This is a genomic window from Pseudomonas sp. GW822-FHT06D10, from assembly GCF_058799535.1.
The window spans coordinates 391723-614642 of the sequence record NZ_JBXALN010000003.1 but is presented as its reverse complement, the minus strand read 5'-3'; the positions used below and the strand labels follow the sequence as shown (position 1 = coordinate 614642).

Genomic DNA, 222920 nt, shown 5'->3' with positions numbered 1-222920 from the left:
CGAACTGGGTGATGGTCCCGGCATGACGGGTTTCGCCGGTCACGGTGAACTCGAAGTTGTAGACCCGCGCCAGGCGCCGCCGGCCATTGCCATCCTTGACGAAACCGATGCGCTTGAGCGCCACGTTACCGTCCAGCAACTCGATGTCGAGCCGCGCGCAGTGCTGCTTGACCCGCTCCAGGGCCCGTTCGCGCAGGCCGTGGTTGTGCCACAGCCAGGCAGCAGCGGTTGCCAGCAGCATCAGCACAAAGATGTTTCCAAGGGTCAGCATGAAGGTTTGCTCCAACGAGGTGGCGTCAGCTTAACTGCGACTCCGGTCTGTCGTACAGGCTGCGTTTAGTCGCATACTGCGCGGCTTGAATTCCACCGGTTTTATGGAAAATCCTGCATGAAACGTACGCCCCACCTGCTTGCGATCCAGTCCCATGTGGTTTTCGGCCACGCCGGCAACAGTGCCGCGGTATTCCCCATGCAGCGGGTCGGGGTGAATGTCTGGCCGCTGAATACGGTGCAGTTCTCCAACCACACTCAGTATGGTCAGTGGGCCGGGGAAGTGCTGGCGCCACAGCAGATTCCCGAGCTGGTGGAAGGCATTGCCGCCATCGGCGAGCTGGGCAACTGCGACGCGGTGCTGTCCGGCTACCTGGGCAGCGCGGCCCAGGGCCGGGCGATCCTCAGCGGTGTGGCGCGGATCAAGGCAGTCAATCCCAAGGCCCTGTACTTGTGTGACCCGGTGATGGGCCACCCGGAGAAGGGCTGCAGCGTGCCGGCTGAAGTCAGCGACTTCCTGCTGGACGAGGCCGTGGCCATGGCGGATTTTCTCTGCCCCAACCAGCTGGAGCTGGACAGCTTTTGCGGGCGCAAGCCGCAATCGCTGTTCGACTGCCTGGGCATGGCCCGGTCGCTGCTGGACAAGGGCCCCAGGGCGGTGCTGGTCAAGCACCTGGACTACCCGGGCAAGCTGGCGGACGGTTTCGAGATGCTGCTGGTGACCGCTGACGGCAGCTGGCACCTGCGCCGTCCATTACTGGCGTTCCCGCGCCAGCCGGTGGGGGTGGGCGACCTGACCTCAGGCCTGTTCCTGGCCCGGGTATTGTTGGGGGACAGCCTGGTGGCGGCCTTCGAATTCACCGCCGCGGCGGTGCATGAAGTACTGCTGGAAACCCAGGCCTGCGCCAGTTACGAGCTGGAGCTGGTGCGCGCCCAGGACCGCATCGCCCACCCACGGGTGCGCTTCGAGGCCACGCCGATCGGCTTCTGAGGCGGGCTCAGGCCTGCTCGGAAAACTGCACGGTCGGCGCGGGCTGGCGAAAGCCCCGGGTGTGTATGCCCAGGTACAGCAGGCCCAGGGCGAACCAGGCCAGGCCGATGCCCAGGGTCAGGGCCGAAAGGCTGGTCCACAGCCAGGCGATCAGGGCAAAGCCGATCAACGGCAGCAGGCCGTACTGCAACAGCCGTGCGGTGCTGCGCGGTTGGCCCTGGCCCAGGTGACTCTTGATCACCGCCAGGTTGACCACCGAGAACGCCACCAGTGCACCGAAGCTGATCATCGACGCCAGGGTGGTGAGGTCGATGACCACCGCCAGCAATGACACCAGCGACACCAGGACAATGGCCACCACCGGGGTCTTGTAGCGCTCGGACAGGGTACCGAACACCCGATGTGGCAGGATGCCGTCACGGCCCATGCTGAACAGAATGCGCGATACCGAGGCCTGGGATGCCAGGGCCGAACCGGCGGCGCCGGCGACATAGGTGGCGGTGAAGAACATCTCCAGGAAGCGTCCGCCGGCGTGCAGCATGACCTCGCTGGCCGCCGAGTCGGCGTCCTTGAAACTGCTGCCGGGGAACGCCAGCTGGCTGGTCATGGCCAGCAGGATGAACAGCAGGCCGGCGCCCAGGGTGGTGATGACGATTGCCCGGGGGATGTCCCGGCGCGGGTCGCGGGTTTCCTCGGCCAGGGTCGACACCGCGTCAAAGCCCAGGAACGACAGGCACAGCACCGCGGCCCCCGCCATCAGCGGCAACAGCCCATCCTGGCTGCCATCGCCGACCCAGGGTGCGCTCAGGTCCAGGTTCTCGGCCCCTGCCAACTGGCGGACCACCAGGGCCACGAACACCACCACAAAGACCATCTGCGCGCAGACGATCAGGTTGCTCATGCTCGATACCGAGCCGATACCGCGGATGTTCAGCAACGTCACCAGGCTGATGGTCGCCACCACGAAGACCCAGGCGGGCACGGCGGGGAAGGCCAGGTTGAGGAACAGGCCGATCACCAGGTAATTGATCATCGGCAGGAACAGGTAATCCAGCAGCAGCGACCAGCCGGCAAGAAAGCCGATGCCCGGGCCGAAACTGAGGCTGGCGTAGGAATAGGCTGAGCCGGCAATGGGGTATTTCTTGACCATTACGCTGTAGGAAAGGGCGGTGAAGATCATCGCCAGCAGGGTGATCACATAGGCTGCGGCGGTGCGCCCGCCGGTGAGTTGGGTGACCACGCCGTAAGTGGTGAAGACGGTCAGCGGGACCATGTACACCAGGCCGAAGAACACCAGGGCCGGCAGGCCGAGAATGCGCCGCAGCGAGGTGCCCTGGGCACTGTGGGTGAAGCCGCCATCGAGGCTGGCGTGATGGGCGGACGCAGGGGGGCTGCTGGAAAGAGCATTGGCGCTGGGCATTTTTATTGTTCTCACGCGTTCGTTGGCTCGAAGGCTCCCCGGGCGGGGAGTGCGTTTGTGCCTTGCCCTTCGATTCTGGCAGCGGTGCCTTGGGGGCATAACTCTCGATGTGGTCAAAAAGGGATGGATCTGGCCATTCGGGATGACCGCAGAAGCCTGCTGGCGGGTGTTGGAGTGTGGCGGCGCAGCGCTGGAAGCTCTGGAGGGGGGAGGACCGTCCGTGGCCCTGCTGAATCAGCGGTGCAGCTTGAGCATCAAGGGCCGTCGGCCTTGATTTCCCGGTAGCGCTGTTCCAGTTCCTGGCGGATCTGCCGGCGCTGCCGGGCCTGGATAAAGCGTCGCTTGCCGTCGGCGGTTTCCGGCTGCAGCGGCGGCACCTGGGCCGGCTTGCGCTGGTCGTCCACCGCCACCATGGTGAAGAAGCAGCTGTTGGTGTGGCGCACCGAACGCTCGCGGATATTCTCGGTGACCACCTTGATGCCCACCTCCATGGAGGTGTTGCCGGTGTAGTTGACCGAGGCCAGGAAGGTCACCAGCTCGCCGACATGGATCGGCTCGCGGAAGATCACCTGGTCCACCGACAGGGTCACCACGTAGCGGCCGGCGTAACGGCTGGCGCAGGCATAGGCGACTTCATCGAGGTACTTGAGCAAGGTGCCGCCGTGGACATTGCCAGAGAAATTGGCCATGTCAGGGGTCATCAATACCGTCATCGACAGTTGGGCGTTTCCGGGTTCCATAGCACGCTCACGGTTCTGGGCAGGGGTTGCTGGAGCACCTCTGCGGGTGCTGGCTCCAAAGGGTTTTCAAACCATCGATAACGGGACGCCGGGCCGGGCCACGTCGTCACGCCCTGGTGGATCTGTTTCCTAATATTGCACCGCCTTCCTGCCGGAAGTCGCGGTGTTAACCTGCAAAACACCCGTTCCAGGGCATTTTCCGCTTTTATTTTGGATATTTCCTTCTACTGATCAGAACATTCTTTTTAGGCGATCACCCCCGCCCAGCATTCCAAGGAGAGCCCCGGCCATGCATGCCATCAGCTTCATTCAGGACCTGGCCGTGATCATGCTGGTCGCAGGCGTGGTGACCATCCTCTTCCATCGCCTCAAGCAGCCTGTCGTGCTGGGCTACATAGTCGCCGGCTTCATCATCGGCCCTCACACTCCGCCTTTCGGGCTGATCCACGACGAACAGACCATCAAGACCCTGGCCGAGCTGGGGGTGATTTTCCTGATGTTCTGCCTGGGGCTGGAATTCAGCCTGCGCAAGCTGTTCAAGGTCGGGGCCACGGCCTTTATCGCGGCGTTCCTGGAAATCGTCCTGATGATCTGGATCGGCTACGAGATCGGCCGCTGGTTCGGCTGGAGCACCATGGATTCGCTGTTCCTCGGGGCGATCCTGGCCATTTCCTCCACCACCATCATCGTCAAGGCGCTCAATGACCTGAAGATGAAGAACGAGCGCTTCGCCCAGCTGATCTTCGGCGTACTGATCGTCGAGGACATCCTCGGCATCGGCATCATCGCCTTGCTGTCGAGCATCGCGGTCAGCGGTACGGTGAGTTCCGGCGAGGTGTTCTCCACCGTCGGCAAGCTTTCGCTGTTCATGATCGTGGCGCTGGTGATCGGCATCCTGCTGGTGCCGCGCCTGCTGGCCTACGTGGCCAGGTTCGACAGCAACGAGATGCTGCTGATCACCGTGCTGGGGCTGTGTTTCGGCTTCTGCCTGCTGGTGGTCAAACTGGAGTACAGCATGGTCCTGGGGGCCTTCCTGATCGGTGCGATCATGGCCGAGTCCCGCCAGTTGCTGAAGATCGAGCGGTTGATCGAACCGGTTCGCGACCTGTTCAGCGCAATCTTCTTCGTCGCCATCGGCCTGATGATCGACCCGCAGATCCTCCTGCAATACGCCTGGCCGATTGCCGTGATCACGGTGGCGGTGGTGCTGGGCAAGATGCTGTCCTGCGGCATGGGGGCCTTTATCGCCGGCAATGATGGACGCACCTCACTGCGGGTAGGCATGGGCCTGTCACAGATTGGCGAATTTTCCTTCATCATCGCCGCACTGGGCATGACCCTGCAGGTCACCAGCGACTTCCTCTACCCGGTAGCGGTGGCGGTGTCCGCCATCACCACCTTGCTCACGCCCTACCTGATCCGTGCCGCGGACCCGCTATCGCTGAAGCTGGCAGGGGTTCTGCCCAAGCGCCTGAGCCGGGTACTGGGCATGTATGGCGAGTGGTTGCGCAGCATCCAGCCCCAGGGCGAGGGCGCGCTGCTGGCGACGATGATCCGCAAGATCCTGCTGCAAGTGGGGGTGAACCTGGCGCTGGTGGTGGCGATCTTCTTTTCCGGTGGCTATTTTGCCAAGCGCATTGGCACCTACCTGGAAGATTGGGTCAGTGAGCCGAGCTGGCAGAAAGCCTTGATCTGGGGCGGGGCGCTGCTGCTTTCGCTGCCGTTCCTGATTGCTGCCTATCGCAAGCTCAAGGCACTGTCGATGTTGCTGGCGGAGATGGGGGTCAAGCCGGAAATGGCCGGGCGCCATACCCAGCGAGTGCGTCGGGTGATCGCCGAGGTGATCCCGATCCTGTCGCTGCTGGTGATTTTCCTGCTGCTGGCGGCGCTCTCGTCGAGCATCCTGCCGACCCTGGAACTGCTGGTGTTGATCGCCGTAGTGGCGGCGGCGGTGGCCGCGGTCCTGTGGCGCTGGTTCATCCGTGTGCATACGCGGATGCAGGTGGCGCTGATCGAAACCTTCGACCACAGCAAGGACAACAGTGGGCATTGACCTTGCCGCTCGCCGGCAGGGCGCCGGCGAGCTGTTTCAGTCGCCGCGGTGCACGCCGCCGCGGCGGCGTCTCAGCTTTCCAGCCAGACGTCCCGCGCCCAGTGCCACACCGATTCCCAGGATTCTTCGGTGATCAGCTCTTCTTCGCCGGACCACAGCACCACGGTGCCGTCTTCCTCGACGCAGTAGTAATCGTCGCCGTCCTGGCAGATCGGGATTAGCTCGCGCGGCACGCCCATGTCCCAGGCGGTCGCAGCCACTTCCGGGAGGTAGGTATGGGATTGCGGATCGGTGACGGTCACAGGTTCCAGGCTGCCGTAAACCACGTCGCTGACCGTCAACAGGAACTCCTTGAAGACGAACGGGATATTGATGAACAGCTGTTCTTCAATTTCCACCAGTTGGTCTTCGTCCGGCAGTTCCAGGGGGACGGGTACCGGTTCGTTGGCTTCCCGGAGTTGTTCGATGACTTCTTCCACGGCCTGGGTCCTCTTAGCTCTATGGCGCGGTTGTTTGACGGCGGTTTATACAGTAGCTCGCTATAAGTGCAATCGTGAAATGCAAAACCCCGACCTGAGTCGGGGTTTTGCCTTACAGCTGTGACAGCAGAATGAATCAGCCGTTCTGGCGGATACCTGCTACCAGCCATGGCTGGTTGTCGCCCTGGGCGCGTTCCATGTTCCAGCTTTCGCTGAACACTTCGCCCTGGTCGAAGCGCGAGGTCTTCGACACACCGCTGAAGGTCAGGGTGGCGATGGTCTTGTCGGCACGGTCATCCACACCTTCGAGCTGCACTTGCAGGTTGTCGATGTAGGTCGACTGGAAGCCGTCGCCCAGATCGGCACGTTCCTGTTTCAGGAACTGCAGCATCTGTGGGGTCACGAACTCGGCGATCTTGTCCATTTCGTTGGCGTCCCAGTGTTGCTGCAGGGACTGGAAGTGGCTGCGCGCCGCTTCAATGAAGCGCTCTTCATTGAACCAGGCCGGTGCGTTGATTACCGGACGCGCGGCAGGCGCTGGCGAACCACCGAAGATCGAACCGCCGGCAGGCTGCTGGGGCTCGAAGGCTTCGCGCTGCATCGGCGCGTGGCCGGCTGGAGCGTATTGCTCCTGCTGCTTGCGGCGACGAGCGGCGATGAAGCGGAAGATCACGAAGGCGATGACCGCCATGATCAGGATGTCGAAGATCTGCATGCCCTGGAAGCCGCCGCCCATGAACATGGAGGCCAGCAGGCCACCGGCTGCGATGCCGGCCAGAGGGCCGAGCCAGCGCGAAGCACCGCCGGCCTTGGCAGCAGCGCCCGCGGCACCGGCTGCGCCCGCGGTGGCTGCAGCGGCGGGAGCGCCCGGAGCGGTTGGCGCCGCCTGGCGGGTTTGGTGGGTCGGGGCAGCGCCGACGCTTTTGCCGCCACCAAAGCGCTTGGCGTTGGCGTCGAGGCTCATCGTCAGGCCGATGCACAGCGCCATGGCGATGCTAAGAAAACGTTTCATAAAGGGGGTTCCCATTTGTGGATGGCACGCGCGCCATATTGCACAGGTGAAGTGTCAGTGGCGAGCGGCATAATGTTTCGGGCTTTTGCCTGACAGCCTCGGTTCAGCTTCGCCAGGCGTCATGCTCGCCGATAGGTTTTTGGTCCCCGCGGACCTGGCTCTGGTTCAACCCGAAAGCCGTTAGCGGCGCAGTGCTAGTAGCACCACACCTGCGGTGATCAAGCCGATTCCGCTCCACTGCCGCAGGTCGAGCTTCTCTCCCAGCAGGCACACGCCGATGATCGCGACGAACACCACGCTGAGCTTGTCCACCGGTGCCACCAATGAAGCGGGGCCGAGTTTCAAGGCGCGGAAATAGCACAGCCAGGATGCGCCCGTGGCCAGCCCGGACAGCAGCAGGAACAGGTAGCTTTTGGGAGAAATCGATCCCAGGGACTGATATTGGCCCGTTGCGTACAAAATCAAGGCCAGGCTGACCAGTACCACCACGGTACGCAGCAGGGTGGCGAAGTCTGAATTGACGTTTTCTATCCCGACTTTGGCGAAGATCGCCGTCAACGCGGCGAAAGTTGCCGACAACAGGGCCCAGAATGTCCATGAGGAAAAAAAGCCTGTGCCCATGTTCGCGCTGCCTTTTCTGCACCGACCTGTAGGAGCCGGCTTGCCGGCGAAGCGGTGCTTCGCCAGTGAGATTCGCCGGCACGCCGGCTCCTACGGTCGGGTGGGGTTAGATGGCTTCCAGCTTGGCGTAGCCGAGCATCAGCCACTTGCTGCCTTCGCTGAAGTTGACCTGGACCCGGGCCTGGGCGCCGGCGCCCTCGAAATTGAGGATCACCCCGTCGCCGAACACCGAGTGCCGTACCGCCTGGCCGAGGCTCAGGCCGGTGTCCGGGATTTCGCTGCCGCCGAACAGGCTGCTGGTACTTTGTGACTGGCCGCCGCCGAAAGGCCGGCTGACGCTGTTGGACAGCCGCACTTCCTGAATCAGCCCCTTGGGCACCTCGCGCACGAAACGCGACACCTTGTTGTAGGTTTCGCTGCCGTACAGGCGTCGGGTTTCCGCGTAGGTCATCACCAGGTTCTGCATGGCCCGGGTAATGCCCACATACGCCAGCCGGCGTTCTTCCTCAAGGCGGCCGGGTTCTTCCAGGCTCATCTTGTGGGGGAACAGGCCTTCTTCCATGCCCACCAGGAACACGTAGGGGAACTCCAGACCCTTGGCGCTGTGCAGGGTCATCAGTTGCACGCTGTCTTCATGCTCGTCGGCCTGGGTATCGCCGGCTTCCAGGGAAGCGTGGCCGAGGAATGCCGCCAGGGGCGTCAGGTCTTCATCCTCTTCGGTGTTCTCGAAGTTGCGCGCGGCGCTCACCAGTTCCTCGAGGTTTTCCACCCGGGCCTGGCCTTTTTCGCCTTTTTCCGCTTCGTGGTAGGCAATCAGCCCCGACTGCTCGATGACGGTCTGGGTCATCAGGTGCAGGGGCATTTCCAGGGTCTTGGCGGCGAGGTTTTCGATCAGTTCGATAAAGGCCCCCAGCGCACCTGCAGCGCGCCCGGTCAGGCCTTTATTGGCCACCAGCTGGCGCATGGCTTCCCACATCGATACATCGCTGTGGCGCGCATGCTCGCGGATGGCTTCGACGGTCTTCTCGCCGATGCCCCGGGCTGGCACGTTGATCACCCGCTCCAGGGCTGCGTCGTTGCCACGGCCTTCCAGGAGGCGCAGGTAAGCCATGGCGTTCTTGATTTCCGCCCGCTCGAAGAAGCGCTGGCCGCCATAGATGCGGTACGGAATGCGTTCGCGCAGCAAGGCTTCTTCCAGCACCCGGGACTGGGCGTTGGAGCGGTAGAGAATGGCGATGTCGCTGCGGGCCAGGCCGGTCTTCAGCGCGCTCTCGATGGTTTCCACTACATAGCGGGCTTCATCGTGCTCGTTGAAGGCGGCATACAGGTTGATGGCTTCACCGTCGCCGCCGTCGGTCCACAGCTCCTTGCCCAGGCGCCCGGTGTTGTTGGCGATCAGGGCGTTGGCAGCCTTGAGGATGCCGGCAGTAGAGCGGTAGTTCTGCTCCAGGCGGATCACTTCGGTGTCCGGGAAGTCGGCGGAGTACTGGTGGATGTTCTCGATTTTCGCCCCGCGCCAGCCGTAGATCGACTGGTCGTCGTCGCCCACCACCATCAGGCTGTCGCCACCCTGGGCCAGCAACCGCAGCCAGGCGTATTGCACGGCGTTGGTGTCCTGGAACTCGTCCACCAGCACGTGGCGGAAACGCTTCTGGTAGTGCGCCAGCAAACCCGGGTGGTCGCGCCACAGGTCCAGGGCGCGCAGCAGCAGTTCGGAGAAGTCGATGACCCCGGCACGCTGGCAAGCGGCCTCGTAGGCCTCATAGATGCCGCGCATGGTGGCCAGGAACAGGTCGCCGCTGGCCTGGATATGTTGCGGGCGCAGGCCTTCGTCCTTCTGCCCGTTGATGAACCACTGGGCCTGGCGGGCCGGCCAGCGCTGTTCGTCCAGGCCCAGCTCGCGGATCACCCGCTTGACCAGGCGTTGCTGGTCGTCGCTGTCGAGGATCTGGAAGGTCTGGCTCAGCCCCGCTTCCTGCCAGTGGGCCCGCAGCAGGCGGTGGGCCAGGCCGTGGAAGGTGCCGACCCACATGCCTGCCGGGTTGATGCCCAGCAGTTGTTCGATGCGGTGGCGCATCTCGGCTGCGGCCTTGTTGGTGAAGGTCACCGACAGGATCGAGTGGGGTGAGGCGTTCTCGACCTGGATCAACCAGGCGATACGGTGCACCAGCACACGGGTTTTGCCGGAGCCAGCACCGGCCAGGACCAACTGACGACCCACGGAGGCGGCTACGGCCTGGCGTTGGGCGTCGTTGAGGGAGTTCAACAGGAGGGAGAGATCATCGCGCATCGGGGCATTCTAGGGGGCGGCGCCACCCCGGGCAAACCCGGCTTTGCATTAGCCGATAAAACAGCCGCCGATGACGACCGGTTGGTCACAGGCCCCAGCCATTGGCGCTTCTCGCCCGGACGCTTTCAGGGTGCAAGCCGGACCATCCGGTTTTATCGATTTTATGACCTGGAGCAGTTTGGCTCGGGGCTTTGCTTGTGTATGCTCCGGCGACGTTTCGGGCTCAACCATTATAAGAACACTGCCTATGACACTTAACCCCGACCTGTCCGGGCCCTTTGTGGAGCCCCGGGTCATCCGCCAGCACTACGCCGTGGAGATGGCAGTGGAGCGTACGCGCCTGCTGTACCAGGGCTCGTTGCTGCCGACCTTGTTTATGTTGCTCAACGGCCTGGTGTGCACCTGGCTGCTATGGAGCCCGGCGCGCTATCTGTTGCTCAGTGTGTGGATGGTCTGGCTGCTGGCCCTGGTGGCCTTGCGGGTGATCCAGGTGGCGGCCTTCGATTCGGCGATTCCCAGCCGTCAGGCACAGCCGGTGTGGCAACGCATGTTTCTCCTGGGCTCGGCGGTCAGTGGCCTGACCCTGGCCTGCGCCGGCATCGCCCTGGTGCCCACCGACAATTTCCTGCAGCAGGCCTGGGTCTTCGGCCTCATCGGTGCGGCCATCCTGTCGGCCAGCGTAGCCTACGCGGTGAGCCTGCAGGCCTTCCTTTCATTCACCTTGCCGTGTCTGTTGCCGGCCATCGCCTACCTGTTCTGGGGCGGCGACGACCAGCAGCGTGGCTGGGGCTGGCTCGGGCTGATCCTGCTGGTGTCCCTGAGTGTGGTGGCCTGGCAGGTCAACCGCCTGATGCAGCGCGGCCTGCTGCGGCGCTTTCAGAACCAGGCCCTGATCGAGCACCTGCAGAATGCCCAGGGCCGCAGCGATCAGCTCAACCGCGAGCTGGCCCGGGAAGTGGAGCAGCGCCGCCGTGCCGAGGAGCAACTGCGCGAAGCCCAGACCGGGCTGGAACAGCGAGTGGCCCAGCGCAGCCTGGAGCTGGACGCCGCCAACCAGGCCCTGAGCAAGAGCGAGGCGCGCCTGGCCCTGGCCCTGAACGCCAGCGAGCTGGGGCTGTGGGACTGGAACCTGCAGACCGACGAGGTCCATCACACCCAGATCAAGGAGCTGTTCGGCCTGGAGCCGGAAGATGTCACGGCCATGCTCAGCCATCTCAAGCCACGCCTGCATCCGGAAGACCTGCCCCTGCTCAAGCGCGCCCTGGTGGAGCACCTCAAGGGCCGCAGCGACGATTACCAGGTGGAGTACCGGGTACGCCACGGCGCCGGCCACTGGGTGTGGATCGAGGACCGTGGCCGGGCCGTGGAGCGCAGCCCCAGTGGCCGGGTGCTGCGCATGGCCGGCACCCGTCGCGACATCAGTGCCGACAAGGAGCTGGAGGTCCAGCGCAACCTGGCGGCCACGGTGTTCGAGGCGGCCAGCGAAGGCATCGTCATCCTCGACCCCGATTACGCCTTGATCGCCGCCAATCAGGCCTTCAGCCAGGTCACCGGCTACCAGATCGAAGACATGCTCGGGCGCAATGTAGTGGAGCTGTCGTGCAGCCGCGATGCGCGCCGGCACTACCCGTTGATCCACCAGGCCCTGGAACAGTACGGCAGCTGGCAGGGCGAGTTGGTGGAGACACGCAAGAACGGCGAGCTCTACCCGCAATGGCTGCAATTGAATGTAGTGCGTGATAAACGAGGAAAAGTCCGGCATATCGTGGGCTTCTTCGCCGATCTTTCGGCACGGCGCGAATCCGAGGAGCGCATGCGCTACCTCACCCATTACGACGAACTCACGGGGCTGGCCAACCGTTCGCTGTTCCGCGAGCGCCTGCGCGAGGCCCATCAGCGGGTGCGCCAGGGCGGCCGCAGCCTGGCCTTGCTGCACATCAACCTGGACCGTTTCAAGCTGCTCAACGACAGCCTTGGCCATGAAGTGGCCGACCAGCTGCTGCAAAAGATGGCCCGGCGGCTGGTCAATGCCTTGCCGGAAGCCGACACCATCGCCCGGCTTTCCGGGGACGAATTCGCCGTGCTGTTCGACGCTTACGGCAGCCTGTCGAGCCTGACCCGGGTCGCTACCCGGCTGCTGAGCAAGCTGCGCCTGCCGATCACCGTCGAGGGCCATGAACTGGTGGTCAGCGCTTCCATGGGCATCAGCATGCTGCCCGACAGCGCCCGGGAGATCGCAGCCCTGATCAGCCAGGCGAACATGGCCATGGCTCATGCCAAGCACCTGGGCGGCAACAATTTCCAGTTCTATACCGAGAGCCTGCAAGCCAGCACCCTGGAGCGCCTGCAGCTGGAAAACCAGCTGCGCAAGGCCATTGAGGAGGGCCAGTTGACGGTCTTCTACCAACCCAAGCTGTGCCTGGCCAGCGGCCGTCTGAATGCTGCCGAGGCCCTGGTGCGCTGGGATCACCCCGTCATGGGCCGGGTGCCCCCGGGGGATTTCATCGGCCTGGCGGAAGAGACCGGATTGATCGGCCCCATTGGTGAGTTCGTGTTGCGCCAGGCGTGCCGCCAAGCCTGCGAATGGCAACGCCAGGGCCTGGAGCCGATTCGCGTGTCGGTCAACCTGTCGGTGTATCAGTTGCGCCAGGGCAAGCTGGTGAGCCTGGTGCGCCAGGTGCTGGAAGAAACCGGCCTGGAGCCGCATTTTCTCGAACTGGAACTGACCGAAAGCCAACTGCTGGACAGCGTCGAGCACATCATCGCGACCTTCCAGCAACTGCGGGGCCTGGGGGTCAAGCTGGCCATCGACGACTTCGGCACTGGCTATTCGTCCCTGAGTTACCTGAAACGGATCCCGGTGGATTACGTGAAGATCGACCAGGCCTTCATTCGCGGCCTGGCCGAGGGCGGTGAGGACGCGGCGATCACCCGGGCGATCATCGCCATGGCTCATGGGCTGTCGTTGAAAGTGGTGGCCGAAGGGGTGGAAGACCCGGCGCAACTGGCCTTCCTCAAGGCGGAACACTGCGACGAGGTGCAGGGCTACCTGATCAGCCGCCCGGTGGCCGCCGAAGGCCTCGCGCTGCTGTTGCAGGCCCAGAGCCGGTAGCCGCCAGGGCTGCCTGCCACAACGGCTACATAAGTCGTACCCGGCTGAAAATGGGGGGCAGGCAGGCAACTTCGTGATGCATTGGGCGGGCAAAAAGCCGATTCCTGTAGTATAACTACAAGCTTGCTACATCCCCGGCGTCAGCCAATAACAATGAGTCCAGCCCTTTGAACCTGTTGCAGCACATCGCCCAGTCACGTCATTTGTTACGCAAATCGGAACTCAAGGTCGCCGATCACGTGCTCCTTGATCCTGCGGCCGTGATGCACAGTTCCATGGCGGACCTGGCCCACAGCGTGGGCATCAGTGAACCGACCATCGTGCGCTTCTGCCGGGCCATCGGCTGCTCCGGCTTCCAGGACCTCAAGCTCAAGCTGGCGCAGAGCCTTGCCGCCGGGGCCAGCTTCGGCCAGTTCGCGATCCATGAAGACGATTCGGTCGCCGACTACAGCCTGAAGATCTTCGACACCACCCTGCATACCCTGATGGAGGTCCGCGAGAAGCTCGACCCGGTGGCCCTGCAGCAGGCGGTGACCGCCATGTCCCAGGCCCAGCGCGTGGAGTTCTACGGCTTTGGTGCCTCGGGCGCGGTAGCGGCGGATGCCCAGCATAAGTTCTTCCGCTTGCTGCTGACCGCAGCGGCCTATTCCGACCCGCACATGCAAGCGATGTCGGCGGTGACCTTGAAGCCTACCGATGTCGCCATCTGCATTTCCCAGTCCGGTCGTTCCAAGGACCTGCTGATCACCGCCAACCTGGTACGTGAAAGCGGCGCCTCGCTGATCACCCTGTGCCCGAGCCAGACGCCGTTGGCCGAACTGTCCACGGTCAACCTGGCGATCGACGTGCACGAAGACACCGAGATCTACACCCCGCTGACCTCGCGTATCGCCCACCTGGTGGTGATCGACGTGCTGGCCATGGGCGTGGCCATGGCCCGCGGCCCAAGCCTGGTGAACCACCTCAAGAGCGTCAAGCGCAGCTTGCGCAGCCTGCGCCTCTCGCCCAAGTCGGTGAAAGCCCTGGACGACTGAGTCTCTCTGGCCGGTGATGAGGCCTCGGGGTGGTGCATCGCGCTGACGGACGCCTTCGCTGGCAAGCCAGCTCCTACAGAAAGGTAGGCGCTGTGAATGTTCATCGTCCTGTAACCGGCCCGCCGCCAAACCGTAACCGCCGACGTCCATCGTGAAGCTTCCGTACTCGCATTGGGAGACTCGAAATGGCCCGGCCTTACGAAGAGAGCAACAGCGCAGTCAAGACCCGTCGTCAGCAGGAAGACCAGCGCCGCATGGAATTTCGTCGTGCGATCGAACACCGCTTCGAGCTGCGTCAGTTGCAGCAGCAAATCAACGATTACCCCGAGCTGGACGCCGTCAATTACTGGCAGGCGGCGCCCGCAGCTTCCCGTCGAAGCGTTCAACCAAGCCGCTGATCTGCACCCGTTCGCTGCGGATGAATCCCAGGAACGCATGCGCTACCGGTGACAGGCGCTTGGCTTTGGCCTGCACCAGGCACCAGCTGCGCAGCAATGGCAGCTCTTCGACCGGCAACTCGATCAAGCCGCCGGTCGCCAACTCAAGGTTCAGGGCGTGGCGCGTCAACAAGGCCACGCCCAGACCTGCCCGCACGCACTCGCGCTGAGCCTCGGCCGATGACACTTCGAGGATCTGGGTGAAGTGCACGCGCTTCTCCTTGAAATACTCCTCGCACGCCAGGCGTGTGCCTGAACCCTGTTCGCGCAGTACCAGCGTGTAGGGCTCCAGGTCCTGCAGGCGCAGCGGGCCCATGTGGCTCAGGGGGTGCTCCGGCGGGGCCACCGCGACGATCGGGTTATTGAGGAAGGGCAGGAACTCCAGCTCCATGTCCTGGGGCACCATGGACATGATCACCAGGTCGTCGCGATTGTCCGAGAGCCGGCGGATCACCTGGGAGCGGTTGACCACCGTCAGTTGCAGGTGCACTTCCGGGTGCTGGCGCTTGAAGGCGGCGAACAGGTGCGGCACGAAGTACTTGGCGCTGGATTCGATGGCCAGTTTGAGCTGGCCCTGCAGCGAACCCTGCATGTCGGAGAGCTGCATGTCGAGGTTCTCCAGGCGCCCGAAGATGTCCCGGCTGGCCCGTTGCAGCGCTTCGGCGGCTTCGGTCATGTAGAGCTTCTTGCCCACATAGTCGAACAGAGGCTGGCCGATCAGCTCCTCCAACTGGCGAATCTGCAGGCTGACCGCGGGTTGGGTGAGGGACATTTCATCGGCGGCGCGGCTGTAGGAGCGTAGATCGCAGACTTCATTGAAAATCTGCAACTGACGCAATGTCAGTCTCATCAAGGACTTGCGCATTTCTTGAGGGCTCGCGCCAAGGGCTGGTGGCATGACTATAAGTCTTTACTTATGGCCAACCCAATAATTATTGATTTTTGTTAATCCCTCTGCAGAGCTAGTGTGTCGCTGCGACTGACTTGAAACATTTGGTCACGCGCCGACTCGGTCTAGCGGGTCGTCTGTTTCAACGGCTCAAGGGAACCTCCAAGTGATAAAAAAGATCCTGATCGCCAACCGTGGTGAGATTGCCGTACGAATTGTGCGTGCCTGCGCGGAAATGGGCATCCGTTCGGTAGCGATCTTCTCCGACGCCGATCGCCATGCCTTGCATGTAAAGCGCGCGGATGAGGCCCACAGCATTGGCGCCGAGCCGCTGGCCGGCTACCTGAACCCACGCAAACTGGTGAACCTGGCGGTGGAAACCGGCTGTGATGCGCTGCATCCCGGCTATGGGTTTCTTTCGGAAAACGCCGAACTGGCGGACATCTGCGCCGAACGTGGAATCAAGTTCATCGGCCCGTCGGCGGAAGTGATCCGCCGCATGGGCGATAAGACCGAAGCCCGCCGCAGCATGATCAAGGCGGGCGTGCCGGTGACTCCGGGCACCGAAGGCAACGTGGCCGATATCCACGAAGCCCTGTCCGAAGGCGACCGCATCGGCTACCCGGTGATGCTCAAGGCCACCTCCGGTGGTGGCGGGCGCGGCATCCGTCGTTGCAACAGCCGTGAAGAGCTGGAGCAGGCTTTCCCCCGGGTCATTTCCGAAGCCACCAAGGCCTTCGGTTCGGCGGAAGTGTTCCTGGAAAAGTGCATCGTCAATCCCAAGCACATCGAAGCGCAGATCCTCGGTGACAGTTTTGGCAACGTGGTGCACCTGTTCGAGCGCGACTGCTCGATCCAGCGCCGCAACCAGAAGCTCATCGAGATCGCCCCGAGCCCGCAGCTGACCCCGGAACAGCGCGCCTACATCGGCGACCTGTCGGTGCGCGCAGCCAAGGCCGTGGGCTACGAGAACGCCGGCACCGTGGAGTTCCTGCTCGCCGAGGGCGAGGTGTACTTCATGGAGATGAACACCCGGGTGCAGGTGGAACACACCATCACCGAAGAAATCACCGGCATCGATATCGTCCGCGAGCAGATCCGCATTGCTTCCGGCCTGCCACTCTCGGTGAAACAGGAAGACATCCAGCACCGCGGCTTTGCCCTGCAGTTCCGGATCAATGCCGAGGACCCGAAGAACAACTTCCTGCCCAGCTTCGGCAAGATCACCCGCTACTACGCCCCCGGCGGCCCGGGCGTGCGCACCGACACGGCGATCTACACCGGCTACACCATTCCGCCGTTCTACGACTCCATGTGCCTGAAACTCGTGGTCTGGGCCCTGACCTGGGAAGAAGCGATGGACCGTGGCCTGCGCGCCCTGGACGACATGCGCCTGCAAGGGGTCAAGACCACCGCCGCCTATTACCAGGAAATCCTGCGCAACCCGGAATTCCGCAGCGGTCAGTTCAACACCAGCTTCGTTGAGAGCCACCCGGAACTGACCAACTACTCGATCAAGCGCAAACCCGAAGAGCTGGCCCTGGCCATCGCCGCCGCCATTGCCGCCCACGCAGGCCTGTGAGGAATAAAACAATGTCCAAGAAGATTCATGTAACCGACACCATCCTGCGCGACGCCCACCAATCGCTGCTGGCGACCCGCATGCGCACCGACGACATGCTGCCGATCTGCGACAAGCTCGACAAAGTCGGCTACTGGTCCCTGGAAGTCTGGGGCGGCGCCACCTTCGATGCCTGCGTGCGCTTCCTCAAGGAAGACCCCTGGGAGCGCCTGCGCAAACTGCGCGCCGCGCTGCCCAACACCCGCCTGCAGATGCTCCTGCGCGGCCAGAACCTGCTGGGCTACCGCCATTACAGCGATGACGTGGTCAAGGCCTTCGTGGCCAAGGCGGCGGTCAATGGCATCGACGTGTTCCGCATCTTCGACGCCATGAACGACGTGCGTAACCTGCGGGTCGCCATCGAAGCGGTGAAAGCCGCCGGCAAGCACGCCCAGGGCACCATCGCCTACACCACCAGCCCGGTGCACACCATCGAGGCCTTCGTGGCCCAGGGCAAGCAGATGGAAGCCATGGGCTGCGACTCCATCGCGATCAAGGACATGGCCGGCCTGTTGACCCCTTACGCCACCGGCGAGCTGGTCAAGGCGCTGAAGGCCGAGCTGTCGCTGCCGGTGTTCATCCACTCCCATGACACCGCCGGCCTGGCTGCGATGTGCCAACTCAAGGCCATCGAGAACGGCGCCGACCATATCGACACCGCCATCTCCAGCTTCGCCTGGGGCACCAGCCACCCGGGTACCGAATCCATGGTCGCAGCCCTCAAAGGCAGCGAGTTCGACACCGGCCTGGATCTGGAGCTGCTGCAAGAGATCGGCCTGTACTTCTACGCCGTGCGCAAGAAGTACCACCAGTTCGAAAGCGAATTCACCGCCGTGGACACCCGGGTGCAGGTCAACCAGGTGCCGGGCGGGATGATTTCCAACCTGGCCAACCAGCTCAAAGAGCAGGGCGCCCTGAACCGCATGAACGAAGTGCTGGCCGAGATTCCACGGGTCCGTCACGACCTGGGCTACCCGCCGCTGGTGACCCCGACTTCGCAGATCGTCGGTACCCAGGCGTTCTTCAACGTCCTGGCTGGCGAGCGCTACAAGACCATCACCAACGAAGTGAAGCTCTACCTGCAAGGCGGCTACGGCAAGGCTCCGGGGGAAGTCGACGAGAAACTGCGGCGCCAGGCCATCGGCAGCGAGGAGGTGATCGATGTACGTCCCGCCGACCTGCTGAAGCCGGAAATGACCAAGCTGCGTGGCGAAATCGGCGCCCTGGCGCATTCCGAAGAAGACGTGCTGACCTACGCCATGTTCCCGGACATCGGGCGCAAGTTCCTCGAAGAGCGTGAGGCCGGCACCCTGGTTCCGGAAGTGCTGCTGCCGATTCCTGAAGCGGGCGGCGTGAGCAAGCCGGGCGGTGAAGGCGTGCCCACCGAGTTCGTCATCGACGTCCACGGCGAGACCTACCGCGTCGACATCACCGGGGTTGGGGTCAAGGCCGAAGGCAAGCGTCACTTCTACCTGTCCATCGACGGCATGCCGGAAGAGGTGGTGTTCGAACCTCTCAACGAATTCGTCGGCGGCGGTGGCAGCAAGCGCAAGCAGGCGAGCGCCCCGGGCCATGTCAGCACCACCATGCCGGGCAACATCGTCGATGTGCTGGTCAAGGAAGGCGACACGGTCAAGGCCGGCCAGGCGGTACTGATCACCGAAGCCATGAAGATGGAGACCGAAGTCCAGGCAGCGGTTGCCGGCAAGGTCGTGGCGATCCATGTGGCCAAGGGCGACCGGGTCAACCCGGGCGAGATCCTGATCGAGATCGAAGGCTGAGTTCAGGCCTTCATCTGCAACGCTTTACCTCGGGGAGGCCACGGCCTCCCTTTTTTTGTCCACGATTTGCCTGAGTGCATTTTAGTGCACTTATTGTCTGCAAAAATCGGCTGTATCTGCATTACAATGCATTTTGCAGAGGTAATGACGCACCAAAAGTGCATTAAATTGCAGGTAATGAATGCTACAGCTGACTTTGCAGGTCCATCGCGCCGGGACGTGGAGCGATGCGATGACCCTGATTTTCGAGCATCCCGAGCAGGGTTTCACCAGCCCTTGCCGTCTGGGTTATGAGCAGTCGTACCTGGCAGGCAATCTGGAAGCCTTTGCCACGCCGCTGGCGGGATCGGTGAGTGTGCGTCTGCCGCTGACCTGGGAACTGCTGCGCAGTCCGGGCGCCCCGGCGTTCCTGTATGACATTGCGCCGACGCTCACCATGCAGCGTTTTTTGGCCGAGCGCTCGGTGGGCGTGCGCCCCTCCGGCATTGCCCCCGACTTGTTCCTGCTGGCCCGATCCAGCGCGGCCCCCATGGGCAATCTGCGGATCAAGGAGTCCCTTGCCGCCATGAATGAACGGCCGCTGCTGGGGTTCTCCCGGGCCGAGGTCAGCGCCCGCGACAACCGCTTTCTTGAATACGCCCATGAACAGGGAGCGGCAATGAGCGGTGCCACCGGTGCCGTTGGCGAGGCGACGAAGCTGCTGCTGACCCAGGGGCGTGACGGGTTGCTGTACCCCGATGCGCTGTTGGAAGACAGGTTGGCGGCGTGCCACTGGCAGGTGAAATGCCCGCCAGAGCAGGCGACGCCAAATGACTGCGACATGCTCAGAAGCGAGTTCCACTACTACCGGGCGCTGCAGCAGCTGGGCATCGATACGGTTCCCGCCCAAGGCCTGGCCCTGGAAGAGGAGCGACAGCCGAGCCTGTGGATGCGACGCTTTGATCGTCGCCTGCACGGGCAGGGTGTGGAACGGCTGGCGCTGGAGTCCATCTATTCCCTGGCGGGGTTGCCCGGCCAGAGCCTGGGCATGCGGCACACCAAGGTCCTGGGGCTGCTGGCCGAACTCTGGCGAACCGCCGGGCAGGCCTCGGCGATCCCGGAGCTGGTGGCCGACTACCTGCGTCGGGACCTGCTCAACAAGATCCTTGGCAACTCGGCCAACCATGGGCGCAATACCTGGATCATCCGTCACGAGGGCCAGGTGCAGTTGGCGCCGATCCACGATCTGGCGCCGCGAGTGATGGATGACAAGGGCATTACCCGCAGCACCAAATGGCCCGGCCGGATGGAAGTGGCGGGTGACATCGACTGGCGCCAGGTGTGTGCCAGCCTCAAGCCGCTGATCGATCCCGATGCTGCGCTGACGCGCCTGCGCGAAGATGCCGAACGGCTACGGGCCCTGCCGGACCTGCTGAGTGCCGGGGGCTTGCCCGAGGCCACTCTGAATCACCCGCGCATTTACCTGCGTGACCTGGATCGACGCCTGCTGGAGTGGGGTTTGCGATGACTACGACCCTGGAACAGCGCGGCCTGCTGATCGATAACATCCGCCAGGAACTGGCCGCTGGGCGTTTGTCGGTTGGTGATGCGGTCAAGCGCCTGCGCACTGAAGTCACCGGGTTGCATCAGAGCCAGTTCGCCAGGATGTGCCGGATTTCCCTGCGTACCCTGATCCATATCGAACACGGCGACGGCAACCCGACCCTCAAGTCGCTGAACGCGGTGTTCAAGCCTTTCGGCCTGCAGATGGGGGTGGTTTCCCTGCGCCCTTGAGCTTCACCCGCGCTGAACGTAACCCTTGCCGTAATGCCTTTCCATCCGCGCCTGGATCAGTTCCAGGCCGATGGACAGCAGCCAGTAGATCAGCGCCGCGGTGCTGAGCATCTCGATGTAGCGGTAGCTGGAACGGCCGTAGGACTGGGCCAGGAACATCACTTCCCAGACCCCCATCACCGAGATCAGCGACGAGTCCTTGAGCATCGAGATGAACTGGTTGGTGGCCGGCGGAATGATGGTGCGCATGGCCTGGGGCAGGGTCACCTGCCAGAAGATCACGCTGTCGCTCATGCCCAGGGCCAGGGCGGCCTGGCGCTGGCCATGGGGCACGCCGAGGATGCCGGCGCGGAAGATCTCGCTGAGGTAGGCGCCGTAGTTCAGCGACAGGGCGATGATCCCGGCGGTAATGGCGCCCGGCACCACCCCCAGTTGTGGCAGGCCGAGGTAGATCAGCAGGATCTGGATCAGCAGCGGAGTGCCGCGAAAGAACGAGGCATAGAAGCTGGCGATGCCGAACGCCACGGCGCTCGAGGACAGCCGCGCCAGGGCGGTGACAAAGCCCAGCAGCGACGAGGCGACGATGGAGCAGGCGCAAAGGAACAGGGTCAGCGCCGCGCCCTGGAGGAAACCACTGGGGGACAGGTGCAGGCCCAGCAGGTTCGGCAGCTTGTCGAGGATGATCGAGAACTTCAGCTCGAAGCTCAGGAAGAAGCTGGCGAACAGCACCAGCAGGGTCGCCCAGGTCAGGTACAGGCGGCTGCGAAAACCCAGCAGGCGCTTGAGCAGCGGTGCAGCCACCGATTGTGGTGGCTGCGGCGGTGGCGTGTAGGCGGTCATTGGCTGATGTCGGCGCCGATCCATTTCTGCGACAGCTTGCTCAGGGTGCCGTCCTGCTTCAGCTGGGCGAAGACTTCACGCACCTTGGCATTCCACTGGGCATCGCCTTTCTCGATGGCCACCGAGTTGGGCTCGGCGTACAGCGGCTCGCCGGCCAGCTTGAAGCGCGAGTCCTGGGTCAGGCGCGGCTGGGCGGTGACCAGGTTGGTGAGGATCGCATCCAGGCGTACACCCGGGCCCAGGCCGAGGTCCTGGAAGGCCACGTTGTCGGTGTCGTAGGGAGCGATCTGCACATTCTCGAAGGGGTATTGCAGGTGGGTGTCCTCTGCGCCTTCGATCACCAGGTTCTTGTTCAGGTAGCCCTCGTAGCTGGAGGCGGCGGTCAGGCCGACCTTCTTGTCGCTCAGGTCCTGGGCGCCGTGGATCCGTTCATCCTTGGCGTTGACCACGATTACCGCCGGCGAGGCGTAGTACTGCACCGGGAAGTCGAAGACCTCGGCGCGGGCCTTGCTCGGGGTCATGGAGCAGATGCAGATGTCGTAGCGCCCGCTCCAGCGTCCGGCGGCGATCACATCCCAGGACGGGGTTTCCAGGCGCAGCCTGACCCCGAGCTTGTCGGCCACGGCCTTGGCCACGTCGACGTCGAAGCCGTCCAGCTGGTTCTGCTCGTTGAGGAAGGAGAAGGGCGGGTAGCTTTCCATCAGCACCCCGACCAGCTCCTTTTTCTGCTCGATACGTTCCAGGGTGGCGCCGGCGAAGGCTTGGGAGGAGGCGGCGAGAACGGTCAGGCCGAGGGCCAGCAGCGGTTTGAAATTCATCGAAAACCTGACTGAAAAAGAGTTGTTATTAACTGAATGGTGCGTATTAAATAGTTATAAGAACGACTCTGATAGTGAGTTATTTTCATAAGCATATGAGTGAAAAGCATATGGGCGCAGGTAGCACGGTAATTCTGGATGGCGGTATGGGTCGCGAGTTGCAGCGCCGTGGGGCGCCGTTCCGGCAACCCGAGTGGTCGGCACTGGCATTGAGCGAAGACCCCCGGGCGGTGGAGGCGGTGCACGCGGCCTACATCGACAGCGGCGCTGATGTGATCACCAGCAACAGCTACGCGGTGGTGCCTTTCCATATCGGCGAAGAGCGCTTCGCTGCTGAAGGCCAGGCCCTGGCTGCCCTGGCGGGCGAGCTGGCGCGCCGCGCGGTCGAGGCCTCCGGCAAGCCGGTGCGGGTGGCGGGGTCGTTGCCGCCGCTGTTCGGCTCCTATCGCCCGGATCTGTTCGACGCTGCGCGGGTCGAGGAAATCCTCAGCCCGCTGGTCAAGGGCCTGGCGCCCCATGTCGACCTGTGGCTGGCGGAAACCCAGAGCTCGATCGTCGAAGCGCGGGCTATCCACGCCGGCCTGCCCAAGGACGGCAAGCCGTTCTGGCTGTCCTTCACCCTGAAGGACGAAGAGGTCGACGAAGTGCCGCGCCTGCGTTCCGGCGAGACGGTGGCCGAAGCGGCAGCCGTGGCGGCGCAACTGGGGGTGCAGACCCTGCTGTTCAACTGCAGCCAGCCGGAAGTGATTGGGGCTGCGGTGGATGCGGCTCGCGAGACCTTCGAGCGCCTGGGCGTGCAGATTCACATTGGCGTGTATGCCAATGCCTTTCCGCCGCAGCCCGAGGATGCCACCGCCAACGATGGCCTGTGCCCGCTGCGTGAAGACCTGGACCCGCCGGGTTATCTGCAATGGGTGGCGGACTGGCACCAGCGCGGGGCCAGCCATGTGGGCGGGTGCTGCGGCATCGGGCCCGAGCATATTGCGGTGCTGGCGCAGAAGCTCGGTTGAGTCCTTCGCTGGCAAGCCAGCTCCTACAAGGTTCGGGTTCACCGCAATTCCTGTAGGAGCCGGCTTGCCGGCGAAAATCCCGCTTAGCCGCGACACTCCGCCAGCGACTTGAGCTGCCCCGAGCCGCTCTGGTTTTCATCGCTGAGCCACTGCTCGAAGCCCCTGGCGATTGCCGGCCATTCCCCGTCCAGGATCGAGAACCACGCGGTATCGCGGTTCTGTCCCTTGGCCACCATGTGCTGGCGAAACACCCCTTCGAAGCTGAAACCCAAGCGCTGTGCGGCATAGCGCGAGCGCTCATTGGCGTTGTTGCACTTCCACTCCAGCCGCCGGTAACCCAGGGCGAAAGCTTCCTTGGCCAGCAGGTACACCGCTTCCGTGCTCTTTGGCGAACGCTGCATGGGGGAACCGAAGGTCACGTGGCCGATCTCGATGCGGCCCTGGGCCGGGACGATGGACATCAGGCTGATGATGCCCTGGGCCTGGCCGTTGGCGCGGTCGATCACGGTAAAGAAATACGGGTCGCTGGCGGCGGCATGGCCACTGAGCCAGGCATCGAACGCCGCGCGCTCGGGGAAGGGGCCGTAAGGCAGGTAGTTCCACAGCACCGGATCGGCGCCCGGGCCTTGCAGCACCTGGAACAGATCGTCGCCATGGCGCGCCGGGTCGAGCCTTTCCAAACGGATGAAGCGCCCATCAAGCAGGGTGGCCGAGGGGGCGGGAACGCCTTTCCAATCGGCGAGTGAAATCGACATGCAGTGGCTCCTTGGCAACTCAGAGGGGTTTGCGGAACTGGATGAAACCCGGGCGCTCGGCGATGCGCTCATACAACTGGATGGCCGTGGCATTGGTTTCGTGGGTCAGCCAATGCACCTTGGCACAGCCGTCCTGCTTGGCCTGGGCGTAGACGAACTCGATCAACTGGCGGCCCACGCCGGTCCCGCGTTGGTCCGGGGTCACCAGCAGGTCCTGCAGGTAGCAGGAATTCTCGATGCTCCAGTTGGAGCGATGGTAGATGAAATGCACCAGGCCCACGGCGCGCTCGCCGTCCCAGGCCAGGGCCGCGTGGGTGGGTTCGCGGGGGTCGAGAAAGCGCTGCCAGGTGCTCTGGGTCACGGCATCCGCCAGCTCGGTCTCGTAGAAGCGCAGGTAGGCCTGCCACAGGGGCTGCCAGGCGCTGTGGTCGGCGGCGGTAACGGGGCGGATCTGGATCTGGCGCATGAAAGCTCCTTTATTGTTCTGGACGAAAACCTAGCTCATCAATCGGGACAGTTGCTGGTCGCGCAGGTCGGCGCTGGCCGCGAGGCCTTCGCGCACCCCGGCGATATCCTCGGCGCTGCGGTTCTGGCTGAGCTTGCGCTTGCCTTCCAGCCGCTGGATCGGCAAGGCAAAGCCGACGATTGCCCGGAGCATGCCCTCCAGATAGTCGGCGGGGGCATCTGTCACTTGCCAGGGTTGGGGGCGGCCGGCTTCGTGACGCTCGGTCAGGCCCCCCACCACCTTGAGCAGCCGCTCCGGATCGCTGAATACCTCAGGCTGGCCATAGGCGTGCACTGCCACGTAGTTCCAGGTCGGCACCACTTTGCCGTGCTCGGCCTTGCTTGGATAGAACGAGGGGCTGACGTAGGCATCCTCGCCCGTGAAGATCACCAGCGCCTCGGCGCCAGCGGCCAGTTCGGCGCATTGCGGGTTGGCCTTGGCCAGGTGCCCGTAGAGGGTGCCATTGGCCCCCTGTCCGGGGTCCAGCAGCAGGGGCAGGTGGCTGGCCTGCAGGCCCAGGGCGCCCCAGGTCACCAGGGTCGCCAGGCGGCTGCCCAGGATCAGTTGCTGCAGGCGGGCGAGGTCTTCATCGACGAAAGCGCGGGGTAGGTACATGTAAAAAAAATCCTTGGCGAGTGGCTGCATCCTAGGCAGGCTAATGGTTCGTTGTAAGAGCCATCTCTGGTCTATTTTGTAGGTCCAATTGCCCGGGTGAACCTCGATGAACAGTGCCGTACCCCCGTTGTCCTTCAACCCTGCCGGCATCGAGCTGGACCGCCGCCAGGGCCTCAGTCGCCAGCTGTACCAGGCCTTGCGACAGCGGGTACTGGACGGGCGCCTGGCCAGTGGTACGCGCCTGCCTGCCAGCCGCGACCTGGCCGCCGCCCTGGGGATTTCCCGCAACAGCGTAGTGCGGGCCTATGACCAGCTGTACGCCGAGGGTTTTATCGAAGGGCGGGTCGGTGACGGCACCTATGTGGCGCAATTGCCGGAAACCCGATTGCCGATCAAAAAACTATCCACAAAAGTATCCACAGGGTTTTCAACAGGCTTACCCACAGGTTTATCCACAAAACAGGCAGAAATGGCTGGTGATTTATCCAGTAAAGTTATCCACAGCAGCGGCTGGCAGCGCCTGCAAACCCATCATTTGAGTACCCCGCCCAAGGGGCCGCCACGGGCTTTTCGGGTTGGTGTGCCAGCCTTCGATCTGTTCCCGTTCGAGGTCTGGGCCAAGCTGAATGCGGCTTTCTGGCGCAGGCCCGACCTCGGGCAGTTGTGCTACGGCGACTCGGCGGGCGATCCGCGGCTGCGCAGCCTGATCGCCGCCTACCTGCGCAGCGCTCGGGGCCTGAGCTGCACGGCTGAACAAATTGTGATCACCAGTGGCGCGCAGCAGGGCATCAGCCTTTGTGCACAGCTGCTGGTGGAGCCCGGCGACAAGGTGGCTGTGGAAAACCCCGGCTACCGCGCCGCGGGGCATGCCTTCGCCCTGGCGGGTGCGCAGTTGCAGGGCGTGGCGGTGGACCAGGAGGGCATCGACTGCCGCCAGCTGGAGCAGCTGGACAGCTGCCGCCTGGCCTATGTCACGCCGTCCCACCAGTACCCCACCGGGGTGATCATGAGCCTGGCCCGGCGCCTGGAGCTGCTGGCCTGGGCCGAACGCAGCCAGGGCTGGATCATCGAGGACGACTACGACGGCGAGTACCGCTACAGCGGTGCGCCCCTGGCCCCCCTGGCGGCGTTGGACCGCCAGGGCCGGGTGATCTACGTCGGGACCTTCGGCAAGGTCGCCTTTCCGGCCCTGCGCCTGGGCTACCTGGTGCTGCCGCCGACCCTGGTCCAGGCCTTCGCCCAGCGCCGGGCGGTGGACGTGCGCCATTCCGAGGTCAGTACCCAGGCGGTGATGGCCGAGTTCATGGCCGCCGGGCACTTCCAGCGGCATATCCGGCGCATGCGCCGGGCGGCCCTGAGCCGGCGCAACACCTTGCTGGCGGCCTGGCCGCAGGCGATCGGCGGCGTTGGGCCGCTGCCCGGCGTGGCGGCGGGGCTGCACCTGACGGTGCGGGTCGACAGCCTGGCGCGGGAACAGGAACTGCTGGCCCAGGCCGCCAGTGTGGAGGTCGAGGTCGCCGGCCTGAGCAGCTACTGGCTGCCGCAAACCACCTTGCCCGAGGACCAGCGGGCCGGGCTGGTGCTGGGCTTCGCGGCTGTGCCGGAAGCCGATATACAGGCTGCGGTAAGCCGTTTGCGCCAGGCCTGGCGGGCCTGAAGCGGTATACTCGCGAGCATTTCCCGCGCGAGAACCCCCATGAGCCAGACCCTCTCCCTGGCGCCTGAACGCAAGTTCGGCGCCCCGCTGTTCGCCTTGCTGCTGCTGGTGGCCGGTGCTCTGTTCCTGCAAGCCCAGGTGGGTGCCCGCCAGGTGCTGCTGTTGCTGCTGGGCGCTGCCCTGGGGCTGACCCTGTATCACGCGGCCTTCGGCTTCACCTCGGCCTGGCGGGTGTTCATCCGCGACCGGCGTGGCGCCGGCCTGCGAGCGCAGATGGTCATGCTGGCCCTGGCGGTGCTGCTGTTCTTCCCCGCGCTGGGGGCGGGCAGCCTGTTCGGCCAGCCGGTGGTGGGGCTGGTGGCGCCGGCCGGCGTCTCGGTGATCTTCGGTGCCTTCATCTTCGGCATCGGCATGCAGTTGGGCGGCGGTTGCGCCTCGGGCACCCTGTTCACCGTTGGCGGCGGCAATGCGCGGATGCTGGTGACCCTGGCGTTCTTCATTTGCGGTTCGCTGATCGCCACCCATCACGTCGACTGGTGGTTTGCGCTGCCGTCGCTGCCGCCAATCTCCATCGTCCAGAGTTTTGGTGTAGGCCCGGCGCTGGGCCTGAGCCTGTGCCTGTTCGCGCTGATCGCGGTGCTCACCCTGACCCTGGAAAAGCGCCGTCATGGCAGCCTTGAAGCTCCGGTCACCAGCGAGCACCAGGGCTGGCGCCGGCTGCTGCGCGGCCCCTGGCCGCTGGTCTGGGGCGCGGTAGCCCTGGCTCTGCTGAACTTCGCCACCCTGGCCCTGGCGGGGCGCCCATGGGGCATTACCTCGGCGTTCGCCCTGTGGGGCGCCAAGGTCGCCAGCGGGCTGGGGGTGGACGTAGGCAGCTGGGTGTTCTGGCAGGGCGCGGCGAATGCCAAGGCGCTGGCGGCACCGGTGTGGCAGGACATCACCAGCGTCATGGACATCGGCATCGTCCTGGGTGCCTTGCTGGCGGCAGGGCTGGCGGGACGTTTTGCCCCCAACCTGAGAATCCCCACCCGTTCCCTGGTAGCGGCGGTAATCGGCGGCCTGCTGCTGGGCTACGGTTCGCGCCTGGCCTACGGCTGCAACATCGGCGCCTACTTCAGCGGCATCGCCTCCGGCAGCCTGCATGGCTGGCTGTGGCTGGTGGCGGCCTTCATCGGCAACGGCGTGGGCGTGCGCCTGCGGCCCTGGTTCTTCGCCGAAGAACGCAGCCCCCAAGGCCTCACCGGCTGCTAAACGCCACTGTGTAGGAGCAGCGGCGACGCGGTCTATCACCCGCCGCGTCCTCGTCGGTCGCCGCCCACCAGAACACCGCCCGTGTGCTTGCGCCGGATCAGGTCCCGGACTTGATCTTGGTCCAGGCCCGGGTCCGCGCCCGCTCTGCATCACGGGGCAACGGCTGCAGCGTGTACAGGGTGCTCATGGCCGCTTCTGTCGGATACAGGTTGGGGTTGTTGCGGATCGAAGGGTCTACCAGTCCGGTCGCGTCCTTGTTCGGGTTGGGATAACCGACAAAGTCGCTGACCGGGGCAATCACCTGGGGTTGCAGCAGGTAGTTGATGAAGGTGTAGGCATCTTCCGGGTTCTTCGCGCCCTTGGGGACCGCCAGCATGTCGAACCAGATCGGCGCGCCTTCCTTGGGCAGACGCATGTCCACGGTCACGCCGTTCTTGGCTTCCTTGGCGCGGTTGGCGGCCTGGGAGAAGCTCCCCGAATAGCCCACGGCCACGCAGATATCGCCATTGGCGATGTCGGCCATGTACTTGGAGGAGTGGAAGTAGGTGATGTACGGCCGGATCTTCATCAGCAGCGCTTCAGCCTTCTCGTAGTCCGCCGGTTTCTTGCTGTTGGGGTCCAGGCCCAGGTGCTGCAAGGCCAGGGGCAGGATTTCCGACGGCGAATCCAGCAGGGCCACGCCGCACTGCTTGAGCTTGCTGATGTTCTCTTCCTTGAAGATCAGGTCCCAGCTGTCCACCGGCGCCTTGTCCCCCAGGGCGGCCTTGATCTTGTCCGGGTTGAAGCCGATCAGGATGGTGCCGTACATGTAGGGCACGGCGAACTTGTTGCCCGGGTCGTTGGCCTCGATCAGCTTCATCAGCTTGGGGTCCAGGTGGTTCCAGTTGGGCAGCTTGCTGCGGTCCAGGGGCTGGAACACCCCGGCCTCGATCTGCTTGGCCAGGAACACGTTGGACGGCACCACCACGTCATAGCCGGAGTTGCCGGTCAGCAGCTTGGCTTCCAGGGCTTCGTTGGTGTCGAAGATGTCGTAGACCAGCTTCACCTGGCTGTTCTGCGCCTTGAAATCTTCCAGGGCCTTGGGGGTGATGTAGTCGAACCAGTTGTACACCCGCAGGGTGCGTTCTTCGGCGTGGGCGGCGGTCCCCAGCAGGCTGGCGCACAGGGCGGGGATCATTAAGCGTTTGAGTCTTTGCATGATGCGAATCCCTCACTGGGCGCTTTGGAAGCCTTCGAGAACGTTGACGGCGTTGATGCCGATTTCCTCTACCGCATAACCGCCTTCCATGACGAACAGCGTCGGCTTGCCGAGGGCGGCGATGCGCTTGCCCATGGCCAGGTAGTCCGGGCTGTCGAGTTTGAATTGCGAGATCGGGTCGTCCTTGAAAGTGTCCACGCCCAGGGACACCACGATGATGTCGGCGCCATAGCGCTGGATTTCGTTGCAGGCCTGCTCCAGGGCTGCGCTCCACGCATCCCAGCCGCTACCGGCGGCCAGCGGGTAGTTGAAGTTGAAGCCTTCCCCGGCGCCTTCGCCGCACTCGTCGGCATAGCCCAGGAAGAACGGGAACTCGGCTTCCGGGTGGCCGTGGATCGAGGTGAAGAGCACGTCGCTGCGCTCATAGAAGATCGACTGGGTGCCGTTGCCGTGGTGGTAGTCGACGTCGAGGATCGCGACCTTCCTGTGGCCCTGATCGAGGAAGGCCTGGGCAGCAATGGCGGCGTTGTTCAGGTAGCAGTAGCCGCCCATCAGGTCGCCGGCGGCGTGGTGTCCCGGTGGCCGGCACAGGGCGAAGGCACTGTGGGCGCCATTCTGGATATGGGCCTGGGCGGTCAGCGCCACCTGCGCCGCGCTATAGGCCGCCTGCCAGGTGCCGGCGGTGATCGGCGCGCCGCCGTCGAAGCTGTAGTAGCCGAGCTGGCCGTGGAGGCTGGTGGGAATCACGCTGCGCAAGGTACGCGCCGGCCAGGTGTAGGGCAGCAGGTCGCCGTCGATGCCCTGTGCCGCCCAGCGCGCCCAGGCGCCCTTGAAGAAGTCCAGGTAGGCCCGGCTGTGGATGCGCTCGATGGGCTCCAGGCCGAAGTCCTTGGGTGCCTCTACCGGCCCCAGGTTTTGATGTTTCACCCGATCCAGCACGTGGTCGGCCCGGGAAGGCATTTCGAAGCAGGGCATCAGTTGCCCGTCGATGAGTTCGCAACGGCCGTGGTGCAGGTGGTGATCGTCCGAGTAGATCGTCAGCATTTTCTTGTTCTCCGCAGGCTGATTCGGTGGATCACAGTCTTGCGGGGCGCGGGGTTTGGGAGAACGGCAGGAGCGGCCAAAAGGGGATTGATGTGGCCAAAGTGTTTGACCGAAATTCGCCCCTTAAAGAGGCATGGCGCCCCGTTGCGGGGCGCCATCCGGTTTCAGCTGGCAGGCGGGGTAGGGGCGTAGCGCTGCAGGACCTTGAGCATGTCCTCGCGTTTTTTCCGGGCAATGGCTTCCAGCAATATTGCGTAGCCCTTTTTCTCGCAGTGCTGGCCGACATTCGGGTCGGCGCCTTTCTCCAGCAGCAGAGTGAACATCTCCAGGGTGTCCTGCTGGCTGGCGGAGGGCGACTGGGCGTCGGCGGAGGTCTTGTCGGCGACCAGGGTCAGCAGGCTTTCGCCGACGGGCTGGTTGTTGCAAACGGCACGGCCGTAGCTCAGGTTGAGGTTGGCGCCGGCCGCTATCAACTGCTTCATGGCCACGTAGTTGTTGCCCGAGAAGGCCCGGTACAGTGCGGTTTCGCCGTCATTCTTGTTGCGCAGGTCGAGGTTCTGCGGGTACTGCAGCAGCCAGCTGAAGCCTTGCAGGCTGCGCTTGTTCTCGGCCATCTGCATCAGTGGCGTCACGCCCTGGCTGTCGGGTTCGTCGATGGCCACGCCAGCCTCGATGAGGAACTTCAGGCGCCCGCCCTGGCTCAGGTCGGGGCTGTCGCCCAGGTCGCGGCGCATGGCCAGGGTCGCCAGGGTGGTCCAGTTGTACAGGCCGCTGGTGTGGGCGCCGTGCTCCAGCAGCAGCCGGGCGATGTCCAGGTGCGGTGCGTCCAGGGCGTGCAACAAGGCGCTGCGGCCATCGTCGGCCATGACCTCGCCGCTGATGCCACTGGCCAGCAGGCGCTGCACTTCGCTCAGGTCGCCGGCATCCACCGCGTCCACCAGCGGCCAGAAGGCCTGGCAGTCCCGGGGGTTGGCGGCGTTCAGGCCCAAGCGCTGCAGCACCCGGGGTGGGATGCTCATCTGGCGCTTCAGGCGCAGGCCGCAATACACCCGGTAGCCCTCGATGGCCCGGCCCTGGTGGATGTTGTCCTGCGTGCGTTGTTGGTAGATCGCCCAGTCCAGGTCCGCCAGGTTGAGGTAGGTCGGCATGCGCCCCGGGTCGCGGTGCAGCACCTCTTTGAGCCAGGGGCGGGCGGTTTGCAGCTGCCCGGCTTCGCTGGTCCAGTAGGCGATGTCGTTGAGCAGGCCGGCGTATTCACGGCGCTCGGTGGCGATGCTGCGAAAGTCATGGGTGACGAAGAAGTCTTCCACTTCGCGGATGCCCGGCAGTTTGTCCTTGGCCGTGCGCAGTTGTTCGTGCAGCGCGCGGAACTCTTTCCACAGGCTGTCCGGGGTCGAGGCTGGCGCAGGCACAAAGGCATTGACGGTGATCGGCCCGCTGCCTTGGGTGAAGGGGCGGAACCACGGCGGGAATGTCTCCAGGGCCTGCAACCACTGCCGCCCGGTTTCCTCGCTGATGGGTTGCAACGGGGTGAATTCCATCTGGCCAAGGTCCTGGCGGTGACTGATGGCCAGCAGCGGGTGTTGCGGATCGCGCTGGTCGATCAGCAGGTAGCGCCCGCTAAGTTGCCACTCGGATGGCTCCTTGCACTGGAAGCTCAGGGGCGTCAGGGTGATGCCGGGGGCCAGGCTGTTGCTCGTGGGCCAGATGTCGCTGACCTGGATGTCATCGCCCGGGGTCACACAGGCCCGCAGCTCTTCAGGGCTGAACAGGGCCATCGGCGGCGACTTGTAGACCCGCTGCCGGTACTGCAGGTCTTGATAGCCATTGAAGTAGAACAGCCCGCGGTACTGGCTCAGGACAATCCGCAGCGGCATTCGCGCCAAGCCCGGCAGGGGGAAAGGCTTGAGCTCCAGGGTGGCGGTTTCCGGGGAGTCGAGGACGAAGTTGCGGCGCATTCCCGACCATTTGAACCAGGCCAGGTCCACATCGAAGGCCTGGGCCACGGGGGCGGCAACCAGCAGTGCCAGCGCCAGGCCAAGCCCGCGAATGCCGTTGCGCCGGGCGATGGCGGTCAATAGGTTCACGTGTGCAGTCCCTTGCCGGTAGAAAGCCCGGCAATGTAATGCAATCGGCGCCGTTGTGCCGGGCTTTGTTTCTGGAGCGAAGCGGGCTCGGCGCCACGCCTCACAGACGAAACGCCGTCGCCGGCGGTGGCGGCGCAAAGCCTTGCAGCACCTTGAGCATGTCGTCGCGCTTGCGCCGGGCCATGATCTCCAGCAGCCAGGTGTAGCCGTTGTTCTTGCAGTAGCGGCCGACGTTGGGGTCGGCGCCACGTTGTAGCAGCAGGGTGAACATGTCCAGGCTCTCTTGCTGGCTGACCCAGGGATTGATGACCTCGGGCGAGCCCTGTTCGGCGACGATCATCAGCAGGCTTTGGCGAATCGGCTGCTGTGCGCAGAAATCGCGGCCGTAGCTCAGGTTGAGGTTGGCACCGGCCTCTATCAGTTCTCTGGCAGCGGCGTAGTTGCCGCCCCTGAGCGCCAGAAACAGTGCGGTTTCGCCGTCTGGCCCGCTGCGCTTGTCGAGGTCTTGCGGGTGTTGCAGCAACCAGTTGAAGCGCTCGATGTCGTCGCGTTCCTTGGCCATTTGCTGAAGTGCAGTGCCGCCCTGGGCATCCTGCTCATCGATCGCGGCACCGGCCTGCAACAGGAACCCAAGGCGCTTGGCCTGGCTCAGGTCCGGGTTGTCCTTGAGGTCGCGGCGCATGGCCAGGACCACCTGGGTGCGGCCGTTGTATTGGCCCTGGGGGCGGGCGCCATGGGCCAGCAACAGCCGGGCAATGTCGAGGTCGGGTTTGTCCAGCGCGTGCAACAGCGCCGGGCGCCCATCGGCGGCGATGACGTCGCCGCGCAGGCCATTGTGCAGCAGACGCCGGACTTCGGCCTGGTCACCCTGGTCCACTGCCGTCACCAGTGGCCAGGAGCTCTGGCAGGCCTGCTCGCTGGCAACCTCCAGGCCCAGACGTTGGCTAACCCTGGCGGGCACCCCGAGCTGGCGTTGCAGACGCAGCCCGCAGTACAGCCGATAGTTTTCCATGGCCCGGCCCAGGTGCCGGGTGTCCGCTGGCTCCTGTTCGTACAGGCGCCAGTCCAGGTCCGCCAGATTGAGGTAGGTAGGCATGCGGTTGGGGTCGCGGCTCAGTACATAGGCCAGCCAGGGCCGGGCGCTCTGCAACTGGCCGGCCTCGGTGGCCCAATAGGCGATGTCGTTGAGCAGGCCCGGGTAGGTACTGCGCTCGGGGGCGATAGCGCGAAAGTCATGGCGGGTGAAGAAGACTTGCACCCGGGATATGCCCGGAGCCTTGTCCTTGGCGTCGCGCAATTGCGCGTGCAGTTGGCGAAATTCTGTCCAGACCTGCTCCGCGCTGGGCGGCAGCGCATAGGGCTTGACGCTGAGCTGGCCGCTGCTGGCGTCAAAGGGCTCCAGCAACTTTGGATATTTCTGCAGGGCTTGTAGCCATTGCTGCTGGACCTCGGCGCTGATGGGTTGCTGCGGGGTGAAGTCGATCCGTGCCTCGCCCTGGCGCTGACCAATGGCCAGCAACGGCCGCTGGGGATCGCGGCTGTCCACCAGCAGATAGCGATTGCTCAACTCCCAGCCTGGGCTCTGGCAGTCGAAACTCAGTTTGGTCAGGCTCAGGGCGGCTTCCAGCTGCTTGCTCGACGGCCAGTTGTCCGAGGCCCCAACGGGTTGCTGCTCGGGCACGCAGGCCTGTAGTTCCTGGGCGTTGAACAGCGGCAGGGGCGGCGACTTGTAGACCCGCTGCCGGTAATGCCCATCCGCATAGCCGTTGAGATAGAACAGGCCGTGGTATTGGCTGAGGATCACTCGGGCTGGCGCTTGGGCCAGCCCGGGCAGGGGGAAGGGTTCGAGTTGCAGCGTGGCGGTTTCCGGATCGTCCAGGAGGATGCCGTTCTGCATCTCCCACCAGCGGATCTTCGACAGGTCGAACGCCTGGGCGACAGGGACGCCAGCCAGCAGCACCAGTGCCAGGCAAAGCCTGCGAATGCCGATGGCGTGTGTGAATAGGTTCAAGCGTGCAGTCCCTTGCCGGTAGAAAGGTCGGCAATGTAATGCAATCGCCAGCGTTGTGCCGGGGTTTTTGTCAGGGCCGGAACTGGCTCGGCGCCACGCCGCTCCAGCGGATGAAAGCATGGCGAAAGCTCGCGGTTTCGCTGAAGCCCAGGGCCTCGGCGATGCGGTAGATGGGCATCTGGTCTTCGCAGAGCATCTGCTTGGCGCGCTCGAAGCGCAGCTCGTCCAGCAGTTCCTGATAGCTGCACCCCAGGTCCCGCAGGTGGCGGCGCAGGGTCCGGGCCGAGCAGTTCATCTGTTCCGCCAGCCCTTCCAGGCCCGGTGCGGCGTCCAGCTGCGCCGCCAGCAACTGGCGGATGCGCCCCAGCCAGGCCTGGCGCCCGGTGAACTCGGTGTTCTGCTTGCGGCAGCGTTCGGCCATGGCCTGGTGGGTGATCACGTCCGCCAGGGGCAGGGGTTGGTCCAGCCAGCGCTGGTCGAAGGCGAAGGCGTTGCTGCTGGCGTTGAATTGCAGCGGGCAGTCGAAAGGCTCGCGGTAGCGTTGCTGATAGTCCGGGGCCGGGTAGTCGAAGCGTGCGCCCAGTAGCGGCAGGGCGTGGCCCAGCAGGTCGTCGCAGATGACCTTCAGCGATACCAGGCAGAACTCGGTATTGAACGCGGCCAGGGCCGGGCTTTCGCGGTAGTCGGCGGCGGTCAGCCAGATGCGCGAACCGTCGGTTTCCAGGCTCAGTTCGAAAAGTGTTCCCATCAGCGCCGGATAGCGCAGCGCCAGGCGCAAAGCGTCACCTAAGGTGGCACTGGTGAGCAGGGCATAGCCGAGCATGCCGTAGGAGGAAACGTGCATGCGCCGGCCCAGTTCCAGGCCGATGTCCCGTTGCAAGGCCACGGCGTTGGCGCACACCAGCATTTCCTGGTTGGTGGTGATGCGAGTGTCGGCGCGGCTCAGGTCGGCGGGGTTTATACCGCTGCCGGCCAACAGCGCGCCGCCGGCCTGGCCCTGGTCCTTGAAGGTATTGAGGATCAGGGAAACCGCATTGAGGGTGGTGAGGTGCGAGTGCAGCATGCGCAGATTCCAGCCTGGGAAAGACCCTTAACCGGAGCAAGTTGCATGCCGCCCGCGATCAGGCCTGCGGTTTGCCGGCCAGCGACATGCGGCATTCCCGGCGTTGTGTGGCTAGTGACTTGGCGCATCGATTGGTGCAACCTGCCTGCCATTCACCGCCTGAGGTGGCGGTGCAGCAACCCCGATAAAGGACTATGTATGACCCTCATTCCTGCGCGTTCCCTGCTTCTGGTGTCCGGCTTGCTCCTGAGTTCGCTGTGCCTGGCCGAGGCTGAGCCAGGCAGCGAAAGCACCATCAAGGACTCTGCCAAGTCAGCCGTCTCGTCAGCCATCTCGGCAGGCAAGAACCTCTTGGGCGGCGTCAGCGAAGGTGTGCTCGATGGTCGCCAATCGGCGCAAGGCGTCGACGGTGCGTCGATCATTTCCTCCCGTGAGCAAATGAAAGGCCGCGTCGAGGTCCAGGTATTGAAGACCGAAGCCGTCGGCGACAGCTTCAACGTCACCCTGGGTTTCAAGAACAGCAGCGACAGCCAGTTGCGGCTGATCAACCTCAAGCAGACCGGCGCCCTGCTGGCGATCGACCAGGACGGTTACGCCAACAACCTGACTGTCAGCCTCGAAAACCCGGACGAAGTCACCATCCCGGCCAAGGCGGCAGTGCGGCAGAAGTTCGTGTTTGAGGGGCCGATCGAGAGTTCGAGTTCGGTGCGGGTCTGGGGCCAGGATTATTCGGTCAAGAAGTAACCTGGCCGCCCCCGCTGTTCGTCGTCGAGCCGGCGGCTACTGCAGTAGCTACCGGCTCCCGAGCTTCAGCTCAACTCGCCACACAGGTCGAGTTCCACCAGGCGCCGCACTTCGGCGGTTTCCAGCCCGGCGCCGAGCAGCGCATTGAGCTTGCCGAACGCCGCTTCACGGGTCATGCCGCCACCGGACAGCACGCCCACGCCGCGCAGGCGGCTGCCGGCTTCGTAGATATCCAGCTCCACCCCCCCTTCATGGCACTGGGTCACGGCCAGCACGACGATGCCTTGCTGCTGTGCGCGCTTGAGGCTGGCGAGGAACGCCGGGTTGTCGCTGGGCCCGGTGCCACTGCCGAAGCATTCCAGGACCAGGGCCTGGATGCCGCTGTCGAGCACACCGTCCAGCAGCTCGGCGCCGATGCCGGGGAACAGCGGCAGCACGCCGACCTTGGCCAGTTGCTTGGCCTGGCGATAATCCAGGGCCGCCGGAATGACCTCGGCCTTGGTGCCGCCGCCCTGGCGTTGCAAGGCGGCAAACGGGTGCCGGCCAAAGCTGCGGATTTTCGCGCAGCGGGTCGGTGCCAGCAGCTCGCCGTGGAAGTACAGCTGCACGCCGGGCGCCAAGCCTTGACCCAGGGCCACCAGGGCGCCGCTGAGGTTTTCCCAGGCATCGCTGTCGGGCACGCCGGCCGGCAGCATCGAGCCGGTGAACACCACGGGCGCCGGCAGGCCCAGCAACTGGAAGCTCATGGCGGCGGCGCTGTAGGCCAGGGTATCGGTGCCATGGAGGATCAGCACGCTGTCGCAGCCCTGGTCCACGGCTTCGACCACCGCTTCACGCAGGCGCTGCCAGTAGTCGGGGGTCATGTTGGCGCTGTCGATCAGCGGCGCCATCTCGCGAAAGCGCCAGGCCGGCAGCACCAGCCCGGGCTGGCTGTCGAGGTAGGCGCGCATGCGCACGTCGAAACCCGAGGCCGGGGCCAGGCCGTCGGCGCTGGCCTGCATGCCGATGGTGCCGCCGGTGTAGAGCACCATGACGTGCTGGGCGCCAGGGTAGGTCGAAGGGGTCATGGGATTCTCCGAAACGGTGAGTACCTGTGGGAGCGGGCAAGCCCGCTCGCACATTTATCGCACTGTAACCGACGGGTGCAGAGGATGCGCCCGTCGTTCACCCGTCAGCGTTGCGCTGCGGGCACGCCTTGCGGCTCGGCCTCGGCGGTGGCCGAGGGTTCGGCGGGCCAGGCCTTCAGGTCCAGGTCCAGATCGGCGAACTTGCGCGAGTCGAACACCGGCTGGGCGACGCCGGCGCGGCGCTGCTCGTCGTAGTCGCGCATCACCCGCAGGCCGACCTTGAACAGCATGGCCAGGGCCACCAGGTTGACGAAGGCCAGGCAGGTCATGGTGATGTCGGCGAAGGCGAACACGGTCGAAAGGTCCTGCATCGAACCCCATACCACCAGCGCCAGCACCAGGCCGCGGAACAGCATCAGCACGGTGCGGTTGCGGGTGAGGAACTGCAGGCTGTTCTCGCCCAGGTAGTAGTTGTAGAGGATGCAGGTGAAGACGAACAGCGACAGCGCGACGCTGACGAACAGGCGACCCCAGTCACCGACCACGGCGGCCAGCGAGTTCTGGGTCAGGACAATGCCGTCGCCTTCGAAGCCCGGGGTGTAGAAGCCCGACAGCAGGATCAGCAGCGCGGTGCAGGTGCAGATCACGAAGGTGTCGAGGAACACGCTGAAGGCCTGGACCACGCCCTGGGCGCCCGGGTGCTTCACGGCGGCCACGGCAGCGACGTTGGGCGCACTGCCCAGGCCCGCTTCGTTGGCGAACACGCCACGCTTCACGCCCATGACGATGGCGCTGCCGAGCAGGCCGCCGAAGGCCGGGTCGAGGCCGAAGGCGCTCTTGATGATGGTCTCCAGCATGGCCGGCACTTGTTCGATCTGGGTGCCGATCACGTACAGGGTCACGGCGATATAGGCCAGGGTCTTGATCGGGACCAGCAGGTCGGACACTGCGGCGATGCGCTTGATGCCGCCGATGAAGGTGATGGCCAGCAGCACCGCCAGGACGATGCCGGTGTGGCTTGGGTCGAAGGCAAAGGCGTCCTGCAGCGAGTGCGTCACGGTGTAGGACTGCAGGCCGATGAAGGCGAAGCCGTAGGTGACCAGCAGCAGGATGGAGAACACCACCGCCATGCCTTTGCGCTTCAGGCCGTGCTCGATGTAGTAGGCCGGGCCGCCGCGGTACAGGCCGTCGCCGTCGGCGCGTTTGTAGACCTGGGCCAGGGTGCATTCGAAGAAGCTGCTGGACATGCCGACCAGTGCGGTCACCCACATCCAGAACACCGCGCCCGGGCCACCCAGGGTCACGGCGATGCCGACGCCTGCAATGTTGCCCGCGCCGACCCGGCCGGCGAGGCTGAGCATCAACGCCTGGAACGAGCTGAGCTGGCCGCCGCTGCTTTTCAGGCTGTCGCGGAACACCGCGAACATGTGGAGGAAGTGGCGCAATTGAACGAAACGCGAGCGGATCGTGAAGTAGCTGCCGAGCCCGACAATGAGCACGATCAGCACTTTCCCTGAGAGGAAGTCGTTGATGACTTCGAGCATGGATTATTCCTCGCTGTTTTTTGTGTAGGCAAAAGCAGAGCAGACGGAAACATTCTGTTACACCGCTGATTGCACGCACGGCAAAGCGGTGGGGCGATTGTTCGTCCCGGTTCTCTATTCGCGGGTTGTTATTAGTTCGGGTTTCCCGTGGGTTTGAGCCTCGTTACCGACGGCTGTCCACGTGAAGAGGGGGCGCACTATACCGGTGCGCGGGCTCGCCGTCTGCATGTAGCGCGTCGAGCCGAGGAACGGCAGGCTGTACGGGGGGCTGAATCGGTTCTTGTCGCGCCCCGCAAAACCCCGCGAACAGGGGCCCCAAGGGGCCCGCATCATCCTCGCGATACTGTTGCCAACCGTAGGAGCTGGCTTGCCAGCGAAGGGGCCCGTTTGAGCGGCGCCGGTCTTGAGGGCCTGTTCGCCGGCAAGCCGGCTCCTACGGGATTACAGCCAGAATTCCTCTCGGCGTTCTTGGAAGTCCTTCAGTTCACCTTGTTCCAGTAATTGCCGAATCCACGGCCCCAGCAGATCCAGCGAGCTGTCCAGAGGGGTGGGCCGGTGCCAGCGCAGCGGCACCCGGGCAAAGCGCTGCTGGTTGGCGCTGACTTTTTCCAGGATCTGCCGGTCCTGCTTGAGGATCACCTTGAACAAGGGTTGCAGCACAGCGCGCTTGAGCCAACCCGGCAGGCGCCCGCGGGCCGTGGCGATGCGGGCGAACAGGCGCAGTTCGCCCTCGGCGGCCGGGCTGAGCCAGGCGCTGACCAGCAGGTTGAGCCGGCCCTGACGGTCGCGGTATTCGATTTCCGCCAGCCCCGGCAGGCGAAAGCGCCCCATGCTGAGACCGCGTTCGCCTTCGAACAGCCGCGATATCAGCCCGGATTGGGTGCCTTCTTCGCTGTACTGCGCTTCAACCCCGTCTTCGAGCTGATGCACCCAGGCACGAATCCGCTGGCGCTGGCGATCGTGGCGAATCCAGCCGGCATGCACGAAATGGGTGTGGAAACCGTCGAGGAAGTTCTCCGCAGCGTCCTGCAAGCTGCACTGCACCCGGTCGCTGATCCAGAACACATCCAGGGCCTGGGCCTGCTCGGCGGCGGCCACCGGCGGGGCATTCGGCCGCTCGCTGGCGAGGCTGGCCCACACCAGCCCCTGGGCTTCGCAGCTGTGCAGGGGTTGTAGCAAGGGCTGGCTGCACCGCTGCTGCTCCTGGCCGGGCAGCTGAGTGCAACGGCCCTGGGGGTCGAAGCGCCAGCCGTGGTAGGGGCACTGGAGCTGCCCGTCGCGCACCCGCCCGGCGCTCAGTGGCGCAAAGCGGTGGGGGCAGCGGTCCGGCAGCACGGCGGCGGCGCCGTCGGCATCGCGAAACAGCACCAGCGGTACGCCGTGCAGGGTGCAGGCCAGAGGTTGGCGTTGCAGCTGCCGGCTCAGGGCGACGGGCCACCAGCCCGCGTGACTGTTCACAGTTTGAGCTTCCTCATCAGCGGTACGCCGATTCGTTGCAGCAGCAGGCCCATCAGTTGCCACACCAGGCGCCGCGACCAGGGCAGGTGGGCGACGTGGATCAGGCTGTATTCGATTTCGGGCTGGCCGCCGCGCAGGCGCTTGAAGGCGGCGGCGCCGGAGCTGAAGTTGAGCACCTGACGGCGGTTTACCGCCTCTTGCAGGCACAGCCTGGTCAGTTGCCGGTACAGGCCGGTGCGCTGGGGCAGGGCGGTGTCGTAGCCGACGATGGGGGTGCTGATCAGCGCGCTGTTGGCGAACCAGCCCAAGGCGCCGTCAATGCGCCCTTCGGCGTTGCGCAGGGCGCGCACCTGCAGCCAGCCTTCGGCCTGCCCGCGTTGCAGCCAGTGGGCGCTGTAGTGGGGGTTCAGGCGGCTGTATTTGTCCAGGTAGAGCAGGTTGTACAGCTGCTCGATGCGCTGGAAGTCGGCCTCGCTCAGCTCGCTGCCGGGCACCACCGTATACGGGCTGCGGCGCAGCAGGGTGGCGTCCAGGCGGGTGTTGTGGTGGCGCAGGAAGGCTGAATTTTCGCCCTCGCGGCCGTCGAACAGGTACACCTGACGGCTGGGAATCGCCAGGTAGCCCAGGGCTTGCAGGCGCTTGCGCAGTGCGAGGTTGCTGAAGTCGTTGAGCGAGCGAAAGCCAAAGCCGTGGTCGGGAAACTGCCGGCGCAGCAGTTCGGTGATCGCCGGCAAATCCGAACCATCCCAGTCGGCCGGGTAGAGGTTGGTCGACAGCAGCCAGTTATTGATCTGCACCAAACGGTCGACCTTGGCCGCGCTCAGGAGCCGGTCCACGCCCTGGGTCAGCAGCCTCAAGGGCCACGCCAGCCAGGGCCGTTTCAGGCGCTGCAGTTCTTCCCGGGCATAGCCGCTGTAGGCGGTTTGCGGCGAGACCACGTAGCAGTTATCCACAGGGTCGTGGCCGTGGTTGACGCTCACCGGGAACTGCTGGCGGCCGGTGTCCAGCAGGGCCAGGGCGGTGCTGACGTTGCCGATCAGCGCGCCGCCGGCGCAGGTGCGCACGTACTGCCGGGCGTGGCTGTCGCCGGCGCTCGGGGGCTCAAGGGCCAGTTGCTCGGGCAGCAACAGCTTCATGGGCGCGGCGCTCCCAGGGGTTGGCCGTTCCACTCGATATCGGCGGTGGAGGCGGCCAGCAGCCCGCAACGGCGGGTCAGGGCGCGGCCGATGATCTCGCTCAGGCTCAGCAACTGGGCGGTCAGCGGGCCGCGATCGCCGTCCTGGACGATCACGTCCCGGGCTTGTTGGTAGTCGTGCCAGAACGTGCGGCTCAAGGCCCGTTGCGGCGCCGCCAGAAGCAGCATGGCCAGGGCGATCATCCGGGGTTCCAGGGTCGCCTCCAGCGCTGCGTCGGCTTCGCTGCCCAGCGCCGCTACCAACTGCACGCGCTGGTCGTCGAACAGGTGCACGCCGCTAGTGGCCCTGGGGTTGCACTCCAGGACATGGAAGCGGCCCTGCTGGTCTTCGATGAAGTCGAAACCCACCTGCCCGGTGTAGCCGGTGGCCTGGCCGAACTGCTCCAGGAACGCACGGATCGGCGCCGGGGCACAGCTGTGGAAGTAGATCCCCGAGCCGCGCCCGACCCGGTAGCGCGGCTGGTAGCTGCTGTGGGCGCGCAACTGGCCATCCACCAGCACGCTGAAGCTGCAGTACTCCTGGCCGGGGACAAACTGCTGGGCCACCCAGGGGGCCTCGGCGCTGGGCTGGACCTTGGCCAGTTGCGCCGGGCTCGGGCAGATCAGGGTCTGGGAGGCGAAGCGCGAATAGGCCGGCTTGAATACCAGGGCGTCGTGCTCTGCCGCCAGCGCTTGCAACGCGGCCGGGTCATGCAGCACCTGGGTCGGCGGCGCGGCCACGTCCCAGCCCTGGGTCATGGCGGCGAAACCGCCCTTGTGATGTAGGCGGTGCAGCAGCTCGAAGTCGCTGGTGAACACCCGGCACAGCGGGCGCAGGCGCTCCAGGCCGTGGGCCAGGTAGAACACCTCTTCGCAGGTGGGCAGCAGCAGGTCGATGGCCTGTTGGCGGATGACTCCGGCCAGGGCTTCGATCCAGGCCTCGGGGTCGTGGCGGGGCTCCGGCAGGCGCACGAAGTGCTCGGCGGCGCGGCTGAAGCGGCTCAGGGGTTGGGTCAGGGAATCGGCCACGGTCACCGTCCAGCCGGCTTGGCTAAAGGCCCGGGCCCACTCCAGGCAGGCCGGGGCCCGGGCGCCGAGAATCAATACACGCATGGCAGTCCCTCGGGTAGTTGCAGCATCAGCAGGCGGCGTCTTTTTGTTTGTGGCGGTGGTGCCTGCCAGTGGCCGAAGCTCAGCTGCGGCGCCTGCAGCCCTTGTTGCGCGCAGAGTTCGGCCAGGGCTTCGCTCAAGCGCTGGCACAGCCCGTGGTAGTCGCCCGAGGTACGCAGGTTGGCCTGCCAGAGCAGCCCGCGCTGGTGAATCTGGTATTCCTCCAGTTCCGCCCCCAGCATCAGCAAGGCCCGGCGCAATACGTCAGGGTAGAGCGGTGCCAGCTGCTGGCCGTCGAGCCGCGGCAGCCAGAGGATCTCGTCGGCCCGGCCTTCCACGGCGGCAATCGCCCGCTCCGCACGGCCACAGGGGCAGGGCGCGCTGGCCACCCGCAGGATGTCGTTGAGGCGATAACGCACGATCAGCTGCGTACGCCGGGAAAAGTCGGTGATGATCGGCTGGAAGCGCGTGCGCTCAGGGTCCAGCCATTGCGGCTCGATGTGCAGGTGACTTTCATTCAGGTGCAGGGTGCCAGCCTCGCAGGTGTAGCCGAGAAAGCCTTCACTGGCCTGATAGATCTGCTGCGGCTTGCGCCCGAAGGCTTGCTGGACCAGCTCGGCGTCGGTGCTTTCCAGCACTTCGGCCACCGACAGGATGTGCCGTGGGCGGATTGTCAGCTGCCCGGCCAGGGCCGCCTGGGCCAGCCCGCGCAGCACCGTGGCCGGAGCCACCAGCACGTCCGGGTTCTGCTGGTTGAGGCGTTGCAGGGACGCGGCCAGGCCCAGGGTCAGGTCATGAAAGGCGAAGTCGATACGGCGGCTGGCCAGGGTGGTGTACAGGCGGCTGTTGGCCCGGAGGAAGAAGGCGATGCGCAGCGGCGCCAGCCAGGGGCACAGCAGCCGGGGCAGCAGGGCCCGGGGCAAGGTGCGCGCCAGCAGGATGCCGGCCCAGCGTTGGCGTTCCACGCTGCTGACCAGGAACACCCCCTGAGCCCCCGAGGTGCCGCTGGACAGGCCCACGGTGATGTCGCCCAGGGTCGGGCTGAAGTCCCGGGAACGCTCCGCCTGCAAGGCCACCGGCAACACCTGCTCCAGGCTCAGGGCGCGGGTGTTGAAGGCGGCGAAGTCGCTCATCAGCGCTGCCTTGTCCATGATCGGCAAGCTGTGCAGGCCATCGTGGCTCAGCCCGTTGAAGCGCTGGCCACGGGGCAGGACTTTGGCCATGAAGTGCTTGAGACGCCGGGCCTGCCAGGCTTCCAGCCGCTCGCGACGGCGAAAGCGCAGGGCGTAGCGGCTGAACACGAAGGAGCCGATGCTGCGCAGAGTGCCCAGCAGGCGCTCACTGTTCATTGGCGAAGGACTCCCAGGCCTGGGTGCAATGGGACGGCAGCACCGTCACCGCCGGTTCGCGGCGGATCAACTGGCCCAGGCCGCTGTAGGTGCGCAGGTACTGCTGACGGTTGGCGCTGGCAAACCACAGCGCCGGGGCGGCCGGCAGGCGCTCGGCGCGGCAGGCCGGCACCGACCAGCAGGCGTCGGCCACCAGGAACACCGGCCGGCCCTGGGCATCGGGGATGAACAGGCCCAGCTGGCCGGCGCTGTGCCCCGGCAGCGGCACGCCGATCAGGCTGCCATCGCCGAACAGGTCCAGGCCTTGCTCGAAGGGCGCCATCCAGCTTGGCAGCGCACAGTTGGGGCTGGCTTCGGCCAGGCGCAGGCGGGCGCTGAAGTCGTCCGGCAGCAAGCCCGGCAGATGGCCGCCAAGGGTGGCGCGCCAACGCTGGCCGCGCAGGCTGTCGATATGCCGGTAATCGGCTTCCAGGGCGATAAAGCGCGCATTGGCAAAATCCCGCAGCCCGGCGATATGGTCGGCGTGGAAGTGGGAAATGATCACATGGCGGATATCCCCCGGGCCGATGCCCAGCTCATGCAGCTGCGCCCCCAGCTGCTCGACCACCGGCAACTGCACCGGCACTGCGCTGCGGTACAGGCGCTCGGGCAGGGCGCGGGTGGCCTGGAAGAAGTGCTCGGCGTAGCCGGTGTCGTACAAAATCCAGCCGTGCTCCGGGTGCTGGATCAGCCCGCACAGCGCCGGAAACTGCACCGGCGCCAGGCGCCCGCCACGGTCGGCCATGCATTCCAGGTGCTGGCACCAGCCGGCCCGGAGGATCTTCAAGCTGACGCTGCGGCTCATGCTCGTTGCCTCTGTTGGGCCAGCCACCATTGGGCGTGCTGGGCGATGCCCTGGTCCTGGCTGATTACCGGGCGATAGCCCAGCTCGCGCTGGATGGCGCTGATGTCCAGGGTCTGACTGAAGGCCAGGACGCCTGCGCCGTAGCGGGTGATCAAGGGTTCGGCGCCGTTGCCCAGCCGTGCCTTGAGCTCCAGCAGGCGCGCCACGCCATGCACCAGAGGCCAGGGCAGGCGACGGGTGCGCAGGGGCAGGCGGAAGTGTTCGGCCATCTGTTGCAGCAGGTCCTTGAAGGCCAGGGGTGTGCCGTTGCTCAGGTTGTACACGCACAGCGGGCGCGGCAGCGGCCGGGTCAGCGCCAGCCACACCGCGTGCACCAGATTGTCGACGCAGGTCAGGTCCAGCTGTGCCCGGCCGCCGCGCATCAGCGGAATCGCCCCCCGTTGCATCACCCGCAGCAGGCGCGGCATCAGGGTTGCGTCCCAGGGGCCGAACACCGCCCGGGGGCGCAGGATCACGCATTCGGGCAGCTTGGCGTCTGCCAGCAGGGTTTCGGCCTGGGCCTTGCTGCGGGCGTAGTCATTCACCGGTGGTGGCAGCGGCTGGTCTTCGCGGATGCCCAGGCGATCACTGAAGTTGAAATACAGGCTGGGGGTGGAGATATGCACCAGCCGCGGGATGCGGTTCTTGCCGCAGGCGTGGATCACCTCGGCGGTGGAGTCGAGGTTGGCCCGGGCAAACGCTTGGGGCGAACCCCAGGGTGAAGACAAGGCGGCGCAATGCACGATGGCGTCATGCTCGCGGCTGGCATCGGCCAGCAGGCGTTTGGCCAGCGGGCTGCCGTGCTCCAGGGGCAGCCAGCGCACGGGCGCCGGGCTGTGGGCAATGACTTGCGCCGCCGCCTCGGGGTTGCGCCCGCTGAACTGCACCTCGCAGCCTTCGGCGGCCAGCTTCCAGACCAGATGCCGTCCGATAAAACCGGTGCCGCCGGTGACCAGGATCTTCATCAAAACTCCAGGATCATGCCGCCGAGGGACAGGCCCGCGCCGGTGCCGATCAGCATCAGGGTTTGTCCGCGTTGAATGCGCCCGTCGCGCACCGCGATGTCCAGAGCGGTGGGCAGCGAGGCCGCCACCTGATTGCCATGCCGGGCAAAGATATCGATGACTTTCTCCGGCCCCAGGCTCAGGCGTTTGGCCGCATGCTGCATGGCCTGTTGGCTGGCTTGATGGGGGATGACCCAGTCGATCTGCGCAAGGGACAGTGCGGCTTGCTGCAGCAAATCGTCCATCAGTTCGGGCAGGTGCTTGGCCGCGAGGCGGAACACGCCTTTGCCCTGCATGGTGAAACTGGTCAGGGGCTCGAACGGCACCTGGATGCGCCGCGGATGAAAGCGCGAACCGCCGGCGGGGATCTGGCACAGCGCGGCGCCTTCGGCGTAGGTCCTGAGGCGCGAGGCGAGGATCTTCGGGCCGCCGTCGCCCGCTTCCAGCACCACCGCTGCCGCGCCGTCGCCGAAGATGCCGCAGACTTCCACCTGCTGCCAGTCCAGGCCGCAGGAGGCGATGTCGGCGCACACCAGCAGCACGCGCCGGTAATGCCCGGCCTGGATCGGCCAGGACAGGGTGTCCAGGGCGGCAATAAAGCCCAGGCAGCTGGCGTTGATGTCCATGGCCGCAATGCCCGACTGCCCCAGGCCCAGCTCCCGTTGCAGCAGCGCGGCGTTGCAGGGCATGCCCTGATCCATGGTGCCGCTGGCGCAGACGATCAGGTCCAACTGATCCAGCGCCAGGCCCGCCGCGTGCAGGGCCTGGCGCGCGGCGCTGGCGCCGAGGCTGGCGGCGGTGTCCGCAGGATCGGCGACGTGGCGCTGCTGCACTCCGCTGATGCGCGCCACGCTGCCGGTTTCCAGGCCGAGCTGGCGGTCCAGCTCGGCACTGGTGACCACCCGCTGCGGCAGGGCGTGGCCGGTGCCGAGGATGGCCAGGGCGCGGGCCGGGCGAGGGGAGGACGCTGATGTGTGCATGCAAATTCCGTGTGTGTGGGCGTCGGGGCTGGCGTTGAGAGAGGCGGTTAGTGCGCTGGCAGTGCCGCCGGGCATTGGCTCAGGAAGGCTTGCAGCCCCTGCTGGTAGGCCTCGGTGGGCATCAGGTCAGTGTGTTTGGCGATGAAGCAGGCCACGCCTTGACGCTCCATATCGGCGTCCGCCACGAGGTAGAAGTCGGGAATTTCCTGCACGCTTGCGATCTGCTTCCAGGCCAGGCTGCTCTGACCTCCGCGGGTGTTGAGCAGGGTGAAGCCCTGGCCGTCGAAGTTCAGGCAATAGGTGCCTTCGACGGCTCGCAACCGGGTTTCGATCAGGCGCTGACTCAACCCGCGCAACGGCGCTTGGGGTTTGATCGGGGTGGCGGCAATACGGGCTTGCAGGTGCTTGATCCAGCGCCCGGAAAAGCGCCACCACAGGGGGATGAAGATCAAGGCGAACGCCACCATGGCGATGACCTTCTCCGGGGTGAAGGTCCGCTCGGGGAAATAGATCGACAGGCAGCCGCCGATCAGACACAGGGTGAACATCACGGGACCGATAAAGCGGCTTTGCCACCGGGCAAATGTGCTCATGGCCCGGACATGCTGCTGATCATCCTTGAGCAATTCCTGCTTCAGCGGTTCGGCAATCCAGGCTTCGGTGTGGGCGGGGGTGATGCGGTAGTGCAATTCCATGGGGGCTGAATCCGAGGTCCGTGTTCGGTGAGGGCGGCAGTCTACCGGCTTCTGGGGTGTGACGAGGAGTGGCATGAGCGGCGACAGAGCCGCTCAGGCGGGAAATGCTGGCAGATGCTGTTCCACCCACTCCAACAGACGCTCGTCGAGCTGGGCTCGATGTTGGCGATAACTGTCCTGGCAACGGTTGAAGAGCGGGTCCTGATTGACCCGAGCCGCCAGCTCGGTGGCGCTGTCGCTTGCAGCTTGGGCGGCCCGCACCTGTTGCTGGCGCTGATCGGCCTGTTCCAGGGTGTGCGCCAGGGCGTCCAGTTGCAGGTACCTGAACTGAGCGATGGCCTGGGGCAGGTGAAAGTGCAGGGCGCTGTCGAAACCCTCCCAGTCCTCGAAGGCCAGCCACTCGTGGAGCACCATGAAGCAGCGCAGCGCCGGGGGCAGTTGTTCCAGTCGCTGGAAATCCAGCCAGTACTGACGCGGCAGTTGCTCGGCGGTTTCGATGGCCTGAGCGATCAGGTCCAGGGCCTGGCCCTTGTCCCGGTGATGCTTGCGCAGGATGCGCTGGGTCAGGGTGAAGCGCGCTTCTTCTATAGCGTGCAGGGCGCAGTTCAGGTCGTAACCGGCGTTGAGCAAGTGTTCTCGTGCTTGCTCGGGGGGCAGGCCGGATTTGTCTACCAGCACCTGCAACAGCTCGGCTTTGTAGAACTCGGCGGCTTGCTGCGGATTATTGGCGCAGCGGGCGAGCAGGGCCTGGGCATGGCGCAGGCCGATGGGGATCAGCTTGCGTAGCTGTTGCAGAGCTTGGGTGTGCGTCGGGTCCATCGACTGCGGTGCCTCGGGGATGGCGGATGTTTGAGAGAGGCGATTATCCACTGCGGGCGATGGATTGTGCTGGTTTAAAACAAGGGACCATAACGCTCGCAAGACCTGTAGGAGCCGGCTTGCCGGCGAAGGCGTCGGCCGGATTTCGGTGAAGGCAGGGCAGGCCTCTTCGCTGGCAAGCCAGCTCCTACGGGGCGGTGTTTAGGCGGGGGCTGGGCGGGCGCCGTCGAGCAGGGCGTCCACCACGGCGCGGGCCATTTCCACGGAATGCACCATGGACCAGATCAGCCCGCGTTCGATGCCGCTGGCCCGTTCGGTGATTTCATCGGACACCTCTTCGGCGCATTTGAGCAGTAAGGAGACGTGCATCAGGGCGTCTTCGGCATTCACCTGGGGCTCTACGGCGAACAGCGGGTGGCCCCGGCCATCGCGCAGGCCGAACGGGCGATGACGGGTGCCGTGCAAGGCGGCCAGCAGGTTGGCGTTGGCGCGGTCCAGCTCCGGGTCGCGGCGCGGATGATCGGTGGACAAGGGGGGATCGGGGACGAGCTTTTTCATGACGGTCACTCACTCAGTAGTTAACGGACTGCCGAGCTCACTTCCACATGAGGGGTGGCAGTTGTGCGAGGGTGTGGAAGACCGGGACTGAGTAACCCAGCACACCCGAAGGTGTCCCGCGCACAACCGCCATAAAGCGATGCCGACGACAATGCGTCGAGCCATGCTCATGAGCGCTCATGCTTACTCAGGTCCGAACTTCCACATCCGGGCCGCTGATTTGGCAGCGGCACCGGGAGACTGCCTGATCGTTCGAAGGGGTACAAGGCGCTCAAAGGCGTTGGGGATTCTCTCGGATTTGCCCTACAAAACAAAGCGAATCCGCTTCGATGCCGGGCGGCATCCCCTTACAAGCTCTGCTTTTCTCCAGGCAAAAAAAAGGGCCTGGAGACGAAGCTCCAAGCCCTCAAAAGGTGAGAGGTGTCTAGTCCCTCAACCTGGTGAGCGGTGTTGCATGTTTCGGGGTCGCGGCGGTTAGGCTTTCAGCGGAACCAGGCGCGGGGCAATCATGTTTTCCGGACGCAGGATGTCGTCGAGCATGGCGTCGTCCAGCAGGCCTTCTTCGCGCACCAGTTCCAGTACGCCGCGGCCGCTTTCGAGGGCGATGCGGGCGATACGGGTGGCGTTTTCATAGCCGATGTACGGGTTCAGCGCGGTGACCAGGCCGATGGAGTGCTCCACCAGTTCGCGGCAACGGGTTTCGTTGGCGGTGATGCCGGTGATGCAGTGCTCGCGCAGCATGTCCATGGCGCGTTGCAGCAGGCGGATCGAGTCGAAGATCTTGAAGGCGATCAGCGGTTCCATCACGTTCAGTTGCAGCTGGCCGCCTTCGGCCGCGATGGTCAGAGCCAGGTCGTTGCCGATGATCTGGAACGCCACTTGGTTGACCGCTTCCGGGATGACCGGGTTGACCTTGCCAGGCATGATCGAGCTGCCGGGCTGACGCGCTGGCAGGTTGATTTCGTTGATGCCGGTGCGTGGGCCGCTGGACAGCAGGCGCAGGTCGTTGCAGATCTTCGACAGCTTGACCGCGGTGCGCTTGAGCATGCCGGAGAACAGCACGAAGGCGCCCATGTCGGAGGTGGCTTCGATCAGGTCGGCAGCCGGTACCAGCGGCTGGCCGCTGATGGTGGCCAGGCGTTGTACGGCCAGGTGCTGGTAGCGCGGGTCGGCGTTGATGCCGGTGCCGATGGCGGTGCCGCCCAGGTTGACTTCGGTCAGCACTTCCGGCGCCAGGGTCTTCAGGCGAGCCAGGTCTTCACCCAGGGTGGTGGCGAAGGCGTGGAATTCCTGGCCGAGGGTCATCGGCACGGCGTCTTGCAGCTGGGTACGGCCCATCTTCAGGACGTGGCTGAATTCTTCACCCTTGGCGGCGAACGACTGGATCAGGCTGTCGAGGCTGGCCAGCAGCGCGTCGTGGCCCAGCAGCAGACCCAGGCGGATCGCGGTCGGGTAGGCGTCGTTGGTGGACTGCGCCATGTTCACGTCGTTGTTCGGGTGCAGGTACTGGTATTCGCCCTTGCTGTGGCCCATGGCCTCCAGCGCGATGTTGGCGATGACTTCGTTGGCATTCATGTTGGTCGAAGTGCCAGCGCCGCCTTGAATCATGTCCACCACGAACTCTTCGTGGAAGTCGCCGCGGATCAGGCGGGCACAGGCCTCGCTGATGGCTGCATGCTTGGCTTCGCTCAGATGACCCAGTTCGCGGTTGGCGTCAGCAGCTGCCTGCTTGACCATTGCCAGGGCCACGACCAGTTTTGGGTAGTGCGAAATCGGAACGCCGGAGAGACGGAAGTTGTTCACCGCTCGCAGGGTCTGGATGCCGTAATACGCTTGAGCCGGTACTTCGAGTACGCCAAGCAGGTCTTTTTCTGTGCGGAAAGATGCAGCGGAGGACATGACGGAGATCATCTCGGTAGGGACCCGGTCTGTGCCGGGAACGCTGCGAATCCTAGGCCGAAGGGATTTTTTGGGCCAATGCTGTTAAACACTGGGCTATGCATATTCGGCATAATGCCGGTGTGACGCCGGGTTGCCGGCGAGCGTGTGACCTAAAATGGTGCGTGTCCGGGAGGACGTGATGAATCTGGAAAGCAAATGGCTCGAGGACTTCAGTGCCCTGGCCGCCACCCGCAGCTTTTCCCAGGCTGCCGAGCGACGTTTCGTGACCCAGCCGGCCTTCAGCCGGCGGATCCGCAGCCTGGAAGCGGCCCTGGGCCTGACCCTGGTCAACCGCTCGCGCACGCCGGTGGAGCTGACGGCAGCGGGGCAGTTGTTCCTGGTGACCGCGCGCACCGTGGTCGAACAGCTCGGCGAGGTGGTGCGTCACCTGCACCACCTGGAAGGCGGGCAGGGCGAGGTGATGCAGGTGGCGGCTGCCCACTCCCTGGCGTTGGGTTTCTTCCCGCGCTGGATCGCCCAACTGCGCAACGAAGGGCTGAACATCGCCACGCGGCTGGTGGCCACCAACGTCGGTGATGCGGTGCACGCCCTGCGCGAAGGCGGTTGCGACCTGATGCTGGCCTTCTATGACCCGGACGCGGCCTTGCAGATGGACTCGGAAATCTTCCCCTCGCTGCACCTGGGGCACACCGAGATGCTCCCAGTGTGCGCCGCCGATGCCCAGGGCAAGCCGCTGTTCGACCTGGAAGGCGAGGCCAGCGTGCCGTTGCTGGCGTACAGCGCCGGGGCTTTCCTCGGGCGTTCGGTGAACCTGCTGCTGCGCCAGCGCAACCTGCGTTTCACCACCGTCTATGAAACCGCCATGGCCGACAGCCTCAAGAGCATGGCCCTGGAAGGCCTGGGCATTGCCTGGGTGCCGCAACTGAGCGTGCGCGCCGAGCTGGCCCGGGGCGAGCTGGTGGTCTGCGGCGGGGCGCAATGGCATGTGCCGCTGGAGATTCGCCTGTACCGCTGCGCCCTGGTGCGCAAGGCCAACGTACGCTTGCTCTGGCGCAAGCTGGAAGGCGCTGCCGCGCAAGCTGCGGCCACGTAGGAGCCGGCTTGCCGGCGAAGGCGTCGGTCGGGAGGGTGGTGATCGCAGGGCGGGCCTCTTCGCTGGCAAGCCAGCTCCTACGGGAGATAGGCGCAGGTTTTTTTGTAGGAGCCGGCTTGCCGGCGAAGGCGTCGGCCGGGAGGGCGGTGATCGCAGGGTGGGCCTGTTCACTGGCAAGCCAGCGCCTGCGAGGGGGGGCGGGATTGACCTTGGAGTCAATAAAACCGGGGTTTTGCGCCGGAAATACTTTGTTTTGCAGATGGTCGGCGAAAGTGCGTTTAACGCGCCTTTTTCGGTATACTGCGCGGCCTTCGGCCGGTTCGCCTGGCCATAATTCGTACAATTTAAGCCACGCATTTCGCGTGGCTTGTTGTTTTTGACGCGCCTGCGGGCGCCCAGAGAGAAGAGGCACGACGATGAGTGCACTGGTTGGCGTGATCATGGGCTCCAAGTCCGATTGGTCCACCCTTAGCCACACCGCCGATATGCTGGAAAAGCTCGGCATCCCTTACGAGGTGAAGGTGGTTTCCGCACACCGCACCCCGGACCTGCTGTTCCAGTACGCCGATGAGGCTGAGGCGCGAGGCATCGAGGTGATCATCGCCGGTGCCGGCGGCGCGGCGCACCTGCCGGGCATGTGCGCGGCCAAGACCCACCTGCCGGTGCTGGGCGTGCCGGTGCAGTCGTCGATGCTCTCGGGCGTGGATTCGCTGCTGTCCATCGTGCAGATGCCGGCCGGCATCCCCGTGGCCACCCTGGCCATCGGCAAGGCCGGCGCGATCAACGCGGCGCTGCTCTCGGCGAGCATCCTGGGCGCCAAGCACCCGCAGTTCCATGCGGTGCTGAAAAAATTCCGTGCTGAACAGACAGACAGCGTCCTGGACAATCCAGACCCGCGCGTCGCCTGAGGTTGTTGACGATGAAGATCGGTGTAATCGGTGGCGGCCAGTTGGGCCGCATGTTGGCCCTGGCGGGGACTCCGCTGGGAATGAACTTCGCTTTCCTCGACCCGGCGCCGGACGCCTGTGCCGCCCCTCTGGGCGAACACCTGCGGGCCGACTACGGCGACCAGGACCACCTGCGCCAGCTGGCCGATGAAGTGGACCTGGTGACCTTCGAATTCGAGAGCGTGCCGGCGGAAACCGTGGCCTTCCTCTCGCAGTTCGTGCCGGTCTACCCGAGCGCCGAAGCACTGCGCATCGCCCGCGATCGCTGGTTCGAGAAGAGCATGTTCAAGGACCTGGGGATTCCTACTCCGGAGTTCGCCGACATCCAGTCCCAGGCGGATCTCGACGCCGCCGTGGCGCGCATCGGCCTGCCAGCCGTGCTCAAGACCCGCACCCTGGGTTACGACGGCAAGGGCCAGAAGGTCCTGCGCAGCGCCGCCGACGTCGCAGGCACCTTCGCCGAACTGGGCAGCGTACCTTGCCTGCTGGAAGGCTTCGTGCCCTTCACCGGTGAAGTCTCGCTGATTGCCGTGCGCGCCCGTGACGGTGAAACCCGTTTCTACCCGCTGGTGCACAACACCCACGACAGCGGCATCCTGCGCCTGTCGGTGGCCAGTAGCGACCACCCGTTGCAGGCCCTGGCCGAGGACTACTCCAGCCGCGTGCTCAAGCAGTTGGATTACGTGGGCGTAATGGCTTTCGAGTTCTTCGAAGTGGACGGCGGCCTCAAGGCCAACGAGATCGCTCCGCGGGTGCACAACTCCGGGCACTGGACCACCGAAGGCGCCGAGTGCAGCCAGTTCGAAAACCACCTGCGGGCGGTAGCCGGCCTGCCCCTGGGCTCCACGGCCAAGGTCGGTGAAAGCGCCATGATCAACTTCATCGGTGAAGTGCCGCCGGTGGACAAGGTCATCGCCATCGACGACTGCCACCTGCATCACTACGGCAAGGCCTTCAAGGTCGGGCGCAAGGTCGGCCACGCCAACCTGCGCTGCGCCGATCAGGCGACCCTGCAAGCGCAGATCCTCAAGGTGCAAGCGCTGATCGCCGAGTAACAAATCCTCCGGCTGGCGGGAACCTTCGTTTCCCGCCGTTCTCTGATAGCAGGATGCCAAAGTGCTGGCTAGGCTTTGGCTTGAACCCCCCTTACAGAGGAACAGCCATGGGCATTATTGGAACCATTTTCATCGGCTTGATCGTTGGTCTGCTGGCGCGCTTCCTCAAACCGGGAGACGACAGCATGGGCTGGATCATGACCATCCTGCTGGGTATCGGCGGTTCGCTGGCGGCCACTTATGGCGGCCAGGCGCTGGGTATCTACCAGGCTGGCCAGGGCGCCGGTTTCATCGGTGCACTGGTGGGCGCGATCGTCCTGCTGGTGATCTACGGCTTCGTCAAGAAGAGCTGAACCACGCTACAAGCCCCCTCTGCCGTCCGCGCGGAGGGGAGCCTTTTTCTTCATCTGAAACTTCAACGCATCTGACGGTCTGGGTACTAGAATGCCCGGGTTTTCCCGTCCTTCCCTTTTGACCGAGCCACCCTCACATGCGCCGTCTTCTATTGACCTTTGTTCTGCTGGGCTGCGGCCTGGCCCAGGCTGGCGAACTGCCGGAAACCGATTGGCTGGAGCTGATGCCCAAGTCGGACCAGAAGGCCCTGGAGCAGATGCCGGAAATCGACCACAACTCCCCGGAAGCCAATGGCACCTTCACCGAAAAGGGCGGCCTGAAGCAGAGCAAGGGGTTGCCGGCGGTGATGTATTCCACCAAGACCGTGCCGGCCATGAATGACAAGCAGATCCGCATCGGCGGTTATCCGGTGCCGCTGGAAGCCGATGCCAAGGGGCGCAGCACGCTGTTCTTCCTGGTGCCGTACCCGGGCGCCTGCATCCACGTGCCGCCACCGCCGCCCAACCAGCTGGTGCTGGTGCGCTTTCCCAAGGGCTTGAAGCTGGACGACATCTACACGCCGCTGTGGGTGACCGGCACCCTGAAGATCGAAAAGGTCAGCAACGACCTGGCCGATGCCGCCTACGCCCTGGATGCGGCGAAGGTGCGGGTGGTCAAGGAGTCGGATCTCTGAAGCGGCGCATTTGAACGCCGCTGAACGGTAGGAGCCGGCTTGCCGGCGAATGCGGTCTTGAGGGCCTTTTCGCTGGCAAGCCAGCTCCTACGGGGCAGGTGGAGTCAGAGCGGGGCGGCGCTGATGCTGACGCTCAGGGTGTGGCTGGCGCCCGGGGCCAGGGTGACGATGTCGTCCATCACGTTGGCGGTCTCGATGCACAGCATGCGCTGCCAGCCGTCGTCGGCCATGTCGCTGAATTGGGCGGCGCGGTCGATCCAGGGGTTCCAGATCACCGCGGTGCGCGAGCCTTCGCTGCGCAGGCGGATCCGTCGTTGCCAGTCCGGATCGACGATCTCCAGCTGCGCCGGGGCGTTCAGGTAGATGCGGTCGGTCTCGCCGGTAAAGTGCAGGCTGCCGCTCTGGACCTTGGTCTTCCAGTCTTCCAGGGTTTCGATGTAGCTCAGCCCGTCCACGCCTTCGACCTGCACCTGGCGCACATCGCTGACCGCGAAGTAGCTGTGCAGCGCCTGGCTGATGCTCACGCTTTCAGTGCCCAGGTTGTGGCTGCTGAGGCTGATGTGCAGTTGCTGGTCGAGGCGGATGCTCAGGCGCGGTTCCACTTGATGGGGCCAGCCGGGAAAACCACCCGCGGGGCAGGGCAGGCGCAGCTCCACCAGCAGGCTGTCGCCCTGGCTTTCGATGCCCAGCAGCTCCCAGTCGGTGGCCCGCACCAGGCCGTGGGCCGGCGCCGGGTCAGTGCCTTGGCGCATGGCCTGCACCGCCTGCGGGTTGCGGGCAAAGTTGCCGAACCAGGGCCAGCACACCGGCACCCCGGCGCGGATGCTCTTGCCGCGCTTGAACACGGCCTCGTCGTTGAGCCAGATCAGCGGCTGTTGCCCGGCCACTTGATAACTGAGGATGTGCGCGCCCTGCTGGGCCACCAGCAGTTCGGCGTCACCGTGGCGGATGCGCCAGCAGTTCAGTTCATCCAGTTTTACCGTTTCGACCTGGGGCGTAGGCATGCTGCTGTTCTCGTTCGCAAGGTGTGGGCTGCTATGGACCGCAGAACGGTCATCAGGTTTAGCGCGCGCGCGGCGGAACCGAGCGGGTGCGGCCACTGCCATCGATGGCGACGAATACGAACACCGCCTCGGTGACCTTGCGCCATTCGCTGGACAGCGGGTCGTCGCTCCACACTTCCACCATCATCTGGATCGAGCTGCGGCCGATCTCCAGGGTCTGGGTGTAGAAGGACAGCTGCGCGCCCACCGCCACCGGCACCAGGAACGCCATGCGGTCGATGGCCACCGTGGCCACCCGGCCGCCGGCCACGCGGCTGGCCATGGCGGTGCCCGCCAGGTCCATCTGCGCGACCAGCCAGCCGCCGAAAATATCGCCAAAGCCGTTGGTTTCACGGGGCAGTGCGGTGATTTGCAAGGCCAGGTCGCCTTGCGGGATTGGATCTTCTTGTTCGAGTTCTATCATGCCGGGGGGCCTCTGACCCGTGACGCTTCATGGGTACTTCAGGTGAATAGCCGTCTTCAGGAAAAACGATTCAGCCCGAACATACTACGTTCGTCACGTTCTTTCTAAGGCGTGCTAAAGGGAAACTCTGCGAAATCGACTGGCGCTGGCCAGGGCCAGGGGCGCGCAGCAGCGTTTTCGCACAGCAACCCTTGCCAGAAGCGGCTTTGCGCTTCGAGGTCTGCGAGTATATCGGTCGATAGACTCCGCGACGACCCGTCCAGTTCGCAAATTTGTGAGTCATTTGTGCGCCGCTGTGTACGCATTCGAACAATTTGCTATCGTGCCGAACCTGCCAGGCCCCAACCAGCGCTGTTGCGGCTTCCAGAACCGACTAATAAGAGAAGCCCTTGCCATGACCACTGTGCCCTCGAGCGCCGCGCAGCCTGCGCAACCCGCCCGTCCGCTGACCCGTAGTGACTACAAGACATTGTCCCTGTCTGCCTTGGGCGGGGCGCTGGAGTTCTACGACTTCATCATCTTCGTGTTCTTTGCCACCGTGGTCGGCAAGCTGTTCTTCCCGGCGGACATGCCCGAGTGGCTGCGCCTGATGCAGACCTTCGGGATCTTCGCGGCCGGTTACCTGGCGCGGCCCCTGGGCGGGATCGTCATGGCCCACTTTGGCGACCTGCTGGGGCGCAAGAAGATGTTCACCCTGAGCATCTTCATGATGGCGGTGCCGACCCTGATCATGGGCCTGTTGCCGACCTACGCGCAGATCGGCATGTGGGCGCCGATCCTGCTGTTGCTGATGCGGGTGATCCAGGGGGCGGCCATCGGTGGTGAAGTGCCCGGGGCCTGGGTGTTCGTTTCCGAACACGTGCCCCAGCGGCATATCGGCTATGCCTGCGGCACCCTGACCTCGGGCCTGACTGCCGGGATTCTCCTGGGGTCGCTGGTGGCCACTGCGATCAACAGCATCTATACCCCGGTGGAAGTGGCGGATTACGCCTGGCGGATCCCGTTCCTGCTGGGTGGGGTGTTCGGCCTGTTCTCGGTGTACCTGCGCCGCCTGCTCCACGAAACCCCGGTGTTCGCCGAACTGCAACTGCGCAAGGCTCTGGCCGAAGAACTGCCGCTGCGCACGGTGCTGCGTGATCACCGCGGGGCGATCGTGATTTCCATGCTGCTGACCTGGCTGCTGTCCGCCGGGATCATCGTGGTGATCCTGATGACCCCCACCGTGCTGCAGACCGTCTATAAATTCCCGGCCATCACCGCCCTGGAGGCCAACAGCCTGGCCATTATCTTCCTGAGCCTGGGCTGCGTGGCCTCGGGTGCCCTGGCGGACCGATTCGGTGCGGGCAAGGTGTTCGTGTTCGGCAGCGCCTTGTTGCTGGTCACTTCCTGGACCTTCTATCACGGCCTGCTGGACAACCCGCAGTGGCTGTTCCCGCTGTATGCCCTGACCGGCCTGTTCGTCGGCACCATCGGCGCGGTGCCTTATGTGATGGTCAAGGCGTTCCCGGCGGTGGTGCGCTTCAGCGGCCTGTCGTTTTCCTACAACCTGGCGTACGCGATCTTCGGTGGCCTGACGCCGATGGTGGTGACCTGGCTGCTCAAGGAAAGCCCCATGGGCCCGGCCTATTATGTTGCAATTATTTGCGGCATCGGCTTGCTGGTGGGGTTGTACCTGTGGGCCAAGGGCCGCTGACCACCACCCTGTAGCCGCTCAGGCCCTGCTGTGCGCTGAAGGGCGCCGCGACCCTGCGGGTCGATCGCAGCCTGCGGCAGCGGCTACAGAGGTTTTTATCGTCGAACAAAGAAAGGCCCGCTTGCGTTCAGGAATGCTGGCCTTTCATCTAATTGTCATATTCCGGACATAGAGTGTTCACACGGCCTACAGATACTTGGCCCCGACTTAACACACCCTATCTGCTAGGAGTAAGGCATGAAACTGAAGCGTTTGATGGCGGCAATGACCTTTGTCGCCGCTGGCGTTGCGACTGCCCACGCGGTTGCCGCTGTTGACCCTGCTATCCCGAGCTACACCAAGACCACTGGTGTGTCGGGCAACCTGTCCAGCGTCGGTTCCGATACCTTGGCGAACCTGATGACCCTGTGGGCCGAGAACTACAAAAAGGAATACCCGAACGTCAACATTCAGATTCAGGCCGCCGGCTCCGCCACCGCGCCACCCGCGCTGACCGAAGGCACCTCCAACCTGGGCCCTATGAGCCGCAAGATGAAGGACACCGAACTGGCGGCCTTCGAGCAGAAGTACGGCTACAAGCCAACCGCTATCCCGGTGGCCGTGGACGCCCTGGCGGTGTTCGTGCACAAGGACAACCCGATCCAGCACCTGACCATGGAACAGGTCGACGCGATCTTCTCCTCGACTCGTCTGTGCGGCGCCAAGGAAGAAGTGAAGACCTGGGGCGACCTGGGCGTGAAGGGCGACCTGGCCAACAAGCCGGTTCAGCTGTTCGGTCGCAACTCGGTATCCGGCACCTACGGCTACTTCAAGGAAGAAGCCCTGTGCAAAGGCGACTACAAGCCTAACGTCAACGAACAGCCTGGTTCGGCGTCGGTAGTGCAATCCATCAGCTCCTCGCTGAACGGCATCGGCTACTCGGGCATCGGCTACAAGACCGCCAGCGTGAAGACCGTGGCCCTGGCCAAGAAAGGCAGCACCGACTTCATCGAAGACACCGAAGAAAACGCCCTGAACGGCAAGTACCCGCTGTCGCGCTTCCTCTACGTCTACGTCAACAAGGCCCCGAACAAGCCTCTGGCCCCGCTGGAAGCCGAGTTCGTGAAACTGGTCCTGTCCAAACAAGGCCAGGAAGTGGTCGTCAAAGACGGCTACATCCCACTGCCAGCCAAGGTGGCCGCCAAGGCACTGGCTGACCTGGGCCTGAAAGAAGGCGCATAAGCCGCCTCCGAAGGTCCGGGCTCCCCGGACCTTCTCGTTTTCGTAGGAGCTGGCCGGGCGGCGTTCCGCTTGCCAGGCAAAGCGCCCGAAATGGCGACCCAGGCTCAAGGCTGGTTCGTCGGCCTGCCGGCTCCTGCAACCTCATTTTCTGTCCGCTGCCGGCCCTGCCATGCGGCGGATTTGTTGCGTCACTGCATTGTCATCTTTCTGTCATACAGGATCGCTAGGGTGTGCGCATGAATGATCTGGCCAACTCCACCATGACTACGACTTCTCCCCCCAAGCGCATTGACTTCAATACGCCTGAACTGCAACGCAAGCGCCGCATCCGCGCGCTCAAAGACCGCCTGACCCGCTGGTACGTCCTTGTCGGCGGCCTCGCGGTACTGGGTGCTATCACCCTGATCTTCTTCTTCCTCGCCTATGTCGTCGCGCCGCTGTTCCAGGGTGCCGAACTGACCGCCAAGGACCCTCTGACTCCCGCCTGGATGCAGGACGCCGGCAAGCCGCTGATGTTCTCCCTGGAAGAGCAGAACCAGGTTGGCATGCGTGTCTCCGACAAGGGCCAGGCGCTGTTCTTCGACATCGACAGTGGCGCCGAGCTGCGCAAGGTCGACCTGCCGATCCCGGCGGGCGCCAGCGTCACCTCCATCGGCAAGGACCAGCCCGGCAACCCGCTGGTGGTGGTCGGCCTGTCCAACGGCCAGGCCCTGGTGTTCCGTCATACCTACAAGGTCAGCTACCCGGACGGCAAGAAGACCATCTCGCCGGCCATCGAGTACCCCTACGGCGAAACCCCCATCACCCTGAACGAGCAGGGCGGTGCGCTGGAGCACGTCAACCTCAATGCCACCGATTCGTCGCTGATCGTTGCCGGTTCTACCGCTTCGCAGTTGCAAGTGCTGAAGCTGACCCGCGAAGAAAACATGATGACCGGCGAGGTCACCAGCGAGCAGAGCCGCATCGAGCTGCCGCAGATGACCGAGCCGGTCAAGGCCATGTACATCGACCCGCGCCAGCAGTGGCTGTACGTGATCAACGGGCGCGCCCAGGCCGACGTCTTCAGCCTGCGGGACAAGAGCCTCAACGGTCGCTACAAACTGCTGGAAGACGCCGATACCGAAGTCACCGCCAGCACCCAGCTGGTGGGCGGCATCTCGCTGATCATCGGGACCTCCAAGGGCGGCCTGGCCCAGTGGTTCATGGCCCGCGACCCGGACGGCGAGCTGCGCCTGAAGCAGATCCGCACCTTCCAGATGGGCACTGCGCCCATTGTTGAAATCACCGCCGAAGAGCGTCGCAAGGGCTTCGTTGCCCTGGACGCCGCCGGCAAGCTCGGGGTGTTCCACAGCACCGCCCACCGCACCCTGCTGGTGGACCAGGTGGTAGACGGCCAGGGCCTGTTCGGCCTGTCGCCACGGGCCAACCGGGTAATCGTCGAGGCCGGCGGCAAGCTGCAGCCCCTGGTGCTCGACAACCCGCACCCGGAAGTGTCCTGGAGCGCGCTGTGGAGCAAGGTCTGGTACGAGAACTACGACGAGCCTAAATACGTCTGGCAATCCACCGCGGCCAACACCGATTTCGAACCCAAGCTGAGCCTCTCGCCCCTGACCTTCGGTACCCTGAAGGCGGCGTTCTACGCCATGCTGCTGGCGGCGCCATTGGCGGTGGCGGCGGCGATCTACACCGCCTACTTCATGGCCCCGGGCATGCGCCGCAAGGTCAAGCCGGTGATCGAGCTGATGGAAGCGATGCCGACGGTGATCCTCGGCTTCTTCGCCGGCCTGTTCCTCGCGCCCTATGTCGAAGGCCACTTGCCGGGCATCTTCAGCCTGCTGCTCCTGCTGCCGATCGGCATCCTGGTGGCGGGTTTCGCCTGGAGTCGTTTGCCCGAGTCGTTGCGCCTTAAAGTGCCGGACGGCTGGGAAAGCGCGATCCTGATCCCGGTGATCATTTTCGTCGGCTTCCTCTCGCTGTACATGAGCCCGTTCATGGAGAACTGGTTCTTCGGCGGCGACATGCGCATGTGGATCTCCCACGACCTGGGGATCACCTACGACCAGCGCAACGCCCTGGTAGTGGGCCTGGCCATGGGCTTTGCGGTGATCCCGAACATCTACTCGATCGCCGAAGACGCCGTGTTCAGCGTGCCGCGGGGCCTGACCCTGGGCTCCCTGGCCCTGGGCGCCACGCCGTGGCAGACCATGACGCGGGTGGTGATCCTCACCGCCAGCCCGGGGATCTTCTCGGCGCTGATGATCGGCATGGGCCGCGCCGTGGGCGAGACCATGATCGTACTGATGGCCACCGGCAACACCCCGGTCATGGAAATGAACCTGTTCGAAGGCCTGCGCACCCTGGCCGCCAACGTCGCGGTGGAAATGCCCGAATCGGAAGTCGGCGGCAGCCACTACCGCGTGCTGTTCCTCTCGGCGCTGGTGCTGCTGCTGTTCACCTTCGTCATGAACACCCTCGCCGAGCTGATCCGTCAGCGTCTGCGCAAGAAATACTCGTCGCTTTAAGAAAGGTAGAAGTCTGTGAAACAGAACTCCCTAAAAGACTGGTTCAAGAGCGGCGCCCCCGGCGTCTGGATCAGCGGTGGCGCGGTGTCCATCGCGGTCATCATGACCATCGGCCTGCTGGCGGTGATCGCCGTGCGTGGCCTCGGCCACTTCTGGCCAGCCGACCTGGTGCACGCCAACTACGACGTTCCGGGCCAGGCCAACCACCTGGTCATCGGTGAAGTGGTGCAGAAGGAAGAAGTGCCCCGGGCGCGTCTGAAGAGTGCCGGCCTGCCGGTGCCCGACCAGGGCCCGGAGTTCATGACCCGCGAGCTGATCAAGGTCGGCAACCGTGACCTGAACGGCAACGACTTCACCTGGATCGTCGGCGAGTGGCTGACCAACCAGAGCTATCCCAAAGAGCTGATGGCCATCGAGCGCCGTGAGTGGGGCAACTTCTACGGCTACCTGGTCAACGTCAAGGAAAGCGGCAAGGTGATCGCCGAAGGCGAAGCCGCCTGGCCCGAGCTGCAAGCGCGGATCGACCGGGTGAACAAGCTGGCCGCCCAGCTCAAGACCCTGGAGAAATCCGACATCGGCGCCATCAACGCCGGCCTGGAACGCATCCGCCTGCACGGCCGCAAGCTGGAGCTGGACGGCAAGCTGGATGCCGCGGCCCAGGCCGACATGGATGCCGAGCGCGCCGAACTCAATGCCCGCTACCAGGACATCGAGGCGCGCCTGAGCGACCTGCACGCCCAGTTCAACCGCGACAGCCTGACCGCCCGTGATGCCAACGGCAAGGAAGTGGAGATCGGCCTGGGCAAGGTGGTACACGCCTACCAGCCGAACGCCATGGGCACTTTTACCAAGATCGGTTTCTACTTCAGCAAGGTCTGGGAGTTCCTCAGCGATGACCCGCGCGAAGCCAACACCGAGGGCGGTATTTTCCCGGCCATTTTCGGCACCGTGATGATGACCCTGATCATGGCCATGATCGTCACCCCGTTCGGCGTGCTGGCAGCGGTCTACCTGCGTGAATATGCCAAGCAGAACACCCTGACCCGGGTGATCCGCATTGCGGTGAACAACCTGGCGGGGGTTCCGGCCATCGTCTACGGTGTGTTCGGCCTGGGCTTCTTCGTCTACGTGCTGGGCGGCTCCGTGGACCGTCTGTTCTTCCCCGAAGCGCTGCCGGCGCCGACCTTCGGCACCCCGGGCCTGCTCTGGGCTTCCCTGACCCTGGCGCTGCTGGCGGTGCCGGTGGTGATCGTGGCCACCGAAGAAGGCCTGGCGCGGATTCCCCGCACCGTGCGCGAAGGTTCCCTGGCCCTGGGTGCGACCAAGGCCGAGACCCTGTGGAAGATCGTTCTGCCCATGGCCAGCCCGGCGATGATGACCGGGATGATCCTCGCGGTCGCCCGCGCTGCCGGTGAAGTGGCGCCGCTGATGCTGGTGGGTGTGGTGAAGCTGGCGCCGTCGCTGCCGCTGGACGGCAACTACCCGTACCTGCACCTGGACCAGAAGATCATGCACCTGGGCTTCCACATCTACGACGTCGGCTTCCAGAGCCCCAACGTCGAGGCGGCGCGGCCGCTGGTGTACGCCACCGCGCTGCTGCTGGTGCTGGTGATCGCCACCCTGAACCTGTCGGCGGTGTGGATCCGTAACCACCTGCGTGAAAAATACAAGGCACTGGACAGCTGATCGGCTGGCTTGTGTGGACGCTGGCTTGCGTAGGAGCTGGCTTGCCAGCGAAGGCGTCCGCAAGGGCGACACAAGGCCTGCAGGCCTCTTCGCCGGCAAGCCGGCTCCTACAAACAGAATGATGTCGCCGCTGGCCTGATGCCTGCGGTTCACGACAAACGAATTGGTAGCACAGGGAGCATCCCATGCAACACGAAGCACACACTCATGGCATCAACATGTCCGCCCTGGGCCGCGACAAGCAGAGCCTGAGCCTGGAACAGGAAACCGTGGCCATCGAAGTGCCCGGCCTGAGCCTGTACTACGGCGAGAAACAGGCGTTGTTCGACGTCAGCATGAACATCCCCAAGCAGCGCGTGACCGCCTTTATCGGCCCGTCCGGTTGCGGCAAGTCGACCCTGCTGCGGACCTTCAACCGCATGAACGACCTGGTGGACGGCTGCCGCGTAGAGGGTGCGATCAACCTCTACGGCAACAACATCTATCGCAAGGGCGAAGACGTGGCCGAGCTGCGTCGCCGGGTCGGCATGGTGTTCCAGAAGCCCAACCCGTTCCCCAAGACCATCTATGAAAACGTGGTCTACGGCCTGCGCATCCAGGGCATCAACAAGAAGCGCGTGCTCGACGAAGCCGTGGAATGGGCCCTCAAGGGCGCGGCGCTGTGGGACGAGGTCAAGGACCGCCTGCATGATTCGGCCCTGGGCCTGTCCGGCGGCCAGCAGCAACGTCTGGTGATCGCCCGGACCATCGCCGTGGAGCCGGAAGTGCTGCTGCTGGACGAACCCTGCTCGGCCCTGGACCCGATCTCGACCCTGAAGGTCGAGGAACTGATCTATGAGCTCAAGTCCAAGTTCACCATCGTCATCGTGACCCATAACATGCAGCAGGCGGCGCGGGTTTCCGACTACACCGCCTTCATGTACATGGGCAAACTGGTGGAGTTCGGCGATACCGACACGCTGTTCACCAACCCGGCGAAGAAGCAGACCGAAGACTACATTACCGGGCGCTATGGCTAGAAAGCAGCTGCCAGCCGCAGGTTTCACGCGGCGCAACAGAGGCGGTGCGCGACATCCGGATCACTATTTAACTGCTTGAAGCTTGCGGCTTGAAGCTTGCAACTTTCGCGGAGCGAACACGATGATTTCGAAGGAAGGCTTAACCCATCACATCTCCCAGCAGTTCAATGCCGAGCTGGAAGAAGTACGCAGCCACCTCCTGGCCATGGGCGGGCTGGTGGAGAAGCAAGTCAATGACGCGGTCACAGCGCTGATCGAGGCCGACTCCGGCCTGGCCCAGCAGGTGCGCGAGATCGACGACCAGATCAACCAGATGGAACGCAATATCGACGAGGAATGCCTGCGCATTCTCGCCCGTCGCCAGCCGGCGGCCTCGGACCTGCGTTTGATCATCAGCATCTCCAAGTCGGTGATCGACCTGGAGCGCATCGGCGACGAAGCCACCAAGATCGCCCGCCGGGCCATCCAGCTCTGCGAAGAGGGCGAGGCCCCGCGTGGCTACGTGGAAGTGCGGCATATCGGCGACCAGGTGCGCAACATGGTGCGCGATGCCCTGGACGCCTTTGCCCGCTTCGATGCCGACCTGGCACTTTCGGTGGCCCAGTACGACAAGATCATCGACCGCGAATACAAGACCGCGCTGCGTGAGCTGGCCACCTACATGATGGAAGACCCACGCTCTATCTCGCGGGTTCTGAGCATTATCTGGGTGCTGCGCTCGCTGGAGCGGATCGGCGACCACGCGCGCAACATTTCCGAGCTGGTGATTTATCTGGTGCGCGGCACCGATGTTCGTCACCTTGGGCTCAAGCGCATGAAGCAGGAAGTTGAAGGTACCAGTGGCGAATCCGCTAATGTTCCGGATGAAACTGACGATAAGTAAGAGTGCCCGAGAAGAGCGCCCGGCCTTTTGGCCGGGCGTTTTTGTTTGTGCTCCTGGAAATTGAAAAGCAGCACCCGCGAACGAAAAGTCCCGGCGTGACTGAAGAGTTTTGGCAAAGTGCCATCAGCCAGCGTTATGCTTGCCGGGATTTTTAAAGGGGTGGTCGATGAGTAAGGTAAGTGTGTTGGTGGTGGATGACGCTTCGTTCATTCGTGACCTGGTGAAGAAGTGCCTGCGCAACTACTTCCCTGGCATCAAGATCGAAGACGCGATCAATGGCAAGAAGGCCCAGGCGATGCTCGCCCGTGAAGCCTTCGACCTGGTCCTGTGCGACTGGGAAATGCCGGAAATGTCCGGCCTTGAGCTGCTGACCTGGTGCCGCGAGCAAGATGCGCTGAAGGCCATGCCGTTCATCATGGTCACCAGCCGGGGCGACAAGGAAAACGTGGTGCAGGCGATCCAGGCCGGGGTTTCCGGTTATGTGAGCAAGCCTTTTACCAACGAACAGCTGCTGACCAAGGTCAAGCAGGCGCTGAACAAGGTCGGCAAGCTCGACACCTTGATGAACAGCGCGCCGACCAAGATGAACTCGGCCTTTGGCAACGACTCCCTGAGCGCCCTGACTGGCGGCAAGCCGGCGGTGGTGGGGGCGGCTTCCGCTCCGGTCAATCCGTTCGCCAAACCGGCGGCTGCCGCCCCGGCTCCAGCTCCAGCGGCAGCAGCGCCGGCCCGCGGTTTGCTCAACAGCCCTCCGGTCAAGGCCCCGGCGCCTGCGGCAGCGGCCGGTGGTGGTCGTGGCCAGGGCCAGCTGCGGCTGTCCAGCGGCAACCAGCAGTGTGTGATCAAGGCCCTGAGCATCAAGGAAGCCTTGCTGGTGGTGAAGCGCACCGACAGCCTGCCCCAGGTGCTGGAGAGCGCGGTGCTGGACCTGGAGCAGGGCGATAACGCCGAAGTGGCGCGGCTCAATGGCTACCTGCATGCGGTGGTGGCCTTTGAACCCAAGCCGGACAGCGAGTGGCTGCAGCTGACTTTCCGCTTCGTGGACCAGGATGCCCAGAAGCTCGACTACATCTCCCGCCTAATCGCCCGCGGCACCGCCCAGAAGCATTTCGTTCCAGGCGCCTGATCCTGCCGGCCGCCTCGCTGTAGGAGCTGGCTTGCCAGCGAAGGCGCCCGCAAGGGCAGCACAAGGCTTGAAGGCCTCTTCGCCGGCAAGCCGGCTCCTACGGTGATGGTAGGCAGTGGAAATCTGCTGAAAACACTTTCCCACTGCGGGCTTTTGCCGGCCGCCGAGGCGGGCTGCTGCGTCATCCCGCTATCGAGCGAGCAACTCGCAACATAGGTCGTAACCCTCAAGCCACAAGGCGTGCGCCGTCCCCCTCGGTACTTTCCGCCGTACGTCAGATTAATTTCTTTGCGCTTGATTTATATCTGTTTGGATATAGATTTCAGGTGGCGCTCTTTATTGCTCACCCCTCGCGGCCATGCCTTGAAACAACCCGGCGCGGCGGGTCCTGGCCGTGTTGATTAGCCTTGTTCCTGGTCATTAACAGGAGAGGTTCGATGCCCAGGCACAAGGATGTGGTGTTTGTCGGGAGCGCGCTGCGGGATCTCAGGGCGTTCCCTGAAGATGCCCGTCGGGCCGCCGGTTTCCAGCTGGATCTGCTGCAGCAGGGTGAACAGCCCTACGATTGCAGGTCGGTGAAAACCATTGGCCCGGGCGTTTTCGAGATCAGGATCCATGAGGATTCAGGGGCGTTTCGGTTGTTCCATGTGGTCCGGCGGGCCGCGGCCATTTATGTGTTGCACGCGGTGCGCAAGACCACCCGCAAGACCGAGGCGCGGGATATCGAGCTGGCTCGTGCCAGATATCAGGAAACAGGTTCACGCCATGACTGACCAACCGATCAACCAGCGCTTTGCCAGTGTCTGGGATGCCCTTGAAGCCACTCCCCAGGAGGCTGCCAACATGCGCCTGCGGGCCAAGCTGATGCTGGAACTGGGCAAGACCGTGCAGGCCTGGGGGGTATCGCAGAAGGAGGCGGCCAGGCGCCTCAATATCACCCAGCCCCGGCTCAACGATGTGCTCAGCGGCAAGATCAACAAGTTCTCCCTCGATGCGCTGGTCAACCTCTGCGAGGCGGCGCAACTGGGGGTGGACATCCACTTCGACGCCGGCGGCATTGAACCCTTGGCGCCCGCCTGATTCATACAAGCTCCATATCAGGCTGCTAGCGTGATTCCACCCTCTGCCAAGAAGCTGCCGAATGTTTGTGCGCCTGCTGTTTTTCTGTGGATTGTCTTTAGCCGCCACGTCGCTGGCGGCGATGACTGTATACAAGTCCATCGACGCCAATGGCGTGGTCTCCTACAGCGACCGGCCTTCGCCGGGGGCCCAGGAGTTCGTGTTCCGCGACCGCATGGTGGAGCACCTTGAGCGCCAGGTGCGCCTGGATATCCAGAAGCACAGGGGGGTGGATGCGGTGTATGTGCGCAATGACCTGTATGCCCCGGTGGAAGTGGAATTGAGCTTTGCCGGGTTGAACAATGTCAGCGGCGCTCCGGGGCAGCCGATCCGCCAGGTGCTGCCGGCCCGCAGCAGGCAGCGCCTGGCGCTGCTCACGGCGATTCGCGCCGACCAGCCTCTGAGCTATGCCCCCAGGTTCCGTTATTCCCTGGGGGATCCGGCAGGCGCCACCCAGGCCTATCGCTACCCGCTGCCCTGGCGTGGCGGGCCGTTTCGCCTGACCCAGGGCGCCAATGGCCAATACAGCCATTTCAGCCCCAAGAGCCGCTATGCGATGGATATCGCCATGCCGGTGGGGACGCCGATCATTGCCGCCCGGGGCGGGGTGGTGGTGAAGACCGAGAACGCCCAGAACGGGCGGGGCAATAACCCGGCGGGCAATTTCGTCCGGGTGCTGCACGACGACGGCACCATGGGCGTGTACCTGCACCTCAAGCAGGGTTCGGTCAGCGTGCGGGAGGGCCAGCGAGTGGCGGTGGGCAGCGCCCTGGGGCTGTCGGGCAACACCGGCAACAGCAGCGGGCCGCACCTGCATTTCGTGGTGCAGCGCAATACCGGGTTGGGGCTGGTGTCGATTCCCTATCAGTTCAACCAGCCCCTGGGGGATTTGCCGAATTTTGCCCTGGGCAACCAATAACCTGCCCGTAGGCGCCGGCTTGGCGGCGAAAGGGCCGTCAATCCAGCATCAGCACCTTGGCCAGGATGATCTTCGGTCCCTTCATCTTCTTGATGATGATGCGCAGGCCCTCGACCTCCAGTACTTCTTCCTCTTCCGGCACCCGTTTCAGGGTTTCGTACACCAGGCCGGCGAGGGTTTCGGCCTCGATATGGTCCAGGTCGATGCCCAGCAGGCGTTCCACCTTGAACAGCGGGGTGTCACCGCGCACCAGCAGCTTGCCCGGCTGGTAGGCCAGGATGCCGCGCTCGGTCTTGCGGTGTTCGTCCTGGATATCGCCCACCAGCACTTCAAGCACGTCTTCCATGGTCAGGTAGCCAATGACCTTGCCGTCGGCTTCTTCCACCAGGGCGAAGTGCGAGCCGCCCTTGCGGAACTGCTCCAGCAACTGCGACAGCGGCATGTGCCGGGATACGCGCTCCAGCGGGCGGGTCAGCTCGGCCAGGTTGAACGACTCGGGAATGTGGTCCAGGGCCGCCAGTTCCAGCAGCAGGTCCTTGATGTGCAGCAGGCCGACGAATTCGTTGCGCTCGCTGTCGTAGACCGGGTAGCGGCTGAACTTGTGGCGGCGGAACAGGGCGAGGATTTCCTTGAGCGGCGCGTTGAACTCGACGCTGATCAGGTCTTCCCGGGAATTGGCCCAGTCCACCACTTCCAGTTCGCCCATTTCCACCGCCGAGGCCAGTACGCGCATGCCCTGGTCGCTGGGGTCCTGGCCGCGGCTGGAGTGCAGGATCAGCTTGAGTTCTTCGCGGCTGTAGTGGTGTTCGTGGTGCGGGCCGGGCTCGCCCTGCCCGGCGATGCGCAAGATGGTGTTGGCGCTGGCGTTGAGCAGGTAGATGGCCGGGTACATCAGCCAGTAGAACAGGTACAGCGGCACCGCCGTCCACAGCGACAGCAGCTCCGGCTTGCGGATCGCCCAGGATTTGGGCGCCAGCTCGCCGACCACGATGTGCAGGTAGGAAATGATGAAGAACGCGGTGAAGAACGACACGCCGCGGATCACTTCCGGAGAGCTCACGCCCAGGGCGCCCAGCAGCGGCTCCAGCAGATGGGCGAAGGCCGGCTCACCGACCCAGCCCAGGCCCAGGGAGGCCAGGGTGATGCCCAGTTGGCAGGCCGAGAGGTAGGCGTCGAGCTGGCTGTGCACGGTGCGCAGGATCTGCCCGCGCCAGCCGTTCTTGTGGGCAATGGCCTCGACCCGGGTCGAGCGCAGCTTGACCATGGCGAACTCCGCCGCAACGAAAAAGCCGTTGAGCAGGACCAGGATCAGAGCAAAAAGAATCATGCCGAAGTCGGCGAAAAGAGACGCGAGGGTAAAACCAGGGGAAGGGTCCATGATGGAGTTTTGCGGGTTCCGTGTATTCGAAAAGGAAGGAAATGCGGTGCCTGAAAGGCAGGCACAAGTTACGCAATGTAGCGGCTGACAGGGCAATTGCCTAGGGGCGAGTGGCTGTCAGCGCTGGTCGGTCAGGCTCTGGGTGCGGTTTTTCTTCACTTGGGCCGGAACGAAATGGCAGGTGAAGGTGCTGCCGTGGCCCAGCACGCTGCTGATCTCCAGGCGCGCACGGTGGCGCAGCAGCACATGCTTGACGATGGCCAGGCCCAGGCCGGTGCCGCCGGTGTTGGAGTTGCGGCTCGAATCCACCCGGTAGAAGCGCTCGGTGAGGCGCGGCAGGTGCTTGTTGTCGATGCCGATCCCCGAGTCCTGCACGCTCAGGTGCGCGCCCTGTTCGTCGCCCCACCAGCGAATGCGAATATTGCCTTCGGCCGGGGTGTATTTCACCGCGTTGAACACCAGGTTGGAGAAGGCGCTGCGCAGCTCGGCCTCGCTGCCCTTGAGTTGCACCGACGCGTCGGCTTCCAGGGTGATGCGCTGGTTGCGCTCCCCGGACAGCGCCTGGGCGTCGCTCTTGATCGATTGCAGCAGCACGTCGATGGGCACCGGCTGGTTGTCCGACGGGTAGTCCGTGGCCTCCAGCTTGGCCAGCAACAGCAGGTCGTTGAGCAGGGTCTGCATGCGCCCGCCTTGCTGCTGCATCTGCTGCAGGGCGCGGCTCCAGCGCGGGTTCACTTCCTCGACGTTGTCCAGCAGGGTCTCCAGGTAGCCGCAGATCACCGTCAGCGGCGTGCGCAGCTCGTGGGAGACGTTGGCGATGAAGTCCTTGCGCATCTGTTCCAGCTGGTGGATGCGGGTCACGTCGCGCACCAGCATCAGGTGCTCGTTGTTGCCGTAGCGGGTGATATAGAGCTGGATGCGTACCCGGTCGTTGGCCGGGGAGGGGATTTCCAGCGGCTCGGCGTAGCTGTCCTGCTCGAAGTATTCCTTGAAGCGCGGATGGCGCACCAGGTTGGTCACCGGCTGGCCGCTGTCCTGGGGCGTCTTGAGCCCCAGCAGGGTCTCGGCGGCGCGGTTCCACCATTCCAGGTTGCCGTCGCTGTCGAGCATGATCACCGCGTCCTTAAGGGCCGCGGTGGACTCCTGGACCCGGTCGATCACCGCCTGCAGGCGCCCGCGTACCCGCTGATCGCGGCGTTGCAGGTGGTAGATGCTGTCGAACACCTCGCCCCACAGGCCATAACCGTCGGGGGGCGCTTCGTCGGGTTGATGCAGGCGCAGCCATTCGTGCAGGCGCAGCAACTGCTTGAGGGTCCAGGCCAGGTAGATGCCCAGGCCGGCGGCCAGGCTCCAGCCGTAGTAGCCGCTGATCAGGCCCACCAGCAGGCAGCCGGTGATCAACAGCAACATGTGGCGAATCAGGGTGCCATGCCAGTTTTGATTCACTTGAAACACGTCCGTGGAGGGTGGCGCAGCTCCAAGCTGCAAGTGTTGAAGCGGTCACTCATCGGCGTGCCGCTTGTCGCTTGCCGCTGCCGTCAGGCCTTGGTGGAAAAACGATAGCCGGTGCCGCGCACGGTTTGTACCAGATTCTCGTAGGCATCGCCCAGGGCCTTGCGCAGCCGGCGGATATGCACGTCCACGGTGCGTTCCTCGACGTACACATTGCCACCCCAGACCTGGTCCAGCAGTTGGCCACGGGTGTAGGCACGCTCCTGGTGGGTCATGAAGAACTGCAGCAGGCGATATTCGGTAGGGCCCATTTCTGCCGGCTTGCCGTCGATGGTCACCCGGTGGCTGATGGGGTCCAGCAGCAGGCCGCCGACTTCGATTGGCGCTTCGCCATCGGTAGGGCCGGCACGGCGCAGCACGGCCTTGAGGCGGGCCACCAGTTCGCGGGGGGAGAACGGCTTGGTGATGTAGTCGTCGGCGCCGACTTCCAGGCCCTGGATCTTGTTGTCCTCTTCACCCTTGGCGGTGAGCATGATGATCGGGATGTCCCCGGTCAGCTCATCGCGCTTGAGGCGCCGCGCCAGCTCGATGCCGGAAGTGCCGGGCAGCATCCAGTCCAGCAGGATCAGGTCCGGCTTGCGGTCGACGATGATGGCATGGGCCTGCTGAGAGTTCTCTGCCTCCATGCAGTCATAGCCGGCCATTTCCAACGCAACGGCGATCATTTCGCGAATAGGCGCTTCGTCGTCAACGATCAGAATGCTTCTGCCAACCATGCTTGAACCTCTTGTCATTTAACTGTCTTGCGCCGCATTAGATAACGGAATTATTGCAGTCGTGTGACAGTATTTCAGGTCGCGGGGCGGGGTGCTGCTTCGTGGACTAAGCTTTGAGTCCGATTCCTGACAACCACAAAAGAAGGTTTCCATGACTCTGTTCAAGCAATCGTTGAAAGTCCTGCTGGTAGGCGCTGTCCTGGCCCTGCCGACATTCGCCATGGCCGCCGACCCGGCAATGAGCAAGGACGGCGTGCTGGTGGACCACAAGGGCATGACCCTCTACACCTTTGCCAAGGATGCCGACGGCAAGTCCATGTGCAATGACAAATGCGCTGCCAACTGGCCGCCGCTGATGGCCGAGGGCAGTGACAAGGCCATGGGCAAGTGGACGGTGATCAAGCGTGACGACGGCAAGATGCAGTGGGCCTACGACGGCAAGCCGCTGTACGGCTTCGTGATGGACAAGAAGGCCGGTGACATGACCGGTGAAGGCAAGATGGACGGCGCCTGGAAGGTCGCGAAATCCGACTGACCACCCGCCGTCCTCCGGGCCATTGGCAGCTTGCGGCAGCGGCTACACCGATCTCTGTAGCCGCTGCCGAGCCATCGTGAAGCTGCGAAAAGGCCCATAGGGCCTTGCTTGACGGTCTAGCGCAACGCGTAATCCAGCAGCACCCCGACAAAGATCGCCAGGCCCGCCCAGTGGTTATGCAGGAAGGCCTTGAAGCACTTCATCCGGTTGCGATCGCGGGTGTACCAGAACTCCCAGGCGAAACACGCCGCCGCCACCGCCAGCCCCAGGTGGAACCAGCCCCCCAGATTGAACCGTGCCCCGGCCAGCAGCAGGCAGCCCAGGGACAAGCCCTGCAGGGTGAGAATGATCACCCGGTCGGCATCGCCGAACAGGATAGCCGTGGACTTGACCCCGATTTTCAGGTCATCGTCACGGTCGGTCATGGCGTAGTAAGTGTCGTAGCCCACGGTCCACAGCAGGTTGGCGATGTACAGCAGCCACGCGGTGGCCGGCAGTTCGCCGTTCTGCGCGGTGAAGGTCATCAGGATGCCCCAGGAATACGCCGCCCCCAGCACCACCTGCGGGTAATAGGTGTAGCGCTTCATGAAGGGGTAGCAGGCGGCCAGGGCCAGGGCGCCGAACGACAGCCAGACCGTGGTGGCGTTGGTGCACAGCACCAGCAGGAAGGCGGCGCCCATCAGCACCGCGAACAGTATCAGGGCCTCCTTGGCGCTGACTTTGCCGGTGGCCAGGGGCCGCTGGTCGGTGCGCTTGACCTGGCCGTCCACCTTGCGGTCGGCGAAGTCGTTGATGGCGCAGCCGCCGGCGCGGGTCAGCACCACCCCGAAGGTGAAGATCAGCACATGGCTCAGGGACGGCTGGCCCTCGGCGGCGATCCACAGCGCCACCAGGGTTGGCCATAGCAGCAGATAGATGCCGATGGGCTTGTCCATGCGCGCCAGTTGCAGGAAGTCCCAGGCCCGCGGGTGCAGGCGATTGAGGGATTTGAGCAGGCTCAGGTACATCAGCAGGCCTCCGGTCGGGCGTCTATGGCGGTCCACAGGCTGGGCAGGAAGATTTCCGCCACCAGCAGGCTCAGGGGCCCGCGGTCAAAGCGTGAGCGACGGCCCCACAGGCCGTTGTCGGCAACGGCGGCGGGCAGCCAGTGCCGGGGGTAGCGGCAGACTTCGATGGGCTGGCGGGTAAAGGCCTGGTCGCAGAACAGCAACTCGCCCAGGGAGCGGCTGCCCAGTTCGTCGATATTCAGGCCGCCTTCGAGCAAGGCGCTGCGGGCGGCGACGCTACGGGCGAACACCCAGGCCTGGCCGTGCCCGCGCAAGTACACCTCGCGCACCCAGCCTTCGCTCTGTTCGGGCAGGCCCAGGGCGGCGCATTCGTCGTTGCGCAGGGTTTGCCACTCTTGCACCAGCGGGGTGACGCTGAAGGCGTTGTGGGACAGCCGGGTCAGGCGCCGGGTCAGCGACCCTTCATCGAACAGCCAGTTGGCAACGGCTGCGCCGGGGAAGGGGGACAAACGGCTTTGCACCAGCCAGGTGGGGGCCGGGGCGGGGGGCATTGAGTGCGGCACAGTGGGTCAGTATTGGCAGCAAATGAGGCGGCGAGCTTAGCATGGCGATCGCCGGTTTTGATTGATCCAGGACGCCCGGCGGCACGAACGTGCTTGCATCTGCCGGTAGTGATCAGTAAAAAACCCCAGTGCCGGACGCTGATCAGCGTGGCCTTCTAGAGTCGATCCATCGACCGACCCACCGGCGAAGCCTGAACCCTTGAGGAAATGCATCAATGAAAAAGTGGCAATGTGTGGTCTGCGGCCTGATTTACAACGAAGCGGAAGGCTGGCCGGACGACGGTATTTTGCCGGGTACCCGTTGGGAAGATGTGCCCGCGGACTGGCTCTGCCCGGACTGCGGCGTGGGCAAGATGGATTTCGAAATGATCGAGATCGCTTGATCGACTTTTGTGGCTTGAACAACCAATAACAAGGAGCAGGGAATGAGCGCACCGGTAGTGATCGTGGGGACGGGCCTGGCGGGTTACAACCTGGCCCGGGAGTTTCGCAAGCTCGACAGCGAGACGCCGCTGCTGTTGATCACTGCCGACGATGGCCGTTCCTACTCCAAGCCGATGCTGTCCACCGGCTTCGGCAAGAACAAGGACGCCGACGGCCTGAGCATGGCCGAGCCCGGCGCCATGGCCGAGCAGCTCAGGGCCGAGGTCCGCACCCACACCCGCATCAGCGGCATCGACCCGGGCCACAAGCGCCTGTGGATCGGCGAGGAAGCGGTGGCCTATCGCGACCTGATCCTGGCCTGGGGCGCGGAAACCGTGCGGGTGCCGGTGCAGGGCGACGCATCCGAACTGATTTTCCCCATCAATGACCTGGAAGACTACGCGCGCTTTCGCAGCGCCGCGGCCGGCAAGCGTCGGGTGCTGCTGCTGGGCGCCGGGCTGATCGGCTGCGAGTTCGCCAATGACCTGATCCTTGGCGGCTACAGCGTGGACCTGGTGGCACCTTGCGAGCAGGTGATGCCGACCCTGCTGCACCCGGCCGCAGCGGCGGCGGTCCAGGCCGGGCTGGAGAGCCTGGGCGCGCGCTTCCACCTGGGCCCGGTGCTCAACCGCCTGCAGCGCGGCGCCGACGGTCTGGAAGCCCACCTGTCCGATGGCCAGGTGATCGCCTGCGACCTTGTGGTCTCGGCCATCGGCCTGCGCCCGCGCATCGACCTGGCGGCTGCCGCCGGGCTGGTGGTCAATCGCGGAGTGGTGGTGGACCGCGAGCTGAAAACCTCCCACGCCAATATCTACGCCTTGGGCGATTGCGCCGAGGTCGACGGTCTCAACCTGCTGTACGTGATGCCGCTGATGAGCTGCGCCCGGGCGCTGGCGCAGACCCTGGCGGGCAAGCCGACGGCGGTCAGCTACGGGCCGATGCCGATCACCGTCAAGACTCCGGTCTGCCCCCTGGTGGTGTCGCCGCCGCCCCGTGGCGCCGAAGGCGTATGGACTGCAGAAGGGCAGGGGGCCGACATCAAGGTCCTGTGCCGCAACGCCGAAGGCCAGTTGCTGGGCTACGCCCTGACCGGGGCCGCGGTGATGGAAAAACTGGCCCTGAACAAGGAACTTCCTGCGCTGCTGGCTTAAATACCGGTCGTTCTGTCGGAATAACCCGGTTCTTGCCCTCACAAAGGTCGCGGGGAGACTGGCGCCACTCTCAAGCGCGTGCCATCCTCACACCCGTCTGCCGCAGCGTAGAGCCTGCGGCGCCTTGGGCGCTGTTCCCGTGAACAGCACGGACATAACAACAAAAAACCGTCAAAGAGGCTTCACACTATGCGTAAACCAGAACTCGCCGCAGCCATTGCTGAAAAAGCGGACCTGACCAAAGAGCAGGCCAATCGCGTGCTCAACGCCATTCTTGAAGAGATCACCGGGGCTCTGCACCGCAAAGACAGCGTCACCCTGGTTGGTTTTGGCACCTTCCTGCAACGCCACCGTGGCGCCCGCACCGGCAAGAACCCGCAGACCGGCGAGCCGGTAAAGATCAAGGCCAGCAACACCGTGGCATTCAAACCGGGCAAGTCGCTGAAAGACAGCGTCAACCCATAAGCATTGAGCGGGCTCCCGGCAGCGGGAGCACGCAGGGGAAATAGGCACGCCGAGCGCATCGGGTGCCTATTTTTTTGCCTGCCGTTTGCCCGCAGATGTTCTTGCGAAGCCGCTTTGGCGTGGCTAGGATGCGCGATCGTTCGATTTTTGATCTAAGGCCAAGGATGACCCGCCCCACTGACAGCCCCCTTTCATGGGCCGCCCTGCTGCACGGCCTGGCAAGCCCCGGTTTAGTTGCCCTGGTCGTGGGCTGCCTGTTCAGCCTTGGCCTGTCATCGGCCGCTGCCGGCAACGACTCGCGACTGGAACAGATCGGCTATCGCGAGGCCCTCAGCTGGTTCCACAGCCAGAAATACGACAGTTCCGGCGCCTGGCTCTGCGGCTATTCCCTGGCCCGCGAGGACTACAGCGTAGCGCCCAAGGCTCCGCGCCTGCTGGTGGAAGTGGACCAGCGCTTTCTTTACCTCAAGACCGCCGGCCAGCTGGTGGAACTCACCGGCGCCGCCCAGGGCCTGGAACGCAGCGAGTACCAGAACACCGGCGCTCATATCCGGGTCACCCTGAACATCCTCAAGCGCAACAATTTCAGCGAGTACCAGGAGTCTCACGACCGCCAGGTGCTGGCGCGCATCGAGATGAACGACCAGGTCGAAACCCTCACCCTCAAGGGGCAATCATGCGGTACCTGAACCTGGCAGGCCTGGGCCTGCTGATCGCCTGTGCGACCACGCCCGCCCTGGCGGATGAATCGAACCCGGGCAAGGGTTGCTACGGCTACCTCACCGAACTGGTGCGCAGCAGCGATTTTCCCTACCGCGACTTCACCACCCCGGAGCACCTCAAGCTGCTGATCGACCGCGACGATGGCGACCAGATGAGCCTGCAGCTGTTCTACGAAACCTCCGGCAGCGGGACCATCGGCTGGGTCCGCTACGACGTGCCGCAGCAGGCCCTGTGGAACGTCAGCATCGACCCCGAAGAGCCCCAGGCCCTCAAGTTCGATCAAGGCTTCGCCCGTGCCTACGCGTCCTGCCTGGAAGCGCGTTGAGGGGCCACGGCCGCTGCGCAGAGTTGCCGAGTGGTTCCTTGATTGTTGCCGGCCGTTGCCTGAATATTTGCCACTCTCCGAATCACCCTTTCAGCATGGAACGCCAAACTCTTGTCCACCTACCGCATTCAAGAAGCCGATCTCGATATTCCTGACGCCTGGCAGGACCAGAGCATCAATATCTTCAAGCTGCCAGCCGTTGGCGGTGCCCAGGAAGCCAGCTTCGTCATCAGCCGCGACCCGAGCCAGGGCGACGCCGCCTTTGCCGATTATGTCGCCGCGCAGCTGAATGCTGCCGAGCAGCAACTGCCAGGTTTCAACCTGATCAAGCGCTGGGACTTCGACATGCAAGGCCATGCCGCCGTGCTGCTGGACTACAGCTGGAAACGCGAAGGGCGCGAGCTGATGCTGCGCCAGGTCTTCATCGAGCGTAAGCCGGCCGTGCTGATCACCACCCTGACCACCACGGTCAACGACCTGGTGCATCATGAGCCGGCCTGGAAACAGGCCATGCAGAGCCTCAAGCCGCAGCCTTCGAAAGCCTGATCGGTCAACCTGCCCTGAGGCGCATTGCCCGGTAGCCGAACTCTAGGAACCGCATGAAGTTCAACGATCTGTTCGTCAGTCGCGAGGAGATGTTCTCGATGGGCATCGAGGAATCCACCGGCCAGTACTACCTGACCTTTCCGGTGAGCCTTGGGGTGGTCGACTACGAGGAGTACTACGCCATCGAGCGCGCGACCTTCGAACTGTTCGAACAGGATCTGCAGGCCGCGCTGGCGTTCGTCAGCCGCGCCAGAAAGCGCGAGCTGGACGCGTTGCTGATCATCAAGCCGGGCAAGAATCGCGGCTCGGCGATTTGACCCGGCCTCCAGCAGGCGCTCAGTTCAGTGCTGCCAGTAGTTGCTTGTTGAACGACTCTTTCAGGTCCTGATGACCGGTGTAGCCCAGGGTCTGCTCGCTCATGATCTTCGCTAGCGTTTCGTCGTCCGGTTTGATTTTGTTGGTTTTCAAGGCGATGAAAATCAGTGGGACCGGATAGGAGTAATACTTTGGCCTGTCTATGACATCGCTCACCAGCGCGGGGCTGACGTTGAAGAGGTTGAACACAATAGGCAGGTGAACATCCTGGAGCTGGCGCAGAATCACCTGGCAGGTATTTTCAATACCTTGCTCTGTCACGGGCAGTAGCGGGCAGGCAGCTTTTTCACTGACCGTCGACAAGCTGTAGATAAATTTCGGATTGGCCAGGTTGGACGGGTAGGGCGGGTTTATCTGGTCGATCTCGGCCTGCAGGGCCGGGTGTTCGACGAAGATGATGATTTCGTAGGCGCGAGTGTTGGCCAGGTATTCGAAATGCAGGGTCGCCACGGCGCCCGATTCTTTCTGTGCAACCACCACTTTGTTCTTGGTGACTTTTACTCCGGGGTAACCCGAGAGCTCGCTCTTCAAAAAAAGCTGGAGCGCCTTTTCAAAGTTGCTGCGCAATTCCTTGGTGTCTGCTTTCATTTCTCGATTACTCGTTCAATAGCGAAGAAGCCAGAAGGTGGCCGAATGCTGTGCGCCATTGCCACCGAACTGGGTACCTCTGGCGGTTTTGGTCGCAACTTCGAACTGGCCCTGGGTAGCGCCCGACGGTTTGATCAGGCCACCGCCCAGGCCACCGTTCGTATTGGCCGGATTGCTCATGTCGAACATTCCCGATCCCTGTTGGTTCTTGGTCAGTTTGCCGCTGCCATTTTTGACTTCGAACACGTGGTAGTTGCCGGCTTTGTCCTTGGCGATGATATCTGCCCTGATGCGATAGGACTTCTGGGTGACGGGGTGTTTGACCTTCATGGTCAATTCTTCACCTACCACAGTGAAACCGTTCCTCTCGAGGTCCGCTTTGGCTTTTGTAGTGCCCCTTCTGCCGCTGTAGGCCGATTTGCAGATCCAGCCCAGCGGATCGATCCAACCGATTGGGTTGGGAGCGTACTGATAAAGGTTCAAGCCTCCGGCCAGGCCGATGGGGTCCGGCGTGGTGAAGCGCCCGATATCCGGGTCGTAGAAACGGAACGTGTTGAAGTGCAATCCAGTCTCGCGGTCCAGGTACTGGCCCTGGAACCTGAGATTCTGTTCCTCGATGTAGTAGGGCTCGCGTATTTCTTCGACAGTGTTGCCCCAGACCTGATAGCGGGCCTGCCAGACGCTATGGCCGTCAGGCTCGCAAAGCTGTTGAGGCAGGCCATTCAGGTCGTTGTGGTAGTAGCGGATCTTCTGCTGCGCGCCGAGGCCGTCGACCCGCGCCAGGGGCGCATGTCCCAGGTCTTCATAGACATAGAGGCTGGTCTGTTGATTACGCTGTTCCTGCAGCAGCCGCAGGCCATCCCAGACGAATCGCGTTTCACCCAGAAGGTTGCCCTGGCTGTCGTACTCGCTCTTGCTGATGCGGCGACCCAAGACGTCGTAGCGCATCCTGACCAGGGTTTCGCCGCTGGAGGTCTGATTGCGCACTTCGATCAACCGGTGTTCGGCGTCGTAGGCAAAACGTTGCACGCCTCGCCGACCACTGCGTTTTTCAATCATTCGCCCGAAGGCATCGTAGCGGTAGCGCTTGTCCTGGTAGGTCAGCAATTTGTTGTGCACCACCAGCCCGGCGCCCGCCTTCGGGCCATCAAGCAAATTGGCGGCGGCGTCATAGGCGAAGGTTTCTTTCTGGCCCTGCAGGCCGTCCTGGCTGGCAATGATTCGCCCGGTCGCGTCGTAATGGAACAGTTGCCGATGTTGCCCGGTGGCATGTCGTTCGGCCAGGCCCACCAGATTATCGCTATCGTCGTACTCCAGGTGTCGCTCCGGGGCTGTTGGCAAGGTGTTTGCCAGCAGGCTGGAATGCTGCAGGCGTGCGCGCAGGCGGCCACAACGGTCGTATTCGCTGCGAGTGCTGATCTGACCCTGGGTGCGCAGCACCTCACGGTGCAGGCGGTCACGTTGAAAGTCGCTGACTACCTGGCCATCGAGATTGATCTGGTGCAGATGGCCGCTGCCGTAATAGAGCCGGTTGAGCCAACGCTTGTCCGGTAGCTGGGTCTGAGTCAAATTGCCCAGTTCGTCGTATCGATGGATCAGGCTGCCGGCCACGGTGTGTTCTTCGAGTAATTGGCCCAGGGCGTCGTAGCTGAAACTCAGTGCCTGCTGGTTGCCGAGGTTGTCGGTAAAGCTGGCGGCGGTCAGTTGGTTCAAGGGGTCGTAGGTGTATTGGCTGCGGCCATCGTCTGTGATTTTGGCCAGCAGCCGTCCCACGGCATCGCGTTCGAACCGGTGGATGATCGGCGCGATAGGTTGCGCGGGCACGGCGCTCAGCCCCGTGCCATAAGGGGCGGGGTGGGACTGGAGTTCGACGACGTTGTTCAGCAGGTCATAGCCATAGCGTTTGGCACTGCCGTCGAGGTCCTGCTGTTCGCTCAAGCGGTTGCCGGCGTCCCACGCAAAGCGATAGCTTTCGCCGTTCTCGTTGGTGAGCGCCAGCAGCCGTCCGTACGCGTCATAGTCGAACCGGACCTGTCGGCCGTGAGCGTCGATGCGCTGGCGTATCTGCCCGCGCCGGTTGTACTGGTAGAGCGTGGTGTAGCCGGAAGGGTCGGTGTAGCCCTGTAGCTGGCCGTTGCTGCTGCGTTGAAAATGCTCGGCGCGCCCATCGGCCAGTTGGCTGCTCAGCAACCGTCCCTGGCAGTCGTAATGGAACCGGGTGTGCTCGCCAAGGGCATCGATGATGGCTTTCACGTTGCCGCGTCGATCGTATTCGAAGCGGGTTGGATAGCCCGAGCAGTCCAGGTGTTCAAGCAATTGCCCGGACGAGTTCCAGCGCATCTTCCGGCTTCTTCCCGCGGCATCGATGATCTCCACCACCTGGCCGTGGGCGTCATGGCGGTACTGGGTCACCTGGCCCAGCGGGTCTACTTCGGCGATACAGTTGCCCCGGGGATCGTAGCGCAGGTGCCAGCTTTCTCCGGCGGGATCGGTCAGGGTCTGTGGCAGCGACCAGTGCTCCAGCCACAAGGTCGAATGGCTGTGCCCCAGAGGATCGGTCTCGGCTATCAGGTTGCCGGTTTCGTCGTAGCTATAGGCATAGCGCCCTCCCAAGGGGTCGGTGGCGCTGAGCAGTTGGCGCTCATCGTTCCACTCGAAGGCCCATGTCTGGTTGAGGTTGTCGGTGTACTCGACGATCTGCAACTGGCTGTTCCAGCGGCGGCGGCTGAGGCGTTGCAGGCTGTCGGTGACCTGGGTGATTCCCGCCTCCAGATCATAGTCGTACTGATAGCTATCGCCTTCGTCGGTCCAGTGACGGGTCACTCGCCACTGCTGGTCGGCAAATTGTGTCCATTGATAGAAGCAGTGCAGCCCGGTGGCCAATTGATGTTCGATCATCCGGTGGCCGGCGTCATAAGCGAAGCGACGCTGTACCTGGCCTTCGCTATCGCGCACCTGTGCCAGGTCTCCTGCCGCATCGTAGTCGTAGCTGACCAGCACTTCCCGTTGCTGGTCGGGGTACAGCCGTTCGACCTGGGCAATCCGACCGGGCCAGAGCGTGCTGTAGCTCAGTTCGAGCTGCGCCTGTTCAAAGGTGTCACGCAGCAGCCAGAGGCGTCCGGACGAGTCGTACTCCAGGTGCAGACGGTTGTCGTTGCGGTCCCCCAGCTGGCTCAGGCGCAGCCGCGAGGAGTCGCCCGGCAGCGGCTCGAACAGACGGTAGATACCGTCGCTGCTTTCGATCAGCAACTGTCCGTTCTCGTTGCGTCGCACGCTCAAGCCTTCACCGGGGCTGAAGGCTCCTGCACCCAGGGCAATGGAGCCCATGTCGATGCGGCGTCCTTGCTCATCAATGTAGAGCAGGCGCTCGCCCCCTTCGGGGTGGGGCTCGATCTGGACGCTGATCTCGTAAGGCAAGCTCCAGCCGGCCCCGAGCAGGCCGTCACGACGTTCGTCGCGGCTGTTGTAGAAGCGTTGCCATTCGATGGGCATCAGCCCGGGCAGGGTGAAATCCAGATCGTCGTCGGCTCCGAGCACCTTGGCCCCGGTGGCTGCATGCACCGGGTGGGTCGAGGCGACGACGGCCTGGGTCAAAGCATTGGTGGCCTGGCTGACGACAAACGAATTGACCCCGGCCATCAGCATGCACGGCAGGTTGCTGAGGAACTTGCCCTTGCCGCCCTTGAGCATCATCAGCACGGTCACCGCCAGGCCCACCCCCGGGGTCTTGCCGCTACGGATCTCGCGCACCACCACCGAGCCACCGCCGATGGTCACGTTCGGTGAGATAGGCCCGGCCGACACTACCTTGGCATCGCAGGTGCTGCGGTCGCCGCTGCGTACTGCCGGCTGGCCGTCGATGCTGACCTTTTCCGAGCCTTCAGCCAGATACTGCACCGGCATCGGCGGGTGCTTGGTGCAGGTCACCAGGTCCAGTTCCTTGGTCTGGGAGCCTGGCGCCGGGGAGGCCACGGTGGGCCGCCACATCTGCGAGAAAAACTCCTTGGCCATGTCGAGGAAACCGGGCCCTTCCTCGGGCGTTGCCGACGGGGTGTCGGTGGCTTCGCCTTCTTCGGCGCCGTCGCCGCTGATCTGTGTCGGCGGTGCGATGCCGGCCGCGCGGGCCGCCGGCTTATTGTTGGTCAGGACCTTTTTCGAGCCGCTGGCGATGGTGGCCTGGATCGAGGGCGGGAACAGGGCGTTGGCGATGCCCTCGCATAAATTGCTCAGGCCCTTGTCGGCTCCGGTCTTGCTCATGACCACGCCGACGACGACGCCCACCACCAGCCCCAGCACACAGGCGCCGAGGCCGCCGGTGGCCACGGTGATGCCTGCCGCCGCGGCTACTGCCATGGTCGCCAGGGCGCCGATGGCAACGTTGGCCGCCACCTCCAGCACACCGCCGAGAATGTCGGCCATCATCGAGGTGTGTTCCAGCCCGTCACCCAGGCGGGCGGCCCACAGTGCGTCAGACATGGCCCTGCCTCAGCCCAGCACCAGGGTGTTCTTGATCTGCGCCCAATGGGCGGCTTCCGCGTCGCCGAGCTTCTGTGCCTTGACGTAGCTCATGGCGAGCATCTGTCGGGTGCCGGGCAGCACCAGGGCCAGCTGGAACTGGAACACCTGTTCTTTGCCCTTGTTGAACTGGCTGCGCAGCTCCAGGCCCTGGATGTCCTGGGCCGGGCCCAGTTGCACCGGTTGCGGAGCCTGGCAGCGCAGGTCCTGGACTTGCTGCTCCAGCCGCTGCAGCTGGCTGGCCAGGTTGCTCTCCAGGGTTTCGCCGTCCCCCAGCAGGCTGCGGCTGACGATCAGCGAAGTGCCCAGGGCCGGGAACTTGAGGATGTTGATCGAGGCGTCCTGCAGTTCGCCGGCAGGCAGCTGGAACTGCAATTCATTGAGGCGATAGGTCATGGCATGGGCGTCCGTTCATTAGCCTTTGGGGGCGGAAAAGGGGGCTTTGGCCTTGGCGCTGATGGCGCCCTGCACACCCTGGCCCTCGGTGGTGGTGCCCGGGCCGCCGCCGTTGTTCAGGTGCAGCACGCCACCGGTATTGATCTCGGCATCGGCCGAGGCATGTACGCTGATGTTGACCCCGCACAGGTTGATCTGGCCGCTGGCGTTGAGCTCCAGGATGCTGGCCCCGCATACCAGGCGCAGGCGCTCGCCGACCTCGATCACATAGCTCTGGCCGACGCTGTCGAGCTTCTTCTCGCCCACCGTCAGCTCATCCACGTGCTGGACGATGCGCGTGCGCTTGTTGCCGATGGTCACGTACTCGTCGTGGCCGATGCTCTTGTTGCGGTTGTTGCCCACCGAATGGCTTTCGTTGACCTCGACCACGATGTCCTGGTTGCGCTCGGCGTGGATGTACAGCTGCTCCGCGCCCTTTTTGTCTTCCATGCGGATTTCATTGAAGTTGGCCGGGCTGCCGCCCTTGCTCGAACGGCTCTTCATGCCGCTCTGGGTGGCGTTGGCGGGCAGGTCGTAGGGCACGGTCTGTTCGGCGTTGTAGACCCGGCCGGTGATGATCGGGCGGTCGGGATCGCCTTCCAGGAAGCTGACGATGACTTCCTGGCCGATGCGCGGGATCTGCATCGAGCCCCAGTTCTTCCCGGCCCAGGCCTGGGACACGCGAATCCAGCACGAGCTGTTTTCGTTGGACTGGTCGTGGCGGTCCCAGTGGAAGTGCACCTTGACCCGGCCGTACTGGTCGGTCCAGATCTCTTCCCCGGCCGGGCCCACCACTCGCGCGGTCTGCGGGCCCTGGACCATGGGCTTGTGGGTGGTGGCCAGGGGGCGGAAGCTCTGCTGGGCGTCGATGCAGGTCAGGTGGCTCTCGAACTGCGCCGAGCCGCCGCCAGCGCCGCTCTCCAGGCTTTCCTGGACCAGGTAGTAGCGGATGCTGACGATCAGGTATTCGCGGTTCTGGTCCTGGCGGCTGAAGCCGGTGAGGCTGAACAGGTTGCCCACCCCCAACCCCCGGGCGTTGCCGCTGAGCTCGATGCGCTCATGCAGGCTTTGCAGGGCCTCGATACGGGTCTGGGCATAGTGCTCGCCGTCGCTGCTCTGCACGTAGGTGCCGGGGTAGTCGTAGAGCGGGTAGTCGCCGGCGCTGTGGGGCCGCGGCATGGCCGAGCGCACGTCGATCCGGGCGCTGGGGCGCTGGAAATCATAGTCGTTGAGCTCCAGCGAGCCGGGCTGCACCTCCTGGGCCAGGTGCCAGTCGAACATGTGGTCGCGCTCGCGCTGCTGCTCGTCTCGCGGGTAGTAGGGCACCGAGGCGTAGCCGGGCACGCTGCTGTGAGCGCCATAGGCGTCGGCCAGCACCACCACGTGGCGGTCCTTCTCGTGGCGGAAGAAGTAGTAGATACCTTCCTGTTCCATCAGCCGGCTGACGAAATCGAAGCTGGTCTCGCGGTACTGCACGCAGTACTCCCACTCCCGGTAGGGGCGGCTCAGGGCGTCTTCGAAATCGGAAAAGCCCAGGTCGCGGAACACCTGCTTGATGATCTGCGGGATGCTCAGGTTCTGGAAGATCCGGCAGTCGGAGGTGCGGCTCAGCAGCCACAGCCAGGGGCGCAGCGTCACCTCGTAGCTGGCGAACTGGCCGGTGTCGATGTTCTGGCTGCAGCGCGCGACGATGCCGTGGAAGTACCGCTGGCCGCCGCCGTCCAGCTGTACGCTGAGGCCCATGGGCTTGCCCAGCAACTGGTTGAGGTCGATGTTGGCGTCACTGGAGGCCAGTTGCAGCTGGTAGTCGAACAGCCGCCCCAGCTCCTCGCCGCCGCCCAGGCTCTTGAGCAGCAGGACGTCCGGGCCCAGGGGGCAGTTGACCTGTGCCAGTCGTGTGGATTGCTGAAATAACATCGTCAGTCTCGTTGAATGCGTGGTGTGCCAGGTCAGCCCCCTGCAGGAGCGAGCGTGCTCGCGAAGGCGCCAGGTCCATCACCGTGGCGGTCGCTTCGCTGGCAAGCCGGCTCCTGCGCAGGGCGTGGGGTCAGGCCGGCTCGCTGAAGTCGTAGTGCAGTTCGTTGTCGCGCTGGCTGATGCGCACCCCGGCCAGGGCGCGGCCTTCGAGCATGCGGTTGAGGAACTCGCGGCTCATGTCCGGCAGCAGGCTGTTGGTCAGGATGGCGTCGATCATCCGCCCGCCGCTTTCGGTCTCGGTGCAGCGCGAGACGATCAGGTCGATGACCTCGTCGTCGAAATCGAAATCCACCTTGTGGGTGCTTTCCACGCGCTTCTTGATCCGCCCCAGTTGCAGGCGGGTGATGGCCTTGAGCATCTCGTCGCTCAGCGGGTAGTAGGGAATGGTCACCAGGCGCCCCAGCAGTGCCGGCGGGAAGATCTCCAGCAGTGGCTGGCGCAGGGCCTTGGCGATTTCCTCCGGCTCGGGCACCGCCTGCGGGTTCTTGCAGACGTTGGCGATCAGCTCGGTGCCGGCGTTGGTGGTGAGCAGGATCAGGGTGTTCTTGAAGTCGATCATGCGGCCTTCGCCGTCTTCCATGACGCCCTTGTCGAATACCTGGAAGAAGATCTCGTGCACGTCCGGGTGGGCCTTTTCCACTTCGTCCAGCAGCACCACGCTGTAGGGCTTGCGCCGTACCGCTTCGGTGAGCACGCCACCTTCGCCGTAGCCGACATAGCCCGGCGGGGCGCCCTTGAGGGTGGACACGGTATGGGCTTCCTGGAACTCGCTCATGTTGATGGTGATGACGTTCTGCTCACCGCCATACATGGCTTCGGCCAGGGCCAGGGCGGTTTCGGTCTTGCCCACCCCGGAAGTGCCCGCCAGCATGAACACGCCGATCGGCTTGTTGGGGTTGTCGAGGCCGGCGCGGGAGGTCTGGATGCGCTTGGCGATCATCTGCAGGGCGTGGTCCTGGCCGATGATGCGTTTCTTCAGGTGCTGGTCCAGGTTGAGCACGGTTTCCAGCTCGTTGCGGGCCATGCGCCCCACTGGAATGCCGGTCCAGTCGGCGACCACCGAGGCCACGGCCTGGTAGTCCACGGTCGGCAGGATCAGCGGGGTCTCGCCTTGCAGGGTGCTGAGGCGCTGTTGCAGGTCCACCAGTTTTTCCCGCAGGCCGTGGCTGTCGTCGCCGACGTCGCTGTCCACCAGGCCGACGTTTTCCCGCAATTGGGCGCGGGTTGCCAGCAGTTCGTCCACCAGGGTCTTCTCTTGTGCCCAGCGGCTTTCCAGCTCGGCCAGGCGCTCGCGCTCGGCAGTCAGGAGGTTCTCGCTGTTGACCTGGCGGTTGCCAATGGCAACGCCGATCGCCTGTTCCCGGGCGATGATCTGCAGCTCGGTTTCCAGGGCCTCGATGCGCCGGCGGCTATCGTCCACCTCGGCCGGCACGGCGTGCAGGCTGATGGCGACGCGGGCGCAAGCGGTATCCAGCAGGCTGACGGATTTGTCCGGCAACTGGCGCGCGGGAATGTAGCGATGGGACAGTTTGACCGAGGCCTCCAGCGCTTCGTCGAGGATCTGCACCTGATGGTGCTGTTCCATGGTCGAGGCCACGCCGCGCATCATCAGCAGCGCCTTGTCTTCCGAAGGTTCGGCTACTTGCACCACCTGGAAGCGCCGGGTCAGGGCCGGGTCTTTCTCGATGTGCTTCTTGTACTCGGCCCAGGTGGTGGCGGCCACGGTGCGCAGGGTGCCACGGGCCAGGGCCGGCTTGAGCAGGTTGGCCGCGTCGCCGGTGCCGGCGGCGCCACCGGCGCCCACCAGGGTGTGGGCTTCGTCGATGAACAGGATGATCGGCTTGGGCGAGGCCTGGACGTCCTCGATGACCTGGCGCAGGCGCTGTTCGAACTCGCCCTTCATGCTGGCGCCGGCCTGCAGCAGGCCGACGTCGAGGCTGCGCAGTTCAACGTCCTTGAGCGCCGGCGGCACGTCGCCGGCGACGATGCGCAGGGCGAAACCTTCCACCACCGCGGTCTTGCCCACCCCGGCTTCACCGGTGAGGATCGGGTTGTTCTGCCGGCGGCGCATGAGGATGTCCACCAGTTGGCGGATCTCTTCGTCACGGCCGACGATGGGGTCGAGCTTGCCGCTGCGGGCCTGTTCGGTGAGGTCGACGGTGAAGCGCTTGAGGGCTTCCTGCTTGCCCAGGGCGCTGGGGGCCATGGCGCCGCTGGCTTCGCCGGGCACCGCACCGGCACTGAAGCCGTCGCTGGCGCTCAGGGCGTTTTCCGGCGAGTCGCCGATGTATTCGTCAAAGCGCTCGCACAGGGTCTCGACCTTGATCTTGTCGAACTCGCGGGACAGCCCCAGCAACGCATGGCGCAGGCTCGGGGTCTTGAGGATGCCGATCACCAGGTAGCCGGTGCGCACCTGGCTTTCGCCGAACATCAGGCTGCCGTAGACCCAACCGCGCTCCACCGCCTCCTCGACGTGGGACGACAGGTCGGTGATCGAGGTCGAGCCCCGGGGCAGGCGGTCCAGGGCCTCGGTCAGGTCCTTGGCCAGGCGCGCCGGCTCCAGGTTGAACTGGCGGATGATGCGGTGCAGGTCCGAGTCCGTAAGTTGCAGCAACTGGTGAAACCAGTGGGCCAGTTCCACATAGGGGTTGCCCCGCAATTTGCAGAAGACCGTGGCGGCTTCGATGGCTTTGTAGGCAACGCTGTTGAGTTTGCCGAACAGCGCCGCGCGACTGATTTCACCCATGCTCTGTGCTCCTTGGTGTACGTGAGGTAGTGGCCAGGTCGGCGTAGTGCCGGGCCAGTATTAGATCCTTGGCATCGCTGCCGGGTTGGCCGAGCCAGGTGTTGAAACCCAGGCGCTGGCGGCCGTTGAGTTGCAGCTTGGGCACTTCGTCCTTGAGCAGGACCAGGTTCAGGTCCCAGTCCAGCTCGAAGCCCAGGTATTCGGCGGCCCAGGCCACCAGTTCCTGGAATTGCTGGCCGTCGGGCAGCATCCCCAGGTAGTCATCCAGTTTCATCGGGCCGAGGCGGATGCGGAACTTGTGCTGGCGGTCCCAGACGTGGCTGCCCAGGCAGAAATCCACCCCCAGCTGATGGGATTGCACCCCGACCCGGCTGCGTTCGGGCAACTCCAGCCACTGGCCGACATATTCCTCGATCTGCACCGGCAGGCCGAAATACTCGCTGATGATCGCCCGCAAGCCGTCCGGGTAGCGGGTCTGGGCCGCCAGGTGGCCGCTGTAGTGCAGCTTGGCGGTGTCGGCTATCAGACCCTGCTTGAGCAGGCTGGGCATGCCCCGGCCCGACAGCGCCGCCAGCCGCGCCGACCAGTAGTCGTCGTCCGGGCGATCGTGGCTCACCGTCGGCCGGGCTTCGGCCCAGGCCCGATAGAACAGGCTCAGCAGGCGGTGGTGGAACACATCGAGAAAGCGCTTGCTGGTGCTGTCGGCGTTGTTGCGCTGGCGCTCGCGCACGTATTCGGTGATGTGCAGCGGCAGCGGCCCGTTGGGCCCGCCGAGGCCGAAGAAGAACTGCTCCAGGCGGGTCGCGGCGCCGTCGCTGCCGGGGGTGACCGAGGCCAGGGTGGCCGGGGCGAAGCTGCAGTCGGCCTGCTGTCCCAGGCGCAGCGGATCGTCCGCCAGGCGCACGGAGTGACCGAAGCGCGGCAGTTGCGGCGACAGGCATTCGATACGCCGCAGGGCCTGGAAGAAGTCGTACTCCCAGGGCTCGGCGTGCATCGCCGTCAGCGTATTCAAAGAGTCGGACGACGTCCGGGCTTGGCTTTCCATCGCATGATCTCGCCGCGTTCGGTGGTACGGATCACCGTCTCGGTAAAACTGTTGATCGACACATAACGTGCCAGGAAGCGCTCGAATACCGCGCCGAGCAGAAACACCCCGGTGCCGCGGAACGCGTTTTCATCGAACTCCAGGGTGATCTCCAGGCCCCGGCCGAAGACGATCGGCCCGGGCATCGGCAGGCGCCGGGTCACCGCCTTGCTGCTGACTTCCCGCAGGCCCTCGATCTGCAACTGCAGGGCCGCGTCGTTGCTGTCGCCGTACAGCCGCAGCAGTTCGCGCAGGGCCGCCGCGCCCTGGCCCTGTTCGCTCAGGGACAGGTAGTTCAGCGACAGCTGGCTGATCAGGCGCCAGGCCTTGCCGTCGTGGGCATGGCTGGGGCGCGGCCGGCTCGGGCCCGCCAGGCAGCGGATGGCCTGTACCGGGGCGCTGTCGGCCAGGGTGAAGTCGGTCTTGCCGTTGCCGGTGTTCATGAACAGTGGCAGGTCGCGGTTGGTGCACAGCGCGCTGACCCCGAGCTGGCGCAGGTCGTGGCGATAGGGCGCCTGCTGGCTGTCCACCAGGCTGACGAAGGATTCGCTGCCGATGTAGGTGGAGCGCGGGCCGTTGCGACGCTGGTCGCTGGACAGCACCCGCGGCTCGCGCCGGACGATGTAGTAGGACTGGTCGCGGCCGTAGCGGGATGGATCGCGCACGGCGTAGAACGGCAGGAACGGCTGTTCCGGGCCGGTGCCGTGGCCGCTGATGGCGGTCAGCGAGTGGACCTCGAAATCCATCGGTCGGGTGCGGTCGGCGATCACATGGTGCTCGTTGACCCGGTCGGACAGGTGGATACGGTCCAGGCGCTTGGGAAACAGGTTGATCGCCGGGGTGCAGAAGGGCACGAACTGAGCGGTGCCGACGCTGCCTTCCAGGCTCTGGTCGAAGCGCTCGAAGAGCACGATCAGCTCCAGCTCCTGGCCGGCGCAGCGCTGGACCGCGCGCCCCAGCTGGGCGAATTCGACGAACAGGAAGCGGTTGGGCAGGGCGAAGTATTCCTGCAGCAGGCGGTAGCCCTGGAAGGCCTGGGGCACCACCGGCAGCGCCGCGTCGCGGTCGTCGAAACCGCGCGAGCGCAGGGCGTCCGGGGGCAGGCGCTCGACCCAGTCGCCGCCCGGGGCCCGGGCGAACACCGCACAGACGTTGCCCAGCAGTTGTTCGTAGAGGCGGAACGGCTGTTCGTCATTGCCGTTCAGGTACAGCGGCAACTCGTCCAGGGCCAGGCTGTTGAACGGCAGTTCGGCGCCGGTGCGCAGGGTCAGGCGCAGCCCGGCTTTGGCCCTGGGCTCGCTGGCGGCCAGGCGCCCGAGCACTGCCGACGGGTTGCCGAAGTATTCGGCCTGGGCCACTTGCAGTGGCCACAGGGTCACCGAGTGCGCGGTGCGGTATTCGCAGCAGGTCTGGGTATCGCGGCCCAGGGCGGCGCGCAGGCTGGTGTCGCGCTCCAGGGTGAAGCCGCTGCTCAGGGAACCTTCGTCGGGATCGGCCTGCAACTGCACCACGGTCATCGACGGGGTCGGTGCCAGGTAGTGCGGGTAGGCGATCTCCAGCAGGTTGTGGGTGAAGGTCGGGTACTCGGCGTCGAGCTTGAGCTGCACCCGGGCAGTCAGGTAGGCGAAGCCCTCCAGCAGGCGCTCGACATAGGGGTCGGCGCAGTCCATGCCCGACAGGGTCAGGCGGCTGGCGATCTTCGGGAATTCCTTGGCGAACTCCGCGGCGCTTTCGCGCACGTGGTGCAGTTCCTGGTTGTACAGCTCCAAGAGGCGCGGGTTCATGAGCGCCTCCGGGAGTCGGCGTGCACCACTCGTACGTGGCCCGATTCCAGGTCCATGTCGGTTTGCAGCAGCAGGCGCAGGGGCATCGGCTGGGCCCAGAGGTCGCCTTCGATCTCGAAGCTCAGGGCGTTGTGGTTCATTTCCCCGGGCGCGGTGCGTGCGCGTACCCGCAGGGTGCTGCGCAGGATGCGCGGCTCAAAGGTGGCGATGGCCTGGTGGATCAGCGCCTCCAGGGCCGGGATATCGATGCTCGAAGCGCTGTACCCGGCCAGGGCCGGCAGGCCGTAGTTGACCACCGAAGTACCGGCGGGTGTGTGCAGGGTGGCGTCGGCTTCCAGCAGGGAAGTGGTGTTGAGCAGCCAGGCCAGGTCGCGCAGTACCGAGGCCTTGAGCTGGCTCAGGGACAGCACGCGTTTGTCCGGGCTTTCTTTCAGGTTGCCGGGTTCATCGTCGGTCAGACGATCCAGCAGGGAGGGTTGCAAGCGATCGCGGGCGGCGATGTCGGTTACCAAGGGGTTCGCTCCAGGATCGGATTGCGCAGGCATGACGTCACGAAAAGGGGCATAACCAAAGACTCACGAGGACGCGGTCCTGGCCAACCGTCCTCGCGTTGCGCCAGGCGCAACGCGAGGGCCGGGCCGGTCGCCGCCACGGGGCGGCGACCGAAGCGGATCAGCGCTTGGTGTTGGAGCGGATGTTCCAGCCGTACTTGATCGGGCCGCCGTCCTTGGTGCCGTCGGCTTTCTGCGGCTGGTACTCGACCATCACCTGAGCGAAGTTCAGGGTGATGTTTTCGGTCAGGCGGTCATCGCTGCCCGAACCGCCGGTGCTCAGCGAAGTGATCAGCACTTCTTCCAGGTCGATGATCATGTACTCGACCTGGCTCTCGCCGCCGGCCTTGCGCACGGTCAGGCGCACCTTGTCGATGTGCTTGCCGCTGGAGCAATGCATCATCAGGTTCGGCGATGCCTTGTCCACGTACTTGGTCAGCGACAGGTCCTGGATGTTCACCTTGCCCGCGCCGCCGCCACCGCCAACGTGCATGTTGCCGGACTGGGACATGCCCCAGCTCCAGTTCAACACGTCGATTTCGTCCTTGTGGGCTTTGTCCATGGACTCGCCCTTGATGTCACCGATCTTGATGAAAATATCAACAGCCATGTTTTCTCCCTGTGTGGCACTTGCCACGATGTTGATTCAGCTTCTGTCGCCGCTGCGCGAGGCCCTGGGGACCTCGCGCGGCCTGTGGCTGCGGCCGCAGGTTTGAGTCGGTTATGGGTTAGGCGCCCTTGGCGGACGGCAGTTTGGATACCAGGCGCAACGACACGGTCAGCCCTTCGAGCTGGTAGTGCGGGCGCAGGAAGAACTTCGAGTTGTAGTAGCCGGGGTTGCCTTCGACTTCCTCGACCACCACCTCTGCCGCGGCCAGTGGGTGCTGGGCCTTGGTGGTTTCGGTGGAGTGCGCCGGGTCACCGTCGACGTAGTTGAGGATCCAGTCCTGCAGCCAGCGCTGCATCTCGTCCTTCTCTTTGAAGGAGCCGATCTTGTCGCGCACGATGCACTTCAAGTAGTGAGCGAAGCGGCAAGTGGCGAACAGGTACGGCAGGCGCGCGGCCAGGTTGGCGTTGGCGGTGGCGTCCGGGTCGTCGTATTCGGCCGGCTTCTGCAGCGACTGGGCGCCGATGAAGGCGGCGAAGTCGGTGTTCTTCTTGTGCAGCAGTGGCATGAAGCCGTTCTTCGCCAGTTCGGCTTCACGACGGTCGGAGATGGCGATCTCGGTCGGGCACTTCATGTCCACGCCACCGTCGTCGGTGGGGAAGGTGTGGGCCGGGAGGTTTTCCACCTCGCCACCGGACTCCACGCCGCGGATCCGCGAGCACCAGCCGAAATGCTTGAACGAACGGTTGATGTTCACGGCCATGGCGTAGGCGGCGTTGGCCCAGGTGTACTTGGAGCTGTCGGCGCCGTCGGTGTTTTCCTCGAAGGCGAAGGCTTCCACCGGGTCGGTCTTGGCGCCGTATGGCAGGCGCGCCAGGAAGCGCGGCATGGTCAGGCCGATGTAGCGCGAGTCTTCCGATTCACGCAGCGAGCGCCAGCCGGCGTATTCCGGGGTGGTGAAGATCTTGGTCAGGTCGCGCGGGTTCGACAGTTCCTGCCACGAGCCCATGCCCATCACGGTCGGCGAAGCCGCGGCGATGAACGGCGAGTGCATGGCGGCGCAAACCTTGGACAGCTCGCCCAGCAGCTCGACATCCGGTGGAGACTGGTCGAAGTAGTAGTCGCCCACCAGGCAGCCGTAAGGCTCGCCGCCGAACTGGCCGTATTCCTCTTCGTACATCTTCTTGAAGAGCGGGCTCTGGTCCCAGGCCGTGCCCTTGAATTTCTTCAGGGTCTTGTGCAGCTCCGGCTTGGAGATGTTGAGCACGCGGATCTTGAGCTGCTCGTCGGTCTCGGTGTTGTTCACCAGGTAGTGCAGGCCGCGCCAGGCGCTTTCCAGCTTCTGGAATTCCGGGTGATGGATCACCTGGTTGACCTGGGCGGTGAGCTTGGCGTCGATGGCGGCGATGATCGACTCGATCGACTTGATGGCGTCGTTGGACACCAGGTCGGTCTGCGCCAGGGCCTGTTCGGCCAGGGTCCGCACCGCGGTTTCCACGGCTTCGCGAGCACGCTCGGTCTTGGGCTTGAATTCCTGCAGCAGCAGCGATGCGAATTCGCTGGCCTGCTCGGTGGCGCCGGGTTGCGCCTGATTGTCACGCATCAATTCGGTCATGATCGTTGGTCCTGATTTACGCGTTCGGCTCGGAGTCAGCAGGCTTTGGCGCACTGGCCAGGGCCTGGAGCAACGCCGGATCCTTGATGGCTTTCATGATGATTTCTTCGGCGCCGGTCTTGCCGTCCATGTAGGTCAGCAGGTTGGCCAGCTGGGTGCGGGCTTCCAGCAACTGGTTCAACGAATCGACCTTGCGCGCCACGGCCGCCGGGCTGAAGTCGTCCATGCTCTCGAAGGTGATGTCCAGGCTCAGGTTGCCTTCGCCGGTCAGTTCGTTGGGCACGTGGAAGGCCACCCGAGGCTGCATGGCCTTGAGGCGCGAGTCGAAGTTATCGACGTCGATTTCCAGGAACTTGCGATCGGCCACGGCCGCCAGGGGCTCCACGGGCTTGCCGGCGAGGTCGGCCATCACGCCCATGACGAAGGGCAGCTGGACCTTTTTCTCGGCGCCGTAGAGTTCGACGTCGTACTCGATCTGCACCCGGGGCGCGCGGTTGCGCGCGATGAACTTTTGAGAACTTTGCTTCGCCACGTTGTGCTCCTGGTCGCTGCTGCGACGGTGTTGGCGTCGGTCGGTGGTTGCCGCTGACGATACTGCTCGGTTGTTCCGGGGTTAGTCGGATTCAGGGCCGCGCAGGTTTTCAAATTGGGACATGCCGTCGGGAATCAGATTGCGCACGATGGCCGCGAAGTCGGCGTTGACCAGGTTCTTGGCCCGGTTGAGCAGCACCGGCAACGGGCTCGAAGGCTCGTGGCGGCTGTAGTAGGCCAGCAGCCGGTCAAGGCTGCGCAGCACGTCTTCGCGGCTGCTGATCTCGCCGGAAATCCGTACCGGGGCTGGCGCTGCGGGCGCACCGGGCTCTTCGGTGGACGGCCCATCGGCGTGTTCCTCGACCGCGTTCTGCGCGCTTTGCGGGGCGTGCTGGCCCAGCACCTGCAGCGCCAGGCGCAGGGGTTGCTTGAGGGCCGTGAGGTCTACACCGCTGGCCGAGCCTACTTGTTCGCTGACCTGTTTCTCGATGCTTTCGGCCGCCGAGCGGGCTGCGCTCAAGGCGCTGCGAATCGCATCCAGGTGCTCGGGGTCGCTGTCTTGCAGGGCGCCGGCCAGGTGGTCGGAGCCCAGGCTCTCGCCGGAAAAGTGCTGCAGGCCGGCGGCGTTCAGCGCGGCTCGCAGGCTCACCGGGCCGAAGGTCCGGGAACGGGTCAGGATGGCTTCGCGGAGCAGGCCGATGGTGGTGTCGGACGCCAGGCCGGCCAGGGCGTTGATACGCACCGTGGGGTCGTTGTCGTCGTCGGCGTCCAGGCGCGGATGCAGGTCCGCCCAGTAATCCCGGAGCAGGCCGTCGATCAGTTCGAGGCTGGTGGCCAGGCCCGGCAGGCCTTCGAGGGCCAGGGTGCTCTGCAGGAGGAAGTGGGTGATGCGCAGGTCTTTGCTGCGCGCCAGCAGGTCTAGGCTCTGTTGCTGGATGCTGCGCCAGTCCGGCGGCTCGGCCGGCAGGATCGAGTCGCCCATGCTGCGCTCGGGCTGGCCCTGTGCGGCCCGCTCCAAGTGCAAGAAATCCGCGTCATATTCCAGGTCTTCGCCACAAGGCGAAGTTGCTGAAACCGCGGCGAGCAACATCGGTACATCCACCTGGTTTGATCTCCCTATCAGCCTGCAGGACAGTCAGGCAATTAATGCACTAGTTTGTTTGTGAACTCGCGCACATTTCTTGGTTTATATGGACTCGTTGATACTAGTGAGCCATCATCCGTGTTCAAGAAGTTGTGCATTTTTGGTGTAGTAGTTGTGCCTTGTCAAGGTAAGCTATTCGCCCCGCATGACAGTGTTATGTCGCCTTATTAGTTCCTTGACCGGCGAGTCAGATCGGGGCGGTACGAAAGGCTTTTGTCATGCGTGTAGTTTAAGTTGAGCGATCATGCTGTGAACGGCGCTGTTTAAAGGATTTTTTGCGGACTTTTCATTTTTTCACGGAACTTTTTTCCCTTCGCCGGTTCGCACGCGGAAGTACAGCAAGGAGGCGCGATGTCGCTGTGTTTGACTATCACTAGTTATCACAAGATTACCCCTGGTCAATGCCCTGAAAAACTAATGGACCAGGGAATGATGGCAATTGGCCGCAGTTCCGATAATGACTGGGTACTTCCTGATCCCGAACGCTTAGTTTCCGCGCGGCACTGTGTCATCCAATACAAGGATGGCCGTTATTATTTGACCGATAACAGTACTAATGGTGTGGAGTTAGTCCGTGCCGGTATTCGTATGCGCCGGGGTAGCAGCGAGCCACTGGAAGATGGCGAGGTTATTCGCATTGGCGATTATGAAATCAGTGCGCGCATCGATTTCAGTCTGAACCGCCCGGGGGCTGAACCCTTTTCCGGGGACAGCTCCAATAGTTTCGAGGCGCTGATGGGGCGTCAGGCGGCGTCGCCGACCCCTATCGAACCGATTTCCATGGCCCCGGTGGCGCACTTCCAGGGTGCCTCGGCCCAGGACACCTTTCCCGATCTGTTCGACTTTCTCGCCCCCAGCGCGACCCCGCCGGCCACCCAGCCGGACCACGTGCCGGCCGAGCAGCACGATTTTCGCCCGCCGACCCCCACTGCGGTGCCCCAGCCCGTGGCACCACCTGAGCCATCGGCGCCCCAGGGCGGGGCGGTGATTCCGGAGGACTGGGACCTGTTCGGCTCGACGCCCGCCAGCCCTGCGCCAGTGCCCAGTGCGCCGCCCGTGGTTGCCCCGCCGGTGGTTGCCGCCGCGCCGATTGCCCACCAGGCCTCGTTCGCGGCAGAACCCGCGCAGCCGCAGCCGCAGCCGCAGCCGATCGCCCAGGCGCCCGTGGCACCGGTGGTTTCCGAAGTGGAGCTGGCTCCTGTTGTCACGCCCGCGCCGGCCCCGGTCGCCCCCCAGGGGGATCTGCTCCAGGCCTTCCTGCGCGGGGCCGGGCTCGATCAACTGCGTATCGAGCCGCAGCAGGCCCAGGCCCAGATGGAAAGCCTGGGTCGCAGCTACCGGTTGATGGTCGAGGGCCTGATCGATGTGTTGCGTGCCCGCAGCAGCCTCAAGGGCGAGTTCCGCATGCAGCAGACGATGATCCGCCCGGTGGAAAACAACCCGCTGAAGTTCGCCCCCAATGTGGACGAGGCCATGCTCCTGCTGCTGCGCCACAGCAACCAGGCATTCATGGCTCCGGATCAGGCCGTGCAGGACAGTTTCGATGACCTGCGGGCCCACCAGCTGGCGGTCATGGCCGGTGTGGAAGCGGCCATCAAGCACCTGCTGGGGCGCTTCGAGCCCACTGAACTGGAAGCCCGCATGGCTCGCCCCGGCGGCCTGGGCAACCTGTTCAGCGGCTCGCGCCAGGCGCAGAACTGGCAGCAGTTCACTGCACTCTACAAACAGATTTCCCAAGAGGCCCAGGACGATTTCCAGGACCTCTTCGGTCGTGAGTTCAGCCGCGCCTATGAAGAACACACCCACCGGCTGCGCCGTTCCTGAGCGCGCCTGGAACACCCGAAAAACACGGATACACGGACAGCTGATACGTCATTGAGGACGCAGGATGATTCAACGATTGCTGACATTGGTTGCCATGCTGGTACTGGCGGCCTGTGCCAAGGACACACCACCTCCCGGCGAACCGGCCAAGGAAGCGCCCGGCGCCACGACTGTGGAGCTGCATTTCCAGGCGGTCAGCGGGCTCAACCCTGGGCCTGATGGCCAGAGCACGCCGGTGCGGGTACGGATCTTCGAGCTGAAGAATCCGGCCACCTTCATGCGCGCCGACTACTTCGCCCTGGCGGAGCGGGCGCCGGCTACCCTCGGCCCGGACCTGATCGACCAGGATGAAGTGCTGGTCAAGCCCGGCGACCAGTTCACCCTCAAGCGCACCCTGGACCCGGCCACCCGTCAGGTCGGCCTGCTGGTGGGCTATCGCGAAGTGGACCAGGCCCTGTGGCGGGTCGGGGTCAACACCGCGCAGCGCCTGAGCAACCAATATCAGATCGTCCTCGACGTCCGCGCGGTCAGCGCCGAGCTCGTGGCATCCCCATCCAGCCCTGCCCAATAGGCAATCGGAGCAACCATGTCCTGGAACAATCGCGTGGTCTGGTCGGAAGGCATGTTCATTGGAACCCAGCACTTCCAGCAGCATGACCGTTACCTGGAAAACCTCATCGACGCCCGCAGCCGCCCGCTGTCGACGGGAGCCTGGGGGTTCTCCGAGCTGCGTATCGATCAGGGCCTGCTGGCCCAGGGCAAGCTGGCCATCGTCAGCGCCCGTGGCCTGCTGCCCGACGGCACGCCGTTCAACATTCCCCATGACGACCTGGCGCCCAGCCCGTTGTGCATCGACGACAACCTGCGTGACGGCCTGGTGTACCTGGCGCTGCCCCTCAAGCGCGCCGGCGCCCGGGACACCGTGGACGAGGGCGAAGAGCTGGGCGGTGCCCGCTACCTGAGCCAGGTGCGCGAGGTGCGTGACGACAACGCACCGTTCGAGAACCGCGCGCCGGTGGCCGTGGGCTCTCGGGCCCTGCGCCTGCTCACCGCCCAGGACGGCCTCAGCGACTACGCCGCCATTGGCGTGGTGCGGGTCAAGGAGAAACGCGCCGACCGTGCTCTGGTGCTGGACGACAGCTACATTCCGCCGGTGCTGGACGTGGCCGCGTCCAAGCCGTTGAGCGCCTTTCGCAGCGAGCTGCTGGGCCTGCTGCACCAGCGCGGCGAGGCCCTGGCCGGGCGCGTGGTGGCATCGGGCGCGGGGGGCGCTTCGGAAATCGCCGACTTCATGCTCCTGCAACTGGTGAACCGCGCCCAGCCCCTGGTCAACCACCTGAGCCAGATCAGCCCGCTGCACCCCGAGCGCCTGTTCAGCGAGCTGGTGAGCCTGGCCGGCGAGTTCTCGACCTTCACCCACAGCGCCCGGCGCCCTGAGCAATACCCGCAGTACCAGCACGATGAGCTGGCCATGAGTTTCGCCCCGGTGATGCAGGCCCTGCGTGAAGCGCTGTCGATGCTGATCGACAGCAAGGCAACGCCGATCCCCATCGTCGAGAAAGCCTACGGCGTACACGTGGCGATGCTGGCCGACCGCACCCTGCTGGAGAACGCCAGCTTCATCCTGGTGGTGCGTGCCGACGTGCCGGGCGAAACCCTGCGCGGGCGCTTCGCCCAGCAGAGCAAGGTGGGTTCGGTGGAGCACATCCGCGACCTGGTCAACCTGCAGCTGCCGGGTATCGGCCTGCTGCCGCTGCCGGTGGCGCCGCGGCAACTGCCGTACCACGCAGGCTCGACCTACTACGAGCTGGACCGTGGCAGCGAGCACTGGAAACAACTGGTTCACTCCGGCGGCTTCGCGTTCCACGTCGCGGGAGAATTCCCGGGCTTGAACCTGGCCTTCTGGGCCATTCGAGGATAAGTCGCGATGCATCCTTTCGACGATTCGCCAGGGCAGCCGTCCCCGCCCAACGACCGTACCCAATTCATGCCGCGCCCCGGTGGCCGTGCTCCCGAGCCCGGGCGCCCGGCTGCTGCGCCCGCGCCGTCGCTGGCCATGCCGGCGGCGCCGCTGCCGGCCGGCCAGGCCCGTGGCCTGAACCCCCTGGAAAGCGCCGCGGGCCCACTGCTGGCCTTGCTCACAAGGCTGCGCAGCACCCTGGCGCACCCGGCGCCGGCCAGCCTGCGGGCGCAACTGCTGGCCTACCTGCGCCAGTTCGAGGAGCGCGCGGAAGCCGCCGGCGTGCCGCGCAACGACGTGCTGCTGGCGCGCTATGCGCTTTGTACTGCCCTGGATGAAGCCGTGCTGAGCACGCCCTGGGGCAGCACCAGCGACTGGGGCAAGCAGAGCCTGCTGATCACCGTGCACAACGAGGCCTGGGGCGGCGAGAAGGTCTTCCAGCTGCTGGAGCACTGCCTGCAAAGCCCGCGCGAGCGCCTGTACCTGCTGGAGCTGTTGTACCTGTGCATGTGCCTGGGTTTCGAAGGCCGCTACCGGGTGATGATCGATGGTCGCAGCCAGCTCGAGGCCCTGCGCGAGCGCACCGCGGCCACCATCCGCAGCGCCCGTGGCGAGCACGAGCGCGAGCTGTCGCCACACTGGCGCGGGGTCACCGTGGCCCGTGACCGGCTGGCCCAGTTCATGCCGCCCTGGGTCGGCATCGCCATCGGCGTGGCCCTGCTCCTGGCGCTGCTGTTCGGCCTGCGCCTGAAACTGGCGGCGGACGCCGAGCCGGTGTTCAAGAACATCCATGCCCTGGGCGAGATCCCGGTGCAGACCCTGGACCGCCCGGTGATCCAGCCGAAGATTGTCGAGCGTCCGCGCCTGGCGGGCTTCCTCGCCGAGGACATCAAGGCCGGGCGGGTGGCGGTGGAAGATGCCGTCGACCGTTCGGTGGTGACCATCCGTGGCGACGAGTTGTTCGCCTCGGCCAGCGCCAGCATCCTCGACGACTACCAGCCGCTGATGCTGCGCATCGCCGACGCCGTGCGCAAGGTCAAGGGCCAGGTGCGGATCACCGGCCACAGCGACAACCGACCGATCGCCACCTTGCGCTTCCCGTCGAACTGGAAGCTGTCCCAGGCGCGCGCCGAATCGGTGCTGCAGATCCTCGCGGCGAAGACTGGCCAGCCGGAGCGCTTCAGCGCCGAAGGCCGCAGCGACACCGAGCCACTGGCAACCAATGCCACCGCCGAAGGGCGGGCACGTAATCGTCGGGTAGAAATCAGCGTATTGGCGGAGGGGGTCGAGTGAAGGCGTTTTTCAGTTTTGTGATTCGCTGGGTGATCCCGCTGCTGGGGCTGATCGCCCTGAGCCTGATCATCTGGTTCATTGGCCCGTTGCTGGAGTTCCTGGTACCGGAAGGCCGGCGTTGGACGCTGATCATTTTCATCTTCGCGCTGTGGATCGGCTACCGGGTGTTTTGCATCATCCAGGCCCGTCGGCATGCGGCCAAGGTCTTGCAGAGCCTGGCCGCCGACACCCCGCCGGACCCGGACAGCGTGGCCACTGCCGAGGAACTGGCCGCCCTGCGCCAGCGCATGGACGAAGCCCTGGCGCTGCTGAAGAAGGCCAAGCTCGGCGGTGACGAGCGACGCAATCTCTACGAGCTGCCGTGGTACGTGATCATCGGTCCGCCGGGTTCCGGCAAGACCACCGCACTGGTCAATTCCGGCCTGCATTTCCCCCTGGCCGCCCAGTTGGGCGCCGGTGCCGTACGCGGCGTGGGCGGCACCCGCAACTGCGACTGGTGGTTCACCGACCAGGCCGTGCTGCTCGATACCGCCGGCCGCTACACCACTCAGGACAGCCACGCCACGGTGGACAAGGCAGCCTGGCTGGGCTTTCTCGACCTGCTGAAAACCCAGCGCTCGCGGCGGCCGATCGATGGCGCCTTCGTTGCCATCAGCCTCTCCGACCTGCTGCTCGGCAGCGAAGCGGAGCGCGCTGCCCACGCCGCAGCGATCCGCCTGCGGATCCAGGAGCTGTACACCCAGTTGGGAGTGCGCTTCCCGATCTACCTGATGCTCACCAAGCTCGATCTGGTGCCGGGTTTCATGGAGTTCTTCGACTCCCTGAGCAAGGAAGAGCGGGCGCAGGTCTGGGGCATGACCTTCGCCCTGGACGACGGCAAGAGCGGTGACAGCCCCCTGGCCCACCTGCCGGCGGAACTGGCGGCCCTGGAGCAGCGGCTCAACGAGCGCCTGGTGGAACGCCTGCAGCAGGAACGCGACCCGGCGCGGCGCGACCTGATCTACGGCTTCCCGCAGCAGTTCGCAGCGCTCAAGGAATCCTTGCAGAGCTTCCTGGAAGGGGTGTTCAAGCCCAATGCCTTCGAAGAGCGGGTACTGCTGCGCGGGGTGTACTTCACCAGCGGCACCCAGGAAGGCAGCCCGATCGACCGCCTGATCGGCGCCATGGCCCAGAGCATGAACCTGGACCGCCAGCACCTGGCGCGGCAGACCGGCACCGGGCGCAGCTACTTCATCGAGAAGCTGTTCAGTGCCGTGGCCTTTGCCGAGCGCGGGCTGGTGGGGGTCAACCCCAAGGTCGAGCGCCGGCGCAAATGGATCGCCCGTGGCGCCCTGGCTGGCACCGTAGCCCTGGTGCTGGTGGTCAGCACCTTGTGGATCATCAGCTACAGGGCCAACCAGGCCTACATTGCCCAGGTCGACCAGCGCGTCGGCCCGGTGCGCCAGGACGTGCAGAACCTCAGCCCGGCCCAGCGCGATGTGCTGGCGGTGCTGCCGCTGCTCAACGCCACCCGCCACCTGGCCGGCGACGCACCGGGCTGGGCCGAAGGCCTGGGCCTGTACCAGGGCGACATGCTCGAAGCCGAGTCCGCCAGCGTCTATCGCAAGCTGTTGGTGGCGGTGTTCGCTCCACGGTTGATGACCCGCATCGAAGAGCAACTGCACAGCGGCGGCAACTCGGACTTCCTCTACGAGGGGCTCAAGGCCTACCTGATGCTGGCGGACAGCGAGCACTACGACCCGGACTTCATCAAGGCCTGGATCACCCTGGACTGGGATCACACCCTGGCCCGCGACCTGCCGCCCGAGCAACGCCAGGCCCTGACCGGCCACCTGCAGGCGCTGTTCGAGAAGCATCCGCCCAATGCGCGCCTGGACCAGCGCCTGATCGACGACCTGCGCCGCCAGCTGCAACAGCTGCCGGTGGCCCAGCGGGTGTATGACCGGGTCAAGCGCGCCAAGCTGCCGGACGGCGTGCCGGACTTTCGCCTCAGCGAGGCCGGTGGCCGTGACGCCGCGCTGGTGTTCACCCGCAAGAGCGGCAAGCCGTTGAGCGAGCCCCTGAGCGGGCTGTTCACCGCCAAGGGCTACCGCCAGGGCTTCCTCCTGGCCAGCCTCAACCAGGCAGGCACCCTGGCGGAAGAACAGTGGGTGCTGGGTCGCGATCAGGCCGACCAGCAGAACGTCGCCAGCCTTGCCGCCGACGTGCGCCGCCTGTACTTCCAGGATTACCTGCGCCAGTGGGACGCCCTGCTGGCGGACATCGACTTCGTGCCGATCACCAGCGTGGCCCAGGCCGCCGACGTGCTGCGGATTCTTTCCGGGCCCACTTCGCCGCTGAAGAAGCTGCTGGTGGCCGTGGCCAAGGAAACCGACCTGCAACAGGAAGAACGCCTGCTGGCGGCCCAGGGCCAGAAGGTCGAGGGCGGTGTGGACCAGCTCAAGCAACGCCTGGGTACCCTGCTGGGCCAGGAACAGTCGGCCAACCCGGCTGCCGTGGCCAGCAGCGAAGACCCGGTGAGCGCGCACTTCGCCGAACTCAACAGCCTGGTGAGCAAGGGCGAGGGCGAGCCGGCGGCCATCGACGGCCTGCTGGCGGACATGAACGCCCTGTACGTGCAGGTCAGCGCCATGGTCGGGGCCAGCGGCGACGCGCTGCTGGGCGAGGCCAAGAACCAGGCCAGCGCCGCTGCGGCGCGGGTCAGCCTGACCGCCGAGCGCCAGCCTCCGGTGGTCCAGGGGCTGGTCAAGTCGGTGGTGGGCTCCACCACCAACACCATGATGGGCGGGGTGCGCAACCAGCTGAACGCGGCCTGGGTCAGCGAAGTGGTGAACGTCTATCGCCAGTCCCTGAGCGGCCGTTATCCGATGTCGCCGGGCAGCTCCCGGGACGCGACCCTGGAAGATTTCGGCCAGTTCTTCGGCACCGGCGGGGTGATGGACAACTACTTCCGCAAGTACCTGCAGCCCTACGTCAACACCTCGACCACCACCTGGAGCTGGCAGCCGGGCGCGGCGCAGAAGCTGGGGATTTCCCCAGGCGTGCTGCAGACCTTCCAGCGCGCTTCGAACATTCGCGACGCCTTCTTCCGCTCCAGTGGCGGTACCCAGCCGGCCGTGCGTTTCGAACTCAAGCCGGTGGCGATGGACGCCAATATCAGCCAGTTCCTGCTCGACCTGGACGGCCAGCAACTGAGCTACGACCACGGCCCGAGCCGGCCGGTGGCCATGCAATGGCCCAACCCGGGGAGCATCGGCGTGGTGCGCCTGTCGATCATGCCGCCGTCGCCCACCGGGCGTTCCGGGATCACCCTGGATGGCCCCTGGGCCTGGTTCCGCCTGCTGGAGCAGTCGGACCTGACCGCCACCAATTCGCCGGACCGCTTCAACCTGCGGCTACGGGTGGACGGTGCGAGCATTTCCTACGAGCTGCGGGCCAGCAGCGCCTTCAACCCGTTCAAGAGCCGGGTGCTCAGTGGCTTCAGCCTGCCGGAGCGGCTATGACGGCGCCCGGCCTGTACGGCAAGTTGGCCAGCCGCGGCGATTTTGTCAGCCGTGGCCTGCCGCAGAGTTTCATCGGCCCCTGGGACAGTTGGCTGGCGGCGGGGCTGCTGGCCAGCCAGAACGCCCTGGGCGAGCAGTGGCTGAACGCCTACCTGATCAGCCCGTTGTGGCGCTTCGCCCTGGCCCCCGGGGTCTGCGGGCCCCAGGCGGTGGTCGGGGTGGTGATGCCGAGCATCGACCGGGTGGGGCGCTATTTCCCCCTGACCGTGGCTGCGCTGCTGGAGCCCGAGGCTGACCTGGCTTCGTTGGTCGGCGGCCCGGAGCAGTGGTTCGAACAGGTGGAAGAGCTGTTGCTGGCGACCCTGGAAGAGGGCGCCAGTTTCGAAGCCCTGGAAGAGGGCTTGCAGGCCCTGGGCGCGCCAAGCCCGGCCAGCCGGATCGAAGGCAGCCACTACGCCGGCCTGCAGCGGTTTTACGTCAGCGATCCACAGGCCCGGGGCGCGGTACTCGCGGCCCAGGCCTGCGCGGGATCGAGTGCTTGGTGGGGGCGCGGTTCGCAGTACATCAGCCCAATGCTGTTGCGCTGCCAGGGCTTGCCGCCGGCCAGTGAATTTGCGCAATTTTTGCTCGGACAAGAGGGTGCCGTCTAAATGCGTTCAGCGCCGCAACTGTCCTACCAGTCCGCCAGCTACAGCCATGTCGGCATGGTGCGGAAAATCAATGAAGACGCCTGGCTCGAAGCCCCGGAGACCGGCCTGTGGCTGGTGGCCGACGGTATGGGCGGGCACGCCGCCGGGGACTATGTCAGCAGCCTGATCGTCGACAGCCTGCGGGCGGTTCCGGCCGCCGACAGCCTGGACGACTATGTCGCCGCGCTGCGCAACGGCCTGGCCGCGGTCAACGCCGCGGTGCGCGAGGAAACCGCCAACCGTGGGGTGACCATGATGGGCAGCACCGTGGTGCTGCTGGCGGTACGCGGGGCCCGGGCCGTGTGCCTGTGGGCCGGCGACAGCCGCCTGTACCGGTTGCGGGACGAACAGCTGGAAGGCATTTCCCGGGACCACAGCTACGTCCAGGACCTGCAGGACAGCGGCCTGCTCAGCGAGGCCGAGGCGCGGGTGCACCCGCGGGCCAACATCGTGACCCGGGCGATTGGCGTCGAGGCCCAGCTGGAGCTGTCCCAGATTGACCTGCAGGTGCAGGACGGCGACACCTTCCTGCTGTGCAGCGACGGCCTGAACAAGACCGCCGAGGACTTTGAGCTGCGTGACGTGCTCAGCCACAGCGAGCCCAATGACGTGGTGCGCAGCCTGATCCACCTGGGCCTGACCCGGGGCGCTCCGGACAACATCACCGCCATCGTGATCAAGGCCGCAGGACACTGACCATGGACATTCTGATTCCCGGCTTTGACATCCAGGGCGAAATTGGCGAAGGCGCCATGGCCAGCGTGTACCTGGCGACCCAGCGTTCCCTGGAACGCAAGGTGGCACTCAAGGTGATGGCCGCGGCGCTGGCCGCCGACCCGAGCTTCTGCGAGCGCTTCCTGCGCGAGGGCAAGACCCTGGCGCGGTTGTCGCACCCGCACACCGTGACCATCCACGACATCGGCAATGTCGGCGAGCTGTACTACATGGCCATGGAGTACCTGCCCAACGGCACCCTGAAAGAGCGCATCGCCGCCGGGCTGACCCCGGAGCAGGGCCTGACCTATATCCGCCAGATCGCCTCGGCCCTGGGCTATGCCCATGCCCAGGGGCTGGTACACCGCGATGTGAAGCCGGCCAACATCCTGTTCCGCGCCGACGGCACCGCGGTGCTCTCGGACTTCGGCATCGCCAAGTCCCTGGACGACCGCACCCAGTTCACCCAGGCCGGTTTTGCCGTGGGCACCCCGAGCTACATGAGCCCCGAACAGGCTCGTGGCCAGGACATCGACGGCCGCGCCGACCTCTATGCCCTGGGGGTGGTGCTGTATGAAATCCTGGTGGGCGAGCTGCCTTACAACGGCACCGACGCGCTGTCCACAGCCCTGGCCCACCTGACCGAGCCGCTGCCGGAGCTGCCGCTGCACCACGGTCGCTACCAGCACATCCTGCGCAAGCTGCTGGCCAAGGACCCGGCCGAGCGCTACCCGGATGCCGCCGCCTTGCTGGCGGCCCTGGACAACCTGCCGGCCGCCACCGCCGAGGTGGAAGCGACGCTGATCCAGCCCTTGCCGCTGCCACCCCAGGCTGCGTCGCAGCCTGTACCTCAGGGCAACGACCTGGCCGGGCTGACCCCGGTGTCCATCGAGATCCCGCAGCAGGCGCCCCGACCGGCGCCGCGCCGCGAGCCGCCCGAGGAGCCGCCTGCGCCGCCGCGCACGGCCAATCTGCCGCCAGCCGGCAGCGGGCCTTCCGAACAGCGGCGCGGCCCGGTGCTGGCCCTGGCCGGCGTCGCTGTGGCGGTGGCCCTGGCAGTGGCGGGCGCCGGTTACTGGTGGCTGTCGGGCGACAGCCCGGCGCCAGAACCCAAGACCGCCTCGACAGCCGGCACCACGCCTGCGGTGGTGGCGCCCCCGGCCAGTCAGCCGGTGGCCGCGGATGTCGACGGCGGCCAGCGACCGCTGCTGATGCCGGGCAAGAAAACCCTGTTCCAGCGGGTGCTGAGCAAGCCAGGGGCGAGTTTCTCCAGTGAGCCTGGGGCTGCGCCGGGCCAGGCGGTGCCGGCGTTCTCGGTGCTCTACGTGTATCAGCGCAAGAACCTCGACGGCCACTCCTGGCTGCGCCTGGGGGCCGCCAGTGACGGTCGCAGCGCCGGCTGGTTGCCGGCCGAACAGGTCAGCGACTGGAAGCAGAGTCTGGTGCTGAAATTCACCGAGCGTTCCGGTCGTGCACCGGTGATGTTCGTGCGTCAGGCCAGCGAGCTGGAGCGTTTGTTGGCGGACCCTGCGGCGGCCAAGAACCTGCTGCTCAAGGCACAGAAGAATCCCCAGGACGAACAGCAGGTGCTGGCCCTGGAACCCAACGCCAGCGCGGTGCCACAGGACCAGTTCTACCTGCTGCCGATCTTCGATTCCAAGGAGAGTTTCGACGAGAACGGCCAGCCGGTGCAGTTGCTCAATGTGGCTTCCATCGACCCGGGCAACAGCCCGCAGAGCATCAGTGACAGTAGCGGCAAGCGCCTGCCGGCCAATACTCCTCCGGCGGCCGGCGATGCCTTCCGCACTGCGGTGGTGCTGGTGGTGGACACCTCGGTGTCGATGCAGCCCTACATCGACCAGGTGCGCGATGTGGTGCACGAGCTGCAAAGCAAGATCGCCCAGCGCGGCGAGCTGGACAGCGTCAGCTTCGGCCTGGTGGGCTTTCGCAACAACACCAGCAAGACCCCGGGCCTGGAGTACGTGACCAAGACCCTGGTGACCCTGGACCAGGGTCGCGATCCCCAGCGCTTCCAGGAGCTGGTGAGCCAGGTCAAGGCCACCAGTGTCTCCAGCCATTCGTTCAACGAAGACGCCTTTGCCGGCGTGATGCAGGCCGTGGAGGGCATGGACTGGAAGGGCTATGGCGGCCGCCTGATCCTGCTGGTCAGCGATGCCGGGGCGCTGCGCAAGAACGACCCTTACAGCCGCACCCAGATGAACGAGGCGGAAGTGCGCCAGGCAGCCCTGGGCAAGCAGATCAAGATCTACGCCCTGCACCTGCGTACCGATGCCGGCAAGAAGAACCACGCCCAGGCGGAAACCCAGTACCGGGTGCTGACCGCCGACGCCAACCCGAAAATCGGCGACCTGTACATTCCGGTGCCCGGCGGCGATGTGGGCAAGTTCGGCGAGCGGGTCGACGAGATCGGCACGGTGTTCGCCGACCTGGTGCATCAGGTGCGCAGCAACCAGAGCCAGGAAGTCCCGGTGCTGGCGGCGGCGCCGAGCATCGCGCAGAAGTCGGCGGCCATCGGCTACGCCATGCACATGGATTTCCTCGGCCGCAAGTCCGCCAGCCAGGCGCCCCAGCTGGTCAGCGCCTGGACCGCCGACCGCGACCTGACCAACCCGGCGCTGCCGGCGTTCCAGGTCTGTGTGATGCTCACCAAGCTGCAACTCAACGACTTGCAGCAGTCGCTGAAACTGATCGTCGACGCGGCGCGCAAGACCCAGACCTCGCCCAAGGATTTCTTCCAGGAAATCGCCAGCGCCAGTGCCTACATGAGCCGCGACCCGTCGGCCCTGCGCAAGGGCGGCAACCTGGCCGACGGCGGCGTGCTGGGGGAATACCTGGAAGGCCTGCCGTACCGCAGCAAGTCGCTGAACATGACCCAGGACCTGTGGCTGTCCCTGAGCGTGGCCGAGCAGGAAGACTTCATCGACGAGCTGGATTCGAAGATCCGCCTCTACGAAACCTTCCATAACGATCTGGCCAACTGGGTGCGCTTCGGTGATGCCGAGCCGGGTGATGCCCTGTACCGCGTTCCGTTGTCGACCCTGCCGTGATGCTCAATCTGGCGCAGGTGCACAAGAGCCGCGGCGAGGGTCGCCAACGCTACAGCCTGGTGATCCCCAGGCTGCAACTGCGTGCCGGTGATCAACTGGCGGTGGTCGGCCCCAGCGGTTGCGGCAAGAGCACGCTGCTGGACCTGCTGGCGCTGGTGCTGGCCCCGGATTCGGCGGCGCGCTTCGAGTTCTCCCCGGCCAGGGATGCCATCGACATTGCCGGGATCTGGCGCGGCGACGGCCACAGCGCGCTGGCGCAGTTGCGCAGCCGGCACCTGGGTTATGTGCTGCAGACCGGCGGCCTGCTGGGCTTTCTCGACGTGCGCGCGAATATCAGCCTGCCCCGGCAGTTGCTGGGGCTGGCGGACGAGGGCATTCCCCGGCGCCTGGCCGAGCGCCTGGAGATCGCCGACCAGCTGCACAAGAAACCCGCCGCGCTGTCGGTGGGCCAGCGCCAGCGGGTCAGCTGCGCCCGGGCCCTGGCCCACAACCCTCAGGTATTGCTGGCGGACGAGCCGACAGCGGCCCTGGACCCCTTGAACGCTCAGCGGGTGATGCAACTGCTGGTGCAGCAGTCGCGGGACCAGGGGGTGTGCTGTGTGATCGCCACCCACGACGAACCCCTGGCCCGGGCCAACGGCTTGCAGGTACGACGCATCGCCTGCCAGCGCGACGCCGATGGCGGAGTCACTGCCACGCTTGGGGAGGCCTGCTGATGCGCGCCTCCCTGACCGCGGCACTGGCCTGGCAGGACTACCGGGCCGACAGCTGGCTGTCGGCCTGTTCGGTGCTGGCCCTGGTGGCGGTGATCGCCCCCTTGCTGGTGCTGTTCGGGCTCAAGTTCGGGCTGGTGAGCAGCCTCACCGAGCGCCTGGAAAAGGACCCGGCGGTGCGCGAGATCATTCCCCTGGGCGGCGGGCGCTTCAGCGCCGACTTCATCGCCCAGTTGGGGCAGCGTCCGGACGTGGCCTTTGCCTTGCCGCGTACCCGGCAGATCGCCGCCACCGCGGACCTGTCCCGGGGCACGGGGGATATCGGCCTGACCGTGGAAATGCTCCCCACCGCGGCCGGCGACCCCTTGCTCGGGCGCTTGCCGGCGCCCCGGGGCATGAGTGGCGTGCTGCTCAGCCGCACCGCCGCCGAGAAGCTTGGGGTGCAGCCGGGGGACTGGTTGCAGGCGACCTTTGGCCGGCAGGTGGCGGGGCGCAGCGAGGTACAGCGGACCCGGGTCCAGGTGGAGGGCGTTCTGCCTCTGGAGGCCTTTGCCCGGGACGCGCTGTTCGCCCCGCTGGCGCTGCTGGAGGCCGCCGAGGATTACCGCGACGGACGCGCTGTGGCGGCCCTGGGCTGGCTCGGAGATGCCCAGGCAACTGCCGGGCAGCGGGTTTACCCGGCGTTTCGCCTGTATGCCCGCGACCTGGGGGATGTCGAGCCATTGCGTCTGTATTTCGCCGAGCGCGGCCTGCTGGTGTCGACCCAGGCCCAGACCATAGCCCAGGTGCAGTCCTTGAGCCGCAACCTGGCCATCGTCTTCTGGGTGATCGCCGGGCTGGCCCTGGCGGGTGCCTTCGCGGCGATCTTCGCCGGGGCCCTGGCGGCGGTGGAGCGCAAGCGCCGGGAGCTGTCGGTGTTGCGCCTGCTGGGGTTTTCCACCGGTGCGCTGCTGCTGTTCGTGGTGGCCCAGGCGCTGTACAGCGCCGGTTTTGCCGCGCTGTTGAGCGGCGCCCTGTATGGCCTGGCCCAGGCCGGGCTGAATCATTTGTTCATGCAGGCGCCCGGCGAATACGCCAGCCACCTGCTGCCGGCCCATTACGGGCTGGCCCTGTTGGCGACGCTGGGCGTCAGTACCCTGGCCGCCGCGCTGGGCGGCTGGCGGGTGTCGCGCATAGAAGCCTGTGAAGGAATTCGCGATGTATAAGTTGATCAGCACCGTGCTGGCCATGACCCTGGCCGGGGCCGTGTGGGCCGAAGAACCGGCGAACAAGATGGACAACCCCAAGCCGTTGCCGGACGACGTCAGCCTGCCGCTGCCCTGCGACGGCGAGATGGTGTTCCGCTACGTCTACGTGCTGGCCCAGGGCACCCTGGACGACCGTGAGGTGAACCTCGGCTACCCCTTCAGCGAGGGCGAGAGCGGTTACCAGCAGTCGTTCATTTCCGGCTATCGCCGGGACTACATCAACGGCCAGTTCACCCTCAAGGACCTGCCTGGCGCCTGGGGCAAGACCATTGGCCCGGCGCTGCCGAAAAGTGGCGCCGGGGTGCCCCTCAAGCCAATGCTGTATTTCATCGGCAAGTACGAGGTCACTGCCCGCCAGTACGCCCAGGTCATGGCCCAGGCCCAGTCCCTGGCCAGCGGTGATCCGGCCCCGGCCTGTGAGGCGCCGGAGGGCCTGCAGGGGCGCCTGCCCAAGGTCAAGCTGTCGCGTTTCGAGGCCGAGCGCTTTGCCGCGGTGTACAGCGCCTGGCTGATGAAGAACCACCGCGACCTGCTGCCGGTCAGCGGCCGTGGCAGTTCCTCGGAAGACGGTGGCCTGGGCTTTGTGCGCCTGCCCACCGAGGTGGAGTGGGAATACGCCGCCCGCGGCGGCCAGGCGGTCAGCCGCCAGGAGCTGGAAGGCCGCCTGTTCCCGCGGCGCGTGGAGGGCAGCGAAGACGAAGGCCCGCTGGCAGACTGGGCGGTGTTCAACCAGGTGGCCGGCGGCACCGGCCAGGCCGCGCGCCTGATGCCCATCGGCACCAAGCTGCCCAACCCCATCGGCATGTTCGACGTGATCGGCAACGCCGCCGAGATGGTCCAGGAGTCCTTCCAGCTGGTGCGCGCCGGGCGCCGCCAGGGCACCTACGGCGGTTTCGTGGTCAAGGGCGGCAATTACCTGGAAGGCGAAGGCACGCTGTTCACCGGGATGCGCCGCGAGTACCCGCTGTTTGGCGCCGACGGCACTGAGCAGAGCAACGAAACCACCGGTTTCCGGGTGGCCATCGGCGCGCTGTCGGCGCCCCGTTCGCGCTACAAGGAGCTGTTTGCCCAGTGGCAGAAGGAGGGCCGCCTGGCGTCCCTGACCGATGCCATCGACGACGCCCAGGACCCCACCAAGCGCCTGGACGCCATCATCGCCGCCAGCGTCGACCCGCGCCTGCAGGCGGAGCTGGGGCTGGTCAACGAAGAGCTCAAGCGCAACGTCTCGCTGATCGCCCAGCAGCGCGAGGAGGCGGCCGGCAACCTGATCCAGTCGTCGGCCCTGGTGGCCGAGACCATCAACAACTACAACATCCGCCTGACCAACCTGAAGAAGAGCCAGCAGCAGGCCATCGATGCCAAGGACGAGCCCAGCGCCAAGCTGTTCGCCGAAGCCATCGACAACGGCCGCAGCGCGCTGGACGGGGCGGTGGCGATCTACATCGACAACCTGGCCACGGGCACCCGTTACACCGACGCGGTGATCCAGGCGCAATTTCAACGAATCAAGGAAGAGCTCAATCGCAAGCCGGTGCTCGGCAAGAGCCTGGTGACGCGCGCTACGTTATTCGTTCGCCATGTCGGGAATTATCGCCAGCAACGGCGAGCCGACCCGGCGACGATTTTGAAGGAACTGCTCGCATCGACCGGTCAGAAGTCATGACCGGCCGCTGTCTGTCGAGCCTGGAGGATCTCGGACGACATTGCGTCGCGCCGAGTTGGTCAAACTTAATCGAGATCACGAACATGCTTTTTTCCCGCAACCCATTTGCTTCAACGTCCAAGCGTCACCTGCTGTTGGTTGCCGCCGGGTTCAGCACCGTATTGACCGGTTGCGCGACCTCTCCGGTGTCCAAGGTCGCCTCGACCACCAAGGTCGAGTACTACCCGAGCTGCTACGAGCCGGTGCAGCACCTGCGCGCCACGGATTCGGACATGACCAAGTCGGTGGTCACCGGTGCTGCCCTGGGCGCTGCCGGCGGCGCTTTGCTCGGTGCCCTGACCGGTGACGGCGACCACCGTGGCCGCAACGCCGCCATCGGTGCCGCAGGCGGTGCCCTGGCCGGTGGCGCAGCCGGTTACTACACCGAGCGCCAGAAGCAGATCGCCGACGACAACCAGCGCATCGCTTCCTACGCTGCCGACGTCAACAAGAGCGCGGCCGACATCGACCGCAGCACGGCCTATGCCCGCGCTTCCCAGACCTGCTACCAGCGCGCCTTCGACAGCCTGATCAGCTCCCGCAAGGCCAACACCATCAATGACGTGGAAGGGCGCAAGCGCCTGGCGGAAATCGTCAGCGGCCTGAAGGAGTCCAACGACCTGATCACCGCGGTGAACGGCCGTGCCAGCGAAGACCTGAGCAAGTACAACCAGGCCTACGAGCAGGATCTGCAGCAAGTGGGCGTGCAGCGTACCGACGTGGTGAAAGTCGCCACCGCCGATACCACCACGGTGACCACCGGTGGCAAGAGAAAACAGCCACAGAAGGTCAAGCAGCCCAAGCTGCCGACCGTGCCTCAGGAAGCGGTGAGCACCGAGAGGTCGATCCAGGATGCCAAGATCAAGCAGGCCGAGAGCAACAAGGTCGCGACCACCGGCCAGACCCAGGTCAACAGCATGTGCAAGAACCCGGACCTGGGTGACTGGGCACCGGTGCCTTGCCCTAACGTCTGAGTTGGCGATTGTCTGACAAGATGTCGCGATAAGCGTTGAACGCCAGCCGATCTCCGAGCAATCGAACAGATCGGCTGGCGCTCTTCGAGTTACAGGTTAAACTGCGCCGGCCATCCAATAATTCCACTGAGGCGCCGTGCATGAAATTCCGTTTTCTTCTCTGGGTGCTTGGCCTGTTGATGGGCAAAGCCAGCCGCAACAATCCTGCTTTCCAGCAACAGTTGGGTGACAAGGAGCTGGTGTTCCAGCTGCAGACGCTCGACGGCAAGGTTGCTCGGCATTTTTTCGTCAAGGACCAGCGCGTCACCAGCCGTTCGGGGTTCTATCCCGAGCCGGCATTCGCCATCGCCTTCAAGGATGCCGCCTACGGCTTCGCCACCCTGCAGGCGAAGAACAAGCAGTTGGCATTCATGACCGGTATTCAGGACAAGTCGATCCAGATCAAGGGCAACCCGGCCCTGGTGATCTGGTTCCAGGGGCTGACCAAGTACCTGAAACCGAAAAAGGCCAAGCCCAAGGCTTGACCGGGAAACTTCGCCGGCAAGCCGCCTCCTGCAGGAGCGGGCTGGCCGGCGAATGGGCTCAGGCCTGGCTGAACTGCGAAGCCAGTTCCCGCAGCAGTACTTCGGCTTCCAGCACCTTGCTCACCACGTCGTCCGCCTTGTCCCGGGTCAGGCCCAGGCGTTCCAGCAGGGCGTCGGGGATATCCTCGTGGGGCCCGGAGCCGATGCCCCGGCTGCGCAGCAGGCGCACGGCCAGGCACACCAGGTTCGGGTACTCGGCATAGGCGCCGTCGTAGCTCGGGTCGTGCTGGAAGCGCAGGGCGGTGCACAGCTCTTCCGGCATGTCCCAGTACCGCATCAGCCAGGCGCCGATCTGTTCGCGGCTGATACCCAGCAGGTGCTGTTCGACATAGCTGTGGCACAGGTGCGGGTTGACCTCCAAATGCCGGCAGATCAGCGAGAAGTGCGGCGGGAACACGTGGGCCAGCAGCAGGTAGCCGAAGTTGTGCAGCAGGCCGGCCAGGTAGGTCAGGCCGGCTTCCGGGCGCTGGGCACGGGGCATGGCGCGGGTCAGGCCCTCGATCACCGCGGCGGTGTAGATCGACTGCTGCCAGTAAGGCGTGGCGTGCTGCGGCTGGTCCTTGGGCAGGCTCAGGGTCTTGCCCAGGGCCAGGCCCAGTGCCAGGTTGATCACCAGGTCGAAGCCCAGCACGCGGACGATGGCGTCTTCCACCGAGCGGATCTTGCCGGGCGAGGCGTAGTAGGGCGAGGCGGCCCAGCTGACCACCTGGGCCGCCAGGGCCGGGTCGGTTTCCACCACACCGGTGATGTCGTCGATGGTGGCGTTGGGGTCGACCCGCAGCTTGATGATCTTCTGTGCGGTTTCCGCCAGGGGCGGGATCTCGATGGTGGCTTCCAGGCGCTGCTGGATGCGCCGCGCGGTGAAGGCCTGCATCGCCTGGGAGATCTCCTCGCGGTCATCGTCCGGGCGGTCGAGGTTGGGGCGAATGCTGCTCAGGGGCTCGCCGAAGTTGCCGGCGCTGGCTTTGCTGAGCATGCTCTTGAAGGCTTCGCTGGTGATCTCCAGCAGTACCCCGGGCTCGCCGGAGTTGATCAGCAGGCAGGGCTCGCGCAGCAGGCTTTCTTCGTACAGGCACGGTGAGCTGGTGAGCGCCGGCAGGCCGGGCAGCAGGCTCAGGCTGTGCTTACCGAGCATGCGCTCCAGGCGTTCGGTGGAAACGGCGGTCAGGCGGCGGCCGGTGAGTTCGGCCAGGCGGTTGAGGTCCAGTAACTGGCTCTGCGGGAACAGCACCATCAGCGCGCCGACGGCGTCGTCCAGCAGTACCGCCTGGACCTTGCGCGCAGCCGGCAGGCCCGGCTGGTCGATCACTTCGTTGTAGCTGATGGCCAGCTTGCCGAGCAGCAACCGGATAACAGACGGAGCGTGTGGGGTTGCAATGTCGAGGGCAACTTCTGTCATGGTCTGGTATCCGTTTTTCTACAATTTGACGAGTATAACCAGCTTGGTTATGGCGAGGGTTCACTAACTGAGTGTTGGTTCACACTTGGCCGTATTGCTGTCCGTGGCGCAGCCAGCGCTCCAGCAACGGGCTGACATGGTCCGGCCAGCGCTCCAGCAGGGCCTGGGCGGCATCGCGTACCGCCGGCAGCAGGTCGGCGTCGCGCATCAGGTCGGCGACCTTGAATTGCAGGAGGCCGGTCTGCCGGGTGCCGAGCATTTCCCCGGGGCCGCGCAGCTCCAGGTCCTTTTCGGCGATGACGAAACCGTCGTTGGTTTCACGCATGATGCCCAGGCGCTGGCGACCGATCTGTGAAAGCGGTGGGTGGTAGAGCAGCACGCAGTGGCTGGCGGCGCTGCCGCGCCCGACCCGGCCGCGCAGCTGGTGCAACTGGGCCAGGCCCAGGCGTTCGGGGTTTTCGATGATCATCAGGCTGGCATTGGGTACGTCGACCCCGACCTCGATCACCGTGGTGGCCACCAGCAGTTGCAGGTTGCCGGCCTTGAACTCGGCCATCACCGCGGCTTTCTCGGGGGCCTTCATGCGGCCGTGGATCAGCCCTACGCGCAATTCGCCGAGGGCGCTGGAAAGGTCTTCGAAGGTGGTTTCCGCGGCCTGGCAGGTCAGTTCCTCGGACTCTTCGATCAGGGTGCAGACCCAGTACGCCTGGCGCCCTTCGGCGCAGGCGGCGCGTACCCGCTCGATGACTTCGATGCGCCGGCTGTCGGTCACCAGCACGGTGTTCACCGGGGTGCGACCGGGAGGCAGTTCGTCGAGGATCGAGGTGTCCAGGTCGGCGTAGGCGCTCATGGCCAGCGTTCGCGGGATCGGCGTGGCGGTCATGATCAACTGGTGCGGGCACAGGCGGCCGCCCACACCTTTCTGGCGCAGGGCCAGGCGCTGCTGCACGCCGAAGCGGTGCTGTTCGTCGATGATCACCAGGGCCAGGTTCTTGAACTGCACTTCGTCCTGGAACAGCGCGTGGGTGCCCACCACCATCGGTGCGCCACCGGCAATCTGTTCCAGGGCTGCGCTGCGGGCCTTGCCCTTGAGCTTGCCAGCCAGCCAGGCGACTTCCAGGCCCAGGGGCTCGAGCCAGCGCTTGAAGGTGATGAAGTGCTGCTCGGCGAGGATTTCCGTCGGCGCCATCAGTGCCACCTGGTAGCCGGCCTCCAGCGCCTGCAGGGCGGCCAGGGCGGCGACCACGGTCTTGCCGGCGCCCACGTCGCCCTGGATCAGCCGCAGCATGGGCTCGGGCTGGCTCAGGTCGTAGGCGATCTCGTTGCCCACGCGCTGTTGCGCGCCAGTGGGAGCGAAGCCCAGGTTCTTCAGGTACTTGACCGGCAGTTTCCTGGCCAATGGCAGCACCGGGGCGCGCTGTGAGCGCAGGCTGTCGCGCAGACGCTGCTGGGACAGCTGGTGGGTCAGCAACTCCTCGAACGCCAGGCGGTGCTGGGCCCAGTGGTGCCCCAGGGCCAGTTCGTCGACATCGGCGTCCGCCGGCGGGTGATGCAGGTAGCGGATCGCATCGTCCAGGGGCGCCAGCTGATAGTCCCGGGCCAGCTCTTCCGGCAGCCAGTCAGGCAGGCTGCGCGGGCCCAGCAGGGCCAGGCTCTGTTGGCACAGCAGGCGCAGGCGCTGCTGGGTCAGGCCTTCGGTCAGGGGGTAGATCGGTGTCAGGGTCTGGTCCACCGGCGGCGGCTCGTCGCCGCTGATGGCACGGTATTCCGGGTGGTAGATCTCCAGGCCCGAGGCGCCGGGCCGGGCTTCGCCATAGCAGCGCACACGGGTGCCGCGCTTCAGGCCGTCCTTCTGCGCATTGCTGAAATGGTAGAAGCGCAGGCTCAGGCCGCCGGTACCGTCCTGCAGGCGCACCAGCAGGCTGCGGCGCTTGCCCATGACCACATCGGCGCCACTGACGGTGCCTTCGATCACAGCATCCTGGCCGGGGCGCAGGGCGCCGATCGGCACCACGCGGGTGCGGTCCTGGTAGCGCAGGGGCAGGTGGAACAGCACGTCCTGAAGGTTTTCCAGGCCGACCTTGGCCAGCTTCTCGGCCATGGCTTCGCCGACGCCCTTGAGTGCCGTGACCGGCACTTTCGACAGCTCAGTCATTGCGAGCGCTTAACTCGCGGCGGGCGGCTTGGCCACCGAGCACAGGCGGATCGAGTCGGCGAGGATCTCGATGGCCTTGGGCCGCGGGAAGCTGGCGCGCCAGGCGATGGCTACGGTGCGGAACGGCACGGGCGGGGTCAGGGGGCGGACTTCGATCACCCCGGGGGCGTAGTGATGGCTGTCCACGGCCGACAGCGGCAGGATCGAGATGCCCAGGCCGGAGGCGACCATGTGGCGGATGGTTTCCAGGGAACTGGATTCCACGGTGGTGTGCTTGGCGCCGTCGTTGCCCTTGGTCAGGGTCGGGCAGGCCTCCAGGACCTGGTCGCGGAAGCAGTGGCCTTCGCCCAGCAGCAACAGGCTCTTGTCGTTGAGCAGGTTGGCGTCGATGGTTTCCTTCTTGGTCCAGGGGTGGCCGCTGGGCATCAGCACATAGAAGGGTTCGTCGTACAGCGGCAGGGTCAGGACATCGGCCTCGTTGAACGGCAGGGCGATGATGATCGCGTCCAGCTCGCCGTTGCGCAGTTTGTCGCGCAGTACGTGGGTGAAGTTCTCTTCTATATACAGCGGCATCTGCGGGGCGACCCGGTGCAGCTGGGGAATCAGGTGCGGGAACAGGTAGGGGCCGACGGTGTAGATCGCCCCGACCTTGAGCGGTGCGGTCAGCTGGTTCTTGCCGGCCTGGGCCAGCTCACGGATGCCCTGGGCCTGCTCCAGGACCTTTTGCGCCTGGGCGACGATGGTCTCGCCCACCGGGGTCAGGCGCACGGCGCTCTTGCTGCGCTCGAAAATCAGCACGCCGAGTTCGTCTTCAAGCTTTTTCACGCCGACCGACAGGGTGGGCTGGCTGACATGGCAGCGCTCGGCGGCATGGCCGAAGTGCTGCTCTTGGGCGAGGGTAACGATGTAGCGCAATTCTGTAAGAGTCATAGCGGGCGTCCGTGAGGTTGCGGCCAAGCATAACGGCTGCAATCGATAGACGCACGTTATCAGACCGAGGGTGGAATGCGACACCCGCCAATGCCTGCTTCAGGCGGCACAAATGCGAAGGGCACCTTGAAGGTGCCCTTGCGGTGGATCAGCGGCGGCCGCGGCTGCGGTCGATCTCGTAGTTGTACGAGGCGGTGATTTCCACGCTGCCGTTGTTGAGCATGTCTGCCGGTGGCTTGGGCAGCGGCTGGGCACGACGGATCATGTCCAGGGTGGCCCGGTCCAGATCGGCGTTGCCCGACCTGCCGACCAGCTCATAGGACAGCACCTTGCCTTCGGCATCGACGACGAAGCGCAGGGAGTTGGTGCCTTCCTTGCCTCGACGCTGAGCCTCGCTCGGATAGCGCTTGTACTTGGCCAGGTGCGCCTGCAATTCCCCCTGCCAGTTAGCCTTGGCGGCGGCCTGGGCCGGTGACGGGCCAGGGGTCGCAGGAGCGGGCTGCTTGGACGGAGCCGGTGTGACCGGGGCGTCGCTGGGCTTTTCCTCGGAAGGCTTTTCCTTGGGCGGCTCAGGCTTGACCACCGGCTTTGGCGGTTGCGGCTTGGGCTTCTGCTTCACCGGCTTGGGTACCGAGATGGTCGGCTTCGGCGCTTCGGCCAGTTTCGGCAGCGGCAGTTCTTCCACGGGGGCCGGCGGTTGTGGTGGGGTCACCACTTTCGGCGGCGCCGGTGGAGGCGGCACAGGGGCAGGTGCCAATTCCACCACCATGGCTTGGGGGGGGATGGGCATGGGCTGTGGCTTGGACCAGTTGAGGGCGAGCAGGATCGCCAACCCATGGACGCCCAACACCACTGCCAGGCTACCGCTGTAACGCGTCAGTCTTTGGCGCGTCGTGATCATTTCTTGGCTGCCGTCTCAAGTCCGACCAGGCCGACTTTCAGGTAGCCGGCCGCGCGCAGGGTGTCCATCACACTCATCAGGTCGCCGTAATCCACACCTTTGTCGGCCTGGAAGAAGATGGTCGTGTCTTTCTTGCCCTGGGTCCGGGCGTCGAGGATGGCGCCAAGGGTTTCAGCCTTGACTTCGTCTTCGCCGAGGAACAGGCGCTTGTCGGCCTTGACGCTGAGGAACACCGGTTTTTCCGGCCGCGGCGCCGGTTTGGCGCTGGAGGCGGGCAGGTCGACCTTGATGTCCACGGTGGCCAGCGGTGCGGCCACCATGAAGATGATCAGCAGCACCAGCATCACGTCGATGAACGGCGTGACGTTGATCTCGTGGTTTTCGGCCAGGTCGTCGCCTGCGCCTTCTTTCAAATGCAAGCCCATGGCTGATTACCCCACTTTCACCATGTGCGGTTGTGCGGAGCGCTCGTTCGGCTGGTGATCCAGGTCGCGGCTGACCAGCAGCAGGACCTCGGCCGAGGCGTCGGTGACCTGGGCCTTGTAGCCGGTGATGGAGCGGGCGAAGACGTTGTAGATCACCACCGCGGGAATCGCGGCAACCAGGCCCAGGGCGGTGGCCAGCAGGGCTTCGGCGATACCCGGGGCAACCACGGCAAGGTTGGTGGTCTGGGTTTTGGCGATGCCGATGAAGCTGTTCATGATGCCCCACACGGTGCCGAACAGGCCGACGAACGGCGCGGTGGAACCGATGGTGGCCAGCACGCCGGTGCCGCTGCTCATGTTGCGGCCGCAGGCAGCCACCAGGCGCTCCAGGCGGAAGCTGACGCGCTCCTTGATGCCTTCCTTCTCGCGGCTGTTGGCCGAGAGGCGCATCTCTTCCAGGGCATCGTGCACCAGCAGGTTGGCCAGGGTGCCCTCCTTGGTGGCGGTGGCGCTGGCTTCCTTGAGGGTGGTGGCCTTTTTCAGCGCGGCGATTTCAGTGCGCAGGCGGCGCTTGGCACCCATCAGCTCGAAGCCTTTGGCGATCCAGATGGTCCAGGTGATGATCGAGGCGATGGCCAGGCCGATCATCACCAGTTTCACGATGATGTCGGCGTTCTGGTACATGCCCCACGGCGACAGGTCATGGGCCATGCCCAGTGTGTTGTCGGCCTCCAGGACCTCAGGAGCGTCTTCGCCGATAGCGGGCTGGCCTTCGGCCTGGACTGGCTCGCCGGCCACTGGGGCTGCGGCTGGAGCGGTCGGGTCGTTGGCCGTATGTTCAGCGGCTGGAGCGGTCGCGGCAGGGGCAGGGGCTGCGGCGGTGGCTGGGGCGTGCTGGTCGGCAAAGGCTGCGGTCGGTGCCAGCAGCAGGCTGCACAACAGCGCTGCAACCGCGCTCATGGCGCGCAGCGGGCTTGGGCGTTTGGTTGGCGAGACGGAGAGTTGGTTGCTTGTCATGCTGGCCGGACCTGAGAGGAGAAAAGGGTGAAATGTCCTTCTAGGCCTCGCAGGGCCGAGAACAAAATGGGCGGTTATTATTGCAAGTAATTCTTGTTAACAGAAGTAATAGAGTATCTTTTTTTCCTTGATTGCTAGCCGTTCGTCCAGTGCGAGGGCTAGTCTTGACCTTTCCCAAAGGAGTTTTCTGATGTCCTCCCCCTCTGTATTGATCGCCGGTTGCGGTGATGTCGGGAGTCGCCTGGCGACTCAACTGCTGGCCGAGCAATGGCAGGTTTACGGCCTGCGTCGCAACGTATCGCGCTTGCCACAGGGGGTGGTGGGCATTGCAGGTGACCTGTTCAGCGAGCAATGCCCCGGGCAATGGCCGCAGAAGTCGCCGGACTATCTGGTGTATTGCGCGGCGGCCACCGAGCATGACGAAGCCGGATATCGCGCGGCTTATGTCGATGGTCTGCAGCATGTACTGGGCTGGCTCAAGCAGCGCGGCCAGGCGCCCAAGCGTTTGCTGTTTGTCTCCAGCAGCAGCGTTTATGAGCAGAAGGACGGTGAGTGGGTCGACGAGGCTTCCGTGGCCGAGGCCCAGGCCTACTCCGGACGCATGATGCTGGAAGCCGAGCAGGTGGCTCTGGGCAGCGGTATTCCCGCCACTGTGGTGCGCTTGACCGGCATCTATGGCCCGGGTCGCGAGTGGCTGCTGACCCAGGTGCGCCGGGGTTATCGCGTGGCGATCGAGCCGCCGCTGTACGGCAACCGTATTCACGCGGACGATGCCGCGGGCCTGCTGGCGTTCCTGCTCAAGGCGGACCGCAGTGGCACGGCGCTGGATGATTGCTATATCGGCGTGGACGATGCGCCCGCGCCCCTGGCAGAGGTCGTCGACTGGCTGCGCGATTACCTGGGCGTCACCGAATGGGCGGACGATGCCAGCGTGCGTCGTACCGGCAGCAAGCGTTGCAGCAATGCCCGGGCCAGGGCGCTGGGCTGGGTGCCGCGCTATCCGAGTTATCGCGAAGGTTATGCAGCGATTTTGACGACGCAGGGCTAAGTTGCCCGAGCAGCTTGGGGTCGCGGTCGAAGGCTGCGACCGGCTTCCCGAGGGCGTCGCTGCCGACAGGCCGAAGGTCCTGTGGACCTTGTCGCAGCCTGCGGCAGCGGCTACAGGGTAGTTACTGCTTTTCCAGCAACCACTGCTGGCTGCCCGGCGTCAGCGAGGGCACTTCATCCGCCAGGGCGGTATTCACCGCCTGGAAGATCTCCAGCTGTTGATCCTTGCGCACGAAGATCCAGGAGTTGCCCTGGCCGTTGAGCTGCAGCCAGATGCTATCGTTGCCGCCGCTCATCGAGGCGCAGTCGCCAGCCAGGCACAAGGCGTAGCGATCGGCGCCCGGCAGGCCCTGGACGGCGCCGTTTGCCTGGAACTGCACTTCGTTGCCCAGGCCCGGTCCGTTGACGATCTTCCACTTGCCACCCAGATACGCCGAGTACAAGGCGCGCTCGAAGTTGGCGCCTAGCGGCGCGCCTTCGGGGGCGGGGTCTTTGGGGCGGTCGAAGACCTGCTCGGGCTCATTGTCGTTGGCCACTTGCAGCAGTTGCTTGCCGTTGCGCTTCAAGTCGGTGGCGGCGCTGCCATAGAACTCGACTTTTGCAGTGCTGGAACCGTCGCCGATGATCTTGCCTTCGACGGTTTCGAAACCGTTGGTGTAGCGGGCCTGGCCAGCCTTGGTATTGAGCTCCCATTCCAGGTTCGGGCCGTAGGCCTGGAGGGCTTCACGCAAAGGGCCGCCCTTGGAGGCTGCGTCGATCGCTACCTGATTGATCCAGATGCCGCCCACATCGTTTTTGGCGGGGTCGCTGGCACAACCGCCGAGCAGTACGGCGAGCAGCGAAACAGCTAGCGCTTGGCGCATGATGAAATCCTTTCAGAACGAAAACGGCGCAGCCTTGAGGGCTGCGCCGCGGGTGTTACTCGATGACCAGAATGGCATCCATTTCAACCTGTGCACCCTTTGGCAGGGCGGCCACGCCAATGGCGGCGCGGGCTGGGTAAGGCTGTTGGAAATACTTGCCCATGATCTCGTTGACCTTGGCGAAGTGGCTCAGGTCGGTGAGGAAGATGTTCAGCTTGACGATGTCCTTGAACGAACCGCCAGCGGCCTCGGCTACCGACTTGAGGTTTTCGAACACTTGGACGGTCTGGGCTTCGAAGCCTTCCACCAGCTCCATGGTCTTGGGGTCCAGAGGGATCTGGCCGGACATGTAGACGGTGTTGCCAGCCTTGATCGCCTGGGAGTAGGTGCCGATGGCAGCAGGTGCCTTGTCGCTGGTGATAACTGTCTTGGTCATGAATGACTCCTTGTAATGGACGGGCTACGCACGCATGCGGGTGATGCGGATGACCCCGGTCAGGGCGCGCAGTTTCTTGATCACGCGGGCCAGGTGTACGCGGTCGTGCACGCTGACCACCAGTTGGACCACGCTGATGCGACCATCGCGTTCGTCCATGCTGATTTTCTCGATGTTGCCGTCGGCGGCGTTGACGCTGCTGGCCAGCAGCGCGATCAGGCCGCGTTGGTGTTCCAGTTCTACGCGCAGTTCGACGTTGAATTCGCCGGTGACATCCTTGGCCCAGGAGAGCTGGATGCACTTTTCCGGGTTATGGCGGATTTCGCTGATATTGCGGCAGTTGTCCAGGTGCACCACCATCCCCTTGCCGGCGGACAGGTGGCCGACGATCGGATCGCCCGGGATCGGCGTGCAGCACTTGGCGTAGCTCAGCACCAGGCCTTCGGTGCCGCGGATTGCCAGCGGGCCTTCCGGGCTTGGCAGCTGTTCGCCTTCGCCCAGCAGGCGGCGCGCCACAACGTAGGCCATGCGGTTGCCCAGGCCGATGTCTTCCAGCAGGTCTTCGATCAGTTCCAGGCGGTATTCCTGGAGAATCGCCTGGATGCGTTCGGCCGGGACCTTTTCCAGGGAGCTGTCGAAGCCGTTGAGCACCTTGTTCAGCAAGCGTTCGCCGAGGCTGATGGACTCGGAGCGGCGCTGCAGCTTGAGAGCATGGCGGATATGGGTGCGGGCCTTGCCGGTGACCACGAAATTCAGCCAGGCCGGGTTCGGGCGCGCGCCCGGGGCGCTGACGATTTCCACTGTGGAACCGCTTTGCAGGGGTTCGGACAGCGGCGCCAGGCGACGATTGATCCGGCAGGCGATGCAGCTGTTGCCGACGTCGGTGTGAACCGCGTAGGCGAAGTCCACCGCGGTGGAGCCTTTGGGCAGCTCCATGATCCGGCCTTTGGGTGTGAACACGTAGACCTCGTCCGGGAACAGGTCGATCTTCACGCTCTCGATGAATTCCAGGGAGTTGCCGGCGCGTTGCTGCATTTCCAGCACGCCCTTGACCCATTGGCGGGCGCGGGCGTGAGTGCCTTTGGGCTGTTCGTCGCCACTGGATTTGTACAGCCAGTGGGCGGCGATGCCGTTATTGGCCATTTCTTCCATTTCCCGGGTACGAATCTGGATCTCGATCGGTACTCCGTGCATGCCGAACAGCGTGGTATGCAGCGACTGATAGCCGTTGGCCTTGGGAATGGCGATGTAGTCCTTGAAGCGTCCCGGCAGCGGCTTGTACAAATTATGTACAGCGCCGAGTACGCGATAGCAGGTGTCTACCTTGTCGACGATGATGCGGAACGCATAGACGTCCATGATCTCGTTGAAGGCCCGACGCTTGCCGCGCATCTTCTTGTAGATGCCGTACAGGTGCTTCTGGCGACCGCTGACCTCGCCCTGGATGCCGTCGATGGCCAGGCAGTGGCTGAGGGATTCCTCGATCTTGTTGACGATTTCCTTGCGGTTGCCCCGGGCGCGCTTGACCGCCTGGTAGATCCGCGCGGAACGCATCGGGTGCATCGCCTTGAAGCCCAGGTCTTCGAATTCGATGCGGATGGCATGCATGCCCAGGCGGTTGGCGATGGGGGCGTAGATCTCCAGGGTTTCCTTGGCGATCCGCCGACGCTTCTCGCCGGAAAGTACTTCCAGGGTGCGCATGTTGTGCAGGCGGTCGGCCAGCTTGACCAGGATCACGCGAATGTCGCGGGCCATGGCCATGGCCATCTTCTGGAAGTTTTCCGCTTGGGCTTCGGCCTTGGTTTCGAAGTTCATCTGGGTCAGTTTGCTGACCCCATCCACCAATTCGGCCACGGTTTCGCCGAACTGCGCGCTGAGCGCTTCCTTGGCGATGCCGGTGTCTTCGATGACGTCATGCAGCATCGCGGCCATCAGGCTCTGATGGTCCATGTGCATGTCGGCAAGAATGTTCGCTACCGCGAGTGGGTGCGTGACGTACGCCTCGCCGCTGCGACGGCGTTGACCGTCATGGGCTTGTTCGGCGTAGAAATACGCTCGGCGGACCAGATTGACCTGGTCCGTGCCGAGATAGGTCGATAAGCGATCGGCGAGGGCGTCTATGCTCGGCATGATGTCTCCTGCCGTAAGCTGTGATCCCGCGCCGTGCTACGTCGACCAGGCATAGGCTCAGACGGCCTCGTTGGACTCGTCCTCGAAAGCAGCGAAAAGCGGCTCATCTTCAACGATTTCGGCTTCGGCGATGGCTGCGTAGTCGATCAGGCCTTCAGCGATTTCGCGCAGGGCGACAACGGTAGGCTTGTCGTTTTCCCATGCTACTTTCGGCTCTTTGCCGCCGGTGGCCAGTTGACGGGCACGCTTGGTAGAGAGCATGACCAGCTCAAAGCGGTTATCCACGTGTTCTAGGCAGTCTTCAACGGTTACGCGGGCCATGGTCTTCCTCGTAGCAAATGCAATATGCGCGCTGCCCGGATGGGCGAGCGGACTCGACAGTTTAAAAAATCACCAGCGTTAAGGGAAGCGCTGATTTTTTAACCAAGCCCTTCAACGCGCTGCAAGTGCCAATGTAAAGCGCTTGCAGCGGTTTTGGGAAGTGCTGTTTTAACCCAGGAGTTCAGCCAGCAATTTGCCGAAGCGCTGCTGCTGGCGTTTCTGTTGCAGCTGATTGGCGCGGAAAATCGCTTTCAGGTCGCCCAGCGCGTGGGCGAAATCGTCGTTGATGATCAGATAGTCGTAGTCGACGTAGTGGCTCATTTCGCTGACGGCTTCGCGCATCCGCCCGTCGATGACCTCGTCACTGTCCTGCCCACGGTTGGTCAGGCGCTGGTGCAGGGCTTGCAAGGACGGTGGCAGGATGAAGATCGAACGGGCCTGGGGCATCAGCTTGCGTACTTGTTCCGCGCCTTGCCAGTCGATTTCCAGAATCAGGTCGTGACCTGCGTCCAGGGTTTGCTGCAGGTGGCTTTGCGAGGTTCCGTAGAGGTTGCCGAACACTTCGGCGCGCTCCAGGAAGTCCCCGTGCTCACCCATCTTCACGAACGTCTCGCGGGAGACGAAGTGATAGTTCACGCCGTCCACCTCACCGGGGCGCATGGCACGGGTGGTGTGGGAGACCGAGACGCGAATCTCCGGTTTGGCGTCAGTCAGGGCCTTGACCAGGCTGCTCTTGCCCGCGCCCGACGGCGCGGAAATGATGTATAGGGTGCCGGTGCTGTGGGTCATGTCAGTTGCCTTACTCAATGTTCTGCACTTGTTCGCGCATTTGCTCGATCAACACCTTGAGGTTGACCGCAGCTTGGGTGCTGCGCGGGTCGAAGGCCTTGGAGCCCAGTGTGTTGGCTTCGCGGTTGAGTTCCTGCATCAGGAAGTCCAGGCGCCGCCCGGCCGCGCCGCCGGACTTGAGCACGCGACGTACTTCAATGATGTGGGTGCTCAGGCGGTCCAGTTCTTCGGCGACGTCGCTTTTCTGTGCCAGCAGCACCATCTCCTGTTCGAGACGGGTCGGATCCAGCTCAGCTTGCATGTCGGCGAAGCGGTCGAGGATCTTCTGGCGCTGGGTCGCGAGCATCTGCGGGACCAGTTCACGCAGGGTCGCCACGTCTTCCTCGATGGAGGACAGGCGTTCGTCGATCAGCCTGGCCAGTTCGGCGCCTTCTCGTTCGCGGCCATTCTTCAGTTCCTTCAAGCCCTGGTTGAACAGGGCCAGGGCGTCACTGTTCAAGGCTTGCGGGTCAGTGGCATCGGCCACCAGTACACCCGGCCAGGCCAGGACTTCCAGCGGGTTGAGCGCGGCCGGCTGCTTGATCAGGCTGGCGACGGACTCGGCGGCGGCGACCAGTTGCGCGGCGCGCTCGCGATCCACCTGCAGCGGTTTGCCGGCGGTTTCCTCGATGAAGCGCAAGGTGCACTCGACCTTGCCACGGGACAGGCCCTGGCGCAGGGCTTCGCGGACCGCGCCTTCAAGGTCGCGAAAGGCTTCCGGCAAACGCAGGTGCGGCTCCAGGTAGCGGCTGTTGACCGAGCGCAGTTCCCAGCTCAGGGTGCCCTGAGTGCCTGCCCGTTCTACCCGGGCGAAGGCGGTCATGCTGTGCACCATGGAGGTACCTCCGATTCAGCGCCGGCACCAACCGTGAGGGGGTTGGGCGGGCCTGATAAAGATGAATTGAAGCCGACAGGCTGCGAAGGCGCAGGATTGTAGCGCAGTGCGGTCGGAGCCCCCAAACCCTGGTGCTGCCAATGCATTGCAGCTCGTCGCAACAGGACTCATCCGCGGTGTAAATGCTCCTTTGACCTTTTTAGGCGTGCCCTGGCGCGGTTGCGGGCTTTATAATGCTCGGCAGTTTTCCGTCCCCGTACAGGTGTTCCCCTATGAAACGTCCAAGTGGTCGCGCCGCCGATCAGCTCCGCTCGATCCGCATCACCCGCAACTACACCAAACACGCCGAGGGATCTGTACTGGTCGAGTTCGGTGATACCAAAGTGATCTGCACGGTCAGCGTCGAGAACGGTGTGCCGCGCTTCCTCAAGGGCCAGGGCCAGGGTTGGCTGACTGCCGAGTACGGCATGCTGCCGCGGGCTACCGGCGAGCGTAACCAGCGCGAAGCCAGCCGTGGCAAGCAGGGCGGTCGGACCTTGGAGATCCAGCGCCTGATCGGCCGTTCGCTGCGCGCCGCACTGGACATGTCCAAGCTGGGTGACGTCACCCTGTATGTCGATTGCGACGTGATCCAGGCCGACGGCGGTACTCGTACCGCATCGATCACTGGCGCCATGGTGGCCCTGGTCGACGCCTTGAAAGTGATCAAGAAGCGCGGTGGCCTGAAAGGCGGCGATCCGCTGAAGCAGATGATCGCCGCGGTATCCGTCGGCATGTACCAGGGCGAACCGGTCCTGGACCTGGATTATCTGGAAGACTCGGCTGCCGAAACCGACCTCAACGTTGTGATGACCAGCACCGGTGGTTTCATCGAAGTGCAGGGCACTGCCGAAGGTGCGCCGTTCCAGCCGGCTGAACTGAATGCGATGCTGGCCCTGGCCCAGCAAGGCATGAACGAGATTTTCCAACTGCAGCAAGCCGCGCTCGCCGATTGATGGGCGCAGGTCTTCAGCAAGGAGAGCACCATGAGTGATGAACAACTGCCGCTGCCTACGCCGAGCCACGAAGTCCGGCAATGGGCGATGTTTTGTCACCTGTCCGCCTTGCTGGGGATCTGGGTTCCTTTCGGCACACTGATCGGACCGTTGATTCTCTGGCAGATGAAGCGCGAAACCGATCCCTTTATCGATGCCCAGGGCAAGGAAGCACTGAACTTCCAGCTGACCGTCGCCATTGCGTCGGCGGTGTGCTTCCTGTTGATGATCGTGGTGATCGGGTTCTTCATGTTCGGCCTGCTGGCGATCGGAGCCCTGGTGCTGACCATCATCGGCGGAGTCAAGGCTGGCGAAGGGGTGCCTTATCGCTACCCCTTCACCTGGCGCCTGATCAAGTAGCTCGAGCAAGCACAAAAAAGCCGACAGCGATGTCGGCTTTTTTGTGGCGGTGAAAGGACGCTTAGATGGTCAGCGTCCAGTCATAGTCCACGATCAGCGGTGCGTGCTGCGAGAAGCGTGGCTGGCGCGGCAGGCGAGCGCTGCGGACAAAGCGACGCAGGCCGGGAGTCAGCAACTGGTAGTCGAAACGCCAGCCCAGGTTCAGCATCTCGGCCTGTTCGTTGTCCGGCCACCAGCTGTACTGGTCGCCTTCACGGCTGACTTCACGCAATGCGTCGACATAACCCATGTTGCCAATGATCTCGTCCATCCAGGCACGCTCAGGTGCCAGGAAGCCCGGAGATTGCTGGCTGTCGCGCCAGTTCTTGATATCCAGCTTCTGTTGCGCCACGTACAGCGAGCCACAATAAATGTACTCGCGACGTTTGCGCCGCTGTTTATCCAGATAACGGGCGAAATCGTCCATTAGCTTGAACTTCTGGTTCAAGTCTTCATCGCCGTTCTGCCCTGATGGAAGCAGCAAGGTCGCGATGCTGACCTTGTCGAAATCGGCTTGCAGGTAGCGCCCGTAACGATCGGCTGTCTCGAAGCCGAGGCCGCTGATGACCGCCTTCGGCTGCAACCGCGAATACAAAGCCACACCGCCTTGGGCAGGGACTTCGGCATCGCAGGCATAAAGGAAGTAGCCATCCAGTTGGAAGGCTGGGTCGTCCAGTTCAAAGGCAGAGGCGCGGGTGTCCTGCAGGCAGATGACGTCGGCATTCTGTGCCTGCAGCCAACTGAGCAAACCACGCTCCACTGCAGCCTGAATACCATTGACGTTCACACTGATGATCCGCATAAATGGCCCCAAAAATCACGTGCGTGTATGATACCCGAGCTCTACCTAATTAGCTAAATCCGTGGTATCTGGGGTTTTTTCATGCAGGCGTATCAGCGCGATTTCATTCGTTTTGCCATCGATCGCGGGGTTTTGCGCTTCGGTGAGTTCACCCTGAAGTCCGGGCGCACCAGCCCTTACTTCTTCAATGCCGGCCTGTTCAACAGCGGTTCGGCGCTGGCCCAGCTGGGGCGTTTCTACGCCGCGGCGATCGTCGAAAGCGGCATTCCCTTCGATGTGCTGTTTGGCCCGGCCTATAAAGGCATTCCTCTGGCGGCGGCCACTGCGGTGGCGCTTGCCGAGCATCACCAGCGCGATCTGCCCTGGTGCTTCAACCGCAAGGAAGCCAAGGCTCACGGCGAAGGCGGCAGCCTGGTGGGGGCTCCCTTGACCGGCGATGTGCTGATCATCGACGACGTGATCACCGCCGGCACGGCGATCCGCGAAGTGATGCAGATCATCGAGTCCCAGGACGGCGCCAAGGCGGCCGGGGTGCTGATCGCCCTGAACCGTCAGGAACGCGGCAACGGCGAGTTGTCGGCGATCCAGGAGGTCGAGCGTGACTTCGGCATTCCGGTGGTGAGCATTGTCTCCCTGACCCAGGTCCTGCAGTTCCTGGCGGATGATCCGGCGCTCAAGCAGCATCTGCCGGCGGTGGAAGCCTACCGCGCGCAGTACGGAATCTGACTGTAGGAGCCGGCTTGCCGGCGAAGAGGCCTTTGGGCCTTGAGTTGCTCGCGTGAGTGCCTTCGCCGGCAAGCCGGCTCCCACAAAGATTGCGTCGATAAAAAAGCCCCCGCCCGGGATCCCGGGCGGGGGCTTTTTTGTGCCTGGTGCTTAAGGACGCTTGCGGTTGCTGATCAGGGTGCCGACACCCGTATCGGTGAAGATCTCCAGCAGAATCGCGTTGGGCACGCGACCGTCGATGATCAGCGAACTGCCGACCCCGCCTTGCACGGCTTCCAGCGCGCAGCGGATTTTCGGCAGCATGCCGCCGTAGATGGTGCCGTCGGCGATCAGCTCGTCGACCTGCTGGGTGCTCAGGCCGGTGAGGACCTTGCCCGACTTGTCCATCAGGCCGGCGATGTTGGTCAGCAGCATCAGCTTTTCGGCTTTCAATGCTTCGGCCACCTTGCCAGCCACCAGATCGGCGTTGATGTTGTAGGACTCGCCGTTGGCGCCGACCCCGATCGGTGCAATCACCGGGATGAAATCACCCTTGACCAGCAGGTTCAGCAGGTCGGTGTTGATCCCGACCACTTCGCCCACATGGCCGATATCGATGATTTCCGGGGTGGTCATTTCCGGCGTCTGGCGGGTCACTGTAAGTTTTTTCGCCCGGATCAGCTCGGCATCCTTGCCGGTCAGGCCGATGGCGCTGCCGCCGTGACGGTTGATCAGGTTGACGATGTCCTTGTTGACCTGGCCACCGAGGACCATCTCCACCACGTCCATGGTTTGCGCATCGGTCACGCGCATGCCATCGACGAAGTGGCTTTCAATGGAAAGGCGCTTGAGCAGGTCACCGATCTGCGGGCCGCCACCGTGCACCACCACCGGGTTGATCCCGACAGCCTTCATCAGCACGATGTCGCGGGCGAAGCCGGTTTTCAGCTCCTCGCTTTCCATAGCGTTGCCGCCGTACTTGATCACCAGGGTCTTGCCGACATAGCGGCGAATATAAGGCAGCGCTTCGGATAGGACCTTGGCGGTATTGGCGGCGGCATCGCGTTCGATGGTCATTCAGGGCTCCGGTGCTTCAAACAATCAAAACGGTAGTTGGAGATCAGGTGCAACACGTTTCAGCTGGGTGTGGAACACATCCTTGATGCGCTGCAGTTCGGCTGCATCATCAGCCTCGAAGCGCAGCACCAGCACAGGGGTGGTGTTGGAGGCGCGAACCAGGCCCCAGCCCTTGGCATAGTCGACCCGCACCCCGTCAATGGTGGTCAGGTCGGCGCCTGCACCCCACTGCGCGTCGTGCAGGGCGTCAATGATGCTGAATTTGCTCTCTTCGGTCACATGGATATTGATTTCCGGCGTAGAAATATCGTTCGGGAAGGTGGCGAACAGCTCTTCCGCGGTGGATTTTTCCTTGCTGAGGATCTCCAGCAACCGTGCGGCGCTATAAATGCCGTCGTCGAAGCCGAACCAGCGTTCCTTGAAGAACACATGGCCGCTCATTTCGCCGGCCAGCAGAGCGCCGGTCTGCTTCATTTTCTTTTTGATCAACGAGTGACCGGTCTTCCACATTAGCGGGCGACCGCCATATTCCTTGATCAGCGGAATCAGGCGTCGGGTGCATTTGACGTCGAAGATGATCTCCGCATCCGGGTTGCGCGCCACCACGTCCTTGGCGAACAGCATCAGCAGGCGGTCGGGGAAGACGATGCTGCCGGTGTTGGTCACCACGCCGACGCGGTCGCCGTCGCCGTCGAAGGCTAGGCCCAGGTCGGCGCCGGTTTCCTTGACCTTTGCAATCAGGTCCTCGAGGTTCTCGGGCTTGCCTGGATCCGGGTGGTGGTTGGGGAAGTTGCCGTCCACTTCGCAGAACAGCGGGATCACTTCGCAGTTCAGGGCTTCGATCAATTGTGGGGCAATCACCCCGGCGGCGCCGTTGCCGCAATCCACCACGACTTTCAGGCGGCGGGCCAGCTTGACGTCACGGATGATCTCCTCGGCGTAGCGCGGCAGGATGTCGACCTGGGTGACGCTGCCCTGGGCGCTGCTCAGGTTGTTGCTCTTGAGGCGCTCGTGCAGGGCCTGGATCTGTTCGTTGGCCAGGGTGTCGCCGGCGATGACGATCTTGAAACCGTTGTAGTTCGAGGGGTTGTGGCTGCCGGTGAGCATTACGCCGGACTTGCCGGCCAGTACGTTGGCCGCGTAATACAGGGCCGGGGTCGGCACCAGGCCGACGTCGCTGACGTGGCAGCCGCTGTCGTGCAGGCCCTGGATCAGTTGCGCCACCAGTTCCGGCCCTGACAGGCGGCCATCGCGGCCCACGGAGACGTTCGGTTCACCCTGGGCCAGGCTCTGGGAGCCGATGGCGCGGCCGATCCAGTAGGCGGTTTCAGCAGTCAGGGTTTGCGGTACAACGCCGCGGATGTCGTAGGCGCGGAAGATGCTGTCGGGGAATTTCGGGGCGACTTTAGCTGCGTTGCTCATCACTGAGGGTGCTCCATCTGAAGGGGTGCAGTACGGCCGTGGGAGGACAGGCCGGCAGGCTCAAACTGAAGGGTATGACGGCGTTTTCAGCATAGAGTTCGTACTGCGAAAGTGCCATCTGACGGGCTCCGTCCCCTCCGGAACCGGTCAGCAGCCAGGCCTGGCGGGGGCCAGGCGCCCTGCAAAAAAATGCTGGTCCTCGGTCCTTGATTGCTCTCGCAAGGGGGCGGAGCAGGCAGGCTGCCCACTCCGCGAGGCAGATCAGTGGCTGCCGGAGTGGCCGAAGCCACCTGCGCCACGCTGGCTTTCATCAAAGGCTTCGACCACTTCGAAATGCGCCTGGACCACAGGCACCAGCACCAGTTGGGCGATGCGCTCGCCGACGGCGATGTTGAAGGCGGTCTGGCCACGGTTCCAGCAGGACACCATCAGTTCGCCCTGGTAGTCCGAGTCGATCAGGCCCACCAGGTTGCCCAGCACGATGCCGTGCTTATGGCCCAGGCCGGAGCGGGGCAGGATCAGAGCCGCCAGGCCCGGGTCGCCAATGTAGACCGACAGCCCGGTAGGGATCAGCAGCGTCTGGCCTGGCTCCAGAAGGGTGTCTTCCTTGAGCATCGCTCGCAGGTCGAGGCCGGCGGAGCCCGGCGTGGCGTACTGCGGCAGAGGGAATTCGTTGCCGATGCGTGGGTCGAGGATCTTGGCTTGTAAAGCGTGCATGCGAGTTAAACCTGGTTCAGCCGTTCGGCGATAAAAGAGATCAGCTGGCGGGCAATCTTGCCCTTGCTGGTCTGGGCGAAGAGAGTTGCGTGCAACTCCCGGTCAATCACGCTGCAGGCGTTTTCCTCGCTGTTGAAGCCAATGCTCGGGTTGGCAACGTCGTTGGCGACGATCAGATCGAGGTTCTTGTCCTTCAATTTGCGTGCAGCGTAGTCGAGCAAGTTTTCGGTTTCTGCGGCGAAACCGACACTGAAAGGCCGATCGGGACGGCTGGCAATGGTGGCCAGGATGTCCGGGTTGCGCACCATCTGCAGCAACAGGCCGTCACCTTTCGTAGGGTCTTTCTTTAATTTCTGTGGGGCGACGACTTCCGGTCGGTAGTCCGCGACCGCCGCAGAGGCGATGAAAACGTCGCATGGGATCGCCGATTCACAGGCCGCGAGCATGTCCCGGGCGCTGACAACGTCGATCCGCGTGACTCTATCGGGGGTTGGCAGGTGTACCGGCCCGGTGATCAGGGTCACCCGGGCACCGGCTTCAACCGCAGCCTCGGCCAGGGCGAAGCCCATTTTTCCTGAGCTATGGTTGGTGATGTAGCGCACCGGATCGATGTTTTCCTGGGTCGGCCCGGCGGTAATCAGCAGGTGCTTGCCGGTCAGCGCCAGATGTTGGAAGCAATCGGCGGCGCACTGGGCCAGGTCGTTGGCCTCCAGCATGCGGCCCAGGCCGACATCGCCACAGGCCTGGCTGCCGGAAGCCGGGCCGAAGACCTTCAGGCCACGGCTTTGCAGCAGTTGGGTGTTGGCTTGGGTGGCAGGGTCGCGCCACATGGCCTGATTCATCGCCGGGGCGATGGCGACGATGGCATCGGTGGCCAGCACCAGGGTGGTCAGCAGATCGTCGGCAATGCCCTGGGCCAGGCGGGCAATCAGGTCCGCGGTGGCCGGCGCGATCAGCACCAGGTCGGCCCACTTGGCCAGCTCGATATGGCCCATGGCGGCTTCGGCAGCCGGGTCCAGCAGGTCGAGGTGGACCGGGTGCCCGGAGAGCGCTTGCAGGGTCAGCGGGGTAATGAATTCACTGCCGCCCCGGGTCATGACCACGCGCACTTCGGCGCCCTGGTCGAGGAGTCGGCGAACCAGCTCCGCGCTCTTGTAGGCGGCAATGCCGCCGCCGACGCCGAGCACGATGCGTTTCCGATACAGCCGCTGCATAGGCCTGTCTTTCCGTTCAGTGATTGCTGCGTGGCATGCCCCCTCCCCAGGTGAAATACCACGCAAAAAAGAGGGGGCTAAGATAGCACAGCGCCCGCTGTCGAACAGCGGCGCCATGCACAGGGAGGTGTGATGAGTATTCGTGACTGGCCCGCGGCGGAGCGTCCGCGGGAACGGCTTCTGGAGCAGGGCGCCATCAGCCTTTCCGACGCCGAGCTACTGGCTATTTTCCTGCGCACCGGGGTGGCCGGTAAAAGCGCGGTGGACCTGGCGCGGCATCTGTTGCGGCGCTTTGGCAGCCTGCGCAGGCTGCTGGAGGCCGATCAACTGACCTTCACCCGCCAACTGGGGCTGGGCCCGGCCAAGTACGCCTTGTTGCAGGCGGTGCTGGAAATGGCCCGCCGGCATCTGGCGGAGAAACTGCATCGCCAGTCCGCGTTGGAGAACCCGCTGGTGGTGCGCGATTACCTGAAGTCGATGCTGCGCCACGAGCCCCATGAAGTGTTCGGTTGCCTGTTTCTCGACACGCGGCATCGTGTACTGACCTTCGAAGTGCTGTTTCAGGGCTCCATCGACAGCACCACGGTGTACCCGCGGCAGGTGATCAAGCGCGCCTTGGCGCACAATGCAGCGGCGGTGATCCTCTGCCACAACCACCCGTCAGGCATTTGCGAGCCCAGCCCGGCCGACCGGGTAGTGACCCGACGTTTGCAGGAGGCACTGGAGTTGATCGATGTGCGGGTGCTGGACCACTTCATCGTGGGGGAGGGCGACCCGCTGTCGATGGCCGAGTACGGCTGGATCTGAATGCGACCGGCTTCAAGGTCTGGGTGGGCCTTGAAGCCGGCCGGCAGTTCACTTGATGCTGACTTTCGAATAGTCCTGGCGCCCGAAGGGGCTCACCTGGTAGCCCTCGACCTGCTTGCGAGTCAGGGCGAAAGCGGTCGGGTGTGCCAGGGGCAGCCACAGCGCCTGCTGCTGGATCTGGGTCTGGGCCTGTTGGTACAGCTTGCTGCGCACACCCTGTTCGCTGGTGGTCTTGCCGGCCGTGATCAGCTTATCCAGGTTCTGGTCGCAGTAGCGGGCGAAGTTGGTGCCGGACTTGACGGCGGCGCAGGTGAACTGTGGCGAGAGGAAGTTATCCGGGTCGCCGTTGTCGCCAGCCCAGCCCATGAACAGCAGGTCGTGCTCGCCGGCCTTGGCGCGGCGGATCAGTTCACCCCATTCGATCACGCGGATTTCCGCCTGGATCCCCACTTGGGCCAGGTCCGATTGCAGCAACTGTGCGCCCAGGCTGGGGTTGGGGTTGAGCAGGCTGCCAGAAGGGCGGGTCCAGATGGTGGTCTGGAAGCCGTTCTTCAGGCCAGCCTTGGCCAGCAGTTGGCGAGCCTTTTCCGGGTCGTGGGCGTACCCGGGCAGGTCCTTGGCGTAGCTCCAGGTATTGGGCGGGTAAGGGCCGTTGGCGGCTTCGGCGGTGCCTTCAAAGACCGCCTTGAGGTAGCTGCCCTTGTCGAAGGCCAGGTTGATTGCCTGGCGTACCTCGGGTTTGTCCAGGGGTGGGTGCTGGCTGTTGATGGCGACGAAGGCGGTCATGAAGGCTGCGGTGTGCTCGACCTTCAGTGCCGGATCCTCGCTGGCGGCCTGGACATCCAGGGGCTTGGGCGACAGCGCGATCTGGCACTCGTTGCGGCGCAGCTTCTGCAGGCGCACGTTGGCGTCCGGGGTGATGGCAAAGATCAGCGAATCGACCGCAGGCTTGCCGGCAAAGTAGTCGCGGTTGGCCTTGTAGCGGATCGAGGCGTCTTTCTGGAAGCGCCCGAAGATGAATGGGCCGCTGCCGATCGGCTGGCTGTTGAGCTTCTCCGGGGTGCCGGCCTTGAGCAGTTGCTCGGCGTACTCCGCCGAGTAGATCGAGGCGAAGCCCATGCTCAGGGTGGCGAGGAAGGTCGAATCGGCGTGGTCCAGGGTAAAGCGTACGGTCAACGGGTCCAGGGCATCGATCTTCTTGATCAGGCTGGGCAACTGCAGGGATTGGGCGTGGGGAAAGCCGCTCTGGGCGATCTTGTGCCACGGATGGGCCGGGTCGAGCATGCGCTCGAAGCTGAACTTGACGTCTTCGGCGGTCAGCTCGCGGCTGGGGTTGAAATACTCGGTGCGGTGGAACTTGACCTTGGGGTGCAGCTTGAACACGTAGGTCAGGCCGTCGGCAGAGACCTCCCAGCTGTCGGCAAGGCTGGGGACTACCTTGCCGCTACCGGCGTCGAACTCCACCAGGCGGTTCATCAGCACGTCGGCGGATGCGTTGGTGGTGGTCAGTGAGTTGTACTGCACCACGTCGAAGCCCTCCGGGCTGGCTTCGGTGCAGACGCTCAGCGCGGCAGCCTGGGCCAGGGGGCTCAGGAGAGGGGCGAGCAGGAGCGGGAGGGCGGCAAGACGCATGGTCGGGTTCCTTGTGCAGATCGAAAGCCCATCTGCGAGTGCAGTCTGGAAATGCCTTACCCTAGTGGGCTCTTTGTAAAATGACTATCCCTTTTGTATCGAGTGACGAAACCTCGGGCTCGGCCGGGGTTCCAGGCGTGATTTTCCGCAGGCATGACCGCGCCCAATGGCGGTTTTGTGCCGGGGGTTTCGGGAGAAATATATTCTGCGACGAGCGGTAGATTTCTGCGGTAGCCTTTGCCGCAGGCGTCCGGCGCAAGAAAATCAGGACTTTTCGTCATCCTGGGCACAGCGGTTGTTGTTGCTCTGGGGTCTTTCTGGTATAAAGCAGCGCTCTTTTCTAGGGGCCCGGTTCCTTCGCTTGTAGGTGTAGCCGGTAAGACCCTAAAGAAACGCGGCGCCTGGCGCCAAATGACTGAGAGATTAAGCGGCCAACCCATGCCGGGTTGGGCATGTGGTTTTAGAGGGCTGAGGCATGTCTAGAGTCTGTCAAGTTACCGGTAAGGGTCCGGTGACTGGGAATAACATTTCCCACGCAAACAACAAAACCCGTCGTCGTTTCCTGCCGAACCTGCAGCATCACCGCTTCTGGGTTGAGTCCGAGAAACGTTTTGTGCGTCTGCGCGTATCTGCCAAAGGCATGCGTATCATCGACAAGCGCGGCATTGATGTCGTGCTGGCCGAAATCCGTCGCGATGGCGGCAAGGTTTAAGGGAGCTAATCATGCGTGAATTGATTCGTTTGATCTCGAGCGCCGGTACTGGTCACTTCTACACTACCGACAAGAACAAGCGTACTACTCCGGACAAAATCGAGATCAAGAAATATGATCCGGTTGTTCGCAAGCACGTGATCTACAAGGAAGGCAAAATCAAGTAATTGATTTTTCTTCTGACAAAAAAACCCGCCTTCAAGCGGGTTTTTTTGTGCCCGGGATTCAGGCTTTCTGTTCGAAGGCCACATAGACCTTGCGGCAGGGCTCCAGCACTTCCCAGGTGCCCTTGAAGCCGGCCGGGATCACGAAGCGGTCGCCGACCCGCAGAGTCTTGGCATTGCCGTCGTGATCACGCAGTACCGATACGCCCTGGAGAATCTCGCAGTATTCGTGTTCGGTGAAGTTCACCGTCCACTGGCCCACCGCGCCTTCCCAGATCCCGGCATTGAGCTGGCCGCACGGGCTGGCGTAATGGTTGAACACCGCCTGCTCGGGGTCGCCCTTGAGGATTTTTTCCGCAGCGGGGCGGTAGCGTTCGCCCTCGGTGGTGGCCTGGCTGAAGTCGACGACGTTATGGATGCTCATTGTTGTATTCCCCCGTGATTGCGGCGCGAGTGGCTATGAAGGCCAAAGTCTATGTTTATTAAAATGCACATAGCAATGGCGTTTGCCCGGGCTTTGTCAAATATATTGAAAGTACAGGTGTCGCTGGTTTAGGGTGGCGGGTGCCTTTGGCCGAAAACAGGCTGGCCGGGCAGAATTCTTCAGCAGTGCCGGCGTAGTTCGCATGGCGCTTGTATACAAATAAGAGGAGGACACTCGTATGACCACCCTGACTCGTGCCGACTGGGAACAACGTGCCCGCGACCTGAAAATCGAAGGTCGTGCCTACATCAACGGCGAATACACCGCATCGGCTTCCAGCGACACCTTCGAATGCATCAGCCCGGTAGACGGTCGCGTACTGGCGACCATCGCCAGCTGTGATGCCGCCGATGCCCAGCGCGCCGTGGAAAACGCCCGCGCCACCTTCAACTCCGGCGCCTGGTCGCGCCTGGCGCCGGCCAAGCGCAAGTCGGTGATGATCCGCTTTGCCGGCCTGTTGAAGCAGCACGCTGAAGAACTCGCGCTCCTGGAAACCCTGGACATGGGCAAGCCCATCAGCGACTCCCTGGATATCGACGTTCCCGGCGCCGCCCAGGCCCTGAGCTGGAGCGGCGAGGCGATCGACAAGATCTACGATGAAGTCGCTGCCACCCCTCACGACCAGTTGGGCCTGGTCACCCGTGAGCCGGTAGGCGTGGTCGCGGCCATCGTGCCGTGGAACTTCCCCCTGATGATGGCTTGCTGGAAACTGGGCCCGGCGCTGTCCACCGGTAACTCGGTGATCCTCAAGCCTTCGGAAAAATCCCCGCTGACCGCCATCCGCATCGCTGCCTTGGCAGTGGAAGCCGGGATTCCGGCGGGCGTGTTCAACGTACTGCCAGGCTACGGCCACACCGTCGGCAAGGCCCTGGCCCTGCACATGGACGTGGACACCCTGGTGTTCACCGGCTCCACCAAGATCGCCAAGCAGTTGCTGGTCTACTCCGGCGAATCCAACATGAAGCGCGTGTGGCTGGAAGCCGGCGGCAAGAGCCCGAACATCGTGTTCGCCGATGCTCCGGACCTGCAGGCCGCCGCCGAATCCGCTGCCAGCGCCATTGCCTTCAACCAGGGCGAAGTCTGCACCGCCGGCTCGCGCCTGCTGGTGGAGCGCTCCATCAAGGACAAATTCCTGCCGCTGGTGATCGAGGCCCTCAAGGGCTGGAAGCCGGGCAACCCGCTGGATCCGGCCACCAATGTCGGTGCCCTGGTGGACACCCAGCAGATGAACACCGTGCTGTCCTACATCGAAGCCGGGCATGCCGATGGCGCCAAGCTGGTGGCCGGTGGCAAGCGCACCCTGGAAGAAACCGGTGGCACCTACGTCGAGCCGACCATTTTCGATGGTGTCAGCAACGCGATGAAAATCGCCCAGGAAGAGATCTTCGGCCCCGTACTGTCGGTGATCGCCTTCGACAGCGTGGAAGAGGCGATCCAGATTGCCAACGACACGCCTTACGGCCTGGCAGCTGCGGTGTGGACCGCCAACATCTCCAAGGCCCACCAGACCGCCAAGGCCCTGCGTGCCGGCAGCGTCTGGGTCAACCAATACGACGGCGGCGACATGACCGCGCCGTTCGGCGGCTTCAAGCAGTCGGGCAACGGTCGCGACAAGTCGCTGCATGCGTTCGACAAGTACACCGAGCTGAAAGCCACCTGGATCAAGCTCTGAGTCGTGTCGTTTGAGGCGGGGCAGTGCCCCGCCTGATGTCGATCCATAGCGCAGCCGGACTTTCCGCAAGGGGAGTCCGGCTGTGTTGTCTGTGCCTTGTGAAACAATGATCCACAGGAGCGTGGAAATGCGTTGGGCGACCTATTTCGCCGTTTTGGCCGCAGTCTTGAGTGTCGGCCTGGCCCTGGGCGTGACCATGCCCCTGGTATCGTTTCGTCTCGAAAGCTGGGGCTACGGGCCTTTTGCAATTGGCGTGGTGGCGGCGATGCCGGCCATTGGCGTGTTGCTCGGGGCGAAGATCTCCAGCCGCCTGGCGGCGCGCTTCGGCACCGCCAGCCTGATGCGCCTGTGCCTGTGGGGCGGGGCGATCTCCATTGCCTTGCTGGCGCTGCTGCCCAGCTATCCGTTGTGGTTGGTGCTGCGCCTGATACTGGGAGTGGTCCTGACCATCATCTTCATTCTGGGGGAAAGCTGGATCAATCAGCTGGTGGTGGAGCAGTGGCGTGGCCGGCTGGTGGCGCTGTATGGCGCAAGCTATGCCTTGAGCCAGTTGGCCGGGCCGCTGCTGTTGGGCGTGCTGGGTACTGAGCATGATTACGGTTTCTGGACCGCGGTGGGTTTGCTGGTGGTATCACCGCTCCTGCTGCTGGGGCGCGGCGGGGCGCCGAGCACCGAGTCGTGCAGCGTGACCCTGTTTGACCTGTGGCACTTCTGTCAGAAGTTGCCGGCGATTGCCTGGGCAGTTGCATTGTTCGCTACTTTCGAGGCGCTGATTCTGACCCTGCTGCCGGTGTATTGCTTGAGTCAGGGGTTCACCCAAGACGTTGCCCTGGCCATGGTCAGCACCGTGGTGGTGGGGGATGCACTTTTGCAGCTGCCGATTGGCGCCCTGGCGGATCGGATTTCCCGGCGCGGCCTGTTCACCGGCTGCGCGGTGATCCTGCTGTGTTCCAGCCTGGCCATTCCGCTGTTGCTGGGCACCGTGCTGATCTGGCCACTGTGGGTGTTGTTCGGGGCCAGCGCCGGGGGCTTGTTCACCTTGTCGCTGATCCTGATCGGCGAGCGTTACCGCGATGACGCACTGGTGCGGGCCAATGCCCATGTGGCGCAGCTCTGGGGCATTGGCTGCCTGATCGGGCCGCTGGTGGCAGGGGCCGGCAGCCAGTGGGTGAGCGGCCACGCCATGTTGCTGCTGGTGGCGGCCGGGGCTTTTGGCTTGCTTGTCCTGCTGCTGCGCCAAGGGGCCTTTGGCGAGGCCCAGGCTGCGTTGTAGCCACTCAGAGCATGCGTTCCAGGCCGATGCGGGTGCTCAGCCAGGCATTGAAGCGGCGCCACCAGTTGCCGGGTTCATGGCCCAGGCTGTGCAACTGGCCCTGGTCCTCAGTCACCCAGACCAGCTTGCCGTCCAGCAGCTTGACCTGGTAGCTCAGGGCCGGCGCCATCCCCTGCAGGGCCAGGGCGCGGACATGTTCAGCCAGCTCGGGGCTGTCCACCAGCACCCCGACCTCGGTGTTCCACAGTACCGAACGGGGGTCGAAGTTGAACGAGCCGATGAAGCTCTTTCGTCGGTCGAAGATCATCGCCTTGCTGTGCAGGCTGGAGTCGGAGCCCTTGTAGGAGCCGCTGTGGAACAGGTGCGGCCCGCTGCCACCGCGCTCGCCGGGTTGTCGGCGCAGTTCGTAGAGCTTCACTCCATGTTCCAGCAATGCCTTGCGATAGGGCGCATAGCCGCCATGCACCACTGGCACGTCGGTGGCTTCCAGGGAGTTGGTCAACAGGCTCACCGAGACTCCGGCGTCCGCGCGCCCGGTCAGGTACACCAGCCCGGGCTGCCCCGGAACGAAGTAGGCCGAGATCATGATCAGTTCCTTGCCGACCCCGCTCAGTTCCGGTGCCAGCTGGGTGGTGAGCAGCAGGTGCGGGTCGGGGTCACCCTTGGCCAGGACCTTGGCCGGAGCGTCCCACAGGGCCTGGTTCCAGGCCCAGATCAGTTCCTTGCGCCAGATGTCCATGCGCGGCTGGGTCTGGTAGGTCATTAACTGCCGGTACAGCGCCTGGTTCTGCCGGCGGCTGTCCTGCAAGGATTCCTCGAGGCGCAGCCGGGTGTTGTCCAGCGCCTTGGCGGAAGGTGTGCTGGACAGGAACTCGCCGATGGGGCGGCTCAGGGCGCTGTTCCAGTACTGGTCGAAGCTGTGGCCCAGTTGCTCGGCCACCGGCCCCACGCTGAACATGTCGATGTCGGTGAAGTTCAGGTTGGGCTGGGCGTCGAAGTATTCATCCCCCAGGTTGCGCCCGCCGACGATGGCCACGGTGTTGTCTGCCAGCCAGAGCTTGTTGTGCATCCGCCGATGCTGCTGCGACAGGTTGAACAGGCGGCCCATGGCCCGGGTCAGGCCGGTGCTGCGGCCCAGGTGCAGAGGGTTGAACAGGCGGATCTGGATCTGCGGATGGGCGGCCAGGGTGGCGATGATCTGGTCCAGGCCGTCGCTGGTGGTGTCGTCCAGCAGGATGCGTACCCGCACGCCACGGTCGGCGGCCTTGAGCAGTTCGTCCACCAGCATGCGGGTGCTGATGCCGTCGTGGACGATGTAGTACTGCAGGTCGAGGCTGCTTTGCGCGTTGCGGATCAGCTCGGCGCGGGCCATGAACGCTTCGGTGCTGTTGGGTAGCAGGCGAAAGCCGGAACGCCCCTGGTAGGGCGCGGCCTGGGCCCGGATCGACTGGGCAAAGCCCGAATCACGGGCGGGCAGGGCCTGGCTGGGTTGGTACGGGACCTCGCGGGTAGCGCAGCCGCCCAGCCCGAGGCTCAGCAGCAGAAGCCAGGTGAAGGCCTGTATAGGGTTCAAGTCAGGTCATCTCGCATCACGGCACGGGTTGGCATGGGACGGCTGGCTTCCTGCTTCGGGTCGGGGTCAGTCCGAGGTTTCACTGAGCAGCTTGATGGCTGCAGCGCCGACCTTGCGTACCGCGTCTTCGATCTGCGCGGTTGGCTTGGCAGCGTAGTTCATCCGCAGGCAATTGCGGTACTTGCCCGAGGCGGAAAAGATGCTGCCCACAGCAATCTGCACCCCTTGCTCGAGCAGCACTCGGTTGAGCTTCAGAGCATCAAAGCCCTCGGGGAGTTCGATCCACAGCATGAAACTGCCCTGTGGCCGGCTGGCGCGAGTGCCGGCGGGGAAGTAGCGGCTGACCCAATCGAGCATCAGGTCACGATTGCGCTGGTACTGGGTGCGCATCTTGCGCAAATGCGGCTCGAAGTGGCCGCTCTTGAGAAACTCGGCGATGGCTACCTGGGGCTGCGGGGCCGTGGAACCGGTGCTGATGTATTTCATGTGCAGTACACGTTCCAGGTAGCGGCCGGGCGCCACCCAGCCGATGCGCAGGCCTGGGGCCAGGGTTTTCGAGAACGAGCTGCACAGCAGCACCCGGCCATCATCGTCGAAGGACTTGATGGTGCGCGGGCGCGGGTAGGTGTAGGCCAGTTCGCCATACACATCGTCCTCGATGATCGCCACGTCGAAGCGCTGCGCCAGGGTCAGCAGTGCCCGCTTGCGCGGCTCCGGCATGATGTAGCCCAGGGGGTTGTTGCAGTTGGGTGTCAACTGTATGGCCTTGATCGGCCACTGTTCCAAAGCCAGTTCCAGGGCTTCCAGACTGATTCCGGTAATGGGGTCGGTGGGGATCTCCAGGGCCTTCATGCCCAGGCCCTTGAGGGTCTGCATGGCGCCGTGGAAGCTCGGCGAGTCCACGGCGACGATGTCCCCCGGTTCGCAGATGGCGCGAATGCTGGTGGACAGCGCCTCGTGGCAGCCGGTGGTGATCACCAGGTCGCCGGCCCCCAGCTGGCAGCCGGAATCCAGCATCAGCCGCGCGACCTGCTCGCGCAGCTCCAGCACGCCGTAGATGTTGTCGTAGTGCAGGCCTGGCATGTCCTGGCGCCGGCTGAGGCGAGCCAGGGCCCGCAGCAGAGGCTTGAGGGTGGGTGTGGTGATGTCCGGCATGCCGCGGCCCAGTTGCACCACGTCCTTGCGCGGCACGGCGCGAATCAGTTCCAGCACCTGGTCCCACTGCGAGATCTCTACCGGTCGCTGGGCCGGGCGGCCAACGGCGGGCAGGGCGGGCAGTTCGCGGCTGGGCGGCACGAAGTAGCCGGACTTGGGCTTGGGCATCGCCAGGCCGTTGTCTTCCAGCAGGCGGTAGGCCTGCTGCACGGTGCTCAGGCTGACCCCGTGCTCGACGCTCAGGGCGCGCACTGAGGGCAGCCGATCGCCGGGGCGATAGAAGCCCTGCTCAATGCGGGTGCCCAGGAGTTCGGCGAGGTTGACGTAGAGGGTCATGGCATTGGCTCGTAGTGGGGGGCGCGAGGACCGGTACAGATGGGGCAAAAATACAGGATTCAGCAGGATTTTTGGCAAAACTGTATGGAGTTAATACCGCTGTATTGAGTCTGTAATGGTTTTTGCGCACCAAGCATCCTATTGGCTCATGGCAACTTTGAGCAAACAGGAGCAATACAGATGAACGGCTTGAGCGATGTGCGTCTGTCGTTACGGAGTCAGGAGCTGCAGGCAGAGCAGGAGCAGGCACTGGCGGCACGCCTGCCACGCTCCGCACCGCCCGGGCTGAGCCCGCTGGGTCTGTACTGGCATCGGCTGCGCACGCGCAAGGCGTTGCTGGAGCTGACTGCCGAGCAGTTGCGCGATGTCGGCCTGAGCCGGGAAGAGGCGCGGGCCGAAGGTCTCAAGCCGTTCTGGCGGCTGTAGGCCGACGCCGCGCAGCTACGGGGAGGGTCAGAGCAGTTCCTTCAAGCGGTGCCAGAGCATGCCCAGGGCCAGCAGCGGCGAGCGCAGATGCTTGCCGCCCGGGAAGGTGATGTGCGGCACCTTGGCGAACAGGTCGAAACCGCCGCCGTGCTGGCCGCTGATGGCCTCGCCCAGCAGCTTGCCCGCCAGGTGCGTGGCATTCAGGCCGTGGCCCGAATAGGCCTGGGCGTAATACACATTGGGCTGGTCCTTGAGCCGGCCGATCTGCGGCAGGCGGTTGGCGCCGATGCCGATCATGCCGCCCCACTGGTAGTCGATCTTCACTGCGGCCAGTTGCGGGAACACTTCCAGCATCTTCGGCCGCATGTAGGCGGCGATGTCCTTGGGGTCACGCCCCGAATAATGACAGGCACCCCCGAACAGCAGGCGCCGGTCAGCCGAAAGGCGGTAGTAGTCCAGGGCCACGCGCTGGTCGCAGACCGCCATGTTCTGCGGCAGCAGTTCCTGGGCCAGGGCCGGGCTCAAGGGTTCCGTGGCGATGATGTAGCTGCCGGCCGGAAGCACCTTGCCCCCCAATTCCGGATTGAGATCGTTGAGGTAGGCGTTGCAGCCCAGCACCAGGGTCTTGGCCCGGACGGTGCCGCGACTGCTGTGGACCTTGACCTCGGGGCCGTAGTCGATGCGGGTCACCGCAGAGTGCTCGAACAGTTGCACCCCCAGTTGCTGCGCCGCCCGGGCTTCGCCCAGGGCCAGGTTCAGCGGGTGCAGGTGGCCCGAACCCATGTCGATCAAGCCGCCAACATAGCGCTTGGAACCCACCACGCTGTGCATTTCATCGGCCTGCAGCAGCCGGGTCTGGTGGCGATAGCCCAGGTTGCGCAGTTCCTCGGCGTCTTCGGCGAAGCCTTCAAGGTCGGCCGGCTTGTTGGCCAGGTCGCAGTAGCCCCAGGTCAGGTCGCAAGGGATCTGGAAACGCTCGATGCGTTGGCGGACGATCTCCACCGCCTCCAGCCCCATGAGCTTCATCTGCCGCACTCCGTCCTCGCCTATCACCTTGGTGAACTGGTCGAGGCCGTGGCCGACGCCGCGAATCAACTGCCCGCCATTGCGCCCGCTGGCGCCCCAGCCGATCTTGTGCGCCTCCAGCAGGATCACGCTGAGGCCACGCTCGGCCAGTTCCAGCGCGGTGTTGAGCCCGGAAAAACCGCCCCCGACCACGCACACATCGGCTGTCAGATCGCCCGCCAACGCTGGGTAGTCAGGTTGCGGCAGGCTGCTGGCGGCATAGTAGGAAGCGGCGTGCTGAAGGCTGGCGGGCATGGGATGCGTCCTGATGATGGTGTCGGTAAAAATGCGCGGAGCATAAGTCGGGCCTTTGCGCCGGGGCAACCGCAGGACGCCCGGTCCTGTCTGCCGCCAGGCATTTAGGGCAGAATTCACGGCTATTCATGCCCCGGTAGTCTTTTTCATGAGCTGTAACCGTCAAATCGTCCGCAGCCTGCGTCAGCAGATTCCCTCTTTCGAGTGCGTTCCCGGCTGCCACGACTGCTGCGGCCCGGTGACCACCTCGCCGGAGGAAATGTCCCGCCTGCCGCGCAAGACCGCTGCCGAGCAGGAAGCTGCCATGGACGAGCTCAACTGCGTGCACCTGGGACCCCACGGTTGCACCGTGTATGACGAGCGTCCGCTGATCTGCCGCCTGTTCGGCACCACGCCGAGCCTGCCTTGCCCCAACGGCCGGCGCCCGGTGGATATGATCCACCCCCGGGTCGAAAAACAGATCCACGACTACATGGCCAGCACTCGCCAGGTCCTGGTCTAGCCCCGAGCACCCCGGCTTGCCGGCGAAGGCTGCACCCTCTCGCTTCAATCCGGAATCGGCAGGCTCAGGCTCTCCTTCACTTCTTCCATGACGATGTAGCTCTTGGACTCGCGCACGTGGGGCAGCTTGAGCAGGATGTCCCCCAGCAACTTGCGGTAGGACGCCATTTCCGAGATCCGCGCCTTGACCAGATAGTCGAAGTCGCCGGACACCAGGTGGCACTCCAGCACGTGGGGCAGCTTCAGCACCGCCCGGCGAAACTCCTCGAAGGTATCGCCGGACTTGTAGTCCAGGCTGATCTCGACGAACACCAGCAGGCTGCCCTTGAGGTGCTGCGGATTGAGCCGCGCGTTGTAGCCCATGATGATCCCTTCGCGCTCCAGGCGGCGCACGCGCTCGGTGCAGGGGGTGGTGGAGAGGCCCACTCGCTCCCCCAGCTCGGTGAAGGAAATGCGTCCGTCGGCCTGGAGTATCCGCAAGATATTGCGATCGATCTTGTCCAGGGCCCGACGGGTCTGATGGTTGGTGCGCATAGGGGATGCCCCTCCGTGAAAAGCAATATCGCCGAGAATTCTCGCCAAATATAGGCGGTTATATAGTGAAAATCACTGCTCAATGTTTCTTACACTGCGCCCATCTTTGCTCTGAATAACAAACGTCAGCGGTCAAGCCGCGATGAGGATATGAAAATGCGCGTTCTGGTCTTGGGCAGTGGCGTTATCGGAACCACCAGTGCCTATTATCTGGCTCGAGCCGGATTTGAAGTGACCGTAGTGGACCGTCAGCCGGCCGCCGCCATGGAAACCAGCTTCGCCAACGCCGGCCAGGTCTCGCCTGGCTATGCGTCGCCCTGGGCCGCTCCGGGTGTACCGCTCAAAGCCATCAAATGGCTGCTGCAGCGCCACGCGCCACTGGCGATCAAGGCCACGGCCGACATCGACCAGTACCTGTGGATGGCACAGATGCTGCGCAACTGCACCGCCAGCCGCTATGCGGTGAACAAGGAACGCATGGTGCGCCTGTCCGAATACAGCCGTGACTGCCTCGACGAGTTGCGAGCGGAAACCGGCATTGCCTACGAAGGCCGCAGCCTGGGCACTACCCAGCTGTTCCGCACCCAGGCGCAGCTGGACGGTGCGGCGAAAGACATCGCCGTGCTCAAGGAATCCGGCGTGCCGTTCGAACTGCTGGACCGCGAAGGCATCGCCCGGGTCGAGCCGGCCCTGGCCAACGTCACTGACATCCTCGCCGGTGCCCTGCGCCTGCCCAACGACCAGACTGGCGACTGCCAGATCTTCACCACGCGCCTGGCGGAAATGGCCAGCAAGCTGGGTGTGGAGTTCCGCTTCGGCCAGGACATCCAGCGCATCGACTTTGCCGGTGACCGGATCAACGGCGTGTGGATCGACGGCAAGCTGGAAACCGCCGACCGCTACGTGCTGGCCCTGGGCAGCTACTCGCCGCAATTGCTCAAGCCGCTGGGCATCAAGGCGCCGGTGTACCCGCTCAAGGGTTACTCCCTGACCGTGCCGATCACCAACCCGGCCATGGCCCCGACTTCCACCATCCTCGACGAAACCTACAAGGTCGCGATCACCCGTTTCGACAACCGGATCCGGGTCGGCGGCATGGCGGAGATAGCCGGTTTTGACCTCTCGCTCAATCCGCGCCGGCGTGAAACGCTGGAGATGATCGTCAACGATCTCTATCCTCAGGGCGGCGACCTGTCCCAGGCCAGTTTCTGGACCGGGCTGCGTCCTACCACCCCGGATGGCACGCCGATTGTGGGCGCCACACCGTTCCGCAACCTGTTCTTGAACACTGGCCACGGTACGCTCGGCTGGACCATGGCTTGCGGTTCCGGTCGCCTGCTGGCGGACCTGATGGCCAAGAAAAAGCCGCAGATCAGCGCCGAAGGCCTCGATATTTCCCGTTACGGTAACCCTCAGGAGTCAGCTAAACATGTCAATCCAGCGCCAGCTCACCAATGAGCGCATGAGCCAGATTGTTGTCCACGGCGGTACGGTGTATCTGTCCGGGCAAGTCGGCGATGACATGCAGGCCGGGATCGAACAGCAGACCCGCGAGACCCTGGCCAACATCGAACGCCTGCTGGACCTGGCCGGTACCGACAAGAGCAAGCTGCTGTCGGTGACCATCTACCTGAAGGACATCGATGCCCACTTCGCTGGCATGAACAGTGTCTGGGACCAGTGGCTGCCAAAAGGCGTGGCGCCGGCCCGGGCCACGGTCGAAGCCAAGCTGTGCGAACCGGAAATCCTGGTCGAGCTGTCCGTAGTGGCCGCTCTGCCTTAAGCGACAAGATCCCTCTCCCGGTGCCGGTGGCGGCTCGCCGTTATCCAGCACCGGTTTTTTATTCCCCATGACCGCCTAGAAGTCTGCCGCCATGCGCCCTGCCCGTGCCCTGATCGATCTCCAAGCCCTGCGTCACAACTACCAACTGGCCCGTGAAATCTCGGGAGTTCGTGCTCTCGCGGTGATCAAGGCCGATGCCTACGGCCATGGCGCGGTGCGCTGCGCCCAGGCACTGGAAGGCGAGGCCGACGGTTTCGCCGTGGCCTGCATCGAAGAAGCCCTGGAGCTGCGCGCCGCGGGCATTCGTGCGCCGGTGCTGCTGCTGGAAGGTTTTTTCGAAGCATCCGAGCTGGCGCTGATCGTCGAGCATGATTTCTGGTGCGTGGTGCATTCGCTGTGGCAACTCGAAGCCATCGAGCAGGCGGCCGTGGCCAAGCCACTGACGGTCTGGCTCAAGCTGGATTCGGGCATGCACCGGGTCGGCCTGCATCCCAAGGATTACCAGGCGGCGTATCAGCGCCTGCAGGCCAGCGGCAAGGTCGAGAAGATCGTGCTGATGAGTCACTTTGCCCGCGCCGATGAACTGGACTGCCCGCGTAGTAGCGAGCAGGTGGCGGTATTCGAAGCGGCTCGCCAGGGCCTCGGAGCGGAAATCAGCCTGCGCAATTCGCCGGCGGTCATGGGCTGGCCCAGCGTACCCAGTGATTGGGTGCGCCCGGGCATCATGCTCTACGGTTCGACGCCGTTCGAAGAAAACAACTCGGTGGCCGCGCGCTTGCAGCCGGTAATGACCCTGGAGTCCAAGGTGATCTGCGTGCGTGAACTGCCGGCCGGCGAGCCGGTGGGCTACGGCGCCAGGTTCATCACCGACAGGCCAATGCGCATCGGCGTGGTTGCCATGGGGTATGCCGACGGTTATCCGCGCCATGCGCCTACTGGTACGCCGGTACTGGTGGCCGGCCAGCGCAGCCGCCTGCTGGGCCGGGTGTCCATGGACATGCTGTGTGTCGACCTGACGGACGTGCCCCAGGCCGGTCTTGGTTCGACCGTGGAGTTGTGGGGCAAGAACATCCTCGCCAGCGATGTTGCGCAGGCCGCCGATACCATCCCTTATCAGCTGTTCTGCAACCTGCGCCGGGTACCGTTGGTGTACTGCGAAGGCTGAGATTCCGTGGGCTGTACCGAAAGTCGCCTTCCCGGAGGGAATCGGGAGCAAGTGTTGTAAATACTGAACGCTGTCGCCATGATAACGCTCAATTACAACAACGCCTGATTCCCGCCTAGGAGGCTGCCGCATTGGACGTCGGTGAACGACTGCAATCCATCCGTAAACTGAAAGGTCTTTCCCAGCGTGAACTCGCCAAGCGTGCGGGCGTCACCAATAGCACCATTTCAATGATCGAAAAGAACAGCGTCAGCCCCTCGATCAGCTCGCTGCGCAAGGTGCTGGGCGGCATTCCCATGTCCATGGTGGAGTTCTTTTCCGAGGAAATTCTCCAGGAAACGCCTTCTCAGATCGTCTACAAGGCCCACGAACTGATCGACATCTCCGATGGTGCGGTGACCATGAAGCTGGTGGGCCGGGCTCATCCGAGCCGCGCCATTGCCTTCCTCAACGAGATCTACCCGCCGGGTGCCGATACCGGTGAAGAGATGCTCACCCACGACGGCGAGGAAACCGGGATTCTCCTCGAGGGGCGCCTGGAACTGGTGGTAGGGCTTGAAACATTTGTCCTCGAAGCCGGCGACAGCTACTACTTTGAGAGTACGAAGCCGCACCGTTTCCGTAATCCGTTCGATGTTCCGGCGCGGCTAATCAGCGCAGCCACTCCGGCGAACTTCTAGATCAAGAGGCGTCCTGCAAGGCTTGCAGAGAGGCCCCCAGCGACATTTTGCCGCGAATAAGACCCCTTCGACTTTGGGGTTGTTTCAGTGTGGCGGGCTAACCGTTATACTTTCGCCCGCCTGCGAAACCGTGGCCGCAGGCGTGACTAGCCACCATTGAGGGTGTACGCGTGAACCTAATTATGAAAATGCTGGCCGCACCAGCAACCGTATTGGCCCTTTGGGCAGTCAGCGCTCAAGCTGCGACTAATGATGATATTGCCAAGCGTCTTGAGCCTGTCGGCCAGGTCTGCGTCCAGGGGCAGGAATGCAAGGGTATGGAAGTGGCCGCCTCTGCGGGCGGTGGCGGTGGCGCGAAATCCCCGGATGACGTGATCGCCAAGCACTGCAACGCTTGCCACGGCACCGGCCTGTTGGGCGCACCGAAAATCGGTGACACCGCAGCCTGGAAAGAGCGCGCCGATCACCAGGGCGGCCTCGACGGCATCCTGGCCAAGGCCATCACCGGGATCAACGCAATGCCGCCTAAAGGCACTTGCGCCGATTGCTCCGATGACGAGCTCAAAGGTGCAATCCAGAAGATGTCCGGTCTGAAATAAGCCGCCATCTTCAGCGAAAAAGCCGCTTACGAGCGGCTTTTTTGTGGGCGTAATTTGCCCTGTGTACTGGTCAATGCAGCAAACTCCCGGCAAGCTCGGTCCAACCTCAATTCATGGACGGTCCCCGGAGGGTCAGATGCTGCAATCCTGTTCTATCGAGCATGCGGTGGATGAAGTGCTCGCGCGTTTGCCGCAACACATTCACATGGGCATGCCTCTGGGGCTGGGCAAACCCAACCGTTTCGCCAATGCCCTGTACCGGCGCATCGCCGGGATGCCGGAACGCCAGCTGACCATCTACACCGCTTTGAGCCTGGGCCGGCCGGCCCTGGGCGACGGTTTGCAGAAGCGCTTCCTCGAACCCTTCGTCGAACGGGTATTCGGTGACTACCCGGAGCTGGATTTTCTCGCTGACCTGCATCGCGACAGGCTGCCGGCGAACATTCGCGTCGAGCAGTTCTTCATGCAGCCCGGCAGCCTCCTGCACAGTGCCCCGGCGCAGCAGGACTACGTCAGCAGCAACTACAGCCATGCCGCCCGGGACATCAACGCAGCCGGTCTGAACCTGGTGGCGCAACTGCTGGCCAGGGACCCGCAAGACCCGGGACGCCTGAGCCTGAGCTGCAACCCGGACATCACCCTCGACATGTTGCCGATGATTGCCAAGCGCCGGGCGCAGGGGGAAACCATCTTGATCCTCGGCCAGGTCCACAGCGACCTGCCCTATATGCCGGGTGACTCGGAAATCGATGCCGCGGACCTCGACCTGCTGATCGACGAAGAGGAACGCAGTACGTTGTTCTCCACACCGAACATGCCCGTGGGCATCCAGGATCATTGCATAGGCCTGCACGCCAGCACCTTGGTGCGCGACGGCGGCACCCTGCAGATCGGCATTGGCTCCATGGGCGATGCGCTGACCGCGGCCTTGCTCGCACGGCAGGCGGACAACGAGGGCTACCGCGCACTGCTGGCAGACCTGCAGGTGGATTACTGGCAGCCGCTGATCGATCGCGAAGGGGGTGTCGAGCCCTTTGCCCAAGGGCTCTACGGCTGCAGCGAAATGTTCGTCAACGGCCTGCTGGCCCTGGCCGACGCGGGCATCGTGCGGCGCAAGGTGTACCCGACCGTGGCGCTGCAAGAGCAAGCCAATGCCGGCACCCTGGATCCGGATTCGGCTGTCGGCGGGGTCTCGATCCATGGCGGTTTCTTCCTTGGCCCGCGCAGCTTCTATCAGCGCCTGAGGGAGCTGCCCAAGAGCAGGCTGGCGCAGTTCAACATGACCGCCATCAGCTACATCAACGAGCTGTATGGCCATGAGGAGCTCAAGCGTCTGCAACGCCGGGATGCGCGCTTTATCAACAGCGCCTTCACCATGACCCTGATGGGGGCGGCGGTGTCCGACCAGTTGCAGGGCGGGCGCGTGCTGAGCGGGGTGGGCGGGCAATACAACTTCGTCGCCCAGGGCCATGCCCTGGCGGATGCCCGCTCGGTGCTGATCCTGCGCAGCTGGCGCGAGTCGGCGGGGGAGGTGAGTTCCAACATTGTCTGGGAATACGGCCACTGCACCATCCCCCGTCACCTGCGGGACATCGTGATCACCGAGTACGGCATCGCCGATCTGCGGGGCAAGACGGACGCCAAGGTGATCGAGGCGTTGCTCAATATCAGCGATTCACGCTTCCAGGCCGGATTGATCGAGCAGGCACAGAAAGCCGGCAAGCTGGCGAAGGACTTTCGTCTGGAGCCGCGTTTTGCCGACAACAGCCCACAGCGTTTGCAGAACATTCAGGCGCGTCATCGCCACTTGTTCCCGGAGTATCCGCTGGGCAGTGATTTCAGCGCCCAGGAGCGCGATCTGCTGCGGGCGCTGAACTGGCTCAAGAGCAAGTTCAAGCTCAGTGAGATCCTCGAGCTGGGCAAGGCGGCACTCGACGCACCGGAGCCCGCGGCGTTTGCCGAGCACTTGGAACGCATGGGGCTGGAGAAACCCGAAGGCCTGCGTGAAGACCTGTACCAGCGGTTCCTGCTGGCGGGTCTGCAGGCCACGGCACCCACCTTGTCGTAGGAGACGGCTTGCCGGCGAATGGGCCTTGAAGTCTTGCGCTGCTATAAGGGCGTCTTCGCTGGCAAGCCAGTTCCTACACAAGTCTATTGCTCTGGCGGGCGAGGTTACTCGATGAAGGTGACCACGCCGCCGGCCAGGGATTTGACCCGGGCCAGGGATTCCACGCGGTAGCCCTGGGAGTCCAGTTCGGCACGGCCGCCCTGGAACGACTTCTCGATGACGATGCCCAGGCCGGCCACGGTAGCGCCGGCCTGCTTGATGATCGAGATCAGGGCCTGGGACGCCTTACCGTTGGCCAGGAAGTCGTCGATGATCAGCACGCGGTCGCTGCTGGTCAGGTGCCGCGGGGAAATGGCGACGGTGCTTTCCACCTGCTTGGTGAAGGAGTACACGGTGGCCGACAGCAGGTTCTCGGTCAGGGTCAGGGACTGGTGCTTGCGGGCGAAGATCACCGGCACGCCCAGGTTCAGACCGGTCATGATCGCCGGGGCTATCCCTGAGGCTTCGATGGTGACGATCTTGGTGATGCCCGAATCCTTGAACAGCGTGGCGAATTCGTCGCCGATCAACTTCATCAACTGCGGGTCGATCTGATGGTTCAGAAAGGCGTCGACCTTCAGTACTTGATCGGAAAGCACGATGCCTTCTTCGCGAATTTTCTTGTGCAGTGCTTCCACGGAGCTTCCTCTACTGGCCACGTCTGGGCCAAAGGTCTGTTAAAAAATAGTCGATTTTAACGCTTTAACATCGCGCGTATATCCGCCAAGGCGCTATTGCCGCGAACGGCCTTCACTTCGGTCGGGGTGTCGTCGTTGCCTTCCCAGGCCAGATCGTCCGGGGGCAGCTCATCGAGGAAGCGGCTTGGCGCGCAGTCGATGATTTCACCGTACTGCTTGCGCTTGGCCGCAAAGGTAAAGGCCAGGGTCTGACGCGCGCGGGTAATGCCCACATAGGCCAGGCGTCGTTCTTCCTCGATGGTATCGGCTTCGATACTGGAGCGGTGCGGGAGGATTTCCTCTTCCATGCCCATGATGAACACGTAGGGAAATTCCAGACCCTTGGAGGCATGCAAGGTCATCATCTGCACGCCCTCGGCGCCGTCTTCCTCTTCCTGCTGACGTTCCAGCATGTCGCGCAGGACCAGCTTGCCGATGGCGTCTTCGACGGTCATCTCGCCGTCTTCGTCTTTTTCCAGGGTGTTCTTCAAGGCCTCGATCAGGAACCAGACGTTGCCCATCCGGTAGTCCGCCGCCTTGTCGCTGGAGCTGTTGGTGCGCAGCCAGTTCTCGTAGTCGATGTCCATGACCATGCTGCGCAGGGCGGAAATCGGGTCTTCGCCGGCGCACTGTTCGCGGACCCGGTCCATGAAGCGCTTGAAGCGCGCCAGGCGGTCGGTGAAACGGCTGTCCAGATGTTCGCCCAGGCCGATTTCGTCGGTGGCGGCGTACATCGAGATCTTGCGTTCGGTGGCATAGTTGCCGAGTTTTTCCAGGGTCGTGGAACCGATTTCCCGGCGCGGCACGTTGATCACCCGGAGGAAGGCGTTGTCGTCATCCGGGTTCACGATCAGGCGGAAGTAGGCCATCAGATCCTTTACTTCCTGGCGTCCGAAGAAGCTGTTACCGCCGGATAGGCGATAGGGCACCTGGTGGTGCTGCAGCTTCAGTTCGATCAGCTTGGCCTGGTAGTTACCCCGGTAAAGAATGGCGAAGTCGCTGTAGGGGCGGTCGGTGCGCAGGTGCAGGCTGAGGATTTCCATGGCCACCCGTTCGGCCTCGGCATCTTCGTTGCGGCAGCGGATCACGCGGATCTCGTCGCCGTGGCCCATCTCGCTCCACAGCTGCTTTTCGAATTCGTGGGGGTTGTTGGAGATCAGCACGTTGGCGCAGCGCAGGATACGGCTGGTGGAGCGGTAGTTCTGCTCCAGCATCACCACTTTCAGGGACGGGTAGTCGTCCTTGAGCAGCATCAGGTTTTCCGGGCGTGCGCCGCGCCAGGCGTAGATCGACTGGTCATCGTCGCCCACCACGGTGAACTGGTTGCGCTTGCCGATCAGCATCTTCACCAGCAGGTACTGGCTGGCGTTGGTGTCCTGGTATTCGTCCACCAGCAGGTAGCGCACCTTGTTCTGCCATTTCTCCAGGATGTCGGCGTGCTCTTCGAACAGCTTCACCGGCAGCAGGATCAGGTCGTCGAAGTCCACTGCGTTGAACGCCTTGAGCGTGCGCTGGTAGTGGGTGTAGACGATGGCGGCGGTCTGTTCCTTGGGGTTGCGGGCGTTTTCCAGGGCCTCGGCGGGCAGGATCAGGTCATTCTTCCACGAGCCGATCATGTTCTTGATCTCGTCGACGCCGTCGTCTCCGGAATACTCCTTCTGCATGATGTCGGTCATCAGGGCCTTGACGTCAGTCTCGTCAAAGATCGAGAAGCCCGGCTTGTAGCCCAGCCGCACATGCTCCTTGCGGATGATGTTCAGGCCCAGGTTGTGGAAGGTCGAGACCGTCAGGCCACGGCCTTCGCCACTGCGCAGCAGGGTGCCGACCCGCTCTTTCATTTCCCGCGCGGCCTTGTTGGTAAAGGTCATGGCGACAATGTACTGGGCGCGGATGCCGCAATTCTGGATCAGGTGCGCGATCTTGCGGGTGATCACGCTGGTCTTGCCGGAGCCTGCGCCGGCGAGCACCAAAAGAGGGCCGCCGACATAGTTCACGGCTTCTTGCTGCCGGGGATTGAGTCGGGACATGACGGTAAAAAGGGATCGGTTACGAAAAGGGCGGGCATTTTAACAGGCTGGACGGATTCTGCTGCCTCTGTCCGACTTGTGACGCACAACGCGATCTAAATTTGCCGGTTTTGATACTTTCCCTCAGGATGCGCGCTGAATATGCGTCTAATGTTCGAGTTAGAGCGGTACAAGAAATTGCGTATGATAATCAATATCAATTGTTATTGTTTATTTGCGCGCCATAATGCCCGCCGCCAACTTAATTTGCAGAGTCTAGGGAGCTAGCTTGTCTAAGCCTGTCGAACCCTTGCGTTTGCTGCTACTGGCTGAAGAGCCGGTGTGGACAGCGTTGTTGCGCGAGTGTGTCGCTCCGTTGGGAGACTCGGTGGTATTGATCAGTGCTCCCAGCTGGGAGTCTGTCAGCCGTTTGTTTGAAGACGACCGCAACGCGGTCCTGTTGACCCTTCCTCATTTGCAGCCCGGCCCCGGGCGTTGCAGCCTGCCCACCGTGTTGCTGCTGGACCAGGAACCGCCCGTAGCCCCTGTAGGCGTCAGCGACTGGCTGGTGAGTTCCTGCCTGAGTACCGATGCCCTGCGCCGTTGCCTGCGCCATGTACGTGAGCGCGGCCTGCTGGAAAACACCCTGCAGCGCCTGGCCGAACAGGACCCCCTGACCGGTATCGCCAACCGCCAGGGGTTCCAGACCTTGCTGGCCGCGCGCCTGGCGGAAAACGAAGGCCGTGGCCTGGCCCTGGGCCATCTCGACCTGGACAATTTCCGCCACGCCAACGACGCCCTGGGCCACCAGGCCGGCGACCGGCTGATCCTGCAGGTGGTCTCGCGCCTGAAAAGCCAGCTTGAGGCCGGCGATCAACTGGCCCGCCTGGGCAGTGATGAGTTTGCCTTGCTCATCGACACCCGCCGCGCCCCACAGCGGGCCGAGTGGATGGCCGAGCGCATCACCGAAGCCATGGCCGAGCCCTATTGGGTCGATGGCGAAAGCCTGTTGATCGGCTGCAGCCTGGGGATTGCCCATGCCCGGGCCAATGCCGGCGCCGACCCGCTGATGTGGCATGCACACATCGCCATGCAACAGGCCAAGAGCACCCAGGGCTGTACCTTTCATATCTTCAACGAGCGGATCAATCGCAACGCTCGCAGCCTGGCCGACCTGGAAAGCGAACTGCGCCGGGCCCTGCGCCGCGACGAACTGGAGTTGCACTATCAGCCCCGGCTGAACCTGCATGACGGCAAGATCGTGGGCCTCGAAGCCCTGGTGCGCTGGCGCCATGGCGAGCGCGGCCTGCTGCCGCCCAGCGAGTTCGTGCCCCTGGCCGAGCAGAGCGGGCTGATCGTGCCCCTGGGCTACTGGGTGATTTCCCGAGCCCTGCGGGACATGCAGGCCTTGCGCGAACGCGGTCTGCCGCCGTTGCACATGGCGGTGAACCTGTCGTTCCGCCAGTTCCAGGACAGCCAACTGCTCTCGACCCTGAGCCGCCTGATTGCCGAACGCGGAGTCGAGGCCCAGTGGCTGGAATTCGAATTGACCGAGACCGCAGTGATGCGCCGCAGTGACCTGGTGAAGCAGACCATGGATGCCCTGGGGCGCCTGGGAGTGCGTTTCTCCCTGGACGATTTCGGTACCGGCTTCTCTTCCTTCGTCCACCTCAACAGCCTGCCCATTACCCTGCTCAAGGTGGACAAGAGCTTTGTCGGCGGCATGGAGCAGCGCGAAGAGAACCGCAAGCTGGTCCACGCCATGATCAACCTGGCCCATAACCTGAACCTGAATGTGGTGGCCGAAGGCGTGGAGACGGCGGAACAGCTGGCCTTGCTGCGGGGCTTTGGTTGCGACCAGGCCCAGGGCTATCTGATCAGCAAGCCGCTGCCCCTGGCGGAACTGATGGACTATCTGACCTTCGGCAGCAGCCAGCAGGCGCTGCAGGAAGGGACGGTTTAAACCGGCGCCGGTTCGGGCTCAATCCGCCTGGCCGGCCTGGAGAGTCATGGCCGGCACGGGGGGCTCGCGCCGGATCATGCGGCGCATCCGCCACTCGAATGCCAGGGTCAGGCTGATGGCCGCACACGCCAGCCCCAGGGCCAGGCCCCACCAGACACCGGTCGGCCCCCAGCCCAGGGTGAAGGCCATCAGCCAGGCCGAAGGTGCGCCAATCAGCCAGTAGCAGCCCAGGCCCACCAGGAAGGTGGTCTTGGCATCCTTGAGGCCACGGATCGCGCCCATGGCGATGGTCTGGGTGCCGTCGAACAGCTCGAACCAGGCGGCCACCGCCAGCAGGCTCACGGCCAGCCGGATCACCTCGGCGAAGGCCGGGTCGTTGTGGTCGAGGAACAGCCCGATCAGTTGGTTCGGCAGCAGCCAGAAGATCATGGCGAACCCCAGCATCGCCACCGCGCCAAAGGCGATGCCCACGCGCCCGGCCAATCGTGCATCGAGCAATTGCCCGGCGCCGTAATGCTGGCCGATGCGCATGGTGATGGCGTAGGAAATCCCTGCTGGCACCATGAACGCCACCGAGACGATTTGCAGGGCGATCTGGTGCGCTGCCAGTTGCGTGCTGCCCATGGTGCCCATGCACAGGGCGGCGAAGGCAAACAGCCCGACTTCCACTGCGTAGGTGCCGCCGATGGGCAGGCCCAGGCGCCACAGTTCCCGCAGGTAATGGGTGTTCAGCCGGGACAGGCCCTGGCGCAGCGGGTAGGCGGCGTAGGCCGGGTGGCGCTTGATGTGCCAGGCCAGGGCCACGGCCATGCAGTTGGCGACGATGGCGGTCACCAGGCCAATGCCCACCAGGCCGAGCTTCGGCAGGCCGAACATGCCGGTGATCAGCGCGTAGTTGAGGATGAAGTTGGCCACGGTGCCGCCCAGGCTGATGACCATCACCGGCGTGGCCCGGCCGATGGCGCTGGTGAAGCCGCGCAGGGCCATGAAACTCAGGTAGCCGGGCAGGGCGAACGGCAGGATCAGCAGGAACTGGCCGGCGGCGTGGACGTTGCTTTCGGTCTGGCCGAACAGCAACAGCAGCGGCTTGAGGTTCCACAGCAGCAGGCCGGCCACCAGGGCCATCAGCCAGGCCAGCCAGAGCCCGGCCTGAGTCAGGCGCGCGGCGCCCTCGATGTCGCCAGCGCCCTGGCGGATCGCTACCAGCGTGCCCACCGCGGCAATCACGCCGATGCAGAAGATTGATACGAAGGAGTAGCTGGCCGCACCCAGGCCGCCGCCGGCCAGGGCCTCGGGGCTCAGGCGGGCCATCATCAGGGTGTCGGTGAGGACCATCAGCATGTGCGCCAGCTGCGAGGCGATCAGCGGCCCCGCCAGCCGCAGGATGGCCCAGAGTTCGGTACGTGCTGGATGCTGCATGGTCATCAGGCTCGATCAGGGGAAAGTCCGGGAGAGCGCTGATTCTCGGCGCTCTTGGCCCATAGCACAAAGGGATAAAAACGATTGCTGGCATGATTAAAACTCATGCGAAGCACTTTCTGGTAGCGTGGCCCTGTCACGTTCTGGAGTGCCTGCATGTCCCGTCGTCTTCCTCCGCTGTATGCCCTGCGCGCCTTCGAGGCAGCGGCCCGGCACAGCTCGTTCACCCGGGCAGCCGAAGAGCTGTCCATCACCCAGAGCGCGGTCAGCCGGCATATCCGGACCCTAGAGGATCACTTCGCTTGCCGGCTGTTCCAGCGCAGCGGGCGCAACTTGCAACTGACCGAGGCGGCGCGCTTGCTGCTGCCGGGGATACGCGAGGGCTTCGGTGCCCTGGAACGGGCCTGCAATACCCTGCGTGCCGAAGATGACATCCTGCGCATGAAGGCGCCCTCGACCCTGACCATGCGCTGGCTGTTGGCGCGGCTCAGCCGCTTCCGCCATTTGCAGCCGGGCAATGAGGTGCAGCTCACCAGTGCCTGGATGGACGTGGACTCGGTGGACTTCAACCAGGAGCCCTTCGACTGCGCGGTGCTGCTGAGCAACGGTCACTTCCCCCCGGACTGGGAGGCCAGCTACCTGTTTCCCGAACTGCTGATTCCGGTGGGCGCGCCGAACCTGCTCAATGATCAGCCCTGGGACGTGGCGCGGCTGGCCGCCACCGAGCTGTTGCACCCGACCCCGGACCGCCGCGACTGGCGCAGTTGGCTGGAGCACATGGGCCTGACCGACCAGGTGTCCCTCAAGGGCGGGCAGGTGTTCGACACCCTGGAGCTGGGGATGATTGCCGCCGCGCGGGGTTACGGCGTGTCCATGGGGGACTTGCTGATGGTGGCCGAGGATGTGGCCCAGGGTCGCTTGAGCCTGCCCTGGCCGACAGCGGTGGCCAGTGGCCTGAACTACTACCTGGTGTGGCCCAGGACCCGGCCCGGAGGCGAGCGTTTGCGGCGCCTCAGCGACTTCCTTCAGGGCGAGGTCCAGGCCATGCAACTGCCCGCCGTAGAGCGCCTGGGCTGAAACGTTGCAGTACCCGGCTGGTGGGGCGTGCAAATATCCCTGCAAAGCGCTCAAGTATTGGCTCGTGCCGCCGAATCCATGGCTTATGGAACCAGCGTTCAGGAAGGTCCTAACTGATTAAAAATCTTAGAATTATGACTGCCGAGGGTGCTGACCGATCAGGATGATCCGCCTTCTCGGCAAGGAGCCATCATGTCCCAACCCCGTGCCCGCATAGCCTCTCAGCTAGGGCTCGCCCTTGCCTTGATACTCGCCCTGGTGATCAGCGGCAGCACCCTGTTCGCCTTGCGTTCGCTGGACTCGGCGAACCTCGACACCCGAGAGGAACACCTGGCCAGTGAGGCCCGTCTGCTGGCCGATCAGCTCAGCACGTTCCACGGCAGCCTGCGCGAGAGCACCCAGCGCCTCAGCGGCCTGTTCGAAAACCGCTTCAGCAGCGGCCTGAGCCTGCATCCGGAACAACCGGTGAGCGTGGCCGGGGTGCAGACCCCGGGATTGCACCTGGGGGATGTGGTGCTGAACAACAACTTCGCCGAAGTCGACCAGTTCAAGCAGATGACCGCCGGTGTGGCGACCTTGTTCGTGCGCAGTGGCGATGACTTCGTGCGGGTCAGTACCTCCCTGAGCAAGCAGGATGGCAGCCGTGCCATCGGCACCTTGCTCGACCATGCCCACCCGGCCTATCAGAAACTCATGGCGGGCCAGGGTTATGTGGGCCGGGCCTTGCTCTTCGAACGCTTCTACATGACCCAGTACACCCCGGTGCTGGACCGCAGCGGCAAGGTCATCGCGGTGCTGTTTGTCGGCTTCGATTACACCGATGCGCAAAATGCCCAGTTCGCCAACCTCAAGCGCTTCCGCATCGGCCAGAGCGGCTCCCTGGCCCTGCTCGACGAGCAGAACAAGTGGCTGGTGCCACCGGCCGGCGTGCAGGCGCCGGAGCAGGCGGCGCAGGTCATGGCGCAAGCGGCCAAGGAGCCGGGCAAGGGGCGTTTCTGGAGTGATCACGGCGAAGACTTCTACAGCCTGGCAGTGCCGTTCGAGGGTGGCCCCTGGTCGGTGGTGACGAGCATGCCCAAGGCAGAGATCCGCGCGGTGACCTGGAGCGTTGGTATTCGGCTGGTGATCGGCAGCCTGCTGGCCATGCTGCTGGCGGTGGGCGCTACGGTCTGGCTGCTGCGCAGCAAGCTGGCACCGCTGAGCGACCTGGTGCGCCAGGCCCAGGCCCTGGGCGGCGGTGACCTGAGCGCACGGCTGAATGTTGCCAGCCATGACGAAATCGGCCAGTTGGCCCGCAGCTTCAACCAGATGGGCGAAGCCCTGTCGACCATGGTCGAGCACATCCGCCGCTCTGCCGCCGAGGTCAATGGTCGGGCCCAGGTGCTGTCCGGCTTGTCCAGCGGTGCATATGAAGGCATGGAGCAGCAGTCCGGCGAGATCACCAGCATGGCCGGGGCGGTGGAGGAGTTCAGCGCCACCTCGCTGAACATCGCCGACAACATGGGCAGTACCCAGCGCCTGGCGCAGGAAAACGCCCAGCAGACCCATATTGGCCGCACCTCCATGCAAGAGGCCTCGTCTTCCCTGGAACAGATCGCCGGAGCCCTCAACAGCACGGCCACGGTGATCAACACCTTGGGCCAGCGCTCCCAGGAGATCGGCGGAATTGTCGGAGTGATCACCGCGATTGCCGACCAGACCAACCTGCTGGCCCTGAATGCCGCTATCGAGGCCGCCCGGGCCGGTGAGCAGGGCCGCGGTTTTGCCGTGGTGGCGGATGAGGTACGCAACCTGGCCTCGCGTACCCGTGAAGCCACGGATGAAATCTCCCAGATGATCACCAGCATCCAGCAGGAAACCGGCCACGCCATCCAGACCATGGAGCAGGGCAACCGCCTGATGCAGGAAGGCCTGTCGCGCAACGCCGACGTGGCCTCGGCCCTGGCCCTGATCGACGAGCAGAGCCGCAGCGCCGGCGAGCAGTTTGCCGCCATCACCACCGCGACCCAGGAGCAGAGCAGCACCGCCACGGTACTCAGCAGCAATCTGCAGAGCATTGCCCAGGCCAACAGCGAGCAGCGTGAAGTGGTGTCCAACCTGGCGGTCACTGCCCGTGAGCTGGAAACCCTGGCCGCGGACCTGCGCCAGGAAGTCGATCGCTTCCGCTGACGGCTGGCGCTTCGCCCCTCAATCCGGGTTGGGGGGCGAAAGTTGCAATGAGGCCTGATTCGACTAAAACAGATGAGCAGTGGTTTGCCCCAAGGACCTCCCTTTCAGCAGGAGCTGGCATGACTCATCTTTCCCGTTTCGTCCCCCGCGCCCTGGCGCTGTCGGCACTCTTGCTCAGCCCGGCGGCGTTCAGCCAGGAAAGCCCGGCGTTCATCGCCCCGGCTACCTGGAATACCCCGTTCAACGGCATCGCCCAGGTGGCCTGTCACAACTGCTACGAGAAGCAATACGCAAGCACCTTCAGCAGCGTGCTCGACAGTGTGCGCACCCTGGAACTGGACTTCTGGGACCAGCGCGATGCGGTGACCGGCGGCTCGCCCCGGCACTGGTTCGTGCGGCACAACCCCGGCACCCTGTTCCAGTCCGGCAACGACAACAATTGCACGGGCGATGGCACCGGCAAGAACGATCTCGAAGCCTGCCTCAACGACGTCAAGAACTGGAGCGACAACCACCCCGGGCACTTTCCCATCACGGTGATCCTCGACAAGAAGCAGGGCTGGTCGAAGGAAAGCTCGGGGCGCACGCCCAAGGATTTCGATGAGCTGGTGACCCGGGTCTTCCAGGGCAAGCTCTATACCCCCCAGGACCTGGCCACGCACATCGGCAGCAGCGCGGGCGCCTTGCAGGGCAACCTCAAGGGCAAGTCCTGGCCCACCGCCAGCCAGCTTCAGGGCAAGGTCCTGCTGGTGCTCAACCACTCGGAAAACCAGAAGCTCTCGCAGTACGCCGAGGCCCGGACTTCCAGCGCCAAGGTGTTCATCTCGCCAGTGACCAATGGCCAGAACGATGTCAGCGGCAAGGTCAGTGGCATGTCCGGCCAGTCGTCCGGCTACGTGGCCATGAATAACATGTCCAAGGGCGATAAGAAGTGGGCGGCCCAGGCCTTTGCCTACAGCCATGTGGGCCGGGTCTGGGGCGATGACGGGGTGTCGTTCGCCCAGCACATCAGCGAGAAGGTCAACCTCTCGGCCTACTACAAGTTCGCCGAGCAGAACGCCGGCGGCTATCGCATCCGGCCGTTCTGAGCTTCACCGGGGTTCGGTCGGTTCACCGAGCCCCGGGTCCACGCGCTTGCCGATGTCCCGCAGGCGCGCCAGCTGATCGACCATGGTCGGTGCTTCATCGACGCTGCTGACAAAGGTCCACAGGTAGGTCATCACCGCATACACATGGCCGGCCTTGATCTCGGGCGATAGCGCCAACTGGCTGATGGCAATGACGAACAGCACCGCTGCCACAGCGCCAAGGAACAGATAGGCCGCGGCTTCCCGATCCGAGAGCCCGATGCGCAGCCGCGACAGCAGGCGATAGTGACGCTGCAGCGAGACCGCGCCGACCCTGGCCACCAGGCCGATTTCCTTTTCCAGCCGGTTATTCAGGCGTTCGTGCAGTTGCTGGTTGCGCCGGGCAAAACGTGGCAGCAGGGTCATGCACAGCAACAGCGCCGTGAGGCAGGCGAGGCCGATCCAGGGTTCGATCACCAGCAGCATCACTGCCGCCCCGACGATCGACACCAGGGCCGTGGCGATGGTCGGCACGTGCTTTTCGAAAAAGTCGACGAACTCCCGGGCCAGCACCACCCGCGCCGCGGCGGTGGAGGTGTCCTGCTGTTGCAGGCGCTGGTTGAGAATCACCGGCACCGCCAGGTCCGCGTAGATGCGGGTGAAGGTACGGGTGTCCACCGCGCGCCGCGCCGCGCCCACCACCCAGAAGCCCAGCACCACCAGGGCATAGATCAGCGCATGGGCAGCGTCGCCCCGCAGGATCGAATCCACGGCGAAGCCGGCGAACAGCGGGTAGGCCAGCAGCAGGGCGTTTTCCAGGGCCACCAGGGACAAGGTGACGAACAGCTTGCCCGGATACGCCCGGGCAATGGCCTTGAGGGTCTGGCTGGCGGTCTGCTGGCCGATTTTCTGGGTTGGATCCACGACGATGAGTGGGGTGACGGCGGACATGAGTGCACCACAAGAGTGATAACGGTTAATATTGAGCGACTGCTCAATTATCTTTGAGCGAACGCTCAAAATGCAAGCGCCGTCCATCCTGGCGCCAAGAGGCCTGATTGCACATGTCGCGTAACGACCGTAAAGACCAGATCATCCAGGCGGCCCTGGAATTATTCCGCAGCAAGGGTTTCGCCGAGGTTTCCACCCGTGACCTGGCCGAGCATGCGGGGCTGTCTCGCAGCCACGTCTATCACTACTTCAGTGACTGGAAGGGGCTGCGCCGTGAAGCCTTCGTGCGGTTTGCCGATGACCAGCTGGAGGCGGTGGGCCAGCCCCTGCGCGGTGCCGCGCCCATGGACGCCTTGCTGGGGTTTCTCCGTGACTGCCTGCCCGATTCCTCCGAAGCCGGCTGGGCGCTGTGGCTCGATGCCTGGGACGAAGCTATGCATGACGCCGAGCTGGCGCAGGCCTACCTGAGGATCAACGGCCAGTGGCGGGACATGCTGGCGGCGATCATTGCCGATGGGGTCCGCACGGGGGTGTTCCGCTGCGCCAGCCCCGAGCGCGCGGCAAGGCAACTGTTCGCCCAGACCATGGGTTACGCCGATGACCTGTTGCTGCGGGCTTCCCCTGAAGCTGCCCAGGCTGCGTTGCAGGAAGTCATGGAAGTGGCCGGCCTGCTGCTGGGGTTCGAGGGCTGACAGGAAACGGCCAGTGGAGTGGAGTTTGTCCGGCTAATTGGGGTTTTTTGCCTTGCTGAAACGATTCTTCAAGGCTATAAAAACCGTACAACTCCAAAAAAGGCACTCCTGCATGACTCCGCTGAAACTGCTGGTCACCCTTGGCGCGCTGGCCGCCACCTCCCACGCCATGGCCTGGGACTATGTATTGCTTGATACCGACAAGGCTCCCCGCAACCTGCACCTGACCAGTGAACAGTTGGGGGTCAAGACCGAGCGGCCGTTTTCCGTGACCCTGCGCACCCTGCATGGCGGACGCCAGGAGGGGGTGAGCATCGTCGACATCGACAACGGCGTGATGCAGCTCTCGGTGGTGCCGACCCGGGGCATGAACGTGCTGCAGGCTTCGGTGGGCGATGTGCGCCTGGGCTGGGATTCGCCGGTCAAGGAGGTGGTCAACCCGGCCTTCATCGAGCTTAACGGCCGCGGCGGCCTGGGCTGGCTGGAGGGCTTCAACGAACTGGTGGCCCGCTGTGGCTATGAGTGGGTCGGGCACCCGGGCCTGGATCATGGCGAGCTGCTGACCCTGCACGGCCGCGCGGCCAACATCCCGGCGAGCAAGGTCACGCTGCATATCGACGAGCAACCGCCCTATGCCATTCACCTGCGGGGCGAGCTCAAGGAACAGGCGTTCAAGAAGGTGGATTTCAGTGTCGCCACCGAACTGGTGACCGAACCCGGCAGCACCCGGTTTGCGCTCAACGACACCCTGACCAACAACGGCGACTACCCCAAGGAATACCAGGCGCTCTACCACAGTAACTTCAGCACGCCGTTCCTGGAGCAGGGGGCGAAGTTCGCCGCGCCGGTGAAGCAGGTTTCGCCGTTCAATGACAAGGCCCGGGCCGACCTGGCGGACTGGCAGACCTATCGCGGCCCGACCCGCGACTACGACGAAACCGTGTACAACCTCGTGCCCTACGCCGACGCCCAGGGCGAGACCCTGGCGGTGTTGCACAACAAGGCCGGGAGCCTGGGTGTTTCCCTGGGCTTCAACACTCGACAACTGCCGGTGTTTTCCCTGTGGAAAAACACCGACACCCAGGGCCAGGGTTATGTGACGGGTTTGGAACCGGGCACCAGCTTTTCCTACAACCGCCGTTACCAGCGCCCGTTGAATCTAGTGCCGAGCATTGGCGCCAAGGAGCAGCGGCAATTCCAGATTCGCTACAGCCTGTTGGCCGATAAAGCCGCGGTGGATAAAGCCCTGAGCCGTGTCAGCCAGATCCAGGATGGGCGTCAGACCGAAGTGCGGCCAACACCCTTGGTAGACCTGTCCCGGGAATGAACCTTCAATCGGCGCTGGGCCGGTAATGCAGGGCTTCGGCCAGGTGCTCGCGGCTGATTTGCGCGGCCTGTTCCAGGTCCGCCAGGGTACGCGCCACCTTGAGCAAACGGTGAGCGGCCCGCAACGACAGGCCCAGGCGTTCGCAGGCCGCTTCCAGCCAGCGCTCGTCGGTTGTGGATAATTTGCAGTGGCGACGCAGGCCGGGCAGGTCGAGAAAGGCGTTGGCGCAGCCCTGGCGCTCGCGTTGCAGCTCGCGAGCCCCGGCGACCCTGGTGGCGGCTGCGGCGCTGTCATTGCCCGGTTGCGGCTCGGGGTTGAGGGCGGTGGCTTCGCGGGCCACGGTCAGGTGCAGGTCGATGCGATCCAGCAGCGGCCCGGATAACTTGTTGCGATAGCGCTGGATCTGCTCCGGTGTGCAACGGCAGCGTCCGCTGGGCTCGCCAAGATATCCACAGGGGCAGGGGTTCATCGCTGCCACCAATTGGAAGCGTGCCGGGAACTGCACCCGGTCCCGGGCTCGGGCAATGACGATCTGCCCGGACTCCATGGGCTCGCGCAGCACTTCCAGGACCTTGCGGTCGAACTCCGGCAGTTCATCGAGAAACAGCACGCCGTGATGGGCCAGGGTGATTTCCCCGGGCTGGGGTTTCGAGCCGCCTCCGACCAGTGCCGCACCCGAAGCCGAATGGTGGGGCTGGCGAAACGGCCGCTGTGGCCAGTAGCGCAGGGGCTTGTGGCTGGCCACCGACTGGATCGCCGCGACTTCCAGGGCTTCATCTTCCTGCAACGGTGGCAGCAGGCCGGGCAAGCGGCTGGCCAACAGGGTCTTGCCGGTGCCTGGCGGGCCGCTGAACAACAGGTTGTGGGCGCCCGCCGCGGCGATCAGCAGGGCGCGCTTGGCGGCGAGCTGGCCTTGCACTTCGCTGAGGTCGGGGTAGGGGAAGTGGCTCTGCACCAGGCCGTCGCTGACATAGGGCGCAATCGGCGCGTGGCCGTTGAAATGGGCAACGGCCTCCAGCAGATGATCCACCGCGATCACCTTTAGGCCGCTGGCCAGGCAGGCTTCTTCGGCATTGGCCCGTGGCACCAGCAGGGTATGCCCGGCGTCGCGCGCCGCCAGTGCGGCGGGCAGTACGCCGCGTACCGGGCGCACCGCGCCGGAGAGCGCCAGCTCCCCCAGGCATTCGATGTTGTCCAGGGCCAGGGCCGGCACCTGCGCGCTGGCGGCAAGGATGCCCAGGGCAATGGCCAGATCGAAGCGCCCGCCGTCCTTGGGCAAGTCCGCCGGTGCCAGGTTGAGGGTGATGCGCCGGGCCGGAAAGTTGAACCCGGCATTGAGGATTGCGCTGCGCACCCGGTCCTTGCTTTCCTTGACCGCGGCTTCCGGCAGGCCCACCAGGGTCAGGCTCGGCAAGCCGTTGGCCAGGTGCACTTCAACACTGACAGCCGGAGCCTGGACGCCGACCTGAGCACGGCTGTGGATGATTGCCAGGGACATGGGGAGAGCTTCCTTGCGACAGCGGGAACCGCGTCCTGCGGTGCTGCAAGGATAGATGAGGGGGCTGGCCAGAGGAGCGCCCGAATGGGCACAGGATATGTCGTCGGTGTACGAGCCTTCGCCGGCAAGCCAGTTCCTACAGGACAGGTCTGTAGGAGCCGGCCTGCCGGCGAACCCGGATTCAGATCATTGCGCTGCCGGGTTCAGCCGGGCTTCCAGCTCCGCCACCTTGGCTTCGAGGCTTTCCAGGCGCGCGCGAGTGCGGGCCAGGACCACCATCTGGCTGTCGAATTCTTCCCGGCTGACCAGGTCCAGCTTGCTGAAGCCGCTTTGTAGCAGGGCCTTGAACTGGCTTTCGATTTCATTGCGGGGCAGGGGTGTTTCACCGCTGAGCAACCGCGAGGCGTGGCCGCTCAGGGCGTCGAGAAGGTCTTTGGGCGCGAGCATGGGAGAGTCCTGAATTGCAGTCGGCCCGCAGTGTATCACGCAGCAACGACGCTCCAGGTGGCCCCGGGTTGCACGTTTTTCGCGCATCTGGCCGGGCGCCAGCGCACCGTTTTTGTGCGTATCCCGGGTGCCGTTTTCCCGCATTCCCTGCCGGCTCGGGGCAAGGGACTGAAATCACTGATTTTTCCCGAGCTGGCAAGCTTTCTGCTTAGACCCTGGTGACCCATGCACTGATGCAGTCGCTGTGACGAATGCAGTGCGGCAGGCGGAGCGGGGAGTGTTTCGTCAGACAGCGGTTAGCTGGCGTCGGTCGGGCTGAGGAAGGCCGACGGTGCGTTACAAAGCCAGGCACTGCGCTTAGACTTGAGTCGGGTTTGTTTTCCTGGGGCAAGTCCACCAATTCGGGAGAGAGTTTCATGAAGCTAGTCACTGCCATCATCAAGCCGTTCAAGTTGGACGACGTGCGCGAGTCGCTGTCCGAGATCGGCGTGCAGGGCATTACCGTCACTGAAGTCAAAGGCTTCGGCCGGCAGAAGGGTCACACCGAGCTGTATCGCGGTGCGGAGTACGTGGTGGATTTCCTGCCCAAGGTGAAGATCGATGTCGCCATTGACGACAAGGATCTTGACCGGGTTATCGAGGCGATAACCAAGGCCGCCAACACCGGCAAGATCGGTGACGGCAAGATCTTCGTGGTCAATCTGGAACAGGCTATTCGCATCCGTACCGGCGAAACCGATACCGACGCAATCTAAGCCGCCAAACCCAACGCCCCAGGAGAAAACAATATGACTCTGCGTAAATTCGCAGGGCTAGGAGCCCTTTTGTCCCTCGTAATGCCAGGCCTGGCCATGGCGGCAGACGAAGCGGCGGCTCCAGTCCTCAACTCCGGCGATACCGCCTGGATGCTGACCTCCACAGCCCTGGTGCTGTTCATGACCATTCCTGGCCTGGCGCTGTTCTACGGCGGCATGGTGCGGTCGAAAAACATTCTTTCGGTAATGATGCAGTGCTTCGCCATTACCGGCCTGATCACTGTTCTGTGGTTCATCTACGGCTACAGCATGGCGTTCGACACCACCGGGATGGAAGCCGGCGTGGTCAACCTCAATTCCTTCGTGGGCGGCTTCTCCAAGGCCTTCCTGGCGGGCATCACCCCGGCCAGCCTGACCGGCCCGGCTGCGCTTTTCCCTGAAGCGGTGTTCGTCACCTTCCAGATGACCTTCGCCATCATCACTCCAGCGCTGATCGTCGGTGCCTTCGCCGAGCGGATGAAGTTCTCGGCCATGCTGATCTTCATGGGCGTGTGGTTCACCCTGGTGTATGCGCCGATCGCCCATATGGTCTGGAGCGGTCCGGGCTCGCTGCTGGGCGACTGGGGCGTGCTGGACTTTGCCGGCGGCACCGTGGTGCACATCAACGCCGGTATCGCGGGCCTGGTGGCCTGCCTGGTGCTGGGCAAGCGCAAGGGTTTCCCGACCACGCCGATGGCGCCACACAACCTGGGTTACACCCTGATGGGCGCAGCCATGCTGTGGATCGGCTGGTTCGGCTTCAACGCCGGTTCCGCCGCTGCCGCCAACGGCACCGCCGGCATGGCCATGCTGGTCACGCAGATCGCGACGGCTGCCGCCGCTCTGGGCTGGATGTTTGCCGAGTGGATCACCCACGGCAAGCCTAGCGCGCTGGGCATCGCTTCGGGTGTGGTCGCAGGCCTGGTGGCAATCACTCCGGCTGCCGGTACCGTTGGCCCGATGGGCGCCCTGATCATCGGTCTGGCGGCCGGTGTGGTGTGCTTCTTCTGCGCCACCAGCCTCAAGCGCAAGCTGGGATATGACGACTCCCTGGACGCCTTTGGCGTGCACGGCATCGGCGGTATTCTCGGTGCGATCCTCACCGGTGTGTTCGCTGCTCCGTCCCTGGGTGGCTTCGGCACCGTGACCGATGTGGCCGCTCAGGTCTGGATCCAGGCCAAGGGCGTGGGTTTCACGGTGATCTACACCGCGATCGTCACCTTCATCATCCTCAAGGTTCTGGACGCGGTCATGGGGCTGCGGGTGAGCGAGGAAGAAGAGGCGGTCGGCCTCGATCTGGCACAACACAACGAGCGTGGTTACAACCTGTAATCGCGCAAGAAAAAAAAGCCCGGCTCCGGCCGGGCATTTTTTTGCCTGATGTTTGTCATTGAGAAAGGCTGAAAGGATTTTCTGACAAGCATTGGCGTGTTTGCCGTGACGATTTCCGGCAGGGCAAATGCTTACACTAAAGCAGGATTATTCGGCGCTTTGTTTTTTCCCTGAGCGCGCTAGAATGCGCGCCGAAGCGTGGAGATCGGTATGTGGCAACAGACCCTGATTACCCTGCGGGCCAGGCCCCGGGGCTTTCATCTGGTGACGGACGAGTTGCTCGCCGGCCTGCCTGAGTTGAAGGCATGTCGGGTTGGTCTGCTGCATCTGTGGCTGCAACATACCTCGGCCTCGTTGACCATCAACGAGAACGCCGATCCGGCGGTACGGCGTGACTTCGAGCGTTACTTCAACACCCTGGTGCCTCAAGGCATGGCCGGGTACGAACATAACGACGAAGGCGCGGATGACCTGCCGGCGCACTTCAAGGCCAGTTTGCTAGGCTGTCAGTTGACTTTGCCGGTAGCGGCGGGGCGTCTGGCGTTGGGCATCTGGCAAGGCGTTTATCTGGGCGAGCATCGCGATCATGGCGGTGCTCGCAAAGTCCTTGCCACCTTGCACGGTGATAAGGCATAAGCCGCTGAGTATCAGTGGACGTTGATTTTTTTCCAGCGGCCTTCGACAGTCGGCACAGCTGGGCTATAACTAATCTGCTTTTCGCAAGTCATGAGGTAGAACATGAGCGACGATGATCTGGAAAACGACGACCTCGAAGTAGGTGACGAAGACGAAACCGAAGAAGGTCTTGAAGCGGCCGCCGACGATGTGGCGGAAGACGATGGCAGTGATGTTCCTGCTCCAACCGCCAAAGGCAAGGCCAAGGCTGCCGTCTCGGTAGACGAGCTGCCGAGTGTAGAAGCCAAGAACAAGGAGCGTGATGCACTGGCGCGTGCCATGGAAGAGTTCCTGGCCCGTGGCGGCAAAGTGCAGGAAGTCGAGGCCAACGTGGTCGCCGATCCGCCCAAGAAGCCTGATAACAAGTACGGCAGCCGGCCTATCTGAGCCTTGCACCTTGCTTGCTGAAAAAGCCCGCCGTCGCTGCGGGCTTTTTCATGGGCACCCTTCTTGGAAACGGCCCCGAGCGCCGGCGCTTGCTGTAGGAGCGAGCTTGCTCGCGAAAGCGCCGGTTCAGGCGCCGCGATGCCAGTGGGCAAGCAGCCCGGGTAGTTCAATCAGGCTGCGGATCTCGGCGTCTGGCGCACGTTCGGCTTCCCAGGTCTTGCCGTTGGGATTGAACCAGATCGCACGCAGCCCTGCCTGCTGTGCGCCGGCAATGTCATCCCCCGGGTGGTCGCCGATATGCACGGCGGTGTCGGCAGTCGCTTCGCCACGCTGCAAGGCTTCGTGGAACAGCCGGGCGTCGGGCTTGGCGATGCCGATGTCCTCGGCGCACAGCGCGAACTTGAAATAGTCCGCCAGGCCCAGGCGGCGCACGTCGGCGTTGCCGTTGGTGACCACGCCAAGGGCGAAGTGATTGGCCAGGGCTTCCAGGGTCGGCTGGACCTCTGGAAAGATCTCCAGCTGATGCCGGGCATGCAGGAAAACTTCAAAACTCTGGTCGGCCAACTGGTTGGCCTGGGCATGGTCATACCCGGCTTCTTCCAGGGCATGAAACAGCACCTGGCGGCGCAGGGCGCTGATCCTGTGCTTGAGGTTCGGCTGGGCGAGCAGCACCCGCTCGCGAATGGCCCACAGATGCTCCACCGGCACGCCTCCGAGATTGGGTGCGTGTTCGGTCAGCCACTGGCGCAGGGTGGCTTCGGCACTGACGATGACCGGGGCGGTATCCCACAGGGTGTCGTCGAGATCGAAGGTGATCAGCTTGATGGTCATTACTCACCGCCTTTGTTGCGTTTGGCCCGTGGGTGGGCGCTGTCGTAGACCGCCGCCAGGTGCTGGAAGTCCAGGTGGGTGTAGATCTGCGTGGTCTTGATGTCCGAATGCCCCAGCAGCTCTTGCACGGCGCGCAGGTCCTGGGAGGATTCCAGCAAATGGCTGGCAAAGGAATGGCGCAGCATGTGCGGGTGCAGGTTCTGCCCCAGTTCGCGCTCGCCGGCGGCCTTGACCCGCAGCTGGATGGCCCGCGGCCCCAGGCGCCGGCCCTTCTGGCTGACGAACAGGGCACCATCAGGCGGGTTGCTCAGGGCGCGCAGGGGGAGCCATTGCTCCAGGGCTGACCGAGCCTTCTTGCCCACCGGCAGGACCCGGGTCTTGCTGCCCTTGCCATGGACCTGGACCAGGCCGTCCGCCAGGTCCAGCTGATCGAGGTTGAGGCTGGTCAGTTCGGAAAGGCGCAGGCCGCAGGAGTAGAAAAGTTCGAGAATCGCCTGGTCGCGGTGGGCCAGGAAGTCGTCTTCCACGGCGCCATCGAGCAACTGCAGGGTGCGGTCGGTGTCCAGGGTCTTGGGCAGGCGTCGTTCGCCCTTGGGCGGCGCCAGGCCGTTGGCCGGGTCGTGAGTGCACAAGCCTTCGCGGTTCAGGTAGTGGTAGAGCCCGCGTACCGCTGACAGCAGGCGCGCCAGGCTGCGGGACGACTGGCCCTGCTGGTGCAGGCGGGCAATCAGGCTGCGCAGGCCCTGGATGTCCAGGTCGGTCCAGCTGCGCACCTGCATTTTCTCGCAGAACCCCAGCACCTTCTCGAGGTCGCGCCGGTAGGCTTGCAGGGTGTGGGGCGACACCTGGCGCTCACTGCGCAGATGCGCGCAGTAGGCGTCCAGCTGTTGTTGCATGGTCAGCGTACCGAGCGCAGCGAGTGGGTGAAGCGCGGCAGAACGCGGCCGGTGACTTCGGCGATGTAGTTGAGGAACAGGGTGCCCACCGAGCTCTTGTAGTGCTGCGGATCACGGCTGGCGATCGCCAGTACGCCATGCATGCCCTGATGCGCCAGGGCCACCACAGCGGTAGAACCGATCTGCTTGCGCTGCTCTTCGCCGAAAAGGAAATCCAGCTCGTGTTCGCGCAGGCTGCCGCTGACGCTCTTGCCTTCGGACAACAGGCCGCCGATGGCGCCCTGGGCTTCGGCGGCGGAGACCCAGCGACCCACCGGCATGGCGCTGTCGCTGAACAGGATCAGGCTGACGAAGGGCACCTGGAAATCCTGGCGCAGGCTGTCTTCGACGCTCATCACCACTTCTTCCAGGCTGGTGGCGTCCATCAGCGCGAGGATCAGGCGGCGGGTCTTGTCGAACAGCCGGTCGTTGTCCCGGGCCACGTCCATCAGCTGCGACAGGCGATGGCGCATCTCGATGTTGCGCTCGCGCAGGATCTTCATCTGCCGCTCCACCAGCGATACGGTGTCGCCGCGCTGATGGGGAATGCGCAAGGCCGGGAGCAGTTCATCGTGGTCGACGAAGAAGTCCGGATGGGCCTCCAGGTAGGCGGCGACGGCTGCCGCCTCCAGGTTTTCGGACGGTGATTGGTCGGGCGTTTCGGCAGGAACCTGCGGCTGATCAGTCATGGATTTCGCTCACTTAAAGACGCACCTGTCCTTCGTATACGCGCACTGCCGGGCCGGTCATCATCACCGGTTGGCCAGGGCCTGCCCATTCAATGGACAGGCGCCCGCCCGGCAGGTCGATCAATAGGGGCGAATCCATCCACCCCTGGCTGATCGCGGCCACAGCAGCAGCGCAGGCGCCGGTGCCGCAGGCCTGGGTTTCCCCGGCGCCGCGTTCCCAGACCCGCAGTTGCGCGCGCTGGCGGTCCAGGACCTGGAGAAAACCGACGTTGACCCGCGCCGGGAAGCGCGGGTGGTGTTCGATCTTCGGACCCAGCTCGTGCACCGGCGCGCTATTGATGTCATCCACCCGTAACACGGCGTGGGGGTTGCCCATGGACACCGCGGCCAACTGCACCTGGCGGCCATCGACGTCCAGGGTGTAGCTGTCGGCCTGGGCCGGCGCCTGGAACGGAATGTCCGCCGGTACCAGGCGCGGCGCGCCCATGTTGACGCTGATCTGGCCGTCGTTGCGGATATCCAGCTCGATCACGCCGCTCTTGGTCTCGACGCGGATCTGGCGCTTGGTGGTCAGGCGCTTGTCCAGCACGAAGCGGGCAAAGCAGCGTGCACCATTGCCGCACTGTTCCACTTCGGAGCCGTCGGAGTTGAAGATCCGGTAGCGGAAATCCACATCCGGGTTGCTCGGGGCCTCGACGATCAGCAACTGATCGAAGCCGATCCCGGTATTGCGATCACCCCATTGTTTGGCGTGCTTGGGCAGAATATGCGCGTGCTGGCTGACCAGGTCGAGAACCATGAAGTCATTGCCCAGGCCGTGCATCTTGGTAAAACGCAGCAGCATGGTCTTACTCCGGCAGCAGGCTTTCGCCAGCGAATAACTCGGCTACCGTCTCGCGGCGACGTACTTCAACAGCCTGGTCACCATCGACCAGTACTTCTGCGGCACGGCCGCGGGTGTTGTAGTTCGAGCTCATGACGAAACCATAGGCACCAGCGGAATGCACCGCCAGCAGGTCACCCTCGGCCAGGGCCAGGGTGCGTTCCTTGGCGAGGAAGTCGCCAGTTTCACAGATCGGGCCGACGATGTCGTAGGTACGGGGTTCGGTATCTCGCGGGCGCACGGCGCTGACATCCATCCAGGCCTGGTACAGCGCCGGGCGGATCAGGTCGTTCATGGCGCCGTCGACGATGGCGAAATCCTTGTGTTCGGTGTGCTTGAGGTATTCGACCCGGGTCAGCAGGACGCCGGCGTTGGCCACGATGAAGCGGCCCGGTTCGAATACCAGGGCCAGGTCGCGACCGTCCAGGCGCTCGCGCACGGCCTTGACGTAGTCGGCGGCCAGCGGTGGCTCTTCGTCACGATAGCGCACGCCCAGGCCGCCACCCAGATCGATGTGGCGCAGGTAGATGCCGCATTCACCGAGGCGGTCCACCAGGTCCAGCAGGCGGTCGAGGGCATCGATGAAGGGTTCCAGGGTGGTCAGTTGCGAGCCGATATGGCAGTCGACACCGACGATTTCCAGGTTCGGCAGCTGCGCGGCGCGGATGTACACATCCTCGGCGGTGGCAATGTCGATGCCGAACTTGTTTTCCTTGAGCCCGGTGGAGATATAGGGGTGAGTGCCGGCATCCACGTCCGGATTGACCCGCAGCGAGACCGGTGCACGAACGCCCAGCTCGGCCGCTACCAGCTGCAGGCGCTCCAGCTCTTCGGCGGACTCGACGTTGAAGCAGTGGACGCCGACTTCCAGGGCACGACGCATGTCGTCACGGGTCTTGCCGACACCGGAGAAGACAATCTTGTCGGCTTGCCCGCCCGCAGCCAGGACCCGCTCCAGCTCGCCCCGGGAGACGATGTCGAAACCGGCGCCCAGGCGCGCCAGGACATTCAGTACGCCCAGGTTGGAGTTGGCTTTTACCGCGAAGCAGACCAAGTGCGGCATGCCGGCCAGGGCCTGGGCATAGGCCTGGTACTGGGCTTCGATGTGCGCACGGGAATAGACGTAGGTGGGTGTACCGAAACGTTCGGCAATGGCGGACAGGGCTACGCCTTCCGCGAACAGCTCCCCGTCGCGGTAGTTAAAAGCGTCCATGGTTTGCCCTTAGTAGGTGTCGTGCTTGTGCGACTGCGATTGCGACTTCGCCTGCTCTTCAGGGGATTTGCTGTCATCAGGCAGGTACAGCGGGCCTTTCTGGCCGCAGGCGGTAACGAGGCAAGCAACCGCGACGAGCGCAGCAAGGGAAGAGATCAGGCGCTTCATGGCGAAATCCTTGAGAATGCGTAAATTGCGCCCGAGTATACCGGCCACCCGGCAGCTTGCCTATGCAGCGTAACTCCCGTCCAGCGGGCCTTTGCCAAGGCCCGGCCGGTGGCTTTGGTCGAGCGCTCGTGCAATGGGCGTCGCATTTATTTCCTCGTTCGGTATCCTTTGCATTCGCCGGGGAGCGCCCGTATCTTGCGGCGCTTGAGCGTGAGTAGACACTTTTCGAGGTTCCCGCAATGAGTTTGACCGAAGCCCGTTTTCACGACCTGGTGGATGCCACCCAGCAGACGCTGGAGGATATTTTCGATGAGAGCGACCAGGACATCGACCTGGAAAGCTCGGCCGGGGTGCTCACCGTCAAGTTCGACAACGGCAGCCAGGTGATCTTCAGTCGCCAGGAGCCTTTGCGCCAACTCTGGCTGGCCGCGCGTTCGGGTGGTTTCCACTTCGACTACGACGAGGAAAGCGAGCGCTGGATGTGCGACAAGAGCGAAGAGCAGTTGGGGGAGATGCTGGAACGCATTGTCCTGGAGCAGGCCGACATCAAGCTCGAGTTCGAAGGGCTCTGATACCGTGACCCAGCCCGCCCCGGCCCGACCGCCCAAGCCGCTCTACAGCAACGTCAGCCCGGCGGTGAGTTCGCCGTGCATCAGCCTTTGTCGCCTCGATGAGGAGAAGGTCTGTCGCGGCTGTTTTCGCCATGTGGAGGACATCCGTGAATGGCGTTCGGCCGATGATCAGCGCCGGCGAGTGATCTGCGCCCAGGCGCTGCAGCGCAAACAGAGTGCGGCGGCAGGCGAGATTTAGCTTCGTACTCGTACGGTTTGTTTATTCAGTGTGCTGTGATAGTGTCCAGCTTCGCCTCGCTACATCGAGGCCGGTGAGAACCCCGTCTTATTTGGCGGGGTTTTGCTTTTTTGTGCAGAAAAAATAGGAGTCAGCCAGGATCATGAGTACTGCACCATCCATCATCCTTACCCGCCTTGACGTGCAACGTCTGGAGCGCCTGATCGACAGTCTGGACGACTCGCTGCCAGGTGTCATTGCACTGCAAACCGAGTTGGATCGTGCCGAAACGCTGGTGGGTCACGATGAAGTACCGGCCGGTGTCGTAACCATGAATTCGCGTGTGCATTGCCGTGAAGAAAGCAGCGGCAAGGACTACCACCTGACCCTGGTATATCCACAGGACGCCAACGCCGACGAAGGCAAGATTTCCATCCTGGCACCGGTGGGCAGCGCTCTGCTGGGCCTGCAGGTAGGCCAGTACATCGACTGGCCGGCTCCGGGTGGCAAGACCTTGAAGCTGACCCTGCTGGAAGTTGAATACCAGCCGGAAGCCGCAGGCGACTACCACCTCTGATCCTTGGCTAGACCTGCTCGAGCGCGTCGTTCAGTGCGCGCTCCAGGCTGGCCTTGTAGCGCAGATACAGGATGCTCGGGCTTTGCACGTCACCGAGCAGCCCTGAAAGATCCAGGTCAGTGATGTAGCAGCGATAGCGCTCTGTTTCATGGCGCTGCCCGACGATTTCCTGGGCCACCGCGGCGAACAGTTGATCGCCATATTCCAGATCGGAAAACTCCCGTTGATTGCAGTACAGCGAGACCTGCACCTGGCCCGGTGCGGCCTTGCCGATGATCGCCTGCACGTCATAGAAGGCTTTGTCCACCGGCGTCGGTGGGGCTGGCCGCGGCTCTACCCGACGTGCGCGGCCCGTGCCTGAGGGCAGAATCTGCAAGTAGAGTGTGTCCAAAGGTTTCTCGGGCTGGTTGCTGTCCATCGGCAGCAGCGCTTCGCGGCGGTAGAGAATCGACTGCAGGAAGCGCTGCAGGGGCACCAGCAGGCTGTGCTCGTCGTGATAGGGCAGGGTCTGCTGCCACAGCGCGTTGTACTCATCGAGCACGTAAAGCTCCGCGTACTCGTCGATGATCCGATAGAACACCTGGATGCAGTCCGGCTGGCCCATGGGCAGGATCAGCGCCAGGTCGTGGTCTTCCAGGGCCATCGGGTCAAGGTGCAGTGGGCTGTAGCGGCTCTGCTCCTGCCCCAGGTACTCCAGCAATGCGGCAGGGGTTGCCATGGCCCGGTGCCGAACCTGCCCGGGCACCAGTTCAAGCACGTGGTAGTGCTGCTGCACCTGGATCAGGTAGCGGTAGTTGAGCTGGCTGAGCAACAGGTTGTGCGCGGTTTCGAACAGTTCTTCCACCCGGCGGGCAATGAATTGCGCGCGGTTGTGACAGAAGCAGCGCACCCGCAGCCGCGGTTGCGTGCCGGCCGGCAGATTGTTCAGGTAGTCCCGCAGGCAGTCGAGCAGCGCATGCTCGGCGTCGTAGCGGCCGACCATTACCTCGTTCCAGCTATTGAGGGTGACCTGATCCAGGGTCAGCACCAGATTCTCGCGTACCCCGGCATAGCTCAGGGAGTCGGTGCGTTCGGTGGTCATCAGAATGTTCAGGTCGCGGTGGTGCTTGAGGGGGTCGACCCCGACGTTCACCAGGATCAGCACTTCGCCGGGCACGGCGGCGTGCAGCAACTGTTCCTCGCTGACCGTCGTCAAAGGCAGTGGCACGGTCTGCTGCAGGCTGCCCAGCAGGTTGAACAGTTCGAATTCGCTCAGGTCGCTGCTGCCCGGGTGCAGGGCCAGGCGGGTACTGCTGTCGATCACGCCGTTGCGATGGCACCAGGTAAGCAGTTCCAGCAGCTCGCGACTGCGCTTGATCGGGGCGAAATGCTCCCACTCCAGGGCGGTCAGGCTGCCGTTGTACAGCCCCCAATGGTTCTGTCCGGGTTCCTTCTTGTTCGGTGACTGCACTAGGGTCAGGGTGTCTTCAGCCAGGTCCGGGGCGATGCCGGGGTTGATGAACTCGATCTTCCCGGCCTTGCGCTCGAAGGCCGCGTACAGGCGCCGGCCCAGGACATTCAGGTCACGCTTGTTGATCAGGCTGGCGGCCTGCTCGGTGCGGGCGAACTGGGTCAGGAAGCGATAGCTGTAGTTGAGCTCGTTGACCAGGGCCCGGCGCTCGCTGCTGACCTGGCGCACCTTCCACTGGCTGCGGCTGTCCAGCAAGGCCAGTTGGCGTTGGTCCCAGCCCCATTCACTGGCCAGGCGCTCCAGTAGAGCGCGCTGCCAGTTCGGGCTGCGGGTGGCGTTGCCGACGGTAAGCTTGCGGTTGACCTTGAGGTACAGGCTGCGTCGTACCAGCTCCAGGCGCTCCGGCTCGCCGCGAGCCTTGAGGTATTCCTCGATGCGCCGGTAGACCACGATGTAGGGGTCCAGCTCATCCAGGTCCAGGCGGTTGGCAAACACCGCCTGCTTGAAGCGCAGGCTCAGGCACTGGACCTTGGGATGCTCGCTGGCATAGACCTCGATCAGCAGCAGCTTGAGTACGGACTTGTAGGGCGACTCGATGCCCTTGAACAGTTGCCACAGCCCGGCGCCGATGAACTCGCCGGGCGGAATGCGTGCCATGTGGCCCAGGTCGAGGTTTTCCTCGGCGGGGACAAAGCGCTTGGACAGCAGGGTGTCGATGTACTGTTCGTAACGGCGTTCTTCGTACACCGGTACCAGCCACCACAACGGCGTGCGCCCGGCCAGCCAGATCGCGGTGCGGTAGAACTCGTCCAGCAGCAGGTAGTGCTGGGTGGTGCCACAGTCGTCCGAACTCAGCTGAGTGTCCCGCTCCCCGCGGACAAAGCGGTTGGGGTCGATCAGGAAAAAATGAGCTTCAGCGCCCTGGCCGGCCGCCCAGGTCTCCAGCAATTGGCACTTCTTCTGCAACTCGGCCAGCTCGTTTTCGCCCAGATCCGGCGCATGGCACACCCACACGTCCATGTCGCTCTGGTCTGCCTGGGCCAGGGTACCCAGGCTGCCCATGAGAAACAGGCCATGAATCGGCCGTGGCGGGTTGCCGTGGCGCGGCTTGTAGGAAAACGATCGGGTCAGGCGCTGGGCTTCGGCCAGGGCCTGGGGGTCGGGTTCGTAGCAGGAAAGCCCCGCCGGGGTGGCTCCGGATACATAGCCGGGCAACAACGGGTGATTGACGTGAAAGAACAGTGGCAACAGGTTGAGGACCAACTGCTGGCGTGTCGACAGCCCTTCCATTGCCCGGGCCATGCGCCCTTCATTGAGCTTCAGGAAACGCGCGCGCAGCTGGCTGAGAACCTTGCGATCGATTCCTTCATCCAGATCGGGACGGATTTCATGGGTATGGGGCATTTCAAGCGGAGCTCGAACGTGGCGGTATTGAAGACGGCGAGCAGTTTACCGTCAGACAGGGCTCAGCCTTAAACTGATTTTATTTTTTGACGCCAGATTTCTAGCGCATTCAGAAGGAGGCGCCTACGGAATCCGACAGACGGGAACCCCGCAGGCCGATGCAGGTTGTTCAGGCGACTTCTTTGACGTTCAGGATGGTCAGCAGGCCCTGGGCATGTTCAGCAGCGTCCCGCCCGAGGCTGGTCAGATAGCCTCCATCGGGTTGGGTGATCAGTTCTTTGTCAAACAGGCGTTGGGCGGCGGCGATGGCAGAAGGGGCGGCGGTCTGATGGATTTTCAGGCCTTCCTGGGAGTTGTCCAGGTTGAAGAGTGCAAGGATTTCCAGTTCGGCAACCAACTCAGGGGTATACGACATAAGGACTCCAGACTTTCTAGGAATTAGAGGTCAGCGTTCTTAAGGTGAACGCAGAAAGGCGGCGTGTCCAGCGTTCGCTGAGGAGTTTTATCCCCGGGTGCAGCGGTATTTGGCCGCAGGGTGGTGGCAGTGTAGTCGGGGCGCGAGGCGCGGGTGGGAAAGAGTGCCGGAGCCTGCGCTCCGGCAGCGCGGTGTCACTGCTTTTCGGGAGGCAGTTCCGGCAGGGCGCGAAGGGCGGCTTCGTACCATTGGGTGTCGAAGGCGCGGTCCTGTTCGAGGATGGCGTCGATCTCGATCGCCAGTACATGGGCCATCAGATTGAGGATTTCCTCGCGCTCGTAGCCCACCAGGGTGAGCTTGTTGAACGTGGCCTTGGCCGCTGGTGGGTTGTCGCTTTCGATCTGGTTCTCGATCGCTTCGATCAGGGTATTTTCGGCGAACTCTTCTTCGTCGGTGTCGATATCGGTTGGCTCGCTCATGGCAGGCTCCTCAAGGAAAGGTCGCCAGTTTACTCGTATTCAGCGGCTCGATGCTGCTGGCCAGAGTGGGATTAACCTTCTATAAAAAAACCCTGCCAACCCCTGCACGGCCTGGAGGCTACGGGATGTTCAAGCTCTATGGGTTCGCCATCAGCAACTACTACAACATGGTCAAGCTGGCCTTGCTGGAGAAGGGGCTGCCTTTCGAAGAGGTGCTGTTCTACGCCGGCCAGAGCCCCGAGGCGCTGGCTATCAGCCCTCGGGGCAAGGTTCCGGTACTGGAGGTGGAGCAGGGCTTCATCAGCGAAACCAGTGCAATTCTCGATTACCTGGAGCAAGTGCGGCCGGCGCCGGCGCTGTTGCCGAAGGATGCGTTCGAACGTGCCCAGGTGCTGGCACTGGCCAAGGAGATCGAACTGTACATAGAGCTGCCGGCCCGGGCCTGTTTCCCTGAAGCGTTCTTCGGCGCGACCCTGCCCGAGGCGATCAAGGAGAAGGCCGGGATCGAATTGCTACAAGGCTTTGCCGCATTGCGCCGGCATGCCCGGTTCGCCCCCTATGTAGCGGGCGCCAGCCTGAGTGTGGCGGACCTGTATTTTCAGTACAGCGTGAACCTTGCCCTGATAGTCGGGGACAAGTTGTTCGGAATCGATTTTTTGGCCGAGATGCCCGAGGCCCGGGCCTTGCTCGAGCGCCTGGAGCAGACCCCCAGCGCTCGGCGCATCGCCGCTGACAAGGCGGCACTGATGGCCGCCAGAAGGTCTGGGCGCTAGGAACCTGCTCGCACCGGCAGAGGATACCGGCGCGGGCAGGCTCGCAAGGGCTTAGCGGCTGGCCAGCAGGGCCTGGCCGCGGGCCACTGCCGCCCGGACCTGGGCCGGTGCGGTGCCGCCGATGTGGTTACGGGCATTCACCGAGCCTTCCAGGGTCAGCACGGCGAACACGTCCTGTTCGATCTGGTCGCTGAACTTGCGCAGCTCTTCCAGGCTCATTTCCGCCAGGTCCTTGCCAGTTTCCACGCCGTACTTCACCGCATGGCCGACGATTTCGTGACAGTCGCGGAACGGCAGGCCACGGCGTACCAGGTAGTCCGCCAGGTCGGTGGCGGTGGAAAAACCGCGCAGGGCCGCCTCGCGCATGATGGCGTGCTTGGGCTTGATGGCCGGGATCATGTCGGCGAAGGCCCGCAGCGAGTCGCGCAAGGTGTCGGCGGCGTCGAACAGCGGTTCCTTATCTTCCTGGTTGTCCTTGTTGTAGGCCAGGGGCTGGCCTTTCATCAGGGTCAACAGCCCCATCAGCGCGCCGAATACCCGGCCGCTCTTGCCCCGTACCAGTTCCGGCACGTCGGGGTTTTTCTTTTGCGGCATGATCGAGCTGCCGGTGCAGAAGCGGTCCGGCAGGTCGATGAACTGGAATTGCGCGCTGGTCCACAGCACCAGCTCTTCGGAAAACCGCGACAGGTGCATCATCGCCACGCTGGCGGCGGCGCAGAATTCAATGGCGAAGTCCCGGTCCGAAACGCTGTCCAGGGAGTTGCCGCCCACAGCTTCGAAGCCCAGCAACTGGCAGGTCAGCTCGCGGTCGATCGGGTAGGTGGTGCCAGCCAGCGCGGCGCTGCCCAGGGGCATGCGGTTGGTGCGCTTGCGGCAGTCCACCAGGCGCTCGTAGTCACGGCTGAGCATCTCGAACCAGGCCAGCATGTGGTGGCCGAAGGTCACCGGTTGGGCGGTCTGCAAGTGGGTGAAGCCCGGCATGATGCTCTCGGCTTCACGCTCGGCCAGCTCCAGCAGGCCTTTTTGCAGGCGGGTGATTTCACCGAGGATCAGGTCGATCTCGTCCCGCAGCCACAGGCGGATGTCGGTGGCCACCTGGTCGTTGCGGCTGCGGCCGGTGTGCAGTTTCTTGCCGGTGATGCCGATGCGGTCGGTCAGGCGCGCTTCGATGTTCATGTGCACGTCTTCGAGGTCCACGCGCCAGTCGAAATGGCCGGCCTCGATCTCGCCCTGGATGGTCTTCAGGCCGTCGATGATGCTGTCGCGCTCGGCATCGGTGAGCACGCCGACCTTGGCCAGCATGGTGGCGTGGGCGATGGAGCCCATGATGTCATGGCGATACAGGCGCTGGTCGAAAGTGACAGAGGCGGTGAAGCGGGCGACGAAGGCGTCGACGGGTTCACTGAAGCGGCCGCCCCAGGACTGATTGGTCTTGTCAGTGCTCATGAATTCGCTCGTGATCTGCTGAAGGAAGATGGCGTGAAAAACAGGCGCCGATAATAACAGGGTTGCCCGGGCTGTCGCTGGCGCTGGTCGGCAGCTTTTTTCTGCGCCGGACACCTGGGTGGCTTGTCGCCGGCCTCGGGGGCGCAGAGACTGAGGTCGGCGCAGTCGAAGGTGCTTCCTGCGAGGTGAGCGCCTTGAGTGCGGAAGCTGATATCGGTCAAACGATATTTATCGATTGAGCAATATCGTCTTGGCAACCGTCTACAGTTGGACAGGAGGACCGGCACAATTGCGTAACACCCCTCGCGTGTTCGCAGTGGGCCCCTCCAGCAAGTTCACACCGCGCAGGGCCAGGCAATCCGTCCACCAAACGAGACGGGTGCGGGCAGGGTGGGCGGCGACCACAATCACGAGGGGGGCTTTGTGTTGAATACCAGCATTCCCTGCGACGTCGTCGCGCATCAGCCGACCTTGAGCGGTATCGGGCAGGCACGGGCAAATATTGGTGCCCGACTTGCGGCACTTTTTGGCCTTCGCACTAGTCTTAGCGTGGATCGCGGTGACGGACGTCACTCCACCTGTCTACGCTATCCTTGTGCGAGACTCACGCAGGAATCCAGCGCAATATGAATGTCCTGATCGTTGATGACGAACCCCTAGCCCGCGAGCGCCTGAGCCGGATGGTCAGTGAGCTCGAGGGATACAGTGTCCTGGAGCCCAGCGCCACCAATGGCGAAGAGGCGTTGAGCCTGATCGACAGCCTGAAGCCGGATATCGTCTTGCTCGACGTCCGCATGCCAGGGCTGGACGGTCTGCAGGTCGCCGGCAAGCTGTGCGAGCGCGAGACGCCTCCGGCGCTGGTGTTCTGCGCTGCGCCGGACGAATTCGCTCTGGAGGCCTTCGAGGCCAGCGGCGTCGTCCACCTGGTCAAGCCGGTGCGCTCCGAGCTGTTGCTGGAGGCCTTGAAAAAGGCCGAGAAGCCCAACCGTGTACAACTGGCGGCACTGACCCGCCCCGCGGCCGAAAGCGGTAACGGCCCGCGCAGCCATATCAGCGCCCGTACGCGCAAAGGCATCGAGCTCATCCCCCTGGCCCAGGTGGTGTATTTCATCGCCGACCATAAATACGTGACCCTGCGCCACGAGGGCGGCGAGGTGCTTCTGGATGAGCCCCTGAAGGCTCTGGAAGATGAATTCGGCGACCGCTTTGTGCGTATCCACCGCAATGCGCTGGTGGCCCGCGAGCGTATCGAGCGTCTGCAGCGCACACCTTTGGGGCACTTCCAGTTGTACCTCAAGGGCCTCAATGGCGATGCGCTGATTGTCAGCCGGCGGCATGTGGCGGGCGTGCGCAAGATGATGCAACAGCTCTAGGCCAGGGGTTGAGCCCCGCATTGGGTGAAGCCTGGCGTCGGGAGGAGGCTAGGTTTCTGATACAAGTCAAAGCTGATTTGGTTGAGCTGTTATTATCTGCCGTATCTATTCAGTACGGATTGATCCATGTCCTCTCGCGAAATCCGCATCGCTACCCGCAAAAGTGCTCTGGCCTTGTGGCAGGCCGAATACGTCAAAGCCCGTCTGCAAGAGGCCCATCCGGGTCTTGTCGTGACCCTGGTGCCCATGGTCAGCCGCGGCGACAAACTATTGGACTCGCCCTTGTCGAAAATCGGTGGCAAGGGTCTGTTCGTCAAGGAACTGGAAACCGCGCTGCTGGAAAACCAGGCCGATATCGCCGTGCACTCGATGAAAGACGTGCCCATGGACTTCCCGGAAGGCCTGGGTCTGTTCTGCATCTGCGAGCGCGAAGATCCGCGTGATGCCTTTGTTTCCAACACCTACGCCAGCCTCGACGAGTTGCCTGAAGGCAGCGTGGTGGGCACCTCCAGCCTGCGCCGTCAGGCTCAGTTACTGACCCGTCGCCCCGACCTGCAGATCCGTTTTCTGCGGGGCAACGTCAATACCCGTCTGGCCAAGCTGGATGCCGGCGAATACGACGCCATCATCCTCGCGGCCGCTGGCTTGATCCGCCTCGGATTCGAGGATCGCATCAGTTCCTCCATCAGTGTCGACGACAGCCTGCCCGCCGGTGGCCAGGGCGCCGTCGGCATCGAGTGCCGCAGTGCCGATACTGAAATCCACGCCTTGCTGGCCCCCCTGCATCACGCCGACACGGCCAGCCGGGTAACCGCCGAGCGCGCACTGAACAAGCACCTCAACGGTGGTTGCCAGGTGCCGATTGCCTGCTATGCGGTGCTGGAAGGCGAGCAGATCTGGCTGCGCGGCCTGGTGGGCGAGCCTAGCGGCGGCCTGCTGCTCAGCGCCGAAGCTCGTGGCCCTCGCGCATCGGCCGCCGAGCTGGGTGTGCAAGTGGCGGATGCCCTGCTGGCCCAGGGCGCCGATGACATTCTGCGCGCGGTCTACGGCGAGGCGGGCGAGGAGTGACTGGCTGGCGCCTGCTGCTGACCCGGCCGGCTGAGGACTGCGCCGCGCTGGCGGCGATCCTGGCGCAGTCCGAGATTTTGAGCAGCAGCCTGCCATTGCTGGAAATCCAGGCGTTGCCGGTCAGTGACTCGCAGCGGGCTACCCTGCTGGCATTCGACCAGTACTGTGCGGTGATTGTGGTCAGCAAGCCGGCGGCGCATCTTGGCCTGGAGCTGTTGCGCCAGTATTGGCCGCAACCACCAGGCCAGGCCTGGTTCACCGTAGGCGCCGCTACCGCGCAGATCCTTGCGGATGCCAGCTTGCCAGTGGCCTATCCCCAGCAGGGCGATGACAGTGAAGCCTTGCTTGAACTTCCCCAATTGCGCGAGGCTATCCGCCGGCCTGATCCACGGGTGTTGATCGTGCGCGGGGAGGGTGGGCGCGAGCTGCTCTCTGAGCGCTTGCGCGCCCTAGGTGCTAGTGTCGATTATCTGGAACTCTACCGCCGCTGCCTGCCGCACTACGCCGAAGGCGCGTTGCTCCAGCGGATTGAAGTGGAACGCTTGAACGGGCTGGTGGTCAGCAGTGGACAAGGTTTCAGCCACTTGCGGCAGCTGGCGGGGCCCGCCTGGCCGCAACTGGCGAAGATGCCGTTGTTTGTTCCAAGCCCCCGGGTCGCCGACATGGCGCACGCCGCAGGGGCGGAAAAAGTTGTGGATTGTCGCGGCGCCAGTGCCGCGGCTTTGCTAACGGCGTTACGGGAGCAACCCGTGCCCGTTCTCTAAACGCAAAGGATGGATACGTGAGCGAAACAGCCTTGCCTAAAGATGAAGCCCAGCCGGTGCCCGAGACACCTGCTGAACCCACGAAACCAACCGTTGAGCGTCGTGGCAACGGGTTGGCAATTCTGGCCCTGCTGCTGGGGGCGGCGGGCGTCGCCGTTGGTGGCTGGGGGATCTGGCAGGTGCGCCACCTGCAAGCCAATAACCAGCAGCAGTTCAGTCAGTTGCAGGCCCTGGGTGATCAGGCCCAGAGTCTCAAGCTCAGCGAACAGCGCTTGAGCGAACGCCTGGAACAACTGCCCGCGGCCGATGAGCTGGAAGACCGGCGGCGTCTGGTGGCCCAGTTGCAGGGTGACCAGCAGCGCCTGAACCAGCGCCTGGAAACCGTACTGGGCGCCAGCCGCAAGGACTGGCGCCTGGCGGAAGCCGAGCACCTGTTGCGCCTGGCCAGCCTGCGTCTTTCGGCGCTGCAGGACATCAGCAGCGCACAGGCGCTGGTCCAGGGCGCCGACGATATTCTGAGGGAGCAGAACGACCCGGGTTCCTTCGCAGCCCGCGAGCAGTTGGCCAAGAGCCTGGCGGCCCTGCGCAGCACCGAGCAGCCGGACCGCACCGGGCTGTTCCTGCAACTGGGGGCTTTGCGTGACCAGGTGCTGGAACTGAGCGCCGTGGCTCCGGAGTACAAGGACCGCGGTGAATCGCTGCTCGGCCTGACAGCCGATGGTGACGGCGCCAGCCGCTGGGCCCAGTGGTGGGATCAGATCTCGCGCTATTTCCGCATCGACTTCAACGCCGACAAGAACATCCGTCCCTTGCTGGCCGGTCAGGGCCTGACCCAAGTGCGCCTGGCCCTGAGCCTGGCGCTGGAGCAGGCGCAGTGGGCTGCCCTGAACGGCCAGGCCGCGGTCTATACCCAGGCGTTGACCGAAGCCCGCGACGTGCTCACCGGCAACTTCAATCAGGACAACCCGCAAAGCAAGATCATGCTCGAGCGCCTGGTCGAGCTGAGCAAGCAGCCGGTGACGGTCGTCACCCCGGACCTGGCCAAGACCCTGAGTACGGTCCAGGCCTACCTGGAGCGGCGTAACCTGAATGTCGAAGAGTCGGTCAAGCCTCTGGCCAAGCCTGCGGCGAACAGCGCCCAGGAGACGAGCCCATGAAGCGTACCTATGTGATCGTCCTGCTGGTCATTGCGGCCATCGGCCTGCTGGGTCTGGCCATTGCCGAGCATCCCGGGTACGTACTGATCGCCTACAGCAACTTCCGTTACGAATCGAGCCTGTGGGCAACCCTGGCCCTGGTGGCGCTGGTCTGGCTGGTGGTCTGGGGCATCAAGCTGCTGATCGAGCTGGTGATGGTGTCCGGTGGTGTGGTCAATCCCTGGTCACGGCGCAATCGCAGCCGCCGGGTGCAGATCGCCATCGAGCAGGGTCAGATGGACCTCGCCGAAGGGCGCTGGGCCAGCGCGCAGAAGCACCTGCAGCGTGCCGCCGAGGCCGAGCGCCAGCCGCTGCTCTACTACCTCGGCGCTGCCCGGGCGGCCAACGAGCAGGGCCACTATGAAGAATGCGACCGGTTGCTGGAGCGGGCGCTGACCCGCCAGCCCCAGGCAGAGCTGGCCGTGGCCCTGAGCCACGCCCAACTGCAGACGGATCGCGGCGATACCGAGGGAGCCCTGAGCACCCTGCAGGCCATGCATGAGCGCCATCCCCATAGCGTCCAGGTGTTGCGCCAGTTGCAGCGCCTGCATCAGCAGCGTGGCGACTGGTCGGCCCTGATCCGTCTGTTGCCCGAGTTGCGCAAGGACAAGGCGCTGCCGGCTAGCGAACTGCAGGAACTGGAGCGTCGGGCCTGGGGTGAAAACCTGTCCCTGGCCGCGCGTCGTGAAGAAGATGAGGTTGCCGGCCTGCAATCTCTCAATCGTGCCTGGCAACAGTTGACCTCGGCACAACGCCAGGAGCCGCAGTTGGTGCTGGCCTATGCCGAACAACTGCGTCAACTGGGCGCGGGGGCCGAGGCGGAAGAGGCCCTGCGCACGGCAATCAAGCGCAAGTACGAAAGCCACCTGGCACGGCTCTATGGGCTGGTGCGTGGCAGCGATCCGTCGCGCCAGTTGCAGACCGCCGAGCACTGGCTGAAAGAGCATGCGGACGATCCGAGCCTGCTGCTGACCCTGGGCCGCCTGTGCCTGCAGAACAGCCTGTGGGGCAAGGCCCGGGACTATCTGGAAAGCAGCCTGCGCTTGCAACGCAACCCCGAAGCCTGTGCGGAACTGGCACGCCTGCTGGCACAGCTGGGGGATACCGAACGCAGTAACCAACTGTTCCAGGAAGGTCTGGGCATGCTCGATGAGCGCCTGCTGGCCTCACCGCTGCCGGTCCCGGTGCGGGCCTGAGGTGTCCCGGGGCCGGTTGCCTGTTTCAGGCAACCGGCCCTTTTGCTGCTGTACCTGCGGCGCTGTTGTCGATCGGTTGCGACATAGCGCTTCTTGAAAGCAGCGAGCGCTTTCTCTACCGTGGCTGCCTGTTTCTCCCGTTACGGATATCTCATGTCGCTGGCCGGCTCCCGCTTGCTGTTCTCCCTGGTGTTCCTGGTGGGGGCCTTGGCCTCGTGGGCGGCGTTCAACCTGCAAACGGGTGGCGGCCTCGAGTCCTGTTCGCTGTGGGGCGTGCAGCGCCTGCTGTTGCTGGCATTGGGTGGGGTCAATCTGCTGGCCGTGATCCAGGGGCCAGGGCGCGTGGGGCGGGCGGTCTACTGGGGGCTCAACTTGCTGTTGGGCCTGCTGGGGGTGGTCACCGCGGGACGCCATGTGCTGTTGCAGAACATTCCCTCCGAACAGTTGCTGGCCTGCCTGCCGGACATGTCCTTCATGCTCCGCCAGCTGTCCTGGTGGCAGGCGTTGAAGCTGACGTTCATGGGCACCTCCGATTGCGCCGAGGTCACCTGGACCCTGCTGGACATGAGCTTGCCGGAGTGGAGCCTGCTGTTTTTCGTGATCATGCTGATCTTTAGCGGCTACCGCCTTTGGCGTCAGCTACGGGGCGCGCGCAAGGCCGTGGCGTTGCCCTGAGTCAGTGTTTGGCAGGAGGGCGGGGATTAAACGCTTGTATGAACTTTATCTCCTGCGTACCTTGATGCTGTAGTCGAGCGGGCATAATCTGGCCCGCACCTGTCACTGGAATTATGTTGCTCGATGCTGTTATGCCTGACCGGATCCAGAGTCTCCAGAAAGGAGCGGCGGGCAAGCGGCATGACCCATAAGGGAAGAGAGATCACCATGCTCGAAAGTTGTCAGAATGCTCAGGAACGCTGGGGTGGAGTGCATCTGCTGATCGACCGCTGGTTGCAGGAGCGTCACGAACTGGTTCGAGCCTATGATGCGCTGGGCGCGGAGCCCGAGGCACTGAGTGAGAGCAAGAAGCCGCTGCAGGAATTCTGCGGGATCCTGGTGGACTACGTCTCCGCCGGCCATTTTGAAATCTACGAACAGCTGACCAGCGAAGCCAAGGCGTTTGGCGACAAGCGCGGGCTGGAGTTGGCCGACACCCTCTACCCACGCATCGACGTGATCACCGAAAAGCTCCTGGCGTTCAATGACCTGTGCGACGCCGGCCAGTGCGTGGCGCAGAAGTTCAAGGAACTCGGTGGCTTGCTGCACGAACGCTTCGAGCTGGAAGACTGCCTGATCGAAGTGCTGCACAACGCCCACAAGCAGGAAGCTGTGGCTCAGGCCTGAGCACAGGAACCTACCAGGAAAAACGGCACGCCTCGGCGTGCCGTTTTTCGTTGTGGCGCTTCAGCCAGCGACACCGAGCAATTCGATGTCGAACACCAGTGGGGTGTAGGGCGCGATCAGGTCCCCGGCGCCTTCGGTGCCATAGGCCTGGTTCGACGGGATTACCAGGCGCCACCGGGCTCCGGTGGGCATCTGCGACAGTGCGCTACGCCAGCCGGCGATCACGCTGTCGAGGCGGAACCATTGCGGCTGCTGGGTCTGATCGAACACGGTGCCGTCTGGCAGGCGCCCGGTGTAGCGCACCTGGACCGAGCCGTTGGGGCTGGCCTTGTTGCCGCTGCCAGGGCTCAACTCGGTCAGCAGGATGCCGTCTTCCAGTTGGCGGACCCCGGGCTTGGCCTTTTCCTCATCGAGAAAGCGCTGTTCGTTTTTCAGCGCGATCTCTGTCTGAGACTTGGCCGACTGTTCGCTGATCTGTGCGTCGTGCTCGGCAAGGATCTGTTCGATGCGTTCGCTTTTCAGCGCCAGAGGCTTGCCTTGATAGGCGGCCCTCAAGCCTTCGACCAGGGCCTGGATCTGCAGGTCGGGCACCTCATCGCGCAGGCGCTCACCGAGGCTTGCCCCCAGGCTGTAGGCAAGATCGTGAGCGTTGTTGGATGGTGCTTCGGCAGCGGCCTGAGCCAGTGGCAAGAACAGGCTCAAGGATAAAAACAGGTAACGCGACATGGGCACTCTCCGGCCTGAGTTGCGGTGGATTATGCCAGCGACAAAGCGCTCGTTGGTGAGCAACTTCGATGGGGGCGAAGAACATTTTCGTTCGGCTGCAACGCCAGGCTTTCGATACTGTCAACATGCCCTAGCGGCGGTAGCAGCAGAGGTCTAGTATGAGCCGCAACTCACGTCAGCCAGGAGGTAAACCATGTCGGCCAATAAGAAGCCTGTAAATACTCCGTTGCATTTGCTCCAACAGCTGTCGGGCAGCTTGCTCGAACATTTGGAAAACGCTTGTTCCCAAGCCTTGGCTGATGCTGAAAAACTGCTCGCCAAGCTGGAAAAACAACGGGGCAAGGCGCAGGAAAAACTGCACAAATCGCGCACCAAACTGCAGGACGCTGCGGCGGCCGGCAAGGCCAAGGCACAAGCCAAGGCGAAGACCGCGGTCAAGGAACTCGAAGACTTGCTGGACGCCCTGAAAGAGCGTCAGGCACAAACCCGCAGCTACATTCTGCAACTCAAGCGCGATGCCCAGGAGAGCCTGAAACTGGCTCAAGGCGTGGGTCGTGTGAAGGAAGCGGTAGGCAAGGCATTGAGCTCTCGTGATGCCAAGCCGGCAGCGGTAGCAGCTAAAAAACCGGCGGCCAAGCCTGCTGCCAAGGCACCGGCCAAACCTGTTGCCAAGCCGGCGGCGAAAAAACCTGTTGCTGCCAGTGCAGCCAAGCCCGCCGCGGCCAAAACCGCAGCTGCCAAACCAGCGGCCAAGCCTGTTGCCGGCAAAGCGGCGGCTGCCAAACCGGTAGCTGCCAAGCCAGCCGCCAAGCCCGCTGCGAAGCCTGCGACCAAAGCCGCTGCGGCCAAGCCAGCTGCTAAACCTGCCGCCAAGCCCGTAGCCGCCAAGCCAGCAGCGAAACCTGCTGCCACCAAGACCGCTGCGGCTAAACCGGCTGCCGCCAAACCGGCCGCTAAACCAGCAGCGAAACCCGCCGCTACAAAAGCTCCGGCCAAACCTGCGAGCAAACCTGCAGCTGCCAAGCCAGCCGCGGCATCGGCGGCCAAGCCTGCCGCCAAACCCGCAGCAAAACCCGCTGCCAAGCCGGCCGCGAAAAAGCCTGCTGCCAAGCCCGCAGCCGCCAAGCCTGCTGTAGCCAAGCCTGCTGTAGCCAAGCCAACTGCTCCAGTTGCCAAACCTGCAGCTCCCGCGCCCGCAGCGGCCAAGCCTGCAACTCCTGCTCCGGCTGCCTCGCCGGCACCAGCTGCAAGTGCACCTGCTGTTCCTGCGTCGGCTCCAGCCAGCAACCCTTCCAGCGCTTCCTAAGCGCCGGCCACCGCGATGCGCAGTACCTGCAGCGCATTGCGGTTCCGGACGGCGGCTTCGGCCGCCAGTCCTTCCAGCCAGTCATTCAGGCTCCGGGCCTGAGCTTCGGGCCACTTTCGTGCCCCTTCCTGCAGACGCAGCAGCAACTGCCGTTCGGCATCCAGCTCCAGGGCCTTGAGTTGTTCGCGCAAGGTGCTCAGTTGCACGTCGCTGGCCGCGGCGGCTCGCCACTCAATCCGCAGTTTGCGCAGGGGTTCGACCACCTCCTGATACCAGGGCGCAGCCAACTCTTCGAGCGCTTGCAGGCGCTGCTTATCGCAGTCGACCCCCCTTTGGCCAAGCCAGGCGCCACAGAGCAACAGACAGACATTGGCCCCGCCATCCTGCAGTTGCAGGCAGGCCTCCTGCACACCGGGCAGGGCGTAGGTCTTCAGGGCAAAGCTCCACAGGTCAGGGGACATATTGCTACTCGCGCCAGTTGCTAGCGAAGCTGGTAGACTCCGCCGCCATTATGATTCGACTTCAGAACCTGACTTTACAGCGTGGCCCGCAACGTCTGCTAGAAGACGCCGAGCTAACCCTGCACGCCGGCCAGAAAGCCGGCCTGATCGGTGCCAACGGCGCCGGCAAATCCAGCCTCTTTGCCTTGCTGCGCGGTGAGCTGCACCCGGACTCGGGTGACTGCTTCCTGCCGGCCGACTGGCGCATCGCCCACATGCGTCAGGAGGTCGATACCCTCGAGCGCCTGGCGGTGGACTATGTGCTCGACGGCGACTTGCGCCTGCGCCAGGTGCAGCGTGACCTGGCCGCTGCAGAAGCGGCCCAGGACGGCGCCGCGCAAGCGCGCTTGCATGCTGAGCTGGACAGCGCCGACGGTTACACCGCCGACGCGCGGGCGCGCAAGCTGCTGGCTGGCCTGGGTTTCACCAACGAGCAGATGGACCGTCAGGTCGGCGACTTCTCCGGGGGCTGGCGGATGCGCCTGAACCTGGCGCAGGCGCTGATGTGTCCCTCGGACCTGCTGCTGCTCGACGAACCTACCAACCACTTGGATCTCGACGCCATCATCTGGCTCGAAGAGTGGCTCAAGGGTTACCCCGGCACCTTGCTCCTGATCTCCCACGATCGGGACTTCCTCGATGCCGTGGTCGATCACGTGGCCCACGTCGACCAGCGCAAGATCACCCTCTATCGCGGTGGCTACAGCGCCTTCGAACGCGCCCGTGCCGAGCGTCTGGCCCAGCAGCAGCAAGCCTACGAGAAGCAGCAGGCGCAGCGCGCGCACATGGAGAGCTACATCGCCCGCTTCAAGGCCCAGGCCACCAAGGCCCGGCAGGCACAGAGCCGGATCAAGGCCCTGGAACGCATGGAGGAGCTGTCGGCGGCCCACGTCGATTCGCCCTTCGATTTCACCTTCCGTGAGTCGACGAAGATCTCCAGCCCGCTGATCGACCTCTCCGATGCCCGCCTGGGCTATGGCGAGCGTGCGGTCCTGGAGAAGGTCAAGCTGCAGCTGACTCCGGGCGCGCGGATCGGCCTGCTGGGGCCCAACGGCGCCGGCAAGTCGACCCTGATCAAGAACCTCTCCGGCGAACTCCAGCCGCTGTCCGGGCGCCTGACCCGGGGCGAGAACACCGTTGTCGGTTACTTCGCCCAGCATCAGCTCGATTCCCTGGACTCCAAGGCCAGCCCCTTGCTGCATCTGCAGCGCCTGGCGCCCACCGAGCGCGAGCAGACCCTGCGCGACTTCCTCGGCGGCTTCGACTTCCGCGGCGCACGGATCGACGAGCCGGTGCTGAACTTCTCCGGCGGTGAAAAAGCCCGTTTGGCTTTGGCGCTGATCGCCTGGGAGCGGCCCAACCTGTTGCTGCTCGACGAACCCACCAACCACCTGGACCTGGAGATGCGCCTGGCCCTGACCATGGCCCTGCAAGAGTTCAGTGGTGCGGTGCTGGTGGTCTCCCACGATCGCCATCTGCTCAAGAGCACCACCGACAACTTCTTCCTGGTGGCCGACGGCAAGGTCGAAGAGTTCGACGGCGACCTGGACGACTACACCCGTTGGCTGGTGGATTACCGCCAGCGCAATGCCCCGGTCAGCAACACGCCGGTGAACCCGGACAAGACCGACAAGAAGGCCCAGCGCCAGGCCGCCGCGGCGTTGCGTCAGCAACTGGCACCGCACAAGCGCGAGGCCGACAAGCTGGAAGCCGAGTTGGGCAAGGTGCATGAACGCCTGGCCAAGATCGAGGCCAGCCTGGGCGACAGCGGTTTGTACGAGGCTGCGCGCAAGGATGAGTTGCGGGATCTGCTGGCCGAGCAGGCCAAGCTCAAGACCCGGGAGTCCGAGCTGGAAGAAGCCTGGATGGAGGCCCTGGAACTGCTGGAAAGCATGCAGGCCGAGTTGGAGGCGCTGTCCTGATGGAGGCGCTGCAATTACCGTTGCCGGCCCAGTGGATCGGCCCGTTGTGGATTGGCGTGCAGATCCTGCTGATCCTCCTGGCGGGCTACCTGGCCCAGCGCTTCGTGGCTCGTGGCCTGACCCGCCTGGGCGAGCGCTACCCGTTCCCGCCGCAGTTGCTGATGCCCCTGCGGGGTGGCCTGCGCTGGCTGATCATGGGCGGCGCGGTGATCTTCGTGCTGGAGCGCCTGGGGGTTTCCGCCACGGTGCTGTGGACCGCCCTTTCAGGCTTCGTCGCCGTGGCGGCGGTGGCCTTCTTCGCCATGTGGAGCGTGCTCTCCAACCTGCTCTGCGCGATCCTGATCTTCACGGTTGGTCCGTTCCGCCTGGGTGACGTGGTGGAGCTGGTGGACACCGTCGACAAGCCTGGGGTCAAGGGCCGGGTCGTGGCGATCAACCTGCTGTACACCACCCTGATCGAAGCCGAGGAAGCCGGCACCGGCAGCGCCATGGTCCAGGTGCCCAACAGCCTGTTCTTCCAGCGCTCGGTGCGCCGCTGGCGTGGCACTGATGTGCTGCCCGTGGGCAGCGGCGAGAAGTAACCCCTTCCTCTGTAGCCGCTGCATCACCTTTGGGCGAAAAAAATATGGTCAGCCGCCAAGCGGAGGATTAGCTTAGGCAGTCACGACCAATTCGATCCGAGGTGTGCGATGGTGCTTGAGACATGGCTGGCGTTCTTTGCCGCCAGTTGGGTAATCAGTCTTTCCCCGGGCGCCGGCGCCATTGCGTCGATGTCCTGCGGCCTGCAATACGGTTTCTGGCGCGGCTACTGGAACGCCCTGGGGCTGCAACTGGGCCTGGCCATGCAGATTGCCATTGTCGCGGCCGGTGTCGGGGCCATTCTCGCGGCCTCTGCCACGGCCTTCTATGCCATCAAGTGGTTCGGTGTGGCCTACCTGGTGTACCTGGCGGTCAAGCAGTGGCGCGCGCTGCCCAGCGACCTCAGTGATGACGCCGCCATTCGCCCCATCGGCAAGCCCCTGGCCCTGGTGTTTCGCGGTTTCCTGGTAAACATCAGCAACCCCAAGGCGCTGGTGTTCATGCTGGCGGTGTTGCCGCAGTTCATCGATCCCCATGCCCCCCTGGTCAAGCAGTACCTGATTCTCGGCGCCACCATGATCGTGGTCGACCTGATCGTCATGGCCGGCTATACGGGGCTGGCGTCCAAGGTCCTGCGCCTGTTGCGCACCCCGGTCCAGCAGCGGCGGATGAACCGCACCTTCGCCGGCCTGTTCCTCGGCGCCGCCGGTTTTCTGGCAACTATCCGCAAAGCGGCGGCCTAGGTTTGCAGGAACAAGAAAAGGCGACCCACCGGGTCGCCTTTTTCGTTTGCGTGCGGTTTAGCGCAGGATCACTGGCGCCGTGTCCGGCGGCTGGTTGTTGTGCATCGGCGCTTGGCGCGGTTGCTCGCAGCTGTCACGACCCAACTGCCGGGTGACGTCTTCGCCCAGGGGCTTGGACACTTTGCACAAGCAAGGAGAGCGGGTGCTACCTGGGCGTGAGGCTGGTGGCCTGTGAGCGAAGATGTTTCAGCGGGGCTGATAAGCCTTGAGTGAAACCCGTTGGGAGGGAACAATATGTTACTTCTTATTTCCCTTTGAGATTTATTCATGATTGCCCCTTCCCGTTTACTGGCGTTGCTAGTGTTGCCGGTGCTGGCGCTTTTCAGCTTCAACCTGCTGGCCGATACCGTCGACGGCGCGCCCAAGGCCCTGCATCTGCTGGATTACATTGGCGCGGACTATCCCGCCACGGTCGAGGGGGGCAAGGTCATTGACGAGTCCGAGTACCGTGAGCAGGTGGAGTTTCTCGGCGTCCTGCAGGGGTTGATCGCCGATCTGCCGACCAAACCGGAAAAGGCTGAACTGGAGCAAGGCGTTGTCAGCCTGCGCAAAGCGGTGGATGACCGCGTCGATGGCAATCAGGTAGCTCGCCAGGCGCGGCAGATGGGGGCCCGGCTGGCGGTGGCCTATGAGGTCAGCCAGGCGCCGATCATCACCCCGGATCCGACCCGTGGCGCGCCGTTGTACGCCCAGCACTGCTCGGTATGCCATGGCGAGCAGGGCGCCGGCGATGGTCCGGCGGGCGTGGGCATGACCCCACCACCGGCCAACCTGCGGGATGTCGAACGTCTCGACCGCCTGAGCCTGTATGCCATCTACAACACCCTGGGGTTGGGCGTGGAAGGCACCGACATGCCGTCCTTCGCTGATCAACTGGATGATCGCCAGCGTTGGGACCTGGCCACCTACATCGCCAGTTTCAGCGCCGACCCTGCGGCCGCCAAGGGCGAGCAGAGCTTCAACCTGGCCGACCTGGCCCGGCAGACACCGGGTGAAGTACTGGCCGCCCAGGGACCGCAGGCAGCCGCGACTTTCCGTGCCCAGCGGGCCCAGCCGCCTCAGGTCAAACGGGGGCCGGCGCAGTTGCTGGACTACACCGCATCGACCCTGGACAAGAGCCTGGCGGCCTATCGCAGCGGTGATCACGAACAGGCCTACGATCTGTCGGTAGCGGCGTACCTGGAAGGTTTCGAGCTGGTAGAAAGCTCCCTGGACAACGTCGATGCCAACGTCCGCAAAGACACCGAAAAGGCCCTGATGGCCTACCGGCAGTCGTTGCAGGATGGTTTGCCGGTGGCCCAGGCCGAACAGCGTCTGGACGCGGCCAAGGCCAAGCTCAAGGAGTCCGCCGAGCTTCTGGGCGGCGACAGCCTGAGCTGGTCTCTGAGCTTTATTTCCGGCCTGCTGATCCTGCTGCGCGAAGGCCTGGAAGCGATCCTGGTGCTGGCGGCCATCCTCGCCTTCCTGCGTAACACAGGCCAGCAATCGGCGGTGCGCAGTGTCAACGTCGGCTGGGGACTGGCCTTGCTGGCCGGCCTGGGTACCTGGGCCTTGGCGGCCTACGTGATCGATGTCAGCGGTTCCCAGCGTGAACTGCTCGAAGGCGCCACCGCGCTGTTCGCCAGTGTCATGGTGCTGTGGCTCGGGGTGTGGATGCATGACCGCCGGCATGCGGCGGCCTGGCAGGACTACATCAAGAGCAGCCTGGTGGGCGGCGGCGGGCGATTCGGCTTTGCGGTGCTGGCGTTCTTCTCGGTCTATCGCGAGCTGTTCGAAGTGATCCTGTTCTACGAAACCCTGTGGCTGCAGGCCGGCCCTGCCGGGCACAACGCGGTACTGGCCGGTGGCGCCACCGCCCTGGTGCTGCTGGTGGGGCTGGCCTGGGTGATCCTGCGGGGCTCGGCCAAGCTGCCCCTGGCGCTGTTCTTCGGCATCAACGCGGCACTGCTCTGCGCCTTGTCGGTGGTGTTCGCCGGGCACGGCGTCAAGGCGTTGCAGGAAGCGGGTATCTTCGGTACGCGGCCAGTGCCGTTCTTCGACTTCGACTGGCTGGGTATTCATGCCGACGCCTACTCGCTGGGTGCCCAGGCGGTGGCGATCCTGGCGATCGTGGTGCTCTACAGCCGCAGCCGCATGAGTGAGAAGCGCCGCGTGCAGGCTTCCTGAGCCGGCGTAGTTGATTGCGGGCAAGCCCGCTCCTGAAGGGGCGGCTTGCCCGTTCTGCATTCTGGAGGGAGAACATTCAATGCGTGTCTGGATCGATGCCGATGCCTGCCCCAAGGCGGCCAAGGATCAAGTAGTGCGCTTCGCCCTGAAGCGCCAGTTCGAAGTGGTGCTGGTGGCCGGACAGGCGCAGATCAAGCCGGCCTTTGCTTGCGTCAGGCTGATCGTGGTGCCCAGCGGCCCGGATGCCGCCGACGATTACCTGGTGGAGCACGCAGTGCCTGGTGAACTGGTGATCTGCAGTGACGTGCCGCTGGCCGACCGTCTGGTGAAAAAGGGCGTGGCGGCCCTGGACCCGCGGGGCAAGGAGTTCGACGCACAGAACATGGGCGAGCGCCTGGCGGTGCGCAACCTGTTTACCGACCTGCGTGAACAGGGGCAGGTCAGTGGTGGGCAAGCGCCCTATGGCGAGCGGGAAAAACAGGCCTTCGCCAACGCCCTGGACCGCATCCTGACGCGCTTGGCGCGCCAGGCCTGAGGGGCGCTCGCTAGAGGCTCACTTGTCGCCTTCGTGGGTCAGCTCCAGCACCCGGTCCACCAGTTTGTTGATGCCCGAGGCCGCTTCGCTGATGGATTTCGCCAGCATGTAGGCGGGGGTGCTCACCAGTTTGCGCGCCTTGTCTTCGATGATCTCGCCCACCGCACATTCGGTGTGGGTGGCGCCCATCTTGCCCAGGGCGGATGCGGTGTCGGCATCGTTGCCGATGGTGCAGGTCACGCCAGGGCCGTAGATCTTCGCGGCCATGGCCGGGGCGATGCACATCAGGCCCACCGGCTTGCCGGCTTCGGCAAAGGCTTCGGCCAGGGCCAGGACGTCGGCCTGGACTGTGCAGGCAGCGCCTTCGGTGGCGAAGCTGGAGAGGTTCTTGGCTGCCCCGAAGCCACCGGGAATGATCAGCGCATCGAAGTCTTCGACGCGGGCTTCGCGCAGGTCCTTGACCTCACCCCGGGCGATGCGCGCCGATTCCACCAGCACGTTGCGGGTCTCGGCCATGGTTTCGCCGGTCAGGTGGTTGAGCACATGCATCTGGGGGATGTTCGGGGCGAAGCACTGCACCTGGGCGCCGCGTTGGTCGAGGCGCAGCAGGGTGATCACGCTTTCGTGGATTTCGGCGCCGTCGAACACGCCGCAACCGGAAAGGATCACTGCAACTTTTTTGCTCATGGGTTTTTCTCCAGATTCATGGCGCTAAATGTCCGCCTGTTTGTCACACCTGGCCATAGGGGGATGGAGTCGTCGGACCTAATCTTGGTTATCGATATCGATCGGGTCGCGCCATGAACCTCATCCTCTATGCGGTGCCGTTTTTCTTTGTGTTGATTGTTGCTGAATTGTTGGCCGATCGCTGGCGGGGAGTGAATAACTACCGGGTTGCCGATGCGGTCAATAGCATCAGCACCGGCGTGTTGTCCACCACCACGGGCCTGCTGACCAAGGGGCTGGGACTGGTCACTTATACCTTCGCCCTCCAGCATTGGGGGCTGTTCGAGCTGTCGGCGCACAGCCTCTGGGTGTGGATCGGGGCCTTTGTCCTGTACGACTTCTGCTACTACTGGCTGCATCGCTGCGGTCATGAACGCAATATCCTCTGGGCCGCTCACTCGGTGCACCACCAGAGCGAGGATTACAACCTCTCCACGGCTCTGCGCCAGACCAGCACCGGCTTCCTGTTGAGCTGGATCTTCTACCTGCCCCTGGCGGTACTCGGGGTGCCGCTGGTGGTGTTCGTCACGGTGGCAGCCCTCAATCTGCTGTATCAGTTCTGGGTGCATACCCGGCACATCGGCAAGCTGGGCTGGTATGAATGGTTCTTCGTGACCCCCTCCAATCACCGGGCCCATCACGCGCAGAACGCTCTTTATATGGATCGCAACTACGGCGGGGTGTTCATTCTCTGGGACCGGCTGTTCGGCACCTACCAGGAAGAGGACGACAACGAGCCCGTGGTGTTCGGCGTGACGACCCCGCTGGCCAGTTGGAACCCGCTGTGGGCCAATCTGCAGTTCTATGCCCAGCTCTGGAATGATGCCCGGCGCACCGAGCATGTGCGGGACAAGCTGCGGATCTGGTTCATGCGCACCGGCTGGCGCCCGGCGGATGTGCAGGCCCGTTATCCCCTGGCCAAGCCGGAGCTGAGCCAGTTTCGCAAATTCGAGGTGGCCCTGGATGTGCGGCGTCAGATGTACGTGGTGCTGCAGTTCGCGGTGTATGTAGCCCTGGGCAGCTACCTGATGAATGCCCAGAGCAGCCTGTCGGTCCAGGCACTGCTGCTGGGCGGGGGCGCGATGGCCTTGGGTCTGTTCGTACTGGGCGCGGCTCTGGAGGATCGGCCCTGGAGCCTGAAACTGGAAGGGGCGCGGCTGCTGCTGAATCTGCCCCTGGTATGGCTGGCGCCGCTGGTCGGTCTGTGGCCGGCCAGCCCCCTGGCCTGGGTGGCGCTGGGCAGCTACAGCCTGCTGAGTGTCTGCGGGCTGTATGGCTGCGGCTCGCGTGTTACTCGGCTGGCGTCTTAGGTTCCCGGGCGGAGGCCTGTTCGGCTTCGTAGATCTGCTTGGCCAGGCGTGCGTTCTTGAAGCGCCGGCGCAGCCACAGGCCGAAGCCCAGGACCAGCAGGGCGCCCAGCACCCACAGCTCGTACTTCTTGATGCTGCCGAGCATGCCTTCCATGACTGCGCCGAAATGGTAGGCCGCCTGGGCCAGGGCTATGGCCCAGATCGCTGCGCCGATACCGTTGAGCAGCAGGTAGCGGCCCGGCGGATAGCCGGACAGGCCGATGGCCACCGGCATCACGGTGCGTAGCCCGTAGACGAAGCGAAAGCTCAGTACCCAGATATCCGGGTGCTTGCGGATATGCTCCAGCGCCCGGTCACCCATCATTTGCCAGCGCGGTTTGCGCGCCAGCAGCTTGCGGCCATGCTTGCGCCCCAGGAAGTACCACAGCTGGTCACCGGCGTAGCTGCCGAAGAAGGCAACCACCATCACCAGGTTGATATCCATGTATCCGCGGAACGCGAGAAATCCGGCAAGAACCAGAATGGTTTCGCCTTCGAAAAACGTGCCGAGAAAGAGGGCGAAGTAGCCGAAATCCTGAAGAAATTGTTGGAGCATTGTCTGGATGCTGGCGAAATGAACGCGCAGCCTACCCCTTCGACGACGTTCGGGAAAGTATCGAAATGTGTCTCGACGTGAACAATCCGGCCAATGACAATGAGTGTTGCTGCCGGTCAACAGCTTGAGCACAACTGTCATCTGTTCGTCATAATGCCCGCTTATAACTGTCCCGCTCGTCCGCCAGCGCGAGCCCTGGAGTCCGCCGTGAGCTTTACCCCCGCCAACCGCCTGTTTCCAGCCACTCGTCTGCGGCGCAACCGTCGCGATGACTTTTCCCGCCGTCTGGTGCGGGAAAACCGCCTGAGCGTGGATGACCTGATCCTGCCGGTGTTCGTGCTCGAGGGTGAGAATCGCCGCGAAGCGGTGGCTTCGATGCCGGGTGTGGAGCGCCTGACCATCGACCTGTTGCTGGAAGAGGCGGCGCTCTGGGTCGATCTGGGGATTCCGGCCCTGGCGCTGTTCCCGGTGACGCCGGCCGGGCTCAAGTCCCTGGATGCGGCCGAGGCCTGGAACCCCGACGGCATCGCCCAGCGTGCCACCCGCGCCCTGCGCGAACGCTTTCCGGCCCTGGGGGTGATCACCGACGTTGCCCTTGACCCGTTCACTACCCATGGCCAGGACGGCATCCTCGACGAACAGGGTTATGTGCAGAACGACATCACCGTCGACGCCCTGGTGCGCCAGGCCCTGTCCCATGCCGAGGCCGGCGCCCAGGTGGTGGCACCGTCGGACATGATGGACGGGCGGGTCCAGGCGATCCGCGAGGCCCTGGAACTGGCCGGGCATGCCAACGTGCGCATCATGGCTTACTCGGCCAAGTACGCCAGCGCCTACTACGGCCCCTTCCGCGATGCGGTGGGCTCGGCGCTGAACCTGGGCAAGGCCGACAAGGCCTCGTACCAGATGGACCCGGCCAACGGCCAGGAAGCCCTGCATGAAGTGGCGGCGGACCTCGCCGAAGGCGCGGACATGGTCATGGTCAAGCCGGGCATGCCGTACCTGGACATCCTCTGGCGGGTCAAAGATGAATTCAAGGTGCCGACCTTTGTCTATCAGGTCAGCGGCGAATACGCCATGCACATGGCAGCAATCCAGAATGGTTGGTTGGGTGAGGGGGTTATTCTTGAATCCCTGACCGCTTTTAAACGTGCAGGTGCCGATGGCATCCTGACTTACTTTGCCGTTCGTGCTGCTCAATTGTTACGAGAGCAAAAATAGCCCTCCCAGGAACACGCGATGAATACTGAAGGACTCTCAGAAGTTGCCGTAAAAGAAGCTCAGCCGGTGGTCGAGCAAGTGGTGGAGACCCCGCCGGAGCTGGAGCCAGTGGCCCCGGCCGCGGTGGCCGAGACGCAACCGGCACCGGCCATCGTCATTCCCAACCTGGATGACAGCAGCCTGTACATCCACCGCGAGCTGTCGCAGCTGCAATTCAACATCCGCGTGCTGGAGCAGGCACTGGATGAGTCCTATCCGTTGCTGGAGCGCCTGAAGTTCCTGCTGATCTTCTCCAGCAACCTGGACGAGTTCTTCGAGATCCGCGTGGCGGGCCTGAAGAAGCAGATCACCTTCGCTCGCGAACAGGCCGGTGCCGACGGCCTGCAGCCGCACCAGGCGCTGGCGCGCATCAGCGAACTGGTGCACGGGCATGTCGACCGCCAGTACGCGATCCTCAACGACATCCTGTTGCCGGAACTGGAAAAACATCAGATCCGCTTCATCCGTCGCCGCTACTGGACCACCAAGCTCAAGACCTGGGTTCGCCGCTATTTCCGCGACGAGATCGCGCCGATCATCACCCCCATCGGCCTGGACCCGACGCACCCGTTCCCATTGCTGGTGAACAAGAGCCTGAACTTCATCGTCGAGCTGGAAGGCATCGACGCCTTCGGGCGCGATTCGGGCCTGGCGATCATCCCCGCGCCGCGCCTGCTGCCGCGGATCATCAAGGTGCCGGAAGAAGTCGGCGGCCCTGGCGACAACTATGTGTTCCTCTCGTCGATGATCCACGCCCACGCCGATGACCTGTTCCAGGGCATGAAGGTAAAAGGCTGCTATCAGTTCCGCCTGACCCGAAACGCCGACCTGGCAGTGGACACCGAGGACGTCGAAGACCTGGCCCGTGCGCTGCGCGGCGAGCTGTTCTCCCGTCGCTACGGTGACGCGGTGCGCCTGGAAGTGGCCGACACCTGCCCCAAGCACCTGTCGGACTACCTGCTCAAGCAGTTCAACCTGCACGAGACCGAGCTGTACCAGGTCAACGGCCCGGTGAACCTGACGCGGCTGTTCAGCATCACCGGCCTGGACAGCCACCCGGAGCTGCAATACATCCCGTTCACCCCGCAGATCCCCAAGCTGCTGCAGAACAGCGAGAACATCTTCAGCGTCATCAGCAAGCAGGACATCCTGCTGCTGCACCCGTTCGAATCCTTCACCCCGGTGGTCGACCTGCTGCGCCAGGCTGCCAAGGACCCGCATGTGCTGGCAGTGCGCCAGACCCTGTACCGCAGTGGTGCCAACTCGGAGATCGTCGACGCCCTGGTGGACGCGGCGCGCAACGGCAAGGAGGTCACCGCGGTGATCGAATTGCGTGCGCGGTTTGACGAAGAGTCCAACCTGCAGATGGCCAGCCGTCTGCAGGCGGCCGGTGCGGTGGTGATCTACGGCGTGGTGGGGTTTAAGACTCACGCCAAGATGATGCTCATCCTGCGTCGCGAAGCCGGCGAGATCGTGCGTTATGCGCACCTGGGCACCGGCAACTACCACGCGGCCAACGCCCGTCTGTACACCGACTACAGTCTGCTGACCTCCGACGATGCCTTGTGCGAGGACGTGGGCAAGCTGTTCAGCCAACTGATCGGCATGGGCAAGACCCTGCGCATGAAGAAGTTGCTGCATGCGCCGTTCACCCTGAAGAAGGGCATGCTCGACATGATCGCCCGGGAGACTCAGTTCGCCCTGGACGGCAAACCGGCGCACATTATCGCCAAGTTCAACTCATTGACCGATCCGAAGATCATTCGCGCGCTGTACAAGGCCAGCCAGTCGGGCGTGCGCATCGACCTGGTGGTGCGTGGCATGTGCTGCCTGCGTCCGGGCATTGCCGGGGTCTCGCACAACATCCACGTGCGCTCGATCATCGGCCGCTTCCTGGAGCACACCCGGGTGTTCTACTTCCTCAATGGCGGCGAGGAACAGATGTTCCTTTCCAGCGCCGACTGGATGGAGCGCAACCTCGACAAGCGGGTCGAGACCTGCTTCCCGGTGGAGGGCAAGAAGCTGATTCTGCGGGTCAAGAAAGAGCTGGAGAGCTATCTCACCGACAACACCCACAGCTGGAGCCTGCAGTCCGACGGCCGCTATATTCGCAACACGCCGACCGGCAACCAGAACCCGCGCAGTGCCCAGGCAACCCTGCTGGAGCGCCTTGGCAGCCCGGTACTGCCGGTGCGCTAAGCGCGTCAGGCGTCGCTGATAATAAAAAGGCCAGCCCGATCACCGGGCTGGCCTTTTTTGTGCGGCTTGCAAGAACTGTGGGCGCTGGCTTGCCAGCGAAGGCGTCCCTGAGGGCGATGCAAGGGGTAGCGGCCTTTTCGTCGGCAAGCCGGCTCCTGCAGCTCCGTGGCAGGGTCAGTTGACGTTGAGCACGATGCCCACCCGGGTCAGCCATTCGGCCTCCAGGGCGAAGTCGGCCTGGGTCAGCTGGTTTTCATCCAGCCAGTTTTCCGGGAACTCCACGTCCAGCTGATCGCCCAGGGCGCTGAGGCTCACCTGAGGCATTTGCTGGGTGCCACGGATGTGATGGAAGAGGATGGCGAAACGCAGCAGCACGCACAGCCGGATCAGCTTGATGCCGTCGTCGCCGAACTCGGCGAATTTTTCCTTGGGGATGTTGCGGCGGTGGCCGCGCACCAGGAGAGCCAGCATCTGCTGGTCTTCCCGGGAGAAACCCGCCAGGTCCGAGTGCTCGATCAGGTAGGCACCGTGCTTGTGGTAGTGATAGTGGGCGATGTCCAGCCCCACTTCATGGACCTTGGCCGCCCAGCCCAGCAGTTCGCGCCAGATGCCGTCTTCCAGGTCCCAGTCCGCGGCCACCTGGTCGAAGGCGCGCAGGGCCTTGCCTTCAACGCGCGAGGCTTGTTCCAGGTCGACGTGGTAGCGCTCCATCAGCGAGCTGAGGGTGCGTTCGCGGACGTCTTCGTGATGATGGCGGCCCAGCAGATCGTAGAGCACGCCTTCACGCAGGGCGCCTTCGCAGTGATCCATGCGTTGCAGTTCCAGGGCGTCGAAGATCGCTTCGAGAATTGCCAGGCCAGCGGGAAAGATCGCCCGGCGGTCGGGCTTGATGCCTTCGAAGTCGATCTTCTCGGCGTCGCCGAGCTTGAACAGCTTGCGCTTGAGCCAGGCCAGCCCTTCGGCGTTGACCTCGCCGCTACCCTGGCCGCCAGCCTTGAGGGCCAGGCCAATGGCGCGAATGGTTCCGGACGAGCCGATGGCTTCGTCCCAGGTCAGGCGATGCAGGGCATGCTCGATGCTCATGATCTCCAGGCGTGCGGCGGTGTAGGCCTGGGCATAGCGGGCAGGGGTGATCTTGCCGTCGCGGAAATAGCGCTGGGTGAAGCTTACGCAGCCCATCTGCAGGCTCTCGCGCAGCAGGGGTTCGAAGCGCTGGCCGATGATGAATTCGGTACTGCCGCCGCCGATGTCGGCCACCAGGCGCTTGCCCGGGGTGTCGGCGAGGGTGTGGGACACCCCGAGGTAGATCAGGCGGGCTTCTTCACGGCCGGAGATGACTTCCACCGGGTGGCCGAGGATTTCCTCGGCACGGCGAATGAACTCGCCGCGGTTGCGGGCTTCGCGCAGGGCGTTGGTGCCGACGATGCGCACCGTGCCCTGGGGCATGCCGTTGATCAGTTGGGCGAAGCGCTTGAGGCAGTCGAGACCGCGCTGCATGGATTCTTCGTTGAGCTGGCGTTCTTCGTCGATGCCGGCGGCCAGTTGAACCTTTTCTCCGAGCCGCTCGAGAATGCGGATTTCACCGTTCCGGGCCTTGGCCACGACCATGTGAAAGCTGTTGGAGCCCAGATCGATCGCGGCGATCAGGGACAGATTCTTGGCTTGGGATTGGGGCATGGTTGGGGGTCTCGGTCGATAACCTCGCCATCCTGCCACGATCAACGGCTCGCGCCAACGCGCAGTGTCCAATGCGTTGATTCAACGCATAAAAGCCTGCGCCGGGGCGGTGGGCCGGCGGTTCCCTGGCCAGTAAAGATCCCGTTCAATCGGGCGAGCCGCTCCTTGGCAGCCAGGCAAAGACCCTGCTGCAACAGGTGCGCGGTGCCGGCCGGGGTTGCCGAATGGCCTGTGCAACCCGCGTAACGTCCCCAGCTGAGCTATACCCAAACTCGTGGGGCACCATAGTTAGAGTCAATCATCTCCGGCTTCCTGAACGCGGGAAGGGCAGATATGATGGGCCACGTTTTTTTGCTTACAACCTGGAGAATTCCATGAGCAGCGATCTTATCAAACACGTCAGCGACGCCAGCTTCGAGGCCGACGTACTCAAAGCCGAAGGCGCTGTACTGGTCGACTACTGGGCCGAGTGGTGCGGCCCATGCAAAATGATCGCTCCGGTTCTGGACGAAATTGCTGAAACCTACAAGGGCAAGCTGACCGTTGCCAAGCTGAACATCGACGAGAACCAGGAAACCCCGGCCAAGCATGGCGTGCGTGGTATCCCGACCTTGATGCTGTTCAAGAACGGCAACGTCGAAGCTACCAAGGTTGGTGCACTGTCGAAGTCGCAACTGGCTGCCTTCCTCGACGCCAACATCTAAGCGTCGATTCGGTACCCTTGAAAAAGCCCCGCAAAATGCGGGGCTTTTTCGTAATTGAGGGCTAGACGCTCTGAAACTCAGGTGTTACATTCGGCCCCGCACTGGTTTCTCCATTGCCCCCTGCAAGCCGTCGCCGACGCTCTCCTTTTCGAATTAGTACGCGATCCTGTCGCCTTCTCTGCGGCGCGGCCTCATTAAGCCAAAAGCTTAATTTCCCCCCTCTATAAATGATTACGTCATTCCTATATGAATCTGACTGAACTCAAGCAAAAGCCGATTACCGAACTGCTCGAATTGGCCGAACAGATGGGCATAGAAAATATGGCCCGTTCGCGCAAGCAGGACGTGATTTTCTCCCTGCTGAAAAAGCACGCGAAAAGCGGTGAGGAAATCTCCGGTGATGGCGTGCTGGAGATCCTCCAGGACGGCTTCGGCTTCCTTCGCTCTGCTGACGCCTCCTATCTTGCTGGCCCGGACGATATCTACGTCTCGCCAAGCCAGATCCGTCGCTTCAACTTGCGCACCGGTGACACCATCGTTGGCAAGATCCGCCCTCCCAAGGAAGGCGAGCGTTACTTCGCGCTGCTCAAGGTCGATACCATCAACTACGACCGCCCAGAGAACGCCAAGAACAAGATTCTGTTCGAAAACCTGACGCCGCTGTTCCCGACCGTGCGCATGAAGATGGAAGCCGGCAACGGTTCCACCGAAGACCTGACCGGTCGTGTGATCGATCTGTGCGCCCCGATCGGTAAAGGCCAGCGTGGTCTGATCGTTGCTCCGCCAAAGGCGGGCAAGACCATCATGCTGCAGAACATCGCGTCGAACATCACGCGCAACAACCCTGAAGTTCATCTGATCGTGCTGCTGATCGACGAGCGTCCGGAAGAAGTGACCGAAATGCAGCGCACTGTGCGCGGCGAAGTGGTCGCCTCCACCTTCGACGAGCCGCCAACCCGCCACGTGCAAGTGGCCGAGATGGTGATCGAGAAGGCCAAGCGCCTGGTTGAACACAAGAAGGACGTGGTGATCCTGCTGGACTCCATCACCCGTCTGGCCCGTGCCTACAACACCGTGATCCCGAGCTCCGGCAAGGTCCTGACCGGTGGTGTCGATGCCCACGCCCTGGAGAAACCGAAGCGTTTCTTCGGCGCCGCGCGGAACATCGAGGAAGGCGGCTCGCTGACCATCATCGCTACGGCGCTGGTTGAAACCGGCTCGAAGATGGATGAAGTGATCTACGAAGAGTTCAAGGGTACCGGCAACATGGAACTGCCCCTGGACCGCAAGATCGCTGAAAAGCGCGTCTTCCCGGCCATCAACATCAACCGTTCCGGCACTCGCCGCGAAGAGTTGCTGACCGCCGACGACGAGCTGCAGCGCATGTGGATCCTGCGCAAACTGCTGCATCCCATGGATGAAGTCGCTGCCATCGAATTCCTGGTCGACAAGTTGAAACAGACCAAGACCAACGATGAGTTCTTCCTGTCGATGAAACGCAAGTAAATCGATCAGGCCAGCAAGAGCCGGGGAAACCCGGCTTTTTGCTATCTGACATTCTCTATTCTGAACCTGTGGGTTCGGCGCTAAACTGCCTGCCCCGAATGCCACGGCGAAAACGAGGCTCACGCATGCAGTATCGCGACTTGCGCGACTTTATCAGCGGCCTGGAACAGCGCTCGGAACTCAAGCGCATCCAGGTTCCGGTGTCCCCAGTGCTGGAAATGACCGAGGTCTGCGATCGCACCTTGCGTGCCAAAGGCCCGGCCCTGCTGTTTGAAAACCCCACCGGTTATGACATCCCCGTGCTCGGCAACCTGTTCGGCACCCCCGAGCGCGTGGCCCTGGGCATGGGCGCCGAAGCGGTCAGCGAACTGCGCGAGATAGGCAAGCTGCTGGCGTTCCTCAAGGAGCCGGAGCCGCCCAAGGGGCTCAAGGACGCCTGGTCCAAGCTGCCGATCTTCCGCAAGATCATTTCCATGGCGCCCAAGGTGGTCAAGGATGCGGTGTGCCAGGAAGTGGTGATCGAAGGCGACGACGTCGACCTTGGCATGCTGCCGGTGCAGACCTGCTGGCCGGGCGATGTCGGCCCGCTGATCACTTGGGGCCTGACCGTGACCAAGGGCCCGAACAAGGACCGGCAGAACCTGGGTATCTATCGTCAGCAGGTGATCGGCCGCAACAAGGTGATCATGCGCTGGCTGAGCCACCGCGGCGGCGCGCTGGATTACCGCGAGTGGTGCGAGAAGCACCCGGGCCAGCCGTTCCCGGTGTCGGTGGCGCTGGGCGCGGACCCGGCGACCATTCTCGGCGCCGTGACCCCGGTGCCGGACAGCCTTTCCGAATACGCCTTCGCCGGCCTGCTGCGGGGCAACCGCACTGAGCTGGTGAAGTGCCGCGGTAACGACCTGCAGGTTCCGGCCACGGCTGAAATCATCCTTGAAGGGGTGATCCATCCCGGCGAGATGGCCGATGAAGGCCCGTACGGTGACCACACCGGCTACTACAACGAGGTCGACAGCTTCCCGGTGTTCACCGTGGAGCGCATCACCCACCGCATCAAGCCGATCTACCACAGCACCTACACCGGCCGGCCGCCCGATGAGCCGGCGATCCTCGGCGTCGCGCTGAACGAGGTCTTCGTGCCGATCCTGCAGAAGCAGTTTCCGGAAATCACCGACTTCTACCTGCCGCCCGAAGGCTGTTCCTACCGCATGGCGGTGGTGACCATGAAGAAGCAGTACCCGGGCCACGCCAAGCGGGTCATGCTGGGTGTCTGGTCGTTTTTGCGACAGTTCATGTACACCAAGTTCGTTATCGTCACCGACGACGATATCAATGCCCGGGACTGGAACGATGTGATCTGGGCCATCACCACGCGCATGGACCCCAAGCGCGACACGGTGATGATCGACAACACCCCGATCGACTACCTCGACTTCGCCTCGCCGGTGTCTGGCCTGGGTTCGAAGATGGGGCTCGATGCGACTCACAAGTGGCCTGGAGAAACCACCCGAGAGTGGGGCCGGGTCATCGTCAAGGATGAGGCGGTCACCCGCCGGATCGATGCCATCTGGAATCAGTTAGGAATAGATTGATGCGTGTAACCTTGCAGCCCTCCGGAGCGGTGCTTGAGACGCTGCCCGGCGAGCGGATTCTCGATGCGGCGCGGCGCCTGGGCTATGAATGCCCGCAGAGCTGCCGCAATGGCAACTGTCATGTCTGTGCGGCGCTGCTGGTGGAGGGCAGCGTGCAGCAAGCTGGCGACGTGCGTGATCACGGCGAGTTCTACACTTGCATTGCAGAGCCGCTGGAAGACTGCATCGTGCTGTGGGATGGCGTCCTTGCGCTGGGAGAATTGCCGGTGCGCAGCCTGTCGTGTCAGCTTACTGAATGCCTGGAGGTCGGCGGCGATGTCTGGCGGGTCAGGCTGCGGGCACCGGCCGGCAAGCCGCCGCGCTATCACGCAGGGCAGTACCTGATGCTGGAGCGGGACAACGGTGAGAAGTCGGCCTTTTCCCTGGCATCGGCGCCTCACAGCGGGCGAGATCTGGAACTGCATGTGCTGGTGCGCGAGAACAGTGCGCAAAGCCTGATGGAGCAACTGCAGCGCAACCGCATGGCTCGGGTGCAGTTGCCTTTTGGCGACACCCACCTGGCCGAGTTGCCGGATGGGCCGCTGGTGCTGATCGCCGCCGGTACCGGCATGGCGCAGATGCACAGCCTGATCGAGCATTGTCGGGCCGCCGGCTTCAAGCATCCGGTGCACCTGTATTGGGGCGTGCGCCGGCCGGAAGATTTCTACCAGCTGGAACACTGGGACGAGTGGCAGCAACTGCCCAACCTCTACCTGCACAAAGTGGTCAGCGACCTGTGTGGCTGGGAGGGGCGCTGCGGCATGCTGCATGAAGCGGTGTGCGAGGACATTACCGACCTGTCGGCGGTACACGTTTACGCCAGCGGCTCGCCGGCGATGATCTACGCCACCCTGGATGCGCTGGTGAGTGCCGGGATGGATGCCCACCAAATGCGCGCCGACGTGTTTGCCTACGCCCCGCGGCCCTGACTGCATCGGGCCTGCGCGGCGCGTTATAACTCTGTATATAGCCTATCGGTATTTATCTAATTAAATAAATGCCGGTAGGTTATATATAAGCCTCCAACTTAAGTGCCACTGCTTAGTGGCACTTAACTTGCCTTTAAACTCATGTGTCTTGCAGTTACTGCCAAGCGTTCTATTAAGTAACTTCTTTTACGCGGGGAGCCGAACGCTATTCGCCATGACAGCCCTTGAATCCAGTTATCTGAATCTGGCTTACCCTCCGCGGCTCGATCTGGGCCCGCAGCTGACGCACGACCAACTTCGCAGTTCCATGCAATCCACCATGGCCCGGCACAAGGGTGGGCCGGTGTGGCTGTTCGCCTACGGTTCACTGATCTGGCGCCCGGAATGCTCGGCGGTCGAACGCAAGCGAGGCAGGGTGCATGGTTATCATCGCGGCCTGTACCTGTGGTCCCACGAGCATCGCGGCACGCCGGAGCTGCCGGGGCTGGTGTTCGGCCTGGATCGTGGCGGCTCCTGCAGCGGCTTCGCCTATCGGCTGCCGGAAGAGCAACTGGACGCCTCGCTGTACGCCCTGTGGCAGCGTGAAATGCCTTATCCCTCCTATCGCCCGCACTGGCTCAACTGCCGCCTTGAGGATGGCAGCCAGGTTCAGGCCCTGGGCTTTGTGCTGGAGCGACACCTGCCCAGCTATGCCGGCAATCTGCCGGACGATGTCCTGAACCAGGTGTTCGAAAGCGCTTGCGGGCGGTATGGCACCACCCGCGATTATGTCGAACAGACGGTCCAGGCCCTGCGCAGCCACGCCATGCCGGATCGCAACCTGGAGGCGCGGCTCAAGCGCTGCAAGGGGGCGGTCGCCCATTGAGGCCCTGTAGCCGGTCTTAGCGCACCTGCACCACGACCTTGCCCACCGCTTTGCGCTGGCCGAGATCATCGATGGCTCGCGCAGCCTCTGTCAGCGGATAGACCTGGGAGACCAGCGGCTTGAGCTTGCCCTCGGCGAACCAGCCGAACAGTTGCTGGAAGTTCGCCGCATTGTCCTGGGGCTGGCGCTGGGCGAAGGAGCCCCAGAACACACCCACCACCGCTGCACCCTTGAGCAGGGCCAGGTTCACCGGTAGCTCGGGGATGCGCCCGCTGGCGAACCCCACCACCAGCAGCCGGCCGTTCCAAGCGATGGAGCGGATAGCCTGGTCGAACAGGTCGCCGCCCACCGGGTCGTAGATCACGTCTGCGCCATTGCCGCCGGTCAGGCGCTTGATCTCGTCCTTCAGGCTGCTTTCGCTGTAGTTGATCAGTTCATCGGCACCAGCGGCCTTGGCCACGGCGAGCTTTTCCGCGCTGCTGGCAGCGGCAATCACCCGGGCGCCCATGGCCTTGCCGATTTCCACGGCGGCCAGCCCGACCCCGCCCGAGGCTCCAAGCACCAGCAAGGTTTCACCGGGCTGCAGGTTGCCGCGCTGCTTGAGGGCGTGCATCGAGGTGCCGTAGGTCATGCTGAAGGCGGCGGCTGTATTGAAGTCCATGGCGGCGGGAATCGGCAGCACGTTGTAACCGGGGACGGCCACCTGCTCGGCGAAGCTGCCCCAGCCGGTCAGGGCCATGACCCGGTCACCGGCCTTGAGGTGGCCGACCTTCTCGCCCACTGCGCTGACCACGCCGGCCGCTTCGCCCCCCGGGGAGAAGGGGAATGGCGGCTTGAACTGGTACTTGCCCTCGATGATCAGGGTGTCCGGGAAGTTGACGCCTGCGGCATGCACTTCCAGCAGGATCTCGTTCTTCTTCGGCACGGGGCTTGCGACCTCTTCCAGCACCAGCGTTTCGGCAGGGCCGAAGGCTTTGCACAGCACGGCTTTCATCAGGGCTATTCCTTTGGGAGTGGTGGCCGATAAGTGTAGGAGTGTGAATCAGGCGGTCAACGAGCATGCCCGGTCCTGATGACCAGCCATAAGCTTGTGCTTGGGCTCAGGCGGGCGGGCCTTTATGCTAGGCCGCAAACCGGATTAAGGAGCGAATTGTGAAAGCGTGGATCATGTTGCTGCTGGCCCTCTCCCTGCCCATGGCAGCGATGGCCGAAGAGGCCAAAGAAGGTGAAGCACCGAAAGTCAGCTACATCAGCCTGAACCCACCCTTCGTGGGCAACTACGGCCTGGACGGCGGCCCTAAACTCAAGGTCTACAAGGCCGACGTGGCCCTGCGGGTAACCGGCGACGCCTCGGCCCAGGCGGTCAAGGCCAACGAGCCGCTGATACGCAACCAGTTGGTGGCGCTGTTCGCCCAGCAGACCAGCGACACCATGAATAACGTCGAAGCCAAGGAAAAGCTGCGCCAGGAAGCCCTCAAGCAGGTGCAGCAAGTCATGAACGACGAAACCGGCAAGCCGGTGGTGGAAGACCTGCTGTTCAACAACCTGATCATTCAGTAAGCCTGCCCCCGCTACAGGCGTAGGAGCTGGCTTGCCAGCGAAGGCGTCCCTGCGGCCCTTCGCCGGCAAACCGGCTCCTACGTGGTGTGGGTCATGAAGCCAGGCTCTTGCGAAAGCGCGCCAGGGCGATGGCGAAGAACACCAGGCCGATGGTCGCCAGGGCCAGCAGGTCGGGCCAGACCACACTGACTCCCGCATCGCGGAACAGGATCGCCGCGCTGAGGCTGACGAAGTGCGTCGACGGCGAACCCTGCATCACCCACTGCAGCCACTGCGGCATGCTGTCCAGCGGCGTACTGCCGCCGGACAGCAGCAGCATCGGGATGATCACCGGAATCGCCAGCAGGCCGAACTGAGGGGTCGAGCGGGCCAGGGTGGCGAGGAAGATCCCCAGGGCGGTACTGGCGAACAGATAGAGCGCAGTAACCATCAGGAACAGCGCCATGGACCCCGCCAGCGGCACCCCCAGCACACCCTTGACTATCACCTCCAGCGATACCCAGGTGCACAGCACCACCACCAGCATGTTGCTCCAGACCTTGGCCAGCATGATCTCCAGCGCTGTCAGCGGCAGCACCAGCAGGTGATCGAGAGTGCCGTGCTCGCGTTCGCGCAGCAGCGCGGTGCCGGTGAGCACGATGGCCAGGATGGTGATGTTGTTGACGATCTGGATCACCGCCAGGAACCAGCCGCCCTCCAGGTTGGTATTGAACAGGGCGCGGGTGGTCAGCAGTGCCGGGGCCTTGCTGGCGGCGTCCGCCTGGTTGGCGTAGGTGAGCAGCTCGCGCTGGAAGATCCGGCCGATGTAGCCGGCGCCCATGAAGGCCTGGCTCATGGCGGTGGCATCGACGTTGACCTGTACCGCAGGCTGGCGCCCGGCCAGCAAGTCGCTCTGGAAGTTGGCCGGGACATTGATCACAAAGGTGTACTGGCCGCTGTCCATCACCGAGTCCAGCTGGTCATAGGGCAGCGGCACCGGGACCTGGAACTCGGGGGGTTGCAGTGCTTCGGCCAGTTGCCGGGAGAGGGCGCTGTGATCTTCGTCCACCAGGGCCACGCTGGCGTTGTGCACGCCGATCACCGAGCCGGCGGCGGGCAGGTAGATGGCCACGGTGAAGGCATACATCAAGAACAGCAGCAGCACGCTGTCGTGGCGCAGGCTGGTGAGCTCCTTCAAGCCCAGGCGCAGGATATGGGCGAGACGATTCATCAGACCTCCTGCTTTTTCAGCATGACCAGGCTGAGCCCGGTGAAACCAAGGAAAAAGCCCACCAGGGCCAGGCACTGGGGCCAGAGTTCGCGCAGGTCCAGGGCCTTGGTGAAGGTGCCGACGGCGATGTCGAGGAAGTAACCGGCGGGAAACAGCTGGCCCATGACCGCCGCCGAGCCTTCCAGGGACGAGCGCGGCACGATCAGCCCGGAAAACTGGATGGTGGGCAGGCTGGTGATGATCATGGTGCCCAGAATCGCTGCGATCTGAGTGCGGGTGAACGCCGAGATCAGCAGCCCCATGCTGGTGGTGGCCAGCACATAGAGCACGCCGCCCAGGGCCAGGGTCAGGCCGCTGCCCTTGAAGGGCACGCCGAACAGCCAGCGGTTCATGGCCACCAGCAGGGCCAGGTTGATCAGGCTGACGGCCAGGTAGGGCGCCTGTTTGCCAAGGAGGAACTCCAGGCGGGTCAGGGGCGTGGCGTAGAAGTTGGTGATCGAGCCTAGCTCCTTTTCGCGGACGATGCCCAGGGCCGTGAGCATCGCCGGAATGAACGCCAGGATCAGCGCCATGACCCCGGGGCCGATGGCATTCACGCTGACCACGTCCTGGTTGTAGCGAAAGCGCGTTTCCAGCTTGGCCGCCGGCCTGGTGCTGAGGGCCGGGCTGCTTTGTTCCGCCAGCAGCTCGAGGTTGGCCTGGTGCACGGCCTCGACATAGTTGCGGCTGGTTTCCGCACGAAACGGCATGCCGCCATCCAGCCAGGCCGCCACTGCGGGCTGGCGTCCGGCATAGAGGTCACGGCCAAAGCCGGGAGGAATCTCCAGGGCCAGCTTGATCTCCGAGCGTTGCAGGCGCCGATGCAGTTCGGCGGAGCTGCGGATGGTCGGTTTCTCCTCGAAGTAGCGTGAGCTGCGGAAGGCTTCCAGGTAGGCACGGCTCTGTGGCGTCTGATCCTGGTCGTAGACGGCGAAGGCCAGTTTCTCCACGTCCAGGGAAATGCCATAGCCGAAGATCACCATCATGAAGATCGCCCCCAGCAGGGCGAAGCCCAGGCGCACTTTGTCCCGCAGCAGTTCCTTGCCCTCGCGGCTGGCCACCGCCAGCAGGCGCGCCAGGCTCAGGCCCGAACGCGGGGCGGCTAGGGTGCCGGCAGCGGTGGGAGTAGCCGCCTCCGGTGATGGCGCAGGTGTGTCCGGCGTGCCCTGGGCCTCTTCCAGGCAGCGGACGAAGGCGGCCTCCAGGGTGTCGCCGGCAAACTGTTGCTGCAGCGCCGCCGGGGTGTCGCAGGCCAGTACCTTGCCGGCGTGCATCAGCGAAATGCGGTCGCAGCGCTGGGCCTCGTTCATGAAGTGGGTGGACAGGAAGATGGTCACTCCCTGTTCCCGGGACAGCTCGATCAGCAGGCGCCAGAAGTCGTCTCGGGCCGCCGGGTCGACCCCGGAAGTGGGCTCGTCGAGGATCAGCACTTCCGGGCGGTGTAGCACTGCCACTGCCAGCGACAGGCGCTGGCGCAGGCCCAGAGGCAAGGCGCCGGACTGTTGCTCGGCAATCGCCCCGAGGTCGAAGCGCTGGATCAGTTCCTCGATGCGCGGGCCGCTTTCGGCTTTCGGCAGGTCGAACAGGCGGGCGTGCAGTTCCAGGTTCTGGCGCACGCTGAGCTCGCCATACAGGGAAAAACTCTGGGACATGAAACCGACCCGCTTGCGGGTGGCCAGGTCCTTGGCGTCCACCGGGTTGCCCAACAGCTTGGCGCTGCCCTCGCTGGCGGGCATCAGCCCGGTGAGGACCTTCATGGTGGTGGTCTTGCCGCAGCCGTTGGAACCGAGGAAACCGAAGATCTCCCCGCGGCCGATGGCGAAGCTGACCTTGTTGACCGCGGTGAAGTCGCCGAAGCGCAGGGTCAGCTCATGGGCCTCGATGGCGATGTCCTGGTTGTCGCCGGAACGCGGCGGAATCACCAGGGGCTGGTTGTCATGACCGCTGTCGCCTTGGAAATGGGTGAAGGCGTCGTCCAGCTTGCCGCTGGCGGTGATCTGCGCCAGCTCCTGGCTCAGGCCCTGGGCGATCAACTTGCCCTGGTCGAGCATCAGGCAGTGCTCGAACTGTTCGGCCTCCTCCATGTAGGCGGTTGCCACCAGCAGGGTCAGTTGCGGGCGTTGCCGGCGTACGTCTTCGACCAACTCCCAGAAACGCCGGCGCGACAGGGGGTCGACCCCGGTGGTGGGTTCGTCGAGGATCAGCAGGTCCGGTTCGTGGATCAGCGCACAGCACAGGCCAAGCTTCTGCTTCATCCCGCCGGACAGCTTGCCCGCCGGGCGTTCGGCGAAGCGCAGCAGGTCGGTGGCCAGCAACAGGCTGTGCATGCGCTGTTCGCATTCATCCTTGGGCAGGCCGAACAGGGTGGCGAAGAAGCGGATGTTCTCGCTGATGGACAGCTCGGGATACAGGTTGCCCCCCAGGCCCTGGGGCATGAAGGCAATGCGCGGATAGAGGCTGCTGCGGTGGCGCCGTTGCGAGATCGGCCCGCCGAGCACCTCGAGCTCGCCCTGCTGAAGTTTCTTGACCCCGGCGATCAGCCCCAGAAGGCTCGACTTGCCGGCACCGTCCGGGCCGATCAAGCCGCAGCGGGTGCCCGCTGGCAGGTTGAAACTGATGTCGCTCAGGGCCTGCTGTGAACCGTAGCGATGGCTGATGCCGTTCGCTTGCAGCGCCAGGGCGCTCATTGCAGGTTGGCCGGCCAGTCCACGGGGGCGGTGCGCACATAGCCGGCGCCGGGCATACCCGGTTTGGCCTGGGGCACGGCGGCGGGTTGAGTCAGGCGCACCTTGACCCGGAACACCAGCTTCTGGCGCTCGTCCCGGGTTTCCACCTCTTTGGGGGTGAATTGGGACTTGGCCGCGACGAAGCTGATCTTCGCCGGCAGGGGCTGGTTGGGCAGGGCGTCAAGGAGGATCCGCGACTCGTCGCCAACGGTCAGGCGGCCGGTGACCGAAGCCGGCAGGTAGAGGTTCATGTACTGGTCATTGGGGTCGATCAGCAGCAGCACACGGCCGCCGGCGCCCAGCACTTCGCCGGGTTCGGCCAGGCGCAGTTGGATGATGCCGTCGATGGGTGCCCGCAGGCTGCTGTCGTCGATTTCGCTGGTGAGCTGGGCAACCTGGGCCTGGGCGGCGCCGATGGCGGCCTTCACCGCTGCGACCTGGGCCTGGGCCGCCAGGACTGCGGCGTTGCCGGTGTTCAGGCGGGCTTGCTGTTGGTCGATGATCTGCTGGCTGGCGAAGCCGCGCTTGAACAGCTCCTGAGAGCGCTTGAGTTCCTGATTGGCCAGCAGCAGTTCGCTCTGGCGCAACTGCACATTGGCTTCGGCCGCGGACAGGTTCTCTCGGGCGCGCAGGACTTCGGCCTCGGCCTGATTGCGCTGGGCTTCCAGAGTGCGGGTGTCCATGCGTGCCAGCAACTGGCCTTGAAGCACCTTGTCGCCTTCGTTGACCCGCACTTCCGCCAAGCGCCCGGGGATCTTGCTGGCGATCTGCACTTCAGTGGCTTCGAGCCGGCCGTTGCCCATGCTCAGGCCTTCGGGCAGGCGATCCTGAAGGGATTTCCAGTAGCCGAAAGCACCGGCGGCGAGTAACAGAATCAACAGGGAAACAGCAAAAAGGCGGGAGGAACGGTGGTTCGTCGACATGTGTTCTGCGTCCTGCGGCAATAGCGTCCAAGTCTGACGGCTCAAGGCTTTCTACGGCTTGATGCTCGTCAAATGAAAGGGCCAAGCCTAAACCTATTGTTTGCAGGCTGCATGATGATCGGGGCAAAAAACGTTCGGGCTGGCGCCGTGGACAGATCCGACTCCCGGCGCCAGGGGGCTGGGTGGTCAGCGCAGGGAGAGTACGGCAGCCCATTGTCCGGCGGTGACCGGCATGACCGACAGGCGGCTGCCTTTGTGCACCAGAGGCATTTCGGCGAGCGCTGCCTGCTGCTTGAGGTAGTCCAGGCGCAGCACCTTGGTGAAGGTTTCCACATGGGCCACGTCGATGGCGCTCCAGGCATTCTTTTCGGCACTGGATTTGGGGTCGAAGTAGACGCTGTCCGGCTCCAGGGCGGTGGGGTCCGGATAGGCGGCCTTGATGATCCGGCCGATGCCGGCGATACCCGGTTCCGGGCAGCTGGAGTGGTAGAAGAAGAACTCGTCGCCTACCACCATGGCGCGCAGGAAGTTGCGCGCCTGGTAATTGCGCACCCCGTCCCAACGGGCTTGGCCGAGTTGCTGCAAACCCTGGATCGAGAGTTCGTCGGGCTCGGATTTCATCAGCCAATAGGCCATCTTTCTTACCCTCCAAAGGGTGATTGGGCAGGTTGTCGGGCAATTTTATGACAAACCGACGGTCGGTTGACGTCAGCATTTGCGTGTCGGTTCACGTTATCGCAGAATGCCGGGATTTTAAGCTTGACGCTGCTGCATGGCCTGTTATGGAAACCATGCCTGGAGCGTGTGTGATTTGCCTGAGGGGGGGCAATCGATGAAACGCCAACCGGATTTACTATGGATTTTGGTTATTTTGTTCGGTTTGGGCGTTGTGACCACCGGTTATGCGCAGAGCTTATGGGCCAGCAAGACCGATGCCCCCATCGAAATCGCACAACAGCAGCCTTTCAAGCGCTGAACCCGCTCGGGTGCCGCTGATCGAACGCGGCACCTATCGAGCGAAGTACCACCCCCGATCCGTCACCGTACCGTGCAAGGGTACATCCCAACTGGCCTGGTCCAGCTTTCCGACTTTCTGACATTCATGGGCCAGCCCCAGCAGCTTCGGCTTGCGCCAGTTCTGGCGCCGCGCAAGGTAGGCCAGGCTGCGGTCATAAAAGCCGCCACCCATCCCCAGGCGTCCACCTTCTTCATCAAAGCCAACCAGGGGCAGCAGCACCAGGTCCAGGGCCCAGACCTTGCGTTGCCGCGCGCAATTGACCCGGGGCTCGAGAATGCGAAAACGATTGGGCCGCAGCGTTTCTCCCGGGAGGACGCGCTGGAAAACCATCTTGGTCCGGGGCCAGGCGCTGAGCACCGGCAGGTAGGTGGCCTTGCCCCGGCGCTGGGCGGCACGCAGCAGCAGGCGCGGGTCTATTTCACCGTCGGTGGGCAGATACAGGGACAGGTGCCGTGCCCGACGAAACACCGGGTCCTGAGCCAGTTGGCGGTACAGGCCAAGGGCTGCCCGGCGTTGCTCGGCAGGGCTCAGGGCGCGACGGGCCTTGCGCAGCATGCGGCGAAGTTGCGGGCGGGAAAGCGGCGCAGGTTCGGTCATGAAAGAGGCTATGAGAAGGTCGGATTTGGCAGAACAGCCTACCCGGAAAAACCAATGCCAGCATGGATAACTGGCATTGGCTGAAAATTCAGGCTCCCCAGGCGAACCGCTGTCGACTTAGCCCTTGAACCCGAAAGTTCAAGGCGGAAGATGCAGCAGGCTTTAAGGCTTTCCGTCTAGCGGACATGCACACCAGCCCAACGTGCAACTTCCAGGGTAGTGCGAATCGGCTCAGGGACATCGCCAACTGGCAAGCACCCCAGGGAGTGGCGGGAGTATACCGCAACCGTTGTCAGGAATCAGCTTTGCTTGTGTCCGAATCGGTGGCCAGAACCAGGTCAACACGCTCCAGCAGATCCCTCACCTGTTCCCGGGTGGTGGCGCTGGCCTGCACATCCGGACGCTCCTGGCGGTGCAGCAGGTCGTGGGTGATGTTCAGGGCGGCCATGACCGCGATGCGATCGGCGCCGATGACTTTGCCGCTGCTGCGGATCTCGCGCATCTTGCCGTCCAGGTAACGGGCGGCGCTCACCAGATTGCTGCGCTCTTCCTGGGGGCAGATGATCGAATACTCTTTGTCGAGGATCTGCACGGTAACGCTATTGCTTGAACTCATGAGTCTTGCTCCAGGGCCTTGAGGCGCGAAATCATCGATTCGACCTTACGCCGGGCGATTTCGTTTTTTTCAATGAGGTGCGCGCGTTCCTCGCGCCAGGTCTTTTCCTGAGCTAATAAGAGTGCGTTTTGACTCTTTAGTTGCTCAACCCGGGTAATAAGCAGTTCGAGTCTGGCCATCAGTGCGTGCAGGTCGGTGTCTTCCATTGTGTCCCACTGAAGTTGGTCTGATGAGTGGCAACTGGCTGGGCAGCGCCTCAATGGCCTGAGCAGTCGTGGCGCATCTGGCGTTGTCCGGTCGGCAATCTGTCTGTCGCCCTAGGCCCTGCGGGCCACTGTAACGGGGCGCAAAGCACAACGCGGCGCTGGCAATGAATGATGACACGCCCTACGATACAAGGCCTTCATTCTAGACATTGCGCCGCTTGGCGCCTAGCTGCCCATGCCCATTCAGAATTCCCCGTACAACGCTTTCGCCACCCTGCTCAGCAGCAGCGGTCATCCTGTTTCTCCTGCCGAGCTGCACGGCCTGTTGCTGGGTCGCAGCTGCGCCGGCGCCGGCTTCGAAGTCGACGGCTGGCTGGTGGACGCCGCCGAACTGCTCGAAGGCGAGCCGCAAGACAACGTGCGCAGCGCCCTGATCGGCCTGCAGGAGATGGTCAAGGGCGAGCTCACCAGCGATGACATGACCGTGGTCCTGCTGCTGCCCAGCGACGACGCACCCCTGGCCGAGCGTGCCGCTGCCCTGGGCCAGTGGTGCCAGGGTTTCCTCGCCGGTTTCGGCCTCAACTCCCGCGACAGCAGTGCCCTGAGCGTCGAGGCCACGGAAGTGTTGCAGGACCTTGCAGCCATTGCTCAGGTCCAGGACGCGCTGGAGGAATCCGATGACGGTGAAAGCGACTACATGGAAGTGATGGAGTACCTGCGGGTTGCGCCTCTGCTGCTGTTCACCGAGACCAACAAGACTGTTGCGCCGGCTGCCAAGCCTTCTCTGCACTGACTGACAGGGAACTGCGTCCGCCCATGATTCATATCCCGAAAGCGGAATACAGCCGTCGCCGCAAGGCGCTCATGGCGCAGATGGAGCCCAACAGCATCGCGATCCTGCCGGCGGCGGCCGTGGCCATTCGCAATCGCGATGTGGAGCACGTCTACCGCCAGGACAGCGATTTCCAGTACCTCAGCGGGTTTCCCGAGCCCCAGGCGGTGATCGTGCTGATCCCCGGCCGGGAGC

Annotated in this window: 207 protein-coding genes, 1 other RNA gene and 2 pseudogenes (2 of these 210 only partly in view); 106 read left to right on the top strand and 104 right to left on the bottom strand. The window is 64.0% G+C overall.

What is annotated here, in order from left to right:
• On the bottom strand, positions 1–271 hold the 5' portion of the coding sequence (locus tag AC1RL5_RS12755; RefSeq protein WP_015637540.1) for a DUF3301 domain-containing protein. Its footprint begins 122 nt before the window's first position; only the first 271 of its 393 coding nucleotides appear in the window; it begins with the start codon at positions 269–271; the stop codon falls past the left edge of the window.
• Between the two features lie 117 nt (positions 272–388).
• Here AC1RL5_RS12755 and pdxY point away from each other — a divergent pair, with 117 nt between their 5' ends.
• Entirely contained in the window at positions 389–1261 is an 873-nt protein-coding gene (gene pdxY, locus AC1RL5_RS12750) for a pyridoxal kinase PdxY (protein ID WP_015637539.1), read from the top strand.
• 7 nt (positions 1262–1268) lie between these two features.
• Here pdxY and AC1RL5_RS12745 read toward each other — a convergent pair whose 3' ends face one another.
• Together AC1RL5_RS12745 and AC1RL5_RS12740 are read right to left on the bottom strand one after the other, a co-directional pair.
• The gene (locus AC1RL5_RS12745) at positions 1269–2681 is read right to left on the bottom strand and encodes an APC family permease (protein ID WP_093405685.1); all 1413 of its coding nucleotides are present in this window, start codon (positions 2679–2681) and stop codon (positions 1269–1271) included.
• Positions 2682–2935: 254 nt separating this feature from the next.
• The gene (locus AC1RL5_RS12740) at positions 2936–3421 is read right to left on the bottom strand and encodes an acyl-CoA thioesterase (protein ID WP_011064332.1); all 486 of its coding nucleotides are present in this window, start codon (positions 3419–3421) and stop codon (positions 2936–2938) included.
• 289 nt (positions 3422–3710) lie between these two features.
• Here AC1RL5_RS12740 and AC1RL5_RS12735 point away from each other — a divergent pair, with 289 nt between their 5' ends.
• On the top strand, positions 3711–5474 hold the full coding sequence (locus tag AC1RL5_RS12735) for a cation:proton antiporter (RefSeq protein WP_011064331.1): 1764 nt from the start codon (positions 3711–3713) through the stop codon (positions 5472–5474).
• A 71-nt stretch (positions 5475–5545) separates the two neighbouring features.
• Here the strand turns inward: AC1RL5_RS12735 and AC1RL5_RS12730 are convergent, their stop codons facing one another.
• The 4 genes from AC1RL5_RS12730 to uvrD form a co-directional block, all read right to left on the bottom strand.
• Positions 5546–5953 carry an SMI1/KNR4 family protein gene (locus tag AC1RL5_RS12730; RefSeq protein WP_011064330.1) on the bottom strand — a complete coding sequence of 136 codons (408 nt, stop codon included), beginning with the start codon at positions 5951–5953 and terminating at the stop codon, positions 5546–5548.
• A gap of 136 nt (positions 5954–6089) precedes the next feature.
• Positions 6090–6965: a Tim44 domain-containing protein gene (locus AC1RL5_RS12725; protein ID WP_011064329.1), complete on the bottom strand. Its 876-nt coding sequence runs from the start codon at positions 6963–6965 to the stop codon at positions 6090–6092.
• A 180-nt stretch (positions 6966–7145) separates the two neighbouring features.
• A complete protein-coding gene (locus tag AC1RL5_RS12720; RefSeq protein WP_053160604.1) occupies positions 7146–7586 on the bottom strand; it encodes an EamA family transporter in 441 nt (146 codons plus the stop codon).
• A 106-nt stretch (positions 7587–7692) separates the two neighbouring features.
• The gene (gene uvrD, locus AC1RL5_RS12715) at positions 7693–9876 is read right to left on the bottom strand and encodes a DNA helicase II (protein ID WP_011064327.1); all 2184 of its coding nucleotides are present in this window, start codon (positions 9874–9876) and stop codon (positions 7693–7695) included.
• 247 nt (positions 9877–10123) lie between these two features.
• Between uvrD and AC1RL5_RS12710 the strand changes: the two genes are divergently transcribed.
• The 3 genes from AC1RL5_RS12710 (at position 10124) to AC1RL5_RS12700 (ending at position 14420) form a co-directional block, all read left to right on the top strand.
• Positions 10124–12988: a putative bifunctional diguanylate cyclase/phosphodiesterase gene (locus AC1RL5_RS12710; protein WP_011064326.1), complete on the top strand. Its 2865-nt coding sequence runs from the start codon at positions 10124–10126 to the stop codon at positions 12986–12988.
• Positions 12989–13155: 167 nt separating this feature from the next.
• Positions 13156–14022: a transcriptional regulator HexR gene (gene hexR, locus AC1RL5_RS12705; protein WP_011064325.1), complete on the top strand. Its 867-nt coding sequence runs from the start codon at positions 13156–13158 to the stop codon at positions 14020–14022.
• Between the two features lie 185 nt (positions 14023–14207).
• Entirely contained in the window at positions 14208–14420 is a 213-nt protein-coding gene (locus AC1RL5_RS12700; RefSeq protein WP_072451902.1) for a PA3496 family putative envelope integrity protein, read from the top strand.
• Here the strand turns inward: AC1RL5_RS12700 and AC1RL5_RS12695 are convergent.
• Positions 14362–15324: a LysR family transcriptional regulator gene (locus AC1RL5_RS12695; protein WP_072451901.1), complete on the bottom strand. Its 963-nt coding sequence runs from the start codon at positions 15322–15324 to the stop codon at positions 14362–14364. The two genes, AC1RL5_RS12700 and AC1RL5_RS12695, sit on opposite strands and share 59 nt — an antisense overlap.
• 190 nt (positions 15325–15514) lie before the next feature.
• Here AC1RL5_RS12695 and AC1RL5_RS12690 point away from each other — a divergent pair, with 190 nt between their 5' ends.
• The 4 genes from AC1RL5_RS12690 (at position 15515) to AC1RL5_RS12675 (ending at position 20523) form a co-directional block, all read left to right on the top strand.
• A complete protein-coding gene (locus AC1RL5_RS12690; RefSeq protein WP_015637534.1) occupies positions 15515–16930 on the top strand; it encodes an acetyl-CoA carboxylase biotin carboxylase subunit in 1416 nt (471 codons plus the stop codon).
• A gap of 11 nt (positions 16931–16941) precedes the next feature.
• On the top strand, positions 16942–18750 hold the full coding sequence (oadA, locus tag AC1RL5_RS12685; protein ID WP_011064322.1) for a sodium-extruding oxaloacetate decarboxylase subunit alpha: 1809 nt from the start codon (positions 16942–16944) through the stop codon (positions 18748–18750).
• 232 nt (positions 18751–18982) lie between these two features.
• A complete protein-coding gene (locus AC1RL5_RS12680) occupies positions 18983–20257 on the top strand; it encodes a type II toxin-antitoxin system HipA family toxin (RefSeq protein ID WP_492589302.1) in 1275 nt (424 codons plus the stop codon).
• Positions 20254–20523 (top strand): helix-turn-helix domain-containing protein, encoded by a 270-nt coding sequence (locus AC1RL5_RS12675; protein ID WP_011064320.1) that lies wholly within the window; start codon positions 20254–20256, stop codon positions 20521–20523. The genes AC1RL5_RS12680 and AC1RL5_RS12675 overlap by 4 nt, the downstream gene beginning before the upstream one ends.
• Before the next feature lie 3 nt (positions 20524–20526).
• On the opposite strand, the gene AC1RL5_RS12670 is transcribed toward AC1RL5_RS12675, so the two are convergent.
• Both AC1RL5_RS12670 and AC1RL5_RS12665 read right to left on the bottom strand, forming a co-directional pair.
• Positions 20527–21363: an amino acid ABC transporter permease gene (locus AC1RL5_RS12670; protein WP_492589304.1), complete on the bottom strand. Its 837-nt coding sequence runs from the start codon at positions 21361–21363 to the stop codon at positions 20527–20529.
• Positions 21360–22181 (bottom strand): ABC transporter substrate-binding protein, encoded by an 822-nt coding sequence (locus tag AC1RL5_RS12665; RefSeq protein ID WP_011064318.1) that lies wholly within the window; start codon positions 22179–22181, stop codon positions 21360–21362. Before AC1RL5_RS12665 ends, AC1RL5_RS12670 begins: the two co-directional genes overlap by 4 nt.
• Before the next feature lie 110 nt (positions 22182–22291).
• Here AC1RL5_RS12665 and AC1RL5_RS12660 point away from each other — a divergent pair, with 110 nt between their 5' ends.
• A complete protein-coding gene (locus tag AC1RL5_RS12660) occupies positions 22292–23191 on the top strand; it encodes a homocysteine S-methyltransferase family protein (RefSeq protein ID WP_011064317.1) in 900 nt (299 codons plus the stop codon).
• A gap of 83 nt (positions 23192–23274) precedes the next feature.
• On the opposite strand, the gene AC1RL5_RS12655 is transcribed toward AC1RL5_RS12660, so the two are convergent.
• Genes AC1RL5_RS12655 through AC1RL5_RS12645 form a run of 3 tightly spaced genes read right to left on the bottom strand, consistent with a single transcriptional unit; the run spans position 23275 to position 25066 of the window.
• On the bottom strand, positions 23275–23946 hold the full coding sequence (locus tag AC1RL5_RS12655) for a GNAT family N-acetyltransferase (RefSeq protein ID WP_072443398.1): 672 nt from the start codon (positions 23944–23946) through the stop codon (positions 23275–23277).
• A 19-nt stretch (positions 23947–23965) separates the two neighbouring features.
• Positions 23966–24412: a GNAT family N-acetyltransferase gene (locus tag AC1RL5_RS12650; RefSeq protein WP_103408035.1), complete on the bottom strand. Its 447-nt coding sequence runs from the start codon at positions 24410–24412 to the stop codon at positions 23966–23968.
• Positions 24413–24442: 30 nt separating this feature from the next.
• Positions 24443–25066, bottom strand: coding sequence for an FMN-binding negative transcriptional regulator (locus AC1RL5_RS12645; protein WP_015637526.1), 624 nt, complete (start codon positions 25064–25066; stop codon positions 24443–24445).
• A gap of 106 nt (positions 25067–25172) precedes the next feature.
• Between AC1RL5_RS12645 and pdxR the strand changes: the two genes are divergently transcribed.
• Both pdxR and AC1RL5_RS12635 read left to right on the top strand, forming a co-directional pair.
• Positions 25173–26723, top strand: a complete 1551-nt coding sequence (pdxR, locus tag AC1RL5_RS12640) for a MocR-like pyridoxine biosynthesis transcription factor PdxR (RefSeq protein WP_492589306.1) — start codon at positions 25173–25175, stop codon at positions 26721–26723.
• Between the two features lie 39 nt (positions 26724–26762).
• Positions 26763–27974 (top strand): YeeE/YedE family protein, encoded by a 1212-nt coding sequence (locus AC1RL5_RS12635; RefSeq protein WP_053154657.1) that lies wholly within the window; start codon positions 26763–26765, stop codon positions 27972–27974.
• Between the two features lie 97 nt (positions 27975–28071).
• Here the strand turns inward: AC1RL5_RS12635 and AC1RL5_RS12630 are convergent, their stop codons facing one another.
• The 5 genes from AC1RL5_RS12630 to AC1RL5_RS12610 all read right to left on the bottom strand — a co-directional run bounded on the left by AC1RL5_RS12630 (position 28072) and on the right by AC1RL5_RS12610 (position 35377).
• Positions 28072–29172: a polyamine ABC transporter substrate-binding protein gene (locus AC1RL5_RS12630; protein WP_047290070.1), complete on the bottom strand. Its 1101-nt coding sequence runs from the start codon at positions 29170–29172 to the stop codon at positions 28072–28074.
• Between the two features lie 12 nt (positions 29173–29184).
• Positions 29185–30216: a histone deacetylase family protein gene (locus AC1RL5_RS12625; protein ID WP_093405651.1), complete on the bottom strand. Its 1032-nt coding sequence runs from the start codon at positions 30214–30216 to the stop codon at positions 29185–29187.
• 164 nt (positions 30217–30380) lie between these two features.
• Entirely contained in the window at positions 30381–32303 is a 1923-nt protein-coding gene (locus tag AC1RL5_RS12620) for an ankyrin repeat domain-containing protein (RefSeq protein ID WP_492589308.1), read from the bottom strand.
• 100 nt (positions 32304–32403) lie between these two features.
• Positions 32404–34314: an ankyrin repeat domain-containing protein gene (locus AC1RL5_RS12615; RefSeq protein ID WP_492589309.1), complete on the bottom strand. Its 1911-nt coding sequence runs from the start codon at positions 34312–34314 to the stop codon at positions 32404–32406.
• A gap of 70 nt (positions 34315–34384) precedes the next feature.
• The gene (locus AC1RL5_RS12610; protein ID WP_015637519.1) at positions 34385–35377 is read right to left on the bottom strand and encodes an AraC family transcriptional regulator; all 993 of its coding nucleotides are present in this window, start codon (positions 35375–35377) and stop codon (positions 34385–34387) included.
• A 198-nt stretch (positions 35378–35575) separates the two neighbouring features.
• On the opposite strand from AC1RL5_RS12610, the gene AC1RL5_RS12605 reads away from it, so the two are divergent.
• Positions 35576–36121 (top strand): hypothetical protein, encoded by a 546-nt coding sequence (locus AC1RL5_RS12605; protein ID WP_258538614.1) that lies wholly within the window; start codon positions 35576–35578, stop codon positions 36119–36121.
• 65 nt (positions 36122–36186) lie between these two features.
• Here AC1RL5_RS12605 and AC1RL5_RS12600 read toward each other — a convergent pair whose 3' ends face one another.
• From AC1RL5_RS12600 to aspA, 13 genes are all read right to left on the bottom strand, one after another.
• Complete coding sequence (locus tag AC1RL5_RS12600) at positions 36187–37188, bottom strand: asparaginase (RefSeq protein WP_492589310.1); 1002 nt, start codon at positions 37186–37188, stop codon at positions 36187–36189.
• Positions 37189–37292: 104 nt separating this feature from the next.
• Entirely contained in the window at positions 37293–38732 is a 1440-nt protein-coding gene (locus tag AC1RL5_RS12595; RefSeq protein WP_011064304.1) for an alanine/glycine:cation symporter family protein, read from the bottom strand.
• Between the two features lie 441 nt (positions 38733–39173).
• Positions 39174–40190, bottom strand: coding sequence for a Rieske 2Fe-2S domain-containing protein (locus AC1RL5_RS12590; RefSeq protein ID WP_019094627.1), 1017 nt, complete (start codon positions 40188–40190; stop codon positions 39174–39176).
• Positions 40187–41326 (bottom strand): hypothetical protein, encoded by a 1140-nt coding sequence (locus AC1RL5_RS12585; protein WP_072451891.1) that lies wholly within the window; start codon positions 41324–41326, stop codon positions 40187–40189. Before AC1RL5_RS12585 ends, AC1RL5_RS12590 begins: the two co-directional genes overlap by 4 nt.
• Entirely contained in the window at positions 41323–42477 is a 1155-nt protein-coding gene (locus AC1RL5_RS12580; RefSeq protein WP_492589311.1) for an ATP-grasp domain-containing protein, read from the bottom strand. The genes AC1RL5_RS12585 and AC1RL5_RS12580 overlap by 4 nt, the downstream gene beginning before the upstream one ends.
• The gene (locus AC1RL5_RS12575) at positions 42465–43823 is read right to left on the bottom strand and encodes a F390 synthetase-related protein (protein WP_492589312.1); all 1359 of its coding nucleotides are present in this window, start codon (positions 43821–43823) and stop codon (positions 42465–42467) included. Before AC1RL5_RS12575 ends, AC1RL5_RS12580 begins: the two co-directional genes overlap by 13 nt.
• Positions 43813–44667 (bottom strand): MBL fold metallo-hydrolase, encoded by an 855-nt coding sequence (locus tag AC1RL5_RS12570; RefSeq protein WP_103291501.1) that lies wholly within the window; start codon positions 44665–44667, stop codon positions 43813–43815. The genes AC1RL5_RS12575 and AC1RL5_RS12570 overlap by 11 nt, the downstream gene beginning before the upstream one ends.
• On the bottom strand, positions 44664–45671 hold the full coding sequence (locus tag AC1RL5_RS12565) for an NAD-dependent epimerase/dehydratase family protein (protein ID WP_093405617.1): 1008 nt from the start codon (positions 45669–45671) through the stop codon (positions 44664–44666). The genes AC1RL5_RS12570 and AC1RL5_RS12565 overlap by 4 nt, the downstream gene beginning before the upstream one ends.
• Positions 45671–46690: a beta-ketoacyl-ACP synthase 3 gene (locus AC1RL5_RS12560; protein WP_019094632.1), complete on the bottom strand. Its 1020-nt coding sequence runs from the start codon at positions 46688–46690 to the stop codon at positions 45671–45673. Before AC1RL5_RS12560 ends, AC1RL5_RS12565 begins: the two co-directional genes overlap by 1 nt.
• Before the next feature lie 47 nt (positions 46691–46737).
• The gene (locus tag AC1RL5_RS12555; RefSeq protein WP_093405612.1) at positions 46738–47385 is read right to left on the bottom strand and encodes a hypothetical protein; all 648 of its coding nucleotides are present in this window, start codon (positions 47383–47385) and stop codon (positions 46738–46740) included.
• 93 nt (positions 47386–47478) lie between these two features.
• On the bottom strand, positions 47479–48204 hold the full coding sequence (locus AC1RL5_RS12550) for a hypothetical protein (RefSeq protein ID WP_492589313.1): 726 nt from the start codon (positions 48202–48204) through the stop codon (positions 47479–47481).
• Positions 48205–48405: 201 nt separating this feature from the next.
• Positions 48406–48762, bottom strand: coding sequence for a DUF6124 family protein (locus AC1RL5_RS12545; protein ID WP_492589314.1), 357 nt, complete (start codon positions 48760–48762; stop codon positions 48406–48408).
• Between the two features lie 474 nt (positions 48763–49236).
• On the bottom strand, positions 49237–50661 hold the full coding sequence (gene aspA / locus AC1RL5_RS12540; RefSeq protein WP_047290036.1) for an aspartate ammonia-lyase: 1425 nt from the start codon (positions 50659–50661) through the stop codon (positions 49237–49239).
• A 181-nt stretch (positions 50662–50842) separates the two neighbouring features.
• Here aspA and AC1RL5_RS12535 point away from each other — a divergent pair, with 181 nt between their 5' ends.
• From AC1RL5_RS12535 to AC1RL5_RS12515, 5 genes are all read left to right on the top strand, one after another.
• Positions 50843–51757 (top strand): LysR substrate-binding domain-containing protein, encoded by a 915-nt coding sequence (locus AC1RL5_RS12535; RefSeq protein ID WP_011064292.1) that lies wholly within the window; start codon positions 50843–50845, stop codon positions 51755–51757.
• Between the two features lie 416 nt (positions 51758–52173).
• The gene (gene purE, locus AC1RL5_RS12530; RefSeq protein ID WP_011064291.1) at positions 52174–52665 is read left to right on the top strand and encodes a 5-(carboxyamino)imidazole ribonucleotide mutase; all 492 of its coding nucleotides are present in this window, start codon (positions 52174–52176) and stop codon (positions 52663–52665) included.
• 11 nt (positions 52666–52676) lie between these two features.
• On the top strand, positions 52677–53759 hold the full coding sequence (locus AC1RL5_RS12525; protein ID WP_065365019.1) for a 5-(carboxyamino)imidazole ribonucleotide synthase: 1083 nt from the start codon (positions 52677–52679) through the stop codon (positions 53757–53759).
• Between the two features lie 107 nt (positions 53760–53866).
• The gene (locus AC1RL5_RS12520; protein WP_011064289.1) at positions 53867–54112 is read left to right on the top strand and encodes a GlsB/YeaQ/YmgE family stress response membrane protein; all 246 of its coding nucleotides are present in this window, start codon (positions 53867–53869) and stop codon (positions 54110–54112) included.
• Positions 54113–54249: 137 nt separating this feature from the next.
• Positions 54250–54786 (top strand): DUF3299 domain-containing protein, encoded by a 537-nt coding sequence (locus AC1RL5_RS12515; protein WP_011064288.1) that lies wholly within the window; start codon positions 54250–54252, stop codon positions 54784–54786.
• A 104-nt stretch (positions 54787–54890) separates the two neighbouring features.
• Here the strand turns inward: AC1RL5_RS12515 and AC1RL5_RS12510 are convergent, their stop codons facing one another.
• Positions 54891–55790, bottom strand: a complete 900-nt coding sequence (locus tag AC1RL5_RS12510; RefSeq protein WP_015637503.1) for a D-hexose-6-phosphate mutarotase — start codon at positions 55788–55790, stop codon at positions 54891–54893.
• Positions 55791–55848: 58 nt separating this feature from the next.
• The gene (locus tag AC1RL5_RS12505) at positions 55849–56253 is read right to left on the bottom strand and encodes an acyl-CoA thioesterase (RefSeq protein ID WP_003229628.1); all 405 of its coding nucleotides are present in this window, start codon (positions 56251–56253) and stop codon (positions 55849–55851) included.
• A gap of 394 nt (positions 56254–56647) precedes the next feature.
• Between AC1RL5_RS12505 and AC1RL5_RS12500 the strand changes: the two genes are divergently transcribed.
• From AC1RL5_RS12500 to AC1RL5_RS12455, 10 genes are all read left to right on the top strand, one after another.
• Positions 56648–57946 (top strand): MFS transporter, encoded by a 1299-nt coding sequence (locus tag AC1RL5_RS12500; protein WP_019094638.1) that lies wholly within the window; start codon positions 56648–56650, stop codon positions 57944–57946.
• A gap of 237 nt (positions 57947–58183) precedes the next feature.
• The gene (locus AC1RL5_RS12495; RefSeq protein ID WP_011064285.1) at positions 58184–59167 is read left to right on the top strand and encodes a phosphate ABC transporter substrate-binding protein PstS; all 984 of its coding nucleotides are present in this window, start codon (positions 58184–58186) and stop codon (positions 59165–59167) included.
• 488 nt (positions 59168–59655) lie between these two features.
• A complete protein-coding gene (locus AC1RL5_RS12490; RefSeq protein ID WP_169892551.1) occupies positions 59656–61689 on the top strand; it encodes an ABC transporter permease subunit in 2034 nt (677 codons plus the stop codon).
• A gap of 15 nt (positions 61690–61704) precedes the next feature.
• Positions 61705–63375 (top strand): phosphate ABC transporter permease PstA, encoded by a 1671-nt coding sequence (gene pstA, locus AC1RL5_RS12485; RefSeq protein WP_011064283.1) that lies wholly within the window; start codon positions 61705–61707, stop codon positions 63373–63375.
• 185 nt (positions 63376–63560) lie between these two features.
• Positions 63561–64394, top strand: coding sequence for a phosphate ABC transporter ATP-binding protein PstB (pstB, locus tag AC1RL5_RS12480; protein ID WP_011064282.1), 834 nt, complete (start codon positions 63561–63563; stop codon positions 64392–64394).
• A 121-nt stretch (positions 64395–64515) separates the two neighbouring features.
• Positions 64516–65277: a phosphate signaling complex protein PhoU gene (gene phoU, locus AC1RL5_RS12475; protein ID WP_011064281.1), complete on the top strand. Its 762-nt coding sequence runs from the start codon at positions 64516–64518 to the stop codon at positions 65275–65277.
• 166 nt (positions 65278–65443) lie between these two features.
• Positions 65444–66403, top strand: a complete 960-nt coding sequence (locus AC1RL5_RS12470) for a response regulator (protein WP_019093932.1) — start codon at positions 65444–65446, stop codon at positions 66401–66403.
• Positions 66404–66840: 437 nt separating this feature from the next.
• Positions 66841–67176 carry a type II toxin-antitoxin system RelE/ParE family toxin gene (locus tag AC1RL5_RS12465; RefSeq protein WP_019093931.1) on the top strand — a complete coding sequence of 112 codons (336 nt, stop codon included), beginning with the start codon at positions 66841–66843 and terminating at the stop codon, positions 67174–67176.
• Positions 67169–67483 (top strand): helix-turn-helix domain-containing protein, encoded by a 315-nt coding sequence (locus AC1RL5_RS12460; protein ID WP_011064278.1) that lies wholly within the window; start codon positions 67169–67171, stop codon positions 67481–67483. Before AC1RL5_RS12465 ends, AC1RL5_RS12460 begins: the two co-directional genes overlap by 8 nt.
• A 61-nt stretch (positions 67484–67544) precedes the next feature.
• Complete coding sequence (locus tag AC1RL5_RS12455; protein WP_011064277.1) at positions 67545–68441, top strand: peptidoglycan DD-metalloendopeptidase family protein; 897 nt, start codon at positions 67545–67547, stop codon at positions 68439–68441.
• Positions 68442–68478: 37 nt separating this feature from the next.
• On the opposite strand, the gene AC1RL5_RS12450 is transcribed toward AC1RL5_RS12455, so the two are convergent.
• From AC1RL5_RS12450 to phoB, 3 genes are all read right to left on the bottom strand, one after another.
• Positions 68479–69819 (bottom strand): hemolysin family protein, encoded by a 1341-nt coding sequence (locus AC1RL5_RS12450; RefSeq protein ID WP_011064276.1) that lies wholly within the window; start codon positions 69817–69819, stop codon positions 68479–68481.
• A 117-nt stretch (positions 69820–69936) separates the two neighbouring features.
• On the bottom strand, positions 69937–71229 hold the full coding sequence (phoR, locus tag AC1RL5_RS12445; protein ID WP_186355251.1) for a phosphate regulon sensor histidine kinase PhoR: 1293 nt from the start codon (positions 71227–71229) through the stop codon (positions 69937–69939).
• A 128-nt stretch (positions 71230–71357) separates the two neighbouring features.
• A complete protein-coding gene (phoB, locus tag AC1RL5_RS12440) occupies positions 71358–72047 on the bottom strand; it encodes a phosphate regulon transcriptional regulator PhoB (RefSeq protein ID WP_003177195.1) in 690 nt (229 codons plus the stop codon).
• 151 nt (positions 72048–72198) lie between these two features.
• Here phoB and AC1RL5_RS12435 point away from each other — a divergent pair, with 151 nt between their 5' ends.
• The gene (locus AC1RL5_RS12435) at positions 72199–72582 is read left to right on the top strand and encodes a COG4315 family predicted lipoprotein (RefSeq protein ID WP_011064274.1); all 384 of its coding nucleotides are present in this window, start codon (positions 72199–72201) and stop codon (positions 72580–72582) included.
• A 116-nt stretch (positions 72583–72698) separates the two neighbouring features.
• On the opposite strand, the gene ubiA is transcribed toward AC1RL5_RS12435, so the two are convergent.
• Entirely contained in the window at positions 72699–73589 is an 891-nt protein-coding gene (gene ubiA / locus AC1RL5_RS12430; protein ID WP_123577235.1) for a 4-hydroxybenzoate octaprenyltransferase, read from the bottom strand.
• A complete protein-coding gene (locus AC1RL5_RS12425; protein ID WP_041120419.1) occupies positions 73589–74152 on the bottom strand; it encodes a chorismate--pyruvate lyase family protein in 564 nt (187 codons plus the stop codon). Before AC1RL5_RS12425 ends, ubiA begins: the two co-directional genes overlap by 1 nt.
• Before the next feature lie 215 nt (positions 74153–74367).
• Between AC1RL5_RS12425 and AC1RL5_RS12420 the strand changes: the two genes are divergently transcribed.
• The 7 genes from AC1RL5_RS12420 (at position 74368) to AC1RL5_RS12390 (ending at position 78102) form a co-directional block, all read left to right on the top strand.
• Positions 74368–74535 (top strand): rubredoxin, encoded by a 168-nt coding sequence (locus AC1RL5_RS12420; protein ID WP_011064271.1) that lies wholly within the window; start codon positions 74368–74370, stop codon positions 74533–74535.
• A gap of 42 nt (positions 74536–74577) precedes the next feature.
• Positions 74578–75726, top strand: a complete 1149-nt coding sequence (locus tag AC1RL5_RS12415) for an NAD(P)/FAD-dependent oxidoreductase (RefSeq protein ID WP_072451880.1) — start codon at positions 74578–74580, stop codon at positions 75724–75726.
• A gap of 189 nt (positions 75727–75915) precedes the next feature.
• Positions 75916–76191 (top strand): HU family DNA-binding protein, encoded by a 276-nt coding sequence (locus AC1RL5_RS12410; RefSeq protein WP_011064269.1) that lies wholly within the window; start codon positions 75916–75918, stop codon positions 76189–76191.
• Between the two features lie 164 nt (positions 76192–76355).
• Positions 76356–76880, top strand: a complete 525-nt coding sequence (locus AC1RL5_RS12405; protein WP_053154599.1) for a hypothetical protein — start codon at positions 76356–76358, stop codon at positions 76878–76880.
• Positions 76868–77239, top strand: a complete 372-nt coding sequence (locus tag AC1RL5_RS12400) for a hypothetical protein (protein ID WP_123577234.1) — start codon at positions 76868–76870, stop codon at positions 77237–77239. Before AC1RL5_RS12405 ends, AC1RL5_RS12400 begins: the two co-directional genes overlap by 13 nt.
• Before the next feature lie 111 nt (positions 77240–77350).
• Positions 77351–77785 (top strand): DcrB-related protein, encoded by a 435-nt coding sequence (locus AC1RL5_RS12395; RefSeq protein ID WP_011064267.1) that lies wholly within the window; start codon positions 77351–77353, stop codon positions 77783–77785.
• Positions 77786–77838: 53 nt separating this feature from the next.
• Entirely contained in the window at positions 77839–78102 is a 264-nt protein-coding gene (locus tag AC1RL5_RS12390; protein WP_041120412.1) for a hypothetical protein, read from the top strand.
• 19 nt (positions 78103–78121) lie between these two features.
• On the opposite strand, the gene AC1RL5_RS12385 is transcribed toward AC1RL5_RS12390, so the two are convergent.
• The 12 genes from AC1RL5_RS12385 to tssA form a co-directional block, all read right to left on the bottom strand.
• A complete protein-coding gene (locus AC1RL5_RS12385) occupies positions 78122–78748 on the bottom strand; it encodes a hypothetical protein (protein ID WP_093405599.1) in 627 nt (208 codons plus the stop codon).
• 15 nt (positions 78749–78763) lie between these two features.
• Entirely contained in the window at positions 78764–83224 is a 4461-nt protein-coding gene (locus AC1RL5_RS12380; RefSeq protein WP_492589316.1) for an RHS repeat-associated core domain-containing protein, read from the bottom strand.
• Between the two features lie 9 nt (positions 83225–83233).
• Positions 83234–83659 carry a DcrB-related protein gene (locus tag AC1RL5_RS12375; protein ID WP_011064263.1) on the bottom strand — a complete coding sequence of 142 codons (426 nt, stop codon included), beginning with the start codon at positions 83657–83659 and terminating at the stop codon, positions 83234–83236.
• Positions 83660–83677: 18 nt separating this feature from the next.
• On the bottom strand, positions 83678–85615 hold the full coding sequence (locus AC1RL5_RS12370; protein WP_065365024.1) for a type VI secretion system Vgr family protein: 1938 nt from the start codon (positions 85613–85615) through the stop codon (positions 83678–83680).
• Positions 85616–85745: 130 nt separating this feature from the next.
• On the bottom strand, positions 85746–88421 hold the full coding sequence (gene tssH / locus AC1RL5_RS12365) for a type VI secretion system ATPase TssH (protein ID WP_011064261.1): 2676 nt from the start codon (positions 88419–88421) through the stop codon (positions 85746–85748).
• The gene (gene tssG, locus AC1RL5_RS12360; RefSeq protein WP_011064260.1) at positions 88414–89466 is read right to left on the bottom strand and encodes a type VI secretion system baseplate subunit TssG; all 1053 of its coding nucleotides are present in this window, start codon (positions 89464–89466) and stop codon (positions 88414–88416) included. The genes tssH and tssG overlap by 8 nt, the downstream gene beginning before the upstream one ends.
• A complete protein-coding gene (gene tssF, locus AC1RL5_RS12355) occupies positions 89430–91289 on the bottom strand; it encodes a type VI secretion system baseplate subunit TssF (RefSeq protein ID WP_011064259.1) in 1860 nt (619 codons plus the stop codon). Before tssF ends, tssG begins: the two co-directional genes overlap by 37 nt.
• A complete protein-coding gene (gene tssE, locus AC1RL5_RS12350) occupies positions 91286–91801 on the bottom strand; it encodes a type VI secretion system baseplate subunit TssE (RefSeq protein ID WP_011064258.1) in 516 nt (171 codons plus the stop codon). The genes tssF and tssE overlap by 4 nt, the downstream gene beginning before the upstream one ends.
• Positions 91802–91961: 160 nt before the next feature.
• Entirely contained in the window at positions 91962–92450 is a 489-nt protein-coding gene (locus AC1RL5_RS12345) for an Hcp family type VI secretion system effector (protein ID WP_011064257.1), read from the bottom strand.
• A gap of 118 nt (positions 92451–92568) precedes the next feature.
• Positions 92569–94062, bottom strand: coding sequence for a type VI secretion system contractile sheath large subunit (tssC, locus tag AC1RL5_RS12340; RefSeq protein ID WP_011064256.1), 1494 nt, complete (start codon positions 94060–94062; stop codon positions 92569–92571).
• A 16-nt stretch (positions 94063–94078) separates the two neighbouring features.
• The gene (tssB, locus tag AC1RL5_RS12335; protein WP_011064255.1) at positions 94079–94594 is read right to left on the bottom strand and encodes a type VI secretion system contractile sheath small subunit; all 516 of its coding nucleotides are present in this window, start codon (positions 94592–94594) and stop codon (positions 94079–94081) included.
• Between the two features lie 81 nt (positions 94595–94675).
• Complete coding sequence (tssA, locus tag AC1RL5_RS12330; protein WP_492589317.1) at positions 94676–95695, bottom strand: type VI secretion system protein TssA; 1020 nt, start codon at positions 95693–95695, stop codon at positions 94676–94678.
• Positions 95696–96088: 393 nt separating this feature from the next.
• Between tssA and tagH the strand changes: the two genes are divergently transcribed.
• The 13 genes from tagH to AC1RL5_RS12265 all read left to right on the top strand — a co-directional run bounded on the left by tagH (position 96089) and on the right by AC1RL5_RS12265 (position 113948).
• Positions 96089–97561, top strand: coding sequence for a type VI secretion system-associated FHA domain protein TagH (gene tagH, locus AC1RL5_RS12325; protein WP_103290834.1), 1473 nt, complete (start codon positions 96089–96091; stop codon positions 97559–97561).
• Positions 97562–97625: 64 nt separating this feature from the next.
• A complete protein-coding gene (gene tssJ / locus AC1RL5_RS12320) occupies positions 97626–98132 on the top strand; it encodes a type VI secretion system lipoprotein TssJ (RefSeq protein WP_011064252.1) in 507 nt (168 codons plus the stop codon).
• 15 nt (positions 98133–98147) lie between these two features.
• Complete coding sequence (gene tssK, locus AC1RL5_RS12315) at positions 98148–99482, top strand: type VI secretion system baseplate subunit TssK (RefSeq protein ID WP_011064251.1); 1335 nt, start codon at positions 98148–98150, stop codon at positions 99480–99482.
• A gap of 6 nt (positions 99483–99488) precedes the next feature.
• Positions 99489–100814, top strand: coding sequence for a DotU family type VI secretion system protein (locus tag AC1RL5_RS12310; RefSeq protein ID WP_011064250.1), 1326 nt, complete (start codon positions 99489–99491; stop codon positions 100812–100814).
• Complete coding sequence (gene tssM / locus AC1RL5_RS12305) at positions 100811–104317, top strand: type VI secretion system membrane subunit TssM (protein WP_492589318.1); 3507 nt, start codon at positions 100811–100813, stop codon at positions 104315–104317. Before AC1RL5_RS12310 ends, tssM begins: the two co-directional genes overlap by 4 nt.
• Positions 104314–104967, top strand: a complete 654-nt coding sequence (gene tagF / locus AC1RL5_RS12300) for a type VI secretion system-associated protein TagF (protein WP_053154571.1) — start codon at positions 104314–104316, stop codon at positions 104965–104967. The genes tssM and tagF overlap by 4 nt, the downstream gene beginning before the upstream one ends.
• Positions 104968–105702, top strand: a complete 735-nt coding sequence (locus AC1RL5_RS12295; protein WP_011064247.1) for a PP2C family protein-serine/threonine phosphatase — start codon at positions 104968–104970, stop codon at positions 105700–105702. It abuts the gene before it with no gap.
• Positions 105703–105704: 2 nt separating this feature from the next.
• Positions 105705–108788 carry a serine/threonine-protein kinase gene (locus AC1RL5_RS12290; protein ID WP_123472614.1) on the top strand — a complete coding sequence of 1028 codons (3084 nt, stop codon included), beginning with the start codon at positions 105705–105707 and terminating at the stop codon, positions 108786–108788.
• Positions 108788–109504, top strand: coding sequence for an ABC transporter ATP-binding protein (locus tag AC1RL5_RS12285; protein ID WP_011064245.1), 717 nt, complete (start codon positions 108788–108790; stop codon positions 109502–109504). The genes AC1RL5_RS12290 and AC1RL5_RS12285 overlap by 1 nt, the downstream gene beginning before the upstream one ends.
• Complete coding sequence (locus tag AC1RL5_RS12280; protein WP_015637478.1) at positions 109504–110706, top strand: ABC transporter permease; 1203 nt, start codon at positions 109504–109506, stop codon at positions 110704–110706. The genes AC1RL5_RS12285 and AC1RL5_RS12280 overlap by 1 nt, the downstream gene beginning before the upstream one ends.
• A 22-nt stretch (positions 110707–110728) precedes the next feature.
• The gene (locus AC1RL5_RS12275; RefSeq protein WP_492589380.1) at positions 110729–112411 is read left to right on the top strand and encodes a formylglycine-generating enzyme family protein; all 1683 of its coding nucleotides are present in this window, start codon (positions 110729–110731) and stop codon (positions 112409–112411) included.
• 83 nt (positions 112412–112494) lie between these two features.
• Positions 112495–113424 (top strand): type VI secretion system-associated lipoprotein TagQ, encoded by a 930-nt coding sequence (gene tagQ, locus AC1RL5_RS12270; RefSeq protein ID WP_011064242.1) that lies wholly within the window; start codon positions 112495–112497, stop codon positions 113422–113424.
• A 140-nt stretch (positions 113425–113564) separates the two neighbouring features.
• Positions 113565–113948 (top strand): hypothetical protein, encoded by a 384-nt coding sequence (locus AC1RL5_RS12265; protein WP_015637475.1) that lies wholly within the window; start codon positions 113565–113567, stop codon positions 113946–113948.
• A 58-nt stretch (positions 113949–114006) separates the two neighbouring features.
• On the opposite strand, the gene AC1RL5_RS12260 is transcribed toward AC1RL5_RS12265, so the two are convergent.
• The 6 genes from AC1RL5_RS12260 to exbB all read right to left on the bottom strand — a co-directional run bounded on the left by AC1RL5_RS12260 (position 114007) and on the right by exbB (position 120835).
• The gene (locus tag AC1RL5_RS12260; protein ID WP_011064240.1) at positions 114007–115407 is read right to left on the bottom strand and encodes an aminoacyl-tRNA deacylase and HDOD domain-containing protein; all 1401 of its coding nucleotides are present in this window, start codon (positions 115405–115407) and stop codon (positions 114007–114009) included.
• A gap of 79 nt (positions 115408–115486) precedes the next feature.
• Entirely contained in the window at positions 115487–117562 is a 2076-nt protein-coding gene (recG, locus tag AC1RL5_RS12255; RefSeq protein ID WP_015637474.1) for an ATP-dependent DNA helicase RecG, read from the bottom strand.
• A 9-nt stretch (positions 117563–117571) separates the two neighbouring features.
• Positions 117572–118492, bottom strand: a complete 921-nt coding sequence (locus AC1RL5_RS12250) for a hydrogen peroxide-inducible genes activator (protein ID WP_011064238.1) — start codon at positions 118490–118492, stop codon at positions 117572–117574.
• Positions 118493–118640: 148 nt separating this feature from the next.
• Entirely contained in the window at positions 118641–119393 is a 753-nt protein-coding gene (locus tag AC1RL5_RS12245; RefSeq protein WP_011064237.1) for an energy transducer TonB family protein, read from the bottom strand.
• Complete coding sequence (gene exbD / locus AC1RL5_RS12240) at positions 119390–119818, bottom strand: TonB system transport protein ExbD (protein ID WP_011064236.1); 429 nt, start codon at positions 119816–119818, stop codon at positions 119390–119392. The genes AC1RL5_RS12245 and exbD overlap by 4 nt, the downstream gene beginning before the upstream one ends.
• 6 nt (positions 119819–119824) lie before the next feature.
• Positions 119825–120835, bottom strand: coding sequence for a tonB-system energizer ExbB (exbB, locus tag AC1RL5_RS12235; protein WP_492589319.1), 1011 nt, complete (start codon positions 120833–120835; stop codon positions 119825–119827).
• Between the two features lie 190 nt (positions 120836–121025).
• Between exbB and AC1RL5_RS12230 the strand changes: the two genes are divergently transcribed.
• Positions 121026–121883, top strand: coding sequence for an SDR family oxidoreductase (locus AC1RL5_RS12230; RefSeq protein ID WP_145713446.1), 858 nt, complete (start codon positions 121026–121028; stop codon positions 121881–121883).
• A gap of 121 nt (positions 121884–122004) precedes the next feature.
• Here the strand turns inward: AC1RL5_RS12230 and AC1RL5_RS12225 are convergent, their stop codons facing one another.
• The 6 genes from AC1RL5_RS12225 to AC1RL5_RS12200 form a co-directional block, all read right to left on the bottom strand.
• Positions 122005–122745 (bottom strand): hypothetical protein, encoded by a 741-nt coding sequence (locus AC1RL5_RS12225; RefSeq protein ID WP_011064233.1) that lies wholly within the window; start codon positions 122743–122745, stop codon positions 122005–122007.
• A 55-nt stretch (positions 122746–122800) separates the two neighbouring features.
• Positions 122801–123181 (bottom strand): RidA family protein, encoded by a 381-nt coding sequence (locus AC1RL5_RS12220; RefSeq protein ID WP_007921133.1) that lies wholly within the window; start codon positions 123179–123181, stop codon positions 122801–122803.
• 24 nt (positions 123182–123205) lie between these two features.
• Positions 123206–125311, bottom strand: coding sequence for a bifunctional GTP diphosphokinase/guanosine-3',5'-bis pyrophosphate 3'-pyrophosphohydrolase (gene spoT / locus AC1RL5_RS12215; RefSeq protein WP_011064232.1), 2106 nt, complete (start codon positions 125309–125311; stop codon positions 123206–123208).
• Between the two features lie 57 nt (positions 125312–125368).
• Positions 125369–125632, bottom strand: a complete 264-nt coding sequence (rpoZ, locus tag AC1RL5_RS12210; protein ID WP_007921129.1) for a DNA-directed RNA polymerase subunit omega — start codon at positions 125630–125632, stop codon at positions 125369–125371.
• A gap of 168 nt (positions 125633–125800) precedes the next feature.
• A complete protein-coding gene (gene gmk / locus AC1RL5_RS12205; RefSeq protein ID WP_011064231.1) occupies positions 125801–126421 on the bottom strand; it encodes a guanylate kinase in 621 nt (206 codons plus the stop codon).
• 10 nt (positions 126422–126431) lie between these two features.
• Positions 126432–127295, bottom strand: coding sequence for a YicC/YloC family endoribonuclease (locus AC1RL5_RS12200; RefSeq protein WP_015637471.1), 864 nt, complete (start codon positions 127293–127295; stop codon positions 126432–126434).
• Between the two features lie 272 nt (positions 127296–127567).
• Between AC1RL5_RS12200 and rph the strand changes: the two genes are divergently transcribed.
• Positions 127568–128290, top strand: coding sequence for a ribonuclease PH (gene rph / locus AC1RL5_RS12195; RefSeq protein WP_011064229.1), 723 nt, complete (start codon positions 127568–127570; stop codon positions 128288–128290).
• Between the two features lie 30 nt (positions 128291–128320).
• Positions 128321–128689 (top strand): DUF4870 domain-containing protein, encoded by a 369-nt coding sequence (locus AC1RL5_RS12190; protein WP_011064228.1) that lies wholly within the window; start codon positions 128321–128323, stop codon positions 128687–128689.
• A gap of 61 nt (positions 128690–128750) precedes the next feature.
• Here AC1RL5_RS12190 and crc read toward each other — a convergent pair whose 3' ends face one another.
• Positions 128751–129530, bottom strand: a complete 780-nt coding sequence (gene crc / locus AC1RL5_RS12185; RefSeq protein WP_011064227.1) for a catabolite repression control protein Crc — start codon at positions 129528–129530, stop codon at positions 128751–128753.
• An 81-nt stretch (positions 129531–129611) separates the two neighbouring features.
• On the opposite strand from crc, the gene pyrE reads away from it, so the two are divergent.
• Positions 129612–130256 (top strand): orotate phosphoribosyltransferase, encoded by a 645-nt coding sequence (gene pyrE, locus AC1RL5_RS12180; protein ID WP_011064226.1) that lies wholly within the window; start codon positions 129612–129614, stop codon positions 130254–130256.
• A 150-nt stretch (positions 130257–130406) separates the two neighbouring features.
• Here the strand turns inward: pyrE and argB are convergent, their stop codons facing one another.
• The 4 genes and pseudogenes from argB to coaBC all read right to left on the bottom strand — a co-directional run bounded on the left by argB (position 130407) and on the right by coaBC (position 134665).
• Positions 130407–131312 carry an acetylglutamate kinase gene (gene argB / locus AC1RL5_RS12175; RefSeq protein ID WP_011064225.1) on the bottom strand — a complete coding sequence of 302 codons (906 nt, stop codon included), beginning with the start codon at positions 131310–131312 and terminating at the stop codon, positions 130407–130409.
• A 24-nt stretch (positions 131313–131336) separates the two neighbouring features.
• A pseudogene (locus AC1RL5_RS12170) lies at positions 131337–132737 on the bottom strand (phosphomannomutase/phosphoglucomutase); the annotation flags it as partial.
• 258 nt (positions 132738–132995) lie between these two features.
• Entirely contained in the window at positions 132996–133451 is a 456-nt protein-coding gene (gene dut / locus AC1RL5_RS12165; protein WP_011064223.1) for a dUTP diphosphatase, read from the bottom strand.
• A 5-nt stretch (positions 133452–133456) separates the two neighbouring features.
• Entirely contained in the window at positions 133457–134665 is a 1209-nt protein-coding gene (gene coaBC, locus AC1RL5_RS12160) for a bifunctional phosphopantothenoylcysteine decarboxylase/phosphopantothenate--cysteine ligase CoaBC (protein ID WP_072451864.1), read from the bottom strand.
• A 132-nt stretch (positions 134666–134797) separates the two neighbouring features.
• Between coaBC and radC the strand changes: the two genes are divergently transcribed.
• A complete protein-coding gene (gene radC, locus AC1RL5_RS12155) occupies positions 134798–135472 on the top strand; it encodes a RadC family protein (protein WP_011064221.1) in 675 nt (224 codons plus the stop codon).
• Positions 135473–135520: 48 nt separating this feature from the next.
• On the opposite strand, the gene AC1RL5_RS12150 is transcribed toward radC, so the two are convergent.
• Positions 135521–137104, bottom strand: coding sequence for an ABC transporter substrate-binding protein (locus AC1RL5_RS12150; RefSeq protein WP_093405556.1), 1584 nt, complete (start codon positions 137102–137104; stop codon positions 135521–135523).
• 475 nt (positions 137105–137579) lie between these two features.
• Here AC1RL5_RS12150 and rpmB point away from each other — a divergent pair, with 475 nt between their 5' ends.
• On the top strand, positions 137580–137816 hold the full coding sequence (gene rpmB, locus AC1RL5_RS12145) for a 50S ribosomal protein L28 (protein WP_011064219.1): 237 nt from the start codon (positions 137580–137582) through the stop codon (positions 137814–137816).
• An 11-nt stretch (positions 137817–137827) separates the two neighbouring features.
• Positions 137828–137983 (top strand): 50S ribosomal protein L33, encoded by a 156-nt coding sequence (gene rpmG / locus AC1RL5_RS12140; RefSeq protein WP_003177274.1) that lies wholly within the window; start codon positions 137828–137830, stop codon positions 137981–137983.
• Between the two features lie 58 nt (positions 137984–138041).
• Here the strand turns inward: rpmG and AC1RL5_RS12135 are convergent, their stop codons facing one another.
• Positions 138042–138404, bottom strand: coding sequence for a cupin domain-containing protein (locus AC1RL5_RS12135; RefSeq protein ID WP_015637468.1), 363 nt, complete (start codon positions 138402–138404; stop codon positions 138042–138044).
• A gap of 238 nt (positions 138405–138642) precedes the next feature.
• Between AC1RL5_RS12135 and AC1RL5_RS12130 the strand changes: the two genes are divergently transcribed.
• Together AC1RL5_RS12130 and AC1RL5_RS12125 are read left to right on the top strand one after the other, a co-directional pair.
• On the top strand, positions 138643–140136 hold the full coding sequence (locus tag AC1RL5_RS12130; RefSeq protein ID WP_011064217.1) for an aldehyde dehydrogenase: 1494 nt from the start codon (positions 138643–138645) through the stop codon (positions 140134–140136).
• A 127-nt stretch (positions 140137–140263) separates the two neighbouring features.
• Complete coding sequence (locus AC1RL5_RS12125) at positions 140264–141409, top strand: MFS transporter (RefSeq protein WP_093405547.1); 1146 nt, start codon at positions 140264–140266, stop codon at positions 141407–141409.
• A gap of 4 nt (positions 141410–141413) precedes the next feature.
• Here AC1RL5_RS12125 and AC1RL5_RS12120 read toward each other — a convergent pair whose 3' ends face one another.
• Positions 141414–142982, bottom strand: a complete 1569-nt coding sequence (locus tag AC1RL5_RS12120) for a phospholipase D family protein (RefSeq protein WP_492589320.1) — start codon at positions 142980–142982, stop codon at positions 141414–141416.
• A 66-nt stretch (positions 142983–143048) separates the two neighbouring features.
• Positions 143049–144473: an aminotransferase-like domain-containing protein gene (locus AC1RL5_RS12115; RefSeq protein ID WP_011064214.1), complete on the bottom strand. Its 1425-nt coding sequence runs from the start codon at positions 144471–144473 to the stop codon at positions 143049–143051.
• 180 nt (positions 144474–144653) lie between these two features.
• Here AC1RL5_RS12115 and AC1RL5_RS12110 point away from each other — a divergent pair, with 180 nt between their 5' ends.
• Positions 144654–144899: a DUF1127 domain-containing protein gene (locus AC1RL5_RS12110; protein WP_011064213.1), complete on the top strand. Its 246-nt coding sequence runs from the start codon at positions 144654–144656 to the stop codon at positions 144897–144899.
• A 27-nt stretch (positions 144900–144926) separates the two neighbouring features.
• Here the strand turns inward: AC1RL5_RS12110 and AC1RL5_RS12105 are convergent, their stop codons facing one another.
• Positions 144927–146219 carry an NAD(P)/FAD-dependent oxidoreductase gene (locus AC1RL5_RS12105; RefSeq protein WP_207239512.1) on the bottom strand — a complete coding sequence of 431 codons (1293 nt, stop codon included), beginning with the start codon at positions 146217–146219 and terminating at the stop codon, positions 144927–144929.
• A 148-nt stretch (positions 146220–146367) separates the two neighbouring features.
• Here AC1RL5_RS12105 and AC1RL5_RS12100 point away from each other — a divergent pair, with 148 nt between their 5' ends.
• Positions 146368–146721: a YkgJ family cysteine cluster protein gene (locus tag AC1RL5_RS12100; RefSeq protein WP_492589322.1), complete on the top strand. Its 354-nt coding sequence runs from the start codon at positions 146368–146370 to the stop codon at positions 146719–146721.
• 44 nt (positions 146722–146765) lie between these two features.
• On the opposite strand, the gene AC1RL5_RS12095 is transcribed toward AC1RL5_RS12100, so the two are convergent.
• Positions 146766–147254 (bottom strand): Lrp/AsnC ligand binding domain-containing protein, encoded by a 489-nt coding sequence (locus AC1RL5_RS12095; RefSeq protein ID WP_011064210.1) that lies wholly within the window; start codon positions 147252–147254, stop codon positions 146766–146768.
• A gap of 156 nt (positions 147255–147410) precedes the next feature.
• On the opposite strand from AC1RL5_RS12095, the gene dadA reads away from it, so the two are divergent.
• From dadA to AC1RL5_RS12065, 6 genes are all read left to right on the top strand, one after another.
• Complete coding sequence (gene dadA, locus AC1RL5_RS12090) at positions 147411–148712, top strand: D-amino acid dehydrogenase (protein ID WP_011064209.1); 1302 nt, start codon at positions 147411–147413, stop codon at positions 148710–148712.
• Positions 148684–149037 (top strand): RidA family protein, encoded by a 354-nt coding sequence (locus AC1RL5_RS12085; RefSeq protein ID WP_011064208.1) that lies wholly within the window; start codon positions 148684–148686, stop codon positions 149035–149037. Before dadA ends, AC1RL5_RS12085 begins: the two co-directional genes overlap by 29 nt.
• Before the next feature lie 91 nt (positions 149038–149128).
• The gene (alr, locus tag AC1RL5_RS12080) at positions 149129–150202 is read left to right on the top strand and encodes an alanine racemase (protein WP_019093097.1); all 1074 of its coding nucleotides are present in this window, start codon (positions 149129–149131) and stop codon (positions 150200–150202) included.
• Positions 150203–150333: 131 nt separating this feature from the next.
• On the top strand, positions 150334–150882 hold the full coding sequence (locus tag AC1RL5_RS12075) for a cupin domain-containing protein (protein WP_015637462.1): 549 nt from the start codon (positions 150334–150336) through the stop codon (positions 150880–150882).
• Between the two features lie 182 nt (positions 150883–151064).
• Positions 151065–151481, top strand: coding sequence for a c-type cytochrome (locus tag AC1RL5_RS12070; RefSeq protein ID WP_011064205.1), 417 nt, complete (start codon positions 151065–151067; stop codon positions 151479–151481).
• 136 nt (positions 151482–151617) lie between these two features.
• Complete coding sequence (locus tag AC1RL5_RS12065; protein ID WP_492589323.1) at positions 151618–153549, top strand: acetyl-CoA hydrolase/transferase C-terminal domain-containing protein; 1932 nt, start codon at positions 151618–151620, stop codon at positions 153547–153549.
• Positions 153550–153653: 104 nt separating this feature from the next.
• On the opposite strand, the gene AC1RL5_RS12060 is transcribed toward AC1RL5_RS12065, so the two are convergent.
• Both AC1RL5_RS12060 and rep read right to left on the bottom strand, forming a co-directional pair.
• Positions 153654–154226, bottom strand: coding sequence for a xanthine phosphoribosyltransferase (locus AC1RL5_RS12060; protein ID WP_011064203.1), 573 nt, complete (start codon positions 154224–154226; stop codon positions 153654–153656).
• A gap of 56 nt (positions 154227–154282) precedes the next feature.
• Entirely contained in the window at positions 154283–156292 is a 2010-nt protein-coding gene (rep, locus tag AC1RL5_RS12055) for a DNA helicase Rep (protein WP_011064202.1), read from the bottom strand.
• A 268-nt stretch (positions 156293–156560) separates the two neighbouring features.
• On the opposite strand from rep, the gene AC1RL5_RS12050 reads away from it, so the two are divergent.
• Complete coding sequence (locus tag AC1RL5_RS12050) at positions 156561–158234, top strand: putative bifunctional diguanylate cyclase/phosphodiesterase (protein ID WP_011064201.1); 1674 nt, start codon at positions 156561–156563, stop codon at positions 158232–158234.
• 18 nt (positions 158235–158252) lie between these two features.
• Here the strand turns inward: AC1RL5_RS12050 and AC1RL5_RS12045 are convergent, their stop codons facing one another.
• Positions 158253–159659: a NorM family multidrug efflux MATE transporter gene (locus tag AC1RL5_RS12045; protein ID WP_492589324.1), complete on the bottom strand. Its 1407-nt coding sequence runs from the start codon at positions 159657–159659 to the stop codon at positions 158253–158255.
• Positions 159660–159809: 150 nt separating this feature from the next.
• On the opposite strand from AC1RL5_RS12045, the gene AC1RL5_RS12040 reads away from it, so the two are divergent.
• The 4 genes and pseudogenes from AC1RL5_RS12040 (at position 159810) to AC1RL5_RS12025 (ending at position 163987) form a co-directional block, all read left to right on the top strand.
• On the top strand, positions 159810–160730 hold the full coding sequence (locus AC1RL5_RS12040; RefSeq protein WP_011064199.1) for a LysR substrate-binding domain-containing protein: 921 nt from the start codon (positions 159810–159812) through the stop codon (positions 160728–160730).
• Positions 160731–160922: 192 nt separating this feature from the next.
• A pseudogene (locus AC1RL5_RS12035) lies at positions 160923–162044 on the top strand (Cache 3/Cache 2 fusion domain-containing protein); the annotation flags it as partial.
• On the top strand, positions 162039–162899 hold the full coding sequence (locus tag AC1RL5_RS12030; protein WP_370059457.1) for a methyl-accepting chemotaxis protein: 861 nt from the start codon (positions 162039–162041) through the stop codon (positions 162897–162899). The pseudogene AC1RL5_RS12035 and the gene AC1RL5_RS12030, both read left to right, overlap by 6 nt.
• A gap of 119 nt (positions 162900–163018) precedes the next feature.
• Complete coding sequence (locus AC1RL5_RS12025; protein ID WP_015637460.1) at positions 163019–163987, top strand: Ca2+-dependent phosphoinositide-specific phospholipase C; 969 nt, start codon at positions 163019–163021, stop codon at positions 163985–163987.
• Positions 163988–163990: 3 nt separating this feature from the next.
• Here the strand turns inward: AC1RL5_RS12025 and AC1RL5_RS12020 are convergent, their stop codons facing one another.
• Positions 163991–164917 carry an ABC transporter six-transmembrane domain-containing protein gene (locus AC1RL5_RS12020; RefSeq protein ID WP_170866332.1) on the bottom strand — a complete coding sequence of 309 codons (927 nt, stop codon included), beginning with the start codon at positions 164915–164917 and terminating at the stop codon, positions 163991–163993.
• 113 nt (positions 164918–165030) lie between these two features.
• On the opposite strand from AC1RL5_RS12020, the gene AC1RL5_RS12015 reads away from it, so the two are divergent.
• Both AC1RL5_RS12015 and AC1RL5_RS12010 read left to right on the top strand, forming a co-directional pair.
• The gene (locus AC1RL5_RS12015) at positions 165031–165609 is read left to right on the top strand and encodes a TetR/AcrR family transcriptional regulator (protein ID WP_093405521.1); all 579 of its coding nucleotides are present in this window, start codon (positions 165031–165033) and stop codon (positions 165607–165609) included.
• A gap of 112 nt (positions 165610–165721) precedes the next feature.
• Positions 165722–166936 carry an aldose 1-epimerase family protein gene (locus AC1RL5_RS12010; protein WP_492589325.1) on the top strand — a complete coding sequence of 405 codons (1215 nt, stop codon included), beginning with the start codon at positions 165722–165724 and terminating at the stop codon, positions 166934–166936.
• Positions 166937–166940: 4 nt separating this feature from the next.
• Here the strand turns inward: AC1RL5_RS12010 and AC1RL5_RS12005 are convergent, their stop codons facing one another.
• On the bottom strand, positions 166941–168434 hold the full coding sequence (locus AC1RL5_RS12005; RefSeq protein ID WP_207239515.1) for a YifB family Mg chelatase-like AAA ATPase: 1494 nt from the start codon (positions 168432–168434) through the stop codon (positions 166941–166943).
• A 186-nt stretch (positions 168435–168620) separates the two neighbouring features.
• A complete protein-coding gene (locus AC1RL5_RS12000; protein WP_072451854.1) occupies positions 168621–168881 on the bottom strand; it encodes an accessory factor UbiK family protein in 261 nt (86 codons plus the stop codon).
• A gap of 416 nt (positions 168882–169297) precedes the next feature.
• Here AC1RL5_RS12000 and glnK point away from each other — a divergent pair, with 416 nt between their 5' ends.
• The 4 genes from glnK to sutA all read left to right on the top strand — a co-directional run bounded on the left by glnK (position 169298) and on the right by sutA (position 172069).
• The gene (gene glnK, locus AC1RL5_RS11995; RefSeq protein ID WP_002555808.1) at positions 169298–169636 is read left to right on the top strand and encodes a P-II family nitrogen regulator; all 339 of its coding nucleotides are present in this window, start codon (positions 169298–169300) and stop codon (positions 169634–169636) included.
• Positions 169637–169669: 33 nt separating this feature from the next.
• Positions 169670–171007 (top strand): ammonium transporter, encoded by a 1338-nt coding sequence (locus tag AC1RL5_RS11990; RefSeq protein WP_011064191.1) that lies wholly within the window; start codon positions 169670–169672, stop codon positions 171005–171007.
• Positions 171008–171217: 210 nt separating this feature from the next.
• Positions 171218–171643 carry a secondary thiamine-phosphate synthase enzyme YjbQ gene (locus AC1RL5_RS11985; RefSeq protein ID WP_011064190.1) on the top strand — a complete coding sequence of 142 codons (426 nt, stop codon included), beginning with the start codon at positions 171218–171220 and terminating at the stop codon, positions 171641–171643.
• A gap of 102 nt (positions 171644–171745) precedes the next feature.
• Positions 171746–172069, top strand: a complete 324-nt coding sequence (sutA, locus tag AC1RL5_RS11980; protein ID WP_007926654.1) for a dormancy-specific transcriptional regulator SutA — start codon at positions 171746–171748, stop codon at positions 172067–172069.
• 126 nt (positions 172070–172195) lie between these two features.
• Here sutA and AC1RL5_RS11975 read toward each other — a convergent pair whose 3' ends face one another.
• The 6 genes from AC1RL5_RS11975 to lptM are packed head-to-tail and all read right to left on the bottom strand — an operon-like array spanning position 172196 to position 176788.
• Entirely contained in the window at positions 172196–172900 is a 705-nt protein-coding gene (locus AC1RL5_RS11975; RefSeq protein WP_072451853.1) for an HAD family hydrolase, read from the bottom strand.
• Positions 172900–173796: a tyrosine recombinase XerC gene (gene xerC, locus AC1RL5_RS11970; protein WP_011064188.1), complete on the bottom strand. Its 897-nt coding sequence runs from the start codon at positions 173794–173796 to the stop codon at positions 172900–172902. The genes AC1RL5_RS11975 and xerC overlap by 1 nt, the downstream gene beginning before the upstream one ends.
• Before the next feature lie 2 nt (positions 173797–173798).
• Entirely contained in the window at positions 173799–174524 is a 726-nt protein-coding gene (locus AC1RL5_RS11965; protein WP_011064187.1) for a DUF484 family protein, read from the bottom strand.
• Between the two features lie 13 nt (positions 174525–174537).
• On the bottom strand, positions 174538–175368 hold the full coding sequence (dapF, locus tag AC1RL5_RS11960) for a diaminopimelate epimerase (protein ID WP_011064186.1): 831 nt from the start codon (positions 175366–175368) through the stop codon (positions 174538–174540).
• Positions 175369–175372: 4 nt separating this feature from the next.
• Positions 175373–176620: a diaminopimelate decarboxylase gene (gene lysA / locus AC1RL5_RS11955; RefSeq protein ID WP_011064185.1), complete on the bottom strand. Its 1248-nt coding sequence runs from the start codon at positions 176618–176620 to the stop codon at positions 175373–175375.
• A 9-nt stretch (positions 176621–176629) separates the two neighbouring features.
• Positions 176630–176788, bottom strand: coding sequence for an LPS translocon maturation chaperone LptM (gene lptM, locus AC1RL5_RS11950; protein WP_011064184.1), 159 nt, complete (start codon positions 176786–176788; stop codon positions 176630–176632).
• A 239-nt stretch (positions 176789–177027) separates the two neighbouring features.
• On the opposite strand from lptM, the gene cyaY reads away from it, so the two are divergent.
• The 3 genes from cyaY to rnk all read left to right on the top strand — a co-directional run bounded on the left by cyaY (position 177028) and on the right by rnk (position 178154).
• Positions 177028–177360, top strand: coding sequence for an iron donor protein CyaY (gene cyaY / locus AC1RL5_RS11945; protein WP_072451850.1), 333 nt, complete (start codon positions 177028–177030; stop codon positions 177358–177360).
• A 4-nt stretch (positions 177361–177364) separates the two neighbouring features.
• Entirely contained in the window at positions 177365–177598 is a 234-nt protein-coding gene (locus AC1RL5_RS11940; RefSeq protein ID WP_015637452.1) for a DUF1289 domain-containing protein, read from the top strand.
• Positions 177599–177740: 142 nt separating this feature from the next.
• Positions 177741–178154 (top strand): nucleoside diphosphate kinase regulator, encoded by a 414-nt coding sequence (rnk, locus tag AC1RL5_RS11935; RefSeq protein ID WP_011064182.1) that lies wholly within the window; start codon positions 177741–177743, stop codon positions 178152–178154.
• 7 nt (positions 178155–178161) lie between these two features.
• Here rnk and AC1RL5_RS11930 read toward each other — a convergent pair whose 3' ends face one another.
• From AC1RL5_RS11930 to AC1RL5_RS11920, 3 genes are all read right to left on the bottom strand, one after another.
• Entirely contained in the window at positions 178162–181008 is a 2847-nt protein-coding gene (locus tag AC1RL5_RS11930) for a class I adenylate cyclase (protein ID WP_103407459.1), read from the bottom strand.
• A 169-nt stretch (positions 181009–181177) separates the two neighbouring features.
• Positions 181178–181423 carry a TIGR02647 family protein gene (locus AC1RL5_RS11925; protein ID WP_011064180.1) on the bottom strand — a complete coding sequence of 82 codons (246 nt, stop codon included), beginning with the start codon at positions 181421–181423 and terminating at the stop codon, positions 181178–181180.
• A gap of 194 nt (positions 181424–181617) precedes the next feature.
• Positions 181618–181902: a hypothetical protein gene (locus AC1RL5_RS11920; RefSeq protein ID WP_011064179.1), complete on the bottom strand. Its 285-nt coding sequence runs from the start codon at positions 181900–181902 to the stop codon at positions 181618–181620.
• 125 nt (positions 181903–182027) lie between these two features.
• On the opposite strand from AC1RL5_RS11920, the gene AC1RL5_RS11915 reads away from it, so the two are divergent.
• A complete protein-coding gene (locus AC1RL5_RS11915) occupies positions 182028–182675 on the top strand; it encodes a glutathione S-transferase (protein ID WP_103407458.1) in 648 nt (215 codons plus the stop codon).
• A gap of 51 nt (positions 182676–182726) precedes the next feature.
• On the opposite strand, the gene argH is transcribed toward AC1RL5_RS11915, so the two are convergent.
• The gene (gene argH, locus AC1RL5_RS11910; RefSeq protein WP_041120368.1) at positions 182727–184121 is read right to left on the bottom strand and encodes an argininosuccinate lyase; all 1395 of its coding nucleotides are present in this window, start codon (positions 184119–184121) and stop codon (positions 182727–182729) included.
• Between the two features lie 626 nt (positions 184122–184747).
• Here argH and AC1RL5_RS11905 point away from each other — a divergent pair.
• The 7 genes from AC1RL5_RS11905 to AC1RL5_RS11875 all read left to right on the top strand — a co-directional run bounded on the left by AC1RL5_RS11905 (position 184748) and on the right by AC1RL5_RS11875 (position 191059).
• Entirely contained in the window at positions 184748–185494 is a 747-nt protein-coding gene (locus AC1RL5_RS11905; protein ID WP_072451848.1) for a LytR/AlgR family response regulator transcription factor, read from the top strand.
• Between the two features lie 126 nt (positions 185495–185620).
• Positions 185621–186562 (top strand): hydroxymethylbilane synthase, encoded by a 942-nt coding sequence (gene hemC, locus AC1RL5_RS11900; RefSeq protein ID WP_041120366.1) that lies wholly within the window; start codon positions 185621–185623, stop codon positions 186560–186562.
• Positions 186559–187326 carry a uroporphyrinogen-III synthase gene (locus AC1RL5_RS11895; protein WP_072451847.1) on the top strand — a complete coding sequence of 256 codons (768 nt, stop codon included), beginning with the start codon at positions 186559–186561 and terminating at the stop codon, positions 187324–187326. Before hemC ends, AC1RL5_RS11895 begins: the two co-directional genes overlap by 4 nt.
• A 17-nt stretch (positions 187327–187343) precedes the next feature.
• Positions 187344–188483 (top strand): uroporphyrinogen-III C-methyltransferase, encoded by a 1140-nt coding sequence (locus tag AC1RL5_RS11890; protein ID WP_093405501.1) that lies wholly within the window; start codon positions 187344–187346, stop codon positions 188481–188483.
• Positions 188480–189718, top strand: a complete 1239-nt coding sequence (locus tag AC1RL5_RS11885) for a heme biosynthesis protein HemY (RefSeq protein WP_011064172.1) — start codon at positions 188480–188482, stop codon at positions 189716–189718. Before AC1RL5_RS11890 ends, AC1RL5_RS11885 begins: the two co-directional genes overlap by 4 nt.
• 153 nt (positions 189719–189871) lie before the next feature.
• Positions 189872–190393, top strand: coding sequence for a disulfide bond formation protein B (locus AC1RL5_RS11880; protein ID WP_053160388.1), 522 nt, complete (start codon positions 189872–189874; stop codon positions 190391–190393).
• 207 nt (positions 190394–190600) lie between these two features.
• Positions 190601–191059 carry an Rsd/AlgQ family anti-sigma factor gene (locus AC1RL5_RS11875; RefSeq protein WP_011064170.1) on the top strand — a complete coding sequence of 153 codons (459 nt, stop codon included), beginning with the start codon at positions 190601–190603 and terminating at the stop codon, positions 191057–191059.
• 60 nt (positions 191060–191119) lie between these two features.
• On the opposite strand, the gene AC1RL5_RS11870 is transcribed toward AC1RL5_RS11875, so the two are convergent.
• Positions 191120–191785 (bottom strand): FKBP-type peptidyl-prolyl cis-trans isomerase, encoded by a 666-nt coding sequence (locus AC1RL5_RS11870; RefSeq protein ID WP_011064169.1) that lies wholly within the window; start codon positions 191783–191785, stop codon positions 191120–191122.
• A gap of 193 nt (positions 191786–191978) precedes the next feature.
• Here AC1RL5_RS11870 and AC1RL5_RS11865 point away from each other — a divergent pair, with 193 nt between their 5' ends.
• Entirely contained in the window at positions 191979–193091 is a 1113-nt protein-coding gene (locus AC1RL5_RS11865; RefSeq protein ID WP_123577220.1) for an AlgP family protein, read from the top strand.
• Here AC1RL5_RS11865 and AC1RL5_RS11860 read toward each other — a convergent pair.
• Positions 193088–193552: a TIGR02444 family protein gene (locus tag AC1RL5_RS11860; RefSeq protein ID WP_011064167.1), complete on the bottom strand. Its 465-nt coding sequence runs from the start codon at positions 193550–193552 to the stop codon at positions 193088–193090. The two genes, AC1RL5_RS11865 and AC1RL5_RS11860, sit on opposite strands and share 4 nt — an antisense overlap.
• Before the next feature lie 50 nt (positions 193553–193602).
• On the opposite strand from AC1RL5_RS11860, the gene AC1RL5_RS11855 reads away from it, so the two are divergent.
• The 3 genes from AC1RL5_RS11855 to AC1RL5_RS11845 all read left to right on the top strand — a co-directional run bounded on the left by AC1RL5_RS11855 (position 193603) and on the right by AC1RL5_RS11845 (position 196835).
• Complete coding sequence (locus tag AC1RL5_RS11855) at positions 193603–195513, top strand: ATP-binding cassette domain-containing protein (RefSeq protein WP_011064166.1); 1911 nt, start codon at positions 193603–193605, stop codon at positions 195511–195513.
• Positions 195513–196094, top strand: coding sequence for a mechanosensitive ion channel family protein (locus tag AC1RL5_RS11850; protein ID WP_093405491.1), 582 nt, complete (start codon positions 195513–195515; stop codon positions 196092–196094). Before AC1RL5_RS11855 ends, AC1RL5_RS11850 begins: the two co-directional genes overlap by 1 nt.
• 108 nt (positions 196095–196202) lie before the next feature.
• Positions 196203–196835, top strand: a complete 633-nt coding sequence (locus AC1RL5_RS11845) for a LysE family transporter (protein WP_011064164.1) — start codon at positions 196203–196205, stop codon at positions 196833–196835.
• A 57-nt stretch (positions 196836–196892) separates the two neighbouring features.
• Here the strand turns inward: AC1RL5_RS11845 and AC1RL5_RS11840 are convergent, their stop codons facing one another.
• Complete coding sequence (locus AC1RL5_RS11840) at positions 196893–197015, bottom strand: hypothetical protein (protein WP_015637444.1); 123 nt, start codon at positions 197013–197015, stop codon at positions 196893–196895.
• 147 nt (positions 197016–197162) lie between these two features.
• Between AC1RL5_RS11840 and AC1RL5_RS11835 the strand changes: the two genes are divergently transcribed.
• Positions 197163–199061 (top strand): cytochrome c/FTR1 family iron permease, encoded by a 1899-nt coding sequence (locus AC1RL5_RS11835; protein WP_072451843.1) that lies wholly within the window; start codon positions 197163–197165, stop codon positions 199059–199061.
• 79 nt (positions 199062–199140) lie between these two features.
• A complete protein-coding gene (locus AC1RL5_RS11830) occupies positions 199141–199596 on the top strand; it encodes a YaiI/YqxD family protein (protein WP_072451842.1) in 456 nt (151 codons plus the stop codon).
• Between the two features lie 18 nt (positions 199597–199614).
• On the opposite strand, the gene elbB is transcribed toward AC1RL5_RS11830, so the two are convergent.
• Positions 199615–200283, bottom strand: coding sequence for an isoprenoid biosynthesis glyoxalase ElbB (elbB, locus tag AC1RL5_RS11825; protein WP_492589327.1), 669 nt, complete (start codon positions 200281–200283; stop codon positions 199615–199617).
• 113 nt (positions 200284–200396) lie between these two features.
• On the opposite strand from elbB, the gene AC1RL5_RS11820 reads away from it, so the two are divergent.
• On the top strand, positions 200397–201632 hold the full coding sequence (locus AC1RL5_RS11820; RefSeq protein ID WP_492589329.1) for a sterol desaturase family protein: 1236 nt from the start codon (positions 200397–200399) through the stop codon (positions 201630–201632).
• On the opposite strand, the gene AC1RL5_RS11815 is transcribed toward AC1RL5_RS11820, so the two are convergent.
• Positions 201613–202227 carry a DedA family protein gene (locus tag AC1RL5_RS11815; protein WP_011064160.1) on the bottom strand — a complete coding sequence of 205 codons (615 nt, stop codon included), beginning with the start codon at positions 202225–202227 and terminating at the stop codon, positions 201613–201615. The genes AC1RL5_RS11820 and AC1RL5_RS11815 overlap by 20 nt on opposite strands.
• Positions 202228–202434: 207 nt before the next feature.
• Here AC1RL5_RS11815 and hemB point away from each other — a divergent pair, with 207 nt between their 5' ends.
• Both hemB and ppk1 read left to right on the top strand, forming a co-directional pair.
• Entirely contained in the window at positions 202435–203448 is a 1014-nt protein-coding gene (gene hemB / locus AC1RL5_RS11810; protein WP_072451840.1) for a porphobilinogen synthase, read from the top strand.
• A gap of 18 nt (positions 203449–203466) precedes the next feature.
• The gene (gene ppk1 / locus AC1RL5_RS11805) at positions 203467–205686 is read left to right on the top strand and encodes a polyphosphate kinase 1 (RefSeq protein WP_077934942.1); all 2220 of its coding nucleotides are present in this window, start codon (positions 203467–203469) and stop codon (positions 205684–205686) included.
• Between the two features lie 174 nt (positions 205687–205860).
• Here ppk1 and ppx read toward each other — a convergent pair whose 3' ends face one another.
• The gene (ppx, locus tag AC1RL5_RS11800) at positions 205861–207363 is read right to left on the bottom strand and encodes an exopolyphosphatase (RefSeq protein WP_011064157.1); all 1503 of its coding nucleotides are present in this window, start codon (positions 207361–207363) and stop codon (positions 205861–205863) included.
• Positions 207364–207737: 374 nt separating this feature from the next.
• On the opposite strand from ppx, the gene trxA reads away from it, so the two are divergent.
• The 5 genes from trxA to AC1RL5_RS11775 all read left to right on the top strand — a co-directional run bounded on the left by trxA (position 207738) and on the right by AC1RL5_RS11775 (position 212998).
• Positions 207738–208067 (top strand): thioredoxin TrxA, encoded by a 330-nt coding sequence (trxA, locus tag AC1RL5_RS11795; protein WP_003206727.1) that lies wholly within the window; start codon positions 207738–207740, stop codon positions 208065–208067.
• Positions 208068–208313: 246 nt separating this feature from the next.
• On the top strand, positions 208314–209573 hold the full coding sequence (gene rho / locus AC1RL5_RS11790) for a transcription termination factor Rho (protein ID WP_011064156.1): 1260 nt from the start codon (positions 208314–208316) through the stop codon (positions 209571–209573).
• Between the two features lie 125 nt (positions 209574–209698).
• Complete coding sequence (gene ubiD, locus AC1RL5_RS11785; RefSeq protein ID WP_011064155.1) at positions 209699–211165, top strand: 4-hydroxy-3-polyprenylbenzoate decarboxylase; 1467 nt, start codon at positions 209699–209701, stop codon at positions 211163–211165.
• Positions 211165–212133, top strand: coding sequence for a CDP-6-deoxy-delta-3,4-glucoseen reductase (locus tag AC1RL5_RS11780; protein WP_011064154.1), 969 nt, complete (start codon positions 211165–211167; stop codon positions 212131–212133). The genes ubiD and AC1RL5_RS11780 overlap by 1 nt, the downstream gene beginning before the upstream one ends.
• A 214-nt stretch (positions 212134–212347) precedes the next feature.
• Complete coding sequence (locus AC1RL5_RS11775; protein WP_041120357.1) at positions 212348–212998, top strand: gamma-glutamylcyclotransferase; 651 nt, start codon at positions 212348–212350, stop codon at positions 212996–212998.
• 16 nt (positions 212999–213014) lie between these two features.
• Here the strand turns inward: AC1RL5_RS11775 and AC1RL5_RS11770 are convergent, their stop codons facing one another.
• Positions 213015–213992: an NADPH:quinone oxidoreductase family protein gene (locus AC1RL5_RS11770; RefSeq protein WP_072451838.1), complete on the bottom strand. Its 978-nt coding sequence runs from the start codon at positions 213990–213992 to the stop codon at positions 213015–213017.
• 158 nt (positions 213993–214150) lie between these two features.
• Between AC1RL5_RS11770 and AC1RL5_RS11765 the strand changes: the two genes are divergently transcribed.
• Entirely contained in the window at positions 214151–214558 is a 408-nt protein-coding gene (locus tag AC1RL5_RS11765) for a flagellar basal body-associated protein FliL (RefSeq protein ID WP_011064151.1), read from the top strand.
• Between the two features lie 91 nt (positions 214559–214649).
• On the opposite strand, the gene AC1RL5_RS11760 is transcribed toward AC1RL5_RS11765, so the two are convergent.
• The 4 genes from AC1RL5_RS11760 to AC1RL5_RS11745 form a co-directional block, all read right to left on the bottom strand.
• The gene (locus tag AC1RL5_RS11760) at positions 214650–215768 is read right to left on the bottom strand and encodes an ABC transporter permease (protein WP_093405478.1); all 1119 of its coding nucleotides are present in this window, start codon (positions 215766–215768) and stop codon (positions 214650–214652) included.
• Positions 215768–218494: a ribosome-associated ATPase/putative transporter RbbA gene (rbbA, locus tag AC1RL5_RS11755; RefSeq protein ID WP_103407454.1), complete on the bottom strand. Its 2727-nt coding sequence runs from the start codon at positions 218492–218494 to the stop codon at positions 215768–215770. The genes AC1RL5_RS11760 and rbbA overlap by 1 nt, the downstream gene beginning before the upstream one ends.
• A complete protein-coding gene (locus tag AC1RL5_RS11750) occupies positions 218491–219456 on the bottom strand; it encodes an HlyD family secretion protein (protein WP_047289875.1) in 966 nt (321 codons plus the stop codon). The genes rbbA and AC1RL5_RS11750 overlap by 4 nt, the downstream gene beginning before the upstream one ends.
• Positions 219457–219642: 186 nt before the next feature.
• Positions 219643–220092 carry an EVE domain-containing protein gene (locus AC1RL5_RS11745; protein WP_093405469.1) on the bottom strand — a complete coding sequence of 150 codons (450 nt, stop codon included), beginning with the start codon at positions 220090–220092 and terminating at the stop codon, positions 219643–219645.
• 196 nt (positions 220093–220288) lie between these two features.
• Here AC1RL5_RS11745 and AC1RL5_RS11740 point away from each other — a divergent pair, with 196 nt between their 5' ends.
• A complete protein-coding gene (locus AC1RL5_RS11740) occupies positions 220289–220432 on the top strand; it encodes a hypothetical protein (RefSeq protein WP_092214979.1) in 144 nt (47 codons plus the stop codon).
• Positions 220433–220465: 33 nt separating this feature from the next.
• On the opposite strand, the gene AC1RL5_RS11735 is transcribed toward AC1RL5_RS11740, so the two are convergent.
• The 4 genes from AC1RL5_RS11735 to AC1RL5_RS11720 all read right to left on the bottom strand — a co-directional run bounded on the left by AC1RL5_RS11735 (position 220466) and on the right by AC1RL5_RS11720 (position 221893).
• Positions 220466–221071, bottom strand: a complete 606-nt coding sequence (locus AC1RL5_RS11735; protein WP_072451834.1) for a 5-formyltetrahydrofolate cyclo-ligase — start codon at positions 221069–221071, stop codon at positions 220466–220468.
• Between the two features lie 90 nt (positions 221072–221161).
• Positions 221162–221340: non-coding RNA, 6S RNA (gene ssrS / locus AC1RL5_RS11730), on the bottom strand.
• Positions 221341–221363: 23 nt separating this feature from the next.
• On the bottom strand, positions 221364–221687 hold the full coding sequence (locus tag AC1RL5_RS11725; protein WP_011064145.1) for a cell division protein ZapA: 324 nt from the start codon (positions 221685–221687) through the stop codon (positions 221364–221366).
• The gene (locus tag AC1RL5_RS11720) at positions 221684–221893 is read right to left on the bottom strand and encodes a TIGR02449 family protein (protein WP_011064144.1); all 210 of its coding nucleotides are present in this window, start codon (positions 221891–221893) and stop codon (positions 221684–221686) included. Before AC1RL5_RS11720 ends, AC1RL5_RS11725 begins: the two co-directional genes overlap by 4 nt.
• 235 nt (positions 221894–222128) lie before the next feature.
• On the opposite strand from AC1RL5_RS11720, the gene AC1RL5_RS11715 reads away from it, so the two are divergent.
• Positions 222129–222686: a YecA/YgfB family protein gene (locus AC1RL5_RS11715; RefSeq protein ID WP_011064143.1), complete on the top strand. Its 558-nt coding sequence runs from the start codon at positions 222129–222131 to the stop codon at positions 222684–222686.
• A gap of 23 nt (positions 222687–222709) precedes the next feature.
• Positions 222710–222920 carry the start of a Xaa-Pro aminopeptidase gene (pepP, locus tag AC1RL5_RS11710; protein ID WP_015637430.1) on the top strand. It continues 1124 nt past the right edge of the window, so only the first 211 of its 1335 coding nucleotides appear in the window; the start codon lies at positions 222710–222712; its stop codon lies beyond the right edge, outside the window.

Bases quoted from the DNA above. Each gene is read 5' to 3' on its own strand.
- xerC (WP_011064188.1), bottom strand. From the start codon at position 173,796: ATGCAACAACAGCTGGACGCCTACTGCGCGCATCTGCGCAGTGAGCGC.
- AC1RL5_RS12200 (WP_015637471.1), bottom strand. From the start codon at position 127,295: ATGGTGCACAGCATGACCGCCTTCGCCCGGGTAGAACGGGCAGGCACT.
- AC1RL5_RS12635 (WP_053154657.1), top strand. From the start codon at position 26,763: ATGAGCCAGACCCTCTCCCTGGCGCCTGAACGCAAGTTCGGCGCCCCG.
- AC1RL5_RS12245 (WP_011064237.1), bottom strand. From the start codon at position 119,393: ATGATCACGACGCGCCAAAGACTGACGCGTTACAGCGGTAGCCTGGCA.
- coaBC (WP_072451864.1), bottom strand. From the start codon at position 134,665: ATGCAGCGGCTGTATCGGAAACGCATCGTGCTCGGCGTCGGCGGCGGC.
- rpoZ (WP_007921129.1), bottom strand. From the start codon at position 125,632: ATGGCCCGCGTAACCGTTGAAGACTGCCTAGAACACGTGGATAACCGC.
- AC1RL5_RS11925 (WP_011064180.1), bottom strand. From the start codon at position 181,423: ATGTCGTATACCCCTGAGTTGGTTGCCGAACTGGAAATCCTTGCACTC.
- AC1RL5_RS12555 (WP_093405612.1), bottom strand. From the start codon at position 47,385: ATGGAATTGCACTACCGCATCACCCCCGCCCACACCGAAGCCTGGATT.
- AC1RL5_RS12670 (WP_492589304.1), bottom strand. From the start codon at position 21,363: ATGACCGCCTACACGCCACCGCCGCAGCCACCACAATCGGTGGCTGCA.
- rho (WP_011064156.1), top strand. From the start codon at position 208,314: ATGAATCTGACTGAACTCAAGCAAAAGCCGATTACCGAACTGCTCGAA.
- purE (WP_011064291.1), top strand. From the start codon at position 52,174: ATGAGTGCACTGGTTGGCGTGATCATGGGCTCCAAGTCCGATTGGTCC.
- tssH (WP_011064261.1), bottom strand. From the start codon at position 88,421: ATGGGTGAAATCAGTCGCGCGGCGCTGTTCGGCAAACTCAACAGCGTT.
- AC1RL5_RS12275 (WP_492589380.1), top strand. From the start codon at position 110,729: ATGACCCTGGCCGGGGCCGTGTGGGCCGAAGAACCGGCGAACAAGATG.
- AC1RL5_RS12570 (WP_103291501.1), bottom strand. From the start codon at position 44,667: ATGAGCCGCAGCGTCAGCTTGAAGATCCTCCGGGCCGGCTGGTGCCAG.
- rpmG (WP_003177274.1), top strand. From the start codon at position 137,828: ATGCGTGAATTGATTCGTTTGATCTCGAGCGCCGGTACTGGTCACTTC.
- ubiA (WP_123577235.1), bottom strand. From the start codon at position 73,589: ATGTACCTGAGCCTGCTCAAATCCCTCAATCGCCTGCACCCGCGGGCC.
- trxA (WP_003206727.1), top strand. From the start codon at position 207,738: ATGAGCAGCGATCTTATCAAACACGTCAGCGACGCCAGCTTCGAGGCC.
- uvrD (WP_011064327.1), bottom strand. From the start codon at position 9,876: ATGCGCGATGATCTCTCCCTCCTGTTGAACTCCCTCAACGACGCCCAA.
- AC1RL5_RS11875 (WP_011064170.1), top strand. From the start codon at position 190,601: ATGCTCGAAAGTTGTCAGAATGCTCAGGAACGCTGGGGTGGAGTGCAT.
- AC1RL5_RS12645 (WP_015637526.1), bottom strand. From the start codon at position 25,066: ATGTACCTACCCCGCGCTTTCGTCGATGAAGACCTCGCCCGCCTGCAG.
- tssK (WP_011064251.1), top strand. From the start codon at position 98,148: ATGTCCTGGAACAATCGCGTGGTCTGGTCGGAAGGCATGTTCATTGGA.
- rnk (WP_011064182.1), top strand. From the start codon at position 177,741: ATGAGTACTGCACCATCCATCATCCTTACCCGCCTTGACGTGCAACGT.
- AC1RL5_RS11820 (WP_492589329.1), top strand. From the start codon at position 200,397: ATGAACCTCATCCTCTATGCGGTGCCGTTTTTCTTTGTGTTGATTGTT.
- pdxY (WP_015637539.1), top strand. From the start codon at position 389: ATGAAACGTACGCCCCACCTGCTTGCGATCCAGTCCCATGTGGTTTTC.
- dapF (WP_011064186.1), bottom strand. From the start codon at position 175,368: ATGCTGCTGCGTTTTACCAAGATGCACGGCCTGGGCAATGACTTCATG.
- tagH (WP_103290834.1), top strand. From the start codon at position 96,089: ATGTCGCTGTGTTTGACTATCACTAGTTATCACAAGATTACCCCTGGT.
- AC1RL5_RS12580 (WP_492589311.1), bottom strand. From the start codon at position 42,477: ATGCGTGTATTGATTCTCGGCGCCCGGGCCCCGGCCTGCCTGGAGTGG.
- AC1RL5_RS12085 (WP_011064208.1), top strand. From the start codon at position 148,684: ATGTCAATCCAGCGCCAGCTCACCAATGAGCGCATGAGCCAGATTGTT.
- hemC (WP_041120366.1), top strand. From the start codon at position 185,621: ATGTCCTCTCGCGAAATCCGCATCGCTACCCGCAAAAGTGCTCTGGCC.
- AC1RL5_RS12745 (WP_093405685.1), bottom strand. From the start codon at position 2,681: ATGCCCAGCGCCAATGCTCTTTCCAGCAGCCCCCCTGCGTCCGCCCAT.
- AC1RL5_RS11770 (WP_072451838.1), bottom strand. From the start codon at position 213,992: ATGAAAGCCGTGCTGTGCAAAGCCTTCGGCCCTGCCGAAACGCTGGTG.
- AC1RL5_RS12500 (WP_019094638.1), top strand. From the start codon at position 56,648: ATGACCACTGTGCCCTCGAGCGCCGCGCAGCCTGCGCAACCCGCCCGT.
- AC1RL5_RS12460 (WP_011064278.1), top strand. From the start codon at position 67,169: ATGACTGACCAACCGATCAACCAGCGCTTTGCCAGTGTCTGGGATGCC.
- phoR (WP_186355251.1), bottom strand. From the start codon at position 71,229: ATGTTGCTGTTGATCACCGGCTGCCTGCTGGTGGGCCTGATCAGCGGC.
- dadA (WP_011064209.1), top strand. From the start codon at position 147,411: ATGCGCGTTCTGGTCTTGGGCAGTGGCGTTATCGGAACCACCAGTGCC.
- tagF (WP_053154571.1), top strand. From the start codon at position 104,314: ATGACGGCGCCCGGCCTGTACGGCAAGTTGGCCAGCCGCGGCGATTTT.
- AC1RL5_RS11885 (WP_011064172.1), top strand. From the start codon at position 188,480: ATGAAGCGTACCTATGTGATCGTCCTGCTGGTCATTGCGGCCATCGGC.
- AC1RL5_RS12105 (WP_207239512.1), bottom strand. From the start codon at position 146,219: ATGCCCGCCAGCCTTCAGCACGCCGCTTCCTACTATGCCGCCAGCAGC.
- ppk1 (WP_077934942.1), top strand. From the start codon at position 203,467: ATGAATACTGAAGGACTCTCAGAAGTTGCCGTAAAAGAAGCTCAGCCG.
- AC1RL5_RS12280 (WP_015637478.1), top strand. From the start codon at position 109,504: ATGCGCGCCTCCCTGACCGCGGCACTGGCCTGGCAGGACTACCGGGCC.
- AC1RL5_RS12450 (WP_011064276.1), bottom strand. From the start codon at position 69,819: ATGGACCCTTCCCCTGGTTTTACCCTCGCGTCTCTTTTCGCCGACTTC.
- ppx (WP_011064157.1), bottom strand. From the start codon at position 207,363: ATGCCCCAATCCCAAGCCAAGAATCTGTCCCTGATCGCCGCGATCGAT.
- lysA (WP_011064185.1), bottom strand. From the start codon at position 176,620: ATGGACGCTTTTAACTACCGCGACGGGGAGCTGTTCGCGGAAGGCGTA.
- AC1RL5_RS12345 (WP_011064257.1), bottom strand. From the start codon at position 92,450: ATGGCTGTTGATATTTTCATCAAGATCGGTGACATCAAGGGCGAGTCC.
- cyaY (WP_072451850.1), top strand. From the start codon at position 177,028: ATGAGTTTGACCGAAGCCCGTTTTCACGACCTGGTGGATGCCACCCAG.
- tssJ (WP_011064252.1), top strand. From the start codon at position 97,626: ATGATTCAACGATTGCTGACATTGGTTGCCATGCTGGTACTGGCGGCC.
- AC1RL5_RS11870 (WP_011064169.1), bottom strand. From the start codon at position 191,785: ATGTCGCGTTACCTGTTTTTATCCTTGAGCCTGTTCTTGCCACTGGCT.
- AC1RL5_RS12385 (WP_093405599.1), bottom strand. From the start codon at position 78,748: ATGAAAGCAGACACCAAGGAATTGCGCAGCAACTTTGAAAAGGCGCTC.
- AC1RL5_RS12660 (WP_011064317.1), top strand. From the start codon at position 22,292: ATGGGCGCAGGTAGCACGGTAATTCTGGATGGCGGTATGGGTCGCGAG.
- AC1RL5_RS12470 (WP_019093932.1), top strand. From the start codon at position 65,444: ATGAGTAAGGTAAGTGTGTTGGTGGTGGATGACGCTTCGTTCATTCGT.
- AC1RL5_RS11720 (WP_011064144.1), bottom strand. From the start codon at position 221,893: ATGGAAGACACCGACCTGCACGCACTGATGGCCAGACTCGAACTGCTT.
- AC1RL5_RS11725 (WP_011064145.1), bottom strand. From the start codon at position 221,687: ATGAGTTCAAGCAATAGCGTTACCGTGCAGATCCTCGACAAAGAGTAT.
- radC (WP_011064221.1), top strand. From the start codon at position 134,798: ATGAGTATTCGTGACTGGCCCGCGGCGGAGCGTCCGCGGGAACGGCTT.
- AC1RL5_RS12740 (WP_011064332.1), bottom strand. From the start codon at position 3,421: ATGGAACCCGGAAACGCCCAACTGTCGATGACGGTATTGATGACCCCT.
- AC1RL5_RS12225 (WP_011064233.1), bottom strand. From the start codon at position 122,745: ATGCGCCAAGCGCTAGCTGTTTCGCTGCTCGCCGTACTGCTCGGCGGT.
- AC1RL5_RS12295 (WP_011064247.1), top strand. From the start codon at position 104,968: ATGCGTTCAGCGCCGCAACTGTCCTACCAGTCCGCCAGCTACAGCCAT.
- AC1RL5_RS12630 (WP_047290070.1), bottom strand. From the start codon at position 29,172: ATGCAAAGACTCAAACGCTTAATGATCCCCGCCCTGTGCGCCAGCCTG.
- AC1RL5_RS12735 (WP_011064331.1), top strand. From the start codon at position 3,711: ATGCATGCCATCAGCTTCATTCAGGACCTGGCCGTGATCATGCTGGTC.
- ubiD (WP_011064155.1), top strand. From the start codon at position 209,699: ATGCAGTATCGCGACTTGCGCGACTTTATCAGCGGCCTGGAACAGCGC.
- AC1RL5_RS11715 (WP_011064143.1), top strand. From the start codon at position 222,129: ATGCCCATTCAGAATTCCCCGTACAACGCTTTCGCCACCCTGCTCAGC.
- AC1RL5_RS12595 (WP_011064304.1), bottom strand. From the start codon at position 38,732: ATGCTCGAAGTCATCAACGACTTCCTCTCAGGGAAAGTGCTGATCGTG.
- AC1RL5_RS12525 (WP_065365019.1), top strand. From the start codon at position 52,677: ATGAAGATCGGTGTAATCGGTGGCGGCCAGTTGGGCCGCATGTTGGCC.
- AC1RL5_RS12700 (WP_072451902.1), top strand. From the start codon at position 14,208: ATGGCCCGGCCTTACGAAGAGAGCAACAGCGCAGTCAAGACCCGTCGT.
- AC1RL5_RS11880 (WP_053160388.1), top strand. From the start codon at position 189,872: ATGTCGCTGGCCGGCTCCCGCTTGCTGTTCTCCCTGGTGTTCCTGGTG.
- AC1RL5_RS11760 (WP_093405478.1), bottom strand. From the start codon at position 215,768: ATGAATCGTCTCGCCCATATCCTGCGCCTGGGCTTGAAGGAGCTCACC.
- AC1RL5_RS11745 (WP_093405469.1), bottom strand. From the start codon at position 220,092: ATGGCCTATTGGCTGATGAAATCCGAGCCCGACGAACTCTCGATCCAG.
- phoU (WP_011064281.1), top strand. From the start codon at position 64,516: ATGATTTCGAAGGAAGGCTTAACCCATCACATCTCCCAGCAGTTCAAT.
- AC1RL5_RS12515 (WP_011064288.1), top strand. From the start codon at position 54,250: ATGCGCCGTCTTCTATTGACCTTTGTTCTGCTGGGCTGCGGCCTGGCC.
- AC1RL5_RS12030 (WP_370059457.1), top strand. From the start codon at position 162,039: ATGGGCGAAGCCCTGTCGACCATGGTCGAGCACATCCGCCGCTCTGCC.
- AC1RL5_RS11845 (WP_011064164.1), top strand. From the start codon at position 196,203: ATGGTGCTTGAGACATGGCTGGCGTTCTTTGCCGCCAGTTGGGTAATC.
- AC1RL5_RS12520 (WP_011064289.1), top strand. From the start codon at position 53,867: ATGGGCATTATTGGAACCATTTTCATCGGCTTGATCGTTGGTCTGCTG.
- AC1RL5_RS12095 (WP_011064210.1), bottom strand. From the start codon at position 147,254: ATGCGCACCAACCATCAGACCCGTCGGGCCCTGGACAAGATCGATCGC.
- AC1RL5_RS12505 (WP_003229628.1), bottom strand. From the start codon at position 56,253: ATGATAGAACTCGAACAAGAAGATCCAATCCCGCAAGGCGACCTGGCC.
- AC1RL5_RS12100 (WP_492589322.1), top strand. From the start codon at position 146,368: ATGAGCTGTAACCGTCAAATCGTCCGCAGCCTGCGTCAGCAGATTCCC.
- AC1RL5_RS12725 (WP_011064329.1), bottom strand. From the start codon at position 6,965: ATGAAACGTTTTCTTAGCATCGCCATGGCGCTGTGCATCGGCCTGACG.
- AC1RL5_RS12565 (WP_093405617.1), bottom strand. From the start codon at position 45,671: ATGAAGATCCTGGTCACCGGCGGCACCGGTTTTATCGGACGGCATCTG.
- rbbA (WP_103407454.1), bottom strand. From the start codon at position 218,494: ATGAGCGCCCTGGCGCTGCAAGCGAACGGCATCAGCCATCGCTACGGT.
- AC1RL5_RS12370 (WP_065365024.1), bottom strand. From the start codon at position 85,615: ATGTTATTTCAGCAATCCACACGACTGGCACAGGTCAACTGCCCCCTG.
- AC1RL5_RS12545 (WP_492589314.1), bottom strand. From the start codon at position 48,762: ATGAAAAAGCTCGTCCCCGATCCCCCCTTGTCCACCGATCATCCGCGC.
- AC1RL5_RS12655 (WP_072443398.1), bottom strand. From the start codon at position 23,946: ATGTCGATTTCACTCGCCGATTGGAAAGGCGTTCCCGCCCCCTCGGCC.
- AC1RL5_RS12250 (WP_011064238.1), bottom strand. From the start codon at position 118,492: ATGACTCTTACAGAATTGCGCTACATCGTTACCCTCGCCCAAGAGCAG.
- AC1RL5_RS11965 (WP_011064187.1), bottom strand. From the start codon at position 174,524: ATGACTGATCAGCCGCAGGTTCCTGCCGAAACGCCCGACCAATCACCG.
- AC1RL5_RS12675 (WP_011064320.1), top strand. From the start codon at position 20,254: ATGACTACGACCCTGGAACAGCGCGGCCTGCTGATCGATAACATCCGC.
- AC1RL5_RS12065 (WP_492589323.1), top strand. From the start codon at position 151,618: ATGCTGCAATCCTGTTCTATCGAGCATGCGGTGGATGAAGTGCTCGCG.
- AC1RL5_RS12040 (WP_011064199.1), top strand. From the start codon at position 159,810: ATGTCCCGTCGTCTTCCTCCGCTGTATGCCCTGCGCGCCTTCGAGGCA.
- AC1RL5_RS11915 (WP_103407458.1), top strand. From the start codon at position 182,028: ATGTTCAAGCTCTATGGGTTCGCCATCAGCAACTACTACAACATGGTC.
- dut (WP_011064223.1), bottom strand. From the start codon at position 133,451: ATGCACGCTTTACAAGCCAAGATCCTCGACCCACGCATCGGCAACGAA.
- tssG (WP_011064260.1), bottom strand. From the start codon at position 89,466: ATGGAAAGCCAAGCCCGGACGTCGTCCGACTCTTTGAATACGCTGACG.
- spoT (WP_011064232.1), bottom strand. From the start codon at position 125,311: ATGCCGAGCATAGACGCCCTCGCCGATCGCTTATCGACCTATCTCGGC.
- AC1RL5_RS12130 (WP_011064217.1), top strand. From the start codon at position 138,643: ATGACCACCCTGACTCGTGCCGACTGGGAACAACGTGCCCGCGACCTG.
- rpmB (WP_011064219.1), top strand. From the start codon at position 137,580: ATGTCTAGAGTCTGTCAAGTTACCGGTAAGGGTCCGGTGACTGGGAAT.
- AC1RL5_RS12625 (WP_093405651.1), bottom strand. From the start codon at position 30,216: ATGCTGACGATCTACTCGGACGATCACCACCTGCACCACGGCCGTTGC.
- AC1RL5_RS11750 (WP_047289875.1), bottom strand. From the start codon at position 219,456: ATGTCGACGAACCACCGTTCCTCCCGCCTTTTTGCTGTTTCCCTGTTG.
- sutA (WP_007926654.1), top strand. From the start codon at position 171,746: ATGAGCGACGATGATCTGGAAAACGACGACCTCGAAGTAGGTGACGAA.
- AC1RL5_RS12605 (WP_258538614.1), top strand. From the start codon at position 35,576: ATGACCCTCATTCCTGCGCGTTCCCTGCTTCTGGTGTCCGGCTTGCTC.
- AC1RL5_RS12410 (WP_011064269.1), top strand. From the start codon at position 75,916: ATGCGTAAACCAGAACTCGCCGCAGCCATTGCTGAAAAAGCGGACCTG.
- tagQ (WP_011064242.1), top strand. From the start codon at position 112,495: ATGCTTTTTTCCCGCAACCCATTTGCTTCAACGTCCAAGCGTCACCTG.
- AC1RL5_RS11930 (WP_103407459.1), bottom strand. From the start codon at position 181,008: ATGCCCCATACCCATGAAATCCGTCCCGATCTGGATGAAGGAATCGAT.
- AC1RL5_RS12290 (WP_123472614.1), top strand. From the start codon at position 105,705: ATGGACATTCTGATTCCCGGCTTTGACATCCAGGGCGAAATTGGCGAA.
- AC1RL5_RS12190 (WP_011064228.1), top strand. From the start codon at position 128,321: ATGAGTGATGAACAACTGCCGCTGCCTACGCCGAGCCACGAAGTCCGG.
- AC1RL5_RS12435 (WP_011064274.1), top strand. From the start codon at position 72,199: ATGACTCTGTTCAAGCAATCGTTGAAAGTCCTGCTGGTAGGCGCTGTC.
- AC1RL5_RS12405 (WP_053154599.1), top strand. From the start codon at position 76,356: ATGACCCGCCCCACTGACAGCCCCCTTTCATGGGCCGCCCTGCTGCAC.
- AC1RL5_RS12025 (WP_015637460.1), top strand. From the start codon at position 163,019: ATGACTCATCTTTCCCGTTTCGTCCCCCGCGCCCTGGCGCTGTCGGCA.
- AC1RL5_RS12560 (WP_019094632.1), bottom strand. From the start codon at position 46,690: ATGCACACATCAGCGTCCTCCCCTCGCCCGGCCCGCGCCCTGGCCATC.
- AC1RL5_RS11735 (WP_072451834.1), bottom strand. From the start codon at position 221,071: ATGACCGAACCTGCGCCGCTTTCCCGCCCGCAACTTCGCCGCATGCTG.
- AC1RL5_RS12135 (WP_015637468.1), bottom strand. From the start codon at position 138,404: ATGAGCATCCATAACGTCGTCGACTTCAGCCAGGCCACCACCGAGGGC.
- AC1RL5_RS11860 (WP_011064167.1), bottom strand. From the start codon at position 193,552: ATGTCCCCTGACCTGTGGAGCTTTGCCCTGAAGACCTACGCCCTGCCC.
- AC1RL5_RS11815 (WP_011064160.1), bottom strand. From the start codon at position 202,227: ATGCTCCAACAATTTCTTCAGGATTTCGGCTACTTCGCCCTCTTTCTC.
- tssC (WP_011064256.1), bottom strand. From the start codon at position 94,062: ATGACCGAATTGATGCGTGACAATCAGGCGCAACCCGGCGCCACCGAG.
- AC1RL5_RS12070 (WP_011064205.1), top strand. From the start codon at position 151,065: ATGAAAATGCTGGCCGCACCAGCAACCGTATTGGCCCTTTGGGCAGTC.
- AC1RL5_RS12260 (WP_011064240.1), bottom strand. From the start codon at position 115,407: ATGACAGAAGTTGCCCTCGACATTGCAACCCCACACGCTCCGTCTGTT.
- AC1RL5_RS12585 (WP_072451891.1), bottom strand. From the start codon at position 41,326: ATGAAGCTGTTGCTGCCCGAGCAACTGGCCCTTGAGCCCCCGAGCGCC.
- AC1RL5_RS12265 (WP_015637475.1), top strand. From the start codon at position 113,565: ATGAAATTCCGTTTTCTTCTCTGGGTGCTTGGCCTGTTGATGGGCAAA.
- pstB (WP_011064282.1), top strand. From the start codon at position 63,561: ATGCAACACGAAGCACACACTCATGGCATCAACATGTCCGCCCTGGGC.
- argH (WP_041120368.1), bottom strand. From the start codon at position 184,121: ATGAGCACTGACAAGACCAATCAGTCCTGGGGCGGCCGCTTCAGTGAA.
- AC1RL5_RS12400 (WP_123577234.1), top strand. From the start codon at position 76,868: ATGCGGTACCTGAACCTGGCAGGCCTGGGCCTGCTGATCGCCTGTGCG.
- alr (WP_019093097.1), top strand. From the start codon at position 149,129: ATGCGCCCTGCCCGTGCCCTGATCGATCTCCAAGCCCTGCGTCACAAC.
- oadA (WP_011064322.1), top strand. From the start codon at position 16,942: ATGTCCAAGAAGATTCATGTAACCGACACCATCCTGCGCGACGCCCAC.
- AC1RL5_RS12375 (WP_011064263.1), bottom strand. From the start codon at position 83,659: ATGACCTATCGCCTCAATGAATTGCAGTTCCAGCTGCCTGCCGGCGAA.
- AC1RL5_RS12415 (WP_072451880.1), top strand. From the start codon at position 74,578: ATGAGCGCACCGGTAGTGATCGTGGGGACGGGCCTGGCGGGTTACAAC.
- argB (WP_011064225.1), bottom strand. From the start codon at position 131,312: ATGACCATCGAACGCGATGCCGCCGCCAATACCGCCAAGGTCCTATCC.
- AC1RL5_RS12020 (WP_170866332.1), bottom strand. From the start codon at position 164,917: ATGTCCGCCGTCACCCCACTCATCGTCGTGGATCCAACCCAGAAAATC.
- AC1RL5_RS11780 (WP_011064154.1), top strand. From the start codon at position 211,165: ATGCGTGTAACCTTGCAGCCCTCCGGAGCGGTGCTTGAGACGCTGCCC.
- AC1RL5_RS11855 (WP_011064166.1), top strand. From the start codon at position 193,603: ATGATTCGACTTCAGAACCTGACTTTACAGCGTGGCCCGCAACGTCTG.
- AC1RL5_RS11905 (WP_072451848.1), top strand. From the start codon at position 184,748: ATGAATGTCCTGATCGTTGATGACGAACCCCTAGCCCGCGAGCGCCTG.
- AC1RL5_RS11835 (WP_072451843.1), top strand. From the start codon at position 197,163: ATGATTGCCCCTTCCCGTTTACTGGCGTTGCTAGTGTTGCCGGTGCTG.
- AC1RL5_RS12535 (WP_011064292.1), top strand. From the start codon at position 50,843: ATGAATCTGGAAAGCAAATGGCTCGAGGACTTCAGTGCCCTGGCCGCC.
- AC1RL5_RS12665 (WP_011064318.1), bottom strand. From the start codon at position 22,181: ATGAATTTCAAACCGCTGCTGGCCCTCGGCCTGACCGTTCTCGCCGCC.
- AC1RL5_RS11920 (WP_011064179.1), bottom strand. From the start codon at position 181,902: ATGAGCGAGCCAACCGATATCGACACCGACGAAGAAGAGTTCGCCGAA.
- AC1RL5_RS12510 (WP_015637503.1), bottom strand. From the start codon at position 55,790: ATGCCTACGCCCCAGGTCGAAACGGTAAAACTGGATGAACTGAACTGC.
- exbD (WP_011064236.1), bottom strand. From the start codon at position 119,818: ATGGGCTTGCATTTGAAAGAAGGCGCAGGCGACGACCTGGCCGAAAAC.
- AC1RL5_RS12010 (WP_492589325.1), top strand. From the start codon at position 165,722: ATGACTCCGCTGAAACTGCTGGTCACCCTTGGCGCGCTGGCCGCCACC.
- AC1RL5_RS12465 (WP_019093931.1), top strand. From the start codon at position 66,841: ATGCCCAGGCACAAGGATGTGGTGTTTGTCGGGAGCGCGCTGCGGGAT.
- AC1RL5_RS11865 (WP_123577220.1), top strand. From the start codon at position 191,979: ATGTCGGCCAATAAGAAGCCTGTAAATACTCCGTTGCATTTGCTCCAA.
- AC1RL5_RS12455 (WP_011064277.1), top strand. From the start codon at position 67,545: ATGTTTGTGCGCCTGCTGTTTTTCTGTGGATTGTCTTTAGCCGCCACG.
- aspA (WP_047290036.1), bottom strand. From the start codon at position 50,661: ATGTCCTCCGCTGCATCTTTCCGCACAGAAAAAGACCTGCTTGGCGTA.
- AC1RL5_RS12380 (WP_492589316.1), bottom strand. From the start codon at position 83,224: ATGTCTGACGCACTGTGGGCCGCCCGCCTGGGTGACGGGCTGGAACAC.
- AC1RL5_RS12420 (WP_011064271.1), top strand. From the start codon at position 74,368: ATGAAAAAGTGGCAATGTGTGGTCTGCGGCCTGATTTACAACGAAGCG.
- AC1RL5_RS12285 (WP_011064245.1), top strand. From the start codon at position 108,788: ATGCTCAATCTGGCGCAGGTGCACAAGAGCCGCGGCGAGGGTCGCCAA.
- AC1RL5_RS11740 (WP_092214979.1), top strand. From the start codon at position 220,289: ATGAAACGCCAACCGGATTTACTATGGATTTTGGTTATTTTGTTCGGT.
- AC1RL5_RS12045 (WP_492589324.1), bottom strand. From the start codon at position 159,659: ATGACCATGCAGCATCCAGCACGTACCGAACTCTGGGCCATCCTGCGG.
- AC1RL5_RS12550 (WP_492589313.1), bottom strand. From the start codon at position 48,204: ATGGACCCGACGCACACCCAAGCTCTGCAACAGCTACGCAAGCTGATC.
- glnK (WP_002555808.1), top strand. From the start codon at position 169,298: ATGAAGCTAGTCACTGCCATCATCAAGCCGTTCAAGTTGGACGACGTG.
- elbB (WP_492589327.1), bottom strand. From the start codon at position 200,283: ATGAGCAAAAAAGTTGCAGTGATCCTTTCCGGTTGCGGCGTGTTCGAC.
- gmk (WP_011064231.1), bottom strand. From the start codon at position 126,421: ATGACCCACAGCACCGGCACCCTATACATCATTTCCGCGCCGTCGGGC.
- AC1RL5_RS12610 (WP_015637519.1), bottom strand. From the start codon at position 35,377: ATGCTGCACTCGCACCTCACCACCCTCAATGCGGTTTCCCTGATCCTC.
- pdxR (WP_492589306.1), top strand. From the start codon at position 25,173: ATGAACAGTGCCGTACCCCCGTTGTCCTTCAACCCTGCCGGCATCGAG.
- AC1RL5_RS11830 (WP_072451842.1), top strand. From the start codon at position 199,141: ATGCGTGTCTGGATCGATGCCGATGCCTGCCCCAAGGCGGCCAAGGAT.
- AC1RL5_RS12680 (WP_492589302.1), top strand. From the start codon at position 18,983: ATGACCCTGATTTTCGAGCATCCCGAGCAGGGTTTCACCAGCCCTTGC.
- AC1RL5_RS12005 (WP_207239515.1), bottom strand. From the start codon at position 168,434: ATGTCCCTGGCAATCATCCACAGCCGTGCTCAGGTCGGCGTCCAGGCT.
- AC1RL5_RS11775 (WP_041120357.1), top strand. From the start codon at position 212,348: ATGACAGCCCTTGAATCCAGTTATCTGAATCTGGCTTACCCTCCGCGG.
- AC1RL5_RS12495 (WP_011064285.1), top strand. From the start codon at position 58,184: ATGAAACTGAAGCGTTTGATGGCGGCAATGACCTTTGTCGCCGCTGGC.
- phoB (WP_003177195.1), bottom strand. From the start codon at position 72,047: ATGGTTGGCAGAAGCATTCTGATCGTTGACGACGAAGCGCCTATTCGC.
- AC1RL5_RS12115 (WP_011064214.1), bottom strand. From the start codon at position 144,473: ATGACCCTCTACGTCAACCTCGCCGAACTCCTGGGCACCCGCATTGAG.
- lptM (WP_011064184.1), bottom strand. From the start codon at position 176,788: ATGAAGCGCCTGATCTCTTCCCTTGCTGCGCTCGTCGCGGTTGCTTGC.
- AC1RL5_RS12000 (WP_072451854.1), bottom strand. From the start codon at position 168,881: ATGCTCGCGCCCAAAGACCTTCTCGACGCCCTGAGCGGCCACGCCTCG.
- AC1RL5_RS12490 (WP_169892551.1), top strand. From the start codon at position 59,656: ATGCAGGACGCCGGCAAGCCGCTGATGTTCTCCCTGGAAGAGCAGAAC.
- recG (WP_015637474.1), bottom strand. From the start codon at position 117,562: ATGACTGAGCTGTCGAAAGTGCCGGTCACGGCACTCAAGGGCGTCGGC.
- AC1RL5_RS11975 (WP_072451853.1), bottom strand. From the start codon at position 172,900: ATGACCATCAAGCTGATCACCTTCGATCTCGACGACACCCTGTGGGAT.
- AC1RL5_RS12600 (WP_492589310.1), bottom strand. From the start codon at position 37,188: ATGACCCCTTCGACCTACCCTGGCGCCCAGCACGTCATGGTGCTCTAC.
- AC1RL5_RS12720 (WP_053160604.1), bottom strand. From the start codon at position 7,586: ATGGGCACAGGCTTTTTTTCCTCATGGACATTCTGGGCCCTGTTGTCG.
- AC1RL5_RS12220 (WP_007921133.1), bottom strand. From the start codon at position 123,181: ATGACCAAGACAGTTATCACCAGCGACAAGGCACCTGCTGCCATCGGC.
- AC1RL5_RS12390 (WP_041120412.1), top strand. From the start codon at position 77,839: ATGAAGTTCAACGATCTGTTCGTCAGTCGCGAGGAGATGTTCTCGATG.
- AC1RL5_RS12015 (WP_093405521.1), top strand. From the start codon at position 165,031: ATGTCGCGTAACGACCGTAAAGACCAGATCATCCAGGCGGCCCTGGAA.
- tssF (WP_011064259.1), bottom strand. From the start codon at position 91,289: ATGAACCCGCGCCTCTTGGAGCTGTACAACCAGGAACTGCACCACGTG.
- AC1RL5_RS12695 (WP_072451901.1), bottom strand. From the start codon at position 15,324: ATGCGCAAGTCCTTGATGAGACTGACATTGCGTCAGTTGCAGATTTTC.
- crc (WP_011064227.1), bottom strand. From the start codon at position 129,530: ATGCGGATCATCAGTGTGAACGTCAATGGTATTCAGGCTGCAGTGGAG.
- rep (WP_011064202.1), bottom strand. From the start codon at position 156,292: ATGTCCCGACTCAATCCCCGGCAGCAAGAAGCCGTGAACTATGTCGGC.
- AC1RL5_RS12310 (WP_011064250.1), top strand. From the start codon at position 99,489: ATGCATCCTTTCGACGATTCGCCAGGGCAGCCGTCCCCGCCCAACGAC.
- AC1RL5_RS11850 (WP_093405491.1), top strand. From the start codon at position 195,513: ATGGAGGCGCTGCAATTACCGTTGCCGGCCCAGTGGATCGGCCCGTTG.
- AC1RL5_RS11990 (WP_011064191.1), top strand. From the start codon at position 169,670: ATGACTCTGCGTAAATTCGCAGGGCTAGGAGCCCTTTTGTCCCTCGTA.
- AC1RL5_RS11985 (WP_011064190.1), top strand. From the start codon at position 171,218: ATGTGGCAACAGACCCTGATTACCCTGCGGGCCAGGCCCCGGGGCTTT.
- pyrE (WP_011064226.1), top strand. From the start codon at position 129,612: ATGCAGGCGTATCAGCGCGATTTCATTCGTTTTGCCATCGATCGCGGG.
- rph (WP_011064229.1), top strand. From the start codon at position 127,568: ATGAAACGTCCAAGTGGTCGCGCCGCCGATCAGCTCCGCTCGATCCGC.
- AC1RL5_RS12650 (WP_103408035.1), bottom strand. From the start codon at position 24,412: ATGCGCCAGATCCAGATCCGCCCCGTTACCGCCGCCGACCACAGCGCC.
- AC1RL5_RS12575 (WP_492589312.1), bottom strand. From the start codon at position 43,823: ATGAACAGTGAGCGCCTGCTGGGCACTCTGCGCAGCATCGGCTCCTTC.
- AC1RL5_RS12125 (WP_093405547.1), top strand. From the start codon at position 140,264: ATGCGTTGGGCGACCTATTTCGCCGTTTTGGCCGCAGTCTTGAGTGTC.
- AC1RL5_RS12110 (WP_011064213.1), top strand. From the start codon at position 144,654: ATGAACGGCTTGAGCGATGTGCGTCTGTCGTTACGGAGTCAGGAGCTG.
- exbB (WP_492589319.1), bottom strand. From the start codon at position 120,835: ATGACAAGCAACCAACTCTCCGTCTCGCCAACCAAACGCCCAAGCCCG.
- AC1RL5_RS12230 (WP_145713446.1), top strand. From the start codon at position 121,026: ATGTCCTCCCCCTCTGTATTGATCGCCGGTTGCGGTGATGTCGGGAGT.
- AC1RL5_RS12150 (WP_093405556.1), bottom strand. From the start codon at position 137,104: ATGCGTCTTGCCGCCCTCCCGCTCCTGCTCGCCCCTCTCCTGAGCCCC.
- AC1RL5_RS12710 (WP_011064326.1), top strand. From the start codon at position 10,124: ATGACACTTAACCCCGACCTGTCCGGGCCCTTTGTGGAGCCCCGGGTC.